224 protein-coding genes, 1 pseudogene and 2 riboswitches (1 of these 227 running past the window's edge) are annotated in these 209,849 nt (G+C 61.1%); of the genes and pseudogenes, 109 read left to right on the top strand and 116 right to left on the bottom strand.

Features of this window, described 5'->3' with window-relative positions:
* Window positions 1-584: GTP-binding protein (locus ACMA5I_RS02745; RefSeq protein WP_525884695.1), on the bottom strand; the 584-nt coding region annotated here is incomplete at its 3' end.
* 160 nt (window positions 585-744) lie between these two features.
* Between ACMA5I_RS02745 and metG the strand changes: the two genes are divergently transcribed.
* Genes metG through ACMA5I_RS02730 form a run of 3 tightly spaced genes read left to right on the top strand, consistent with a single transcriptional unit; the run spans window position 745 to window position 3,581 of the window.
* Window positions 745-2,460 (top strand): methionine--tRNA ligase, encoded by a 1,716-nt coding sequence (gene metG, locus ACMA5I_RS02740; RefSeq protein WP_525884694.1) that lies wholly within the window; start codon window positions 745-747, stop codon window positions 2,458-2,460.
* Window positions 2,461-2,515: 55 nt separating this feature from the next.
* On the top strand, window positions 2,516-2,881 hold the full coding sequence (locus tag ACMA5I_RS02735; RefSeq protein WP_525884693.1) for a CidA/LrgA family protein: 366 nt from the start codon (window positions 2,516-2,518) through the stop codon (window positions 2,879-2,881).
* Window positions 2,874-3,581: an LrgB family protein gene (locus ACMA5I_RS02730; protein WP_525884692.1), complete on the top strand. Its 708-nt coding sequence runs from the start codon at window positions 2,874-2,876 to the stop codon at window positions 3,579-3,581. The genes ACMA5I_RS02735 and ACMA5I_RS02730 overlap by 8 nt, the downstream gene beginning before the upstream one ends.
* Here ACMA5I_RS02730 and ACMA5I_RS02725 read toward each other — a convergent pair.
* Entirely contained in the window at window positions 3,578-4,348 is a 771-nt protein-coding gene (locus tag ACMA5I_RS02725; RefSeq protein WP_525884691.1) for a transglutaminase-like domain-containing protein, read from the bottom strand. The two genes, ACMA5I_RS02730 and ACMA5I_RS02725, sit on opposite strands and share 4 nt — an antisense overlap.
* A gap of 231 nt (window positions 4,349-4,579) precedes the next feature.
* Window positions 4,580-5,200 (bottom strand): 30S ribosomal protein S4, encoded by a 621-nt coding sequence (gene rpsD, locus ACMA5I_RS02720; protein ID WP_525884690.1) that lies wholly within the window; start codon window positions 5,198-5,200, stop codon window positions 4,580-4,582.
* Window positions 5,201-5,383: 183 nt separating this feature from the next.
* Here rpsD and rlmJ point away from each other — a divergent pair, with 183 nt between their 5' ends.
* Window positions 5,384-6,148 (top strand): 23S rRNA (adenine(2030)-N(6))-methyltransferase RlmJ, encoded by a 765-nt coding sequence (gene rlmJ, locus ACMA5I_RS02715; RefSeq protein ID WP_525884689.1) that lies wholly within the window; start codon window positions 5,384-5,386, stop codon window positions 6,146-6,148.
* A gap of 19 nt (window positions 6,149-6,167) precedes the next feature.
* Window positions 6,168-6,572: a DUF1489 family protein gene (locus tag ACMA5I_RS02710; RefSeq protein ID WP_525884688.1), complete on the top strand. Its 405-nt coding sequence runs from the start codon at window positions 6,168-6,170 to the stop codon at window positions 6,570-6,572.
* Here the strand turns inward: ACMA5I_RS02710 and hisG are convergent.
* From hisG to ACMA5I_RS02685, 5 genes are all read right to left on the bottom strand, one after another.
* Window positions 6,569-7,267, bottom strand: coding sequence for an ATP phosphoribosyltransferase (gene hisG / locus ACMA5I_RS02705; RefSeq protein WP_525884687.1), 699 nt, complete (start codon window positions 7,265-7,267; stop codon window positions 6,569-6,571). The two genes, ACMA5I_RS02710 and hisG, sit on opposite strands and share 4 nt — an antisense overlap.
* Window positions 7,264-8,349: an ATP phosphoribosyltransferase regulatory subunit gene (locus tag ACMA5I_RS02700; RefSeq protein WP_525884686.1), complete on the bottom strand. Its 1,086-nt coding sequence runs from the start codon at window positions 8,347-8,349 to the stop codon at window positions 7,264-7,266. The genes hisG and ACMA5I_RS02700 overlap by 4 nt, the downstream gene beginning before the upstream one ends.
* Window positions 8,346-9,839 carry a histidine--tRNA ligase gene (hisS, locus tag ACMA5I_RS02695; RefSeq protein ID WP_525884685.1) on the bottom strand — a complete coding sequence of 498 codons (1,494 nt, stop codon included), beginning with the start codon at window positions 9,837-9,839 and terminating at the stop codon, window positions 8,346-8,348. Before hisS ends, ACMA5I_RS02700 begins: the two co-directional genes overlap by 4 nt.
* A 33-nt stretch (window positions 9,840-9,872) precedes the next feature.
* Window positions 9,873-10,355 carry a flavin reductase family protein gene (locus tag ACMA5I_RS02690; RefSeq protein WP_525884684.1) on the bottom strand — a complete coding sequence of 161 codons (483 nt, stop codon included), beginning with the start codon at window positions 10,353-10,355 and terminating at the stop codon, window positions 9,873-9,875.
* 76 nt (window positions 10,356-10,431) lie between these two features.
* The gene (locus tag ACMA5I_RS02685; RefSeq protein ID WP_525884683.1) at window positions 10,432-10,890 is read right to left on the bottom strand and encodes a pyridoxamine 5'-phosphate oxidase family protein; all 459 of its coding nucleotides are present in this window, start codon (window positions 10,888-10,890) and stop codon (window positions 10,432-10,434) included.
* Window positions 10,891-11,102: 212 nt separating this feature from the next.
* Here ACMA5I_RS02685 and ACMA5I_RS02680 point away from each other — a divergent pair, with 212 nt between their 5' ends.
* Entirely contained in the window at window positions 11,103-11,294 is a 192-nt protein-coding gene (locus ACMA5I_RS02680; RefSeq protein ID WP_525884682.1) for a SlyX family protein, read from the top strand.
* Window positions 11,295-11,318: 24 nt separating this feature from the next.
* Here ACMA5I_RS02680 and dps read toward each other — a convergent pair whose 3' ends face one another.
* Together dps and dnaE are read right to left on the bottom strand one after the other, a co-directional pair.
* Window positions 11,319-11,786, bottom strand: coding sequence for a DNA starvation/stationary phase protection protein Dps (gene dps, locus ACMA5I_RS02675; RefSeq protein ID WP_525884681.1), 468 nt, complete (start codon window positions 11,784-11,786; stop codon window positions 11,319-11,321).
* 70 nt (window positions 11,787-11,856) lie between these two features.
* The gene (dnaE, locus tag ACMA5I_RS02670) at window positions 11,857-15,318 is read right to left on the bottom strand and encodes a DNA polymerase III subunit alpha (protein WP_525884680.1); all 3,462 of its coding nucleotides are present in this window, start codon (window positions 15,316-15,318) and stop codon (window positions 11,857-11,859) included.
* A gap of 117 nt (window positions 15,319-15,435) precedes the next feature.
* Here dnaE and ACMA5I_RS02665 point away from each other — a divergent pair, with 117 nt between their 5' ends.
* A complete protein-coding gene (locus ACMA5I_RS02665; protein ID WP_525884679.1) occupies window positions 15,436-15,804 on the top strand; it encodes a hypothetical protein in 369 nt (122 codons plus the stop codon).
* Here the strand turns inward: ACMA5I_RS02665 and ACMA5I_RS02660 are convergent.
* The 4 genes from ACMA5I_RS02660 to ACMA5I_RS02645 are packed head-to-tail and all read right to left on the bottom strand — an operon-like array spanning window position 15,801 to window position 18,855.
* A complete protein-coding gene (locus ACMA5I_RS02660) occupies window positions 15,801-16,274 on the bottom strand; it encodes a glycosyltransferase (protein ID WP_525884678.1) in 474 nt (157 codons plus the stop codon). The two genes, ACMA5I_RS02665 and ACMA5I_RS02660, sit on opposite strands and share 4 nt — an antisense overlap.
* Window positions 16,271-16,717, bottom strand: a complete 447-nt coding sequence (locus ACMA5I_RS02655) for a UDP-N-acetylglucosamine--LPS N-acetylglucosamine transferase (RefSeq protein ID WP_525884677.1) — start codon at window positions 16,715-16,717, stop codon at window positions 16,271-16,273. Before ACMA5I_RS02655 ends, ACMA5I_RS02660 begins: the two co-directional genes overlap by 4 nt.
* On the bottom strand, window positions 16,717-18,018 hold the full coding sequence (locus ACMA5I_RS02650; RefSeq protein ID WP_525884676.1) for a UDP-glucose dehydrogenase family protein: 1,302 nt from the start codon (window positions 18,016-18,018) through the stop codon (window positions 16,717-16,719). Before ACMA5I_RS02650 ends, ACMA5I_RS02655 begins: the two co-directional genes overlap by 1 nt.
* Window positions 18,019-18,045: 27 nt before the next feature.
* Entirely contained in the window at window positions 18,046-18,855 is an 810-nt protein-coding gene (locus ACMA5I_RS02645; protein ID WP_525884675.1) for a zinc-ribbon domain-containing protein, read from the bottom strand.
* 183 nt (window positions 18,856-19,038) lie between these two features.
* Here ACMA5I_RS02645 and ACMA5I_RS02640 point away from each other — a divergent pair, with 183 nt between their 5' ends.
* Genes ACMA5I_RS02640 through ACMA5I_RS02630 form a run of 3 tightly spaced genes read left to right on the top strand, consistent with a single transcriptional unit; the run spans window position 19,039 to window position 21,334 of the window.
* The gene (locus tag ACMA5I_RS02640; protein ID WP_525884674.1) at window positions 19,039-19,713 is read left to right on the top strand and encodes a cell division ATP-binding protein FtsE; all 675 of its coding nucleotides are present in this window, start codon (window positions 19,039-19,041) and stop codon (window positions 19,711-19,713) included.
* On the top strand, window positions 19,710-20,645 hold the full coding sequence (locus tag ACMA5I_RS02635) for a cell division protein FtsX (protein ID WP_525884673.1): 936 nt from the start codon (window positions 19,710-19,712) through the stop codon (window positions 20,643-20,645). Before ACMA5I_RS02640 ends, ACMA5I_RS02635 begins: the two co-directional genes overlap by 4 nt.
* Complete coding sequence (locus ACMA5I_RS02630; protein WP_525884672.1) at window positions 20,645-21,334, top strand: lysophospholipid acyltransferase family protein; 690 nt, start codon at window positions 20,645-20,647, stop codon at window positions 21,332-21,334. The genes ACMA5I_RS02635 and ACMA5I_RS02630 overlap by 1 nt, the downstream gene beginning before the upstream one ends.
* Here the strand turns inward: ACMA5I_RS02630 and ACMA5I_RS02625 are convergent.
* The 3 genes from ACMA5I_RS02625 to ACMA5I_RS02615 are packed head-to-tail and all read right to left on the bottom strand — an operon-like array spanning window position 21,317 to window position 23,504.
* A complete protein-coding gene (locus ACMA5I_RS02625; protein ID WP_525884671.1) occupies window positions 21,317-21,931 on the bottom strand; it encodes an FMN-binding negative transcriptional regulator in 615 nt (204 codons plus the stop codon). The genes ACMA5I_RS02630 and ACMA5I_RS02625 overlap by 18 nt on opposite strands.
* Window positions 21,932-22,888 (bottom strand): acetyl-CoA carboxylase carboxyltransferase subunit alpha, encoded by a 957-nt coding sequence (locus ACMA5I_RS02620; protein ID WP_525884670.1) that lies wholly within the window; start codon window positions 22,886-22,888, stop codon window positions 21,932-21,934. It lies immediately after the preceding gene.
* Window positions 22,889-22,913: 25 nt separating this feature from the next.
* A complete protein-coding gene (locus tag ACMA5I_RS02615) occupies window positions 22,914-23,504 on the bottom strand; it encodes a DNA-3-methyladenine glycosylase I (protein ID WP_525884669.1) in 591 nt (196 codons plus the stop codon).
* A gap of 85 nt (window positions 23,505-23,589) precedes the next feature.
* On the opposite strand from ACMA5I_RS02615, the gene ACMA5I_RS02610 reads away from it, so the two are divergent.
* A complete protein-coding gene (locus ACMA5I_RS02610; RefSeq protein ID WP_525884668.1) occupies window positions 23,590-24,387 on the top strand; it encodes an EAL domain-containing protein in 798 nt (265 codons plus the stop codon).
* Window positions 24,388-24,438: 51 nt separating this feature from the next.
* On the opposite strand, the gene phaR is transcribed toward ACMA5I_RS02610, so the two are convergent.
* Window positions 24,439-25,020: a polyhydroxyalkanoate synthesis repressor PhaR gene (phaR, locus tag ACMA5I_RS02605; protein ID WP_525884667.1), complete on the bottom strand. Its 582-nt coding sequence runs from the start codon at window positions 25,018-25,020 to the stop codon at window positions 24,439-24,441.
* 238 nt (window positions 25,021-25,258) lie between these two features.
* Here phaR and ACMA5I_RS02600 point away from each other — a divergent pair, with 238 nt between their 5' ends.
* Together ACMA5I_RS02600 and ACMA5I_RS02595 are read left to right on the top strand one after the other, a co-directional pair.
* The gene (locus tag ACMA5I_RS02600) at window positions 25,259-26,434 is read left to right on the top strand and encodes a thiolase family protein (RefSeq protein WP_525884666.1); all 1,176 of its coding nucleotides are present in this window, start codon (window positions 25,259-25,261) and stop codon (window positions 26,432-26,434) included.
* A 32-nt stretch (window positions 26,435-26,466) separates the two neighbouring features.
* The gene (locus ACMA5I_RS02595) at window positions 26,467-27,189 is read left to right on the top strand and encodes a beta-ketoacyl-ACP reductase (protein ID WP_525884665.1); all 723 of its coding nucleotides are present in this window, start codon (window positions 26,467-26,469) and stop codon (window positions 27,187-27,189) included.
* Between the two features lie 63 nt (window positions 27,190-27,252).
* Here the strand turns inward: ACMA5I_RS02595 and ACMA5I_RS02590 are convergent, their stop codons facing one another.
* From ACMA5I_RS02590 to ACMA5I_RS02580, 3 genes are all read right to left on the bottom strand, one after another.
* Window positions 27,253-27,423, bottom strand: coding sequence for a YdcH family protein (locus ACMA5I_RS02590; protein ID WP_525884664.1), 171 nt, complete (start codon window positions 27,421-27,423; stop codon window positions 27,253-27,255).
* Window positions 27,424-27,494: 71 nt separating this feature from the next.
* A complete protein-coding gene (locus ACMA5I_RS02585) occupies window positions 27,495-28,250 on the bottom strand; it encodes a tRNA1(Val) (adenine(37)-N6)-methyltransferase (RefSeq protein WP_525884663.1) in 756 nt (251 codons plus the stop codon).
* Window positions 28,247-28,459 carry a putative signal transducing protein gene (locus ACMA5I_RS02580; RefSeq protein WP_525884662.1) on the bottom strand — a complete coding sequence of 71 codons (213 nt, stop codon included), beginning with the start codon at window positions 28,457-28,459 and terminating at the stop codon, window positions 28,247-28,249. Before ACMA5I_RS02580 ends, ACMA5I_RS02585 begins: the two co-directional genes overlap by 4 nt.
* Window positions 28,460-28,511: 52 nt before the next feature.
* On the opposite strand from ACMA5I_RS02580, the gene ACMA5I_RS02575 reads away from it, so the two are divergent.
* Window positions 28,512-29,513 carry a polyprenyl synthetase family protein gene (locus ACMA5I_RS02575; protein WP_525884661.1) on the top strand — a complete coding sequence of 334 codons (1,002 nt, stop codon included), beginning with the start codon at window positions 28,512-28,514 and terminating at the stop codon, window positions 29,511-29,513.
* Here the strand turns inward: ACMA5I_RS02575 and ACMA5I_RS02570 are convergent.
* The 3 genes from ACMA5I_RS02570 to ACMA5I_RS02560 form a co-directional block, all read right to left on the bottom strand.
* Window positions 29,474-30,310 (bottom strand): 4-(cytidine 5'-diphospho)-2-C-methyl-D-erythritol kinase, encoded by an 837-nt coding sequence (locus ACMA5I_RS02570; RefSeq protein ID WP_525884660.1) that lies wholly within the window; start codon window positions 30,308-30,310, stop codon window positions 29,474-29,476. The genes ACMA5I_RS02575 and ACMA5I_RS02570 overlap by 40 nt on opposite strands.
* On the bottom strand, window positions 30,300-31,967 hold the full coding sequence (locus ACMA5I_RS02565; RefSeq protein ID WP_525884659.1) for a tetratricopeptide repeat protein: 1,668 nt from the start codon (window positions 31,965-31,967) through the stop codon (window positions 30,300-30,302). The genes ACMA5I_RS02570 and ACMA5I_RS02565 overlap by 11 nt, the downstream gene beginning before the upstream one ends.
* A gap of 71 nt (window positions 31,968-32,038) precedes the next feature.
* The gene (locus tag ACMA5I_RS02560) at window positions 32,039-33,685 is read right to left on the bottom strand and encodes an electron-transfer flavoprotein:ubiquinone oxidoreductase (RefSeq protein WP_525884658.1); all 1,647 of its coding nucleotides are present in this window, start codon (window positions 33,683-33,685) and stop codon (window positions 32,039-32,041) included.
* 168 nt (window positions 33,686-33,853) lie between these two features.
* Between ACMA5I_RS02560 and greA the strand changes: the two genes are divergently transcribed.
* From greA to ACMA5I_RS02540, 4 genes are all read left to right on the top strand, one after another.
* A complete protein-coding gene (greA, locus tag ACMA5I_RS02555; protein ID WP_525884657.1) occupies window positions 33,854-34,324 on the top strand; it encodes a transcription elongation factor GreA in 471 nt (156 codons plus the stop codon).
* Window positions 34,317-35,312: a hypothetical protein gene (locus ACMA5I_RS02550; protein WP_525884656.1), complete on the top strand. Its 996-nt coding sequence runs from the start codon at window positions 34,317-34,319 to the stop codon at window positions 35,310-35,312. Before greA ends, ACMA5I_RS02550 begins: the two co-directional genes overlap by 8 nt.
* Window positions 35,313-35,384: 72 nt before the next feature.
* Window positions 35,385-36,083, top strand: coding sequence for an AzlC family ABC transporter permease (locus ACMA5I_RS02545; RefSeq protein ID WP_525884655.1), 699 nt, complete (start codon window positions 35,385-35,387; stop codon window positions 36,081-36,083).
* Window positions 36,076-36,396 carry a branched-chain amino acid transport AzlD family protein gene (locus ACMA5I_RS02540; RefSeq protein ID WP_525884654.1) on the top strand — a complete coding sequence of 107 codons (321 nt, stop codon included), beginning with the start codon at window positions 36,076-36,078 and terminating at the stop codon, window positions 36,394-36,396. Before ACMA5I_RS02545 ends, ACMA5I_RS02540 begins: the two co-directional genes overlap by 8 nt.
* 51 nt (window positions 36,397-36,447) lie before the next feature.
* Here the strand turns inward: ACMA5I_RS02540 and mscL are convergent, their stop codons facing one another.
* The 13 genes from mscL to ACMA5I_RS02475 all read right to left on the bottom strand — a co-directional run bounded on the left by mscL (window position 36,448) and on the right by ACMA5I_RS02475 (window position 50,158).
* Window positions 36,448-36,846, bottom strand: coding sequence for a large-conductance mechanosensitive channel protein MscL (gene mscL, locus ACMA5I_RS02535; RefSeq protein WP_525884653.1), 399 nt, complete (start codon window positions 36,844-36,846; stop codon window positions 36,448-36,450).
* A gap of 129 nt (window positions 36,847-36,975) precedes the next feature.
* On the bottom strand, window positions 36,976-39,372 hold the full coding sequence (gene pheT / locus ACMA5I_RS02530) for a phenylalanine--tRNA ligase subunit beta (RefSeq protein ID WP_525884652.1): 2,397 nt from the start codon (window positions 39,370-39,372) through the stop codon (window positions 36,976-36,978).
* Window positions 39,372-39,947 carry a hypothetical protein gene (locus ACMA5I_RS02525; protein ID WP_525884651.1) on the bottom strand — a complete coding sequence of 192 codons (576 nt, stop codon included), beginning with the start codon at window positions 39,945-39,947 and terminating at the stop codon, window positions 39,372-39,374. The genes pheT and ACMA5I_RS02525 overlap by 1 nt, the downstream gene beginning before the upstream one ends.
* A gap of 43 nt (window positions 39,948-39,990) precedes the next feature.
* Window positions 39,991-41,067, bottom strand: a complete 1,077-nt coding sequence (gene pheS / locus ACMA5I_RS02520) for a phenylalanine--tRNA ligase subunit alpha (RefSeq protein ID WP_525884650.1) — start codon at window positions 41,065-41,067, stop codon at window positions 39,991-39,993.
* 69 nt (window positions 41,068-41,136) lie between these two features.
* The gene (locus ACMA5I_RS02515) at window positions 41,137-42,240 is read right to left on the bottom strand and encodes a calcium:cation antiporter (RefSeq protein WP_525884649.1); all 1,104 of its coding nucleotides are present in this window, start codon (window positions 42,238-42,240) and stop codon (window positions 41,137-41,139) included.
* A gap of 117 nt (window positions 42,241-42,357) precedes the next feature.
* Entirely contained in the window at window positions 42,358-42,714 is a 357-nt protein-coding gene (rplT, locus tag ACMA5I_RS02510) for a 50S ribosomal protein L20 (protein ID WP_525884648.1), read from the bottom strand.
* Window positions 42,715-42,726: 12 nt separating this feature from the next.
* Window positions 42,727-42,927, bottom strand: coding sequence for a 50S ribosomal protein L35 (rpmI, locus tag ACMA5I_RS02505; RefSeq protein ID WP_525884647.1), 201 nt, complete (start codon window positions 42,925-42,927; stop codon window positions 42,727-42,729).
* A 124-nt stretch (window positions 42,928-43,051) separates the two neighbouring features.
* On the bottom strand, window positions 43,052-44,494 hold the full coding sequence (gene pyk / locus ACMA5I_RS02500) for a pyruvate kinase (RefSeq protein ID WP_525884646.1): 1,443 nt from the start codon (window positions 44,492-44,494) through the stop codon (window positions 43,052-43,054).
* Window positions 44,495-44,635: 141 nt separating this feature from the next.
* Window positions 44,636-46,198 (bottom strand): GNAT family N-acetyltransferase, encoded by a 1,563-nt coding sequence (locus ACMA5I_RS02495; RefSeq protein ID WP_525884645.1) that lies wholly within the window; start codon window positions 46,196-46,198, stop codon window positions 44,636-44,638.
* A 69-nt stretch (window positions 46,199-46,267) separates the two neighbouring features.
* Window positions 46,268-47,119 carry a D-amino acid aminotransferase gene (locus tag ACMA5I_RS02490; protein ID WP_525884644.1) on the bottom strand — a complete coding sequence of 284 codons (852 nt, stop codon included), beginning with the start codon at window positions 47,117-47,119 and terminating at the stop codon, window positions 46,268-46,270.
* Between the two features lie 2 nt (window positions 47,120-47,121).
* Window positions 47,122-48,087, bottom strand: coding sequence for an N-acetyl-D-Glu racemase DgcA (gene dgcA / locus ACMA5I_RS02485; protein ID WP_525884643.1), 966 nt, complete (start codon window positions 48,085-48,087; stop codon window positions 47,122-47,124).
* A complete protein-coding gene (gene dgcN, locus ACMA5I_RS02480) occupies window positions 48,084-49,076 on the bottom strand; it encodes an N-acetyltransferase DgcN (protein ID WP_525884642.1) in 993 nt (330 codons plus the stop codon). Before dgcN ends, dgcA begins: the two co-directional genes overlap by 4 nt.
* Window positions 49,077-49,132: 56 nt before the next feature.
* A complete protein-coding gene (locus ACMA5I_RS02475; RefSeq protein WP_525884641.1) occupies window positions 49,133-50,158 on the bottom strand; it encodes a LacI family DNA-binding transcriptional regulator in 1,026 nt (341 codons plus the stop codon).
* A gap of 185 nt (window positions 50,159-50,343) precedes the next feature.
* Here ACMA5I_RS02475 and gap point away from each other — a divergent pair, with 185 nt between their 5' ends.
* Complete coding sequence (gap, locus tag ACMA5I_RS02470; protein WP_525884640.1) at window positions 50,344-51,342, top strand: type I glyceraldehyde-3-phosphate dehydrogenase; 999 nt, start codon at window positions 50,344-50,346, stop codon at window positions 51,340-51,342.
* Window positions 51,343-51,468: 126 nt separating this feature from the next.
* Complete coding sequence (locus tag ACMA5I_RS02465) at window positions 51,469-52,641, top strand: thiolase family protein (protein WP_525884639.1); 1,173 nt, start codon at window positions 51,469-51,471, stop codon at window positions 52,639-52,641.
* 48 nt (window positions 52,642-52,689) lie between these two features.
* On the opposite strand, the gene ACMA5I_RS02460 is transcribed toward ACMA5I_RS02465, so the two are convergent.
* Window positions 52,690-53,463 (bottom strand): alpha/beta fold hydrolase, encoded by a 774-nt coding sequence (locus ACMA5I_RS02460; protein WP_525884638.1) that lies wholly within the window; start codon window positions 53,461-53,463, stop codon window positions 52,690-52,692.
* Window positions 53,460-54,707: a threonine ammonia-lyase IlvA gene (gene ilvA, locus ACMA5I_RS02455; RefSeq protein ID WP_525884637.1), complete on the bottom strand. Its 1,248-nt coding sequence runs from the start codon at window positions 54,705-54,707 to the stop codon at window positions 53,460-53,462. The genes ACMA5I_RS02460 and ilvA overlap by 4 nt, the downstream gene beginning before the upstream one ends.
* Before the next feature lie 100 nt (window positions 54,708-54,807).
* On the opposite strand from ilvA, the gene ACMA5I_RS02450 reads away from it, so the two are divergent.
* Window positions 54,808-56,637 carry a 5'-nucleotidase C-terminal domain-containing protein gene (locus ACMA5I_RS02450; protein WP_525884636.1) on the top strand — a complete coding sequence of 610 codons (1,830 nt, stop codon included), beginning with the start codon at window positions 54,808-54,810 and terminating at the stop codon, window positions 56,635-56,637.
* Between the two features lie 59 nt (window positions 56,638-56,696).
* The gene (locus ACMA5I_RS02445) at window positions 56,697-57,923 is read left to right on the top strand and encodes an argininosuccinate synthase (protein ID WP_525884635.1); all 1,227 of its coding nucleotides are present in this window, start codon (window positions 56,697-56,699) and stop codon (window positions 57,921-57,923) included.
* A gap of 53 nt (window positions 57,924-57,976) precedes the next feature.
* On the opposite strand, the gene ACMA5I_RS02440 is transcribed toward ACMA5I_RS02445, so the two are convergent.
* A complete protein-coding gene (locus ACMA5I_RS02440; protein WP_525884634.1) occupies window positions 57,977-58,258 on the bottom strand; it encodes a hypothetical protein in 282 nt (93 codons plus the stop codon).
* A 394-nt stretch (window positions 58,259-58,652) separates the two neighbouring features.
* On the opposite strand from ACMA5I_RS02440, the gene msrA reads away from it, so the two are divergent.
* Window positions 58,653-59,276 (top strand): peptide-methionine (S)-S-oxide reductase MsrA, encoded by a 624-nt coding sequence (gene msrA / locus ACMA5I_RS02435; RefSeq protein WP_525884633.1) that lies wholly within the window; start codon window positions 58,653-58,655, stop codon window positions 59,274-59,276.
* Here the strand turns inward: msrA and ACMA5I_RS02430 are convergent.
* Together ACMA5I_RS02430 and ACMA5I_RS02425 are read right to left on the bottom strand one after the other, a co-directional pair.
* Complete coding sequence (locus tag ACMA5I_RS02430) at window positions 59,258-59,569, bottom strand: DUF167 domain-containing protein (protein WP_525884632.1); 312 nt, start codon at window positions 59,567-59,569, stop codon at window positions 59,258-59,260. The two genes, msrA and ACMA5I_RS02430, sit on opposite strands and share 19 nt — an antisense overlap.
* Window positions 59,569-59,850, bottom strand: a complete 282-nt coding sequence (locus tag ACMA5I_RS02425; RefSeq protein WP_525884631.1) for a YggT family protein — start codon at window positions 59,848-59,850, stop codon at window positions 59,569-59,571. The genes ACMA5I_RS02430 and ACMA5I_RS02425 overlap by 1 nt, the downstream gene beginning before the upstream one ends.
* 121 nt (window positions 59,851-59,971) lie before the next feature.
* Here ACMA5I_RS02425 and ACMA5I_RS02420 point away from each other — a divergent pair, with 121 nt between their 5' ends.
* Genes ACMA5I_RS02420 through ACMA5I_RS02405 form a run of 4 tightly spaced genes read left to right on the top strand, consistent with a single transcriptional unit; the run spans window position 59,972 to window position 63,634 of the window.
* Complete coding sequence (locus tag ACMA5I_RS02420) at window positions 59,972-60,502, top strand: acyl-CoA thioesterase (RefSeq protein ID WP_525884630.1); 531 nt, start codon at window positions 59,972-59,974, stop codon at window positions 60,500-60,502.
* Window positions 60,503-61,852 carry an MFS transporter gene (locus ACMA5I_RS02415; protein ID WP_525884629.1) on the top strand — a complete coding sequence of 450 codons (1,350 nt, stop codon included), beginning with the start codon at window positions 60,503-60,505 and terminating at the stop codon, window positions 61,850-61,852.
* 22 nt (window positions 61,853-61,874) lie between these two features.
* A complete protein-coding gene (gene mepA, locus ACMA5I_RS02410; RefSeq protein WP_525884628.1) occupies window positions 61,875-62,744 on the top strand; it encodes a penicillin-insensitive murein endopeptidase in 870 nt (289 codons plus the stop codon).
* A complete protein-coding gene (locus ACMA5I_RS02405) occupies window positions 62,741-63,634 on the top strand; it encodes an esterase-like activity of phytase family protein (protein ID WP_525884627.1) in 894 nt (297 codons plus the stop codon). The genes mepA and ACMA5I_RS02405 overlap by 4 nt, the downstream gene beginning before the upstream one ends.
* Here ACMA5I_RS02405 and ACMA5I_RS02400 read toward each other — a convergent pair.
* Entirely contained in the window at window positions 63,597-64,439 is an 843-nt protein-coding gene (locus ACMA5I_RS02400; protein ID WP_525884626.1) for an LOG family protein, read from the bottom strand. The genes ACMA5I_RS02405 and ACMA5I_RS02400 overlap by 38 nt on opposite strands.
* A gap of 100 nt (window positions 64,440-64,539) precedes the next feature.
* Here ACMA5I_RS02400 and dapD point away from each other — a divergent pair, with 100 nt between their 5' ends.
* From dapD to speB, 15 genes are all read left to right on the top strand, one after another.
* Window positions 64,540-65,382, top strand: a complete 843-nt coding sequence (gene dapD / locus ACMA5I_RS02395; RefSeq protein WP_525884625.1) for a 2,3,4,5-tetrahydropyridine-2,6-dicarboxylate N-succinyltransferase — start codon at window positions 64,540-64,542, stop codon at window positions 65,380-65,382.
* Between the two features lie 78 nt (window positions 65,383-65,460).
* On the top strand, window positions 65,461-65,700 hold the full coding sequence (locus ACMA5I_RS02390; protein WP_525884624.1) for a GlsB/YeaQ/YmgE family stress response membrane protein: 240 nt from the start codon (window positions 65,461-65,463) through the stop codon (window positions 65,698-65,700).
* A complete protein-coding gene (locus ACMA5I_RS02385; protein ID WP_525884623.1) occupies window positions 65,697-65,999 on the top strand; it encodes a DUF8846 family protein in 303 nt (100 codons plus the stop codon). Before ACMA5I_RS02390 ends, ACMA5I_RS02385 begins: the two co-directional genes overlap by 4 nt.
* Complete coding sequence (locus ACMA5I_RS02380; RefSeq protein ID WP_525884622.1) at window positions 65,992-66,651, top strand: HAD hydrolase-like protein; 660 nt, start codon at window positions 65,992-65,994, stop codon at window positions 66,649-66,651. Before ACMA5I_RS02385 ends, ACMA5I_RS02380 begins: the two co-directional genes overlap by 8 nt.
* The gene (gene dapE, locus ACMA5I_RS02375) at window positions 66,645-67,772 is read left to right on the top strand and encodes a succinyl-diaminopimelate desuccinylase (RefSeq protein ID WP_525884705.1); all 1,128 of its coding nucleotides are present in this window, start codon (window positions 66,645-66,647) and stop codon (window positions 67,770-67,772) included. The genes ACMA5I_RS02380 and dapE overlap by 7 nt, the downstream gene beginning before the upstream one ends.
* A gap of 59 nt (window positions 67,773-67,831) precedes the next feature.
* Window positions 67,832-68,476, top strand: coding sequence for a lytic transglycosylase domain-containing protein (locus ACMA5I_RS02370; protein ID WP_525884621.1), 645 nt, complete (start codon window positions 67,832-67,834; stop codon window positions 68,474-68,476).
* The gene (flhA, locus tag ACMA5I_RS02365) at window positions 68,476-70,548 is read left to right on the top strand and encodes a flagellar biosynthesis protein FlhA (protein ID WP_525884620.1); all 2,073 of its coding nucleotides are present in this window, start codon (window positions 68,476-68,478) and stop codon (window positions 70,546-70,548) included. Before ACMA5I_RS02370 ends, flhA begins: the two co-directional genes overlap by 1 nt.
* Complete coding sequence (locus tag ACMA5I_RS02360) at window positions 70,548-71,324, top strand: flagellar biosynthetic protein FliR (RefSeq protein ID WP_525884619.1); 777 nt, start codon at window positions 70,548-70,550, stop codon at window positions 71,322-71,324. The genes flhA and ACMA5I_RS02360 overlap by 1 nt, the downstream gene beginning before the upstream one ends.
* Window positions 71,321-72,415: an EscU/YscU/HrcU family type III secretion system export apparatus switch protein gene (locus ACMA5I_RS02355; protein ID WP_525884618.1), complete on the top strand. Its 1,095-nt coding sequence runs from the start codon at window positions 71,321-71,323 to the stop codon at window positions 72,413-72,415. The genes ACMA5I_RS02360 and ACMA5I_RS02355 overlap by 4 nt, the downstream gene beginning before the upstream one ends.
* A complete protein-coding gene (locus tag ACMA5I_RS02350) occupies window positions 72,415-72,795 on the top strand; it encodes a hypothetical protein (RefSeq protein WP_525884617.1) in 381 nt (126 codons plus the stop codon). The genes ACMA5I_RS02355 and ACMA5I_RS02350 overlap by 1 nt, the downstream gene beginning before the upstream one ends.
* A 70-nt stretch (window positions 72,796-72,865) precedes the next feature.
* Window positions 72,866-73,771, top strand: coding sequence for a lytic transglycosylase domain-containing protein (locus tag ACMA5I_RS02345; RefSeq protein ID WP_525884616.1), 906 nt, complete (start codon window positions 72,866-72,868; stop codon window positions 73,769-73,771).
* Window positions 73,772-73,837: 66 nt separating this feature from the next.
* Window positions 73,838-75,745: a biosynthetic arginine decarboxylase gene (gene speA, locus ACMA5I_RS02340; RefSeq protein ID WP_525884615.1), complete on the top strand. Its 1,908-nt coding sequence runs from the start codon at window positions 73,838-73,840 to the stop codon at window positions 75,743-75,745.
* Window positions 75,738-76,955, top strand: a complete 1,218-nt coding sequence (locus ACMA5I_RS02335) for a saccharopine dehydrogenase family protein (RefSeq protein ID WP_525884614.1) — start codon at window positions 75,738-75,740, stop codon at window positions 76,953-76,955. Before speA ends, ACMA5I_RS02335 begins: the two co-directional genes overlap by 8 nt.
* The gene (locus ACMA5I_RS02330) at window positions 76,955-78,118 is read left to right on the top strand and encodes a carboxynorspermidine decarboxylase (RefSeq protein WP_525884613.1); all 1,164 of its coding nucleotides are present in this window, start codon (window positions 76,955-76,957) and stop codon (window positions 78,116-78,118) included. The genes ACMA5I_RS02335 and ACMA5I_RS02330 overlap by 1 nt, the downstream gene beginning before the upstream one ends.
* Window positions 78,115-78,966, top strand: coding sequence for an agmatinase (gene speB, locus ACMA5I_RS02325; RefSeq protein WP_525884612.1), 852 nt, complete (start codon window positions 78,115-78,117; stop codon window positions 78,964-78,966). Before ACMA5I_RS02330 ends, speB begins: the two co-directional genes overlap by 4 nt.
* Here speB and ACMA5I_RS02320 read toward each other — a convergent pair.
* The gene (locus tag ACMA5I_RS02320; protein WP_525884611.1) at window positions 78,963-79,931 is read right to left on the bottom strand and encodes a hypothetical protein; all 969 of its coding nucleotides are present in this window, start codon (window positions 79,929-79,931) and stop codon (window positions 78,963-78,965) included. The two genes, speB and ACMA5I_RS02320, sit on opposite strands and share 4 nt — an antisense overlap.
* A 138-nt stretch (window positions 79,932-80,069) precedes the next feature.
* Here ACMA5I_RS02320 and ACMA5I_RS02315 point away from each other — a divergent pair, with 138 nt between their 5' ends.
* From ACMA5I_RS02315 to ACMA5I_RS02275, 9 genes are all read left to right on the top strand, one after another.
* A complete protein-coding gene (locus ACMA5I_RS02315) occupies window positions 80,070-80,894 on the top strand; it encodes an OmpA/MotB family protein (RefSeq protein ID WP_525884610.1) in 825 nt (274 codons plus the stop codon).
* A 97-nt stretch (window positions 80,895-80,991) separates the two neighbouring features.
* Entirely contained in the window at window positions 80,992-82,260 is a 1,269-nt protein-coding gene (locus ACMA5I_RS02310) for a flagellar hook protein FlgE (RefSeq protein ID WP_525884609.1), read from the top strand.
* Window positions 82,261-82,272: 12 nt separating this feature from the next.
* On the top strand, window positions 82,273-83,721 hold the full coding sequence (gene flgK, locus ACMA5I_RS02305) for a flagellar hook-associated protein FlgK (protein WP_525884608.1): 1,449 nt from the start codon (window positions 82,273-82,275) through the stop codon (window positions 83,719-83,721).
* A 9-nt stretch (window positions 83,722-83,730) separates the two neighbouring features.
* A complete protein-coding gene (locus tag ACMA5I_RS02300; RefSeq protein WP_525884607.1) occupies window positions 83,731-84,729 on the top strand; it encodes a flagellin in 999 nt (332 codons plus the stop codon).
* Window positions 84,730-84,738: 9 nt separating this feature from the next.
* Window positions 84,739-85,836, top strand: a complete 1,098-nt coding sequence (locus ACMA5I_RS02295) for a flagellar basal body P-ring protein FlgI (protein ID WP_525884704.1) — start codon at window positions 84,739-84,741, stop codon at window positions 85,834-85,836.
* A gap of 190 nt (window positions 85,837-86,026) precedes the next feature.
* Entirely contained in the window at window positions 86,027-86,938 is a 912-nt protein-coding gene (locus tag ACMA5I_RS02290; RefSeq protein ID WP_525884606.1) for a flagellin, read from the top strand.
* Window positions 86,939-87,003: 65 nt separating this feature from the next.
* On the top strand, window positions 87,004-87,378 hold the full coding sequence (flaF, locus tag ACMA5I_RS02285; RefSeq protein ID WP_525884703.1) for a flagellar biosynthesis regulator FlaF: 375 nt from the start codon (window positions 87,004-87,006) through the stop codon (window positions 87,376-87,378).
* Entirely contained in the window at window positions 87,375-87,782 is a 408-nt protein-coding gene (gene flbT, locus ACMA5I_RS02280) for a flagellar biosynthesis repressor FlbT (protein WP_525884605.1), read from the top strand. Before flaF ends, flbT begins: the two co-directional genes overlap by 4 nt.
* Window positions 87,779-88,603, top strand: a complete 825-nt coding sequence (locus ACMA5I_RS02275; RefSeq protein ID WP_525884604.1) for a DUF1217 domain-containing protein — start codon at window positions 87,779-87,781, stop codon at window positions 88,601-88,603. The genes flbT and ACMA5I_RS02275 overlap by 4 nt, the downstream gene beginning before the upstream one ends.
* Here ACMA5I_RS02275 and ACMA5I_RS02270 read toward each other — a convergent pair.
* Entirely contained in the window at window positions 88,600-89,916 is a 1,317-nt protein-coding gene (locus tag ACMA5I_RS02270; protein ID WP_525884603.1) for a FliI/YscN family ATPase, read from the bottom strand. The two genes, ACMA5I_RS02275 and ACMA5I_RS02270, sit on opposite strands and share 4 nt — an antisense overlap.
* Before the next feature lie 80 nt (window positions 89,917-89,996).
* Between ACMA5I_RS02270 and ACMA5I_RS02265 the strand changes: the two genes are divergently transcribed.
* The 9 genes from ACMA5I_RS02265 to ACMA5I_RS02225 are packed head-to-tail and all read left to right on the top strand — an operon-like array spanning window position 89,997 to window position 94,531.
* Window positions 89,997-90,371 (top strand): flagellar basal body rod protein FlgB, encoded by a 375-nt coding sequence (locus ACMA5I_RS02265; protein ID WP_525884602.1) that lies wholly within the window; start codon window positions 89,997-89,999, stop codon window positions 90,369-90,371.
* Window positions 90,372-90,380: 9 nt separating this feature from the next.
* Window positions 90,381-90,764: a flagellar basal body rod protein FlgC gene (gene flgC / locus ACMA5I_RS02260; RefSeq protein WP_525884601.1), complete on the top strand. Its 384-nt coding sequence runs from the start codon at window positions 90,381-90,383 to the stop codon at window positions 90,762-90,764.
* Between the two features lie 12 nt (window positions 90,765-90,776).
* Entirely contained in the window at window positions 90,777-91,064 is a 288-nt protein-coding gene (gene fliE, locus ACMA5I_RS02255; protein ID WP_525884600.1) for a flagellar hook-basal body complex protein FliE, read from the top strand.
* Window positions 91,061-91,327 carry a flagellar biosynthetic protein FliQ gene (locus tag ACMA5I_RS02250; protein WP_525884599.1) on the top strand — a complete coding sequence of 89 codons (267 nt, stop codon included), beginning with the start codon at window positions 91,061-91,063 and terminating at the stop codon, window positions 91,325-91,327. The genes fliE and ACMA5I_RS02250 overlap by 4 nt, the downstream gene beginning before the upstream one ends.
* A 12-nt stretch (window positions 91,328-91,339) precedes the next feature.
* Window positions 91,340-92,059, top strand: coding sequence for a flagellar hook-basal body complex protein (locus ACMA5I_RS02245; protein ID WP_525884598.1), 720 nt, complete (start codon window positions 91,340-91,342; stop codon window positions 92,057-92,059).
* A gap of 12 nt (window positions 92,060-92,071) precedes the next feature.
* On the top strand, window positions 92,072-92,857 hold the full coding sequence (gene flgG / locus ACMA5I_RS02240; protein WP_525884597.1) for a flagellar basal-body rod protein FlgG: 786 nt from the start codon (window positions 92,072-92,074) through the stop codon (window positions 92,855-92,857).
* A complete protein-coding gene (gene flgA, locus ACMA5I_RS02235) occupies window positions 92,857-93,270 on the top strand; it encodes a flagellar basal body P-ring formation chaperone FlgA (protein WP_525884596.1) in 414 nt (137 codons plus the stop codon). The genes flgG and flgA overlap by 1 nt, the downstream gene beginning before the upstream one ends.
* Window positions 93,267-94,034 carry a flagellar basal body L-ring protein FlgH gene (gene flgH, locus ACMA5I_RS02230; protein ID WP_525884595.1) on the top strand — a complete coding sequence of 256 codons (768 nt, stop codon included), beginning with the start codon at window positions 93,267-93,269 and terminating at the stop codon, window positions 94,032-94,034. The genes flgA and flgH overlap by 4 nt, the downstream gene beginning before the upstream one ends.
* Before the next feature lie 8 nt (window positions 94,035-94,042).
* Entirely contained in the window at window positions 94,043-94,531 is a 489-nt protein-coding gene (locus tag ACMA5I_RS02225) for a hypothetical protein (RefSeq protein ID WP_525884594.1), read from the top strand.
* A 39-nt stretch (window positions 94,532-94,570) separates the two neighbouring features.
* On the opposite strand, the gene ACMA5I_RS02220 is transcribed toward ACMA5I_RS02225, so the two are convergent.
* Window positions 94,571-95,047: an ArsR/SmtB family transcription factor gene (locus tag ACMA5I_RS02220; protein ID WP_525884593.1), complete on the bottom strand. Its 477-nt coding sequence runs from the start codon at window positions 95,045-95,047 to the stop codon at window positions 94,571-94,573.
* Window positions 95,048-95,172: 125 nt separating this feature from the next.
* Here ACMA5I_RS02220 and ACMA5I_RS02215 point away from each other — a divergent pair, with 125 nt between their 5' ends.
* Together ACMA5I_RS02215 and ACMA5I_RS02210 are read left to right on the top strand one after the other, a co-directional pair.
* Window positions 95,173-95,604, top strand: a complete 432-nt coding sequence (locus tag ACMA5I_RS02215; RefSeq protein WP_525884592.1) for a YeeE/YedE family protein — start codon at window positions 95,173-95,175, stop codon at window positions 95,602-95,604.
* Window positions 95,604-96,033: pseudogene (locus ACMA5I_RS02210) on the top strand (DUF6691 family protein). Before ACMA5I_RS02215 ends, ACMA5I_RS02210 begins: the two are co-directional and overlap by 1 nt.
* Here the strand turns inward: ACMA5I_RS02210 and ACMA5I_RS02205 are convergent.
* Genes ACMA5I_RS02205 through ACMA5I_RS02150 form a run of 12 tightly spaced genes read right to left on the bottom strand, consistent with a single transcriptional unit; the run spans window position 96,025 to window position 109,075 of the window.
* Window positions 96,025-96,984 (bottom strand): aldose epimerase family protein, encoded by a 960-nt coding sequence (locus ACMA5I_RS02205; RefSeq protein WP_525884591.1) that lies wholly within the window; start codon window positions 96,982-96,984, stop codon window positions 96,025-96,027. The pseudogene ACMA5I_RS02210 and the gene ACMA5I_RS02205 overlap by 9 nt on opposite strands.
* Entirely contained in the window at window positions 96,977-98,842 is a 1,866-nt protein-coding gene (locus ACMA5I_RS02200) for a beta-galactosidase (protein ID WP_525884590.1), read from the bottom strand. Before ACMA5I_RS02200 ends, ACMA5I_RS02205 begins: the two co-directional genes overlap by 8 nt.
* Window positions 98,839-99,675, bottom strand: coding sequence for an SMP-30/gluconolactonase/LRE family protein (locus tag ACMA5I_RS02195; protein WP_525884589.1), 837 nt, complete (start codon window positions 99,673-99,675; stop codon window positions 98,839-98,841). The genes ACMA5I_RS02200 and ACMA5I_RS02195 overlap by 4 nt, the downstream gene beginning before the upstream one ends.
* Window positions 99,672-100,277 (bottom strand): bifunctional 4-hydroxy-2-oxoglutarate aldolase/2-dehydro-3-deoxy-phosphogluconate aldolase, encoded by a 606-nt coding sequence (locus tag ACMA5I_RS02190; RefSeq protein WP_525884588.1) that lies wholly within the window; start codon window positions 100,275-100,277, stop codon window positions 99,672-99,674. Before ACMA5I_RS02190 ends, ACMA5I_RS02195 begins: the two co-directional genes overlap by 4 nt.
* Window positions 100,274-101,152: a 2-dehydro-3-deoxygalactonokinase gene (locus ACMA5I_RS02185; RefSeq protein WP_525884587.1), complete on the bottom strand. Its 879-nt coding sequence runs from the start codon at window positions 101,150-101,152 to the stop codon at window positions 100,274-100,276. The genes ACMA5I_RS02190 and ACMA5I_RS02185 overlap by 4 nt, the downstream gene beginning before the upstream one ends.
* Window positions 101,149-101,928 carry an SDR family NAD(P)-dependent oxidoreductase gene (locus ACMA5I_RS02180; RefSeq protein WP_525884586.1) on the bottom strand — a complete coding sequence of 260 codons (780 nt, stop codon included), beginning with the start codon at window positions 101,926-101,928 and terminating at the stop codon, window positions 101,149-101,151. The genes ACMA5I_RS02185 and ACMA5I_RS02180 overlap by 4 nt, the downstream gene beginning before the upstream one ends.
* Entirely contained in the window at window positions 101,910-103,616 is a 1,707-nt protein-coding gene (locus tag ACMA5I_RS02175) for a dihydroxy-acid dehydratase (RefSeq protein ID WP_525884585.1), read from the bottom strand. Before ACMA5I_RS02175 ends, ACMA5I_RS02180 begins: the two co-directional genes overlap by 19 nt.
* Window positions 103,613-105,670, bottom strand: a complete 2,058-nt coding sequence (locus tag ACMA5I_RS02170) for a glycoside hydrolase family 36 protein (protein ID WP_525884584.1) — start codon at window positions 105,668-105,670, stop codon at window positions 103,613-103,615. The genes ACMA5I_RS02175 and ACMA5I_RS02170 overlap by 4 nt, the downstream gene beginning before the upstream one ends.
* Window positions 105,667-106,515, bottom strand: coding sequence for a carbohydrate ABC transporter permease (locus tag ACMA5I_RS02165; RefSeq protein ID WP_525884583.1), 849 nt, complete (start codon window positions 106,513-106,515; stop codon window positions 105,667-105,669). The genes ACMA5I_RS02170 and ACMA5I_RS02165 overlap by 4 nt, the downstream gene beginning before the upstream one ends.
* Entirely contained in the window at window positions 106,515-106,862 is a 348-nt protein-coding gene (locus tag ACMA5I_RS02160; RefSeq protein WP_525884582.1) for an MmcQ/YjbR family DNA-binding protein, read from the bottom strand. The genes ACMA5I_RS02165 and ACMA5I_RS02160 overlap by 1 nt, the downstream gene beginning before the upstream one ends.
* A 2-nt stretch (window positions 106,863-106,864) precedes the next feature.
* Window positions 106,865-107,782 (bottom strand): carbohydrate ABC transporter permease, encoded by a 918-nt coding sequence (locus ACMA5I_RS02155; protein WP_525884581.1) that lies wholly within the window; start codon window positions 107,780-107,782, stop codon window positions 106,865-106,867.
* A 54-nt stretch (window positions 107,783-107,836) separates the two neighbouring features.
* On the bottom strand, window positions 107,837-109,075 hold the full coding sequence (locus ACMA5I_RS02150; RefSeq protein ID WP_525884580.1) for an ABC transporter substrate-binding protein: 1,239 nt from the start codon (window positions 109,073-109,075) through the stop codon (window positions 107,837-107,839).
* 102 nt (window positions 109,076-109,177) lie between these two features.
* On the opposite strand from ACMA5I_RS02150, the gene ACMA5I_RS02145 reads away from it, so the two are divergent.
* Window positions 109,178-109,972 carry an IclR family transcriptional regulator gene (locus ACMA5I_RS02145; RefSeq protein ID WP_525884579.1) on the top strand — a complete coding sequence of 265 codons (795 nt, stop codon included), beginning with the start codon at window positions 109,178-109,180 and terminating at the stop codon, window positions 109,970-109,972.
* Between the two features lie 21 nt (window positions 109,973-109,993).
* The gene (locus ACMA5I_RS02140) at window positions 109,994-111,049 is read left to right on the top strand and encodes an ABC transporter ATP-binding protein (protein ID WP_525884578.1); all 1,056 of its coding nucleotides are present in this window, start codon (window positions 109,994-109,996) and stop codon (window positions 111,047-111,049) included.
* 48 nt (window positions 111,050-111,097) lie between these two features.
* Here ACMA5I_RS02140 and ACMA5I_RS02135 read toward each other — a convergent pair whose 3' ends face one another.
* Complete coding sequence (locus ACMA5I_RS02135; RefSeq protein ID WP_525884577.1) at window positions 111,098-111,907, bottom strand: tellurite resistance TerB family protein; 810 nt, start codon at window positions 111,905-111,907, stop codon at window positions 111,098-111,100.
* A 107-nt stretch (window positions 111,908-112,014) separates the two neighbouring features.
* On the bottom strand, window positions 112,015-112,530 hold the full coding sequence (locus ACMA5I_RS02130) for an Lrp/AsnC family transcriptional regulator (protein WP_525884576.1): 516 nt from the start codon (window positions 112,528-112,530) through the stop codon (window positions 112,015-112,017).
* Between the two features lie 203 nt (window positions 112,531-112,733).
* On the opposite strand from ACMA5I_RS02130, the gene trxB reads away from it, so the two are divergent.
* A complete protein-coding gene (gene trxB / locus ACMA5I_RS02125) occupies window positions 112,734-113,678 on the top strand; it encodes a thioredoxin-disulfide reductase (RefSeq protein ID WP_525884575.1) in 945 nt (314 codons plus the stop codon).
* A 141-nt stretch (window positions 113,679-113,819) separates the two neighbouring features.
* Window positions 113,820-115,532, top strand: a complete 1,713-nt coding sequence (locus tag ACMA5I_RS02120) for a bifunctional sulfate adenylyltransferase/adenylylsulfate kinase (protein WP_525884574.1) — start codon at window positions 113,820-113,822, stop codon at window positions 115,530-115,532.
* A gap of 85 nt (window positions 115,533-115,617) precedes the next feature.
* Here ACMA5I_RS02120 and ACMA5I_RS02115 read toward each other — a convergent pair whose 3' ends face one another.
* Both ACMA5I_RS02115 and ACMA5I_RS02110 read right to left on the bottom strand, forming a co-directional pair.
* Window positions 115,618-115,836 (bottom strand): DUF1150 family protein, encoded by a 219-nt coding sequence (locus ACMA5I_RS02115; protein ID WP_525884573.1) that lies wholly within the window; start codon window positions 115,834-115,836, stop codon window positions 115,618-115,620.
* Window positions 115,836-116,255 carry an Hsp20 family protein gene (locus ACMA5I_RS02110; RefSeq protein ID WP_525884572.1) on the bottom strand — a complete coding sequence of 140 codons (420 nt, stop codon included), beginning with the start codon at window positions 116,253-116,255 and terminating at the stop codon, window positions 115,836-115,838. Before ACMA5I_RS02110 ends, ACMA5I_RS02115 begins: the two co-directional genes overlap by 1 nt.
* Window positions 116,256-116,442: 187 nt before the next feature.
* Between ACMA5I_RS02110 and ACMA5I_RS02105 the strand changes: the two genes are divergently transcribed.
* From ACMA5I_RS02105 to ACMA5I_RS02095, 3 genes are read left to right on the top strand one after another with little or no spacing between them, the layout of a single operon-like run.
* A complete protein-coding gene (locus ACMA5I_RS02105; protein ID WP_525884571.1) occupies window positions 116,443-116,658 on the top strand; it encodes a YdcH family protein in 216 nt (71 codons plus the stop codon).
* Window positions 116,659-116,665: 7 nt separating this feature from the next.
* A complete protein-coding gene (purE, locus tag ACMA5I_RS02100) occupies window positions 116,666-117,154 on the top strand; it encodes a 5-(carboxyamino)imidazole ribonucleotide mutase (protein WP_525884570.1) in 489 nt (162 codons plus the stop codon).
* Window positions 117,147-118,193 carry a 5-(carboxyamino)imidazole ribonucleotide synthase gene (locus tag ACMA5I_RS02095; protein ID WP_525884569.1) on the top strand — a complete coding sequence of 349 codons (1,047 nt, stop codon included), beginning with the start codon at window positions 117,147-117,149 and terminating at the stop codon, window positions 118,191-118,193. The genes purE and ACMA5I_RS02095 overlap by 8 nt, the downstream gene beginning before the upstream one ends.
* Window positions 118,194-118,244: 51 nt before the next feature.
* Here ACMA5I_RS02095 and ACMA5I_RS02090 read toward each other — a convergent pair whose 3' ends face one another.
* From ACMA5I_RS02090 to groES, 3 genes are all read right to left on the bottom strand, one after another.
* The gene (locus ACMA5I_RS02090; protein WP_525884568.1) at window positions 118,245-118,586 is read right to left on the bottom strand and encodes a DUF2853 family protein; all 342 of its coding nucleotides are present in this window, start codon (window positions 118,584-118,586) and stop codon (window positions 118,245-118,247) included.
* 190 nt (window positions 118,587-118,776) lie between these two features.
* Window positions 118,777-120,426 carry a chaperonin GroEL gene (gene groL / locus ACMA5I_RS02085; RefSeq protein WP_525884567.1) on the bottom strand — a complete coding sequence of 550 codons (1,650 nt, stop codon included), beginning with the start codon at window positions 120,424-120,426 and terminating at the stop codon, window positions 118,777-118,779.
* Between the two features lie 41 nt (window positions 120,427-120,467).
* Entirely contained in the window at window positions 120,468-120,755 is a 288-nt protein-coding gene (gene groES, locus ACMA5I_RS02080) for a co-chaperone GroES (protein WP_525884566.1), read from the bottom strand.
* A 188-nt stretch (window positions 120,756-120,943) separates the two neighbouring features.
* Between groES and ACMA5I_RS02075 the strand changes: the two genes are divergently transcribed.
* The 6 genes from ACMA5I_RS02075 (at window position 120,944) to ACMA5I_RS02050 (ending at window position 126,071) form a co-directional block, all read left to right on the top strand.
* Window positions 120,944-121,699: a MipA/OmpV family protein gene (locus tag ACMA5I_RS02075; protein ID WP_525884565.1), complete on the top strand. Its 756-nt coding sequence runs from the start codon at window positions 120,944-120,946 to the stop codon at window positions 121,697-121,699.
* Window positions 121,700-121,703: 4 nt separating this feature from the next.
* Window positions 121,704-122,546: a TIGR01459 family HAD-type hydrolase gene (locus ACMA5I_RS02070; protein ID WP_525884564.1), complete on the top strand. Its 843-nt coding sequence runs from the start codon at window positions 121,704-121,706 to the stop codon at window positions 122,544-122,546.
* Window positions 122,547-122,549: 3 nt separating this feature from the next.
* The gene (locus ACMA5I_RS02065) at window positions 122,550-123,491 is read left to right on the top strand and encodes a bifunctional riboflavin kinase/FAD synthetase (RefSeq protein ID WP_525884563.1); all 942 of its coding nucleotides are present in this window, start codon (window positions 122,550-122,552) and stop codon (window positions 123,489-123,491) included.
* Window positions 123,488-123,931, top strand: coding sequence for a YcgN family cysteine cluster protein (locus ACMA5I_RS02060; protein WP_525884562.1), 444 nt, complete (start codon window positions 123,488-123,490; stop codon window positions 123,929-123,931). Before ACMA5I_RS02065 ends, ACMA5I_RS02060 begins: the two co-directional genes overlap by 4 nt.
* A gap of 70 nt (window positions 123,932-124,001) precedes the next feature.
* Window positions 124,002-124,955 (top strand): Hint domain-containing protein, encoded by a 954-nt coding sequence (locus ACMA5I_RS02055; RefSeq protein WP_525884561.1) that lies wholly within the window; start codon window positions 124,002-124,004, stop codon window positions 124,953-124,955.
* A gap of 51 nt (window positions 124,956-125,006) precedes the next feature.
* Window positions 125,007-126,071 carry a threonine aldolase family protein gene (locus ACMA5I_RS02050; protein WP_525884560.1) on the top strand — a complete coding sequence of 355 codons (1,065 nt, stop codon included), beginning with the start codon at window positions 125,007-125,009 and terminating at the stop codon, window positions 126,069-126,071.
* Here ACMA5I_RS02050 and ACMA5I_RS02045 read toward each other — a convergent pair.
* Window positions 126,062-126,871 (bottom strand): alpha/beta fold hydrolase, encoded by an 810-nt coding sequence (locus ACMA5I_RS02045; RefSeq protein WP_525884559.1) that lies wholly within the window; start codon window positions 126,869-126,871, stop codon window positions 126,062-126,064. The two genes, ACMA5I_RS02050 and ACMA5I_RS02045, sit on opposite strands and share 10 nt — an antisense overlap.
* Before the next feature lie 96 nt (window positions 126,872-126,967).
* On the opposite strand from ACMA5I_RS02045, the gene ACMA5I_RS02040 reads away from it, so the two are divergent.
* Entirely contained in the window at window positions 126,968-127,984 is a 1,017-nt protein-coding gene (locus ACMA5I_RS02040) for a ribose-phosphate diphosphokinase (protein ID WP_525884558.1), read from the top strand.
* Window positions 127,985-128,075: 91 nt separating this feature from the next.
* On the opposite strand, the gene atpC is transcribed toward ACMA5I_RS02040, so the two are convergent.
* The 6 genes from atpC to ACMA5I_RS02010 form a co-directional block, all read right to left on the bottom strand.
* Window positions 128,076-128,474: an ATP synthase F1 subunit epsilon gene (gene atpC / locus ACMA5I_RS02035; RefSeq protein ID WP_525884557.1), complete on the bottom strand. Its 399-nt coding sequence runs from the start codon at window positions 128,472-128,474 to the stop codon at window positions 128,076-128,078.
* Between the two features lie 11 nt (window positions 128,475-128,485).
* Window positions 128,486-129,910 carry a F0F1 ATP synthase subunit beta gene (gene atpD, locus ACMA5I_RS02030; RefSeq protein WP_525884556.1) on the bottom strand — a complete coding sequence of 475 codons (1,425 nt, stop codon included), beginning with the start codon at window positions 129,908-129,910 and terminating at the stop codon, window positions 128,486-128,488.
* 24 nt (window positions 129,911-129,934) lie between these two features.
* Window positions 129,935-130,813, bottom strand: coding sequence for a F0F1 ATP synthase subunit gamma (locus ACMA5I_RS02025; protein ID WP_525884555.1), 879 nt, complete (start codon window positions 130,811-130,813; stop codon window positions 129,935-129,937).
* A 28-nt stretch (window positions 130,814-130,841) separates the two neighbouring features.
* Window positions 130,842-132,383 (bottom strand): F0F1 ATP synthase subunit alpha, encoded by a 1,542-nt coding sequence (gene atpA / locus ACMA5I_RS02020; protein WP_525884554.1) that lies wholly within the window; start codon window positions 132,381-132,383, stop codon window positions 130,842-130,844.
* Window positions 132,383-132,940 (bottom strand): F0F1 ATP synthase subunit delta, encoded by a 558-nt coding sequence (locus ACMA5I_RS02015; protein ID WP_525884553.1) that lies wholly within the window; start codon window positions 132,938-132,940, stop codon window positions 132,383-132,385. Before ACMA5I_RS02015 ends, atpA begins: the two co-directional genes overlap by 1 nt.
* Before the next feature lie 169 nt (window positions 132,941-133,109).
* The gene (locus ACMA5I_RS02010; protein ID WP_525884552.1) at window positions 133,110-133,895 is read right to left on the bottom strand and encodes a methyltransferase domain-containing protein; all 786 of its coding nucleotides are present in this window, start codon (window positions 133,893-133,895) and stop codon (window positions 133,110-133,112) included.
* Between the two features lie 73 nt (window positions 133,896-133,968).
* Between ACMA5I_RS02010 and gloB the strand changes: the two genes are divergently transcribed.
* The 10 genes from gloB (at window position 133,969) to ACMA5I_RS01960 (ending at window position 144,952) form a co-directional block, all read left to right on the top strand.
* Window positions 133,969-134,727: a hydroxyacylglutathione hydrolase gene (gene gloB / locus ACMA5I_RS02005; RefSeq protein WP_525884551.1), complete on the top strand. Its 759-nt coding sequence runs from the start codon at window positions 133,969-133,971 to the stop codon at window positions 134,725-134,727.
* A gap of 145 nt (window positions 134,728-134,872) precedes the next feature.
* On the top strand, window positions 134,873-137,194 hold the full coding sequence (clpA, locus tag ACMA5I_RS02000) for an ATP-dependent Clp protease ATP-binding subunit ClpA (RefSeq protein ID WP_525884550.1): 2,322 nt from the start codon (window positions 134,873-134,875) through the stop codon (window positions 137,192-137,194).
* Window positions 137,195-137,477: 283 nt separating this feature from the next.
* A complete protein-coding gene (fahA, locus tag ACMA5I_RS01995) occupies window positions 137,478-138,674 on the top strand; it encodes a fumarylacetoacetase (RefSeq protein WP_525884549.1) in 1,197 nt (398 codons plus the stop codon).
* Between the two features lie 3 nt (window positions 138,675-138,677).
* Complete coding sequence (locus tag ACMA5I_RS01990) at window positions 138,678-139,631, top strand: MBL fold metallo-hydrolase (protein ID WP_525884548.1); 954 nt, start codon at window positions 138,678-138,680, stop codon at window positions 139,629-139,631.
* 60 nt (window positions 139,632-139,691) lie between these two features.
* Complete coding sequence (locus ACMA5I_RS01985) at window positions 139,692-141,308, top strand: FAD-dependent oxidoreductase (RefSeq protein ID WP_525884547.1); 1,617 nt, start codon at window positions 139,692-139,694, stop codon at window positions 141,306-141,308.
* A complete protein-coding gene (locus ACMA5I_RS01980) occupies window positions 141,305-141,496 on the top strand; it encodes a DUF2783 domain-containing protein (protein ID WP_525884546.1) in 192 nt (63 codons plus the stop codon). The genes ACMA5I_RS01985 and ACMA5I_RS01980 overlap by 4 nt, the downstream gene beginning before the upstream one ends.
* On the top strand, window positions 141,493-142,128 hold the full coding sequence (gene maiA / locus ACMA5I_RS01975) for a maleylacetoacetate isomerase (RefSeq protein ID WP_525884545.1): 636 nt from the start codon (window positions 141,493-141,495) through the stop codon (window positions 142,126-142,128). The genes ACMA5I_RS01980 and maiA overlap by 4 nt, the downstream gene beginning before the upstream one ends.
* A gap of 21 nt (window positions 142,129-142,149) precedes the next feature.
* A complete protein-coding gene (locus tag ACMA5I_RS01970; protein ID WP_525884544.1) occupies window positions 142,150-143,160 on the top strand; it encodes a TRAP transporter substrate-binding protein in 1,011 nt (336 codons plus the stop codon).
* The gene (locus tag ACMA5I_RS01965) at window positions 143,157-143,645 is read left to right on the top strand and encodes a TRAP transporter small permease (RefSeq protein ID WP_525884543.1); all 489 of its coding nucleotides are present in this window, start codon (window positions 143,157-143,159) and stop codon (window positions 143,643-143,645) included. Before ACMA5I_RS01970 ends, ACMA5I_RS01965 begins: the two co-directional genes overlap by 4 nt.
* Window positions 143,642-144,952 carry a TRAP transporter large permease gene (locus ACMA5I_RS01960; RefSeq protein WP_525884542.1) on the top strand — a complete coding sequence of 437 codons (1,311 nt, stop codon included), beginning with the start codon at window positions 143,642-143,644 and terminating at the stop codon, window positions 144,950-144,952. The genes ACMA5I_RS01965 and ACMA5I_RS01960 overlap by 4 nt, the downstream gene beginning before the upstream one ends.
* Here the strand turns inward: ACMA5I_RS01960 and ACMA5I_RS01955 are convergent.
* Entirely contained in the window at window positions 144,929-145,390 is a 462-nt protein-coding gene (locus ACMA5I_RS01955; RefSeq protein ID WP_525884541.1) for a MarR family winged helix-turn-helix transcriptional regulator, read from the bottom strand. The genes ACMA5I_RS01960 and ACMA5I_RS01955 overlap by 24 nt on opposite strands.
* Before the next feature lie 143 nt (window positions 145,391-145,533).
* Here ACMA5I_RS01955 and hmgA point away from each other — a divergent pair, with 143 nt between their 5' ends.
* Entirely contained in the window at window positions 145,534-146,898 is a 1,365-nt protein-coding gene (gene hmgA, locus ACMA5I_RS01950; RefSeq protein ID WP_525884540.1) for a homogentisate 1,2-dioxygenase, read from the top strand.
* 52 nt (window positions 146,899-146,950) lie between these two features.
* Here the strand turns inward: hmgA and ACMA5I_RS01945 are convergent, their stop codons facing one another.
* The 4 genes from ACMA5I_RS01945 to ACMA5I_RS01930 all read right to left on the bottom strand — a co-directional run bounded on the left by ACMA5I_RS01945 (window position 146,951) and on the right by ACMA5I_RS01930 (window position 151,013).
* Complete coding sequence (locus ACMA5I_RS01945; RefSeq protein WP_525884539.1) at window positions 146,951-147,832, bottom strand: EamA family transporter; 882 nt, start codon at window positions 147,830-147,832, stop codon at window positions 146,951-146,953.
* A gap of 48 nt (window positions 147,833-147,880) precedes the next feature.
* Window positions 147,881-148,010, bottom strand: a riboswitch (FMN riboswitch).
* Between the two features lie 53 nt (window positions 148,011-148,063).
* Window positions 148,064-149,329: a peptidoglycan -binding protein gene (locus ACMA5I_RS01940; protein WP_525884538.1), complete on the bottom strand. Its 1,266-nt coding sequence runs from the start codon at window positions 149,327-149,329 to the stop codon at window positions 148,064-148,066.
* A 3-nt stretch (window positions 149,330-149,332) separates the two neighbouring features.
* Window positions 149,333-150,478: a biopolymer transporter ExbB gene (locus ACMA5I_RS01935; RefSeq protein ID WP_525884537.1), complete on the bottom strand. Its 1,146-nt coding sequence runs from the start codon at window positions 150,476-150,478 to the stop codon at window positions 149,333-149,335.
* 79 nt (window positions 150,479-150,557) lie between these two features.
* Complete coding sequence (locus ACMA5I_RS01930; RefSeq protein WP_525884536.1) at window positions 150,558-151,013, bottom strand: tRNA (cytidine(34)-2'-O)-methyltransferase; 456 nt, start codon at window positions 151,011-151,013, stop codon at window positions 150,558-150,560.
* 169 nt (window positions 151,014-151,182) lie between these two features.
* Between ACMA5I_RS01930 and petA the strand changes: the two genes are divergently transcribed.
* The 3 genes from petA to ACMA5I_RS01915 are packed head-to-tail and all read left to right on the top strand — an operon-like array spanning window position 151,183 to window position 154,011.
* Window positions 151,183-151,746 (top strand): ubiquinol-cytochrome c reductase iron-sulfur subunit, encoded by a 564-nt coding sequence (gene petA / locus ACMA5I_RS01925; protein ID WP_525884535.1) that lies wholly within the window; start codon window positions 151,183-151,185, stop codon window positions 151,744-151,746.
* Between the two features lie 3 nt (window positions 151,747-151,749).
* The gene (locus ACMA5I_RS01920) at window positions 151,750-153,192 is read left to right on the top strand and encodes a cytochrome b (protein ID WP_525884534.1); all 1,443 of its coding nucleotides are present in this window, start codon (window positions 151,750-151,752) and stop codon (window positions 153,190-153,192) included.
* 21 nt (window positions 153,193-153,213) lie between these two features.
* Window positions 153,214-154,011 carry a cytochrome c1 gene (locus tag ACMA5I_RS01915; protein WP_525884533.1) on the top strand — a complete coding sequence of 266 codons (798 nt, stop codon included), beginning with the start codon at window positions 153,214-153,216 and terminating at the stop codon, window positions 154,009-154,011.
* An 89-nt stretch (window positions 154,012-154,100) separates the two neighbouring features.
* On the opposite strand, the gene ACMA5I_RS01910 is transcribed toward ACMA5I_RS01915, so the two are convergent.
* Genes ACMA5I_RS01910 through thiB form a run of 3 tightly spaced genes read right to left on the bottom strand, consistent with a single transcriptional unit; the run spans window position 154,101 to window position 157,314 of the window.
* Entirely contained in the window at window positions 154,101-154,802 is a 702-nt protein-coding gene (locus tag ACMA5I_RS01910; RefSeq protein WP_525884532.1) for a thiamine ABC transporter ATP-binding protein, read from the bottom strand.
* Complete coding sequence (locus ACMA5I_RS01905; RefSeq protein ID WP_525884531.1) at window positions 154,799-156,346, bottom strand: thiamine/thiamine pyrophosphate ABC transporter permease ThiP; 1,548 nt, start codon at window positions 156,344-156,346, stop codon at window positions 154,799-154,801. Before ACMA5I_RS01905 ends, ACMA5I_RS01910 begins: the two co-directional genes overlap by 4 nt.
* Window positions 156,322-157,314, bottom strand: a complete 993-nt coding sequence (gene thiB, locus ACMA5I_RS01900; protein WP_525884530.1) for a thiamine ABC transporter substrate binding subunit — start codon at window positions 157,312-157,314, stop codon at window positions 156,322-156,324. The genes ACMA5I_RS01905 and thiB overlap by 25 nt, the downstream gene beginning before the upstream one ends.
* Before the next feature lie 34 nt (window positions 157,315-157,348).
* Window positions 157,349-157,448, bottom strand: a riboswitch (TPP riboswitch).
* Between the two features lie 98 nt (window positions 157,449-157,546).
* Here thiB and ACMA5I_RS01895 point away from each other — a divergent pair.
* Complete coding sequence (locus ACMA5I_RS01895; RefSeq protein ID WP_525884529.1) at window positions 157,547-158,599, top strand: aldo/keto reductase; 1,053 nt, start codon at window positions 157,547-157,549, stop codon at window positions 158,597-158,599.
* Window positions 158,599-159,699, top strand: a complete 1,101-nt coding sequence (gene aroC, locus ACMA5I_RS01890; RefSeq protein WP_525884528.1) for a chorismate synthase — start codon at window positions 158,599-158,601, stop codon at window positions 159,697-159,699. The genes ACMA5I_RS01895 and aroC overlap by 1 nt, the downstream gene beginning before the upstream one ends.
* Before the next feature lie 72 nt (window positions 159,700-159,771).
* On the opposite strand, the gene ACMA5I_RS01885 is transcribed toward aroC, so the two are convergent.
* The 3 genes from ACMA5I_RS01885 to ACMA5I_RS01875 form a co-directional block, all read right to left on the bottom strand.
* Complete coding sequence (locus ACMA5I_RS01885) at window positions 159,772-160,980, bottom strand: class I SAM-dependent RNA methyltransferase (protein WP_525884527.1); 1,209 nt, start codon at window positions 160,978-160,980, stop codon at window positions 159,772-159,774.
* Between the two features lie 122 nt (window positions 160,981-161,102).
* A complete protein-coding gene (locus ACMA5I_RS01880; protein ID WP_525884526.1) occupies window positions 161,103-161,822 on the bottom strand; it encodes a TlyA family RNA methyltransferase in 720 nt (239 codons plus the stop codon).
* Window positions 161,819-163,663 carry an ABC transporter ATP-binding protein gene (locus tag ACMA5I_RS01875; protein ID WP_525884525.1) on the bottom strand — a complete coding sequence of 615 codons (1,845 nt, stop codon included), beginning with the start codon at window positions 163,661-163,663 and terminating at the stop codon, window positions 161,819-161,821. Before ACMA5I_RS01875 ends, ACMA5I_RS01880 begins: the two co-directional genes overlap by 4 nt.
* Window positions 163,664-163,755: 92 nt before the next feature.
* On the opposite strand from ACMA5I_RS01875, the gene hemF reads away from it, so the two are divergent.
* Window positions 163,756-164,649 carry an oxygen-dependent coproporphyrinogen oxidase gene (hemF, locus tag ACMA5I_RS01870; RefSeq protein WP_525884524.1) on the top strand — a complete coding sequence of 298 codons (894 nt, stop codon included), beginning with the start codon at window positions 163,756-163,758 and terminating at the stop codon, window positions 164,647-164,649.
* A 9-nt stretch (window positions 164,650-164,658) separates the two neighbouring features.
* Window positions 164,659-165,216: a pyridoxamine 5'-phosphate oxidase family protein gene (locus tag ACMA5I_RS01865; protein WP_525884523.1), complete on the top strand. Its 558-nt coding sequence runs from the start codon at window positions 164,659-164,661 to the stop codon at window positions 165,214-165,216.
* Window positions 165,217-165,259: 43 nt separating this feature from the next.
* On the opposite strand, the gene ACMA5I_RS01860 is transcribed toward ACMA5I_RS01865, so the two are convergent.
* Complete coding sequence (locus tag ACMA5I_RS01860) at window positions 165,260-165,943, bottom strand: VPLPA-CTERM sorting domain-containing protein (protein ID WP_525884522.1); 684 nt, start codon at window positions 165,941-165,943, stop codon at window positions 165,260-165,262.
* 82 nt (window positions 165,944-166,025) lie between these two features.
* On the opposite strand from ACMA5I_RS01860, the gene ACMA5I_RS01855 reads away from it, so the two are divergent.
* Together ACMA5I_RS01855 and ACMA5I_RS01850 are read left to right on the top strand one after the other, a co-directional pair.
* Complete coding sequence (locus tag ACMA5I_RS01855; RefSeq protein ID WP_525884521.1) at window positions 166,026-166,949, top strand: SPFH domain-containing protein; 924 nt, start codon at window positions 166,026-166,028, stop codon at window positions 166,947-166,949.
* Window positions 166,946-167,365, top strand: a complete 420-nt coding sequence (locus ACMA5I_RS01850; protein ID WP_525884520.1) for an NfeD family protein — start codon at window positions 166,946-166,948, stop codon at window positions 167,363-167,365. Before ACMA5I_RS01855 ends, ACMA5I_RS01850 begins: the two co-directional genes overlap by 4 nt.
* A 6-nt stretch (window positions 167,366-167,371) precedes the next feature.
* Here the strand turns inward: ACMA5I_RS01850 and ACMA5I_RS01845 are convergent, their stop codons facing one another.
* The 4 genes from ACMA5I_RS01845 to hslO form a co-directional block, all read right to left on the bottom strand.
* Window positions 167,372-167,971, bottom strand: coding sequence for a LysE family translocator (locus tag ACMA5I_RS01845; RefSeq protein ID WP_525884519.1), 600 nt, complete (start codon window positions 167,969-167,971; stop codon window positions 167,372-167,374).
* 108 nt (window positions 167,972-168,079) lie between these two features.
* Window positions 168,080-169,225 carry a tRNA nucleotidyltransferase/poly(A) polymerase-related protein gene (locus ACMA5I_RS01840; RefSeq protein ID WP_525884518.1) on the bottom strand — a complete coding sequence of 382 codons (1,146 nt, stop codon included), beginning with the start codon at window positions 169,223-169,225 and terminating at the stop codon, window positions 168,080-168,082.
* The gene (locus tag ACMA5I_RS01835; RefSeq protein ID WP_525884517.1) at window positions 169,218-169,814 is read right to left on the bottom strand and encodes a CoA pyrophosphatase; all 597 of its coding nucleotides are present in this window, start codon (window positions 169,812-169,814) and stop codon (window positions 169,218-169,220) included. The genes ACMA5I_RS01840 and ACMA5I_RS01835 overlap by 8 nt, the downstream gene beginning before the upstream one ends.
* Before the next feature lie 78 nt (window positions 169,815-169,892).
* Complete coding sequence (gene hslO, locus ACMA5I_RS01830) at window positions 169,893-170,879, bottom strand: Hsp33 family molecular chaperone HslO (protein WP_525884516.1); 987 nt, start codon at window positions 170,877-170,879, stop codon at window positions 169,893-169,895.
* 70 nt (window positions 170,880-170,949) lie between these two features.
* On the opposite strand from hslO, the gene ACMA5I_RS01825 reads away from it, so the two are divergent.
* Window positions 170,950-171,384 carry an NUDIX domain-containing protein gene (locus tag ACMA5I_RS01825; protein ID WP_525884515.1) on the top strand — a complete coding sequence of 145 codons (435 nt, stop codon included), beginning with the start codon at window positions 170,950-170,952 and terminating at the stop codon, window positions 171,382-171,384.
* Window positions 171,381-171,893 carry a DUF2799 domain-containing protein gene (locus ACMA5I_RS01820; protein ID WP_525884514.1) on the top strand — a complete coding sequence of 171 codons (513 nt, stop codon included), beginning with the start codon at window positions 171,381-171,383 and terminating at the stop codon, window positions 171,891-171,893. The genes ACMA5I_RS01825 and ACMA5I_RS01820 overlap by 4 nt, the downstream gene beginning before the upstream one ends.
* A 7-nt stretch (window positions 171,894-171,900) precedes the next feature.
* Here the strand turns inward: ACMA5I_RS01820 and ACMA5I_RS01815 are convergent, their stop codons facing one another.
* The 11 genes from ACMA5I_RS01815 to ACMA5I_RS01765 form a co-directional block, all read right to left on the bottom strand.
* A complete protein-coding gene (locus tag ACMA5I_RS01815; protein WP_525884513.1) occupies window positions 171,901-172,539 on the bottom strand; it encodes a hypothetical protein in 639 nt (212 codons plus the stop codon).
* Window positions 172,540-172,600: 61 nt separating this feature from the next.
* Window positions 172,601-173,017, bottom strand: a complete 417-nt coding sequence (arfB, locus tag ACMA5I_RS01810; protein WP_525884512.1) for an alternative ribosome rescue aminoacyl-tRNA hydrolase ArfB — start codon at window positions 173,015-173,017, stop codon at window positions 172,601-172,603.
* 225 nt (window positions 173,018-173,242) lie between these two features.
* On the bottom strand, window positions 173,243-173,872 hold the full coding sequence (locus tag ACMA5I_RS01805; RefSeq protein ID WP_525884511.1) for a queuosine precursor transporter: 630 nt from the start codon (window positions 173,870-173,872) through the stop codon (window positions 173,243-173,245).
* 74 nt (window positions 173,873-173,946) lie between these two features.
* Window positions 173,947-174,546, bottom strand: a complete 600-nt coding sequence (locus ACMA5I_RS01800; RefSeq protein ID WP_525884510.1) for an HAD family hydrolase — start codon at window positions 174,544-174,546, stop codon at window positions 173,947-173,949.
* The gene (locus ACMA5I_RS01795; protein ID WP_525884509.1) at window positions 174,547-174,777 is read right to left on the bottom strand and encodes an I78 family peptidase inhibitor; all 231 of its coding nucleotides are present in this window, start codon (window positions 174,775-174,777) and stop codon (window positions 174,547-174,549) included. It lies immediately after the preceding gene.
* A 23-nt stretch (window positions 174,778-174,800) separates the two neighbouring features.
* Window positions 174,801-175,094: an I78 family peptidase inhibitor gene (locus ACMA5I_RS01790; RefSeq protein ID WP_525884508.1), complete on the bottom strand. Its 294-nt coding sequence runs from the start codon at window positions 175,092-175,094 to the stop codon at window positions 174,801-174,803.
* Window positions 175,091-176,263 (bottom strand): amino acid aminotransferase, encoded by a 1,173-nt coding sequence (locus ACMA5I_RS01785; protein WP_525884507.1) that lies wholly within the window; start codon window positions 176,261-176,263, stop codon window positions 175,091-175,093. The genes ACMA5I_RS01790 and ACMA5I_RS01785 overlap by 4 nt, the downstream gene beginning before the upstream one ends.
* Window positions 176,256-176,750 (bottom strand): GNAT family N-acetyltransferase, encoded by a 495-nt coding sequence (locus ACMA5I_RS01780; protein WP_525884506.1) that lies wholly within the window; start codon window positions 176,748-176,750, stop codon window positions 176,256-176,258. The genes ACMA5I_RS01785 and ACMA5I_RS01780 overlap by 8 nt, the downstream gene beginning before the upstream one ends.
* Window positions 176,747-177,598 (bottom strand): 3-mercaptopyruvate sulfurtransferase, encoded by an 852-nt coding sequence (gene sseA / locus ACMA5I_RS01775; RefSeq protein WP_525884505.1) that lies wholly within the window; start codon window positions 177,596-177,598, stop codon window positions 176,747-176,749. Before sseA ends, ACMA5I_RS01780 begins: the two co-directional genes overlap by 4 nt.
* Window positions 177,599-177,756: 158 nt before the next feature.
* Complete coding sequence (locus ACMA5I_RS01770; protein WP_525884504.1) at window positions 177,757-178,668, bottom strand: GT-B fold glycosyltransferase domain-containing protein; 912 nt, start codon at window positions 178,666-178,668, stop codon at window positions 177,757-177,759.
* 24 nt (window positions 178,669-178,692) lie between these two features.
* The gene (locus ACMA5I_RS01765) at window positions 178,693-179,547 is read right to left on the bottom strand and encodes a DUF1989 domain-containing protein (RefSeq protein WP_525884503.1); all 855 of its coding nucleotides are present in this window, start codon (window positions 179,545-179,547) and stop codon (window positions 178,693-178,695) included.
* Window positions 179,548-179,754: 207 nt separating this feature from the next.
* On the opposite strand from ACMA5I_RS01765, the gene ACMA5I_RS01760 reads away from it, so the two are divergent.
* The 9 genes from ACMA5I_RS01760 (at window position 179,755) to dctP (ending at window position 189,682) form a co-directional block, all read left to right on the top strand.
* The gene (locus ACMA5I_RS01760) at window positions 179,755-180,912 is read left to right on the top strand and encodes a Hint domain-containing protein (protein ID WP_525884502.1); all 1,158 of its coding nucleotides are present in this window, start codon (window positions 179,755-179,757) and stop codon (window positions 180,910-180,912) included.
* Window positions 180,913-181,094: 182 nt separating this feature from the next.
* Entirely contained in the window at window positions 181,095-182,201 is a 1,107-nt protein-coding gene (locus tag ACMA5I_RS01755) for an ABC transporter ATP-binding protein (RefSeq protein WP_525884501.1), read from the top strand.
* 104 nt (window positions 182,202-182,305) lie between these two features.
* Window positions 182,306-183,424 (top strand): extracellular solute-binding protein, encoded by a 1,119-nt coding sequence (locus ACMA5I_RS01750; RefSeq protein ID WP_525884500.1) that lies wholly within the window; start codon window positions 182,306-182,308, stop codon window positions 183,422-183,424.
* 50 nt (window positions 183,425-183,474) lie between these two features.
* On the top strand, window positions 183,475-183,765 hold the full coding sequence (locus ACMA5I_RS01745; RefSeq protein WP_525884499.1) for a DUF1330 domain-containing protein: 291 nt from the start codon (window positions 183,475-183,477) through the stop codon (window positions 183,763-183,765).
* Complete coding sequence (locus ACMA5I_RS01740; protein WP_525884498.1) at window positions 183,762-185,411, top strand: ABC transporter permease; 1,650 nt, start codon at window positions 183,762-183,764, stop codon at window positions 185,409-185,411. Before ACMA5I_RS01745 ends, ACMA5I_RS01740 begins: the two co-directional genes overlap by 4 nt.
* Window positions 185,412-185,415: 4 nt before the next feature.
* Window positions 185,416-186,588, top strand: coding sequence for an ABC transporter permease (locus ACMA5I_RS01735; protein ID WP_525884497.1), 1,173 nt, complete (start codon window positions 185,416-185,418; stop codon window positions 186,586-186,588).
* A 152-nt stretch (window positions 186,589-186,740) separates the two neighbouring features.
* Window positions 186,741-187,259 carry a TRAP transporter small permease subunit gene (locus ACMA5I_RS01730; RefSeq protein ID WP_525884496.1) on the top strand — a complete coding sequence of 173 codons (519 nt, stop codon included), beginning with the start codon at window positions 186,741-186,743 and terminating at the stop codon, window positions 187,257-187,259.
* Window positions 187,249-188,571 carry a TRAP transporter large permease gene (locus tag ACMA5I_RS01725; RefSeq protein ID WP_525884495.1) on the top strand — a complete coding sequence of 441 codons (1,323 nt, stop codon included), beginning with the start codon at window positions 187,249-187,251 and terminating at the stop codon, window positions 188,569-188,571. The genes ACMA5I_RS01730 and ACMA5I_RS01725 overlap by 11 nt, the downstream gene beginning before the upstream one ends.
* A gap of 13 nt (window positions 188,572-188,584) precedes the next feature.
* Window positions 188,585-189,682, top strand: coding sequence for a TRAP transporter substrate-binding protein DctP (gene dctP, locus ACMA5I_RS01720; RefSeq protein WP_525884494.1), 1,098 nt, complete (start codon window positions 188,585-188,587; stop codon window positions 189,680-189,682).
* A 70-nt stretch (window positions 189,683-189,752) separates the two neighbouring features.
* Here the strand turns inward: dctP and ACMA5I_RS01715 are convergent, their stop codons facing one another.
* The 14 genes from ACMA5I_RS01715 to ACMA5I_RS01650 all read right to left on the bottom strand — a co-directional run bounded on the left by ACMA5I_RS01715 (window position 189,753) and on the right by ACMA5I_RS01650 (window position 205,880).
* Window positions 189,753-190,964 (bottom strand): acyl-CoA dehydrogenase, encoded by a 1,212-nt coding sequence (locus ACMA5I_RS01715; protein ID WP_525884493.1) that lies wholly within the window; start codon window positions 190,962-190,964, stop codon window positions 189,753-189,755.
* 62 nt (window positions 190,965-191,026) lie between these two features.
* A complete protein-coding gene (locus tag ACMA5I_RS01710) occupies window positions 191,027-192,886 on the bottom strand; it encodes an FAD-dependent monooxygenase (RefSeq protein ID WP_525884492.1) in 1,860 nt (619 codons plus the stop codon).
* Window positions 192,887-192,916: 30 nt separating this feature from the next.
* Entirely contained in the window at window positions 192,917-194,470 is a 1,554-nt protein-coding gene (locus ACMA5I_RS01705; protein ID WP_525884491.1) for an acyl-CoA dehydrogenase family protein, read from the bottom strand.
* 7 nt (window positions 194,471-194,477) lie between these two features.
* A complete protein-coding gene (locus ACMA5I_RS01700) occupies window positions 194,478-196,121 on the bottom strand; it encodes a tannase/feruloyl esterase family alpha/beta hydrolase (protein WP_525884490.1) in 1,644 nt (547 codons plus the stop codon).
* Between the two features lie 4 nt (window positions 196,122-196,125).
* The gene (locus tag ACMA5I_RS01695; protein WP_525884489.1) at window positions 196,126-197,079 is read right to left on the bottom strand and encodes an MBL fold metallo-hydrolase; all 954 of its coding nucleotides are present in this window, start codon (window positions 197,077-197,079) and stop codon (window positions 196,126-196,128) included.
* Between the two features lie 11 nt (window positions 197,080-197,090).
* Window positions 197,091-198,059, bottom strand: a complete 969-nt coding sequence (locus ACMA5I_RS01690; RefSeq protein ID WP_525884488.1) for an MBL fold metallo-hydrolase — start codon at window positions 198,057-198,059, stop codon at window positions 197,091-197,093.
* A gap of 12 nt (window positions 198,060-198,071) precedes the next feature.
* On the bottom strand, window positions 198,072-198,947 hold the full coding sequence (locus tag ACMA5I_RS01685; protein WP_525884487.1) for an amidohydrolase family protein: 876 nt from the start codon (window positions 198,945-198,947) through the stop codon (window positions 198,072-198,074).
* An 11-nt stretch (window positions 198,948-198,958) separates the two neighbouring features.
* Window positions 198,959-200,797: an AMP-binding protein gene (locus tag ACMA5I_RS01680; RefSeq protein WP_525884486.1), complete on the bottom strand. Its 1,839-nt coding sequence runs from the start codon at window positions 200,795-200,797 to the stop codon at window positions 198,959-198,961.
* Between the two features lie 22 nt (window positions 200,798-200,819).
* A complete protein-coding gene (locus tag ACMA5I_RS01675) occupies window positions 200,820-201,584 on the bottom strand; it encodes an enoyl-CoA hydratase/isomerase family protein (RefSeq protein WP_525884485.1) in 765 nt (254 codons plus the stop codon).
* Between the two features lie 12 nt (window positions 201,585-201,596).
* A complete protein-coding gene (locus tag ACMA5I_RS01670) occupies window positions 201,597-202,364 on the bottom strand; it encodes an SDR family NAD(P)-dependent oxidoreductase (RefSeq protein WP_525884484.1) in 768 nt (255 codons plus the stop codon).
* Between the two features lie 14 nt (window positions 202,365-202,378).
* Window positions 202,379-203,659 (bottom strand): TRAP transporter large permease, encoded by a 1,281-nt coding sequence (locus tag ACMA5I_RS01665; protein WP_525884483.1) that lies wholly within the window; start codon window positions 203,657-203,659, stop codon window positions 202,379-202,381.
* A complete protein-coding gene (locus ACMA5I_RS01660) occupies window positions 203,659-204,195 on the bottom strand; it encodes a TRAP transporter small permease (RefSeq protein ID WP_525884482.1) in 537 nt (178 codons plus the stop codon). Before ACMA5I_RS01660 ends, ACMA5I_RS01665 begins: the two co-directional genes overlap by 1 nt.
* Before the next feature lie 59 nt (window positions 204,196-204,254).
* A complete protein-coding gene (locus ACMA5I_RS01655) occupies window positions 204,255-205,358 on the bottom strand; it encodes a C4-dicarboxylate TRAP transporter substrate-binding protein (protein ID WP_525884481.1) in 1,104 nt (367 codons plus the stop codon).
* 48 nt (window positions 205,359-205,406) lie between these two features.
* Window positions 205,407-205,880 (bottom strand): MarR family winged helix-turn-helix transcriptional regulator, encoded by a 474-nt coding sequence (locus ACMA5I_RS01650; protein WP_525884480.1) that lies wholly within the window; start codon window positions 205,878-205,880, stop codon window positions 205,407-205,409.
* A gap of 332 nt (window positions 205,881-206,212) precedes the next feature.
* Between ACMA5I_RS01650 and ACMA5I_RS01645 the strand changes: the two genes are divergently transcribed.
* Both ACMA5I_RS01645 and ACMA5I_RS01640 read left to right on the top strand, forming a co-directional pair.
* Complete coding sequence (locus ACMA5I_RS01645; RefSeq protein WP_525884479.1) at window positions 206,213-207,139, top strand: MBL fold metallo-hydrolase; 927 nt, start codon at window positions 206,213-206,215, stop codon at window positions 207,137-207,139.
* Between the two features lie 150 nt (window positions 207,140-207,289).
* Entirely contained in the window at window positions 207,290-207,682 is a 393-nt protein-coding gene (locus ACMA5I_RS01640; RefSeq protein ID WP_525884478.1) for a DoxX family protein, read from the top strand.
* A 75-nt stretch (window positions 207,683-207,757) separates the two neighbouring features.
* Here ACMA5I_RS01640 and ACMA5I_RS01635 read toward each other — a convergent pair whose 3' ends face one another.
* The 3 genes from ACMA5I_RS01635 to ACMA5I_RS01625 all read right to left on the bottom strand — a co-directional run.
* Window positions 207,758-208,813, bottom strand: coding sequence for a Gfo/Idh/MocA family protein (locus ACMA5I_RS01635; protein WP_525884477.1), 1,056 nt, complete (start codon window positions 208,811-208,813; stop codon window positions 207,758-207,760).
* On the bottom strand, window positions 208,813-209,598 hold the full coding sequence (locus ACMA5I_RS01630) for a ThuA domain-containing protein (protein WP_525884476.1): 786 nt from the start codon (window positions 209,596-209,598) through the stop codon (window positions 208,813-208,815). Before ACMA5I_RS01630 ends, ACMA5I_RS01635 begins: the two co-directional genes overlap by 1 nt.
* Window positions 209,599-209,663: 65 nt before the next feature.
* Window positions 209,664-209,849, bottom strand: partial view of an ABC transporter ATP-binding protein gene (locus tag ACMA5I_RS01625; protein ID WP_525884475.1) — the end only. The gene runs 822 nt beyond the window's last position; the window shows 186 of its 1,008 coding nt (coding positions 823-1,008); its start codon lies beyond the right edge, outside the window — the gene reads right to left on this strand; it ends in the stop codon at window positions 209,664-209,666.

The following is a 209,849-nucleotide window of genomic DNA, read 5'->3' as shown; positions in this document are numbered from 1 at the left end:
TCATCCACAGCCGCCATCAGTTCGCGGATCTTGTTCTCGCCGATCTCGGGGTCGCGGCCTTCCATAGCGGCCAGAGCCGAGCCTGCGATGATCGGAATATCGTCGCCCGGGAACTCATACTCGTTCAGAAGCTCGCGGACTTCCATTTCGACGAGCTCGAGAAGCTCTTCATCGTCCACCTGATCGACTTTGTTCAGGAACACGACGAGGCCGGGCACGCCGACCTGACGGGCCAGCAGGATGTGTTCGCGGGTCTGCGGCATCGGGCCGTCAGCCGCGTTCACAACCAGAATGCCGCCATCCATCTGGGCTGCACCGGTGATCATGTTCTTCACATAGTCAGCGTGGCCGGGGCAATCGACGTGTGCGTAGTGACGGTTCTCCGTCTCATACTCCACGTGGGCCGTCGAGATGGTGATCCCGCGGGCTTTCTCTTCCGGCGCGCCGTCGATCTGGTCATAGGCACGGAAGTCACCGAAATACTTCGTGATCGCCGCCGTCAGCGTCGTCTTCCCGTGGTCAACGTGACCAATCGTGCCGATGTTCACATGCGGCTTATTACGCTCAAACTTTTCCTTCGCCATTGCCAAATCCTCTTGGTCGTGGTTGGACCCGGTGGTCCTTGGGGTTACATCGGCGTTCACATAATGATCGCACGGCAAAAACGCAACATTAAATGTCCGGCGCGGCTTTCCAGCGCGGCGTCGATCGCCTAAAAGGCCCGAAAAGATGAATGGAGACCCCATGGCCCGCTATCTGGTGACCTCGGCCCTGCCCTATATCAACGGTGTGAAACATCTCGGCAATCTCGTCGGGAGCCAACTTCCCTCCGACGCCTATGCCCGCTATCTGCGCGGACGCGGCCATGAGGTGCTGTTTATCTGCGCGACCGATGAGCATGGCACGCCCGCCGAGCTTGGCGCGAAAAAAGCCGGGCTGCCGGTCGAGGAATTCTGCCGCCAGATGTGGGTGAAGCAGAAGGAGATCGCCGACGGGTTCCGCCTCTCCTTCGACCATTTCGGCCGCTCCTCCAGCCCGCAGAATCATCGCCTGACCCAGCATTTCGCTGGAAAGCTGGCCGAAAACGGCATGATCGAAGAGGTGATGGAGACGCAGATTTATTCGCCCGAGGATGGCCGCTTCCTGCCCGACCGCTATATCGAAGGCACCTGCCCCAATTGCGGTTACGACAAGGCGCGCGGCGATCAGTGCGAGAATTGCACCAAGCAGCTCGACCCGACCGATCTCATTGACCCGCGTTCGGCCATCTCCGGCGCAACGAACCTTGAGGAACGCCAGACCAAACACCTCTTCCTCACCCAGTCGAAAATGCGCCAACAGATCGCGGACTGGATCGAATCGAAAAAAGACTGGCCGATCCTGACCACCTCCATCGCCAAGAAATGGCTCAATGATGGCGACGGGCTTCAGGATCGCGGCATCACCCGCGATCTCGACTGGGGCATCCCGGTCAAGAAGGGCAGTGAGGATTGGCCGGGGCTGGAAGGCAAGGTGTTCTATGTCTGGTTCGACGCGCCGATCGAATATATCGCCGCGACCGCCGAATGGGCCGAGGCCAATGGCAAATCCGAAGACGAATGGATGAGCTGGTGGCGCACCGACAAAGGCGCCGAGGATATCCGTTACGTGCAGGTCATGGGCAAGGACAACGTCCCCTTCCACACGCTCACCTTCCCGGCGACCATCATGGGGTCCGGCGAGCCGTGGAAGCTGGTCGATTACATCAAGTCACTCAACTGGTTACTTTATGAAGGCGGGAAATTCTCCACCTCGCAGGGCCGCGGCGTCTTCATGGATCAGGCGCTCGACCTCTTCCCCGCCGATTACTGGCGCTGGTGGCTGCTCGCCAATGCGCCGGAAAGCGACGATGCAGATTTCACATGGGAAAGTTTCCAGCTTGGCATCAATCGCTCGCTCGCGGATGTGCTCGGCAATTTCGTCTCGCGCGTCACGAAATTCTGCCGCTCGAAATTCGGCGAAGAGGTGCCCGCAGGCGGCACTTACGGCGAACGCGAAGCCGCAGTGACGGCGGAAATCGAGAAACGTCTGCGCGCCTATGAAGGCCATATGGACGCGATCGAGTTCCGCAAGGCGGCGACCGAGTTGCGCGCCATCTGGGTCGCGGGCAACGAGTATCTGCAAGAGGCCGCCCCCTGGGCCGTGTTCAAGGAAGACCCGGAGCAGGCCGCCGCGCAGATCCGTTTCGCGCTCAACCTCATCCGCCTTTATGCCGAGATTTCCGCGCCCTTCATCCCCGATGCGTCGGAGGCTCTGCTGACGGCCCTCAACATCACCGCGCGCGACTGGCCCGGCGACGTGAAGGCCGCGCTGGAGCGTCTTGCCCCCAGCCACGCCTTCACCACCCCGGACAATCTTTTCGCCAAGATCGACGATGCGCGGCGTGAGGAACTTGAGGCGCAATTCGCCGGAACCGAATAAGGCGCTGGATCACGCGCGAGGCCCCCGCTAGGCTCACCCCGAACGCGGAGGCCTCATGATCCAAGCCCTTCTTATCATTCTGTTCCTGCAACTTCTGGGCGAGGTGCTGTCGCATCTTGCCCTCCCCTTCATCCCCGGCCCCGTGCTGGGGATGCTGCTGATGCTGGCCCTGGTCTTTGCCCGCCCTGCCATCGTCCCGACGGTCCTACCAACCGCGCGCGGCCTGCTCTCCGTTCTCTCGCTCCTCTTCGTGCCCGCAGGCGTCGGCGTCGTCACCTATCTGGGCACCATCGCGGCCAGCGGCGCAGGTATCGCCGCTGTGCTGATCGGCAGCACCGTGGTGTCCATCGCCCTCACCGCGCTCACCTATAAATGGGTCGCGAACCTCATGGGCGTCGCGCTGGAGGCCGAGGATGAGTGAATTCTGGACCGGCCTGCTCGCCTCGCCCCTCTTCTGGATCACCGCAACCCTCGCCACTTTCGCGCTCGGCGAATGGCTGCACCGCAAAGCGAAACACTCACCCCTCGTGAACCCTGTGCTGATCTCCATCGTCCTCATCGGCGTGATGCTCCCGCTCACCGGAACCGATTACGACACCTATTTCGACGGCGCGCAGTTCATTCACTTCCTGCTCGGCCCCGCCACCGTCGCCCTCGCCCTGCCGCTCTACCTGCACCGCGACCTCATCCGCCGCGCGCTCATTCCGATGGCCGTCGCACTCACGGTCGGCAGCACATTCAGCGCCGTGAGCGGCCTCTTGATCGCGAAATGGATGGGGGTGGACCTCGTCTCGACCCTCTCGCTCGTCCCGAAATCCGCCACGTCGCCCGTCGCGATGCCCGTCGCCGAAATCATCGGCGGCTCGGCGACGCTTACGGCGGTTTTCGTGATCCTCGTCGGCATCGTCGGCGCGATGCTCGGCCCGCCGCTCCTCTCCGCGCTCGGCATGACAGACCCACAAAGCCGCGGTTTCTCCCTCGGCACCATCGCCGGCGGGATCGGCACCGCCAAAGCCTTGCAGGAAAACGAAGCCGCCGGCGCCTTCGCCAGCATCGGCATGGGCCTCGGCGCGCTTCTGACCGCGCTGATCACGCCGGTCGTGGTGGCGCTGCTTCTCTAGCTGCGGCGCACACCCACACTCTGCTCCACCAACTCCGCCACGCCGAAACTCGTCATAAACGCAATATCCGCCGCGTCGCGACCGGTGGTCACGACGACCATTTCGTCGGGCGTCGCCATGCCGGTTGCGTCCACGAGATGCCAGCCGCCTTGCAGATACACCTCGGCGACGGCGTGGAAATCGGGCGGGTCCACATCGGGCCCGTAGACGCTGACCATGCGGGCCGGGATGTCGGCCGCGCGGGCCAGCGCGATCATCAGATGGGCGTAGTCGCGGCAGACCCCTTGGCGGGAAATATAGCTGTCGAGCGCCGTGGTTGTGCCAGTACTCGCGCCTGAAACATAAGCGATATTCGCGGCGATCCAGTCGCGGATGGCGAGGATTTTCTCACCCCCGTCAAACCCGCCGAATTTGTTCTGCGTCAGCGTGCCAAGCTGGTCGGACTGGCAGTAGCGCGACGGGAGCAGATAGGGCAGCACATCCTCCGGCAAATCCCGGATCGAGAGCGCGGCGAGTTGCGTCAGATCCGCCGTCGTCCGCGTCACCGCGACCTCCGCCCGGTAGCGCACATCGAGACGCGCGCCTCGCTCGACCAACTGCGCGAGACCCACGCCGCTCGCAGGGGCGCGCGGCTCCGCACCGTCCAAACCCTCGATGTCCGACGACACAACTTTCTGCCCGGCATAATCCGCCGCCTCGATCATCAGCAGGATCGTCGTCGGCTCCGGCAAGGTGTAATCGAGCTTGATATCGAGAGAAATTGTCATCGGACCTCCACCTCCCGGCGCGCGCGAAATCGCTTGAGCGACAGGGTGTTGCAGCTAGAAATTCACGAAAAAACGCCACGGCGCAGAAGAGAGCAGAGGCGGCGCGACTTGGGGAACCGTACCGCGCGTTAAACCAACGCAGCCACGCGCCGCGCGTTCCCCGAAGACGCGCTACCTAATAAGAAAGCCGCCCCCGAAGGCGCGGCTTTCGATCTGGTGGATCGGCGCAGATTAGTTCTGCGCGTAGAATTCGACCACGAGGTTCGGTTCCATCTGCACCGGATAGGGCACATCCGACAGACCCGGCGTCCGCACGAAAGTGGCGGTCAGCTTGTTGGTGTCCACGTCGATATATTCGGGAACGTCACGTTCGGCGAGCTGGATCGCTTCAAGAACGATCGCGAGCTGCTTGGAACGGTTACGAACTTCGATCACATCGCCTTCTTTCACCTGATAGGAGGGGATGTTCACTTTCTTGCCGTTCACGCGCACATGGCCGTGGTTCACGAACTGACGCGCTGCGAACACGGTCGGCACGAATTTCGCACGGTAGACAACAGCGTCCAGGCGACGCTCCAGCAGGCCGATCAGGTTTTCACCGGTGTCGCCCTTGCGGCGCTCGGCTTCGGCGTAGATGCGGCGGAACTGCTTCTCGGTCAGGTCACCATAGTAACCCTTCAGCTTCTGCTTTGCGCGCAGCTGAATACCGAAGTCGGAGAGTTTGCCCTTGCGGCGCTGACCATGCTGGCCCGGACCGTATTCGCGGCGGTTCACCGGCGATTTCGGGCGGCCCCAGATGTTTTCGCCCATGCGGCGGTCGATTTTATACTTGGCAGACGTGCGTTTGCTCACGGCTGACTCCTTTCACCAAATGAAAGGCACTTTCCTTTCCCAAATGCAGAATCGCATCGGGTGACAGGCATCCCCTCGCGAGGGCCACAAGCACCAAAGATGCGCGCGTATAGAATTGGTCGCTCGGGGAGTCAAGGCGTTTCGCACTCTTGCGCTTTGCCATGGGCCGGGTATGACAGCCGGATGCTGTCCTATCAACATGCTTATCACGCGGGCGGCCCGGCGGATCTTCACAAACATCTCGCGCTGGCCGAACTGTTGAGCCTGCTCACGCGCAAACCGCGCGGGATCAGTTATTTTGAGACCCATTCCGGGCGTGGGCTTTATGACCTGTCGGCAGATGAGACGGCGAAAACGGGTGAAGCGGCGGAAGGGATTCTGGCGCATTCCCCTAAAACAGGCGCGTTTGCCGATGCGCTGGCGCGCCTGCGGGCGGACAAGGGCGAAACCGCTTACTTCGGCTCCCCCCTCCTCGCCCAGCTTTTGCTCCGGGAGCAGGATGTTCTGCGGCTGATGGAACTCCACCCCGCCGAAATCAAAGCCCTTCGCCGAACTATCACGGGCGCAGAAATTCACCATCGCGACGGCTATGAAGGCGTCCTCGCGCTGTCCCCGCCGAAGCCACGCAAAGGCCTCGTCTTGGTCGATCCGTCCTATGAGGTGAAGAGCGAATATGCCGAAGCCGCGGACTTCACACGCAAACTCATCAAGAAATGGCCCGAAGCGGTTGTCTTGATCTGGTATCCCATCCTGCCCGCCGCCCGGCATCAGGACTTGCTGGACGGCTTGAAACCGCTTCGCCCGCATGTCGATGAAGTCGCGTTCGATCTCAAAGGCGGCGCGGGCATGACCGGCTCCGGCCTCGCTCTCGTCAATGCGCCTTATGGGGCCGATGACGCGCTCGCTGCCGCGTTCAAACAGGGTCAGCCGCTCTTGCGTCGCCCGTGAGCGCCGCTACATTTAACACATGATGAATATCGTCAAACTCTGCGTCGGTGCCGAGAGCATCGCGGATCTCGCCCGTTATCAATCGGGGCGCGGCGAGGTCAGTCACACCACCCGCATGTTCCCGAAAAGACGCGAAGAAGTGCTGAATGGCGGCTCGCTCTTCTGGGTCATCAAGGGCTCGATTCTCGCGCGTCAACAGATCATTGATCTCGTCGAAGTGGTCGGTACGGATGGAATCGCCCGTTGCAAAATGGTGCTGGACCCGGAGATCGTCCGCGTCGCGCCGACGCTGAAACGCCCGTTCCAAGGTTGGCGTTATCTCAAACCGGCGGATAGCCCGCCGGACCTCGGCGGCTACGATGAGAGTGAGGACGAATTGCCGCCGGAGCTGCAAAAGGGTCTGGCCGAGCTCGGGATTCTCTAAAGTTTCGCGTCAAACCCGCAGCGCGCGCCAAGCTCCGCCAGCGCCTTGCGCGCCGCATCACTCCACTCGGCGGTTTCGCTTAAAAACAGCGTCGCCTGAGAGCGCAAAATCGGCTCGCCAATCCCCTTGAGATGGTTCGCCCGCAGCGTCTCGCCCGAAGAGGTAATATCCGCAATTGCCTCGGCGGTGAGGTTCTTCACCGTCCCCTCGGTCGCGCCCTGACTGTCGACGATCTGATAGTCCGCAACCTCCGCCGCCGCGAGATGCGCGCGCACAAGGTTATGATATTTCGTCGCAATCCTGAGGCGCAGCCCATGCTCGGCGCGGAACCGAGCGGCCACGGCGTCGAAATCATCGAGCGTTTCGACATCCTCCCACAGCACCGGCACGGCGAGGATGAGATCGGCAAACCCAAACCCCATTTCCGCCAATTCCTGCGTGCCGATCCCGCCAAGTTTTTCGGCAACGAGATCCTGCCCCGTCACGCCTAGATGGATACGGCCCGCCGCCAGTTCGCGCGGAATTTCCCCCGCCGACAGCAGCACCAGTTCCACATCGTCCACCCCGGCAACGGCCCCGGCATATTCGCGGTCGGACCCGGTGCGCTCCAGCGTCACGCCGCGCGCCGCAAACCAGGCCATCGTGTCCGCCTGAAGTCGGCCCTTGCTCGGCACGCCCAGTTTCAACGCGCTCATGGTAACACCTCCGCAAGGGTTTCGGGGCGGATAATCGCGCCGAGCGCCGGGATCGGCGGATCCCCGAGAAAGCCAGTCAGGGCGTCGTAGCGCCCACCGCTTGCAATCGGGGCGAGGGCCGGGTCATCAGCAAGGAATCCAAAGACAAAGCCGTCATAATATTCCAGCGTCGTGCGGCCAAAGCTGAGTTCGAAGCGCAAACTCTGGGTCTCGACGCCCGCCGCCTCAAGCGCCGCATTGCGGTCTTCCGCGCGGTCCACCGCAGGCGCCAGCGCGTGCATTTCCTCAGCCAGTTCCCGCAGCCGCGCCATCACCTCCGACACGGGACCGGCCAGCGACAGAAGCTCGCCCAAAATGGCGACCTGCCGCGCCGGAAGACGCGGGCGCTCGGTTTCCTCCTTGAGCAACCGCACGCGCGCCGCAATGTCCTCCGCTGAGCGCAGACCAACGGCCCGGTGCCGCGACAGCGCGCCGTAGAGCGTCCCCGCCTCCAGCGCATCGAAGAGTGCTTGCCGGGTCTCTGAAATCTGCTCTGGCTTGGAAAACCGCTCCAGCAATCGGCGGAAGCGCGCGGGCCGCCACAAATGCCGCCGCAGCGCCGCTTTCAGCGCGTCGCCCGCGTCCAGCCCGTCAATCGCCGCGAGCAGGATCCCCATATCGCCGATGATAGGCGTGAGCGGCGCGCGCCCTAACACCTCGGACAGCAACGCGAAAAGGGCGGCATCGGCCGACGGGCTGTCCGCATCGCCCAGCATTTCGATCCCGACCTGAAGCGTCTCGCGAGGCCGCGTGCTGCGCAGATCCTGCCGCCGCCAAACCGGGCCGAGATAGCAATAGCGCCCCGCCTCCGCCCCATGCGCCATATGCGACTGGACGACCGGCACGGTGAAATCGGGCCGCAGCATCAACTCGCCATCAACCGGATCATGGGTGACGAAAGCGCGGGCGCGAATATCCTCGCCATAAAGATCGAGCAGCAAATCCGCCGGTTGCAGCGCCTCGGGCGCCACGCGCGCCGCGCCTGCCGCCTCGAATTGCGCCAAAATCTGACCGCCGAGTGCTTCCGCCCGCGTCTGGCTCATCGCGCCCGTGCCATCATTTTCTGCACTTCATCGACGAGATCGGCGCGATTCACCTCGATCTGCGCAGGCTGCGATTTCCATTCCTCATTGCTCTCGATCTCGGCGGCGAGCGCCTTGCCGAGCGCAAGATCCTTGAGTTGCACGATCCCCTGATCGAACTCGTCAGAGCCGCAAATCACCGCCACCGGCGCATTGCGCGCATCGGCATATTTGAGCTGCTTGCCGAAATTGCCGCCGCCCATGAAAAGCTCCGACCGGATGCCTGCGGCGCGGAGTTCCGCCACCATCGCCTGATAGTCGGCGATGCGGCCCTTATCCATAACCGTCACAACCACCGGCCCGTCGCTTGCGATCTTCGCTGCGCGGCGCGCCTCAAGCGCGGCCAGCAGGCGGTCCACACCGATGGACACGCCCGTCGCGGGCACTTTCTGACCCGTGAAGCGCATCACCAGATCGTCGTAACGCCCGCCACCGGCGACCGAGCCGAATTGCCGCTTCCGGCCTTTGTCATCGAGAATTTCAAAGGTCAGCTCGGCCTCGAACACCGGCCCGGTGTAATAGCCCAAGCCGCGCACAACCGAGGGGTCGATGACAATCTCGCCGGTCTCGCTGGCGCCAAAAATCTCCGCCATCTGGCGCAGTTCAGCCACGCCCTCTTGCCCCACCTCGCTCTCCGCAACCAGTTCCGCAAGCCGGTCGCAGGTCGCCGCATTGTTGCCGCGCCGCGCCGAGACAAAGCCCATGACCACATCTGCCTGTGCTTCGGTGAGACCCGCGCCCTTGGTGTAGTCGCCGCTGTCATCCTTACGGCCTTCGCCAAGAAGCGCCCGCACACCGGTTTCGCCCAACCGGTCCAGCTTGTCGACCGCGCGCAGCACGATCCCGCGCTCCGCCTCATGCGCATCCGGCGCGGCGGGATCGAGCAGGCCGACGACCTCCATCACTCCGTTGAGAACCTTGCGATTGTTGACCCGGACCACATAATCCCCCCGCGCAATACCGGCCGCTTCCAGCGCCGCACACAGCATCACGCAGCACTCCGCATCCGCCGCAATCGACGCCGCGCCGACCGTGTCCGCATCGCATTGATAAAACTGACGGAACCGCCCCGGCCCCGGCTTCTCATTGCGCCAGACCGGCCCCATGGCGTAGCGGCGATAGGGCGTCGGCAAATCGTTGCGATGTTCGGCATAAACGCGGGCGAGCGGCGCGGTCAGATCGTAGCGCAGCGCCATCCAGCTTTCGTCCTCGTCCTGCCAGGCAAACACACCCTCATTGGGCCGGTCCACATCGGGGAGAAACTTGCCAAGCGCCTCGACCGTCTCGACCGCCGGGCTTTCCAGCGGATCGAAACCGTAAAGCCGATACACCTCGGCAATCCGGTTCAGCATCTCCTGCCGGGCGATCAGCTCTGCGCCGAAATAGTCGCGAAATCCTTTCGCCGTCTCCGCCTTGGGGCGGCGCGGCTTCTTTTGCTTGTCCTTGGCCATGGCGTCCTCTTTTGGCGCCTTGCTAACGCAGCTTTAAGCGTCCGGCAATGCGCCAAATGCCCCGCGATGGAAGATCAGCGGCGGCGCGGTCCCGATTTCGAGCCTTTTGACCTCGCCCACCATGATCAGATGATCGCCGCCCTCATACTGCGCAGCGTGGACACATTCGAACCGCGCGCAGCACCCATCGAGGATCGGCACGTCGCCAAGGCCGGGGCGAGTCTCCAACGCGGCGAAAGGCTCATGCCCGGACTGCGCGAAACCAACGGCCAGATGCTCCTGATGACGCCCGAGAACATGGATCGCGAAATGGCTGGCCGCCTCGAAACTCTCGAAACGGTCGGACGCACGCGCAGGCGACCAAAGCACCAGCGGCGGCTCAAGCGAGACCGCCGCAAAGCTGTTGACCGTCATGCCAAGGGGGCCGTCCGGCGTCTGCGTCGTGACCACGGTCACGCCCGTCGCAAACTGGCCCAAAGCATCACGAAGATCGCGGGAGGAGAAGCCGTCCATCATGGGTTCATCTAGCGCGCCAAGGGTCGGCGCGGCAAGCAAATACCCTGAAAAACAGCGGCGTCTCCTCCCGGCAAAATCAGAAGGTCAGCGTGAAGTGATCACCCATATCGGGCTTGTCGCCAGTGACCTTGGATTTCGCGATCTCATAGAGGAACCCGAGATTGCCACCCGTCGCCCAGACCTCCGCCTCCGTCGGCGTGACCTCGATCAGGCGAATATCCGGATCGTTAATGTCGTCAAACCAGGACGAAGCGATGGCGTTCCACAGCTCTTCGAGCTTGGCGCGGTCTTGGCTAAGAGCCGCCTTGCCCTCAATCCGCGCATGCAGATCGCCCGAGCCAGTCACGATCAGCGACGCATCGCTCGCGCCGCTCTCGGTCGCCTGCACGAGGTCCGTGCCCTGCGCCGTGATGAACCAGATCTTGCCCGTTTCCTTGTCCGCATAAGGCGACATCGGCACATGGCGCGCGTCACCAATGCCCAGCATTGCGGCACGCACATCTTTGAGTTCGTTCCAGAATTTTTCTTCAGACATTTGGGGTCTCCCGTTGTCAAAATGTGCGGGAAACGACCACCACACCCATCATGCCGGGCCCACCACGTCCCGGCGGGTATCGCTCCCCGCCCCACACCAACGGACGACATGCCAATGCGTTCCTGAAAAATTTTAATTCCTTGATTCGACCGGATTGTTTCTGCCTCGCGACAGGCGTAAACTGGCTTTCACACCCGCAAAAGGCAGCAAAAATGAGCGATCTGACCGATCTCGAAACCCGCAATGCGCATCTGGAACGGCTCACCGAAGAGCTGTCCGCGCTCGTCTATGAGCAGGGTTTGCGGCTGGAAAAGCTGGAACGCCGGGTGCAGCTCTTGATGGAACATGCCGCCTCAAATGAAGCGAGCGGCGCATCGGATGATACGCCGCCCCCACATTATTGATCTCAGATCAGGCCGTTAATCGACTTACTTGATGTGGCTCTCAATGAACCACAGATCTTTGTCGAGCGTACGCGACACGCCGGTCAGCAGATCGGTCGTGCCTTCGTCACCGGCTTCCGAAACGCTGTCGATATCCTTGCGCACCGCTTCGCCAAGATCGGCATAGCGCTCGGACAGCGCCTTGGCGTGATCCTTCACGGATTTCAGATCGGTCGGATAGGTCTTCACAACGCTGGCATCCACCGCATCTTCGGCCCGGCCCTTGGCGACACCGCCGAGGATCTGCACACGTTCGGCGATCTCATCCGAATGGTCTTCCGCGCGGGTGTAAACCTCGTCGAGCAGTTCATGAAAGGCGATAAACCCTGCGCCCTCAACATTCCAGTGGGCTTGTTTAATAGCCAATTTCAGCGCCACCATATCGGCGAGACGCGAGTTCAGAGTGTCGATGCTGGTTTTCAGCGCGTTGTCAGAAAGTCCTTTAACAGGCATGGGAGCCTCCTTTCGTTTCGACTCCACCTAGGTAGCATTTTCCGCATGTTAAGGGGGTCCTGAAAAGTTTTTAGAATTCTTCTACTTTGGCGACCCCGGCAATATGCTTGATCGCGCCGCGAATTTCCGGCGTGACCGGATACTCCCCCGGCAGGCGAATTTCGACCGCGCCCGAGATCGGCGCATCCGGACAATCCACAATCAACTCCACCGGCCCGCGCGTCCGCGCGTCATGCGCCGAGAGCCGCGTCCGCAGGCTCGGCAGCGCGCCCGCATCCGACAGATGCACCCGCAGGCCCGTCATGGCGACCCCCGCGACGGCTTCTTCCACCGGTTGCACGGCGCGGAGCAGCATCTTGATCTGATCGCCCTCCTGCTCGACCTCAACGGTCAGCACCAGGTTGCGACCAGCCGTCAGCAGGTTCTGGAATTGCTCCAGCGGTTCCGAAAAAATCGTGACCTCATAAAGCCCCGTCGGATCCGAGAACTGCGCAAATGCAAATCGATTCCCTTTGGCCGATTTGCGGATCTGGATACCCGCCAGCGTCCCCGCAATCTGCACCGCGCTTTTGCCGCTGCGCGCCTGCGCCGAAAGCGACGCATATTCCTTGATCCCCTTGCGCTTGAGCGGCCCGGCATAGTCTTCCAGCGGATGCCCCGAGAGATAATAGCCAACCGCCTGCTGCTCCGCCGCCAAACGCTCCGTCGGCATCCAATCCTCCGGTTGCGGGAGGCGCGGTGGCGGGAGTTGCACCGATCCGCCGCCAAAGAGCGAGCTCTGCGCCGAAGATTGCTCCTCAATGACAGCCGCCGAATGGGCCACCAGCGCATCCACGCTCTCGACGACTTTCCGGCGGTTCGCATCCAGCTGATCGAACGCCCCGGCCCGCGCCAGCGTCTCCAGCGAGCGCTTCCCAATCCGTTTCAGATCCACACGTTCCGCAAATTCCGTGAGCGTCTGGAAGGGCTTGTCACCACGTGCCGCCACCAGTTGCCGCATCACCTCCAGCCCGACATTCTTAAGACCCGCCAGACCGTAAACGATCTTGCCGTCTTTCACCGAGAACATCGGCTCCGAGCGGTTCACACAAGGCGGCACCACCTCGATCCCGAGCCGGTCCACCTCCTGTTTGTAAATTTTCAGCTTATCCGTGAGATGAATATCGCAGTTCATCACCGAGGCCATGAAGGGCGCCGGATAATTCGCCTTGAGCCAGGCGGTCTGATAACTCACCACCGCATAGGCGGCGGCGTGGGACTTGTTGAAGCCGTAATTCGCGAATTTTTCCAACAGGTTCCAGACTTCGAGCGCCTTGTTCTTGTCGACCCCGTTCTTGGCCGACCCTTCAAGGAATTTTGGCCGCTCCGCGTCCATCGCCTCCTTGATCTTCTTGCCCATGGCCCGCCGCAAAAGATCCGCGCCGCCAAGCGTGTAGCCCGCCATCTCCTGCGCGATCTGCATCACCTGCTCTTGGTAAACGATGATGCCCTGCGTCTCTTCGAGAATATGGTCAATCGACGGATGCAGGGTCGCGCGCTTCTCCAAACCGTTCTTCACACGGCAATATGTCGGAATATTTTCCATCGGACCGGGGCGATACAGCGCCACAAGCGCAATAATATCCTCGATACAGGTCGGCTTCATCTGCCGGAGTGCGTCCTGCATCCCCGCCGATTCCACTTGAAACACCGCCACCGTCTTGGCCGAGGCGTAAAGCTCATAGGTCTTTTCATCGTCGAAGGGCAGCTTCTCGGCGATCACCCAATCATCTTCTTGGCGACCTTCATTAATGATCGCTTCCGCACCCTTAATAACCGTCAGCGTCTTGAGGCCCAGAAAGTCGAATTTCACCAGCCCGGCCTGCTCAACCCATTTCATGTTGAACTGCGTCGCGGGCATGTCGCCCTCTTCCGCACCGGCTTCACGGTAAAGCGGCACCAGCTCGTCCAGCGGCCGGTCCCCGATCACGACCCCCGCGGCGTGGGTCGACGCATTTCGAAACAGCCCCTCCACCTGCTGCGCATAGGTCAGCATCCGGTCGACACGCTCATCCGCCTTGGCCTCATCCCGCAGACGCGGCTCCTCCGCGAGCGCTTTTTCGAGACTCACCGGCTTCACCCCATCCATCGGGATCAGCTTCGACAGCCGGTCGCGCACGGGGAACGGCAACTCCATCACCCGGCCGATATCCTGCACAGCCATCTTCGACGCCATCGCGCCGAAGGTGATGATCTGCGCCACCTTCTCCGCGCCATATTTCTTCTGCACATATTCGATGACCCGCTCGCGATTGTCGCGGCAAAAATCGATGTCGAAATCCGGCATGGACACACGTTCGGGGTTGAGAAACCGCTCGAACAGCAGCGAAAACCGCAGCGGATCGAGGTCGGTAATCGTCAACGCATAAGCCACCAGCGAGCCTGCACCGGACCCCCGCCCCGGCCCGACCGGCACATCATTCGTCCGCGCCCATTTGATGAAGTCCGCAACGATCAGGAAGTAGCCGGGAAAGCCCATCTGTTCGATGATCCCAAGCTCAAATTCGAGCCGCTTTTCATATTCCTCAACTGGCACCGCGTGGGGTATCTCGGCCAGTCTCTCTTTCAGACCTTCGAAAGACTGCCGCCGCAATTCCTCCACCTCGTCATCGGCAAAGCGCGGCAGAATCGGGTCATGGGTGCGGACGCGGAAAGCGCAGCGCTTGGCGATTTCCACCGTGTTCTCAACCGCCTCCGGCAGATCGCTAAAGAGCGTGCACATCTCGGCTTGCGACTTGAAATAATGCTCCGGCGTGAGTTGGCGGCGCGGCGCGGCCTGATCGACATAGGCGCCATCAGAAATACAAATCAGCGCGTCATGGGCCTCGAACGCCTCCCGTTTCGGGAAATAGACCTCATTGGTCGCGACCAAGGGCAACTCATGCTCATAGGCGATGCGGATGAATTCCGGCTCGGTCGCGGCCTCGGCATCCGTGCGGACCGACTCGCCGCCATGGCGCTGCAATTCCATATAAAACCGCTGCGGGAAAATCCGCGCCAGATCGAGGAGGAGCCGCTCTGCCGCATCCCATTTGCCCGACTGCATCAGCAATCCGGCAGGCCCGAGCGCACCGCCCGAGAGGCAAATCACCCCCGCCGCATAGGTCTCCAAATCAGCCAAGGTCACATGCGCGAACTGGTGATCGCCGCGCAGATGCAGCTTCGAATTCAGCTTGAGAAGGCTCAGATAACCCTCCTGATTTTGCGCCAAAAGCACAACGGGCGCAGGCGGCGTCGGCTGCTCACCGGGCGCGGCCTCCAAATAACGCAGCGCGACCTGACAACCGATGATCGGCTGCACCCCGGCCTTTGCGGCCTTTTCCGAAAATTCCAGCCCAGCAAAGAGGTTGTTCGTATCCGTTAATGCCACAGCAGGCATCTCATCGCCCTGCGCAAGACTCAACAGATCGCCAATTTGCACCGCCCCTTCGAGCAGCGAATAGGCGGAATGGACGCGGAGATGGATGAATCGGGGATCGCTGGCACTGGTCATGGGCCGCAGATTACGCGGCGCAGCGCGCGGTGCCAAGAGAGGCGAAAAAGCTGCGGGACAGCGCGGCGCGCCAATGCTACGAAAGATGTGATACCGCCGCTTAACGGGAGATCCTTCATGATCCGTTATCTTTGTCTCGCCGCCGCCCTTCCGCTGTTCGCCTGCGGCCCGACGCCGGAAAAGATCGCCGCGATGCCCTTCCCGGAGGCGGAATATCAGCGCGTCGCAATTGACGGCGACCTGTTGCTCTTCCTCGAAGAAGGCAGCGATGTGGACGACCTCGCGCCGGTGATCGCCCGCTATCCAGAGGTCTCGATTGGCCGCACGCTGTCAGAAAATGGCTGGCCGATTGTCCTCGTCTACGTCCCTAAAGGACAGGAGAGCGCTTACGCGCGCGAGCTAATGAAAGAGGACATTGTCCTGCGCGCTGAACGCAATTGGGCCGGGCAGCGTGAACAGATGGAAGTCTCCGTCGGCGTGCTTTAACCCGCTGCGATAAACTCCCGGAGACGTGCGATTAATTGCTGGCGGGCCGGGCTCTCTTGCTCCCCCGCCGGGACAAGATCGCCGCGCAAGATCAGCGCCTCAAGAGCCGCCGCATCCTCCGCAATATAATATCCCGGTACGCCCTGCATCTGCGCTGCCGTCGCCCGCTGATGCTCGTTACGATGCTCGCCTTTCGCTGCGATGCGCGGCATGAGGATCGCCGGTTTCTGCGCCTTGCGCGCCGTCAGGATCGTACCCATCCCCGCATGACCGACGATGAGCCGCGCCGCCGCGACCTTCTCGCTGAACGTCGCCGGATCAAGGCTCGCGGCGGTCTCCATATGTTTGGCGACGTAGCCGCCGTACCCGGTCTGCGCAAAAATCTCGATGCCGTGGCGCGCGGCAATGGCGTCCAGCGCGTCCATCAGACGCGGGAAAGGAAGCTGCGTGCCGACCGTCGCGAAAATCACAGGATCGACCCCGCATAGTCCGCGCCCGATTGCTTCGCGACATCGGGCCACTGGCTCAGCCAAAGATCCGCGACCCGGCGCGCGAGTTTGCCAGACATGGAGAGCTCTTCGGCATTCGCGACACTGTCGACCCAGATGGTCCGCGCGCCAAAGAGTTTGCCGATCCCGAGCGCCATCACGCCGGGCAAAGCGCCGGTGGAAAGGATCACGTCGGGCTTCTCGCGCCGGATAATCCGCATGAGCCGCGCCGCCGTGCGGGCGACATTTACCGGCTCGTTGCGGTTGCAATCGCGAATGATGTCAAAGCGTTCAAGGCCCGCCTGCTGCGGCAACCCATCGAGCGTGGTGAGGTAAAGCACGTCGCAATCCTCGTAGGCGGGGCGCATTTCCAGCATCTGCTGCCAATGCCCGCCGCCCGACGCGATGGCGATCACCCGCGTCATTACCGGCCTACGCCGCTATAGGCGAAGCCCGCGCCTTCGGCCTGCGCGCGGCCATAGACATTGCGCAGATCGACCATCACGGGCGTGTTCATCGTCTCGGCCAGTCGCGGCAGATCGAGCGCGCGGAAAGCGTTCCACTCGGTCATGACGATCACCGCATCAGCGTCCTTCGCCGCGTCATAAGCGCTGTCCGACCATGTCACGCCCGGCAGCAGCGCCTCGCCTTCCTTTTTGCCCTCGGGATCGGTCACGCGCACCCTCGCCCCCGCCCCGACCAGCGCCGGCACGATGGTAAGCGCCGGGGCATCACGCATGTCGTCTGTGTCGGGCTTAAAAGTGACGCCGAGCACGGCGATGGTCTTGCCGGACATCTCGAAACCAAGCGCCTCGTCGATCTTTTCGATCATCGCGCGCTTACGTTCTTCATTGACCCGGATCACGGTTTCAACCAACTGGATCGGGCTGGAATGATCCTGACCAATCCGCGCCAAGGCTTTGGTATCTTTGGGGAAACAGGATCCGCCATAGCCGGGACCGGCGTGAAGAAATTTCGGCCCGATGCGGCCATCGAGACCCATCCCGCTCGCCACTTTCTGCACATCCGCGCCGACTTTTTCGCAGAGCGCGGCCATCTCGTTGATGAAGGTCACCTTCATCGCAAGGAAAGCGTTTGCGGCATATTTGATCACCTCGGCGCTTTCGAGATCGGCATAAACCACCGGCGCGTCGCGGAGCGAGAGCGGGCGATAAATTTCGGCCATCACGGCTTTGGCGCGGTCATTTTCGACGCCAACAACCACACGGTCGGGCCGCATGAAATCGTCAATCGCCGCGCCTTCGCGCAGGAATTCGGGGTTGGAGGCGACGTCGAAATCCGCGTCGGGCCGCGCCGCGCGGATCACGCGCTCAACCTCGCGATTGGTGCCAACCGGCACGGTCGATTTCGTCACAACCACCGTGTAACCATCGAGATAGCCTGCAATTTCCGCCGCCGCCGCATAGACGAAGGTGAGATCGGCGTGGCCATCGCCGCGGCGGGTCGGGGTGCCCACGGCGATGAAGACTGCGTCCGCCTCGGCCACGGCGGTTTTCATATCGGTCGTGAAAGAGAGCCGCCCCGCTTTCACATTCTTGTCCATCAGAACATCAAGGCCCGGCTCGTAAATCGGCACTTCGCCGCGATTGAGCGACTCGATCTTGCCCTCGTTTTTGTCAACGCAAACAACATCATGTCCGAAATCCGAGAAGCACACCCCGGAGACGAGCCCGACATAGCCCGTGCCAATCATCGTAATTTTCATCTTAAATTCCCACCATTTGAGGCGCGATCAACCCTGACCGCCGCCGAATAATTCTCCGAGCCGCTCCTGCACGAAGAGGCGGAGCGAGAGCACAACTTCATGCGTGCCTTCCGCGAAGCCGGCAAGGGCCGGGACGCTGCGCGCGATGGCCTCGTGATATTGTGAAATCAGCAGCGCCGCGACGACGATGGCCCCGACGAGCCGCATCCCGTCACCAAAAGCGCGGAAATTTGTGGCTTCCGAAGCGTCTGTTCGTTCTGCTTCAGGCGCGGGCGTCGGCTCGGGCGCTTCATCGGCCTTCACCGGCGTGGCGCGTCGGTGATCCGGCTGAATGGCGACGACCGGCGCGACGACGACATCTTCGTCGTCGGTCACATAATCCGCGACCGGTTCCTCTACCTCACCCGACGTCGGCGCAGCCGGATTGGCAAAGATCGGCGCGGTGTCCGGCACCTCATCCTTGGCGTCATCTTCCGAAACCTCGTCCGCATCTTCCGCGTCCAGAACCTCTGCGTCCTCTTCCTCATCATCGAGATCCCCCAGAAGCGCAGGATCAATGGAGTCCTCTTCCTCCGCCTCCTCTTCGGTGATCTCATCCGCGTCGATATGCCCCGAAAGTGCCGCGTCCTCGGGTGTCAGAACCACCGACTCTGCCTCCGCATCACTCAAATCCTCAAGCCGCGGCTCCTCCGGCTCGGACCGCCCGAGCACCGCCGCGCCAGGACGGAAAAACCAGATATCCTCGCAAGATGCGCATTGAACATTACGCCCCTCAGTCGGGATCAGATGGTTGGCCACCTCATAGCGCGCTTCGCAATTTGGGCAGGTGAGGATCATTCGGGCTCCATTCGCATGAACGCTTGCGTTTGCATCACTCCTTACCGCGCCGCCCGCAAGCTGCCAAGGGCGCAGCGGTAAACGAGCTGTTAACTGCTCGGTGAAGCTTTGCCATATCGGCGCACCGCCCCTTGTATGCGCGAGGCTTTTGGGGGAAAACGAGGCGCAAATCAGGGGGTCGATGTGATCACATTTCGCGGTGCAGGGTTCAGCTATGGCGGCGGAGAGATTTTCTCCGCCCTGTCGCTCGACATCACGCCGGGCGGTTTTTACTTCCTGACCGGCCCGTCCGGCGCGGGCAAAACGACCTTTCTGCGCCTGTGCTATCGGGCGCTGACCCCGACCAAAGGGACCGTATCTCTTTATGGTCAAAACGCCAGCGAGATGAGCCGCGATGACGTGGCGCATCTGCGCCGGAAGGTTGGCGTCGTCACGCAAGACACCGAATTTCTTGACCATCTGAGCATTGCCGAAAACATCGCCTTGCCGCTGACGGTCGCGGGCAAAGATCCGGCGGCGCATCTCAAGGATCTGACGGATCTCATCAATTGGGTCGGCCTCAAAGGCCGCGCCGACGCTCTCCCGCAGGAGCTGTCCGGCGGGGAACTCCAACGCGCGGCCCTCGCCCGCGCTGTGATCGCCGGGCCGGAGTTGATCCTTGCCGATGAGCCAACCGGCAATATCGACTGGGAAATGGGCATGAAAGTGCTGGGCCTGCTGATCGAGCTCAACCGCATGGGAAAAACCATCCTGATCGCCACCCATGATCTCAATCTGGTCCGCGCCGCGCAAAAGGCCGTAGACGTGCAGATTATGCGGCTCGATGGCGGCAATGTGAAGCTGGCGGGGTCCGTATGAGTGTGATCAAGCGCGAAATCAATGCCTTTCGCGGGCGCTCCTCCCGGCTCGCGGCGCTCTTTATCGGCGACCGAGCCGCAGACCGCGCCGTGCCGCCGACCGGCCACACCGCATGGACAACCCTGATTTCCGCCGCCGCGATGGCCTTCATTGCCGTCTTCGTTCTGGCGCTCTCGCTCGCGGCGGGACGGCTCGCCAGCACATGGTCCGACGAGTTGGCCCGCTCCGCGACGATCCGCATCAACGCGCCCGCCGAAACGATCGACGCGCAAACCGAAACCGTGCTGCGGCTCCTGAGCGAGACGCCCGGTATCGCGGATGCGCAGGTGATGGATGAAGCGCGCCAAAAAGACCTGCTCGCCCCGTGGTTTGGCGAGGATCTGCCGCTCGACGCCCTGCCGATCCCCCGCATGATCGAGATTGAGGAAGAACGCGTTGGCCCGGACGTCTCCGGGCTGAAACTGCGCCTTGAGGCCGAAGCCCCCGATGCCGTCTTTGACGATCACAGCCGCTGGCGCGCGCCTTTGGTGAGCGCTGCCAATGGGTTACGCCGCCTCGGCTGGCTCTCGCTACTTCTCATCTGGGGCACGGTCGGCGCGATCATTTCCCTCGCCGCGACTGCCTCTCTCGCCGCTAATGCGCAGGTGATCGACGTGTTGCGACTGATCGGCGCGACCGACGATTACATCGCAAAAGCCTTCATCCGCCGCTACACCATGCGCGCCCTCAGCGGCGCAGCGGTCGGCAGCCTCATCGCGGTTGTTCTCATCCTGCTGATCCCGTCGCCGGTCCCCGATGGCGGCGTCTTGACCGGGCTGGGCTTCCAGAGCTGGCACTGGCTCCTCGTGATCCTCGTCCCCATCCTCATCGCCGCCATCGCCTTCGCCGCCACCCGTTTCGCGGCCAAACGCAGCTTGCTTCGGAGACGTTAATGAACACCCTCCGCGGCCTGCTTTTCCAGATCATCATCTACGGCGCCATGCCGTTTTGGGGCCTCCTCGGGCTGCCCTTCCTCATCTGGTCGCGCGCGGCTACCTACCGCGTGATGAAAAGCTACTCCCATTGGGCGATGTGGATGGCGCGCGTCCTTTGCGGCATCCGCTACGAGATCCGGGGCGAGGTCCCGGATGGCGAGGTCATCATCGCCTCCAAACATCAGAGCTTCATGGATATTTTGCTCCTCATGATCGCTCTGCCCGCGCCGAAATATGTGATGAAAGACAGCATCAAATATCTGCCCGCGCTCGGCCAATATGCGATGCGGATCGGCTGCGCGCCGATTGTGCGCGGCAAGGATGGGACGAAAAAGATGATGGAAGGCGTCGCGCGCCACCGCCGTTTGCCCGGCCAGATCATCATCTATCCGCAAGGTACGCGCGTCCCGGTTGGCGAGGTGCGCCCCTACAAACGCGGCGTCAGCCACATGTATGAAGCGTTGCAACTGCCGCTGGTCCCCGTCGCGACCAATGCGGGCGTGATGTGGCCGAAAAGCGGCTTGGCAAAATATCCCGGTATGGCAGTAATTGAGTTTCTCGAACCGCTGCCTGCCGGCCTGCCCGCGAAAGAACTGATGGAGAAGCTCGAAACGCGGATCGAAACCGCGTCAGACGCTCTGCTTTAGCGCCTTCATCATCGCCGCCACAGCGCGCGGATCGAGACCCGGCGCGCCCTTTTCCATCTGATCCGCCGCCCGCAAACGTACCTCATCAGTCTTGTTTTGCGAGAGTTTGAACGTGCTGTCGATAGACTCAACCGTGAGCCGCACCGGCACGATCATCCGCATCATTTTTGCCAGCACTTCGGGCGTCATCTTCTCCGTTCGCCAGATCGGTTTCGGCGCAAGCTCCGCCTCGAAGCGTTCGGACAAACGGTCGAGATGTGCGCGCAAATCTTGCGGCTCGAGCGCACGCATCGGCCCGCGCAGATGCACCGCGACATAATTCCATGTCGGCACCTGATCCTCGACCTCGTACCAGTCCGGCGAGACATAGCTGTCCGGCCCACTGACAATCAACGTCACATCCGTCGGCAGCGCGCGCAGCAGCGGATTCGAGCGCAAGAGATGCGCTTCCAACTCCCCATCCACCGCGACAAACGGCGCCGCAGCAATCACCGGCGCGCCGTCGGTCACGCCGACAAACTGACCAAAGCCGCGCGCCACCGCAAAATCGAAAGCGGCCTGCTGGTCAGTCTTCCGAAAGATCGGATTCGGGTGCATTTAGAGCCCCTTGGACCCCACTTCGAGATATTTCTTCCGGCGCGATTTGATCAGCTCCTCGCCGCTTTTCTCCTCAAGCCGGTCGAGCGCCGCTTCAATCGCCGTGCCAACCGCCTTGATCGCCGCTTCCGGGTCGCGCTGCGCGCCGCCCACTGGTTCATCAACGATCTCGTCAGCCACGCCAAGCTTCTTGAGGTCCTGCGCGGTGAGCCTCAGCGCTTCCGCCGCTTCGCGCATCTTGTTGGAATCCTTCCACAAGATCGACGCGCAACCTTCGGGCGAGATCACCGAATAGATCGAATGCTCCAGCATGATCAGATGATCCGCGGTCGCGAAGGCCACCGCCCCGCCGGACCCGCCTTCACCGATAATCACCGACACAAACGGCACCCCGGCACGCAGACACATCTCCGTCGAGCGCGCAATGGCCTCCGACTGCCCGCGTTCCTCAGCCCCCTTGCCCGGATAGGCCCCCGCCGTATCCACAAGAGTCACCACCGGCAGACCAAACTTGTCCGCCATCTGCATCAGACGCACGGCTTTGCGGTAGCCCTCCGGCCGCGCCATGCCGAAATTATGCTTCAGCCGCGAATTGGTATCGCTGCCCTTCTCGTGGCCGATCACAATTACCGGCCGGTCGTTCAGACGCGCCAGCCCGCCCATGACCGCGTCGTCCTCACCAAATGCACGATCACCCGCCAGCGGTGTAAATTCCGTAAACAGCGTGTCGATATAATCCTTGCAATGCGGCCGCTGCGGGTGACGCGCAACTTGCGTTTTCTGCCACGCATCCAGCTTGCCATAGAGATCCTTGAGCAGCGCTGCGGCTTTCTTATCAAGGGCTTTCGCCTCGGAGCGCATATCCGCGCCGCCCTCTTTCGTGCCGGACGCGCGCAGCTCTTCCGCCTTGCCTTCGATGTCCGCGAGACCTTTTTCGAAATCCAGATAGCTATGCATCGTTGCCCTTTCTCAGTCGGCGGTTTTATGCCCGGTGACGCGGCGGAAGTCCAGCAACCGCCGCATGGCGGTGACAGCTTGTTAAATGATCATTCACCATCCCGACAGCTTCCATAAAGGCATAGATGATGGTCGGCCCGACAAATCGAAAGCCCTTGGCCTTCAAATCCTTCGAAATGGTTTCGGAAAGCGGCGTCGAGGTCGGCACGTCAGCGATGGTCGCGAAAGTATTCTGGATCGGCGCATCACCCACAAATCCCCAGAGATAATCGGCAAAACCTTCTTGCGCCTCAATCTCCTGCCATAGCTGCGCGCCGCGGATCGTCGCCTCGATTTTGCCGCGATGCCGGATGATCCCAGGATCACTCAGCAAGCTGTTTATCTTTTCTTCATTATAGTTACCGATAATGACCGGATCGAAGCCGTCAAAAGCGATGCGAAAATTGTCACGTTTTTTAAGAATGGTGATCCAGGACAGCCCCGCCTGAAAGCCATCGAGCACCATTTTTTCCCAGAGGGCGCGGCTGTTATATTCAGGAACGCCCCACTCCTGATCGTGATAGTCCACATAAATCGGGTCCGTACCGCACCACGGGCAGCGCGTAATATCGCTCATGACTTCCCTCAAAAAAACGTTGCGTCTTTACGCGTTCTTTACAGTTTTCACCACAGATTGATCCCATCGAAAAGGGAGCAAAAGCATGAGTGCATTTCAATCCGAAGTTATTCCGATCGAAGCAGGCACACTCGCTCATGCTGTGCGGCGCCGCGCTGCGGTGCAACTCGTCGAAGATGCGATCACCGAAAACCGTTTCGAGCTTGCCTTTCAGCCGGTCGTCAGCCGCGACATTCGCACGCCGGCTTTCTATGAGGGGCTTGTCCGTATTCGGGACCGTGCCGGGAGCCTCGTCCCGGCGGGCGAGTTTATCCCGTTTATCGAACATGCCGATGTGGGGCGGATTATTGACCGCACGGTTCTGGGGCAAGGCATCCGCACCTTGCGCGAGCATCCGCATATGCGTCTCTCGGTGAATATGTCGTCCCTTTCCATCGGCGATGCGGACTATACCGCGCTGCTGCACGACGCGCTCGATAATGATCCGGCCACCGCAGAGCGACTCATCATCGAGATCACCGAATCGGTCGCCATGTTCGAATCGCGGCGTGTGTCGGAATTTATGCACGACATCCATAATCTCGGCGTTAGTTTCGCGATGGACGATTTCGGTGCCGGCTACACCGCCTTCCGCCACTTCCGCGATTTCGCCTTCGATATGGTCAAGGTGGATGGGCAATTCACCCGCGAAGTGAACCGCTCGGAGGACAATCAAGTTCTGATCCGCGCCCTCGTCTCCATCGCCGAGCATTTCGGGATGTTCACCGTCGCCGAATTTGTGGAGACCGAAGAAGAAGCACGGACGCTGGAAAAACTCGGCGTTCAAGCGATGCAGGGCTTCCATTTCGGCCGTCCCGCGCCGCTTTCCGAACTGCCCAAATAAAAACGCGGAGCACCTGGCCCCGCGTTTTTTCTTATCCGTGGCTTGGCGGAGTTAGCTATCCGCCTTCTCACCGCTGAGACGCTCGATCTGTTTTTGCATCTCAGCCATCTGCGTTTTCAGCGCAGCAATTTCCGCTTTATCCGCGGTCATTTCTCCGCCTTTTTCGCCCTGCTGGAACGGGCTGAACATGCGCATGGCGTTCTGGTAAATTTCCATGTTCCGCTTCACCAGTTCTTCCATCCCGATCATCGCCGGATTGGAGCCAAGTGTGGCACGAAGTTGTTGGCGGAATTTATCCTGATTCTCCGCGAAACTCTGCATCGAGCTTTCGAGATAGCCCGGCACGAAGCCTTGCAGCGCATCACCGTAAAGCTGAATGAGCTGCCGCAAAAAATTCGTCGGGAGCATGGTTTGCCCCTTTGATTCTTCATCGAAAATGATCTGCGCCAGCACCGTCCGGGTAATATCTTCCCCGGATTTTGCGTCGCGCACCACAAATTCACGCCCTTCGCGCACCAGTTCACTGAGCGAGTCCAGCGTCACATAGCTAGACTTTTCAGTGTTATAGAGCCGCCGGTTGGCATATTTCTTAATGACGATGGGTTCGCCTTCGACCCGCTTACGTGCAGCCATTGCCACTCCCCCTGCAAAAATTGTGCATTTATTTCGAAACTACCATTTTTTTTGCATTGCACAAGCATTGCGAAAACGCGTGTCGCAACGAGACGGCGCGAAGTGACCTAAGGTAAAAAGCTCACGAATTAGCGGTTGCAATATCCGGCGTGCCCCACATAAGCTTCCCCAAACCGCCATTATTTGTAACAAAATTGCGTGGCGGTCGAAGAAAGTTAATCGCGTAAGGGAGACACGCATGACCAATGTCGTAATCGCATCCGCAGGACGCACCGCGGTGGGGAGTTTTATGGGCTCATTCGCCAAAACTCCGGCGCATGAGCTTGGCGCCGCCGTCATCAAGGGCGTTCTGGAGCGTGCGAAAGTCTCGCCGGATGAGGTGGACGAAACCATTCTGGGTCAGGTTTTGACCGCTGCTCAAGGCCAGAACCCGGCGCGTCAGGCGCATATTCTCGCGGGCCTTCCCGAAGAAGCGTCGGCTTGGGGTCTGAACCAGGTGTGCGGCTCGGGCCTTCGCGCCGTGATGCTGGGTGCGCAGCAAATCCAGACGGGTCAGGCGGATATTGTCGTCGCGGGCGGGCAGGAAAATATGTCCTTGTCCCCCCATGCCTCGACCATGCGCGCAGGCCAGAAAATGGGCGACGCAAAATTCACCGATACGATGGTGCATGACGGCCTCTGGGACGCGTTCAACAATTACCACATGGGCACAACCGCCGAGAATGTCGCCGAAAAATGGCAAATCTCGCGCGAGGAGCAGGACAAATTCGCGGTGACCTCCCAGAACCGCGCGGAAGCGGCGCAGAAGGACGGCAAGTTCAAGGATGAGATCATCCCGTTCACCGTGAAGGACCGCAAAGGCGACAAGGTCGTCGAGGATGATGAGTATATCCGCCACGGTGCGTCGCTGGAAAACATGGAAAAACTGCGTCCGGCGTTCTCGAAAGAGGGGTCCGTGACGGCAGGGAACGCCTCCGGCCTCAATGATGGCGCGGCCGCTGTCGTGTTGATGAGTGAAGAAAACGCCAAAGAGCGTGGCGTCAAACCGCTGGCCCGCATTGTGGCCTATGCGACCGCCGGTCTCGACCCGCGAATTATGGGCGCGGGCCCGATCTATGCCTCGCAAAAAGCGCTCAAGCGTGCTGGCTGGAAGGTCGAGGATCTCGATCTGATTGAAGCCAACGAGGCCTTCGCGGCGCAGGCATGTGCGGTGAACAAGGAGATGGGCTGGGATACCGAAAAGGTTAACGTGAATGGCGGCGCCATTGCGATTGGCCACCCGATCGGCGCGTCCGGTGCCCGCGTCCTCGTAACCTTGCTGCATGAGATGGAGAAGCGCGACGCGAAAAAAGGCCTCGCAACGCTCTGCATCGGCGGCGGCATGGGCGTGGCCCTCTGCGTTGAGCGCGACTGAAAACAAGATAAATAAACTTAGGGAGACTATTTATGGCACGTGTAGCACTTGTCACTGGCGGCTCGCGCGGGATCGGCGCAGCCATTTCCAAGGCATTGAAAGAAGCGGGATATACCGTCGCCGCGACCTATGGCGGCAATGACGAAGCCGCGTCGAAATTCACCGAAGAGACCGGCATCAAGACCTATAAATGGTCGGTCGCGGATTACGACGCCTGCGCCGACGGGATCGCGAAAATCGAGGATGAGCTCGGCCCGATCGACATTCTCATCAACAATGCCGGGATCACCCGCGACGCTCCGTTCCACAAAATGACGCCGGAGCAGTGGAACGAAGTGATTAACACCAACCTCACCGGCATCTTCAACATGACCCACCCGCTCTGGCCGAAAATGCGTGAGCGCGGCTTTGGCCGGATCGTCAATATTTCCTCGATCAATGGCCAGAAGGGCCAATTCGGTCAGGGCAACTACTCGGCGGCGAAGGCGGGAGATCTTGGCCTAACCAAGGCGCTGGCGCAGGAAGGTGCGGCAAAAGGCATCACCGTGAACGCGATCTGCCCCGGCTATATCGCGACCGAAATGGTCATGGCGGTGCCGGAGAAGGTGCGCGAATCCATCATCGGCCAGATCCCGGTTGGCCGTCTTGGTGAGCCGGAGGAGATCGCGCGCTGCGTGGTGTTCCTGGCGTCTGAAGAGGCGGGCTTCATCACCGGCTCGACCATCTCGGCAAATGGCGGTCAGTATCTCGTCTGATCGAGTCCCCAAAAAGAAAGGGCGGAGCCGCGGCTCCGCCCTTTTTTGTTCAGCTGGCTTCGCTTAGCCCGCGCCTTCCAATCGCGTGATCTCTTCCTTGATCTTGAGCTTTTGCTTTTTCAGCTCTGCAATTTCGGCGTCGCTGGATCCGGGGCTGCGCTGAATCGCCTCCACCCGGTCTGACAGTTCCGTATGCTTTTCGTGAAGCTTGCTGATATGGTTTTCAACACTCATCGGGGTGGCTCCTCCATACGTGTTCCCGTTCGAGTAGTGCAGCACAGAAAAACCGATCTGTCACCTACCTGTCACAAAAAACTGAATCTATTCCATATTTCTTCACCATCTCGCAGGATGGCGCGTGCGTCATTTGTAAATTCGTCGCCGTCCTGATGGGTGGTGCCCCGGTGAAGAACCAAGGGCGGGTAAAGGGTTAGCCCGCCTTTGCGCCCTTTGCGCGCGGTCACGATGACCCTCCCTGCGGCGCGCCCGTCTCGCGCCGTCAGCGGCAAAACGCGCAGATCCCCCGCCCGTCCGTGAAGCGCCGCAAGGATCGCATCGAGCCGCTCCGCCAAATGGATCAGCGTGACCTCGCCCTTTGGCTGCGTGCGGCGGAGCGCCGCGTCGATCCACGCCTCAACGCCTGCCTCCATGTGACGCGACTGCGCCCGCTGCGGATTTTCCGCTTTATGCCCGGCATGTTGCGCCCAAAAGGGGGGATTGAAGATCACGTGGTCAAACTGCCGCTCGCGCAGACCGGATGGCAGATTGAAGAGATCAGCCGTCACGATCTCCCCGGAAAATCCATTCTGCGCCAGATTGCGGCGCGCCCGTTCTGCCGCGTCCGCCTGTTTTTCCACACCCAAAAGTTTCACATCAGCGATTCGCGCAGCAAGGCAGGCAAGCGCCGCGCCCGACCCGCAGCCCAGTTCCAACACATTTTGCCCCGGCTTCGCAGGCACGGCCGCCGCCAAAAACACCGGATCCGTGCCCGCGCGATATCCCTCAACAGGCTGAAAAAGCTGGATCCGCCCGCCGAGAAAATCGTCGAGGCTCTCGCTCACGTCTCGATCAGCCCATTGTCGCGCAGTGCCGCGACCGCATCCTCGGCATCGCTGTCCGCCACCATGACGCGGCGCGGCAGAATTCCGATAGAGCCTTCTAAAACGCTCATATTTACGTCGAACAGGAATGGCTCTATACCCTCGGAACGAAGCACCGCTTGGGCGAACGCAAGGGTGGCTGGGTCGTTTGTGCGAAGCACTTCGCGCATGGCTCTCCTCCGGCAATCGCCCCCAATTGAGACTGCGCGAAGGGATCCGTCAATGACCGACCGCTCCGTTATCAGCCCCGTGATCGACCGTCTTCAGGTCGCGTTGTCCGACGATATGGACGCGGTGAACCGTGAAATTCGCATGCGGATGCAGTCGGAACACGCCCCCCGGATCCCGGAGGTCACCGCGCATCTCGTCGAGGCCGGCGGCAAGCGTCTGCGGCCCATGTTAACCTTGGCGAGCGCACGGATGTGCGGCTATGACGGGTCGCATCATATCAGCCTCGCGGCGACGGTGGAGTTCATCCACACGGCGACGCTGCTTCATGATGATGTGGTTGATGAAAGCCGCCAACGGCGCGGTCGTCCGTCCGCTAACCTGTTGTGGGACAACAAATCTTCGGTTCTCGTCGGCGATTATCTTTTCGCGCGGGCGTTCCAGATGATGGTCTCGCCCGGTTCGCTTGAGGTGCTGGAAATCCTTTCCAACGCCTCCGCCGTGATTGCCGAGGGCGAGGTGCTGCAACTCTCCGCCGCCGCGTCGCTCGCGACGACCGAGGACACCTATCTGCAAGTCATTCGCGGCAAAACCGCAGCGCTTTTCGCGGCGGCTTGCGAGGTTGGCGGCGTGATCGCGGAGCAGCCAGACGAGGTGAACGCGGCGCTTCACGCCTATGGCGACGCGCTCGGCATCGCTTTCCAGATGGTCGATGATGTGCTGGATTATGGCGGCGTTAGCCAGACGCTCGGCAAGAACACTGGCGATGATTTTCGTGAGCGAAAACTGACCCTTCCGGTTATTCGTGCAATTGCTGCGGGCGATGACACCGAGCGGGCTTTCTGGAAACGCACCATTGAGAAGGGCGACCAGCAGGACGCCGATCTCGACGAAGCGCAGCGCCTTCTCGCCAAACATGGCACGCTGGAATCGACGCGCCAAACCGCGCTCGACTACGCAGCCCGCGCGAAAGCCGCGCTTGATCCGCTGCCCGCATCAGAGATGCGCGATCTGCTTCAGGAATTGCCGGATTTCGTGGTCTCGCGCGTCGTCTGAGCCGCGCGCACCCACCATTCTGGATTAATATTTGAAATCTCGGCGGCGGCATTTTTCGCCGCGTCGGCGCTCTCAAAAAGACCAAAACACGTCGCGCCAGAGCCGGACATCCGGGCGAGCCATGCGCCGGAATCTTCTAGCACATTTAGCACCGTCGCAATTTCCGGCGCGGTTTGCTTTGCGGGCGCTTCCAAGTCATTCCGCTGCGCGCGGAGCCAATCCGCGAACGGGTCCGCAAGAGGCGTCATTTCTGGATTGTCTTTTGCTTCCAGCGCCTTGAACACCGCACTTGTTGAAACGGAGACGCCCGGATTGACCAGGACAAGTTGGAGCGCAGGCAGATCAACCGGATCAATCTCCTCCCCAATCCCGCGCATCATGCAGTTTTCGCCGCGCAAACACACCGGCACATCTGCGCCGAGCGCTAAGATTTCTTCCTCATGCGGAAGTGCAAACCCGGCCTCGGCGAGCAAGCGCAACGTCGCCGCCGCATCCGCCGACCCGCCGCCGATTCCCGACGCGACGGGCAGATTTTTTTCCAGCAAAAACGTGCCGCCCGCCCCGCACAAACGCGCCGCGCGAAGGATGAGATTGTCTGCCTCACCGTCCAGATCCGGCCCAAACGGCCCCTTGACCTCCAGCGTCAGCGTCCCGCCCGGGGCATAGCGTAACCGGTCGCCCACACCCGCGAACACCACCAACGAGTCGAGCAGGTGCAGCCCGTCAGGCCGCTGCCCCGTCACATGCAAAGCAAGGTTAATTTTCGCCGGCGCGAAGCCCGGATCCTTATTGGGCATCCTGCCGGTCCAGCGCCTCGATACCCTCGTCAAGTTTTTCGCGAATCCGCGTCGCCATCTCTTCATCCGGCTCCAGCGACAGCGCCCGCTGCCACTGCACCCGCGCCTCGCGCATCCGGCCGACGCGCGCGTAAATATCGCCGAGGTGATCGTTCAGCGTCACGTCCTCCGGCATCAGCGAAATCGCTTCCTCCATCGGCTCCACCGCAGCTTCATATTCCCCGAGGCGGTAGCGAACCCATGCCAAACTATCAATGATATAAGCGTTTTGCGGGTCTGCGGCGACGGCTTCCTCAATCATCTGCTGCGCTTCTTCGACCAGCCTACCCTGCTCCACAAGCGAGTAACCGAGATGGTTCAGCACGATCGGTTGACCCGGTTCCAGTTCCAGCGCCTGCCGCAAATCGGCCTCCGATCCCTCAAATTGCCGAAGCTGTTCTCGCACCGCGCCGCGCTGGTAAAACAGCACCCAATGGGCGTTGCGCGGCTCGCCATTGATGCGGGCAATCGCCTCGCCATAGGCTGCATTCGCCTCCTCGTAACGCTCCATACTATGGTAAAGATCGCCGAGTTTGCTGTGGACCAGAAGCTCGTCGCTGAACCGGTTTCGCAGATCAACCAGAAGCGCCAAAGCCTCCTCATCGCGCTCCCCCGCCGCGAGAATGTCGGCGCGAGCGAGGCCCACTTCCATCGCGCGCGGGCTGTCTTCCGGCATCTCGGCGAGCGCGGCGGAGGCGAGGTCATACTGCCCCAGACTGTCGAGCAAATCGGCGGTCAGCAGCGCATAATCGATCTTCTCAGCCGCCAGCGCCTGCGCGTAGCGCGCATAGACGAGGCTCAAACGCGACGCGCCGTCGCCATCGAGCGCCAGCGCGACATCGTAAAACGCCTCGGCCAGACCATCCTTGGCGGTGCGAATCTGGTTAAAGGGAATGGTTTCGCCTGCTTCAAGCCGCGCAAGCAGGGCCGAGACCTCCTCATCCTGCGCCCCATTGGCGAGCGCGTCTTGCAGCAGCGCAATCGCTTCATCCCCGCGATCAATCTGCGAGAGAACCGTCGCGCGGATGATGAGCCCGCCGCGGTGGATCGTGGAGGCATCGCCTTCGCCATTGGTAAAAGCCGCGTCGGCGCCCTCGTAATCGCCGACCATCGCGCGGATCAGGCCCTCATGGAAGCGCCCGTAAAAACGCATGATCGGGTTGGTGCTCATTTCATTAAACTGCGCCTGCGCCTCTTCGACGCCGCCATTCGCCGCCGTGATCCAGCCGGTCACGAGCGCGCGGACGAGCGCATTCAGCTCCAGCCGATTCTCCGCGAGAATCGTATTGGCGCGGCCAAAGTCATTGTCGCGCATCGCCATGGAGATGATGTGCAGGACCGCGAGCTCCTTCGGCCCCTCGCTCTCAAGGAGCCGTCGCGCATACTCGGTCGCCCCGTCGAGATCCCCCGCCGCGATGCGCGTGTAAAGCGCGTTCTGAATCAAAAAGAAATTTTCGGGATCCTGCGCCAGCGCTTCGGTGTAATACTCGCCCGCCACCGTGAAATCCGCCATCCGGTCGGCATGAGTCGCGGCGAGATAAGGGCCGGCCATGGTGTCTGCGGTCAGCGGGGAAGCCCCGATGGTCAGGGCGAAAGCTAGCGAAATTATCCGGCGCATAAGGATCCTGCTCAGTTTTGCAGGAACCCTATGCGCAGGGCGCGCCGAGATCAACGGCACGCCGCGCAAACTTACATATTCGGGTAGTTCGGTCCTTCGCCGCCCTGCGGGGTCGTCCAGACGATATTCTGGGACGGGTCCTTGATATCGCAGGTTTTACAGTGGACGCAGTTCTGGCTGTTGATGCGGAAAACCGGTTTGCCGTCATCCTCCAGAAATTCGTAAACGCCCGCCGGGCAATAGCGTTGCGACGGCCCGGCATAGACCGGAAGGTTCACATCGACCGGGATATTCGGGTCTTTGAGCTTCAGGTGGCTCGGCTGGCCTTCCGCATGGTTGGTCGCCGAGAAGCTGACATTGGTGAGGCGGTCAAAGCTGATCTTGCCATCGGGCTTGGGATAGGTGATCGGCGCGAAATCTTCCGCCTTTCCGGTGGCTTCCGCGTCGGTCTTGCCATGTTTCCACGTGCCGAACGGGTTCCAGCCGGTGACATTGGCCACCCACATATCGATCCCGCCGAGCATCAGGCTGCCGAGCATCCCAACCTTGGACCACATCGGTTTGACGTTGCGCACGCGCTTGAGATCCTTGCCGATCTCGCCGTTGCGCACCGCCGTCTCGTAAGCCTCCAGCTCGTCGCCTTCGCGGCCCGCCGCCAGCGCTTCGGCCGCCGCTTCCGCCGCCGCGATCCCCGAGAGCATCGCGTTATGATTGCCCTTGATGCGCGGCACATTGACCATCCCGGCGGAGCAGCCGAGCAGCACCGCGCCCGGCATGGTCAGCTTCGGCATGGACTGCCAGCCGCCTTCCGTGATCGCTCGCGCGCCGTAAGACACGCGCTTGCCACCTTCGAGCAGCTTGGCGATCTCCGGGTGATGCTTGAGCCGCTGGAATTCCATATACGGATACAGATGCGGATTCTGATAATTCAGATGCACCACGAAGCCGATGAAAAGCTGATTGTTTTCGGCGTGATAGATGAAGGAGCCGCCGCCCGCATTCTTCCCAAGCGGCCAGCCCATGGTGTGGACGACACGGCCTTCGGAATGGTTCTCCGGCTTGATCTCCCAGATTTCTTTCATGCCGATGCCGTATTTCTGCGGCTCTTTTCCGGAATCAAGCGCATATTTTTCAATGAGTTGCTTGGAGAGCGACCCGCGCACGCCTTCGGCAAACATCACATATTTGCCGTGAAGCTCCATGCCCGGCTCGTAATCCGGCCCTTCGGAGCCATCTTCCGCGCGGCCAAATTCACCGGCGACGACGCCCTTCACCCGGTCGCCTTCATACACCAGTTCCGAACACGCCATGCCGGGGAAAATCTCGACCTCCAGCGCCTCAGCCTGCTCCGCCAACCAGCGGCAGACATTGCCCATGGAGACGATGTAATTGCCGTGATTGCTCATCAGCGGCGGCATCGGGAAATTCGGGATGCCGATGGAGCCTTCCTCGCCCAGCATGAGGAACTTGTCCTCTTTCACCTCGACGGAGATGGGCGCGCCCTTCTCTTTCCAATCGGGGATGAGCGTGTTGATGCCGATCGGATCGAGGACCGCGCCGGAGAGAATATGCGCCCCGACTTCGGAGCCTTTCTCCAGAACCACCACGGAAATGTCTGGATTGACCTGCTTCAGGCGGATCGCCGCGGAGAGCCCCGATGGCCCTGCCCCCACGATCACAACATCATATTCCATCGACTCGCGCTGATGCTCGGACATCCAATTTCCTCCCGGCTAGGTCCTGGCTTTCTCATTGGCTAAGCAAAATTGACGTGCAGGTCAATTAAAACAGCACGTCTAACGGGAAAGCCTATGCTTCGCCTTGCACCTCCCTTGGTGACATCCTATCGTCAAAATTTGTGAAGCAGCAAAGATAACAGGGCCATCATGGAAAAAATTCCGATGACCGAGACTGGGTTCAACGACTTAAACCGTGAACTCAAGCAGTTAAAAAGTGAAGAACGCCCGGCGGTTATTTCGGCGATTGCCGAAGCGCGCGAGCATGGCGATCTGTCGGAGAACGCGGAATATCACGCCGCGCGCGAGAAACAGAGCTTTATCGAGGGCCGGATCAAGGAACTCGAAAGCGTCATCAGCCGCGCCGAGGTGATCCGGGTCGCAAATCTGTCGGGTCCGATCAAATTCGGCGCAACGGTGCGTCTCGTCGATGAGGACACCGAAGAAGAGAAGAGCTATCAGATTGTTGGCGAGCAGGAGGCCGATATCGAGCGCAACTTGCTCAACATCAAATCGCCGCTCGCACGGGCGCTGATTGGCAAGGAAGAGGGCGACTCCGTCGAGGTGAAAACCCCCGGCGGCGAGCGGTCTTACGAAATCCTAGAGATCAAATATGTCTGATGTGAAGAACCGGCTGAATGGCGGCGTCGCGCAGTTTCGCACCCTGCCCCTCTACTGGCGGATCGCCGGGATTGCCTCGGTCGTCTGGCTGGTTCTCGTCGCCATTTACGGCGCGGGCTTCTTCTTCGGCGGCGCCGCACCGCGGGCCGCCGTGTTCCTCGAAGTCATGATTTTCCTGCTGGCGGGTCTCCTGCCGGTGGTGTTCTTTCTCGTCGCGGGCAATCTGGCGCAAAGCGCGGCGCGGCTTGCGGCGCAGGTCGATCGTCTCGAAGGCCGGATGAGCGATGCGAGCCGTATTCGCCAAGCCGCGGTGGCCGGTGCCGATGGCAAAATCGACGTGGAGGCGCTGATCGCGGCCCTCCCGCAGCAGCACGACCCGAGCGAAAAGCTGGAGGCGATTGACGCCAAACTGCGCCGCCTGCTCGACCGCTCTGCCAATCCCGGTCGCGCGCAGCCCGCGCTCTCTGAGACCTCCGCTGCGCCGCGCGCGCCGCAATCCGCGCCCGCTCCCGCTGCGCCAACCGCGCCGCCTAGCGAGGATCTGACCGTCAATGACGTGATCGGCGCGCTGGACTTCCCGTTCAACACCGCCGAGGGCCGCGCGTTGGTCCGCAAGGTCCGCAGCCAGCCCGAAATGGCCGCGCTGATGCGCGCCGCCGAGGATCTGCTGAACGCACTCTCCGATGACAGCATTTTCGTCGATGATCTGCGTCAGGGCCGGGCCGATGCGGCGCTCTGGCGCGCCCATGCCGAAGGCGATGAGGGCGCCTCCGTCGCCCAGCATGAAGGCTCTGACATCGCCGAAACCGTTCGCGGCAAGATGACCGCCGACCCGATTTTCGCCGACGCCGCCGATGTCTTTGCCAAACGCTTCCGCGAAGTGCTGGCCGAGATCGCGACCGAAGGCAGCGACGACAATCTTGCCGCCCTCGCCGACAGCCGCACGGGCCGCGCCTACGCGCTTATTCTTTCGGCGAAAAAAGCCTGATCCCCCTCTGGAACTCTCCCGCCGCTTTGCCTAGCATCGCGGCGGACGGTTTGAGGTGAAAGGCGTCTTCCCATGACACGACATTGGCAACGGGGCCTGCGCGATGCGCTTCCGATGATGCTCGTCATCGCCCCTTTCGGCTTGCTCTACGGCGTCGTCGCGCAGGCGGCGGGCTTTACCATGACGCAGACCATGGCGATGACCATCATGGTGATCGCGGGCGCCTCGCAATTCACGGCGACGCAGCTTCTGACCGAGAACGCGCCCTTCCTCATCATCCTGCTGACCGGCCTCGCCATTAACCTGCGCATGGTGATGTATTCCGCCTCCATGACCACCCATGTCGGCTCCGCCCCGCTCGGGCAGCGCGCCGCCATGGCCTATATGATGGTCGACCAGACCTTCGCCATCGCCGAGCGGGAATATGTCGAGAACCCGGCCCTCTCGGTGGCGGACAAGATGGGCTATTATTTCGGCACCTGCATCCCGATCGTGCCTCTCTGGTATCTCTCCACTTGGGCCGGGGCCGCGTTCGGCACCACCTTCCCCGACGATATCGGCCTTGATTTCGCCGTCCCCATCACCTTCATCTCGCTCTTCGCCCCGGCCATGCGCCGCTTCCCGTCAGCGGGCGCAGCCGTCGCGGCCAGCCTCACCGCACTGCTACTCTACCGCATTGTGCCTTACCAGCTCTGGCTCATCATCGCTGGCGGCGTGGGCATGGTGACCGGCGCGCTTCTCGAAATCGCACAGGAGCGCCGCCATGGATGACGCAAAAATCTGGGCGGTGATCGTCTGCCTCGGGGTCGGAACCTTCCTGCTCCGCTTCTCCTTCCTCGGCCTTCTGGGCGACCGGAAAATGCCCCGCTGGGCGCTTCGCCTCTTGCGCTACGTGCCGGTCTCGGTCCTGCCCGCCCTCGTCGCCCCGGCCGTCATCTGGCCCGCGGCAACCGGCGGCGAAACCGAACCCGTGCGCCTTCTCGCCGCCATCGCCGCGCTCGTCGTCGGCGCGGCCACCCGTCAGGCGCTCGGCGCGATCTTCGCCGGGCTCGGCGTCCTGCTCATCGGCCTGCAAATCACATGAAAAAGCCCCCGGCGGCAACCGGGGGCTAAAATCTACATCTGAAAACGTGGCTTACGCCTGACGTGCCAGCAGATCGCGGATCTGAACGAGCAGCTCTTCCTGGGTCGGGCCAGCTTCTTCCTCAACCGCTTCCTCTTCCGGGCCGGTTGCCATGTCGCGGGCGCGGTTCACGGCTTTCACCAGCAGGAACACCACCCATGCGATGATCAGGAAGTTGATCAGGGCCATGATGAAGTTACCATAGGCAAAGGTCGCTGCGTTCTCGCCGTCGCCGAAGGTCCATGCGAGGCTGGAGAAGTCGATACCGCCGATGAAGAGGCCGATCAGCGGGTTGATGAGGTCGTCCACCAGCGAGGTGACGATAGCGGTGAAGGCTGCGCCGATGATGATACCGACCGCCATGTCCATTACATTGCCTTTTGCAATGAACTCTTTAAATTCGTTGATCATTGTTTACTCCTGAGGTTCACGCGGCGGTGATTAACAAAGCGTGACTATCAGTCAACATGAATGATTGGCGCAAATTACTAAGCGCCAATTCTGTAAAGGTTTCGTCGGGTTCACTTTATCGTGACGCCTTTAGCGACGTAATGTCGCACCCGTGGCTTTCTCCACCGCCGCGACGACTTTTTGCGACACGGCGTCGATATCCGCATCCTTCAGCGTCGTCTCACGCGGCTGAAGCCGGACGGAGAGCGCCACAGATTTGCGGTTCTCGCCAAGCTGCGCCGCCGCTTTCTCGCCAGTGAACACGTCGAACACATCGGCGCTCGCGATCAGCGCCTTGTCCGCGCCTTTCGCGGCTTTGATCATGCTCTCCACGGCGACATCGGCGTCCACGACAAAGGCGAAATCGCGCTCCACGGCCTGCAGATCCGGCGCGTCAAGTTTCGCCCGCGTGGCGGTCTGCGTTTTCGGGAAGGGGATATTCGATGGATAAAGCGTCACCGCCACCGCCGCACCCTTGATGCCGAATGCCTCCAGCACTTTGGGGTGCAACTCCCCAAAGGCCGCCAGCGGGTTCTTCGGGCCGAGCGACAGCACGCCCGAGCGGCCCGGATGGAACCAGTCCGGCGCATTGCGCATCACCATCAACCGGTCCACCGGCGCGCCGAGGGTTGTCAGGATCGCTTCGGCATCGGCTTTCGCGTCGAACAGATCCACCGCGCGGCGGGTGCCATGGGCATTGCGCGGCGCGGTCATGCCGACGCGGAGCGCGCCCGCATGCGTGCCCATATCCTCCGGCTCACCGCCCGCGAAAACCGGACCCAACTCGAAGAGCGCCACATCGGCAAAACCGCGCGCCTGATTGCGCGCTGCCGCGGCGAGAAGGCCCGGCAGAAGATCCGGGCGTATATGGCTCATTTCCGAGGAAATCGGGTTCGCCACACGGGTCGCATCCGTGCCGCCGCCGAACATCTCGGCAGCCTTCTGATCGATGAAACTATAGGTCACCGCCTCATTCAGACCCTGCGCCGCCAGCGCGCGGCGGGCCGAGGTCAGGCGGGTCTGCATCGGGGTCAGCAGCGGGCGCGCGACACCCGCCGGGCGCGGCAAGGGCTGGCCGACGAGTTTGGAGAGTGAGGCGACGCGGGCCACCTCCTCCACCAGATCCGCCTCGCCGCCCACATCGGGCCGCCAGCTTGGCACGGCGACCTCAAACGGTCCGTCGCCGGAGACCGTGAAGCCGAGCGCTTCCAGTATCCGCTTCTGCTCCTCCGGCGCAATCTCCATGCCAACAAGCGAGATCAGCCGCGCCGGGTCGAGCGTGTAGCTGCGCGCGGTGTCCGGGATCGCGCCCGCCACCACGACCTCGGACGGCTCGCCGCCGCAGAGGTCCAGCACAAGCTGCGTCGCCATTTCCATGCCCTCGGCGACAAATTCCGGGTCCACGCCGCGCTCGAACCGATAGCGGGCGTCGGAGTTGATTTTCAGCTTCCGGCCCGTCATCGCGGTGCGTTTCGGGTCAAACAGCGCGGCCTCGATGAACACGTCCACAGTGTTCTCATCGACGCCCGTATCCTCGCCGCCCATCACGCCGCCGAGGCCGACAACGCCGCTCTCGTCACACACGGCGGTCATCTCATCGTCGAGCGTGTAGGTCTTTTCGTCGAGCGCCAAAAACTTCGCGCCGCCCTGACCGAGTTTCACCGACAGATTGCCCTTAAGCTTCTTCGCATCAAACACATGCAGCGGGCGGTTGCGGTCGAAGGTCATGTAGTTGGTGATGTCCACCAGCGCGGAAATCGGGCGCAGACCGATGGCTTTCAGACGCTGTTGGAGCCAGTCGGGGCTGGGGCCGTTCTTCACGCCGCGCACGAGGCGACCGTAGAAGGCGGGGCAGGCATTGGTATCCTCAATCGAAATCTTGATCGGGGATTCAAATTTTCCACTGACCGTTTCAATTCCCGGCGTCTTGAGCGTGCCGAGCCCGCGCGCGGCGAGATCCCGCGCAACCCCGGCCACGCCAAGCGCGTCGGGACGGTTCGGCGTGATCGCGATGTCGATCACCGGATCATTCAGCCCCGCATAATCGACGAAAAGCTGACCCACCGGCGCGTCCTCCGGCAATTCGATAATCCCGTCATGCTCATCGGACAGCTCCAGCTCGCGCTCGGAGGCCATCATGCCCTGGCTCTCGATCCCGCGGATCTTGCCGACCTGAATCGTCGTGTCGATGCCGGGGACGTAATCGCCGGGCTGCGCGACCACCACATGAATGCCCGCCCGCGCATTGGGCGCGCCGCAAATGATCTGCTGCTCGCCCTTTTCGGTCAGCACGGTGCAGAGCTTGAGCTTGTCCGCATCGGGGTGCTTTTCGGCGGTCAGAACCTTGCCGATCTTGAACGGCAGACGGTCGGCGGGGTTCTCCACCCCTTCGACCTCAAGGCCAAGATCGGTCAGCGCCTCGGTGATCTCATCGAGAGAGGCGTCGGTGTCGAGATGCTCTTTGAGCCAGGAGAGGGTGAATTTCATTATCTTTCCCCTAAACGTATCAACGGGATCATGCGATCCTCGATAATAGATATCGCGTTGTCTATATGCGCTTTGAACTCGTCTGAATCTCCACCATCCTCGAAGATAGTATTTTCCAGAAGATCTAATTCATCCAACTGTCGTTCACTTGAAGGAGTTTGTCGTGCAATCTGGCGGACCCTCTTTATAAGTGAATTTAATAATCGACTTCGCCCGTCAAAAATTTGACTTATCGCGTTATCAACTTCTTCTGAGCCAAATAAATATTTTTGTCTCACTTGTAGCCGACGAAGCTTTAGATATTCCTCGTCTAAACCCATAAGTTCTTGAATGCGTCGTCTTAAATCATAGGTATCCTCGTTCTCGTCTCCATCTGGCGCTGGATGACCAAAAGGAGACCTGATAGCGCTAAGTTTAAAGGAAATGTCAGAAGCCAGAGCAATTAGCTCTTCGCCAAGATCGGCGCGTTTAACTGCAAGCTTCTCTCTTTTCCATGAATCTAGCCCCTTCCACGCGACAGCGACCCCCGTAACCAAAGCTCCCGCAGATATGAGTGAAGCGATGGCGGAAATCATGTTTGCAACGTCCGAGGCTGTAGGAATACAGCAGTCAGGCACATCACACCCGCCCCCGCAGCGTCGGCACTTGAAGTGCCCCGAACCCGTAATGCCGCAACCAACGCAAATCGCTGTCAAAGAAGGCCCGCAAATCCGGGATTCCGTATTTCAGCATGGCGATGCGGTCGATGCCCATGCCGAAGGCGAAGCCCTGATAGGTGTCCGGATCGATACCGCCCGCTTTCAGCACTTTGGGGTGCATCATGCCGGAGCCGAGGATTTCCATCCAGTCATCGCCCTGCCCGAGCTTGAGTTGCCCATCTTCCCATGAACAGCGGATATCGACCTCGGCGGAGGGTTCGGTGAAGGGGAAGTGGGAGGCGCGGAATTTCAGCTCCACATCGTCGATCTCGAAAAACGCGCGGCAGAACTCTTCCAGCACCCATTTGAGGTTGGCCATGGAGATGTCCTTGTCGATCGCCATGCCCTCGACCTGATGGAACATCGGGGTGTGGGTCTGGTCGTAATCGGCGCGGTAGACGCGGCCCGGCGCGATGACGCGGCAGGGCGCGCCATTGGCTTCCATATGGCGGATCTGCACCGGGCTGGTGTGGGTGCGCAGCACATGGGGCGGGCGGTCGTCGCCTTCCGCGCGGTGCATGTAAAACGTGTCCATCTCCTGCCGCGACGGGTGTTCGGGCACGATGTTGAGCGAGTCGAAATTATACCAGTCCGTCTCGATCTGCGGGCCTTCGGCGACCGCGAAGCCCATATCGGCGAAAATGGCGGTGACTTCCTCGGTCACCTGCGAAATCGGATGGATGGAGCCTAGCTGTTGAGGCCGCGGGCTGAGGGAGACGTCGAGCCATTCGGCCTTGAGGCGTTCGGCCAGCGCCGCATCGCCAAGGGCGGCTTTCTTGGCGACCAGCGCGGAATTGATCTCGTCTTTCAACGCGTTAAGCGCCGGACCCGCCGTCTGGCGCTCCTCCGGGGTCATTTTCCCCAGCTCGCGCATTTTCAGCGAGACCTCGCCTTTTTTGCCCACGGTGGAGACCCGCAGCGCCTCCAGCGCGGCCTCGTCCCCTGCCCCGTCGATCTCGCCGAGGATGCGTGATTTCAATGCGCCCAGATCGTCCATAAATGCCTCATTTGCCGCCCGCTCACGGGGTTAGCGCGGGCGGGCGGGACTTGCAAGCATGTCCCCGCTTTACGGCGAGAAGATGAGGGCAAGATAGGCGAAGAAGAGGACGAGATGGACCGCGCCTTGCAGGACATTGGTGCGGGCGGAGCCGAAGGTCCATGTGGTGCAGAGCAGGGTCAGCGCCAGCAGGATCTGGTTCACCGGGCCGAGGCCGAGGACGATGTCCTTGTTGAGGATCAGGCCGATGGCGAGGACGGCGGGGACCGTCATGCCGATGGTCGAAAGCGCCGCGCCGAGGCAGAGATTGACGGCGCGTTGCAGAAGGTTCGCGCGGGCGGCCTTGACGGCGGACATGCCTTCGGGCGCGAGGACAATCGCCGCGATCAGCACACCGCCCAAGGCGACCGGCAGGCCGAAGCCGGAGATGCCGTAATCGACATATTTGGCGAGCCCCTTGGAGAGCAGGATGATCGGCAGGAGCGTCGCGAGGAGCAGGATCGCATGGGTCAGCGCGCTGTAGCGGGCGTGATGCGGGCCTTGCGGCGCGGGCTCGTCCGGCTCCACGAAATAGGAGCGGTGGCGGGTCGTCTGGATCACGAGGAAGATGACATAAAGGACCAGCGTGACCGCCGAGAAGAACACCGCCTGAAAGGTGGAGAAGGTCGGCGCGTCGGTCGAGACCGTGTGGGCGGGCAGGATCAGCGCGAAGACGGCGAGCGGGAGGATGACCGAGAGGAAGGCCCGCGCGCCCTGGAAGTTGTATTGCTGTTCGACATGGCGGGCCGCGCCGAGCAGGAGCGAGAGGCCCACGAGGCCGTTGAGGACGATCATCAGCACGGCAAACATGGTGTCGCGGGCGAGGGTTGGGTTGCTTTCGCCCGACAGCATGACCGAGGAAATGAGGCCAACCTCGATGCCGACGACGGAGAGGGTGAGGACGAGTGTGCCGAGCGGCTCGCCGATGAGTTCGGCCACCCCGTCCGCGTGTTTCTGGACCCCGGATGCGCCCCAGATCATGACGATCAGCAGCGCCGCGAACATCGGCAGGGCGAGCGCGCCGCCCGACGGGTTGATGGCGGGATCACTCGCGAGGCCGGTATAGAGAGCCAGCATCGCGAGGACGGCGAGCAGGGCCTTTTCGGCGCGGATGAATCGGAGGATGCGGCGCATGGACGGTCTCAGTTTGGGGTCTCTTTCTAGAGTAAGCATCCGCCCGCCAAACCACCAGAGCGCAAAGAAAAAACCCCGCCGAATGGGCGGGGTTTTGTGCATTTTGTCGCGGAGGGCTTAGAGCGCCGCTTTCGCCTGATCGACGATCGCACCGAACGCATCGGGTTCGTGAATGGCGAGATCGGCGAGGACTTTGCGGTCCACCTCGATGCCCGCTTTGGTCAGGCCGTTGATGAATTTGCTGTAGCTCAGCGCCTCATCATGAGCGCGAACCGCCGCGTTGATCCGCTGGATCCACAGCGCGCGGAAATTGCGCTTGCGGTTCTTGCGGTCGCGGGTTGCATATTGCTGTGCCTTGTCAACCGCTTGGGTCGCTGTGCGGAAGTTACGGCTGCGAGCGCCGTAATAGCCTTTTGCGGCCTTTACAACCTTCCGGTGACGGGCATGGGTGACGGTACCACCTTTTACGCGCATGTCTCTGTCTCCTTAACGGTTATACGGCATGTATTTCTTGACGATCTTGGCATCGGCTTCGGAAAGAAGCGTGGTGCCGCGCGCGTCGCGAATGAATTTGTTGGTGCGCTTGATCATGCCGTGGCGTTTGCCAGCCTGACCCGCTTTGACCTTCCCGGAGGCGGTCATCTTGAAGCGCTTTTTCGCGCCCGACTTCGTCTTCATCTTGGGCATTTCGGTCTCCTGATCTGGAGTGGTCATTTGCCAGACATGGCAGCCCATTTCGGCCAGCCTGACGGTTGAAGCGCGGCTTATACCGCCGCGCCTGTGGATTCGCAAGAGGAGATGTTTGGGCGCGTTAGCTGTCGCCTTCATAGACCTTGCGCTCATCGACGGGCGCGACACGCAGAATGTTGGTCGAGCCCGGCGTTCCGAAGGGCACCCCCGCAACGACGACAATCATGTCGTCGGGACCGGCGAAATTATACTCCTTCGCCGCCCGCACCGCGCCGATCACCGCTTCCTTAAAGCGGGTCGCCTCGACTTTCGGGACGGCATGGACGCCCCAGTAAAGGCTGAGACGGCGGGCCGTCTGCTCATTCGGCGTGAGGCCAATGATCGGGATCAGCGGCCGTTCGCGCGAGGCGCGGGTCGCCGTGGTCCCGCTTTCGGTGAAGCAGACGATGGCCTTGATGTCGATGGTCTCGGCAATCTCGCGGGCCGCCGTGGTGATCGCGTCGGAGACAGTGTCACGGGCCGGGGTGCGCGAATTGGTGATGACCTGGGCATAGGTCTCGTCCTTCTCGACCTCGATGGCGACGTTGTTCATCGTCTGCACAGCCTCGATCGGATAGGCGCCCGCCGCGGATTCCGCTGAAAGCATCACCGCATCGGCGCCCTCATAGATCGCGGTCGCCACATCGGACACCTCGGCGCGGGTCGGCACCGGGCTTTCGATCATGCTTTCCATCATCTGGGTCGCGACGATCACCGGCTTGCCCGCCGCGCGGCAACGGCGCACGAGGCGTTTCTGGATCGGCGGCACATCCTGCACCGGCAATTCCACCCCGAGATCGCCGCGCGCGACCATCACGCCATCGGTGGCGGCAATAATCGCGTCGATATTCTTCACCGCCGCGGGTTTTTCGATCTTGGAAATGATCGTTGCGCGGCCCTTGGCGAGCTTGCGCGCCTCCTCCACATCGCTCGCCCGCTGCACGAAGGAGAGCGCCAGCCAGTCCACCCCGAGATCGCAGACGAATTCGAGATCCTTGCGGTCCTTCTCCGACAGCGCGGCGAGCGGAAGCTCCACATCGGGCACATTCACGCCTTTGCGGTTGGAAATATCGCCGCCCACAACCACCTCGCAATCGGCGTAATCCGGGCCACATTCCAGCACCTTGAGGCGCAGTTTGCCGTCATTGACGAGCAGGGTCGAGCCGACCTCCAGCGCCTGAAAGATCTCTTTATGGGGAAGCTGCACGCGGCTCTTGTCGCCCGGCGTGTCGTCCAGATCGAAACGGAATTTCTGCCCCTCGGTGATCTCCACCGGACCATCCGCAAACACGCCGCAGCGCAGTTTCGGCCCCTGCAAATCGGCGAGAATGCAAATCGGGCGCTGCAATTCGGCCTCAATTTCGCGGATCAGCTTGTGGCGTCCGGCGACCTCGTCATGGGTGCCGTGGCTCATATTCAGGCGGAAGACATCTGCCCCGGCCAGAAACAGCTTACGGATCATTTCCTTGCTATCTGAAGCCGGGCCAAGCGTGGCAACGATTTTGACATTCCGATCACGACGCATGGGCTCTCCTTCGGGGGCTACTGGATTCTGTCATGCGCTAACATAATCAGACGCACATAGAAAGCGTAACAAGCGTCAAATCCCGAATTTCTGGGCCGGGCGCGCGTTTATGGAAACGGCGCGCCCGCTGGGGTGCGCGCTTTAGCCGCCATCCTTCCACGCGACTTTGTAGAGATCGAAGCGGCGGTCGCGCAGGTTGCGCACGGAGCCTTCGCGGCGGGCCCAGTCGAGCTTGCCGAGGTCGAGATCCGCAATCACCGCCATCTCGACATTCTCGGACGCCTCCGCCGCGATGCCGTTCCACGCAAAGGGAAAATCGCAGGGGGTGTAGATGCCGCACTGGCTGTATTGCATGTCGAGGTTTTCGACATCGTCCAGCAGGCCGATCCCGCCGGAGGTGACGATATAGCACTGATTCTCCACCGCGCGGGCCTGACAGCAATATTTCACGCGCAGATAGCCGTGGCGTGTGTCCGTGCAGAAGGGCGTGAACACGATGCGCGCGCCTTGATCCACCAGACGGCGGTGAATCTCGGGGAATTCGCTGTCATAGCAGATCGCGACGCCAATCGGGCCGCAATCGGTGTCGATCACGTTGATCTCGTCGCCGCCCTTGATGTTCCAGACGCTGCGCTCATCGGGCGTCGGGTGCAGCTTTTCCTGTGCGTGGACGGTGCCGTCGCGCAGGAAGACGAAGCTGACATTCTGGATATCGCCGTCATCGGTCTCGGTCGGGTGCGAGCCGCCGATGATGTTGATGTTCCGCGAGACCGCGATGCCGCGCAGGCGGTCCGTGAAGGTCGGCGTGTGTTCGGTCAGGCGGCGGATCGCCTCAACCGGGCCGAGCGGTTCGTCGAGGGTCAGGAGCGAGAGGGTGAAGAACTCCGGGAAGACCACGAAATCGCTGCCATAATCAGCGGCCATGCGGGCGAAATAATCCACCCGGTCGTAAAACTGCTCTTCGCTGTCGAACTCGCGCGCTTCGAACTGGATCGAGGCGACGCGCACCACATCCACATCGCCGCGCGTCAGCGGTTGCGACCCGCGATCTTCGGAGAAATAGGGGTTTTCCCATTTCATCAGCACCGCGTGGCCGCCCGAGGGTTTGTCATGCGGGTTATAGTTATGCAGCACGCGCTCCGGCTCGAATCCGGCTTTCATCTGGAAATTCAGCGTGGAGTCGCGGATTTCCTGCTCGCGCACGGCGTCGAGATAGGCATCGGGATTGGCAAATTGTTTCTTGCGCCGCAGATAGCCCGGCATCCGCCCGCCAAAGACGATACCCTTCAGCTCCAGATCGGAGCAAAGACGGCGGCGCGCGGCGTAGAGACGCTGGCCGATGCGCAAGCGGCGGCGGTCGGGATCGACGCAGACTTCCATGCCGTAAAGCCACTCGCCCTTGCCATCGTGACGCGAGCCATAGCCGCCACCCGTGACCTCTTCCCAGCTATGATCGGCGAGCGCGACCCGCTCCTTTATGCGGAAGGTCGCGGCGAAGCCCACCACCTCGCCCTCGTAAAGCGCGACGAACTGGCCCTCCGGGAAGGCCGCGATCTGACCGCGAAGCTGACCGGCGGTATACGCGTCCTCGCCTGGATAGACCTTGCGGCAGAGCGCAATGATCTCGGGAATATCACTGACTTTAGAATTGCGAATTTCGAGCAAAGACGTGCTGCGCGCCTTGCGACGTTCCGACTCGGCCATGGTCATCCTCTCTTCTTGGTTGAGCGGAGAGGTGGCGATTCAAAGCGCTAAAGTCAAACCGAAACCCGGCTAGCGGGCGCGTTTCATGGCCTCTTCGAGATAGAGATCGCCAACACGCCGCGCGACCGGACCGGGCTGACCGCCGCCGACCCGCTGCCCGTCAATCTCCGTGACCGGCCAGCAAATCGCGCTTGCCGAGGTGATGAAGGCTTCATCCGCCTCCAGCGCCTCCTCGACGGTGAAGGCGCGCTCTTCGAGTTCAATCCCGGCCTCTGCGGCATAACGCAGCACCGCCGCGCGGGTGATGCCATGCAGAATATCGGTGGAGAGAGGCCGCGTGATCAGCTTGCCATCCTTGACGATAAAGGCGTTATTGGACGTGCCTTCGGTGACATAGCCATCCTCGACCATCCACGCATCATCCGCACCGCGTTTTTTCGCCTCCATCTTGGCGAGGCTCGGGGCGAGAAGCTGGGTCGTCTTGATGTCCCGCCGCTTCCAGCGAATGTCATCGAGGGTCGCGACCTTGATGCCCTTATGGCGCTGCGGCGCGTTGATGCAGGGCGCTTCCTGGCTGAACAGCACGACGCTCGGCTTCATCTCCGGGTCATAGGAGAAATCCCGATCTGCGATGCCGCGCGTCACCTGTAGGTAAATCCGGCCATTGTTAAGGTTATTGAGGCCGAGGATTTCTCGGTGCAGCGTAATCAGCTCATCCATTTCATCCGGCTCGCGCATCCCCAACTCGCCGAGCGAGCGGCGCAGGCGCTCCATATGGCCATCGAAATCAATCAGCTTGCCGTCGATCACCGTGGTCACTTCATACACCGCATCGGCCATGAGGAACCCGCGATCAAAAACCGAGATCGTCGCCTCGCTCTCGGGCAGGAAATGACCGTTGACGTAAACTGTGCGCTCCATGGCTACCCCCAAAGCTGTCTTGCGGGCGGGTGGATCCCCTGCCCGTCGATTTTCAACGCGTTGTCGCGGTCGCGCTTCATCCAGAGCGGGCCGTCGAGATCGACGATCTCAGCCCCTTGCGCGACGATGAGGCCGGGCGCCATGCCGAGCGAGGTGCCCATCATGCAGCCGACCATGATCTTGAACCCCTCGGCCCGCGCGGCGTCGCGCAGCGCCAGCGCTTCGGTCAGCCCGCCGGTCTTTTCCATCTTGATGTTAATGAAGTCATATTTGCCCTTGAGGTTTGGCAGATCGGCGCGGGTATGGCACGCCTCGTCCGCGCAGACCGGGACGGGGCGCGGCAATTCCAGCAGCACATCGTCCTCATCGGGTTTGAAGGGCTGCTCGACCATGGCGATGCCGAGCCGCTCAAACACCGGCATGAGTTCGAGATATTGATCGACGCTCCAGCCCTCATTCGCGTCCACGATGATCCGCGCATTCGGCACACCGCGGCGAACCCCTTCGATCCGGGCCACATCGCCGTCGCCGCCAAGCTTGACCTTGAGCAGCGGCATGGACGCGGCTTCGCGCGCCTTCTCCTCCATCCCCTCGGGGCTGGCGAGCGAGAGGGTAAAGGCCGTCTCCACGGGCTTCGGCGCGGGCAGGTTCATCAACTCCCACACCCGTTTGCCCGATTGCTTGGCCTCCAGATCCCAGAGCGCATTGTCGATGGCTGCGCGGGCCGCGCCGGGTGGCAGGGCGTCCTGCAATTCGGCGCGGGAGATTTCGGGCGCGATGCTCTCGATCTGCGCCGTCACGCTGTCGAGCGTTTCGCCATTATGGCCGTAAGGCGTGCATTCCGCCCAGGCCCGCGAGGCGCCATCCGCAAGACGGAGGGTCAGCACATCCTGATGGGTGCGCGCCCCGCGAGAAATCGCAAAGGTGCCCTTGAGGGGGAAACTTTCGCGGCTGATCTCGCGCTTCACGAAAGCGCCTCCGCCAGCCGCTCCGCGCCTTGCCGGAACGGGTCCACCGTCGGCAGACCCATCCGCTTTTCGGTCTCTTCGAGGTAGCGCAGCGCTTCGTCCTCGCCGAGCGCCGCCGTGTTGATCGAGACCCCGGTGATCTCCACCGCCGGGTTGACGATCTGCGCAATCGGCAGGACGAGATCGCGCAAGGCTTCGAGCGTCGGAAGCTGGTAGCCCGGCAGGCCGCGCATATGGGTGCGGGTCGGCTCATGGCAGAGGATCAGCGCATCGGGCTGGCCGCCATGGATCAGCGCCATCGTCACGCCGGAGAAACTGGGATGGAAGAGACTGCCCTGCCCCTCGATGAGATCCCAATGGTCGGCGTCGTTGTTGGGCGAAAGCCATTCCACCGCCCCGGCCATGAAATCCGCGACCACCGCGTCGAGCGGGACGCCCTCGCCGGTGATGAGAATGCCGGTCTGGCCCGTCGCGCGGAAGCTCGCCTTGCGGCCCGCCGCGACCATCGCTTTTTCGAGGGCGAGCGCCGTATACATCTTACCGACCGAACAGTCGGTTCCGACCGCGAGGCAGCGCTTGCCCGTCCGTTTCTCCCCATTTGCAATGGGATAAGAACGGTTCGGCAGGCGCACATCGAAGAGGTTCGTGCCATGCCCACTGGCGGCGACCAGTTCCGGCTCGTCGCGCAGAAGGTTATGCAGACCCGAAGCGATATCCATGCCCGCGCCAAGCGCTTCGGTCAGCACGGAGAGCCAGTCTTTCGAGATGACGCCGCCGCGATTGGCCACGCCGACAACAAGCGTTTGCGCCCCGGCCTCCACGGCCTCGGCGACGGTCATATCGGGCAGACCCAGATCGGCCTTGCAGCCGTCCATGCGGAACTGTCCGATAGCGTTTTCGGGGCGCCAGTCGCGCACACCTTGCGCAACTTTGGCAGCCAGCGGATCGGCAGCGTCGCCGAGAAAGAGAAGGTATGGCGTCTTAAGCATGGAAGCGAGGTTGCCACGCGCTCCGCGCCCGCGCAATCTCTAGATCACGCGGCGGCTCAGATTGTTTCGCCCGGCGTAATCTCCACGGGGAACACCATTTTCCGCTCTTCCTGCGGCAGATCGCCCTCCATGGCGCGCAGCAGAAGCTGCGCCGCCTGCACCCCGATATCGAAGCGCGGCGAGCGGGTGGTCGCGAGCGCACGCGGGAAGCCTTCGAGAATGTCGAGACCGTTGAACCCCGCCAGCGCCACATCGCTCGGCACTTTGAGACCGCGCGCCTCCGCCTCGATCACCGCACCGGCGGCGAGCAAGTCCGAGCCGAAATAGACCGCATCGAGCGGGCCTTTGTCCAAGAGATCGCCCAGCAGGATCCGGCCCATGGCGAGCGAGGACCGGCCCGCATAGGTCGCCAGACGCGGCGGCGCGAGCCCGGCCTCTTCCACAGCCGCGCAAAAGCCCTCGTAACGCTGGCGTCCGCGCTGATCCCGCTCCAGCGGACCGCCGCCGAAACCCATGGTTTTATAGCCCTTTTCGACCATCGCCTGCCCCATGGCCCGGCCCGCGTCGATATGGGAAATGCCGACATTGATGTCGATCGGCGTGCCATCCACATCCATGACCTCGGCCACGGGGATATTGGCCGCGCGCAGCATCGCCCGCGTCGCCCCGGTGTGGTCGAGACCCGCGACGACAATGCCCGAGGGCCGCCAACTCAGCATGTCGCGGATCACTTGTTCTTCGGTATCCAAATCGTAATCGGTGACGCCGATTACCGGCTGGAAGCCGCCCGCACGCAGGGTTTTCGAAAGGCCCGACAACACTTCAGGGAACACCACATTGCGCATGGACGGGATCACGAGACCGACCAGATTGACCCGCCCCATGGCCAGCGCGCCCGCAAGCTGATTGGGCACATAGCCAAGCGCCGCCGCCGCCGCGAGCACCTTTTTGCGCGTGGAATCGGCGACATAACCGACATCGCGAATGACCCGGCTGGCGGTCATTTCCGACACTCCCGCGCGCTTGGCGATATCCCGCAGGGTCGGCACCGACCCGCCGGTTTTCTGGGGACGTTTAGGCATCTGCTCCCTTTCAGACTTTTCCCCTCTTAGGCCCTTCGGTGTGGTGAAGCAATATCACACCGGCGACACCCCTGTCCGGGATGGGTCAAATGCCATCTGCAAAAGACTTGTGGTCGCGCCTTCAAGGGCATTAAGAAGAGGCGGACCCGCAGAATCCAGCGGGCTGATGAAAATGGAGGGATATCATGGCGGTGAAAGTCGCAATCAACGGTTTCGGGCGTATCGGGCGGAACGTCCTGCGCGCAATCATGGAGCAGGGCCGCGATGATATTCAGGTCATCGCGATCAACGACCTCGCCCCCGTGGAGACCAATGCGCATCTGTTCAAATATGACAGCGTCCATGGCAAGTATAAGGGCGACGTGAAGGTCGAGGGCGACACGTTCGATGTGGGCCAGGGCCCGATCCGCGTGACCGCCGAGCGTGACCCGAAGGCGCTGCCTTGGAGCGATGTGGATATCGCGCTGGAATGCACCGGCCTTTTCACCGACCGCGAGAAAGCGGCGCAGCATCTTGAGAACGGCTCCAAGCGCGTGCTGATCTCGGCGCCGGGCAAAGGCGCGGACAAGACCATCGTTTATGGTGTGAACCATGAGGAGCTGACCGACGACGATGTGGTCGTCTCGAATGCCTCCTGCACCACCAACTGCCTCGCGCCGCTCGCCTCGGCGATCCATGACGCGATTGGCATCGAAAACGGGTTCATGACCACGATCCACGCCTATACCGGGGATCAGCCGACCCTCGACACCGCGCATAAGGATCTTTACCGCGCCCGCGCGGCGGCGCTCTCGATGATCCCGACCAGCACCGGTGCGGCGAAGGCCGTGGGTCTCGTGCTGCCGGATCTGAACGGCAAGCTTGACGGTGTGGCCGTGCGCGTGCCGACGCCGAATGTCTCGATGGTCGATCTGAAGTTCCTCGCCAAGCGCGACACCTCGGTCGAAGAGATCAACAACGCCATCAAAGAGGCCGCGAATGGCCGTCTCAAAGGCGTTCTGGGCTATACCGAAGAGCCGAATGTGTCGATCGATTTCAACCACGATCCGCACAGCTCGACCGTGCATATCGACCAGACCAAACAGGTCGGCAACCTCTTCCGCGTGATGAGCTGGTATGACAACGAATGGGGCTTCTCCAACCGCATGGCCGACACCGCTGTCGCCATGGGCAAGCTGATCTGAAGCCGCAGACATGCGTGACGTTGGGGCCCTTCGGGGCCCCTTTTTCTATGGCGCTTGACGCGCTCTTTCGGGGCGCTCATGCTGCCTTGCGAAACCTATAGGGAAACCGAAAGGGAGGACCCTTCCATGTCAGACGCAATCGTTATTCTTGGCGGCGCACGCACCGCTATCGGCACCTTTGGCGGCAGCCTTGCGGGCACCCCGCCCATCGACCTCGCCGCCCATGTCAACCGCGCCGCCATGGAGCGCGCGGGCGTCAGCCCCGATGAGATCGGTCAGGTCGTTTACGGCCATGTCATCAACACCGAACCGCGCGACATGTATCTCTCCCGCGTCGGCGCACTCGACGCCGGCATCCCCGAAACCACGCCTGCGATGAACGTGAACCGGCTCTGCGGCTCCGGCGCGCAAGCGATTGTGTCCGCCGTCCAGGCGCTGATGCTCGGCGATTGCGACATTGCGATTGGCGGCGGCGCGGAAAGCATGTCACGCAGTCCTTATGTCCTTCCGAACGCCCGCTGGGGTCAGAAAATGGGGCCGATGGCGACCGTCGACATGATGCTCGGCGCCCTCACCTGCCCCATGGGCACCGGCCATATGGGCGTGACCGCCGAGAATGTCGCCACCGAAATGGGCTTCACGCGCGAGCAGCAGGATGAATTCGCGGTCGAAAGCCAGAAACGCGCCGCCAAGGCCATTGAGGCGGGCTATTTCGACGAGCAGATCGCGCCTTTCGATGTTCAGGTGAAGCGCGACACTGTGGCGTTCGCCAAGGACGAGCATGTGAAGGGCAACACGACGCTGGAGACCCTCGCGGGTCTGCGCCCGGCCTTCCAGAAGGACGGCACAGTGACGGCGGGCAACGCGTCGGGCCTCAATGACGGCGCGGCGGCGGTGGTTCTGGCCCGCGAAAGCGCCGCCAAGGGCCGCGATGTGCTGGCGCGGGTCGCGGGCTATGCGGTGGCCGGTGTCGCGCCGCGCGTGATGGGCTACGGCCCGGTTCCGGCGACGAAAAAGCTGCTGGAGAAAACCGGCTGGAGCGTCGAGGATTTCGACGTGATCGAGTCCAATGAGGCCTTCGCGGCGCAAGCCATGGCGGTCACGAAAGAACTCGGCCTCGACCCGGCGAAAGTGAACCCCAATGGCGGCGCGATTGCGCTCGGCCACCCGGTCGGCGCGACCGGCGCGATTCTCACGGTCAAGGCGCTTTATGAGCTGGAGCGGACCGGCGGCAAACGCGCCCTCGTGACCATGTGCATCGGCGGCGGTCAGGGCATTGCCATCGCTCTGGAGCGCTGAGGCCAAATCCAAAATAGACTTAAAAACGGCCCGCTTCGGGCCGTTTCTTCATGTGGGTTCGCCCGCGAAAAACAGCTCCGCCGCCTGCATGAATTCATAAGGCTTGTCCGCGTGAAGCCAGTGCCCCGCCCCTTTGAGCGACACGATCCGGCTGTTCGGGAACAGCCGCTCAATCTCCTCGCGGCCCGCGTCGTCCACATAGTCGGACTCCGCGCCGCGCAGAAACAGCGTGCGGCCTTCGAATTGCCCGTCCATTTTCGGAAAGCCCACCACGGTCGCCATATCCTTGCGCAGCACGTCGAGATTGAGCGCCCATGAGACCTTTCCATCCTCGATATTCAGCGATTGCAGGAAAAACGCGCGCAGCCCTTTTTCATGCACCACCTCTGCCAGTTGCGCATCCGCGTCCGAACGGGTTTTGACCTTCGAGAGATCAATCGACTCCATCGCGTCGATGTAATGTTCCTGCGTATGCGTATAGGCGACCGGCGCAATATCGGCGACCAGCAGTTTGCGGATCAACTCGGGCCGCGTGAGCGCCAGCACCATCGACGTTTTCCCGCCCATGGAATGGCCGATGAGATCCGCCGGCTGATCGAAGCTTTCCAAGACTTTGGCGAGATCGCCCGCCATATCCGCATAGGTCTGGCTGTCCGCGTGAAAACTGTCGCCATGGTTGCGCAGATCGACGGTCACGACCCGCCGCTCCCGCGCCAGTTTCTTCGCAATCGCCCGCCAGTTCCGGCCCGACCCGAAAAGGCCATGCACGATCACCAGCGGCACGCCGCCTTCACCAAATTCCTGCCGCGCCAGTTCGCTCATACGATCAGCCCCGTAATGGTGTCATTGTCGGTAATGTCGATATAGGAGAAGCCCGCCGCCTCCATCCGCGCCTCAAGGCCGGGGAAGTTCGAGGCGTCATCGGTCTCGACGCCGAGCAGGACGGAGCCGAAATTGCGCGCCGATTTCTTGAGATATTCGAACCGCGCCACGTCGTCATTCGGCCCCAGCAAATGCAGGAAGTCGCGCAGCGCGCCGGGACGTTGCGGGAAGCGGATGATGAAATATTTCTTGGTCCCCGAGTACCGCATCGCGCGCTCCTTGACCTCAGGCAGGCGCTCAAAGTCGAAATTCCCGCCGGAGACCACGCAGATGACCGTTTTGCCGCGGATCTCGTCGCGCAGGTCCTGAAGCACATCGACCGTGAGCGCCCCCGCGGGCTCCAGCACGATGCCTTCATGGTTGAGCATCGTCAGCATGGTCTGGCAAATCCGGTTCTCCGGCACATCAAGGCAATGCTCCGCGCTAAAGCGTTTCAGCACCTCGAAATTTGCGTTGCCGATCCGGGCGACCGACGCGCCATCCACGAAATTATCAACCGCGTTGAGTGTGACCAGCTCGCCCTGTTTCAGCGCGGTTTGCAGGCTCGGCGCGCCGGTCGGCTCGACAAAACGCAGCTCCGTCTCGGGCGCTTCATCGGCGAGATATTTGGCGATCCCAGCGGAAACGCCGCCCCCGCCCACGGGCACGACAACGAGATCCGGGGCGCGGCCAAGCTGCTCCAGCGCCTCAACCGCGACGCTGGCCTGCCCCTCGATGATATCGTCGGAATCGTAGGGCGGCAGAAAACTCGCGCCCTCTTTCTCGCAGAAAAGCTTCGCCGTGGTCAGCGTCTGGTCGAAATAATCGCCGGTCAGCTCGATGCTGATATTCTCGCCGCCGAAGACTCGTGTTTTCTCGATTTTCTGCTGGGGCGTCGTCACCGGCATGAACACCGTGCCGTCCACGCCGAAATGCTGACAGGCGAAGGCGAAGCCCTGCGCATGGTTGCCCGCCGAGGCGCAGACGAACCGCTTCGCCTCCGGGTTCTGCGCCAAATGCTTGCGCATCGCATTGAACGCACCGCGAATTTTATAGGACCGCACCGGGGAAAGATCCTCCCGTTTCAGCCAGATATCCGCGTCGTAAAGCCCGGACAGCATCTCATTGCGTTGCAGAGGCGTGGCCGGGAACAGATCGCGCAGCGCCGCTTCCGCCTGACGCGCGCCTGTCGTAAATGCGCTCATAACAGTCTCCTTCAGCGCCTTTTCACCACGATCCGCCTGAAACAGCAATGTGCGCTTGCACGAAAGATTGATCGGTGCGACGACGGCTGTTACATCGGATATGAACAATTTTACGGACTGGACCAACGTGACCCAACACCAGTTTCGCCTGATCGCAACGAGTGATCTGCACGCGAACTTGTTCCCGTTCGATTATTATCGGGACGAGCCGAGCGACAAAATCGGTTTGATCCGCACCGCGACGCTGATCCGGCAGGCGCAAGCCGAGGTGGAGTCGACGCTTTTCGTTGATAATGGCGATCTCATTCAGGGCGGCCCTTTGGGCGAGATTGTGCAGGATGAGGCGCTGAACCCGATGGTGGCCGCGCTGAGTGCGCTTGGCTGCGCGGCGATCAACCTCGGTAACCATGATCTTGATTTTGGCCTCGACACGACCGAGCGGATGAAGCGCAACGACGGCCCGGCCATTCTCTGCGCCAATATTACGCAGCTTCGCGAGGATGGCAGCACGGGCGCGACTCTGGGGCGGAGCCGGATCATTTTCAACGTGGACATCGCGCCGGATCTCGCGCCTCTGCGGGTCGGGCTGGTCGGCGTGATGCCGCCGCGTGTGATGTCCTGGGCGGCCAAGCAACTCGACGGGAAATATCGCGCTCTGCCGATGATCGCGACGGTCGCCCGCGAGTCGGCGGCGCTGCGCGATGAGGGCGCGGATCTGGTGATCGCTATGGCCCATAGCGGCTTGGAATTGCTGCCCGGCACCGCGCCGGACGACAATATGGCCGCTGAGATCGCCGCCCTGCCCGGCATTGATGGCGTCGTCGCGGGCCACACCCATATGACCTTCCCCATGCCCGGCAATTACGGCCATGAAGTCGATTACAAGGGTGGTAAGGTTTACGGCACGCCGCTGGTGCAGCCCGGCGTTTGGGGGAGCCATATCGGGCTGATTGACTTCACGCTGGAGCATGGGCCGAATGGTTGGGAGAAAACCCACAGCCACGCGCATTTGCGGGGCATTACCGACCATCGCGGCCAGTCCGTTGCGCCCGAGGATGAAGAACTCGCGACCCGTTTTGCCCCCTACCACACTCGCTCACGCGGTGTGATGGCAAAACCGCTCGGCGAGACGCAGATCGCGCTTTACTCTTATCTCACCATGCTCGGCGTGGACCCGTCGCTGCGCCTGATCAGCGAAGCGCATAAACATGCGGTGCGCCCGCTTTTGCCCGACGCGATGGCAGAGCGCCCGCTGCTCGCGGCGGTCGCGCCCTTCCGCGGCGGCGAACCGGGGGCGGAGGAGTTGTTTGTAGACGTTCCCGCCGGGCCGCTACGCGTGCGGCATGTGTTCGACCTTTATATTTACCCCAACACATTGATGGCACTGGATGTAACCGGTGCGGATATCGCCGAATGGCTGGAGCGCTCTAGCAGCGTGTTCACCACGATTCTGCCCGGCGAGCGCGACCGCTTCGCGCTGCGGATCGACAAACCGATCTATAATTTCGACGTGATCCCCGATCTCGATTACGACATTGATCTGGCGGCCACGCCCGGACGCGGCGGCGAGATCCGGCGGGTTCAGAATATCCGCCATCAGGGCCGCCCGCTGTCCCCCGAAGATCGTTTCGTGTTGATTACCAACAACTTCCGCCAAGGCGGCGGGGGCGATTTCGCGCCTGCGCAGCGCACGCCGGTCATACTGGAGACGCGCCTGTCGGGGCGCGATGCGATTGCAAATTACATCTCCGGCCACAGCCCGATCCACGTCTCCAACGCGCCGCTTTTCGGGTTCACACCGATTCAGGACGCGAGCCTGCTCTTCCCTTGCAGCTCCGAACGGGTCGGCAAATTGGCGACATCGATCCTGCCTTCCTGCGAAATCGTTAACCACAGCGAAGGCTGGATTGGCGTCAGAATGCGCCTCTGAACCCTTGCAGCGATGCGTCCAAGGCCCTAGAGAGCAGAAAACCAGCCAAGGGGATTGATATGAGCAATAAACCTAAAAAAGTGGTTCTCGCCTATTCCGGGGGGCTCGACACCTCCATCATCCTGAAATGGCTGCAAACGGAATATGGGTGCGAAGTCGTGACCTTCACCGCCGATCTCGGTCAGGGCGAAGAGTTGGAGCCGGCGCGTAAGAAGGCCGAACTCCTTGGGATCAAACCGGAAAACATCTTTATCGAAGATGTGCGCGAAGAGTTTGTCCGCGATTTTGTATTCCCGATGTTCCGCGCGAATGCGGTTTACGAGGGGCTTTACCTGCTCGGCACGTCGATTGCGCGCCCGCTGATTTCCAAACGTCTTGTTGAAATCGCTGGGGAAACCGGTGCGGACGCGGTGGCGCATGGGGCCACTGGCAAGGGCAATGATCAGGTGCGGTTTGAGCTTTCGGCCTATGCGCTGAACCCGGAGATCAAAGTGATCGCGCCGTGGCGGGAGTGGGACCTGACGAGCCGCACCAAACTTCTGCAATTTGCCGAGGAAAATCAGATCCCTATCGCGAAGGACAAGCGCGGCGAAGCGCCGTTCTCCGTCGATGCGAATCTGCTGCACACGTCGTCCGAGGGCAAGGTTCTGGAAGATCCGGCGGAGGAAGCGCCCGATTACGTTTACCAGCGCACCACCGACCCGGAGAAAGCGCCGGATACGCCCGAATATATTGAAATCACGTTCGAAAAAGGTGATGCGGTCGCGATTAATGGTGAGGCAATGAGCCCGGCGACGCTGCTGACCAAGCTGAACGAGATTGGCGGCAAACATGGTGTGGGCCGTCTCGATCTCGTTGAAGGACGTTTCGTTGGCATGAAATCGCGCGGGATCTATGAGACCCCCGGCGGCACGGTGCTGCTCGAAGCGCATCGGGGGATTGAGCAAATCACCCTCGACCGCGGCGCGGCGCATCTCAAAGACGAGTTGATGCCCCGCTATGCCGAGTTGATTTATAACGGTTTTTGGTTCAGCCCGGAGCGCGAAATGCTTCAGGCGGCGATCGACAAGAGTCAGGAGCATGTGTCCGGCACGGTGCGCCTTAAACTTTACAAAGGCTCGGTTCATACGGTGGGCCGCTGGTCCGATGAGAGCCTCTATTCGGAAGCCCACGTCACCTTCGAGGATGACGCTGGCGCTTATGATCAGAAGGATGCGGCGGGCTTTATTAAGATTAACGCGCTGCGGCTCAAACTGCTCGCGGCACGGGATCGCCGGAATAAATAATCAAAAAAGAGGGGCTTCGGCCCCTCTTTCTCGTTGCGATCTAAAGCTTTGACTTAACCTTTGCGGTAATGCGCGACATTGCGCGCCACGGTCCGCTGGATCGGAATGAGCGCCGCCACGGCGATTTGCGCGGGCGCTTCGCCGGTGAACATCGCGAATTGCGCATCGCCCAGAGCCTCCGCAAAAGCGAAGGGCTTTTCCATCATCATTTCGGTCATTTCGGCCAGTCCCATCTGGCCAAGCGCCATGCGCCCGATGCGGCAAGACATCACATCGCCCGCCTGCAACGCCATCTGCGTTCCCGTCGCCGCGACATCCATCCAACCACAAAACATAACGCCTCCATAAGGTTATGTAGCATCATTATTTCTTCTTTCAGACCACAGAAGAAATTTATGTTCAAGCACTTAATGGCCTGACCCTAGGTAAGTTCAATCACAAAACCGCGCTTTTGACCAGCGTCCGCAGGCTCTCCTCAATTTTAACCATTATTCGAAATATTTCCGGCGCGCCGCGCGAGCGAACCGGATCCGACCAGTCCGCGCCTGCTTACTTCACCAATCTTACCGTTCGCTTAACGCCCTGCACGACAGGATGTGATCGCAACTTTCATCGCTTTTTCACCGTAGATGTGACAGAAGGCCCGTGTATGACGCGCATCGAAGGGGTCGGACGCGGAGTGTTGACGCCGACCCTCGGGCCGCATGATTAAACAAGTTGGAGTGTTCCATGATGAAAACGAAACTCGCCGCAGCCGCGCTCTTTGCCCTGACGCCGACCGTGGTTCCCGCCGCAGATATCGTGGTCGCGGGAGGCTGTTTCTGGTGCGTTGAGGCCGATTTCGACAAGCTGAACGGCGTGAGCGACACCGTGTCCGGCTATACCGGCGGCACCACCCCGAACCCAACCTATGATCAGGTGACGGGCGGGAACACAGGCCACTATGAAGCAGTAAAGATCAGCTATGATCCGGCGGTTCTGCCGACCGAAGACCTGCTGACCTATTTCCTGCGCACTGTGGACGTGACCGATGATGGGGGGCAGTTCTGCGACCGTGGGTCAAGCTACCGGACGGCGATTTTTGTGGCCACCCCGGAGGAACGCGCGGTTGCCGAGAAGGTGAAAGCCGAGGCCGAAGCGGCGCTTGACCAGACCGTGGTGACGCCGATCCTCGATGCCGCGACCTTCACGGTCGCCGAAGATTATCACCAGAATTACTACCAATCCGACGCGCGGGCGTTGACCCGTTTCGGTGTGATCACACGCGCTGATGCCTATGAGCGTTACCGTCAGGCGTGCGGGCGCGATCAGCGGGTGCGGCAGGTCTGGGGCGATCAGGCCTTTACCAAATAAGGCGACAAACGCGCCATGATCTCCTCGGGCGCGCCACTGAGACGGACGGTTTTCAGCCGTCCGGTTGCGCCCTTGTCGATCTCGACGGCCGATTTCGGGAGGGCGAGCGTCTTGGCGAGATAATCAATGATCGAACGATTGGCGGCCCCGTCCACTGGAGGAGCCGCCACTTTTATTTTCAACGCTTTACGCCCGTCCGGCGCGGTCACGACATCCCCAAAGGCGGTGCGGCTGGCGCGCGGACTGGCCAGAAGCCGAAGCCGGACGCCATCCGTCCCCGCCTCGGCGGGCATCAGTATACCAGATTATTGATGATGATGGTTTGCAGCGCGAAAATGCCGAGCAACACCACGAGCGGTGCGAAATCGAGACCACCCATCTGCGGCAACATCCGCCGCACCGGATCATAAAGCGGCGCCAGCAGCCCTTCGAGACCGTTCCAGATCGACCGCACAATCGGCTGGTGCAGGTTCAGAATGTTGAAACTGATCAGCCAGCTCATGATGACATGGGCGATGACGATGAACTGGGCCACATTGAGGACCATCAGCAGAATTTGCGCAAGTGAAGTCACGATATTGCTCCGTTTCTCGGTTCAACTCTAGGTAAGGCAGGGTTTTACGCGCCGCAAGGTTTGACAAGCCGCGCGCCCCCGTGCATCGCTTTGCGCGCACGTCCCTTTTCAGGAGAACCCGATGTATCCCGCACTCAGATTCGGCTGGCATTACTGGCGCGCCAAGGACATGAGCAAGCTTGAGTTGGAAGATGTCCACGAATTTGAAATGCGGTGCCATCCGGGCGATATCGACTTCTGGATGGAGATGAATAATGGCCGCGTGCTGACGCTCTACGATATTGGGCGACTGAGCTGGATGCGCCGGGTCGGCGCGATCGACACGTTCAAGGACAAGGGTTGGGGCATCACCGTTGCCGGCTCCACGCCGCGCTATCGCCGCCGGGTGCGGCTTTTCAACAAATTCCGCCTGCGGACCGGCGTCATCGGGCGCGATGAACGGTTTATTTACATGATGCAGAGTATGTGGCTGGGCGAAACCTGCTGCAATTCCGCGCTGTTGCGGCTCGCGGCGACGGATGAGAGCGGCATCGTCGCAACGGACAGGATTGCCGACGCCTTTGGCCGTCCTGACTGGCGGCCGGAACTGCCCAGATGGGTGCAGGGCTGGATTGACAACGAGGTCCACCGGACCTGGCCGCCGGAGGTCTGAATGGAAACGACACGGGGAATGGAGAAGCGCGCGATCTGGGGCTGGATGCTCTTCGACTGGGCCAGCCAGCCCTTCTACACGCTCATCCTGACCTTCGTGTTCGCGCCTTATATCGCGACCGCGATCAACGGCGGCGGCGCAGCCGGGCAAGCCGCATGGGCCGATATTAACCTTGTCGCGGCCCTCTCCGTCGCCCTCGCCGCCCCGATCCTCGGCGCGCTGACGGACGCGCTCGGACGGCGCAAAATGTGGTTTGCGGGGCTGGCCGTGATCTACGTTCTGGGTGTGCTCGGCCTCTGGAACGCCGCGTCGGACAGCCCGATTCTGCCCATGGCGCTCGCCTATTGCGCCGCCTTTATCGCCGCGGAGCTGATGATTGTCGTGACCAACGCGATGCTCCCCGATCTCGGCGACGACAAACAAATGGGCCGCATCTCCGGTTTCGGCTGGGCGCTCGGCTATGTTGGCGGGATTGTGTCGCTGTTTATCATGCTGGCGTTTTTTATGCCCGCCGATGGCAAGGAGACCACGCTGATCGGCCTTAGCCCTGTCTTCGGCCTCGGCGAGATCGAAGGCGGCGCGGCCCGCGCCTCCGGACCCTTCGCCGCGCTCTGGTTTCTGATCTTCATTATCCCGTTTTTCCTCTGGACCCGCGACGTCGCACCGGTGCGCGGAACCATAGCCAGTGGGCTTTCCGATTTGGCACGCTCCATCCGCAGCTTGCCGAAAAAACCGAACCTTTTGAACTACCTGCTCGCTTCCATGTTCTACCGCGACGCGCTGGCGGGCATCTACACTTTCGGCGCGATCTATGCGGCGGGCGTACTTGGCTGGACCAGCTTCGATCTTGGCATTTTCGGGATCATCTCGGCGCTGATCGGCGCGATTGGTGGCGTTCTGGGCGGTCTCGCCGATGAACGTTTCGGCCCGCGCCCGGTGATCCGCGTCGCCATCCTGCTCCTGATCCTCACCTCGATCACCGTGATCACCACGCGTCCCGATCAAGTGCTGTTCATGAGCGTCGCCGACGGCTCGAACCTTCCGAACCTCGTCTTTTACGGCTGTGGCGGGATGATTGGCGCGGCCGGCGCGGCCCTGAGCGCCGCCTCGCGGACCATGCTCGTCCATCAGGCCAAGGACGAAATCCCGATCACCGAAGCCTTCGGCCTCTACGCCATGACCGGCAAAGCGACCGCATTTCTCGCACCGCTCCTCATCGGTTTCGCGACCCGCGTGACCGACAGCCAACCCCTCGGTGTCGCACCTGTGATTTTGCTTTTCCTGCTCGGATATGGTCTTCTGATGCGTGTCGGACCCGCGAAAATCACGCAAAACGCGGCACGTCGATAATCGACCAACAAGGCATGAGCAGATGAAAAAAAACGCCCTGATCGCCGCCCTTCTCGCGGGACTTGCCAGCATTCCCACCAGCGCCGCCGCGCAAGCCGCCAAGCAGCTTTTCGGTGCCGAGCAAACCGCCGCGAGCAGCCTCACAGCGCAGGCCATTGGCGAGTACGCGCGTGGCTGTGCGGCCGGGAATATGCAGCTCGCCGAGACCGGCCCGACATGGCAGGCCATGCGCCTTTCGCGCAACCGCAATTGGGCGCAGCCAACCACGGTGTCTTTCGTGCAGGATTTGAGTCGTTATGCCGCGCAGGTGGGGTGGCGCGGGCTCTATATTGGCGACATGTCGCAGCCCAAGGGCGGGCCGATGCTCACGGGGCATTCCAGCCATCAGGTCGGGCTTGATGCGGATATCTGGTTGAAGCCCGCGCTGAATCTCGCTCTCAGCCGTGCGGATCGCGAGCGCATTTCGTCGGACACGATGGTGGCTGGTGACAAGGTTAATGTGAACAGCGCCTGGACGCAGGCGCATCACCTGATCATTCGCCGCGCCGCCGAAGATCCGCGCGTCGCCCGGATTTTCGTGAACCCCGCGATCAAGAACCGCATGTGCGCCGAAGCGCCCGCGAATGATCGCGCCTTTCTCAATAAAATCCGCCCATGGTGGGGGCATGATTACCATTTCCACGTCCGGCTGAGCTGCCCTGCGGGCAACACCTCTTGCGTTAATCAGGCGCCGCCGCCGCCGGGGGATGGCTGCGCGGATGCGGCGCAGTGGTTGCGCGATATCGTGAACCCGCCGGCGCCCGACCCGAACGCGCCGAAGCCGCAGCCCAAGCCGGAATTGCGGCTGGCAGACCTTCCGGCAGGCTGCGCGCAGGTTCTGAACAGCCGATGATCCGCATTATCGACCTGATCACCGCCGCGATCCTCCCGATCTCGGCGGGCTCTCCGGCGTTGGAACTCGACGGGCGCGCGGTCCTGCGCAGCGATACGGAGTCCTTCGGCGGGCTGTCGGCCATCGAGATCACCGAAGATGGGGACCGCTTCGTGGCCGTCTCGGATCGCGGGCAATGGTGGATGGGGGAGATTACCCGCGAAAATGGTCGGATCACCGCCGCACGCCCGACCGAACGCACCGCCATCCGCACCTCACGCAATATGCCGGTCCCGCCGGTCCATAGCGACGCGGAAGGCATGGCGCGGCTACCATCCGGCGAATTTTTCCTGAGTTTTGAGGGCAATCACCGGATCTCGTCCTTTGCCGCGCCGGGCGATCGAGCGACCCTCATTCCGCGCGACGACCCAATCCGCCGTCTTCAGCAAAACAGCGGGTTCGAGGCGCTTTTCAACGATGCCGACGGCGTGGTTTACGCGATCCCGGAGCGCTCCGGGCAACTGGACCGCCCATTCCCGATCCATCGCTGGAAGGACGGAGCCTGGAGCCGCCCCTATTCGGTCCCGCGCGAGGGCGAATTTCTTGTGACCGGCGCGGATCTTGGGCCGGACAACAAGCTTTTCGTTCTGGAACGCGATGTGGGTCTGTTGGGCTTTCGTAGCCGCATCCGCATGTTCGACTTCGACCCGGAGACCGGGCCGACCAACGCCGTCACGCTGATCGAGACCACCATGGGCCAGCTCGACAATATGGAAGGGATTTCGGCCTGGGCGGATGAGGACGGCAACACCCGTCTCACTCTGATCTCAGACGACAATTTTTTCCCGCTGCAACGCACGGAAATCGTGGAGTTTATTCTCCGTGATCCGCCTCCCAGCGATCCAGAATAGCTAGCGCTTCTTCCGCGCTCTCCGCATATTCGAAAAGATCGAGATCGCCCGGTGAGATCGTCCCGGCATCGGCGAGCGCTTCCCAGTCGATAATCTTTTCCCAGAACTCGCGGCCAAACAGGATCACGGGCAGTTTGTCCATCCGCTTTGTCTGGATGAGCGTGAGCGACTCAAACAGCTCGTCCAGCGTCCCGAAACCACCGGGGAACACGGTGATTGCCTTGGCCCGCATCAGGAAATGCATCTTGCGGATCGCGAAATAGTGGAAGTTGAAGGCAAGTTCGGGGGTGCAGTAGGGGTTCGGTTCCTGCTCGAACTCCAGCACGATATTGAGCGAGACCGAGCGCCCGCCCGCATCATGCGCGCCGCGGTTGCCCGCCTCCATCACGCCCGGCCCGCCGCCGGTGACGATCACGCCCTCGCGCCCACCGGAGTCCTTCATGCTTTTCTCGGTGCAGAGCCGCGCAAAGGTCCGCGCCTCATCGTAAAACCGCGACAGATCGGCTAAAGTCTGCGTCCGCGCGCGCTCTTTATGCGCGGGATCCGGGATCCGCGCCCCGCCGAACATCACGATGGTGCTGTCCACTTCCTCTTCGCTCAGGATCATCTCCGCCTTGAGCAGCTCAAGTTGGAACCGCACCGGGCGCAATTCCTGACGCAGCATGAAATCCTGATCGTCAAAGGCCAGCCGATACGTGTGCGAGCGCGTTTGCGGCGTGTCCGAGAAGGTCTCCGCCTGCGCAACATCCTCCCGCGCATGGGGGAAACGTTTATTCGCATCGTTCGCATCTTTGCGCCGCGCCATCGGGACCTCGCTCTCACTCTCTCTGCACATTGCGTCATGCCCGCCCGCACTTTATAGGCGGTAGGGAACAGAAATTGAGCGATAGCAACGGAGAGCGCCCATGTCCAACGCGCAATTGGAAACCGCCATTGAAACCGCGTGGGAGGGCCGCGACGCCATCACGCCCGAGACCAAGGGCGAGGCCCGCGAGGCGGTAGAAGCCACGCTTGATGCGCTGGAAGCCGGCACGCTGCGGGTTGCGGAAAAGCAGGGCGACGACTGGCAGGTGAATCAGTGGGCGAAGAAAGCCGTGCTTTTGTCCTTCCGTCTCAATGACATGGCGCCGATCTCGGGTGGCCCCGGCGGCTCGACATGGTGGGACAAGGTGCCGAGCAAATTCGACGGCTGGGGCGAGAGCGAGTGGAAACAGGCCGGTTTCCGCGCCGTGCCGAACTGCGTCGTCCGCCGATCCGCGCATATCGGCAAGGGCGTCGTGCTGATGCCGTCCTTCGTTAACCTTGGCGCTTATGTCGATGAAGGCACGATGGTGGACACATGGGTCACCGTCGGCTCCTGCGCGCAAATCGGCAAAAACGTTCACCTTTCCGGCGGCGTCGGCATTGGCGGCGTGCTGGAGCCGATGCAAGCGGGCCCGACCATCATCGAGGACAACTGCTTCATCGGCGCGCGCTCCGAAGTCGTCGAAGGCTGTATCGTGCGCGAGGGCTCCGTCCTCGGTATGGGCGTTTTCATCGGTCAGTCTACCAAGATCGTGGACCGCAACACTGGTGAAGTCTTCATGGGCGAAGTGCCGCCCTACTCCGTCGTCGTCGCGGGCACCCTGCCGGGCAAACCGCTCCCGAATGGCGAGCCGGGACCGAATCTTTACTGCGCTGTCATCGTCAAGCGCGTCGACGAGCGCACCCGTTCGAAAACCTCGATCAACGATCTGCTGCGCGGCTAAGCCGCAGGGAACCAATGCTTGCAACCGATTGTTAGTTCAGTCCAACTGACAACGCAGCAGTCAAAGAGAGGACAGAACATGGGATTCATTCTCACCATCATCATCGGCGGTCTCGCCGGCTGGATCGCCAGCAACATCATGGACAGCCCGAACGGCATCCTCGTCAACATCGTGCTCGGGATCCTAGGCGCGACGGTCGGCGGCTGGCTCCTGTCGCTCGGCGGTCTCGACACCAGCGGCGGGCTGATCGTGCGCCTGCTTGTGGCGGTCTTCGGCGCGGCGGTGCTGATCTGGATCGCGCGCCTGATCCGAAAATGAGCAAGCAGCGGCTCTACCGTCTGATTGTGTCGCTCGGCCGCAAGCCGGGCGACGGTCTGCCGGAGAACGCCACCGGCGGCGCCCTGCTCTGCTACGCTTCCGGCGTGGATGACGCAGAAGCCGTGCGCGAGACGGTGGCGCTTCTCAAACAGGCGGATATGTCGGTTCTGGAAGTGGAAGCCGATGATTTGCCTGACGATTTACCGCCCGAGGAACGCGAGCTCGCCGACCGGGCGCTGGCCGAAAACGCTGTGATCGTGGCGCAGCAAACCGCATTTTACGAGGGCGAAAATGATTAAAGGCATCTATCTCGACCTCGACGGCACGCTGGTCGACAGCCGCGAGAGCATCATCACCTCCATCCAGTACACGATGAAGGAAATCGGCGCGGAACATGTGGATGAAGAGACGATCCGCTGGGTCGTCGGCCCGCCTTTAGAGGTGATTTTTCAAGAACTTCTCGGCCTGCACGCAGATCTTGAAGAGGCGATGGAAATCTACCGCGCGCATTACACGGGCGGGAATATGTATGAGGCCGATGTCTTCGACGGCATTGGCGAAATGCTGATGGATCTGCGCGAAACCGAGGCAGGGCTCTGGATCGCGACCTCGAAACCCGCCAGTTATGCCAATAAAATCATTGAACATTTTGGGATCGATGCGCATGTCGACGGACTCTTCGGCTCCGAGGAAAGCGGCCACAATGCCGACAAGACGGATCTTATCGCCCACGCCCTCAACGAAACCGAGGTCGAGGCGCATGAGGCGATCATGATTGGCGACCGCAAATACGACATTATCGGCGCGAAAAACAACGGCGTCCCCAGCATCGGCGCGCTTTGGGGATTTGGCGAAGAGGGCGAATTGCATATGGCCGAGGCCGACGCGTTGGCCGGTCATCCCGACGATGTGCTGGAGCTGGTTCTGGAGATCGCCGGGGTCGAATTGTGACCGATCCGGTTGCACTGACGCAGGACCTCATCCGCTGCGCGTCGGTCACGCCCGAAGAGGGCGGCGCGTTGATTTTATTGGAAGAAAAGCTTACCGCCGCCGGGTTTGTCTGCAGCCGCGTGGACCGTGGCGGGGTTGCAAACCTATTCGCCCGATGGGGCGAGTCCGGCCCCGTCTTCGGCTTCAACGGCCACACCGACGTGGTTCCCGCCGGCGATGAAGCCGCTTGGACGCATCCGCCCTTTAGCGGCGACATTGAAAACGGCGTCCTCTGGGGCCGCGGCGCAACGGATATGAAATCCGGCGTGGCCGCCTTCGTCGCCGCTGCGATTGATTTCGTTGAGAAAACACCGCCCAGTGGGTCCATCAGCCTCGCGATCACCGGCGATGAAGAGGGCCAGGCGCAGGATGGCACCCGCGCCCTTCTCGACTGGATGGCGACGCAGGGCGAGCGCATGGATGTATGTCTCGTCGGCGAGCCGACCTGCCCCGAAACTCTCGGCGAGATGATGAAAATCGGCCGGCGCGGCTCCATCACCTGCGAGATCATCGCCCGCGGACAGCAGGGCCATGTCGCCTACCCGCACCGCGCGCTGAACCCGCTCCCGGCTTTGGTCGCCTATCTCGATCGGCTCGCCAACCACACGCTCGACGAAGGCACCGCGCATTTCGACCCGTCGACCCTTGCGATAACCACGATTGACGTGGGCAACCCCGCCAGCAATGTGATCCCCGCCGAAGCCTTCGCGCGGATGAATATCCGCTTCAACGACCTGCATTCCGAAACCAGTCTAACCGATTGGTTTTACGAGATGATTCCGAATAGTGACGTCGCTTTCGACCTGAAAATTTCCTGCTCTGGCGAGGCCTTCATCACGCCGCCCGGCACGCTTTCCGATCTCATCGCAAACGCCGTAAAAGCGGAGACAGGCATTTACCCTATTCTGTCCACCTCCGGCGGCACCTCCGACGCGCGGTTCATGCGCAAACATTGTCCGGTTGTCGAATTCGGTCTCGTCGGCAAAACCATGCATCAGGTCGATGAGCGGATCGAGATCAGCCAGATCGAGACGCTGAAGGCGATTTATACCCGCATTTTGAGCGATTATTTCGCCTCGTAAGTTACAGTTTCTAAACGTCCTCGCCGTAGCGTGACCCCGTTAACCAACGGGAGAACCCGATGCGGCGTCTGCTGATTCTTGTCTTTTGCCTTTTCGGCGCGGATCAGGCCGCCGGAAGTCCAAATATTTGCTACGATGCGGCGCGCGCGGCTTCGGGTCACGTGCCCGCTGAAGTTTTGGCCGCTATCACCATCACGGAAACCGGGCGCAACGGACAACCCTGGCCGTGGACGGTTAATCTCGAAGGGAAAGGGCACTGGTTCGACACACGCGACGCGGCGCTTGCCTTTGCCCGCAAGGCCCGCGCCGCCGGACGCACCTCCTTCGATGTCGGCTGTTTTCAAGTAAATTATCGCTGGCATGGCGAGTATTTTGCCTCCCTCGAAGACATGTTCGAGCCGCGCGTGAACGCCGCCTACGCGTCGAAATTCCTCGGGGATCTTTTTAACGAAACCGGAAGCTGGTCAGCAGCCGCCGGCGCTTATCATTCGCGCACACCGAAATATGCCAATATCTACCGCGCGCGCTTCGACCGGATCATCGCGCAACTGGATTTACCCGCGCAATCCTATCAACCCGCCGCCGCACCTAGCGGGTTGTTAACCACAGCGCCGCGCCGAGATCGTATCCCGCAAGCGTCACAAGGCTTGCTCGGCCTCGCCCGCGGTCCCCTCATTCAAGCAGCAGGCCAGAGCCTTTTCTGATGGAAAAAGCACGCCACCTTTTCCAACCCACAATCCTGATGGCGCTCGCGCTAATGGCTGTGATCACAATGATGATCCTCCCAATGCCCGCCTTCATTCTCGACATGGGCTTGGCCACCAGCTTCGCCCTCGCGATCCTGATTTTTACCATCACCCTCTTCATCGAGCGCCCGCTGGATTTCTCATCCTTTCCAATGATTTTGCTCAGCTCGCTGATGCTACGTCTAGCGCTCAACGTCTCCTCGACAAAACTCATCATCGGCGAAGGCCACAAAGGAACCCGCGCCGCTGGCGAGGTGATCAACGGCTTCGCAGACTTCATCATGGGTGGAAGTCTATTCCTCGGCCTCGTCGTTTTCGGCGTCTTGATGATCGTCAATTTCATTGTGATCACAAAAGGTGCAGGTCGGATGGCGGAGGTCGGAGCCCGCTTCGCTCTCGACGGGATGCCCGGCAAACAGCTCGCTATCGACAGCGATATGGCGGCTGGCGCAATTAACCACGACGAAGCGCGGGAACGCCGCCGGATCGAGCAGGAAGAAACCACCTTCTTCGGCTCCCTCGACGGCGTGTCAAAATTCGTCAAAGGCGACGCGGTGGCAGGCCTACTCATCACCCTGCTGAACTTCGTCATGGGGCTCTCGATGGGTCTCTTCGTTCATGGTATGCCCGTCGGCCAAGCTTTTGAAACCTATACGATCCTGACCGTCGGCGATGGTCTCGTGACGCAAATTCCGGCGGTGATCATCTCTATTGCCTCGGCGATTCTCCTTTCTAAGGGCGGCGCAGTCGGCTCTGCCGACCAAGCGCTCATCCAGCAAATTGGCCGTTATCCGACGGCGCTCGCCACAGTGGCGGCGCTGCTCGCCTTGTTCGGCCTTATGCCCGGCCTCCCCTTCATCCCATTCATATTTGGTGCCGGGGTCTTGGGCGCGTCCGCTTGGCTCGCACGAAAAAAGCAACTTGAAGCGGCGAAGCGCGCAGCGTTGCCCCAAAAGACGGAGGCCGCGCCCCAGAAGGAAACACTGGGCGATATTCTGGATCTCGACGAAATTCACATCGAATTTGCGCCCGATCTTGTGCCGGTTGTCATGGACGAAGCGACCGGCCTGAACAGTCGCATTTCCACCATGCGCAACCATATCGCCGCTCATTTTGGCTTGGTGATCCCGGAAATTCGGATCACGGACAATCCAAGCCTGCCCGACAAAAGCTACAGCATTAAAATTCAAAGCGTTGAAGCCGCGCGCGGCGCGCTGGAGCCGGATCAAATCCTTGTATTGTTGCAAGATGAACGGCCAGCACCCGATGGGGTGAGCGTTGCAGAGCCGGTTTATGGCGCGCCCGCGCGATGGATTGCGCCGCAACAACAAGAGGATGCGGCTTTGGCTGGGCTTGCCACAATCACGCCGACGGAGGTGGTTGCCACGCACCTTCTTGAAACGCTCAAACAAAATTTTGGCCGTTTGTTCAATCGCCGCGCGCTGCGCCGTCTGCTCGATCAGTTCGTAACGCTGTCCGATGGGGCTCGGGCTGACGCAAACAAACGTATTATCGACGAGTTCGTGCCGGATCGCGTCCCTATTGACCAACTTCAGGCCGTGATGCGCCTCTTGCTGGAGGAGCGCATTTCAATTCGGAACATCCCGCTCATTCTGGAAGCAATTTCTGAGATAAATGCCGCAGTGAAGGCTCCCGCGGCGCTCTGCGAGCATGTTCGCCAACGCATGGCATTCCAGATCACGGCAGAATTAACCGATAAGGACGGGCAGTTGCCGCTTATTCAACTGGCGCCGGAATGGGAGGATCTCTTTCAGGCGCATCAGATCGATGGCGAAGCGGGCGCGGTCGATGTCGCCCTTCCGCCTGATGAATTTAACCGTCTCGCAACATCGATTGGTGAGAAAATTCAAAGCGCTGCGGCGGCGGGTCGCTATCCGGCGATCGTCAGCTCAACGCGAAGACGTCGCTTTCTTCACACGGTTCTGGTCGCCAAAGGGATACGAAACCCCGTTCTTTCCTACGAAGAAATTGGCCCCGACACGCGGCCCAGTTTGGTCGGCGTTGCCTGATGGGCGGCCTTATCGTGCTCTCACAATACATGCCCGAGTGGGTCGCTTTAGCAGCCCTCGTTTTTGCGCGGGTCGGTGCCGTGATCTCGGTCGCACCAGCATTCGGGACGCCAATCCTCCCACGCCGGGTTCGCCTCGGTGCCGCGATCGCTTTTACCATAATTGTGCTTCCTGCCGTCGCTAACACCATCACCGTTCCTGAAACGACCAACACTCTGGCAGCCGCACTTATGGTCGAGTCGGTCATCGGCCTCGCCATGGGTCTTTCGCTCCGTATGATCCTGATGGCGCTGCAAATTGCGGGAAACATCGCGGCGCAGAGCGCGTCTCTCGCACAAGTTCTTGGCCCCTCTGCCCTCCCCGACCCGATGCCCGCCATCGGCACCATTTTGGTCATGGGCGCATTCGCCTTAGCCTTCGCCGCGGGGCTCCATGTGAAGCTCGCCGTAGGGTTAATTCGAAGCTATGATTTGGTGTCCTTCAACACGCTGCCAGAAAGTGGAGAACTCGCCGAATGGGCCCGCCACGCTTCGACGGAAAGCATCCGGATCGGTTTCGCCCTGTCATCGCCCTTTTTGCTTGCAGCCCTCGCCTACAACCTTGCCCTCGGCGCGATTAACAAAGCGATGCCACAGCTCATGGTCGTCTTTATCGGCGCGCCCGCCATCACCGCAGCCGGCCTCATCCTGATGCTGCTTGCCGCACCGTTAATACTCACGCTATGGGTGGGTCATCTTGATCGCGCAATCCTCGCGCCCTTCGCGGTGCGGCCATGAGCGAGGGACAAAGCGATAGTGGCGAAAAGGTCTTTGACCCGACGCCGCAACGTCTGGACCGCGCGCGTCGGGAAGGCGATATCCCGCAGTCGAAAGACCTGAACGCCGCCGCTGTTTACCTTGCTATTTTCATCGCCTCGATCGGGTTTGGCGGCTATGTGATGCGCGAAGCCGCCGGCCCGATGCAGTTCGCGCTCGGCAATGCCGACTATTTCGCCCCGCAGTTTCTCGGCAGCGGCGGTCCTGCGATGGCCGGAGAATGGTTTCTGGCGATGCTGACACCGCTTCTACTCATCCTGCTTTTGCCCGCCGGTTTCGGCCTGATATCGCTCATTGCGCAGCGCGCGATTGTGTTTGCGCCCTCAAAACTCAAACCCAAACTCTCCCGCATCTCTCTGATCTCAAATGCAAAAAACAAGTTTGGTACGGCTGGTCTCGTCGAATTTGCCAAAAGTGCGCTCAAGATGGGGCTAATTGGCCTCGGCCTAGCGATTTACCTTAAACGCAATCAGGACATGATCATCGGAGCCGCCCGCGCAGAGTCGCCGCAAGTCGTCGCGATGATGGCGCAGATCATTACCTCCATGCTGACAATCACGCTGCTCATCGCCATTTTCATCGGAGGAATCGATTATTTCTGGCAGCAATATCACCATCGGCAAAAGCTTCGTATGTCGCTTCAGGAGATGAAGGACGAGATGAAGAACGTTGAGGGCGACCCGCATATGAAGGCGCAGCGCCGAAAGCGGGGCGAAGAACTTGCGATGAACCAGATGCTTGCAGACGTTCCGAAGGCGGATGTGATTTTGGTCAACCCGACCCATTACGCCGTCGCGTTAACTTGGACCCGCCTGCCCGGCTCAGCACCCAAATTGATTGCGAAAGGCGTGGATGACGTCGCCGCACGCATCCGCGATATTGCGCGTGAAGCGAATATTCCAATCCATTCTGATCCGCCGACCGCACGCGCGCTTAATGCCTCAACGGAGATCGGCGACGAGATCCATCCGGATCACTATCGCCCCGTCGCCGCCGCTATTCGCTTCGCGGACACGATGCGTAAGAAAATGCGGGAACGTGGTTACTCATGATGACCCGCTATGAAACGCTCTCACAGATTGCGAAGCTCGCCGCGGATCGCGATATCGCGAAATTGGCGGCGTTGAGCGCGGAAAAATCACGTTTGGAAACGAAGTTGACAGAGATTGCGAAGCAGCGTCGCGACCTCCGCGCGTTGCCACCTTCTCAGCAGTCTGAGGCGCTTAAATGGACGGTCTGGTTGGAGCAGACAGAAAAGCGCGTCCGTACACAAATCTTCGAAGCGGCGAAGAAAATCGAGCACGCAAAACAACTTGCAGCGCGCAGCTACGGTAAATTTCGGGCAACGGAAATCCTCTCAGAGAAAGCAGCGAAACAAGCGCGGCTGGAGCGCAACCGAAAGGCCGAACGCGAGGGTCAGCCGCCGGAATGATTGCGCGACAAAAAAGCCGCTTGGGTTGGGCGGGCGGATACCGTAAATCTGCGATGACGTTGAATTCGGTATGAGCATGATGTTATCTCGCCTCGCCTCGATCCTCCTGTTAACGCTGTTCTTCGCTCACCCCTTGCGCGCGGAGACGGCGCCGCAGATCTACTGCGCGACGCCGAAGGGGGAGAACAGCCCGACCTGTATCAGCCGGGACGCCTTTGCCGACGATCTGTGCGTCGCGCTCGAGCGTTCCGCCGAACGCTACGCTCTGGATCCGCATTTTTTCACACGTCTCATATGGCGCGAGAGCCGTTTCAACCCGTCGGCAATTAGCCCGGTCGGTGCGGAAGGCATTGCGCAATTCATGCCGGGAACCGCCAAAATTCGCGGACTGACCAACAGCTTCAACCCTGCGCTGGCGCTGGACGCATCGGCAAGTTATCTATCTGAACTCAAAGCCGAATTCGGCAATGTTGGATTGGCCGCTGCAGCATATAACGCAGGCGAAGAGCGCGTTCGTGGGTTCATGACGAAAGAGCGTGGGCTGCCAACGGAAACCATTAATTACGTCTTGGCCATCACCGACGTGCCCGCGGAGAGATGGCGCGACGAGCCGCCAGAAGCGCTGGACCTGCGCCTGTCCAAGACAGAGCCGTTTTTACCAACATGTGTGCAGCAAGCCGAGAGCCGCAGCGTTCCAGAATTTCGCGTTGCGGCACCGGCGGCCAAGCCTTGGGGCGTCCAGCTCGGGTGGCACCCAACGCGTTCCGGTGCCTCGCAAATTTTCCGACGTGTTCGTGCACAGCACGCAAATGTTTTGGGGCGTGAGAGCCCGATCTATATCCGGTCCAAAATGCCGGGGTTTGGCAATCGCGCGCGGTATTCGGTTCGGGTCGGGCGTAACACAAAGACTGAAGCGATGGCACTTTGCAACCAGATCCGCTCGGTCGGCGGTGTCTGCACGGTGGCCCGAAATTAACCCACAGACCATTTGTTTCGCTTGGATTTTTGTCCTATAGCGAGACCGACTGGCGTGGAGGCTGACATGACCGATCTTTCGCAGATTTACGGGCTAAATCGCTGGGGCGCGGGCATGTTCGCGGCATGCGACAATGGCGATTTGGGGCTCATAAATCCCGCCAATCTCGAAGCATCGCCGCAAAGTCTTCCAGAAATGGTTAAAAACCTCGATGCTCGCGGAATCCAAACACCGGTGATCCTTCGTGTCGGCGCGTTTCTTCGCCGTCAGGTGGAGGCGATCAACGAATCTTTCGCGCGCGCGATTGCGCAATCCGGCTATCGAAACATCTATCGCGGTGTGTTTCCTATCAAGGTTAACCAGCAGGCAGAAGTCGTTGATCGGATTGTGGATTATGGTCGCAAGTGGTCGGTTGGTTTGGAGGCGGGAAGCAAGCCCGAATTGATCGTGGCACTTTCCCGTGGCCTGCCACCGGGTGCCCTTCTCATCTGCAACGGGATAAAGGATGCCGAGTTTATTCGGCTTGCGATTCTTGCGCGCAAGGCAGGCATTAATTGCGTTGTAGTGATTGAAAGTCCCGAAGAGGTAGAGACGATCATCGCCGAGAGCCGCCGCCTAGGCGAAAAGCCTATGCTTGGCGTGCGGATCAAATTAACCAGACGCATCACCGGCAATTGGGCGGAAAGTTCGGGAGACCGCTCGACCTTTGGGCTAACCGCGAAAGAAGTCGTTGATCTCGTGGATCGCCTTGACGAGGCTGACCTTCTCGATTGTCTCAAGCTGCAACACTCCCATCTCGGCAGCCAGATTCCGAAAGTGATCGACGCGCGCCAAGCGGTTGATGAAGCGAGCCGGTTCTTTATCGAGTTATCGAGACTCGGAGCGCCTCTCGAGTATCTCGATCTCGGTGGTGGGCTCGGGATAGACTATACGGGTGAGGCCCGTGCCACCGAAAACTCCATTAACTATACGCTCGACGAGTATTGCCTAAATGTTGTCGAAGCCGTGCGCTATGCGATGGACGCCGCCGACCTTCCCCATCCAGTTTTGGTGACCGAAAGCGGCCGCGCCACGGTCGCCTATTCGTCAATGTTGCTTTTCGATATCTTGGGCGCGAGTTATTTTGACCGAACCGAAGAGGTCGCGCCGGAACCGGATGATCATCATATGCTGTCGGATATGGCAGCGATTCCGGGCTATTTGAACGCGCGGCGTGTGCAGGAATGTCTGAACGACGCCGATTATTATCGCGAGGAATTGCGGGCCCTCTTCCGCCGCGGCGTCATTGATTTGCGGCAAATTGCACGCGCAGAGCAGATCTATCTATATGTGATCGGGCGCATCAAAGATCTGGTTAATCAGACGGAGAACGTGCCACTCGAGGTGGTCGAGGAACTCTCCGCGCATCGCGACATCTACCATGCAAATTTCTCTGTTTTTCAGAGCCTTCCTGATATGTGGGCGATCAATCAGGTGCTTCCAATCGCGCCTCTGCAACGGTTGAATGAGAAGCCTAATCGACGCGCCGTGCTGTCCGATATCACCTGTGACTCTGATGGGAAAATCGATCAGTTTGTTCTGGAAGATGGGATCGCCAACGCCTTGCCGATCCACGAACTACGTGACGGCGAAAGCTACTATGTCGGCGTTTTTCTTGTGGGCGCTTATCAGGAAACGCTCGGCGATCTGCACAATCTTTTCGGCGATACCAATGTTGTGACGGTCGATTTTAACGACGATGGGGCGTTGGAACTATTGCATGAGGTCGAGGGCGACACGGTGGCGGAGGTCATCGCCTATGTTGAATACGAGCCGAAACAGTGCCTTGATGCGTTCAAGACCATCGTAGAGAGTGCTGTAAAGGCAGGGAAAATCGACGCGCGCGAGCGTAAGATCATGATCGACACCTATCGCGTCGCGATTGGCGGCTACACTTATTACGAACATTTCCGGGAGGAAGATAACCATGTCTAAAGATGTTCTGGTCATCGGCGCGGGCGGCGTCGCTTCGGTTACTTTGCACAAGATGGCGATGAACCGTGATCTCTTTCCGGGCACCATTTCTGTCGCCAGCCGCACGCTGTCGAAATGTGAGGCTATCGCTGAATCTGTTAAGAAACGGACGGGCGAGCAGATTTCCTGCTATCAGCTTGACGCGGATAACGTAGACGAGACGGTTGCGTTGATCGAAAAGATCAAACCCACCCTCCTCGTCAACCTTGCGCTTCCTTATCAAGACCTTGCCTTGATGGATGCGTGTCTGAAGACCGGCGTTCACTATCTCGACACAGCCAACTACGAGCCTCCCGAAGAAGCGAAATTTGAGTATTCGCATCAGTGGAAACTGCACGACCGCTTTAAGGAAGCGGGCCTTATGGCGGTTCTTGGCTCCGGGTTTGATCCGGGCGTGACAAGCGTGTTCGCGACTTGGCTACGCAAACACAAGCTCGACGGGATCCGCCAGATCGACATTCTCGATTGCAATGGCGGTGATCATGGCCACCCGTTTGCCACGAATTTTAACCCAGAAATCAATATCCGCGAGGTCACCGCACCGGCGCGGCATTGGGAGGATGGGCAATGGGTGGAAACGCCCGCCATGTCAACCAAAGTCGCGTTTGACTTTGATCAGGTTGGCGAAAAGAACATGTATCTCATGTATCACGAGGAGCTTGAGAGCCTCGCGAAACACTTCCCGGAGATCGAGCGCGCGCGTTTCTGGATGACCTTCGGTGATGCTTACATTAACCACGTGACGGTGCTCCAGAATGTTGGCATGACGTCGATTGAGCCCGTCATGCACGAGGGTTACGAGATCATCCCGCTTCAATTTCTGAAATCCGTGTTGCCCAATCCGGGCGATCTTGGTGAACGGACCAAGGGGAAGACCAATATTGGCGATATTGCGACCGGTCCGGCGAAGGATGGCGACGGCGAAAAGACCTTCTACATCTACAACATTTGCGATCACGAGGAGTGCTATCGTGAGGTCGGCAGCCAGGCGGTGAGCTACACAACCGGTGTTCCTGCAATGATCGGCGCGGCGCTGATTTTGAACGGGACGTGGTCCGGCGCAGGCGTGTTCAATATGGAGGAGCTCGACCCCGATCCATTCATGGATTTGCTCAATGAACATGGGTTGCCGTGGCAAGTCGTTGAACTTGATGGGCCGGTGACGTTCTGATGATGGAGACGAAGGCGGGCGATGCAGGTGCGTTCGCCCATTTCGATTTGGACCGTGTACCGACGCCCTGTTTCGTTGTCGACAAGGCAAAGGTTGAGGACAATCTCAAGATTCTCAGCGAGATTGCGGATCAGTCTGGTGCAACGATCCTCGGCGCGTTGAAAGCCTTCTCTATGTGGTCGCTAGCGCCTCTGGTTTCGCGTTATCTTCCAGGCACTTGCGCGAGTGGTTTATGGGAAGCGCGGCTTGGGCGCGAAGAATATGGCGGCATCGTCGAGACCTTTGCGGCGGGCTACAAGGAGGATGAAATCGACGAGATCATCGCGCTTTCCGACGTCATGGTCTTCAACTCTCCAGCGCAACATCGCCGTTTTCGCAAGAATATCGATGCAAGCAGCAAAGACATCTCGGTCGGCCTGCGCATAAATCCGGGTCTCGCGCTCGGTGAAGTTGCAAAATACGATCCTGCCGCACCCGGCTCACGTCTCGGAACGCCGCTGGACCAGATCACCGAGGATGATCTTCAGGAAGTCGACGGGCTTCATTTTCACGTGCTTTGCGAGCAGGATTTCGCGCCGCTCGCCGCGATTTGGGCGCATATCTCGCCCACTATTGAGCGCCTAGCGCCGCATCTGAAGTGGATCAATATGGGTGGCGGTCATCATATCACCCGCGCCGATTATGATCGCGCCGCGCTCGTCCGGTTTTTAATCAACGTTCAGCAAAAAACGGGGCTCAAGGTTTACCTTGAGCCCGGCGAGGCTATCGCCCTTGATGCAGGTATCCTTGTTGGAGAGGTACTTGATATCATTGAAAATGATGGACCGAACGCGATCCTCGACATTTCTGCCACCTGCCATATGCCAGATGTGCTTGAAGCGCCCTATCGGCCTGCATTGATGGGCGAAAACGGCAATGTGGAGGTGTGCCTTGGAGGGCCATCTTGCCTAGCCGGCGATGTGATCGGAAGCTACCAGTTTCCGGCAACCCCGCAACATGGCGACCGAGTCGCGTTTCTCGACCAAGCGCATTATTCGATGGTGAAAACGACGACCTTTAACGGTGTGCGCTTACCGTCAATTGCGATCTGGAACAGCGAAACCGACGCTTTGCGCATCGTGCGCAGCTTTACATATGAAGATTTTAAGGAGCGGCTTTCATGATCTTTCTCGATAGCGAATTAACCGAGAAAGAGCGGAGCGAGGAGGCGCTTTTTCATATCGTTCCGATGCCGCTTGAAAAAACGGTTTCCTATGGCTCCGGAACCGCATCGGGGCCGACAGCGCTTGTCGCCGCTTCAAATGAGTTAGAGCGCCTTTGGCGGGGGATCGAGCCCTGTGATCGGGGTATTTTCACGCATCCGACCATCAACTGTGATGGACCGATTGCAGAGTCGCTAGAGACCTTGAGCGCTAAGACGGAAGCCTTAGTAAAAAAGGGGAAAATACCCGTGACGCTTGGCGGCGAGCACAGCCTTAGTTGGGGGGCTGTTCTTGGTGTAAAGCGCGCGCTTGGCGAAGTTGGTATCGTTCAAATTGACGCGCATGCTGACCTGCGGCGCGCCTATCAGGGCGAACGCCATTCTCATGCGTCGGTGATGCAACTTCTCGCCGAGGAGGAGCAAATCCCGCTCGCGCAATACGGGATACGGGCGCTCTCGCAGGAGGAGGCGGATCTGCGCGACCAGCTGAACGTAATCCATATCGACGCGGAAGCGCTTGTCACCGGGAACGTTACCGAAATCTCGCTTCCCGCTGATTTTCCAGAAAATGTCTATATTAGCTTCGACGTCGACGGTTTGGATGCGGCCATCATGCCCGCGACCGGCACACCGGCGCCCGGCGGTCTCGGCTACTATCAGTCCCTGTCCATCGTGCGCTCCGCACTGAAAGGGCGAAAATGCGTCGGGATTGATGTCGTCGAGTTGGCCCCGATCGACGGCGCAGAGGTGTGGGACTTCACTGCAGCACAGTTAACGTACGCCTTAATGGGCATAGCGATCGGCGGTTAATCCGCCGTTTCCGCGCGAATGATCTGTGCAAGATGGTGAATGATGTCTTCATCAGGCGCGTTGACAAGCTTCGCGCCTTTCCCTTTCTCGCCGCGACCGAGCCTCCCGACGGCCAGTTCACTTTCATAGATGGTCCCACAGCCGACACGCAGCGACAGATTATCCGTCGCGGCACCCGACATTTCAAAAATCTCACCTGGCTCAAGATCGCTAAGGTCAGCGAGTGAAATTTTTCCGCGAAAGATCTGTGCATCAATGACCAGCGGCGCCATCGTGATCGCGCGGGTCATGTGCTCCGACCAGAAGTCCGGCATGTCTTGACCGTCTCCGCCTTCTAGAGGCGCATCGATTGTGCGGAAAAGATCGAGCATGGAGAGCGGAAGAACACATTGAAACGGAACGCGAAACTTCGTGTCGGCGACAGCGATTTCCATATTCATGGTCATCATGTCCGCATGGTCCGGCGCGATGTGATCGAGATGCGATGGATCGCCCGTGAGATCTGAAAGCACAGGTACGGCACCCGCCCGCGCGCCGAGAACCGTCCGCGTTGCAAGGATAAACGCTTGTAAGAAAAGCTCGGAAAATTCCTTGCAGAGCGCCATATCTATCGCGGTCGCACGGCGCTCAACCACCTCATCAAGCTGTGTCGGATCGCCGCCGAGGCGCAATTCCACCACGCGCGACACCGTTTCATAGGGCAGAACCAGATAGCCAGAATCGCGCGCGCCATCAACGCTGACCTTCGCCAAAAGCGCCGCGGGCGGGACGCTTTCACGCATTTTTCGAAAATTCCGAATGGGCGCTTCGTTGACTTGTGCCAGAATCGGTTGCCCAAAACAGGCCCGCAAAAAACTGTCGAGATTGCGCGAGAGTGTGTCGCTGAACTGATCCATCTGCGTGATCGGCAGCTTGGTTGCGCGGGAGATCGTCAGCTTTTTCTCAAGAATCTGTTCGGCGGCCATATCCAGTATCTCCGTTCTCGGAGGCAACATGTCTCGCCTTTCTTTCATAGGTGTTAACCAGCGCAGAAAATTTTCTTGCAGATTCATCACCTGTTATGGCGCGAAAGCTAAGGTCGCCGTGGTGGGTGAGAGGTGAACATGAAAAATGCCAGCGAACGGCCGATTATTCGGCGCAAGAAAGTGATTAAGGCGGAAGGTCATCACGGCGGCGCGTGGAAGATTGCCTACGCCGATTTTGTAACCGCGATGATGGCGTTTTTCTTGCTGATGTGGCTTTTGAATGCGACGTCCGACGAAGTGCGCACGGGTCTTGCAGACTACTTTAACCCCAGAATTACTCTGAAGAATGAGTCGGCTGGTGGGGAGGGAAATTTCCAAGGCGACTCATTGTTGGACGAGGAAGTTCAGCCGCATAGCCGCGAGGGCACGCCAGCCGACGTCAATGCAGAGCAAAACGATCCCGAGCGCGGTCCGGGAAGCGGCGATACCACTGAAATCAATGATCTTGCCGAAAGTGTTGAAGCAGGCTTTGCCGAAGGCGATCTCACGAATGATCTCACGCAGCATCTTGCTGTCCGCGTCAGCGACGAGGGCGTTGTGATCTCGCTGTTTGATACGGAGGAGGAGTCGCTTTTCGGCAATGGATCATCGCAAGCCAGTGAAAAGATGCTCGCGCTTTTGAGCGTGGTTGCGAAGGTTTTGGGCAAGATCGAAAACCCGATTTCGATCACGGGCCACACATCTGCTGTTCCTTTCTCGACGCCAAACTACAGCAATTGGGACCTGTCCATTGATCGCGCGCAGTCGATCCGGCAGATCCTCGCCTCCCAGAAATTTGACACGGCGCGGCTTGAGCGAGTCACAGGCAAATCGGATCGCGAGCCTGCCACGGACGACCCGATTGCCGCCGAAAATCGCCGCATCGACATCACGTTGCTCGTCGAGAGCGAAAAAGCGCCCTGATGTTAGGCAGATATTAAGGCCGCTGGCGCACAACCAAGATCAACAACCGAGTAAATTGCGAGGCATTATGACAATCTCTTCCTCCCTTTCGTCGTCCATGAACGCAAGCGTTGCGGGACTGAATGTCAACGCCTCAAAGCTCGCGACGATTTCCGACAATATCGCGAACAGTTCTACCTATGGTTACAAACGTGTCGGGACGGAGTTTTCGTCACTCGTCGTGGCGGAGAACCCCGGAACATTTACGGCGGGCGGTGTTCGAGTCCAGAGCTACCGCAATGTCGACGCTCACGGCGCTGTGCTCTCCACGAATAACTCCATGGATATTGCTCTTGGTGGCAACGGCTTCCTGCCGGTAACGCAATATTCGGCACTCGGAGCGAATGGTGACGCAACGAAGGTAGAATATGTGACCACTGGCTCGTTCAAGCGCGATCCTGAGGGATATTTGAAAACGCTCGACGGTCTTGTTCTCATGGGCTGGAGTGCTGAGCCAGATGGGACCTTTACCCCGAAATCGCGCGACACCACACGGGATCTGGAGCCGCTGCGTGTGCAATATGATCATCTTAGCGCGACGCGAACAAGCGCGTTCAACATGGCAATGAACCTGCCGGCAGCGTCTACGATGCCGACTGGAACGGGGGATCCGTATGAAGTCCGCCTCGACTATTACGGAAATCTCGGAACGGAATATTCGATGACCGCGACGTTCACGCCGATGGTGGGTGCAACCGGTCACAGCAACGAATGGACACTTCAGATCACGGACAGTGCACAGGCAGATGCGGTCGTCGGCAAGTTCAACATCGTCTTTAGCGATGATGTAGACACTGCCGGTCATATCGAGACAATCACATCAACTGGTCCAGGCGGCTATGATACCGCGACAGGCGCACTCACACTAGACGTCGCGGACGGTCCGATGGAGATCAGCGTTCTGGACAGTCTGACACAATATGAAGGTAACTTTCAGCCCATCGGCATCACCAAGAACGGTGTGCCGCCGTCGAAGTTGGTCGATCTTCAAATCGATGAAAACGGCTATGTGATAGCCAATTATGATGTTGGCGCGAGCAAAGTTATTTTCCAGGTGCCTGTCGCCAATGTTGCTTCGCCGAATGGCATGCACGCGCTCCGCAACCAAACCTTTGAGCCCACCCTTGCAAGCGGTGACGTTTATCTCTGGGATGCGGGCGACGGCCCCGTCGGCAAAACGATCGGTTTTGCGCGTGAGCAATCGACCTCGGATATCGGAACCGAGTTGACGGAATTGATCCAGACTCAGCGCGCCTATTCGTCGAACGCGAAGGTCGTCCAGACTGTCGACGAAATGTTGCAAGAAACAACAAATATCAAGCGATAAGGGCCGCATAGAATGACCATCGGTTCGGCAATCAATAATGCTCTGAGCGGCCTCAACGCTTACTCGCGCTCCGCGTCTGTCATCGCGAGCAACACCGCAAATGCGATGACAGAAGGCTATACCAAAAGGCGTGTCGAGCTCACGCCGACGCAACTCGGCAATCACGGGGCTGGCGTTCAAGTTGTCGATACAACGCGTCAAACGAACCTGCAGGCGACCACGCTTCGGCGCGCCAGCGGCGGCGAAAACGAAGCCTCGCAGTATGAAGCCGACAAGTTGGCAACATTGGCAGATATTTTCGGTGACCCTGGAACGAGCGATGGAATCGTCGGTGCGCTGACCACCTTCGGCTTGGCAATCGCCTCCGCCGAGGCGGACCCTTCATCCACTGTGCGACTAAAGCAGCTTCAAACCGCGTCACAAGATGTTGTGGATCAAATCCAATCTGCCGCGAGAACGATACAAGATCTACGTACGAGCGCCGATCATGATATTGGGAAGGCCGTCTCAACCTCAAATACCTTGATTGAGCGCATCGAAAAGCTGAACGGCGATATCACCAGCGCGCATCAACGCGGTCTGGATGCACTCTCGCTGGAAGACGAGCGGCAAGGCCATCTCGATGAGCTCGGTAAACTCATGGAGATCAACGTCGTTCGCAGGGACCAGGACAGCGTTGCAATTTTCACGCCTGGAGGCGCAATGCTTCTAGACGGTAAAGCGCGAAAACTGAACTTCACGCCGACCGCAGTTGTGACGCAGGAGAAGACGATCTCGGGAGGGCAACTCTCCGATGTCTCCGTAGATGGACAGCCCACCGCGCTCTCTTCGGCTGAACTGTTCACCGGCGGTAAAATCGAAGCCATGCTGAAGATCCGCGACATGCGTGCTGTCTCGGTGGCAAATAATCTTGACGATCTAGCGGCGGATCTCGCAACACGTTTTCAAGCCGACGTGGCAGACCCCACTCTAGGTGCCGCCGATCCTGCGCTCTTCACTGACAACGGTCTAAAGTTTGACTCCGCTCATCAGCCTGGCATTGCCGCACGTCTAACCTTGAACGCCAATGTCGCACCGGCCAGCGGTGATATCTACAAACTCCGCGACGGTCTCGGCGCGACCGCCTATGGACCCGCCGCCGACGCAACGCTTTTGGGCGCGATGTCCTCAGCCTTCAGCGCAGTCAAAGTGCACGCGGGTGCAACGGGACAGGCGCTGAGCGCAGTTGGCTTCGGCGAGTTTCTGGCCGCAGCGGCGAAACAAGATCAGCATATATCCGAAAGCAACGCCGCTTTTTCGAGCGTGAAATTTGATCGCCTTCGCGAGGAAGAATTAGGTCTGACTGCCGTCAACACTGACGAGGAAACGCAGAAGATCCTCGAAATCGAGAATGCTTATCTCGCGAATACGAAGGTCTTTTCGATTGCTGATGAGATGCTGAAAAACCTGCTCCAGATTTAAGAGGTCAACGTGTTTTCTGTTTCCAACTTGTCGCAATCTCTCTCGTTGAAAGCCAACATGCGCTTCACAAATCAAGAAATGAAGAAGGCAGGCTATGAAATTACAACCGGGCTGGCCGAGAACAAACTTGCGCATTTAAAGGGCGATGTGAGCCATCTCTATGCGGTTGAGCGAAATCTGCGTGCTTGGGAGGTTCAGGAAAAAAATCTTCAGCTTTCGGTTGGGCGCGGAAATGCAACTGTGAGCGCGCTTGAAGCCATAAACGGCCTGGTAGGAGATTTTCCCGCCGAAATCACTGACGCTGCTGGGAAAAACTTTCACGAGTTGAAATTAAAGCTTGTGACAGCTGAAGGGCGCTTTGAAGATGCGGTTCGGCATTTAAACAGTTCTTACGCAGGTCAATCCCTGTTCTCGGGTGCAGCAACCGACCGTCCAGCTATCGCGGACCACGAGAACATCATGACGGATCTTTCTGTGGCAGTCGCTGCGGCGACAACAGCCGCAGACGTAGAAAATGCTGTTGAATCCTACTTCGCACCCGGCGGTGCGTTTGAAACGTCGCGATATCTCGGTTCGGAAATTTCCGCACCAGACGCGCGCGTTTCAGATCAGACAGAGGTAGAGGTTTCTACGAGAGCCATCGATCCCGCTATTGTTGGTGTATTGAAAAACTTTGCGAAGCTTAATCTTGTGTCTCAAGGAGCCACGTCTCTGTCCCAAGATGAGCAGAAAAAGCTCGCTGCAAACGCATCCATGGATCTTCTGGAGAGCGGCTCAAAGCTTACGGAAAGAACCGCCGCGATAGGCTATAATCTTGCGCGCGTCGAAGAGAGATCGATTGCCCTAGCATCTCAACGAACTGTGCTTCAAATGGAAAAAAATAACCTAATCGGCGTCGATCAATATGAGGCGGCGTCGCGATATGAACATCTTCAGACGCAGCTGCAAGCCACATATCAGATCACCACCAGGCTCTCACGTCTCAATCTTTTCAGCCACCTGAGTTAACTTGTGCGCATCCTCACTCTACTCCTAGTTCTGCCGCTTTTCTTTTCGACCGCTTTCGCCGGCCAAGCGCGCTTGAAGGATCTTGTTGAAGTCGAAGGCGTGAGAGGCAACGATCTCGTTGGCTATGGTCTCGTGGTCGGCCTCCCAGGAACGGGTGATGGTCTTCGTAATAGCCCCTTCACAGAAGACGCCATGGCCAATCTTCTCGAAAGGCTAGGCGTTAACGTTACCGACGAACAGTTCCGCGCAAAAAACGTTGCCGCGGTGCTTGTGACTGGCGCATTGCCGCCGTTTGCCCGCAGGGGATCTCGGATCGACGTTTCCGTAGCCGCAATCGGCGATGCAAAAAGTCTTCGCGGCGGAACTCTTATCATGACGCCACTGAACGCAGCAGACGGACAGATTTACGCCGTTGGCCAAGGAACCGTTATCGCTGGAGGCGTGAGTGTGGAGGGAGACGCAGCCTCCGAGACTCAAGGCGTCCCGACGTCAGGGATCATCCCTTCGGGAGCACGGGTGGAGCGGGAAGTTGCCTTCGATTTTTCCACTCTAACCGATCTCACGCTTGCTTTGCGAAGCCCCGACTTCACCACCGCCTCGCGCATCGAAAATAGCATTAACGCTTACTTCAAAAGACCAATTGCGCTCATGCGGGACGCGGGAACCGTCACCTTGGACCTTTCGAAAGCGCCGACGCGCTCGCCGGCACATGTCCTTTCCTTGATGGAAAACCTTGAGATCCAAGCATCTCAACCTGCTCGTGTCGTCATTGACGAGCGCTCCGGCACCATCGTTCTCGGATCTGACGTGAGGATCTCTCGCGTCGCGATCAGCCAGGGCGGTCTGACGTTGAAGGTCCGTGAGACACCCGCGGTTTCTCAACCGAATCCGTTCTCTCAAAACGGCGAGACCGTTGTTGTTCCCCGCACGGATGTGGCCATCGAGGAGGAGCCCGGCACGCAACTCGCTATGATAGATGACAGTGTGTCGCTTCCATCCGTGATCGAAGGGCTGAACGCGTTAGGCGTCACACCCCGCGATATGATTGAAATTCTCAAAACAATTAAGGCGGCAGGCGCTCTACATGCCGACCTTATTGTCCAATAATTTTCATAAATACTTCGAGATAAAAGAGAGCGTAAACCTTATATTTTATAGGTTGATTAGTGAATTTCTGAAAATCTTCACACAGACAGCACGTCAGGCGGTCAGCGCCGCCCCCGTCAGAAAGACGCTCAAAGCCGCAAGGCAAACTCAAAAGATGCATTAAATTTCGCATCATTGAAAGGAATACAAAATGTCGTCCATTCTGACCAACAACGGTGCAATGGTTGCTCTTCAGACGCTGCGTGCAACGAACAACAATATGACTGAAGTGCAAAATCAAATCGCGACCGGTAAACGCGTGTCGACTGCAAAAGACGACGCCGCAAACTGGGCCATTGCAACGACCATGAGCTCCGACATCTCGTCGCTCACGCGTCTGTCGAAATCCCTGGACTCGTCCGAACAGATGCTGGCTGTCGCAAGCAACGCGTCGGAACAGATCGTTGAGCAAATCAAAGGTGCGCAGGAGCTGGTGGTTCAGCGGCAAAACGTCGCGACGGGCACGCAGGAATACACGGATATCAATGCGAAGCTCACCAAAATTGGTGAGACCATCGGATCGATCGCGACTTCGGCGCAGTATAATGGAACGAACCTGATCCACGGCGCAGACACGTCGAAGGCAGCGACCAACCAGAACATCACGGTTTCGATCAAACGTGCCACCGATGGCACTGTCTCGAGCGAAGCGATGACTGTGACCGGTGAAAACGTTCTGGCAGAGATGTTCAACATTCTGCAAAACCGGACTGCTGGCGAGGCTGACTACACGGATGTTGCGACCTTCGCCGCAGCAATCGTGCAAGGGACTGGCGGCGACGGCGACAATAAAGCTCAGCTCGACAACCTTGATCGCGCGCTTGACTATATGAAGAGCGTTGCAACATCGTTCGGCTCGGCGCGTGCACGTATTGAAAGCCAGAATGAATTCCTGAAAGGTCAAGCAGATGCTCTGAAGATGGGTGTTGGCGCTCTTGTCGATGCCGATATGGAAGAAGCATCGGCTCGCCTTCAGGCACTTCAGGTGCAGCAGCAGCTTGGCACGCAGGCTCTGTCGATTGCCAACCAGGCGCCGCAGAATCTTCTGTCGCTCTTCCGTTAAGAAGACAGGCTGGGGCGTCCGCGCCCCAGCCACACTATTTCAAGTTAGGAGTTTAGGCCGTGCAGATGATGTCGCAAGATCCCGTCCTTGGTTACCAAGCAATCAAGACCACGCTTCCAGATCCACGCGACACCGAATATCGCGCCTTTGCAAAATGCACGGCTGATCTGAGCGCCTGCCTCGACGCGAGTGCAACATTCAGCCAGATCGCGACCGCAATTGGCAAAAATCGCGATTTGTGGCGTCTGCTCGCCGCCGACGTTCTTCATGAGAAAAACAAGCTCCCTGCCGACTTGCGGGCCCGCCTTATTTATCTTCAAGAATTCACGCAGCATCACAGCAGTAAGGTCCTCAAAGGCGAGGCTGATTTGACCGCTCTCGTCGAGATCAATACGGCCGTGATGCGCGGGCTCCGCGCCAATTTGGAAACAGCGGTATGAGCGGCCTCGTTTTGAAATTGAAGCCCGGCGAGCGCGTGATGATTAACGGCGCTGTTTTGGTGAATGGCGATCGGCGCACCTCTCTCTCCGTGGCATCGCCGGATGTAAATGTCCTGCGGCTCAAAGATGCAATCCACCCGAAAGACGTCGATACGCCCGTTAAACGGGCCATCTACAAGGCGCAATTGGTGCTCGCATCCGAGGCGAATGGGACCGAGACGAAGTCCGATCTTATCGTTGCCTTGGAAGAACTCAGTCAAGTTTTTCGGGACTCAGATAGCCGACGAACTCTTGATGAAGCGACAACGGCGGTGCTGAGCGGCAACTTCTATCTCACGATGAAGTCCCTCAAGAAGCTTCTGCCGCGCGAGCAGCGAATCTTATCGTTCGGAGGCATCGCATGAGCTTTGTTCCCGCCATTCCGGTCTCCGGACTCGCAGGTTTTAAGGTCCTCGAACGCAATTACGACCAGCAATATACGGTTTTCTCCAAAGACCCGACACTTCAGCGCGAGATCGCATACTTCAAAGACAACATTTCGAATGTCAAAAACGCCGCAGATCTGGTTTCTGACTATCGGCTCATGAAGGTGACTCTAGGCGCATTTGGCCTCTCGCATGACATTAACAGCAAATATTTCATCGAGAAGGTTTTGCGCGAGGGCACAACAGATGAAAATGCCTTCGCAAACAAGCTGACAGATCGTCGATACCGGCGACTGGCGGAGGCGTTTGGATTTGACAAGCCAAACGCGTCGCAACCGCTCAACAACACGACGATTAACTCAATCGTTCAGAACTATCAGACGCGCTCGTTTGAAGCTGCGGTTGGCCAAACACAGCCGGCGATGGAGACGGCTCTCGCTTTTAAACGTGAAATCGGCGCTCTCGTTGATGGCTCTACGAATGAAGCCGCACGCTGGTTCAACATCATGGGACAAACGCAACTTCGCAAAGTCATTGAGTCCGCTTTGGGCCTCCCGAGTGATGTTGGAAAACTCGATATCGATCAGCAACATGGTATTTTCGCTGATCGCTTCGAGCGACGGTATCAAGCGAAGGTCGGCGATCTGTCGGATCCGAAGCTCGCGGACAAAGTCGTGCGCGACTATCTTTTGAAAGATCAAATCGCAAATGGGATTGCGGATTATTCACCCGCAAGTACGGCTCTCACGATTTTGCAAAATGGATTCGGCTCGGGCTCACTTCTCAGCTCCCGCTACTAACTCGCTGCTAGAATGCGTCGAAGTGCGTGAAAGCTGCTTTGGATCGGCTCATCCGTCGCTTGGCCCAAAAAGCTGTCGAGGTTTTCAAAGATTTTGATCGCGCGGTCTGTTTCCTTATCGGCACCCGAAGAATAGAGCCCCGTCTGAAGCATCGGTTCTGCCTGCTCATATTTTGAAAGCATCCGACGCGCGTCCGCGATGAGTTTGTTCTCACCTTCAGTGGCGGCTTCCGGTAGCGAACGCGAAACGCTTTTCAAAAGATCAATTGCCGGGAAGCGTCCGCGCTCCGCAATAGTGCGATCCATGACGATATGTCCGTCGAGGCAACCGCGCGTCATGTCTGCGACCGGCTCCTCCATATCGGAGCCCGCCACGAGAACGGAGAAAACTGCGGAAATCATGCCCGCACCCTCTGGACCAGGACCAGCGCGCTCTATTAGCGATGAGATCAGATGCGCCGTTGAGGGCGGGTAGGCGCGGAGCGAAGGCGGCTCGCCAGCCATGAGCGCAATCTCGCGATGTGCCTCGGCGAAGCGCGTGACTGAATCCATGAGGAGCAGACTGTGCATGCCTTGGGCGCAGAAATATTCCGCGACGGCCATCGCGGTATAAGCGGCGCGGCGTTTGATCAGCGGCGACTGATCCGAGGTCGCGGTGACGACAATCGCCCGCTCCAGCCCTTCCGGACCGAGCGCGTCTTCGACGAAGGCGCGCAGTTCACGACCACGCTCGCCGATCAGCGCGCAAACGATAACGTCGGCTGGGACTTTTTTGGCCATGGTTGCCAGAAGTGTCGTCTTGCCAACGCCCGATCCTGCGAAAAGACCAATGCGCTGACCTTCGACAATCGGCAAAAGCGTATCGAGACAGCGCATGCCTGTTTGAAGCCGAACGCCCAGGCGCCGCCGGGTCGCGGCGGGCGGCGGTTTTCGATGGAGCGGCGTCTCGTTTGGGCCGTTCGCAAGCGGGCGTCCGTCGAGCGGGGCGCCAAATGCGTCGATGATCCGCCCGCGCCAGGACAGATGCGGGCAGAGCGGCTGCGGCGCGCGGATTTCGACGAGATCGCCAAGCGCAACGCCTCGGCACGGCGCATAGGTCATGGCAACGGCGTGATCGCCCGTGAGGCTAACAATCTCACCGCCAAGGATATCGCCGTTGGAAAGGCTCAGAAGAATCGCATCGCCAAGCTGCGTTTCAGGCGTCACCCCTTTCAGATGCAACTCCGATTCGTTGACCTTCACGACTTTCCCAAAGCGCGAAAACGGCGAAATACGTTGTATTTTACGGGTTAAAGACGCGAAATCGGTCTCCATCGAAGCCTCCTCAGGATCGCTGCTTACCCTTTCTCAACGAAGACTGGTTAAGCCTTGCTTGAAAGCGAGAGGAGAACCCTGTGGATCTGTTCAAATATTCAGTCACACAAAACGCGAATGGCTTGGCGCGCCATGCCGAATCGCGGCTTTCTCTCATCAGCCGGAACATCGCCAATGCGGATACACCGGGCTTCAAAGGCGCGGATCTCGAAGATTTCGGAACGTCTTTTGACGGCATTGCGATGAAAGCGACACGCGCCGGGCATCTGCTCTCGCCGAAAGGCCAAGCGCAGGCGTCGCGGACGAAGCTTGGCACGCTCGCCTCCCCGAATGGCAATGACATCTCGCTGGAGGATCAGATGCAGCGGATGAGCGATGTGCGGATGGAGCATGAGCTGGCCAATGGCGTCTACAAATCGGCCATGCGCGTTCTGCGCGGCAGTATCGGGAAATAAGGAGACGTTATGGGAGATTTGCTTGGTTCGATTTCGGCGGCCGCCAGCGGCATGAATGCGCAGGCGCAGCGGCTTAAGGTGACGTCCGAAAATATCGCCAATGCGGACACGCCGGGCTATCGGCGCAAGACATTGCCCTTTCATACGTCGCTGTCGGAAGACGTGGCCGTGAAAGCCGGGCGGGTGCGGCTCGATCAGGCGGAGCTTCCCGATGTGTATGACCCTGCGCATCCGCTCGCAGGCGAAGATGGGTATTACAAGGGATCGTCGGTCGATCTCATGTTGGAAATCGCGGACGCGCGCGAGGCGCAGCGGAGTTACGAAGCCAATCTGAAAGTCTTTGATCAGGCCCGAAATATGGCGTCGCAAACATTGTCTCTTTTGAACAAGTAACAGGAGTTCCCCATGCTGCAATCCGTTGCCGCAAGCCAGATTTATAACGGCGCACGCCCTGCCATTCAGCCTGATGCGGCCCAGCCCGCCGGCCGAGGTGCCATCGCGCAAAAGGCTGAGGATTTCGTCAGCATTTTGCATGAGGGCGAAACGACCGCGCAGGCCGCGCTCACCGGCGAGGGTGATGCGCGCTCGGTCGTGGAAGCCTTGACGCGGAGTGAGCTTGCGGTGGAAGCCGCTGTCGCCATTCGCGACAAAGTCGTTGAAGCCTATCAGGAAATCCTGCGGATGCCGGTGTGACCGAGGAGACGGTTCTCGACATGCTGCGGCTGGCGCTCGGCGTCGGATTTCGCATTTCCGTGCCAATTTTGGGCGTCTCACTGGTTGTTGGGCTGATCATCGGTCTCTTTCAGGCGCTCACATCGGTTCAGGAAATGACGCTGACCTTCGTCCCGAAACTCGGCGCGATCATCATCACTTTTTGGCTCGCCATGGGCTTCATGGGTGAAATGCTCGTGAACTTTTTTCAGCGAGACATTATCGGCTACATCGCCGGACATTAAGGAGAAAACCGCATGGATATTGGCGGCTATATCGCGCTGTCACGGCAATCGGGTTTGCTGCGCGAGATGGATATTGTTGCGAACAATATCGCGAATATTTCGACGGGCGGCTTTCGCAAAAAGGGCATGGTGTTCTCCGAAATGCTCGCCCGAACCGGTTTTGGAACCGAAGGCGTCGCCATGGCAGGTGCGCGCACGCATTATACCGCCGAGGTCAGCGGCGGCCTGAAACAGACAAGCAATCCGCTTGATATGGCGATCGAAGGCGATGGTTACTTCCAGATCGAGACGCTGGAGGGGCCGCGCCTCACCCGCGCAGGTGCCTTTCTGACGAACCCCGAAGGCGATCTGGTCACAGCCGATGGCGCGCGCGTGCTTGATGCGGGCGGCGCGCCCATTTTCATCCCGCCCGACGCCACCAATCTGGTCGTCGGCGCGGACGGCACGATTTCCGCGAACGGTCAGCCGGTGGGTCAGGTCGGCGTTTTTGCCGCGCCAGATCCCACGAAACTGGTGCGCGAAGATGGCGTGCGCTTTCGCTACGAATCCGAGATCGAGCCCACTGAGACTTCCGCCATTCGTCAAGGTTTTCTTGAGACTTCGAATGTAGACCCGATCAGCGAGATCGCACGCATGATCGAAATTCAGCGCAATTACGAGCTGGGTCAAAAATTTCTGGATCGCGAGGATGAGCGGATCCGCTCGGTCACCCGCACGCTTGGACAACTCTGAAGGAGTCTCGGAATGAAAGCTTTGATGATCGCCGCCACCGGGATGCACGCGCAGCAAACGCGGGTGGAAGTCACCTCCAACAACCTCGCGAATATGAACACGACGGCTTACAACTCGCGGCGTGCCGAATTCGCGGATCTGACCTATGAGCAGGTGCAGCGTCCCGGCGCGATCAGCGCGTCGGACGGGACAGTTTTGCCGACCGGCATCCAGCTTGGCCGGGGTGTCCGCCCTGTCGCGGTAACCATGAATGTCGGCCAAGGCGCGGTGAAGCAAACGGGCGGCGAGCTCGATGTCGCAATTGAGGGCAACGGCTATCTGGAGGTGACGCTGCCGACGGGCGAGCAGGCATTCACCCGCGACGGCGCGATGAAAGTCATCAGCGAGGGGCAGCTTGTCACGACTGCGGGTTATCCGCTGGTACCGGATATCACGATCCCGGAGGACACGCGCGCGGTCACGATCAACGCCAATGGTGAGGTCTATGCGCGTTTCGTGGATCAAGCGCAGGAGCAGCTTTTGGGGCAGCTCACGCTCACAACCTTTGTCAACGAAAAGGGCCTCGAAGCGCGCGGCGGCAATATTTATCTGCAAACAGAAGCGTCGGGCGATCCGCAAACGGGTGAGCCGGGTATCGATGGTCGCGGGACGATGCTGCAGGGTTATCTTGAAGGTTCAACCGTCGACGCCGTGCGCGAAATCACCGATCTGATCGAGGCGCAGCGCGGGTATGAGTTGAACGCGAAGGTGATCACCGCAGCGGACCAAATGCTCGCCGCAACGACCCAAATCCGCTGATGTGCTGGCTGATTCCCCTCCTCTTTCTGGCCGCCCCGCTTTGCGCCGAGACGCTGACCGTGTCGCGCGTAATCCGGCCGCAAGAGGTATTGAGCGCCGCGGATATTCTCATTGCGGAAACCCCCATCGCAGGCGCAATGACCGACCCGGCGCGCGCCATCGGGATGGAAGTCAAACAAGCCGTCTACCCCGGTCGCCCGCTCTATGAAGGCAACCTAACCCCGCCCGCCGTGATTGGCCGCAACGATCTTTGCACGCTGGTGTATCGCAGCGACGGCCTGGAAATCCGCAGCGAAGGCCGCGCTCTCGACCGCGCTGCCGAAGGAGACATCATCCGCGTCATGAATCTTGAGTCCAAAATGATCGTCAGCGGAGTCGCGACAGGTATCGGCATCGTCGAGGTGAAGCCATGAAGATTTTTATTTCCCTTCTGGGTCTGCTCATGCTCACCGCCTGCGGAGCGGCGCGAGACATCGGGCGCGAGCCGGAACTGAGCCCGGTCCCCCTGCCCCCGATGATTTCTCCGGTTCAGCAGCCGGTGCAAGCGGCCGCCTATAACGGTGCTGCCCAAGACACGACATATGGCGGCCCCATGATTGAATCGCAGATGCCTCCCAGCGGCCCGTCACTTTGGCAGGCCGGACCGAACTCGCTCTTGGGTGACAGGCGCGCCAACGCGCTCGGCGATATTCTGACGGTCGTCATCGATATTGAGGATGAGGCCCGGATCCAGAACAGCTCGGAGTTCAGCCGCTCGGGCAACGAGCAGATGACGGTTGGTGCGCTGCTTGGATTGGATCAAAAAGTCGGGGAGCTGATCGGCGGTGAGAACCCACTCTCGCCCGGGGTTTCTTTTGACTCGCGTTCTGCAGCGCAAGGCGACGGGTCGGTGCAGCGCGGTGAAGAAATCACGCTTCGCGTCGCAGCCACGGTGACGCAAGTGCTGACCAATGGGCATTTCTACATCACCGGCTCGCAGCAGGTCCGCGTCAATTTCGAGATGCGCGACTTGCAAATCGCCGGGATTGTCCGCCCCGAAGATATCTCGCGTCGCAACGAGATCACTTATGACAAAATTGCAGGCGCTCGTATTTCCTATGGCGGACGCGGGCGCATCTCGAACGCGCAGCAACCACGCTACGGCCAGCAAATCGTCGATAGCGTACTCCCGTTCTAAGGTCTCATATGTTGAAAAAACTTCTTCCGGTTGTCGCACTTTTGCTCGGTTTGGGCGCAGGGATCGCTGGCGCTTCGTTCACCAAAAGCGCGCCGCCTGAGGCTTGTGTCGAGGAAGAGGAAAGTTGCGAAGTCTCGACAGAGCCTCAGAAAGATTCCGAACCCGACGCGGACGCGCTCAGCTATCTGCCAATGGAAGAGCCCTTTATCCTGCCTGACCTCAAGGATGGCCGTGTCAGTTCTATGATCACGATCGCCATAACTCTGGAGATCGAGGAAGAAGAGAAAGAGACAATCGAGAAGCTGATGCCGAAACTCCGCGACCATCTCTTGAAGGATATGATGGATCATGCGGCGTCGGGCGGGTTTCGCGATAGCTTCGGCACCGGTGCGGCCATGGCTGATCTGCGCGCCAAGCTTCTCGCCTCGGCCAAGGACGTCAGTCACAATGAGATTAAAGGGATCCTCATCACGGACGCCATCCGGCAAGATAACTAGAATGCTCTGCTCATCATGAGAGTCTAACCAAACAATCCATCAGAGCGCGTCTCGATTCGCTATCATCGTCGGCTTGCAATAGAGTTCGTAGAGCACATCCATAATTTGCGTCACGGCGTCACCCTTTAGACGATTATAAACCATCTGACCCTGGCGACGGCTCTCGATGAGGCCCGCTTCACGCAGTTGCCGCAAATGCTGCGAGACAGTTGGCTGCGGCATGGCGGTCGCCTCGACGATGCTTCCCACACTCGTCTCCCCCTCACTGAGCACACAAAGAAGTTTTAAGCGCGCAGGATTGGACATCATGTGCAAAGTCCGGGCCGCTTGGGTCAGGTGAGGTTCTATTTCATCAAAATCAAACATTAGACAAACTGCATATTTAACAAAGACTTCTAAATTTTTAGCCTTTTCAATATTCAGGCGCAACACGAAGCCGAATTTATGGCTAAGATCAGCGGAAGACCGGTTTCGATTAAGCATTTTTCGAACTTGGAAAATCGATATTTCCGCCATCCCTCACGGCGTTGCGTCGTTCTTGCTGAAAGAGGCTTGCTATCGTAGATATCGCGGTCACGGCGATCCGGATTTCCGGTTTCAATTGAACATCGCCAGATCATAAACATGCGAGTCTGAATTTTATGATGACAGAATTTACACCGCTTCTTTCTCTGGCTGGCGGCGCATTGATCGGCCTCTCCGCAGCGCTGTTTATGGCACTTTTTGGACGCATTGCCGGGATGACCGGATTAATTGGCGCGCTGTTGCCGCCCTACAGAGCCGGCGTCGACGTCACATTCGCATTTCTCATCGGCGCGGTTCTGACACCCTTTCTTTGGATCAGCTTAGGCGGCACCCCGATCTCTTTTGAGGTTCCGATCGCCACGCCCATGATGCTCATCGGCGGGTTTCTGGTCGGCATCGGCACTTCTTTTGGCGCAGGCTGCACGTCGGGCCATGGGGTGTGCGGGATCGCGCGCGGCGCGCGGCGGTCCCTGGTCGTGACGGCTATTTTTCTGACCAGTGCAATCGTCACGCTTTTCGTCGTCCGCCATGTGTTTGGAGGGGTCTGATGCGACTGATTGCGGCGCTACTTATCGGCATGATCTTTGGTGCAGGTATCGCGCTCTCCGGGATGATCGATCCGGCGAAGGTGCTCAACTTCTTCGATATTTTGGGACAGTGGGACCCGAGCCTGATCTTTGTGATGGGCGGCGCGCTTGCGGTGACCGTCTTTGGCTATCGTGTGATTTTTTGCGCGGCGCGATGCGCCTTTCATCACAGAACGTTTTGATCTTCCGACCAAAACCGCTATCGACGCCCGGCTCATCATCGGCGCGATGATTTTCGGGATCGGTTGGGGGATCAGCGGATTTTGCCCCGGCGGCGTTGTCCCTGCGCTCGGACTCATGCGGATCGAACCGGTGCTTTTCGTCGCGGCGCTTCTCGCGGGACGTTGGACGGCGCGGCGGATCGACGCCCGGTTTTTCGCGTCACGCTGACTCGGTGAATCGGAATCGCGTCTCCTGCCGGTAGCGCCCGCCGGGTTTCAGCAGCGTGTTTGGGAAGGCCTCGAAACGGTCCGCGCTTGGCCAATTTTGGGCCTCGAGCGCGATGCCCGCTTCCGGGCCGTAGGGGTCGCCATCCAGACCCGGCGCGTCGCTTTCGGTCGTGTCGCCGAGGAAGAGTTGCAGACCCGGCTCCGTTGTCGAGAGCTCCATGGTCAGCCCGCCATCCGGGGCGGTGAGCCATGCGACGAGGCGCAGGTCGCGCTGGTTATGCGAGAGGCAAAAGCAGCTGTCATAGGGCTGGCTGATTGCGCGGGTGTCGCGGAAATCGAAGGCCGTGCCCTCCACCGCCGCAATCTCTCCGGTCGGCAGGAGGTCGGAGTCGGTGGGCAGGTAGTGATCTGCGAGAATGCGGAGATGATGATCGCGCGAGGCGCCGCCGAAGTTGAAATAGGGGTGGAAAGCGGGGGCGCAGAGGGTTGGCGCGTCGGTCGTCATGTCAAGGGTGAGGTGGAGCGCGTCGGCGGTGAGATCGTAGCGCGCGCTCACATGGTTTGGTCCGGGAAAGGGGCCATTTAGCGTGACCGAAAGGGTGACGCTGGTCGCGTCTTGCGCGGTGATCTCCCACACTTGCATGTGCGCGCCCTCGGGGCCGCTATGCAGCAGATGGCCGCGCCAGTTGGGTTCGGTTTTCCAAGGGGTTCCACCGATCATCGCCGCCGCATCTTTCACACGATTGACGACCGGCGCGAGGATCGCGCCCATGACATGCGGCACGCCGAGATAGTCCGCCGGGTTGGCGAGGCCGAGCATCAAGTGGCGCCCGCCGAGGCGCAGTTCCTGCACTGTCGCGCCGAGCGTCAGGATGCGGGCGCTCATCGGGCCGCTTTCGAGACGGATGGTCTGGCCGCGCCGTCCGTCCGGCAGATCGAAGGGCTCAGTCATGCGGGATGATCTCCACACTGGCGGCTTCATAGTCGAAGAGGAAGCGATGCGTCGCGGTGTCCCGGCGGCGTTTGGCATCGCCGAGATCGGTCACCGCCAGCCCCGCTTTTTGCGCCAGATCGCCAAAGATGCGATGCGCGGCTGCGCCGTCGAGCCAGCCCGCGAGGTAGAAACGCTTGTCGCTCCCCATCAGGACGGGCCAGCCATCGTCGCCGGTTTCGATGGCCGTGTCCGTGTCCACCTCCTCGCGCCAGCGGATGATTTTGCCGCCGTTCGGGAGCGGCACACGGAGGTTTGGGCGGAGACTGGCAACACGTGAGACGGTTGCGGCGACGCCGGGCATTTGCGGCGGGAGGGGAACGGGCGTGTGGAAATCCTCGGTTTTTGCGCCGGTGCGCGGGCCAGCGACAACGAGACCATCGAAGCTCTCGACCGCGCGGCGAAGTGCGGCGGTCCATGCGAAAAGGCCCGGAATGACCACCATTTTACGCGCGCCGAAATCGGCAGTGTCCGGCGGCAGGATGTCGACCGTGAGACCGAGGCGGCGGAGCGCGCGGTAAGTCTCGAACACCAGTTGGAAATAATCATAGTCGCGGCCCTGCGGCTGCACCTCGCTCGACCATGCCGAGGCGTAGTCGAAGACCAAACCGACGGGCGCAATTTGCTGCGCAACATTTCCGAGACCCGCGATCTCTTTCGCGACCTCTTCCGCTTCGATCAACCCGCGCGACGGCGCGGAGTCCGGACGCAGAAGGCCAGCATGCATTTGCTCCTGCGCAAAGGGCACCTGACGCCAGCGGAAATAGACCACGGCCTCCGCGCCATGGGCGATGGCCTCCCACGACCAAAGGCGGACCATGCCGTCCGCGGGTGTCGGGTTGTAGGGTGCCCAATTCACGGGACCGGGTTGCTGCTCCATCACCCACCAGCGCCCGCGCCCGACCGCGCGGTAAAGATCGTGGTGAAAGGCCTGAAAATCCGGATCACCATGGCGGGCAAACCGCGCTTTCCACTCCTCGCCATCCCATGAGCGATCCTCCAGAAAGCCGAGCGGATAGCTGTCCCATGACGCGAAATCGAGATCCGCGCCGACGGCGAAATGGTCGAAATCCGTGATGCGGCCCATATAGTTATGGGTCAGCGGCGCCTCGGTGTAACGGCGCAAAATCTCGGCTTGGCTGCGGTTGAACGCGGCCACCTGATCGGAGGAAAAGCGGCGAAAATCCATGACATGCGCCGGGTTCGGCTCGGTCACGGTGAGGTTCGGCAGGTCGATCTCGTCGAAACTGTCATACTGCATCGACCAGAACACATTGCCCCAAGCCCGGTTGAGCGCGTCCGGCGACTGGTATTTTTGACCCAGCCAGTCGCGGAAGGCGCGGCGCGCGGCGTCCGAATAGGAAAGCGTCGTGTCGTGGCAGCCATATTCATTGTCGGTCTGCCACGCCGCGACATGCGGGTTCGGGCCGTAGCGCTTGGCCATGGCCTCGGTGATGCGGGCGGCCTCGGCGCGGTAACCCTCGTGGGAGAAACAATAATGTCGGCGCGAGCCAAAACCGCGCGTGCGGCCATCCGCATCCACCGCAAGCATATCGGGATGTTTCGTGACCACCCAGCGGGGCGGCGTCGCGGTCGGCGTGCCCATCACCACCTTGAGGCCCGCCGCGCCGAGGATGTCGACCGCGCGGTCGAGCCACGCCCAATCAAATTGCCCCTCTTTCGGCTCGATCCGGCTCCACGCGAACTCGCCGATGCGTACCCAAGTGAGCCCCGCCGCCTTCATCCGGGCGGCATCTTCGGCCCAGATCGCTTCCGGCCAATGTTCGGGATAATAGCAGCAACCAAGCGTCGGGATCATAGGATAACCTTACGTTCTTCCTGACCTTTCACGCCGATCTCGACGGCGAAGGTCTTGCCCTCCATCTCCGGCGCGGGATCGAGATCCTCGACCGCAGAGGTCGCGAAAAGCGTGGTGAGATCCGCGCCGCCAAAGGCCGGGCAGGAGATTTGCTTGGCGGGGAGGTCCACCGCATCCATGAATTTACCATCCGCATCATAGCGCGCGACACGGCCCGCGCCCCATTGCGCCGACCAGAGACAGCCTTCCGCGTCGATCACCGCGCCATCGGGGTTCAGTCCCTCTTCGACCAAATCGATATGCGGTTGCGGCTCGCCCTGCGGCCACCCGTGATCGTCGAGCCAGACCTTCTGGATCACGCCAATATCGGTGTCCGTGAAGCACGCATAGCCCGCATCGGGGTCAAAACAGATCGCGTTCGTGATGGTTATCCCGCCGAACAGCTTGCGCAATTCGCCGCGATAATAACGGTAAATGCTGCCTGCGCCCTTGGTCTTGTCGATCGCCATGGTGCCGATCCAGAACCCGCCCATCGGGTCGGCGCGGCCATCATTGGAGCGGTTGCCGGGCAGATCCGCCTCCAGTGGCGTGACCAGATCGAGCCCGCCGCTTTCCGGGTCGAACAGGCTCAGCGCGTTTTGCGAGGCGATGAGCAGCTTGCCGCTCTCGACACGCCCGGCGGCGGAGACGTAGTCGTCAAACTGCCATGTTTTGCGGCTTTCTCCCTTTCTGTGCAGGGACTTGCTGAGGATATCGAACCAGTAGAGCGCTTGCGCGTCAGGCGACCAGAGTGGGCCTTCGCCAAGCAGGCATTGGGTGTCGTCGAAAATCATGCCATCGCCTCGTCGCAAGCGGCCACCAGCGCGGCGGCCTTTTTCGCCACCGTTTCCGCGCTGTCGCCGGGTTTGTAAATCGCGCTGCCGATGCCGAAGCCTGCCGCGCCCGCGGCGGCCCATTCGGCCATGTTTTCCGCACTCACGCCGCCAACGCCGTAAAGCGGGGTTCCCGCTGGCAGGATCGCTTTCATCGCCTTGAGCCCCGCCGCGCCGATGATCTCGCCGGGGAAGAGTTTCAGCCCGTCCGCGCCCGCGCTGAGCGCGGTGAAGGCTTCGGTCGGGGTCATCACGCCCGGAAAGGATTGCATCCCCTTTTCCTTGGTATGGCCAATGACCGCCGCGTCGCAATTGGGCGAGACGATGAGCTTTGCGCCGGTCGCCGCCACCTCATCGACCTGCACGGGCGTCAGCACCGTACCCGCGCCGATCTGCGCCTGATCGCCGAACGCATCGACAATGGCAGCGATGCTTTTGAGCGGCTCAGGCGAGTTCAGCGGCACTTCGATCATGGTCACGCCAGCCTTAACCAGCGCGGTTGCGACCGGCACGGCTTCGGGCGGGGTGATGCCGCGCAAAATGGCGATCAGAGGGCGGGTCATAGGGTCTCCTTGAGGGTGGTCCATGCGGCGGTGAGGCCCGCGAGGGTCACGCTTTCCGTCTCATAGCGTTCGATCATCGCCCCCATTGGGGCGAGTGCGGCTTCATATCCGGCGGAGAGCGCGTCATTGCCGATCATCGCGATCCGCTGGCCGAGCCAATAGGGTTTGGCGCTGGCGAGTTCGAGCCCGACGAGCAGCCCAGAGAGGCGCGCCGCAGCCGTATCCGGCGCAAGATCGCCGAGCAGCGCGCCGGAGCGCAGTTGGAAGAGCTTGCCGTAGGCGATCTGCGGGCGGTCCATCGCCTCCTGGGCGGCTTCGCTGAAAGCGGGATCGGCGATGTCGGGCGTGCCGACCGTGTGGCGCAGCACCGATTGTTTAGCGAGCAGGCTGAACAGCTCACCGGTCATAAAGCTTTGAAAAAAGCAGATTTCGCCCGCAGAAATCCGCACCCATTTGGTGTGGGTGCCGGGCAGGCACACCACCCCGTCGAACTCGGGATCACGCGCGAGCAGCCCGGCGATCTGCGTCTCCTCGCCGCGCATCACATCAGGCGGGTCGTCCTGTTTCACCCCGCCCGCGATCCAGACCGGGCGGTCTCCCGGCGCGCGGACGAGATGCGGCGCGGCGGAGGTCGGCACGGCGCGGTAAGGCGCCTCAATCCAGCCCTGACGGCTCCCGACCATACCGCAAGCCACCACGGGCAGCGGTCCCCAATCGGCGGTGATCTCGCTCAGATGCGGCGCGAATTCGTCCGGCAAGAGCGCGCCCATCCCCTTCTCCGACGCGCGGTGATCGACCGGCTTTGCCCCCGCCATCGCCCAGACGCGCAGGTTGCTCGTGCCCCAATCGGCGGCGATCCAGTCGGCCCCGCTCATCCCGTCACCACGACGCCGCCATCGACGGCCATGACCTGCCCGGTCATCATGCGGCTGGCGGTGGAGGCGAGAAAGAGGGTCGGCCCGCACATATCCTCTGGCTTCAAATGTTCCTTAAGGCATTGCTTTTTCAGATGCTCTTTCAAATCCTCGGGGCTCGCCCAGATCTCCAACTGCTTTTCGGTCAGCACCCAGCCGGGGACGAGCGCATTGACGCGGATCTTGTCTGGTCCCAGTTCCCGCGCCAGCGCCCGCGTCAGCCCGGTGATCGCCGCATTGGCCGCGACATAGGCGGGGTAGCCGTCATTGCCCATCAGGTAACTGGCGGAAGACACGTTGATAATCGCCCCGCCCCCGGCAACGCGCATCCCTCCCGCCACCGCCTGCGCGGTAAAGAAATGCGGGCGCAGATTGATGGCGTGGTTCTGGTCCCACTCCTCGACGCTGAGAGAGAGATCATGCCGCACATCATTGCCCGCATTGTTCACCAAAACGGTGACCGGCCCATGCTGGTTCGCCGCCTCACCGATGGCGTTTTTCAGCGCGGGAATGTCGGTGATGTCGCATGGCAGGAACAGCGGGCGGATGCCGTGTTTCGCCTCCATCTCTTCGCAAAAGGCGTTCGCATCGCGGCGCTGGACGAACGCCACCTTCGCGCCTTGCTCCAGAAACGCGTCCGTCAGCACCGCGCCGATGCCCGAGCCGCCGCCGGTGATGAAGACGGATTGGTCTTTGAGATCAGGGAATTGCGTTGTCATCAATGGCTCTCCCTCCATGGAATACGGGTGTCTTTGCCGACCAGGAAGTCAAGATCCGCGCCCTGCTCCGCGCCCAAAACATGGTCGATATAAAGCTTCGACCAGCCGCGCTCATATTGCGAAGGCGGCGCTTCCCACGCGGCGCGCCGCGCGTCGAGTTCGGCCTGATCGACCAGCAGTTCGAGCACGCCCGCGTTGGCATCAAGTCGGATCCAGTCGCCGGTTTTCACCAAAGCCAGCGGCCCGCCCGCCTGCGTTTCGGGGGAGACATGCAGAACCACCGTTCCGAAGGCCGTCCCGCTCATCCGCGCGTCCGACACGCGGACCATATCGCGCACGCCCTGCTCCACGAGCACGCGCGGGATCGGCATGTTGCCGACCTCGGGCATCCCCGGATAGCCCTTCGGACCGCAGCCTTTCAGCACCAAAATCGTGTCCGCCGTGACGGGCAGATCAGGGCGGTCGATATTCTCTTTCAGATCCTCAATGCTCTCGAACACATAGGCCGGGCCTTCATGCTGTAAGAGGTGATCGGAGGCGGCAGAGGGCTTGATGATCGCCCCGTTCGGCGCGAGATTGCCTTTAAGAACGCGCAGCCCGGCGGCGGGCTTCAGCGGCGTGTCAAAGGGACGGATCACGTCGGTGTTGAAGTTCTCCGCGCCGTCGGAATAGGCGGAAATCGGGCGGTTCATCACGGTGTTAGCGGGCCGCAGCCGCGCGCCAAGTTCCTTCAAAATCACTGGCATCCCGCCCGCGTAGCAGAAATCTTCCATGAGATATTTGCCGGATGGCATACAGTTGACGAGCAGCGGAATCTCCGCGCCGATCTCGAAATCCTCAAGGCTGAGATCGACGCCAACCCGCCCCGCAATCGCGAGCAAATGCACCACCGCGTTGGTGGACCCACCGACAGCGGCATTGGCAAGAATGGCGTTTTCAAAACTCTCGCGGTTCAGGATTTTGGAGAGGTTCAACTCCTCCTCGACCATCTCGACCGCGCGCCGCCCGGTGAGATGCGCGAGCATCATCCGCCGCGCATCGACCGCCGGAAGCGCCGCATTGGTCGGCAGCGACAGACCCATGGCCTCCACGAGGCTCGCCATAGTCGAGGCGGTGCCCATCGTCATGCACACCCCGGCGGAACGCGACATGCCGGACTCCGCGGCCATGAAATCCTCAAGGCTCATCTCGCCCGCCCGCACGGCTTCGGAGAATTTCCACACATCGGTGCCGGAGCCGATATCCTGCCCGTTCCATTTACCATTCAGCATCGGCCCGGAGGACACCACGATCGTCGGCAGGTCCACGGAGGCCGCGCCCATGAGTTGCCCCGGCGTGGTCTTGTCGCAGCCACCCAAAAGCACAACGCCGTCAATGCCATAGGCGCGGATCGACTCTTCCACATCCATCGCCAGAAGGTTGCGGAAAAGCATGGCGGTCGGCTTCATCTGCGTCTCGCCCAGGGACATGACGGGGAATTCCACCGGAAAGCCGCCCGCCTCCCAAACGCCGCGTTTCACCCCTTCGGCGAGGGTCCGCAGATGCGCGTTACAGGGGGTCAGCTCGGACCATGTGTTGCAGATCCCGATGATCGGGCGGCCGTCAAAGGCGCTGTCCGGGAAGCCCTGATTTTTCATCCACGAGCGATGAATGAACCCGTCCTTGTCGCGCTTGCCATACCAGTGGGATGAGCGGCGTTTGGTCATAAACGGGTTCCTTCGATGATGGATATGGTCTCCGGGAAACGCGCCGGAAGGGTGATACCCGCCGTCATGAGCGCTTGGCCGGTCGGAGTTAACGAGCCGTCCGTGAGGGCGAGTTTGCCGCGCGACAGCGGGTTGGTTTCGGGCAAGAGTGTGATCTCGTAACGCGCGTCCGGGTCAAGGCCCGCGAGGCGTAGCGGGCGCGGCAGGATTTGCGTGGAGGTTGCGGCTTGGCCCGCGAAGACGACGAAACGCTGGCCGTTTTCGGCGAGTTGAAGCTCAGCGATGACGGATGGGTCATCCGCGTCAAGCCGCAGAATATCGGCCTCGGCCATCCAGTCGCGGTTGGCCTTCCACCATGCGGTGACCTCTTTCAGCGTCGCCGCCTCATCCTCGGTGAGTTCGCGCGGGTCCATCTCGAACCCCATATGGCGCTGCGCGGCGACCCAGGCGCGGAGCCGCATCGGGAGGGTCCGTCCGGATGTATGGCAAACGCGCGGGCCGACATGAGAGCCGGTCGCGACGCCAGGAAGGAAAAGCGCAGCGTCATGCTGGATGCGCAGCCGCTCCAGCGCGTCGTTGCTGTCGGAGAGCCAGACGCGGTTGCAGCGAGTCAGGATGCCCGCGTCGATACGCCCGCCGCCCGAGGCGCAACTTTCGATTTCCACCTCCGGGAAAGCCGCGCGCAGGTCATCCAAAAGCGCATAGATCCCGCGGGTTTGCGCGGCGTCCGGATGCGGCAGGAGGCGGTTGTGGTCCCATTTGATATAGTCGATGTCGTGAGCGCTCAACACGGCGCTGATCTTGTCGAAAAGATAGCGGCGCACCTCTGGCTTCGACATGTCGAGGCAAAGCTGTTGGCGGCCGGTGATCTGATCCCCCGGCCCGAGAACCCAATCGGGATGCGCGCGGTAGAGGTCGCTGCTTTCGTTGATCATCTCCGGCTCGAACCAGAGGCCGAAACCCATGCCGAGGCTTTGGACATGGTCGATCAGCGGGCTCAGACCGTCCGGCCATTTGCGGTGGTCGATGTCCCAATCCCCGAGGCTGGAGGTGTCGTCGTCGCGTTTGCCGAACCAGCCATCGTCGAGGACGAACCGTTCGGCCCCGAGGTCGGCGGCGCGGTTCGCGATCTCCTTGAGGCTCGCGAGATCGTGGTCGAAATAAATCGCCTCCCAGCAATTGTAGTGGACCGGGCGCGGCTTGCGGAACGGCGGCAGCGCGGCGCGGATCTGGCGCTGAAAGGCGATGCCCGCGCCGTTGAGACCGCTCTGGCTCACCGCAATCGACAGCTTTTCCGTGGTGAATTCGGTGCCGACCGGCTCGCTGCCCGTCGTGTGACCGAACTGGATCTGCCGCCGCCCGTCGGGCAGCTCCTCCAGCACCATGCGGTGCCCGCCGGACCAGTCGTAATGGAGGCCAAGCACCTGACCGGAATTGTTGTTCGCGCCGTGACCGGCGAGGAAGGCGAGCGGCGGATGTTCATGGCCGGAGCGCCCATTTCGCGCTTCCCGCTGGATAATGCCGGGGGTGATCGGTTTGCGATTCAGTTGAAATTCGCCAATCCAGCGGCCGTTGGTGTCTATGAGATCATCGTAAACACCGGAGACCGGCAAGACGGGCGCGGCGAGCCAGTGGAGACGGATCGGCGCGTCGCTGGTCAGGGCGGTTTCGGCTGTCAGGACGCCCGCATATGTCACCGCGAAATGGAAGGAGAGGCGCAGACGCTCCGCGCGGTAGTGCAGCGCGAGACGGTCCTCCTCATATTCCTCCGAACGCTCGAACGCCCAAACCGGCGCGAGCAACGCCCCATCCGCGCCATAGGCGACCATCCCCGGCTGGCCGGGAAAGCTGCGGCGGGCTTCGGGGCAGAGCGAGAGCGGCGGGTTTTCGTCCAGCATTCCGCCGGTCACATCGCGGCGCGAGAGCGCGTCGAGCGCGGCCAAATCCTCGCCATCCGGCAGGCGCGGGCCCAGATAGAGCGCCTCGGCCAGCCCCTCCCCACCTGCGAGAACCAGCGTCCACCCCGCATCATCGAGCCGCCAATATTGCCTCATTTCACCGCCCCGAGGGTGAGGCCAGCGATGAAATGGCGCTGCATCAGGAAGAACATCAGCACCGGCGGCAGCGCGGCGATGATCGCGCCCGCCGAGACGAGGTGCCACTGGGCGACCCATTGGCCGTTGAGCGAGTAGAGACCGGCGGTCACGGGCTGCGTTTCCGCGCCTTGGGTGAGGACGGTCGCCCAGAAATAATCGTTCCAGATGAAGGTGAAGATCAGCACCGACAGCGCCGCAATCGCGGGCTTCATCAAGGGCAGCACGATGAACCAGAAGATGCGCCACTCAGCGACGCCTTCGACCCGCGCGGCCTCAATCAGCTCCTTCGGTAAGGCGCGAATGAAATTGCGCATGAAGAGCGTGCAAAAGCCGGTCTGGAAGGCGATATGGAAGAGCGCGAGGCCCGTCACGGTATTGTAAAGCCCCATATTCACGGTGAAATCGCGCACCGGGACCATCAGGATTTGGAAGGGCACGAAGTTGCCCGCAACGAACATGAAGAAGATCAGCAGGTTGCCGGGAAAGCGGTAAACGCCGAGGGCAAAACCGGTCATGCATGAGAGCGCGACCGCGCCGATCACGGTCGGGATCGTCACCTTGAAACTGTTGAGGATATAGGCGCCGATGGGGGAGTTATCGAAGACCGCGCGGTAGTTTTCCAAGAAATTGAAACTCGACGGCATCCCCCAGTAATTGCCCGCCGTAATATCGGCAGCGGGCCGGATCGAAGTCAGCGCAACGGCGATCAGCGGCAGGAGCCAGATGACCAGCGAGATCGGCAGCGCGACCTTGTAGATCCATTGATTGGCGGTGCTGGTGCGTTCAATCGGTGTCGGGAACATCAGATTTCCTCCCTCTGCGGCCATTGGCTTTGCGTCTTTTTCGGCAAAGCGGACCGGATCACATCATAGGATACGAGGACGCGGTGGCGCAGTTCCTCGTCTTCTGTTTCGGGCGGCAACTGCACCCAGCTTTGGTGAAAATACGGGGCCTTGCGGGCGACACCGGCGTCGATCAGCATCTGCGCCGTCTCGACATCGCTGCATTTGACGGAGACGCCCTGCAGCTTGGCCCCGATCACGGCGAACATCTTGTCGCCGATCTTCCAGGCGTCGTGCTGGTCGTCCCATGGATGATCGAGGACCGCGCCGGGCAGCGTCTCGCAGATGGTTTGCAGGCGGGCTTTCATGCTCACCCCCGCTCGTCGCGATACATCTTCCACAGCACGTAGGAGATGTAGACCATCATGATGAGGAACAGCACCACGGCAATCGCCGCGCCGTAACCCATGCGGAAGCCATATTCGGAGAAAGCCTGCTCATACATGTAGAAGGCCAGCACGCGGGACGAGCCGTAAGGGCCGCCATCGGTCATGATCGAGATGAGATCGAAGGAGCGCAGCGCGCCGATGATCGTCACCACAAAGGCGATGAAGGTGGCGGGTTTGAGCTGCGGCAGGATCACATACCACAGCATTTTCCAGCCCTTGGCATTGTCGAGCCGCGCGGCTTCGATCTGCTCGGGGTCCACGGCGTTGAGGCCGGTGAGGTAGAGGATCATGCAGTAAGCGGTTTGCGGCCAGAGGCCCGCCGCGATGATGCCATAGGTCACGAAACGCTCGTCGGCGAGCACCGCAATCGGCTCGAACCCGAAGAGCCCGATGAATTCGTTAAAGAGCCCGTAGGACGGATCGTAGAACCACGCGAAGACGAGGCCGACCACGACCTGCGAGATCACGAAGGGGAAGAAGAAGAGCGATTTATAGATGCGGATGCCGCGCACGGTCTGGTTGAGGAACAGCGCGACAAAGAGACCGCCGGGAATCGCCAGCAGATAGAGGACCAGCCAGATGACGTTGTTTTTCAGCGAGGTGTAAAACGCATCGTCATCCATCAGCTCGGTATAGTTGCCCATGCCGACCCATGTTTTGTCCCCGAGACCGTCCCAAGCGTAGAAGGAGACGGCGAAGGACTGGAAGACCGGCCAGATGACATAGAGGACGAACATCAAAATGCCCGGCGCGAGGAAAAGCCACGGCGTCAGGGTCTGCTGATTGCGCTTCCAGAAGCTGCGTTTGACTTCGGTCGTGGGCAAGGCTGGCTGGGTCATGATGGTCCCTCCCTCAAGGAAAGGCGGGGCAGCCGGGCCGCCCCGCGGATCACTTTATTCGCCGTAGACGCGCTGGCGGGTCTTTTCGAGCCGCTCAAGGATCGCGTCGAGACGGTCGGGCTTGACCATGAATTCCTGGAACCCCTCCATCCCGGCCTTGGCCATCTGCGCATCGGCGTCGCGGTCAAAGAACTGCGCGATCCCCGCCGTGGTGCCGGACAGCATCTCGAAACCGGCTTGCAGATAGGGATCGTCGCCCACTTCGCTCTGCGTGTTGATCGGCAACTGGCCGAGTGTCTGGTTCATCTGCGTCTGCACATCGGCGCGGGCGAGATAGGCGAGGAAGGTCTTGGCGTCTTCCTTGTTCTTGGCATTGGCCGGGATATGGATCGTGTCCATCGGCGCTTCTTCGGCGAGGTCCACATCCGGGTTGATCGCCGGGAACTGCATGAAGCCGAGCGTGTCCGGGGTCAGCCCCGCATCGAGCATCGGCGCGACCGCGAAATTGCCCATCACATACATCGCCGCCTCGCCATTCACGAGCTGCGGGAGCGCGTCCTGCCAGTCGATCGCGGCGTGGTTTTCATAGATATATTCGTTGTCGATGAGCTCCTGCCAATGGGCGAAGGTCTGCTTCACGCGGTCATCCGTCCACGGGATTTCGCCGCCGGTCAGCTGCATGTGGAACTCATAGCCATTGGTGCGCAGGTTGAGATAATCGAAGATCCCCGCAATCGGCCAGAGCGCCTTGGAGCCGGTCGTGATCGGCGTGATCCCCGCCTCTTTCAGCGTGGCACAAGCCGCCAAAAACTCCTCCCAATTGGTCGGCGCGGCGATGCCGTTCTCCTCAAAGATGTCTTTGCGGTAGTAAATGCCCCACTGATAATAGGTATAGGGCACGCCCCATTTCTGGCCGTCGAGGGTCATCGCCTGCTCGGCGGGCGCGAGGGTTTCGCTGAGATTGTTCTCCTCCCACACATCATCGACCGGCTCGAACAGCCCCGCATCCACGTAAGGCTTCATCCGGTTGCCCGCATACCAGTTGGCCAGATCCGGCGCGTCGGCGGTGAGAAAGTTGCGGATTGAGGTCTTATAGCCCTCATGATCGAAGGTGTTGACGGTCACGGTGATATCCGGGTGCTCCGCCTCGAAGGCCGCGATCAACTCGTCAAAGGCCTGTTTGGGCGCCGGATCGGACGCGTCCGTGTTGATGACCAGCTCGCCCGCGGTCAGCGGCGAGGCCATGAGCGCAGCAAAAAGCCCCGCTTTCAATGTGTTGGTAAGCATATGCATCTCCCTGTTGCATCATCTCTCGTTAGTTTCATTATTTGAAACTTTGTTCTATATATTGAAATCATGCCGAAGACGTGGCAGGCTGTCAACAGATTCGGAAGGATGAGCATGGGTATTCAGAAACAAAATTACGGGGATGGGACGGTCGGAAAGGCCCTGTCGGTGCTCGACATGGTCGCCGCTCATGACGCGCCGCCGCGTTTCTCCGAATTGCTGGCCCAAAGCGATTTGCCCAAAGCGACGCTTTATCGCCTCCTCCAGACGCTCACGAGTCAGCAGATGCTCGTTTATGATGAAGAGCGCGGAACGTATGGGCTTGGAGTCCGGCTCATGCGGCTGGCGCATAAATGCTGGGCGCAGAATTCGCTTGCGCCGATTGCGCGGCCCCATATCGACGCGCTCTCGCAGAAGATCGGCGAGACCGTACATCTGGCGCAGCTCGATCACGGGCAGGTGCTTTATATCGACAAGCGGAATGCGCGCATCCCGGTGCCGATGATGAGTCAGGCGGGCAAGATCGGCCCCGCCTATTGCACGGGGGTCGGCAAGGCGATGCTGGCGCATTTGCCCGAAAACCAGATGGAGCGGGTGATCGCGGAGCAGAGCTTTCACCCCTACACCCCGCAGACCCTCTCCGGCCCGGACGCGCTCCGCGCAGAATGTGCCGAGATCCGGGCGGCGGGCATTGCCTTTGACCGGGAGGAGCATGAGGACGGCATCATCTGCATTGCCGCGCCGATCCTGTCAGCGGCGGGTCACGCGGTTGGCGGGCTCTCGATCACGAAAGCGGGGCGACATGATGCGCTCGGCCCGCTGCTCACCTTTGAAAACGACTTGAAACACACCGCCGAAGCCATTGCGCGGGAAGCGGAAGCCTGGAGTTTTCCGGGACAATAAAAACCAATAGGGAGAATGCGGATGTCAGGGGTCAAACTCAAATCTGCGGTGAAAAAATATGGGACGGTCGAGGTGATCCACGGGGTCAGCCTCGATGTGGAGCCGGGCGAGTTCTGCGTGTTCGTCGGCCCCTCGGGCTGCGGCAAGTCCACGCTGCTGCGGATGATCGCGGGGCTGGAGGAAACCTCGGGCGGCGAGATCCATATCGGCGGGCGCGATGTGACCAAGCTGGACCCGGCCGAGCGCGGCGTCGCCATGGTGTTTCAGACTTACGCGCTCTATCCGCATATGACCGTGCGCGAGAATATGGGCTTCGGCCTCAAGATGAACGGCGTGCCGAAAGACACCATCACCTCCAAGGTCGATCAGGCCGCGCGGATTTTGAAGCTTGAGGATTATCTTGACCGCAAGCCAAAAGCGCTTTCGGGCGGGCAGCGCCAGCGTGTTGCCATTGGCCGCGCGATTGTGCGCGGGCCGGAGGTGTTTCTTTTCGACGAGCCGCTCTCGAACCTCGATGCGGAACTCCGGGTCGATATGCGGGTGGAGATCGCGCGTCTTCATAAGGAGCTTGGCGCGACGATGATCTATGTGACGCACGATCAGGTCGAAGCGATGACGCTGGCGGACAAGATTGTGGTGCTGCGCAGCGGCCATATCGAACAGGTCGGCGCGCCGATGGAGCTTTATGAGGACCCCGACAACCGCTTCGTCGCTGGTTTCATCGGCTCTCCGGCGATGAACTTCCTTGAGGGTGTGGTGAAAGACGGTGCGGTCGAGATCCCGGCCATGGGGCAGTCGCTGAATTATGCGATGAATCTGCCGTCGGACGGCACGCAAGTCTCCGTCGGTATCCGCCCCGAATGGCTGACGATAGAAGACGGCGGCGCGCTGACGGTGGAACTGGTCGAGTCCCTCGGCGGCGTCTCCTATGCCTATCTGCGGACCCCGAATGGCGAGCGGATCATCGCGGAGGCGCGTGGGAAGATCACGCTCGATGAGGGCAGTCAGGTCGGCGTCGGCTTCGATCCGTCGCAAACCTTCCTCTTCGATGCGCAATCGGGGATGCGCCTGCGTTAACGAAAAAAGCCCGCCGGAATGGCGGGCTTTTCCATTGAGGGGCGACGCTTATTTGTAAAGCGACGGCACGCCCAGCTTCTCGTGGATGGTGTTCACATCATCCTTCCCGAGATTCATCGCAGACGCGAGCTTGTGCAGATATTCCGCTTCGGCGCGGCTATCGAGGTCAATCGCCATGACGGACATGGTGTAAACCTGCGCTTCAAGACCGTTCGGCACCTGACGCGCGAGACCGTCCACATCGACCGGCGCTTGCACTTCTTGGTTGATGAAGTCGCGCTCTTCCGGCCCGATATCGTCGAGATTGCCGAGGATGCGCTGCTTTTCCGCATCGTCGATCTTCCCGTCTGCCTTCGCCGCCTGGATCATCGCGCGGAGCATGAGGCCCGCTGCGGCTTCCTGATCGGCGGTCGGCTGGACCGAGGGCTCGCCATCATTGCGGAACGCGTCGTTCAGAAGCTCGCCGAAGCTCTCTTCCTGCTGGCGGTTCTGCGCCTGTGCCTGACCGCCCGACATGCCGCCGAGGATCCCACCCAGACCGCCTGCGGCTGCGCCGCCGCCAGCAAGACCTTTGATGAGATCGGAAATGCCGCCGCCGGATGCGGAGGTGGAGGACCGCCCGGCGCCGCCAAGCTGCTCCAGAAGCCCGCCAAGACCGCCGCCCGAGGACGCGCTGCCACGGCTGCCGCCAAAGCTGTCACGGCTGCGCTTGTAGTTATCGCTGCCGCCTGCGCCGCCGCTCAGGATGTCGCCAAGCAAGCCGCCATTCTGGCCCTTACCGCTTTTCGCAAGGCCGCTAATGCCCTTCGCGACGGCCACGCCGACAGCCGCTTTGGCAAGTGTTTTCATCAGACTCATGGGGTTCCTCCACTGTTGATAGCCCAATCGTTACCACAGCCTATGTAAGACCCGGCAACGGAATTTTGAGGGTTATCACGCGATTGCGAGGTGAAGGCGGGCGCGGTTTAGCGCGAAATATCCTCTTCGCGGTCCTTTGCGCGCTCCTCCACTATAGAGAAGGGAACGCCTGGCACGTCCTTCGCGCCGCGGATCACAAGCGAGGTTTTCACCGAGGACACATTCGGCGCGGCGGTGAGGTCATGGGTCAGAAAATGCTGGAAACTTGTCAGGTCCGGCGCGACGCATTTGAGGATGAAATCAATCTCGCCATTGAGCATGTGGCACTCACGCACCAGCGGCCAATCCTGCACACGCTTCTCAAAATCCACGAGATCCGCCTCCGACTGGCTGGAGAGCCGGATCATGGCAAAGACTTGCACTTCGAAACCAAGTTCGCGTGCGTTCACATCCGCGTGATAGCCGGTGATATAGCCCTCTTCTTCAAGGGCACGCACCCGGCGCAGACACGGCGGCGCGGAGATCCCCACACGGCGCGACAACTCCACATTGGTCATCCGCCCATCATCCTGCAATTCTGCAAGGATCTTGCGGTCAATCGGGTCGAGACGGGGTCCGGTCATCTGCACTCACATATTCATCGAATTCCGGCCATGATTATCGAAGCGGCGCAATCTCCGCAAGAATGTTTCGCATAATACGCTGCGGCGCAGCGGCTATCCCACGGGGCCGCGCGCGAGGCGAAGTGCGTCCCTGTCTCAGAAATGGGGCTTTTCGGCTCTTTTGATGCCCACTATATACGGCCCCGTTACAAAGGAGCATTGTCATGTCCGAGACTCGCCACACCCGCCTGCTGATCATCGGCTCCGGCCCCGCTGGCTATACCGCTGGCGTGTACGGATCGCGCGCGATGCTGGAGCCGATTCTGCTGCAAGGCAATGAGCCGGGCGGCCAGCTCATGATCACCACTGAGGTGGAGAACTGGCCCGGCATTATTGACACGCAAGGCCCTGAACTCATGCAGCATCTCGAAGCCCATGCTCGCAAGGCCGGGACCGAGATCATCGGCGATCATGTGGACAGTCTGGATCTGTCGAAACGTCCCTTCACCGCCAAGACCCAAAGCGGCGCAACCTATACGGCGGATGCGGTTGTGCTGGCGACCGGCGCGCAAGCGCGGTGGCTGGGGCTCGAGTCGGAAGAGAAATTCAAAGGCTTCGGCGTCTCGGCCTGTGCGACCTGCGACGGCTTCTTCTATCGCGGCAAAGAGGTGATTGTGGTCGGCGGCGGCAATACGGCCGTTGAGGAAGCGCTGTTCCTCACCAATTTCGCGAGCAAGGTCACGCTGGTCCACCGCCGCGATGAGTTGCGCTCCGAAAAGATCCTCGAAAACCGTCTGCTGAAAAACGAGAAGATCGAGACGATGTGGTTCCACGAGGTCGAGGAAATTCTCGGCACGGAGAACCCCAAAGGCGTGACCGGCGTGCGCCTGCGCAACAACCAGACCGGCGAGACCTTTGAGAAAGCCGTGGACGGTGTGTTCATCGCCATCGGTCACAGCCCCTCTTCGGAACTGGTGATCGACCAGCTTGAAACCCATATGGGCGGCTATGTCGTCACCGAGCCGGACAGCACCCGCACCTCGATTCCCGGCGTCTTTGCCGCGGGCGATCTGACGGACCATCAATATCGTCAGGCGGTCACCTCGTCCGGCGCGGGCTGTATGGCAGCGCTGGAAGCGGAGCGGTTTCTAGCCGCGCAAGAGGATTAAAGTCCACGCGCAAACGTGAAGGCGGAACAGCCGTCTTTTGCTGCACCGCAACATTCAAAAGACTTGAAATAGCCGCGCGGTCATTGCATACGCGCGGCAGTATATGTGTAGAACCGACACCTCCCCCGAGTGAGTAGCAGAATGACCCTAGAGAATACGAAGCCGATTCCGGAACTTTACGTCTCCGCAGACAGCGCCGAGAAGCTGAAGAAAGAGGCAGCCGAGCTGCCGTCCTGGGACCTGACCGCCCGTCAGGTCTGTGACCTTGAACTGCTGATGAATGGCGGCTTCGCCCCGCTGACCGGCTTTCTGGGTGAGGATGATTATAACAGCGTCGTCGACACGATGCGCCTCAAGGATGGCTCGCTCTGGCCGATGCCGATCACTCTCGATGTGAGCGAGAAATTCGCCGACACCGTGCAGCCGGGTCAGGACATTGCCCTTCGCGACGAAGAGGGCGTGATTCTCGCAATCCTCTCGATCAGCGACAAATGGGTGCCGAACAAGTCCAAAGAAGCCGAGAAAGTCTTCGGCGCGGACGATCTGGCGCATCCGGCGGTGAACTATCTGCACAACACTGCAGGCAACGTCTATCTCGGCGGCCCGATCACCGGGATCCAGCAGCCGATCCATTATGATTTCCGTGGCCGTCGCAACACGCCGAACGAGCTGCGCGCCTTCTTCCGCAAAATGGGCTGGCGCCGCGTGGTGGCCTTCCAGACCCGCAACCCGCTGCACCGCGCGCATCAGGAACTGACCTTCCGCGCCGCCAAGGAAGCGCAAGCCAACCTGCTCATCCAGCCGGTTGTCGGCATGACCAAGCCGGGCGATATCGACCACTTCACCCGCGTGCGCTGCTATGAGGCGGTTCTCGACAAATACCCGCAGTCCACGACCTCGCTTTCGCTTCTGAACCTCGCCATGCGTATGGCCGGGCCGCGCGAAGCCGTCTGGCACGGGCTGATCCGCAAGAACCACGGCTGCACCCATTTCATCGTGGGCCGCGACCATGCGGGCCCCGGCAAGAACAGCCAAGGCGAGGACTTCTACGGCCCCTATGATGCACAGGATCTCTTCCGCGAGTTCGAGGACGAGATGGGCATCGAAATGGTCGACTTCAAAATGATGGTCTATGTGCAGGACCGCGCCCAGTATGAGCCGCAGGACGAAGTGGAAGAGGGCGCGACCGTTCTCTCCATCTCCGGCACCGAGCTGCGCCGCCGTCTGGCCGAAGGTCTCGACATTCCGGAATGGTTCTCCTTCCCCGAAGTGGTGAACGAGCTGCGCAAGACCCGCCCGCCGCGGGATGAGCAGGGCTTCACCGTGTTCTTCACCGGCCTGTCGGGCTCGGGCAAATCCACCGTCGCCAACGCGCTGCGCGTGAAGCTGATGGAAATGGGCGGCCGCCCGGTCACGCTGCTCGACGGCGATGTGGTTCGTAAAAACCTCTCCTCGGAGCTCGGCTTCTCGAAAGAGCACCGCGACCTCAACATCCGCCGCATCGGCTATGTCGCGAGCGAGATCACCAAGAATGGCGGCATCGCCATCTGCGCACCGATCGCGCCCTACACCGCGACCCGCCGCGCCGTGCGTGAAGAGATCGAGCAATATGGGGCCTTCGTGGAAGTCCATGTCGCCACCTCGCTCGAAGAGTGTGAGCGCCGCGACCGCAAGGGCCTCTACAAGCTGGCCCGCGAAGGCAAGATCAAGGAATTCACCGGCATTTCGGACCCTTACGAAGAGCCGACCAATGCCGAACTGGTCCTCGACACCGAAGCCGTTGAGGTCGATCACTGCGCGCACCAGGTGCTGCTGAAGCTCGAAAGCCTCGGTCTGATCGGCACCAGCGACTAACGCGCCCTGCCCCGTCAGGGGCACCTGCAAAAACGACAAAGCCCGCCAATTTGGCGGGCTTTTCTTTTGAATTCTGTCGCTGCGGTTAATGCACACTCACCGGCGCAAATTCGTGCTGGCGCGCGACGGTGAAGGCCAGCTTGCGGTCGGCCACGAGGGCGAGCTGCGTGCCCTCCTCGTCGTGGATCGCATAAAGCTCGCTCAGATCGCCCGCCTGCTCGCGCACCTCGTCGGGGAGGTCCGCAACATCGACGGCGCGCACATAGACGGTGGCCCCGCCACCCATGATTTCCTGCTCTTCCATCATTTGCCTCCTTTGCCAATCTCGATCCGGCGCGTCACCGTGTCCGGACGCTGGCGTTCGAGATCAATATGCAGCAGCCCGTTTTCCATGTCCGCACCCGTCACCTCGACACCTTCAGCCAGCACAAAACTGCGTTGGAAAGCGCGGGCGGCGATGCCGCGGTGCAGATAGACGCGGCTTTCGTCCTCTGCCGGTTTACGTCCGCTTATAAAGAGTTGGTTATCTTCGACGGTAATCTCAAGGTCATCTTCGGTAAAACCCGCCACCGCGAGGCTGATCCGATACCCATCCTGAGCCGTTTGTTCAATATTATAAGGCGGATAGCTGTCCTGCCCCGCCTTGCTCGTCCGCTCTACGAGGCGATCAAGCTGCTCGAACCCAAGCAAATAGGGATGCGAGCCGAAATTATGTTTTGTCATCTTGCAAAGCCCTCATTGGCGCCTTTTCCCTGACGTCCCATTCTGGCAACGTCTCTTGGCATTAATATGGGGTTAGGACGCCTGTATCACAAGGGTAGGATAAGCGCGGTCTGCGGCGTTTGTGGGGGTTTCCCTCCCCGCATGGCCGGGCTAGATTGCGAAGGAACACGAGGCGGTCTGGATCGGCATGACGACCCATGAGATGAATGAGCAAGAGGTGCTGAAGGCGGAGCTGGACGTTCTGCGGGTGCGGCATCGTCGGCTTGATGAGAAAATTCACGCTTTGGTCGAGGACGGGGCCGGAACGGCCTTTGAAGTGCGGCGGCTGAAAAAACAGAAGCTGGTGCTCAAGGACCAGATCGCCCAGATCGAAGACCGTTTGTTCCCTGATATTATTGCATGAGGCCGTTATGAGCACTCCCAAAGTCGGCATTGTCATGGGCAGCCAGTCGGACTGGCCGACGATGAAAGCCGCCGCCGAGATTCTCGATGCGCTTGGCGTGGCTTATGAGGCGAAAATCGTGAGCGCGCACCGCACGCCGGATCGGATGTTCGCCTATGCCGAAGCCGCCGCCGGGCGCGGTTTGGCCGCGATCATCGCGGGCGCGGGCGGCGCGGCGCATCTGCCGGGGATGATCGCGGCGAAAACGCGGGTGCCGGTGCTTGGGGTGCCGGTGCAATCGAAGGCGCTGTCGGGTCTCGATTCCCTCTATTCCATCGTGCAAATGCCAAAAGGCGTGCCGGTTGGGACTTTCGCGATTGGCGTTGCCGGCGCGGCAAATGCGGCGCTCTTCGCGGCGGCGCAACTGGCGGTGAATGATCCCGCGCTGGCCGAACGTCTCGACGCCTGGCGCGCGGCGCAGAGTGAAGCCGTGGCGGAGGAACCGAAAGATGAGTGACATCAAGACCATCGGGATTTTGGGCGGCGGTCAGCTTGGCCGGATGCTCGCGGTCGCGGCGGCGCGGCTTGGCAAGCATGTTGTGATCTTCGCGCCGGAGGACCACCCGCCCGCAGCAGAGGTGGCGGCAGAGCATATTCAGGCGGCGTTCGAAGATGCGGACGCCCTGGCCCGGTTTGCCGAGCGATGCGATGTGATCACGCTGGAGTGGGAGAATATCCCGCTGGAGGTTTACGATCATCTCGGCGACACGCCATGTTTCCCGGACGCCAAAGCGCTGGAGATCACGCAGGACCGGATGTTGGAGAAGAACTTCCTCACCCGCCTCGCCCTGCCCGTCGCACCGTTTTACGGGGTGAATGACGAGGATGATCTGCTGACGGGCCTCGCGAACACGCGCACGCCCGCGATCCTCAAAACCCGCCGTTTCGGCTATGATGGCAAGGGGCAAGTGCGGGTCAATGCGGGCGCGGAAGCGGCTGAGGCTGTCGCGGCGATTGAGGGCGCACCGGCGATCCTTGAGGGGTTCGTCAACTTCTCCGCTGAGATTTCGGTGATTGCCGCGCGGAGCCGCTCAGGCGAGATCGCCTGTTTCGATCCGGGCCAGAACGATCATGAGGACGGCATTCTGCGCGTCACCAATGTGCCCGCGACACAACCGGCCGGAACGCTTCAAGATGCGGTGCTGATGGCAGGAAAGATCCTGAACGCGCTCGATTATGTCGGCGTGATGGGGGTGGAGCTCTTCGTCACGGAGCACGGGCTCGTGGTCAATGAGATGGCCCCGCGGGTGCATAATTCGGGCCACTGGACGCAGAATGGCTGCGAGATCGACCAGTTCGAGCAGCATATCCGGGCCATTTGCGACCTGCCGCTCGGCTCCGGGCAGCGGCATAGCGATGTGAAGATGGTGAACCTCATCGGCGAGGGCGGCATTCCCGAACAGCCGGAAGGGGCGCTGCATCTCTACGGCAAGGCGGAGGCGCGGCCGGGCCGAAAGATGGGGCATATCAACTACGCCCGCCCGAAGGCGCAGTAACAAAAAGAGCCGCAAGTTGCGGCTCTTTCTCATGCTAAGGCACTGAAAACGTTACGCGTAAACGCCTTCTTTGCCGAAATGCTTGGTGAGCAGGTAGTAAATGACCGCGCGGTGTTTGTTGCGGTTGGAGCGACCATATTGGTCAATCACCGCGTTGATCGCATCCATCAATTCCGGCCCATCGGAAAGACCCAGCTTCTTGACGAGGAAATTGTTTTTCACCGTCTCCAGTTCCGCCTTGTCAGACCCGGCAACGGTGCTGGCATCCTCGTTATAGATCGACGGACCGCAGCCAATCGTCACGTTGGTGAGCAGGTCCATATCCGGCTGAACCCCGCATTTTTCCTTCAGATCCGCCGCATAAGCCGCAATCAGGTCATCTCTTTTGCTCATCTGAGCCTCCCTCTTAAAAGACGCGCTGAGGCTACGTGATCACAAGCTCTCAATCAATATATTGTTGCGAATTTCGTATTTCGTCTGGAAAACCCACAGAATTCAGTGTGACGCTTCGATGACTTTCCCATGACAAGACAAAAAAAGGGGACCCGAAGGCCCCCTTTATCCGTCTGGCTGACAGGTCGGCTTACATCATGCCGCCCATGCCACCCATTCCGCCCATGCCGCCCATGTCAGCGCCGCCGCCCTGGCCTTTCGGCTCAGGCTTGTCGGCCACCATGGCTTCGGTGGTGATGAGCAGGCCAGCGATCGACGCCGCGTCTTCAAGCGCGGTGCGGGTCACTTTGGCCGGGTCGATGACGCCGAATTTGAACATGTCGCCATATTCTTCGGTCTGTGCGTTGAAGCCGAAGGCCGCATCGTCGCTCTCGCGGATTTTGCCCGCAACGACCGCACCGTCAACACCGGAGTTCTCGGCGATCTGGCGCAGCGGTGCTTCGAGCGCTTTGCGCACGATGGCAATGCCTGCATCCTGATCGGAGTTGTCGCCGGACACGCCTTCGAGGGATTTCGCGGCCTGAACCAGAGCGACACCGCCACCCACGACAACACCTTCCTGCACAGCAGCACGGGTTGCATTCAGCGCGTCGTCCACGCGGTCCTTGCGCTCTTTCACTTCGATCTCGGTCGCACCGCCGACGCGGATCACAGCCACACCGCCAGCGAGTTTCGCCAGACGCTCTTGCAGCTTCTCACGGTCGTAATCGGAGGAGGTCTCTTCGATCTGCTGACGGATCTGCGAGACGCGCGCTTCGATTTCCGGCTTATCGCCAGCGCCATCAACGATGGTGGTGTCGTCCTTGGTGATGCGGACGCGCTTCGCGGTGCCGAGCATGTCGAGGCCGACATTTTCCAGCTTCATGCCGAGATCTTCGGACACAACCTGACCGCCGGTCAGGATCGCGATGTCCTGCAGCATGGCTTTGCGGCGATCGCCGAAGCCCGGAGCCTTGACAGCCGCCACTTTCAGGCCGCCGCGCAGACGGTTCACAACGAGGGTCGCGAGCGCTTCACCGTCAACATCTTCAGCGATGATGAGAAGCGGCTTGCCCGACTGGATGATCTGCTCAAGCAGCGGCACCAGCGGCTGGAGCGAGGAGAGCTTCTTCTCGTGGAGAAGGATGTACGCATCTTCCAGTTCGGCCAGCATCTTGTCGCTGTTGGTCACGAAGTAAGGCGAGAGATAGCCGCGGTCGAACTGCATCCCTTCAACCACTTCGGTCTCGGTCTGAAGGCCTTTGTTCTCCTCAACGGTGATCACGCCCTCATTGCCGACTTTCTGCATCGCATCGGCGATCTGACGGCCGATTTCTGCTTCGCCATTGGCCGAGATGGTGCCGACCTGTGCGACTTCATCCGAATTCTCAACCTTGCGGGCGAGCGATTTGATGTGATCGACAGCTTTGGCGACCGCAAGGTCGATGCCGCGCTTCACATCCATCGGGTTCATGCCAGCCGCGACCGACTTCATGCCTTCGCGTGCGAACGCCTGGGCCAGAACGGTTGCGGTGGTGGTGCCGTCGCCGGCTTCGTCATTGGTGCGGCTGGCGACTTCTTTCACCATCTGCGCGCCCATGTTCTCGAACTTGTCCTCAAGCTCGATTTCCTTGGCCACGGTCACACCGTCTTTGGTGATGCGCGGTGCGCCGAAGGATTTGTCGATGACCACGTTGCGGCCTTTCGGGCCAAGGGTCACTTTTACGGAATCCGCGAGGATATCCACACCGCGAAGCATACGGTCGCGCGCGGATACGCCGAATTTAACGTCTTTTGCCATTTGAAAACTCCTTACTGTTCTGGAAACGGATCAAGGCTGGATCAGCCGATCACGCCCAGAATGTCGCTTTCTTTCATGATGAGCAGGTCTTCGCCGTCGAGTTTGACCTCGGTGCCCGACCATTTGCCGAAGAGAACGCGGTCGCCCGCTTTCACTTCCATTTCAACGCGATCGCCGTTTTCTTTGATCGCGCCCTTGCCGACTGCGACAATTTCGCCCTCGGAGGGTTTTTCTTTTGCGTTATCCGGGATAATGAGGCCGCCTGCGGTTTTCTCGTCGCTTTCGATGCGACGAACCAGCACGCGGTCATGCAGCGGTGTAAAAGCCATGAAAGTCTCCCTTTCACACGGTTTTTGTCTGTCTCGGGCGGCCATTCAGAATTTAGCACTCGCCGCCCTTGAGTGCTAACAACGTCGATTTAGGAGAGGATCACGCGGCTGTCAACTGACTCGATCAGCCTTTTCACGGCCCGCGGAATCGTTATATTCGTCAGCATCAACCGAAGGATGCACAACCCATGAAATATGCTTTGCTTTTTGCCCTCGCCGCCAGCCCGCTCGCGGCGCAGGACCTCCAGCCCACGGATGGCTTTGGCCGTTTGTCGGCGGATCTCGGCTTTGGTGCAAGCTACGCGCCGAGCTATGAAGGGTCGGATGAAAATGAGCTGGCCCCCTGGTTCATCGCCCGCAATGCAACCTTCCGTCTGCGCGCGTTCGGTGACGGCGGGGAAGGCAGCAAAAGCAACTTCCTGATCGTGCCGTCCTTCAACTATATCGGCGAGCGCGACGAGGATGACGACAGCGATCTCGAAGGCCTAGAGAGCATCGACGCGGCTTACGAAGTCGGTGGCCGCGTGGTTTACGACTATGGCAATTTCCGCACCTATGCGGTCGCGCGTCGCGGTTTCGGTGGCCATGAGGGCATCGTCGGCGAAGTCGGGTTCGACTATTATTATCAGGCAACCGACCGCCTGCTGATCAGCTTCGGCCCGAATGTGACCATGGCCGATGATGAGTATATGGAAACCTATTTCGGCGTCTCGGACGGCGATGCGGCGACCAGCGGCTATTCCGCTTACGAGCCGTCGGGCGGGTTCAAATCCGCAGGGTTCGAGACTCAGGCGCGCTACGCCATCGGCGAGAAAACCGCGATTGTGGGTGAGTTCGAATATAACCGTCTGCTCGAAGACGCGGCGGACAGCCCGATCGTTCAGGACGAGGATCAGTACAGCGTGCGCCTCGGCGTGACCCGCCGCTTCTCGCTCGGCTTCTGATCTGATGATCATCGAGAAACTGGCCGATATCGGGACCAATTATGACGGCGTGCTCTGCGATTTGTGGGGCTGCCTTCATAACGGTGTCGAGGCGCATCCGGCGGCCGTCGCGGCGTTGCAGGATTTCCGGACGAATGGCGGCAAGGTGCTGCTGCTGACCAACTCCCCGCGTCTCTCGCCCGCCGTGGCCGAGCAGATCGCGCGGCTTGGGGCGCCGGAAAACTGCTATGACGAGATCGCCACCTCCGGCGATGCGACCCGCGCCGCCATCGAGGCGACGATGACAGGCAAGAAGTTCTGCCTCATCGCGCCTGAGGGTGAGCGTCAGGGCGGGTTTCTCGAAGGTCTCGACATTGAGATCACCCCCATCGAGCAGGCCGAGGCGATCCTCGTTCTCGGCCCGCGTGACGACCGGACGGAAACGCCGGAAAACTACCGTCTCGAAATCGCTTATGGCGTGAACGAGGGCCTGCCGCTCTACTGCGCCAACCCCGATATTGTCGTCGATCACGGCGACACGCGCATCTATTGCGCGGGCGCGATTGCGCAGGCTTACGAAGAAGCTGGCGGCACCGCGCATTATTTCGGCAAGCCGCATCCGCCCGTCTATGACATCGCCCGCGAGCGACTTGCGATCCACGACAACAGCCGCCTTCTGGCGATTGGCGACGGCATCCACACCGATATTCAGGGCGCCGTTGGCGAAGGCATCGACGCGCTCTTCATCACCGGCGGTCTCGCGGCGGCGGAAACCGGCACCGAGGACCAGCCGGACCCGGACAAGCTGGAACGCTTTCTTTCTCAGGCGGGCATGACACCGCGCTATTCCATGGGGGCGCTGCGCTAGGCAATGCGGCTGCACACGACCTTCCCGGTTCCCGCGCGGGCACGCGGCGCGTCGGCCGCCATGGGCAATTTCGACGGTGTGCATCTCGGCCATCAATGGGTGATTGATCAGGCGCGCAACGACGCACCGCTCGGCATCGTGACCTTTGAGCCGCATCCGCGCGAGCTGTTCCAGCCGGACGCCCCACCCTTCCGCCTGATGAACCGCGAAGCGAGGCGGCACCGGCTCGACAAGATCGGCGTCGCGCATCTCTTCGAAATTCCTTTCAACGAAAAGCTTGCCAGTCTCTCCGCCGCCGATTTCGCGGCGCATATTCTGGCGCGTGATCTCGGCCTCTCCCATGTCGCCGTCGGCGCAGATTTTCGCTTCGGCAAGGGGCGCGAGGGCGATGCGCCGATGCTCAAAACCCTCGGCGCGATTTACGGTTTCGACGTAACCATCGCCCCGCTCAAAGAGCTGGGGGACATGACGATTTCCTCCACCGCCATCCGCGAAGCTCTGAGCGACGGCAAGCCAGACCTCGCCGCGCGGATGCTGGGCCATTGGCACCGGATCGACGGCGTGGTCGAGCATGGTCATAAGCGCGGGCGCGAGCTTGGCTACCCGACCGCGAACCTCTCGCTTGATGGTCTGCATCTGCCGAAATTCGGCGTTTATGCCGTCGCGGTCGATGTGCTGACCGGCCCGCACAAGGGCAGCTATCACGGCGCGGCTTCCCTCGGCTCCCGCCCGACCTTCGGCGATTTCGTCCCGATCCTGGAGCCCTATCTCTTTGATTTCGAGGGCGATCTTTACGGCGAGGATCTGTCTGTCGCCCTCGTCGCCTTCCTGCGGCCCGAAGAGAAATTCGACGGGCTCCAGCCGCTGATCGACCAGATGAACGCCGATTGCGCGCAGGCCAAGGAGATCCTGACCGAAAAAATCCCACTGCCGAGCGCATCATGAGAGCGCGTTTCTGGGAAAACGTCCCGCTGAGCGAGATGACCGCCGAAGAGTGGGAAGCGCTCTGCGATGGTTGCGGGAAGTGCTGCCTGATCAAACTCGAAGAGGAAGACACCGGCGACGTTTACTATACCTCCGTCGCCTGCCGCCTCCTAGACGACTCGACCTGTCGCTGCGGCAATTACGCCATTCGCAAACAACTGGTGCCGGACTGTATTGTTCTCTCCCTGAAAACCCTCCCGGACATCGCCTATTGGCTCCCGCCAACCTGCGCCTATAAGCGGCTTTACGACGGCGAAACCTTGCCCGAGTGGCATCCGCTCGTCACGGGCGATCCGAACAGCACGCATGATGCTGGAATATCAGTGAAAAACCGGACGACGCCCGAATATGAGGTCGCCGAAGAGGACCTGGAGGACTATCTGCTGCGGCAAGATAGATAAATATTTAGATAAAATCATAGCCACCCCGCTTAAACTTTGTTAAAGAAAGGTTAATTGGGGGTGGGACGATATGCCGCAACTTTTTACTGTTTTTATCACCGAGGTCGATGCGGATGGCGAAGTCACGCGCAGCGAAGAAGGTGTGATTGCGCTTTACGATGAAGGCGAGACTATTGATCCGAATGATGGCGCCGATCTGCGCGTCGTCGATGCGGATGGCGACGGCAAGGTCAGCCGAACCGAATTCCGCGACTCGACCGGGGGCGGCGGTCTTGGCCTGAATGGCGGTGCGGAAAGCGCGATTTATGACGGCGCACCCAACGGGCCCGGCACACTCTATTCGCAGGAATCCTATGCGGTCGGGGACAATATCGCCGACTACATCAAGAGCCTGCCATCCAATTATCCGCCTGTGGAGCTTGAGAATCTCGCCGTCTGTTTCACCCTTGGCACGCTGATGTCCACGCCGGAGGGGCCGCGCGCGATTGAGACACTCACACCCGGCGATCTTGTGATCACAAGCGATCACGGCCCCCAGCCCTTGCGCTGGATCGGGCGGAAAACGCTGATCACCACGGAAAAAAGCCGGGCCGTGCGGATCGCCGCGGGCGCGCTTGGCGATGGCCTGCCGACGGCGGATCTCGTGGTCTCGCCGCAGCACCGCATCCTCGTGACTTCCCGCGCCGCGAAACGCCTCTTTGGTGATGCCGAAGCGTTGGTGACGGCACGCAAACTCCTCCCGCTAGACGGTGTGAGCGAGGAGCCGCTGCATCAGGTCACGACCTATCTGCACCTCGTTTTCGATGCGCATGAGGTGGTTTACGCCAATGGTGCGCCGGCTGAGAGCCTCTATCTTGGCGAGACGGCTTTCGAGATGCTGGATGACGACGCGATTGACGAGTTGATCGAGATTTTCGGTGAAGATCTCCCCGGCACGCATCTACCCATTTTGAACGGCAAAGACCAGAAACGCCTCGTCGCTGCTCATGAGCGCAATGGCCGGAGCGTGATCGAAACCGTTTAGGGCTGCTTGCCTGACCCATCTGGCTGGGCTACTGCGTTAGGGAACCGCCTGATGCAAGGAGTTCCCGCCATGTATTTCTCGTCCGACAATGCCAGCCCCGTGCCGCCGCAAATTCTCGACGCGCTTGCTGCAGCGAATGAAGGCTATGCGCCGCCCTATGGCGCGGATAACCTGACCGAAAACGTCCGTGCCCGCATCCGCGAGGTTTTCGAGGCGCCCGATGCGGCGGTCGAACTAGTCCCTACTGGCACGGCGGCGAATTGTCTCGCGCTGGCCCTGCTCTGCCCGCCAACCGCCGCCGTATTCTGCGCGACCGAAGCCCATATCGCCGTGGATGAGAACACGGGCGTCGGCTTTTACACGGGCGGCGCGGTGATGAAGGAACTGACCTCCAATCGCGGAAAAATCGACCCGGACGCATTCGACCGCGCGCTGCGTCGCACCGGTTCCGGCGGGGTGCATAACATCCAGAAAGGCGCGCTGACGCTCACCAATGTCACCGAATCCGGTGCGTGCTACAGCCTCGACGAGATCCGCACGCTCACCGATATGGCGAAGGCGCATCATCTCCCGGTGCATATGGATGGCGCGCGGTTTGCGAATGCGCTCCAACATCTCGGCTGCACGCCTGCGGAGATGACGTGGAAGGCGGGCGTCGATGCAGTGAGCTTCGGCGGGACCAAGAACGGGCTGATGGGGGTCGAAACGATTGTGCTCTTCGATCCCGAAAAGCACTGGGAGCTGGAGCTGCGGCGGAAACGGGCTGGGCATCTTTTCTCCAAACATCGCTATCTCGCGGCGCAGATGGATGGCTATCTCGCCGATGATCTGTGGTTGAAGAACGCGGCTCACGCGAATGATATGGCACTGAAATTACAGGAGGCGCTCGAAGGGGTCGGCGCTGTGATCACAAATCCCGCGGAGGGCAATATGCTCTTCGCGTCTCTGCCCCGCAAACTCCACCGCCAGGCGCTGGAGGGCGGCGCGTCCTATTATCTCTGGCCCTTCGCGCAGAGCCTGATGGGGCCGGATGACGAGCCGCTGACCGCCCGCTATGTCGCGAGTTGGAACACGTCGGATCAGATGATCGCGGATCTGATCGCGCTTTACGCCTGATCGAGCAGCGCTTTAAGCGGCGCGGCGACCTCTTTGGGATGGGTGATCGGCAGCATATGCCCCGCCCCCGCAACCCGCACCCGTCGCGCCTGCGGGCGGCGCTCAGCGATCACATCGAGGATCTGATGGATCGCGGGCGGGCTGGTTTCGCCGTCGATCAGCAGCAGCTTCTCCGGCAGCGGGCCGAGCGTGTCGAGGGTCAGGCGCGGACCTGCCAGCATCCCGACCTCAGCCGCGCTCTCGGCGATGAGATAAATCCGCTCTGAAATATAGTGTTGCATTTGCGCGGGCATGGCGCTGAACGGCACCGGCCCGCCCCAACGGTTCATGAAGGCGCGCACCGCCGCGTCCCAATCCTGCGCCAGCGAGGCGTCCATAAACGCCCTGTTCGCCGCCCGCTCGATATCCCCGCCGGGGTGGCCCGCATCGTCGAGAAAGCCGAACCAGACCGGCTCGATCAGGGTCAGCGAGGACACGCGCTCCGGCTCTTCATGCGCAAGCCGCGTCGCGACTGTGCCGCCGAAGGAATGGCCGACGATATGCACCGGGCCGCCGATCTCATCCATGATCGCGGACACCATCTCCGCCGCCTGCGCCTGAATTTCGCCGCGCGCCTGATCATAGCCCGTATGTCCGTGCCCCGGCAGGTCCGGCATGGTGAGCCGATAGCCCGGCAGATGCGCCGCCATGGGCAGGAAGGAGCCGCCATGACCCAGCATCGGATGGAGCAGGATCACCGCCGGGCCCTCGCCGGTTTCGCGCCAATGCACCTGCTGGCCATTCACCTCGATTTCCGGCATCGCGACGCTCCTTTGTGACAGGACCGTAACAGCCCTTAACTTAACCCGGCTATGGTGGTAAGAGCGCGGCAAGAATTTGGCAAGCGAGGGCGCGAGATGAAAACCAGCAGCGAACCGAAACTCATCGGTGGCAATTCCAACGAGCCCTTGGCCAAAGAGATCGCGCGGCGGATGTCGATCCATCGCGGCGCGCCGGTGGAGCTGGTGAAAGCCCGTGTCGAGCGCTTTAACGATCAGGAAATCTTTGTAGAGGTTTACGAAAATGTCCGCGGTGAGGACATGTTCATCATCCAGTCGACCTCCAATCCGGCGAATGACAACCTGATGGAACTGCTGATCATGACCGACGCGCTGCGCCGCTCCTCGGCCCGCCGGATCACCGCCGTGATTCCCTATTTCGGCTATGCCCGTCAGGACCGCCGCGCCAAGGCCCGCACGCCGATCTCTGCCAAGCTGGTCGCGAACCTGCTCACCGAAGCGGGGGTTGAGCGGGTGCTGACCATGGATCTGCACGCGGCGCAGATTCAGGGCTTCTTTGACATTCCGGTGGACAACCTTTACGCCGCCCCCCTCTTTGCCCTCGATGTGAAACACCATTTCCCGAACCGCGATGAGGTGATGGTCGTCTCGCCCGATGTAGGCGGCGTGGCGCGTGCGCGGGATCTCGCGGAGCGCGTCGGCGTGGATCTGGCGATTGTGGACAAGCGCCGTTCCGCACCCGGTGAGGTCGCCTCCATGACCGTGATCGGCGATGTGACGGATAAGATCTGCATCATCGTGGACGATATTGTGGACACCGCCGGCACGCTGTGCAAAGCGGCGGATCTGTTGAAAGAAAAGGGCGCGAAAGAGGTGCACGCCTATATCACCCACGGCGTGATGAGCGGCCCGGCGGTGGATCGCGTCTCCAATTCCGCGCTGAAATCGCTGGTGCTGACCGACACGATCGCGCCGACCGAGCCGGTCGCGGGCTGCAAAAATATCCGCATCGTGCCGACCGCGCCGATCTTCGGCCAAGCCATCCTGAACATCGCCAATGGCGCGTCGGTCTCGTCGCTTTTTGAGGATGAAAGCCTCGCGCCGATTTATGAGGCGCGGTATCCGCAAAACTGAGATCCGCGCCCGACCGGCGCAATCAGACACCAGCCTGCAGACAACAAAAAACCCCGCCGAAGCGGGGTTTTTTTGATCCGTCGCGTTGGCCTTAGAGGCCCATGTCGATGATGAGCGAGCGGAAGTCGTGCATGCGCTGACCGAGGGCGATGTGTTCATCGGCTTCGGCATTGGCCATTTCTTCTTCCGTGCGGCGCATCAGCTCTTCGAGCATGTCGCGCGACATATCTTCTTTTTTGCGGGCTTCCTCGGCGAGGATCGAGGTGCCGGTCTGGGTGACTTCCGCGAAGCCCCCCGTCACGACGAATTCCTCGGTCCCGGTCGGCTTGATGACCCGAACCACACCGGGGCGCAGCGTCGTCAGAAACGGCGCATGGCCGGGCATGGCGGTCAGTTCACCTTCCGTGCCGGGGATCTGGACCGCCTGCACCTCTTCCGAGATGAGCTTGCGCTCAGGCGAGACCAGATCGAATTGCATAAGATCAGCCATTCAGCTTCTCCTTAGGCCGCGTCTGCGGCCATTTTTTCGGCCTTGGCGATCACATCGTCGATGCCGCCAACCATGTAGAACGCGCTCTCCGGCAGGTGGTCGAACTCACCGTCCACAACGCGCTTGAACGACTGGATCGTGTCTTCGAGCGGCACCTGAACACCAGGGCTACCGGTGAAGACTTCGGCCACGTCGAAGGGCTGCGACAGGAAGCGCTGGATCTTCCGCGCGCGGTTCACCGTCAGCTTGTCCTCTTCCGAAAGCTCGTCCATGCCGAGAATCGCGATGATGTCCTGGAGCGACTTGTACCGCTGGAGAACCCCCTGAACCTGACGGGCAACGTCGTAATGCTCCTGACCGACAACCTGCGGATCGAGAATACGCGAGTTGGAGTCGAGCGGGTCCACCGCCGGGTAGATGCCGAGCTCGGAGATCGCACGGCTCAGAACCGTGGTCGCATCGAGGTGGGCGAAGGACGTGGCCGGCGCAGGGTCGGTCATGTCATCCGCAGGAACGTAAATCGCCTGAACCGAGGTGATCGAGCCGTTCTTCGTGGAGGTAATCCGCTCCTGAAGCGCGCCCATGTCGGTGGCCAGCGTCGGCTGGTAGCCCACAGCGGAGGGGATACGGCCGAGAAGCGCGGACAGCTCGGAGCCAGCCTGCGTGAAGCGGAAGATGTTGTCGACGAAGAACAGAACGTCTGCGCCGGACTGGTCGCGGAACTGCTCGGCCATGGTCAGGCCTGACAACGCCACACGCGCACGCGCACCCGGCGGCTCGTTCATCTGACCGTAAACCAGCGCCACTTTGGACTTGGTCAGGTCTTCTTCGTTGATCACGCCGGATTCGATGAATTCGTAGTAAAGGTCGTTCCCTTCACGGGTCCGCTCACCCACACCTGCGAACACCGAGTAGCCCGAGTGCACTTTCGCGATGTTGTTGATGAGTTCCTGAATAAGAACGGTTTTACCAACGCCAGCACCGCCGAAGAGGCCAATCTTACCGCCCTTTGCATAAGGCGCGAGCAGGTCGATCACCTTAATGCCGGTGACGAGGATTTCCGAACCCGTGGACTGGGCCGAGAATTCCGGCGCTTCCGCGTGGATCGGACGGGTTTCCGTTGCTTCAACGGGGCCCTTCTCGTCCACCGGCTCGCCGATGACGTTCATGATGCGGCCAAGCGTCGCGTCGCCCACCGGAACCGCGATCGGCTTGCCGGTATCGGTGACGGACTGACCGCGCACGAGGCCCTCGGTGCTGTCCATCGCGATGGTGCGGACCGTGTTCTCGCCGAGGTGCTGGGCAACCTCGAGGATCAGGCGGTTGCCATTGTTGTCGGTTTCCAGCGCGTTCAGAATCGCCGGAAGGTGACCGTCAAATTGCACGTCGACGACAGCGCCGATGACCTGCGTAATTTTCCCTTGTTTTTCAGCCATGCTGTTTCTCTCCTTTGGCGCGTCTTACAGCGCTTCCGCGCCGGAAATGATCTCAATAAGCTCTTTGGTGATCGCAGCCTGACGCGAGCGGTTATACTCGATGGTCAGATCGTCGATCATGTCGCCTGCGTTGCGGGTCGCGTTGTCCATCGCGGTCATCCGGGCACCCTGCTCAGACGCAGCGTTTTCCAGAAGCGCCGCGAAGATCTGCGTCGCAACCGAACGGGGCAGAAGATCACGCAGGATCTCTTCCTCGCCAGGCTCATATTCATAGTCGGGCAGCGCCCCGGCATCTTCCGCGGGTGCCTCGAAGGTCGCCGGGATGATCTGCTCGGCTTGCGGTTTTTGCGACATCACGTTCTCGAACTCGGCATAGAAGAGCCAAGCCACGTCGAACTCACCCGCATCAAAACGCGACAGCACGTCACGGGCAATGCCCTGCGCATCGGCATAACCGACGTTTTTCACATCGCTCATATCGACATGCTCGATGAGCTTGTCGCCCATGTAGCGCTTGATTTGCTCGCGGCCTTTTTTGCCGACGGTGATGATTTTCACCTCTTTGCCGTCGCCCAGAAGCTCGCGCGCCTTGCTCATCGCCTTCCGGGCAATGGAGCTGTTGAAGCCGCCCGCGAGACCGCGCTCGGCGGTGCAGACGATCAGAAGATGCACATCATCCTTGCCGGTGCCGGCAAGCAGTTTCGGTGCGGTCGGGCTGCCCTGCACAGAGGCAGCGAGATTCGAGAGCACCGCGTTCATACGTTCCGCGAAGGGCCGCGCGTTTTGCGCAGCCTCCTCGGCCCGGCGCAATTTCGCCGCGGCGACCATCTGCATCGCCTTGGTGATCTTGCGCGTCGATTTAACGCTCTCGATCCTGTTTTTCAGATCCTTGAGGCTCGGCATGGGCCTTGTCCCCTTTCGTCAGGCAGGATTACGAGAAGGTCTTTGCAAACCCGTCGATGGCGTCCTTGATCCGCTCTTCGAGATCACCGGCAACTTTCTGGTCGTTGTCGCGAATGAAATCGAGAAGATCCTTATGCTGGCCGCGCAGGTGATCGAGAAGACCCTGCTCGAAGCGGGTCACATCGGCCACCTTGATCTCGTCCACATAGCCATGGGTGCCTGCGTAGATCACGCACACCTGCTCGGCATTGGTGAGCGGCGAGTATTGCGGCTGCTTCAGCAGCTCGGTCAGACGGGCACCACGGTTCAGCAGCTTCTGGGTCGAGGCATCGAGGTCGGACCCGAACTGGGCAAAGGCCGCCATCTCGCGATACTGCGCCAGCTCCAGCTTGATCGACCCGGCAACGGATTTCATCGCTTTGGTCTGCGCGGCGGAGCCCACACGGGACACCGACAGACCGGTGTTCACGGCCGGGCGGATACCCTGATAGAACAGGTCCGTTTCGAGGAAGATCTGACCGTCGGTGATCGAGATCACGTTGGTCGGGATATAGGCCGACACGTCGCCCGCTTGCGTTTCAATGATCGGCAGAGCGGTGAGCGAGCCTGCGCCGTGGTCCTCGTTCAGCTTCGCCGAACGCTCCAGCAGGCGGGAGTGAAGATAGAAAACGTCACCCGGATACGCTTCGCGGCCCGGCGGACGGCGCAGAAGCAGCGACATCTGACGGTAGGACACAGCCTGTTTCGACAGATCATCATAAACGATCAGCGCGTGCATGCCGTTGTCGCGGAAATATTCGGCCATCGAAGTTGCCGAATAGGGCGCGAGATACTGCATCGGCGCCGGCTCGGAAGCGGTCGCGGCGATGACGATGGAGTATTCCATCGCGCCGGTTTCTTCGAGCTTCTTGACGAGCTGTGCCACGGTCGAGCGCTTCTGGCCGACAGCGACATAGACGCAGTAGAGCTTTTTGCTCTCATCGCCTTCGGCATCGTCATTATAGGTTTTCTGGTTGAGCATGGTGTCAAGCGCGACAGCGGTTTTCCCGGTCTGACGGTCACCAATGATCAGCTCACGCTGGCCGCGGCCAACGGGGATCAGCGCGTCAATAGCCTTGAGGCCCGACATCATCGGCTCGTGGACCGATTTCCGCGGGATGATGCCCGGTGCTTTCACGTCGGCCACGCGGCGTTCAGCGACGTTTTCGATCTCGCCCTTGCCGTCGATGGGGTTGCCGAGCGCGTCCACGACGCGGCCCAGAAGACCCTTGCCGACCGGCACGTCCACGATGGACTTGGTGCGCTTGACGGTGTCGCCTTCTTTAATGTCGCGGTCGGACCCGAAGATCACGGCACCCACATTGTCTTCCTCGAGGTTGAGGGCCATGCCCATCACACCACCGGGGAATTCGACCATTTCACCAGCCTGAACATTGTCGAGGCCGTGAATGCGGGCAATACCGTCACCAACCGACAGCACCTGACCTACTTCTGCGACTTCGGCCTCTTGGCCAAAATTCTTGATCTGCTCCTTGAGGATGGCAGAGATCTCGGATGCTTCGATCGCCATTATCGGGCCTCTTTCATGACATTCTTAAGACTTGCGAGTTTCGAGCGCAGGGATGTGTCGATCATTTTCGACCCCATCTGCACAATCATACCGCCGAGAAGAGTCTCATCGACGGAGGTTTCGATACGGACATCCTTGCCCGCAGCTTTCTTGAGTTCGGATTCGAGCGCAGAACGCTGCTCGTCCGACAGGGGCTTGGCCGTGGTCACGCTTGCGGTAGTCTCGCCGCGCTCATCGGCAATCATGCCTTCGATGGCCGCAACGAGGCGCGGCAGCACGAAGAGACGGCGTTTCTGCGCCATCAGTCCGAGCGTTTTCTTTGTGAGACCGGACAGGTTCAGCTTCCCGGCAATCGCGTCGATGGCTTTGCCCTGTTCTTCGCGGGTGTAGATCGGCGAAGAGATCATCTTGCGAAGATCTGCCGATTCCAGTGCCGCGCCGAGGGCGCCCATGTCTTTTTCGAGATCTGCGAGCTTGCCGTTGTCCTTAACGAGGTCGAACAACGCTGTCGCATAGCGTCCCGCGATTCCGGAAGAGAAGGTTGATGTTGCGGACACAGCCACCCTTTCCATTATGGGGCGCAACGGGTCTGCGCCTTACAAAAAAGCGGGCGGGCAAATGTGCTCGTCCGCCGAATTCAGCGCGGTCTTAGCAAAGGCGCGTCGGCGGTGCAACATAAACAGGCGCGGCAAACTGTGGATAAGTTGAGATTTTGCTAACGCAAGGTTAGCGGGGGCGTGTCCGGCTCCGCGCGACGTCCTTCCCCTCGTAGCGTGTAGGTGCCGGAACGGGCAGCCCGACCTTGTTGTCTCCGGGCAGATACCGGTGTTCCGCGACAGGCGTTCCGCGCGGGCGCAGGATATGTTTCGACGCTTCTATCAGCAGCGCGCCGCCGACGCTGCGCGGCCCGAAGGCCCGTCCGCTTTTCTCAATGAGCGGCGCAGCCTTTTGCCAGAAGCGCCCATGGGAGGGCGGGAAGAAGAGCGCGCTTTTCTCGCTCTCGCGGGCGAATCCCGCATCGGCCATCAGCTTTTCAATCTGCGCGACTGAGAAGGGACGCCCATGCCCGAAGGGCGTGCGATCCGTCCGCGCCCAGACCCCGGCCCTGTTTGGAATAATCACGAGAAGCCGCCCCTCCGGCGCCAGCACCCGCCACGCCTCGCCAAGCAGCGCTTCGGTCCGGTTGGAGCTTTCCATCGCGTGCATGAAGATGAGCCGATCCACCGATTGCGCCTCGACCGGCCATTGTGTCTCAGAACAAAGAACCGCCCGGTTTGGCTCGCCCGTCGGCCAGTGGAACCCGCCTTGCGGGCCGGGCATCAGCGCGGTTACCGCGCTCGTCGGATCGAAGAAGGGCCGCAGCACCGGATTCGCAAAACCGAATCCCAGCACCACCTGCCCGCTGCGCTTCGCCCACATCTCTCCGATGGCCGATTGCAAATGGCTTTGCACCGCGCGCCCGAGACGGGTCCGATAATAAAATTCACGCAGCTTTAATGCGTCCAAATACATTGCAACCTCCGGCCAGCCCCGACAGTATGGTAGATGAGATATAAGGAAAAAAGCGCCAAAAAGGAGCCGCACCTTGACCGAAATCGTCACCATCCCTTGTCTGAGCGATAACTATGCCTATCTGGTGATCGACGAGCTTTCCACGACATTGATTGACGCGCCCGAAGCGGCGCCCATTCTCAAGCAACTGGAGGCGCGCGATCTGCGGCTGGATCAGATTCTGCTCACGCATCATCACCCGGATCATATTGATGGGGTTGCGGCGATTCTGGAGGAACATCCGGCGCGGGTCATCGGCAATGAAGACGACGCGGACCGCCTGCCTGATCTCGATCGCGGCGTTCTTCCGGGAGACCGGCTGACGCTTGGATCGGAAACCGTGGAGGTGATGGACGCACCGGGCCACACTATCGGCCATGTCGCTTTCTACTTTCCCGATGCCGCCGCGCTGTTTTCTGCGGACAGTCTGATGGTTATGGGATGCGGGCGGCTTTTTGAAGGCACGGCGGAGCAAATGCTCGGCACGCTCAATGCTTTTGCCGCCCTGCCCGGCCGCACCGCGGTTTATTCGGGTCACGAATATACGGCGACGAATTGCGAATTCGCGCAGTCCATCGAGCCCGACAATGCCGCCCTGACGGCGCGCGCTGCTCATGTCGCGAGCCTGCGGGAGAAAAATGAGCCGACGATTCCGTCGACTATTGACGAGGAGAAGACCACCAATCCGTTCATGCGCAGCAATGATCCGGACCTGAAAGCCGCACTTGGCATGGAAAATGCCGATGATTTGGCTGTTTTCACGGAATTGCGCTCACGCAGGGACAAGTGGTGATGTTAAATTATAGCTACGGGCTTGCATCTGTGAGGTGCGACACCGAAATTTAAGGGAAAGCCTGTCACAATAGATGACATGGCCCGGCCCCGAGGCAGGAGAGCAGCCGCCAGACCACATCGAGGCCCAACAAGAGGAGGCAACCATGCCGACATTTACGACAACACTTGAACGGGCCATCCACCAATCGCTGGAGCTCGCCAATGAGCGTCACCACGAACTCGCGACGCTGGAGCATCTGCTTCTGGCGCTGACCGAAGAGAGTGACGCGGTCAAGGTGATGCGGGCCTGCAATGTGGATATTGGCCACCTCCGCCAGACCCTGTCGGAGTATATCGACAACGAACTTGATTCTCTTGTGTCCGATCTTGAGGGCTCGGAAGCCGCGCCGACGACCGCCTTTCAGCGGGTGATCCAGCGTGCGGCGATCCATGTGCAAAGCTCGGGCCGTCAGGAAGTCACCGGCGCGAATGTGCTGGTCGCGATCTTTGCGGAGCGCGAGAGCCACGCGGCCTATTTCCTGCAAGAGCACAATATGACCCGCTATGACGCGGTGAATTTCATCTCGCATGGTGTGGCGACGAATCCGGCCTTTTCGGAATCGCGTCAGGTGCGCGGCTCGGAAGAGGCGCAGCAAGGCCCGCAGCCCGGCCCGGAAACCGAAGAGGGCGAGTCGGAGAATCCGCTGTCGAAATTCTGCGTGAATCTCAACGAAAAGGCGCGCGCCGGGAAGATCGACACACTGATCGGCCGCCACAACGAGATTGAGCGCTGCGTGCAGATCCTGTGCCGCCGCCGCAAAAACAACCCGCTTCTGGTGGGCGATCCTGGCGTGGGCAAAACCGCCATCGCCGAGGGTCTCGCCGCGCGGATCGTCGCGCATGAGGTGCCGAGCCTTCTGGAAGAGACGGTGATCTATTCGCTCGACATGGGCTCGCTGCTCGCCGGCACCCGCTATCGCGGTGACTTCGAGGAGCGTCTGAAAGCGGTGATGAAAGCGCTTGAGGAAAAGGACAAAGCCGTTCTTTTCATTGACGAGATCCACACCGTGATCGGGGCTGGTGCGACCTCCGGCGGCGCAATGGATGCGTCGAATCTCCTGAAGCCCGCGCTTCAGGGCGGCCAACTGCGCTGCATGGGCTCCACCACCTATAAGGAGTTCCGCCAGCATTTCGAGAAGGACCGCGCCCTGTCCCGCCGGTTCCAGAAAATCGACGTGGCCGAGCCGACCATCACCGAAGCCATTGATATCGTGAAAGGTCTCAAGCCCTATTTCGAGAAGCATCATGAGGTGAAATACACCGAAGATGCGGTGAAAGAGGCTGTGGAGCTGTCGGCGCGCTATATCCATGACCGCAAATTGCCGGACAAGGCCATCGACGTGATCGACGAGGCCGGGGCCGCGATGCGGATCAAGGGCGCGGAGAAGGATGCCGAGATTGATGCGGAGGCCATTGAGGCCGTCGTTGCGAAAATCGCGCGCATCCCGCCGAAAAATGTCAGCCGCGACGATGCGGAACTGATGCGTGATCTCGAATCGAGCCTCAAGCGCGTCGTTTTTGGTCAGGACTATGCGATATCGCAGCTCTCCTCCGCCATCAAACTGGCGCGGGCCGGTCTGCGCGAGCCAGAGAAGCCGATTGGTTGCTATCTCTTTGCCGGGCCCACGGGCGTCGGGAAAACCGAGGTGGCCAAGCAGCTTGCCGACACGCTTGGGATCGAGATGCTCCGCTTCGACATGTCGGAATATATGGAGAAACACGCGGTCAGCCGTCTGATCGGTGCACCTCCGGGCTATGTCGGCTTCGATCAGGGCGGCTTGCTCACGGATCAGGTTGATCAGCACCCGCATTGTGTGCTGCTGCTCGACGAGATCGAGAAAGCACACCCTGATGTCTACAACATCCTGTTGCAGGTGATGGATAACGGCAAGCTGACCGACCATAACGGCCGGACCGTGGATTTCCGCAATGTGATCCTCATCATGACCTCCAATGCGGGGGCCGCCGAACAGGCGAAAACCGCGATTGGCTTCGGGCGTGAGACCCGCGAGGGCGAGGATACGGCGGCGATCGAGCGGACCTTCAGCCCCGAATTCCGCAACCGTCTCGATGCGGTGGTCAGCTTCAGCGCCCTGCCGAAGGAGATCATCCTGCAAGTGGTCGAGAAATTCGTCACGCAGCTCGAGGCCCAGTTGATGGACCGCAATGTGGCGATTGAACTGACGCGTCCGGCAGCGGAATGGCTAGCCAATAAGGGCTATGATCCGAAAATGGGCGCGCGCCCGCTTGGCCGCGTTATTCAGGAGCATATCAAGCGCCCGCTTGCGGAGGAGTTGCTGTTTGGCAAGCTCACCGATGGCGGTTTGGTGAAGGTCTCGGTCAAGGACAGCAAGCTCGACCTCAAGGTCGAGCCACATAAGCCGCAAATCGAAGGCGGGAAACCCAACCTTCTGACGGCCGACTAAACGCTGTCAAAGACAATTCTGAAAAGCGCCCTCCGGGGCGCTTTTTGCGTTTTAGCGGCGCCGGTCACCTCAAGAGAATCATAAGCAGACTTCCTACTGCGCACGCCCCCGGCTGAGGGCCGAAAGAAAAATTAACTGCGCTGTACGCACATATTTCTTTAATTTTCAAAATAAAATCAAAAGGAAACAACACGGTAGGAATTCCTTCATCCTCACGAAAATAGAGTCTTGAGCGGATGCGCCTGGCCTGATAGTTTTGTTTGCAACTAATTTGGAGGATCGGATGAAGAGCTGGATTGAGAGCGCCAATGCGGCGGAGAGCAATTTTCCGATTGAGAACCTGCCTTATGGTGTGTTTTCGGTCGGGGACGCGCCGCGCTGCGGGGTCGCCATCGGGGACCGGATCGTGGACCTCGCCGCCTGCGAAGCACAGAGCCTGATCGACGCGGATGGCACCTTTTCTCAACCGGCGCTGAATGGGTTCATGGCGCTTGGTCCAAAAAAATGGGCGGAGACCCGCGCCGCGCTTCAGGATCTGCTGAAAGAGGGCGGCAACGAAGAGACGCCGACCGTCGCCATGGCGGATGCCACGCTGCATTTGCCGATCCACGTCACCGAATACACCGATTTTTATGCCTCGAAGAATCATGCCTTCAATGTCGGCGTGCTTTTCCGCGGCCCCGAAAACGCCCTGCCCGCACAGTGGACGCATATGCCGATTGGTTATAATGGCCGCGCCTCCTCCGTGGTGGTCTCAGGCACCGATGTGATCCGCCCGATGGGGCAGCTCAAGGGCGAAGACGGGCCGAGATGGGCCGCTTGCGAACGCCTTGATCTGGAACTCGAAATGGGCGCGATTGTCGGCCAGCCGTCGACCATGGGCGAGCGTCTCAGTGTCGAGGACGCCGAAAACATGATCTTCGGCTATGTGCTGCTCAACGACTGGTCGGCGCGGGACATTCAGGCGTGGGAATATCAGCCGCTCGGCCCTTTCCAGTCGAAAGCGACGGCGACTACGATCTCGCCATGGATCGTCACGACGGCGGCGCTGGAGCCTTTCCGCAGCGAGGGCGCGGAGCGTGTGAACGACCTGCTGCCCTATCTGCATGAGCAGAAACCGGGGCTTTACGACATCACGCTCGGCTGGTCGCTCAATGGCGAAATGCTCAGCAAAACCAATTACAACGTGATGTATTACTCCTCGGCGCAGCAACTCGCGCATCACAGCTCGTCAGGCTGTCCGATGCGGGTGGGTGATCTTCTGGGAACCGGCACGATCTCCGGCCCGAGCAAAGATCAGACCGGCGCGCTCTTGGAAATGACGGAAGCCGGGAAGAAACCAGCGACGCTGAAAAACGGCGACACACGCATCTTTATCGAAGATGGCGACGAAGTGGCTCTGCACGGCTATGCTCAGGGCGATGGCTACCGCATCGGTTTCGGCCCCTGTGTCGGCACTGTCCTGCCCGCGAAGGAGTAACTCATGAGCAAGCAATTCGCCTCCGCCGGTGATATGGCGGAAAAGCAGGTGTCCTTTACCGAAATCGGCCGCGATCTCTGGGCCTTCACTGCCGAGGGCGATCCGAATACAGGCGTGATCATCGGCGATGACAGCGTGATGATCGTCGAGGCGCAGGCCACGCCGCGCCTTGCCCGCAAGGTGATCGAGAAGGTTCGCGAAGTGACGGACAAGCCGATCAGCCATCTGGTCATGACGCATTATCACGCCGTGCGGGTGCTTGGGGCGTCGGCTTACGGCGCGCCGACGGTAATTATGGGCGAGAAGGCCCGCTCGATGGTCGTCGAGCGTGGGCAAGAAGATTGGGACAGCGAATTTGGCCGCTTTCCCCGCCTCTTTCAGGGGCATGAAGAAATTCCGGGCCTGACCTGGCCGACCGAGACGTTCAGCGACCGCATGACCGTTTACCTTGGCAGCCGCCGCGTCGATCTGATGCATCTGGGCCGGGCGCATACGGCGGGCGACATCGTGATTCATGTGCCCGATGAGAACGTTATGTTTACCGGTGATATCGTCGAATATCACAGCGCATGTTATTGTGGTGACGGGCATTTCCGGGATTGGCCACAGACGATTGAGGCCATCCGCGCCTTTGATCTCGATGCAATTGCACCGGGCCGCGGCGATGCGCTGGTCGGCCAAGAGATGGTCAACAAGGCGCTGGACAATACGGCGGATTTCATCCGCTCGACCTTTGATCCGGCGCGGCGGGTCGCACAACGCGGCGGCTCGCTCAAGGATGCCTGGGACGCGGTGCGGGCTGCCTGCGATCCGAAATTTGGCGATTACGCGATTTACGAGCACTGCCTGCCCTTCAACGTCGCCCGCGCCTATGACGAGGCGCAAGGGATCGATACGCCCCGCATCTGGACCGCCGAGCGCGACCGCGAGATGTGGGACCAGCTTCAGGGCAGCTAAAACATGGCCCGCGCGGCGAGGAGGTCGCGCGGGTCCCCGGTAATCGGTTTGGGAGGACCGATGGGCAAGATTTTTGAAACGCCGCTCTATCCCTACGCGCGAGTCGCGGAGCAGGATGGCCATGCGCAGCGCCACAGCGTTGCCATCATCGGCGCGGGTCCCGTGGGGCTTGCGGCGGCGATTGATCTTGCGCAGCACGGCGTCGAGACTGTGGTGTTCGACGACAACGACAAGGTGAGTTCGGGCAGCCGCGCCATCTGTTTCGCCAAGCGTCCGCTGGAAATTCTCGACCGTCTAGGCTGCGGTGAGCCGATGGTAGAAAAGGGCGTGCGCTGGAATGTCGGGCGCGTGTTTTTCAAGGATGATGAGGTTTACGACTTCAATCTCCTGCCCGAAGAGGGCCATCTGCGCCCCGCCTTCGTTAACCTTCAGCAATATTATCTGGAGCAACATCTCGTCGCGCGGCTCCACGCGTTGCAGGCCGAGGGCGCACCGGTGAGTTTACGCGGGATGAGCCGGGTCACGGATCTGGAGCAGCGGGACGGCCATGTGCTCCTCAAGATCGAAACGCCCGAGGGCGGCTATGAGACCGAAGCCGATTGGGTCGTCGCCTGTGACGGGGCCGGCTCACCGACGCGCAAGCTGATGGGGCTCGATTTCGTCGGGCGTGTGTTCGAGGACAATTTCCTGATCGCCGATGTCACGATGGACGCGGATTTCCCGACGGAGCGCTGGTTCTGGTTTGACCCGCCCTTCAATCCCGGCCAGTCCGCGCTGCTCCACAAACAGCCCGACGGCGTCTGGCGGATCGATCTGCAACTCGGCTGGGACATCGACAAAGCGGCGGAAAAGAAACCGGAAAATGTCACCCGGCGGATCAAGGAGATGCTGGGGGAGAAGGTTGCGTTTACCCTCGAATGGGTCTCAATCTACACCTTCCAATGCCGCCGGATGGAGAAATTCCGCCATGATCGCGTGATTTTCGCGGGCGATGCGGCCCATCAGGTCAGCCCGTTCGGCGCGCGCGGTGCGAATTCGGGGCTTCAGGACAGCGACAATCTTGCGTGGAAACTGGCACTGGTGGTCAAGGGGCACGCGCCGGAAGCCCTGCTCGACAGTTATGAGGCGGAACGCGTGCAGGGCGCGGATGAAAATATTCTCAACTCGACCCGCGCGACCGATTTCATCACGCCCAGAAGCGATATGAGCCGGATTCTCCGCGATGCGGTATTGAGCCTGTCAAAAACCCACGCCTTTGCGCGCCCGCTGGTGAATTCCGGGCGGCTCTCGGTGCCGTGCATCCATGACGGCTCGCCGCTGAACAGCGATGATGCGCTCGCCGAGGGTCCGGCGACCTCGCGTCCCGGTGCGCCCTGCCCCGATGCGCCGCTCGATGAGGGTTTTTTGCTGAATCACATGAACACCGGCGATTTCACGCTGCTGGCGATCAACACGGACGTGCCGACGGATCTGACGGACGACGACATCGCACTGCGACCCTTTGTGATCACAAGCGATCAGGACCCGAGCGGCGCCTTGGCCGCACGTTTTCTCGGCGATGCGCCGCAGGCCGTCTATCTGCTCCGTCCCGACCAGCACATCGCCGCGCGTTGGCCAGAGTTCGAAGAGACCGCTATGCGCAGCGCGCTCCGCCGCGCCACCGGGAGGGTGTCATGAGCTTGAAAACCGATCCCAAACTCACCCGGCCTGATGATTTTTACGAAGCGCTATTGAGCGCCCATGAGGGTCTCAGCAAAGAAGAGAGTGATGCGTTCAACGCGCGGCTGATCCTTGTTCTTGCCAATCATATCGGCAAGTTCGAGACGCTTCTTGAAGCGCTTGAGGCGGCGAAGGAGAGCAAATGATGAGCGTGATCCTTTACGATTACTGGCGCAGTTCGGCGAGCTATCGGGTGCGGATCGGCCTCGCGCTCAAAGGGATAGCTTACAAACGGGTGTCGGTGGACCTGCTTGCGGGCGCACAGCGCGGTGACGCGCATCTTGCGCGCAACCCGCAAGGGCTTGTTCCGGCGCTGGAAATTGACGGGCTAACGCTCACTCAATCGCTGGCGATTCTCGAATATCTCGACGAGACCCGCCGCGCCGCGCCGCTTTTGCCGTCGTCGTCCTCGGGTCGGGCCGTGGTCCGCGCGATTGCCCATGCAATTGCGATGGAGATCCACCCGCTCAACAATCTCGCCGTCCTGAAAAAGATCAAAGCCATCGGCGGCGAGGACGTCAAAAACCATTGGAATACCGAGAATATTGAGCGCGGCCTCGCAGCTGTTGAGGCGCTTCTCAATCACCCCAGAGCCGGGCAGTTTTGCTATGAGGACACGCCCGGACTCGCGGAATGCTGCCTGATACCGCAGCTTTATAACGCGCATCGCTGGGGGGTGGAGGTTGAAAAATTTCCACGCATCCGCGCCATCGAAGCAGCTTGTTCACAAAATGCCGCTATTGCGAGTGCGCATCCTGACGATTTCAAACCGGCATAGTGCCACTATTGGGAGGACTACATGAAACATCTTAACTTGCCGCTGATCGGCCTTCTTGCGACCACCGCGCTGCCGGCCTTCTCGGCCGAGCTTGTGCTGTCGAGCTGGCTGCCGCCGCGCCATCCAATCGTGGTGAACGCCATTGAGCCCTGGGCCGATCAGGTGGAGGAAGTGACCGAAGGCCGCGTGACCGTGCGCGTGCTGAAAAAGCCGCTTGGCTCGCCGCCCGCGCATTTCGACATGGCGAAAGACGGCGTTGCGGACATCACGTACGGCCTGCACAGCTTCACCGAGGATGACCGTTTCGCCAATGCGCGGCTCGGCCAGTTCAGCTTCCTTGGCGACGACGCGGTGGCCAATTCGCAAGCCTATTGGGACATTTACACCAACCAGCTTGGCGCTGCGGAAGAGCATGAGGGCACCAAACTGCTCGGCCTCTTCATGCACGGGCCGGGCCTTTTCCACAACAACCAGCGCAAGATCGAAAGCGTCGATGATTTCTCGGGCCTGAAAATCCGTGTGCCGGGCGGCTATGTGGCTGATTTGTTTACCGGGCTTGGTATGGACCCGCTCTTCATGTCCTCCCCGGAAGTCTATGAAAAACTGTCGCGCGGCGTGATCGACGGGGTGGCCTTCACCTATGAGGCGCTGACCGCGTTCAACCTGACCGAGGACATCAAATATTCGATGACCGTGCCGGGCGGGATCTACAACACCACATGGTTCCTCGTCGCCAATGAGGACAAGTGGAACGAGATTTCGGCGGAAGATCAAGCGGCGATTGAGGGCATTTCCGGTGCGGCCTTTGCGGAACTCGTCGGCGGCGCGTGGAATGACGCCGATGATGCCGCCAAGGAAGAGATCAATGCGGCGGGCATCGAGCTGTATCCGGCGCCCGAAGAGGTTGAGGTTCGCATTCGCGAGCTGGCGACCGAGCAGGAAGCCGCGTGGGCCGAGAGCTTGGGTGAAGAGTTCGACGGCACCGCCGCACTCGAAGCCTTCCGCGCGGCGACGGGCGTGGGCAGCGAATGACCGCTGCCAAGCACATTTTGGGCGGCCTCTGCATCCTTTTGATGCTGGGGCTGACCCTTGTGACCTGCATCGACGTGGTGGGGCGCTATGTGCTCAACGCGCCGCTGACCGGGGCCTATGAGTTGACGCAAGTGCTTCTCGGCGCTCTGGTTTTCGCGGCGCTGCCCCTCACCACGGCGGCGGGCAGTCATGTGGAGGTCGATCTTGCGCTCCATCTGCTGCCCGAGTGGGTGCAACGCCTGCTGGGACGGCTCGCCGGGATCGGTGCGGCCTGTGTGCTGGCCTATTTCGGCTACCGTCTGGTGCTTCAGGGCAACACGCTCGGCCATGACGGCGCGCGCACCAGCGCCTTGTCGCTTCCGCTTGCGCCGCTCGCTTACGGCGCCGCGCTCAGTTGCTTTGTCTCCGCCCTTATCATGCTGCTGCGCCGCCCGACGACGCAGGCCCCTGCCCTCGTGCAGGACGCTCAAGAGGACACCCCGTGACCATCTCCCTTATCGCTTTTGCGATCCTTCTTATCATGGTGTTCGCCCGCGTGCCGATCGCCTTCGCCATGGCCGCGGTTGGCGGCGTCGGCTTCGCCATCATGCGCGACTTTTCCGCCGCGGGCGCGATGGTCGGCAATGCGGTCTATGAGACCGGGCTGAACTATTCACTGTCTGTCGTCCCGCTCTTTATTTTGATGGGCAATATCCTCGCCGTCTCCGGCATCGCCCACGGGCTTTTCGTCGGCGCGGACCGCATTTTCGGGCGGATGCGCGGCGGCCTCGCCATGGCCAGCGTTCTCTCCTGCGGCGGCTTTTCGGCGGTCTGCGGCTCGTCCCTCGCGACAGCCGCGACCATGTCGAAAGTGGCGATGCCCTCCATGCGCCGTTTCGGCTATCACGACAGTCTCGCGACCGGCTCTATCGCGGCGGGCGGGACGCTCGGGATCCTCATTCCGCCCTCAGTGGTCATGATCATCTTTGGCCTGCTGACCGAAAGCGATATTGGCAAACTCTTCCTTGCAGGCATCATTCCGGGCCTGCTCGGCGTGGTTCTTTACTTGCTCGCGGTGATGGTCGCCGTCCGCCTGAACCCGGACCTCGCCCCGCCCGTGACCGAATCCGAGCCCATGTCCCGCCGCGATTTTTTCGGCGTGATCGCAACGCTCGGCCTCTTCGCCTTCATCATGATCGGTATCTATGGCGGGTTCTTCACGCCTATCGAAGCCGCCGGGATGGGCGCGGCTGCGGCCCTTTTCATCGCAGCCATCATGGGCGGGCTGACCCGCCAAAACATCTGGAGCGCGTTTTTCGACAGCGCCACCGCCTCGGCCATGATCTTCGCGATCATCATCGGCGCGGAGATTTTCGGCAATTTCATCACCTATGCGGGCCTGCCCGACGCGCTTGCCGATCTGGTTTTTGACCGCGAGATCAGCGCCTGGTGGGTGCTCGCCGTGATCGTGGTGATCTACCTGATCCTCGGCTGCGTTCTCGAAAGCCTGTCGATGATCCTGCTGACGGTGCCGGTCTTCTACCCACTGATCTATCAGCTCGATTTCGGCCTCGACATCCTGTCGAACCCCGATACCGCGCTGATCTGGTTCGCCGTGATTGTGGTGGTCGTCACCGAGGTCTCACTGATCACGCCGCCCGTGGGCATGAATGTGTTCGTCATGCGCTCCGTGCTGCCGGATGTCTCGCTCGGAACGATCTTTCGGGGGATTCTGTTCTTCTGGCTCGCCGATATTCTGCGCCTCGCGCTGATTATCGGGGTGCCGTGGTTATCGCTCGCGCTCATTACCTGAGGGCGGGCGCATCTCCCCCAAAGCGCGCAGCAGACGTTGCAACTCGCTGCTGTCGCGCACCCCCATCACCGCGCGGAGTTCATCATCGAATCGCACCGCCTCGCGGCTGAGATCCGCAAAGACCTCGCGCCCCGCATCGGTCAGCATCAACGTCTCGGCGCGGCGATCCGCGATGGATTTTTCGCGGCGCAGATGCGCCTTATCTTCCAGCGCCTTCACCGCCCGCGAGACCTTGGTTTTTTCCACCAGCGCCCGCGCGCAAATCTCGCTCGCGCGCTGCGGGCCGAACTGCCCCAGATGCGCCATGACGCGCCATTGCGTCCGCGTCATCCCATAGCGCGATTTGTAAATCGCCTCGAACCCACGGCTGGCGCGCTCGGCCGCCCGGTTCAGCAAATACGGAAGAAATTCATCAAGATCGAAGCCCGGTCCAGTCATTTTCTATCCCGCCTTTTGAAGTTGTTAAGGGCGATACCCCATTGTTGTGGATGCGACAAGTTTCGCTTGACTTAGTTGCATTTGCAACTGATTATTGTGGGCAAGAGTTGACCATTGCCGCGCGGCAGAATCAGGAGGATGACATGACCAGCCAAGAGCTTCCGAAGGGCATGATCCGGGCGACGGATACCACCGGCACCCATGAGGGCTATATGCCTGGATTCGGGAATGATTTTGAAACTGAAGCCCTGCCGGGCGCGCTGCCGCAGGGTCAGAACAGCCCGCAAAAGGTCGAGTATGGTCTCTATGCGGAGCAGCTTTCCGGCACCGCTTTCACCGCGCCGCGTGGCCAGAACGAGAGGACTTGGTGCTACCGGATCCGCCCGTCGGTGAAGCATGTCGGCCGTTTTGAGAAAATCGACCTGCCCTATTGGAAATCCGCCCCAAATGTGGACCCTGATGTCATCAGCCTCGGCCAATATCGCTGGGATCCGCTGCCGCACAGTGAGCAAGATCTGACTTGGATCACGGGGATGCGCACCGTCACCACGGCGGGCGATGTGAACACGCAGGTTGGGATGGCGACGCATCTCTATCTGGTCACCAAGTCCATGGAAGATGAGTATTTTTATTCCGCCGACAGTGAGCTTCTGGTCGTTCCGCAGGAGGGCAAACTGCGGTTCTGCACCGAGCTTGGCATCATTGATCTGGAGCCGAAGGAAATTGCCATCCTGCCGCGCGGCCTCGTTTACCGTGTTGAGGTGATCGAAGGCCCGGCGCGTGGCTTTGTCTGCGAGAATTACGGCCAGAAATTCGATCTTCCGGGGCGCGGGCCGATCGGCGCCAACTGTCTCGCCAATCCGCGCGATTTCAAATGCCCCGTGGCGGCTTTTGAGAATCGCGAAGCGAAATCACGTGTGGTCATCAAATGGTGCGGCCAGTTCCACGAGAGCTATATCGATCATTCGCCGCTCGATATCGTCGCGTGGCACGGCAATTATTGTGCCTATAAATACGATCTGCGGACCTATTCGCCCGTCGGTGCGATCCTGTTCGACCATCCCGATCCGTCGATTTTCACCGTTCTGACCGCACCGTCGGGTCAGGAAGGGACGGCGAATATTGACTTTGTCCTTTTCCGCGAACGTTGGATGGTGGCTGAGCACAGCTTCCGCCCGCCCTGGTATCACAAGAACATCATGTCCGAATTGATGGGCAATATTTACGGCATTTACGACGCCAAGCCCGAGGGGTTCGTCCCCGGCGGGATGAGCCTGCACAACATGATGCTGCCGCATGGCCCGGATCGCGACGCGTTCGAGCATGGCTCCAACGAGCCGATGAAGCCGGTCAAGCAGGACAACACCATGCAGTTCATGTTCGAGACACGTTTCCCGCAGCATCTCACGGCCTTCGCCGCCAATGAGATGCCGCTGCAGGACAATTACGTCGACTGCTGGGACAGTCTTGAGAAGAAATTCGACGGCGCGCCTGGTCTGAAAGACTAGCGCCGTCACCTTCCTTTCCTGTTGACTTCGGGGGCCACGCGCCCCCGTTTTTTTATGCGCGCGCTTTCACTTGCAGCGTTTCGATCTGGTAGAGCGCGAAGGACGCGCCGACGATCAGAAGCGCCCCGAGCCAGAGTGTGCCGGGCGGGATGAAGCCGAAAGCCAGCACGCCGAGGGCGACATTCAGCGGCAGTTTGAGGTGATCGAAGGGCTGGAGATAGCTCGCATCGGCGATCTGGTAAGCACGAGCCAGCATGAATTGCGCCAGCGCGGTGGCGAGCCCGGCGCCGAGGACCGTCGCGCCGGTGAGCCCGAGCGGGAGCGCAAAGCCGCTTGGCAGGGCGACGATGGCGTTAAAGGGCGTGAGCAGGAGCAGCAGGTAGAGTGTGAGGGTTTGCGCGGAATCGCGCGCGCCGAGTTTCTTGGTGAGCAGCGACACGCCCGCCCAGAACACCGCCGCGCCGACCGGGTAGAGCGCATGGAGATCGAAGCTTTCGGACCATGGCGCGAGGATGACCATCCCGCCGACAAAGCCTGTGATCACAGCCACGATCCGCGGCAGGGTCAGCGCCTCGCCGAGCCAGACGGACGCGCCGATGGTCACGAAAAACGGCGACAGCATAACCAGCGCGATGGCCTGCCAGATCGGCACATAGGCCAGGCCCATCACCCAAAGCTGGATGCCCGCCGCACTGAGGGCGACGCGCAGGATATGGCTGAGAGGATGCTGCGTTTTCAAAGCCGAGAAGCCGCGAAGAGTGGGCAGCATGGCCAGAAGGGCGATGCCATATTGCCAGAAAGCGACGCTTGGCGCGCTGACGGATTGGCTCATGACAGCGTATTGCACGGCGGTGTTGGCGAGCGCGAAGAGCGCGCCGGCGCCGATCATCAGGGCCGCGCCGCGGCGCGGGCGGTGGAGATGGGTGAGAGTCATGCGGGTTCCTTCCTTGCGCATAACTCAAGGCTGCAAGGGCCGCGGGCGGCCCCTTCTCTTTCATCCGGACTGTCACCGTCGGCCCCGGAATTTCACCGGATCTGCTGACCTCGGCTGTGCCGAGCGCTCGCGGGCTGTCACCGCCGGTGGGGAATTTCGCCCCGCCCCGAGAAGTTTCATTGTGCGGCGAGAGATGGCACGAGCGGGCGGGCCAATCAAGGGCTGCGCGCGTTAACGTTCAGTGAATTTCAGCTCGATCCGGCGGTTGGCGGCGAGCGCTTCGGGGCTGCGTCCGGAGGCGAGCGGCTGGAATTCGCCAAAGCCGGTGGCCGCGAGGCGGCTGGCGGGAATCCCTTCCTCGTCAACCAGATAGCGCACGACGGAGAGCGCTCGCGCGTTGCTGAGGTCCCAATTGTCCTCGAAGCGGCTGTTGCTGCCTACCGGGGTCACATCGGTGTGGCCATCGACGCGGAGGACCCAGTTCACCTCCTCGGGGATGTCGGCGGAAATCTCGCGGATCGCCTCGGCGACGCTGGAGATTTGCGCGCGGCCTTCGGGGCCGAGTTGGGCGGAGCCGGGGTCGAACAGCACTTCGGAGGAGAAGACGAAGCGGTCGCCGACCATGCGAACCCCCTCGCGGCCCTCCATTACGTCGCGGACGCGGCCGAGGAAGTCGGATTGGGCGCGGCGGAGTTGCTCGGCCTCTTCGGCGAGCCGCGCGCGCTCGGCGGCTTCCTGTTCGGCAATGGTGGCGAGGGCGGAATTGAGCCGCCCGCCGAGGCTATCGATTTCCTCCTGACGGTCCGCGCTTTCGGAGCGGACATTGGCCAGAAGCGTGTTCATCCGCTCGATTTGCTGAGCAAGGGTTTGCGTGCGTTCGGACAGCGCCGCCGCTTCCGCCTCCGCCGTTTCACTCTTGGCGCGTTCGGCTTCAAGCAGCGCGGCGAGGTCGGTCATGTCGGTTTCCGCCGTCGCGTAGCGCTCACGCAAGGCCTCTAGCGCGGCGGCATTGGCGAGACGGGCCGTTTCGGCGTCGTCCAATTCGGTTTGTGCCGCGTCCAATCCCGTCTGCGCCTCTTCCAATTCGGTTTGCGCTGTCTGCAACTCGCTCTCACGCTCGGCCAGAAGCGCCTCGACGGCTTCGCGCTGCGCGGCGGCGAGGCGCGCGGCCTCGGTTTCGGCGTCGATTTCCTCACGGGCCGCCGCGAGGGCGAGTTGCAAGCGTTCCTCTTCGTCCATTTGCGCCGCCGCCTGCCGCTCCAATTCGGAGATCTGGTCGCTGGACAGCGCCAGTTCCGCGTTGAGACCAGCAACCGCGGCGTTGAGGCGCGAGAGTTCGTTTTCCTGCGCACCGATCTGATCCCTGAGCACGAATTGCGCAACCATGAAGATCGACAGGACGAACATCATGACGAGCAACAGCGCGGTGATGGCGTCCACGAAACCGGGCCAGATCGCTGCCGTGAACCGTTGCCGTTTTGCCCGCGCGAGTGCCATGGGTCAGGCCTCGGTCGCGCGTTCGATGGCGGTGATGAGGCGCTGCAGATCGCCGCGCAGGGCGGTGATGCTGTCCTGCCGCCCGGCGTCGATTTCCTCAATGAGTTGATTGAGTTGCGTCTCGATGCGGTGGAAGGCGACCTTGTCCGAGCCGGTGCCGGATTGCTCCTGCGCCGCCGCGATCCGCTCCAGAAGCGGGATGGCGGGGTCGATCACCGGCTCCGCAGGCGTTTCGGGTTTCGCGGGCTCCTCTTTCTCCGCCTGCAATTTCAACAGGCCGAGCAAATCCTCGGTCGCCGCCGCGCCGCGCGCGCTTTGCATGACGAGATCATCGACCGCAGCGCCGAGGTCATCGACCCGGTCGCCAAGCTGTTCGAGCGCCGCCGCAAACCCTTCTTTCATCCCGCCGCCTTCTTCCTCGCCGCCTGCGAAGGAAATGCGGGTGATGGAGGAGAGCCATTCTTCAAGCTCCATATAGAAGCGGTTCTGCCCATGTCCGGCGAAGAGGTCGAGCAGGCCGACGACGAGCGAGCCGGTGAGGCCGAGGAGCGACGAGGCGAAAGCGGTGCCCATGCCGCCGAGTTGATCCTCAAGTCCGCCGATCAGTTGGCCGAAAATATCGCCGCCCTCGCCCTGTTCGCCGAGCGAGCGGATCGTGTCCACAATGGCGGGGATGGAGGTGGCGAGGCCGTAGAATGTCCCCAGCAGGCCGAGGAAAATCAACAGGTTGATAATGTAGCGGGTGATGTCGCGCGCCTCGTCGAGACGGGTGCCGACCGAGTCGAGGATCGAGCGGGCAGAGCTGGAGCCAATGGCGCGGCGGTTCTTGCGTTCCTTTAATAGCGTCGCGAGCGGCGCGAGCAGACGCGGCGGGTCCGTCACGTCGAAACCGGGGCGGTCGAGCGCGAAGCCCTCGATCCAAGAGACCGCGCGCACAAGGGTCAGCGCCTGCCAGAAACAGGACAGCACGCCGATGAGGAACACCGCGAGGATGATCCCGTTCAGGAGCGGCGAGGACATGATGATCGCCCGCAAGGTTCCGCTTCCGGCCACACAGGCGGCGGCGAAGACGATGAGCGCCAGCAACATGAAGAGAATCTGCCGAACAGGCTGAGAAAAGCGCGGCTCATTGCGAGGCAGACGGGTCATGCAAGGCTCCGTTTCGGATCAGATGGCGGCAGGTTACGCGGGATTTTCGCGCCTGCCAACCGGGGCTGACAAAGATCCGTTAATCGGGCGCGGGCTCCTGCTCGCGGGTCTGGCGGACTGCCTCGCCAAGCGCCATTCCGGCGGCCACGGCGACATTGAGCGAGCGGCCCTGCACCATCGGGATCACCACGCGCGCCTCGCAAGCCTGCGCCACCGCATCCGGCACGCCCGCCGATTCCCGGCCCATGAGTAGTACATCGTCGGGCTGGAAGGCAAAATCCCAGATCGTTTGCTCGCCTTTTGTGGTCAGAAGGACACGCCGCCCGGGCACACCCCTCTGAAACGCCGCCCAATCGTCATGGCGCGTGATCTCGGCCAGATGCGCGTAATCCATCGCGGCCCGCCTTAGCGCCTTGACCGAAAAGGGAAAGCCGCAGGGCTCAATCACCTCGATGGGCAAATCGAGACAGGCGCAGAGGCGGATCATTGTCCCGAGATTCGGCGCAATATCCGGCTGATAGACCGCTAAACGCATGGTTTCCTTCCACTTGCGCTAAAATCACGTCTGGACCCGCGCGGTTTTACAGAATATCACAAAGCCGGAACTGCACCTTGAAAACTTGAGGCGCGGACCTAGCCGATTTTTCACCGCGGGATGGGGATGATCTCAAACATCGCGGGGAGACATGCAAGGGGAGACGACATTGTCCCAGGATGAACAACACGGAACCCGCCGTGATTTTCTCTATATAACCACGGGCGCCGCTGGTGCCGTTGCCGCTGGTGCGGCGGTCTGGCCGCTGGTCAATCAGATGAATCCGTCCGCGGATGTGCAGGCGCAGGCTCAGCGCGAGGTCGATATCTCGACGCTTGAGCCGGGCACCCAGCTCACCGTGATGTTCCAGGGCAAGCCGGTCTTCATCCGCCGCCGCTCGGAAAGCGAGATCAACGCCGCGCGCGAGCTAGAAGATGTCTCCGGCCTGATCGACCCCACGGCGGAAAACCCGAATATCGCAGGCGATGCACCGGCGATCGACACGAACCGCACCCTTGATGAAGCGGGCGAATGGCTGGTGATGATCGGCGTTTGCACCCATCTTGGCTGTATCCCGCTCGGCGATGGTGCTGGCGATTTCGGCGGCTGGTTCTGCCCGTGCCACGGCTCGCATTACGACACCGCTGGCCGTATCCGTAAAGGCCCGGCACCGGAGAATCTCCATATCCCGGTCGCTTCCTTCGTCAACGAAACAACGCTGCTTCTGGGGTAAGACATGGCCGGAATTCCACACGACCACTACGAACCGAAGACCAAGGCGGAAAGCTGGCTGCACAAGCGCCTGCCGATCGTTGGCCTCGTCTATGACACGCTGATGATCCCGACCCCCAAGAACCTCAACTGGATGTGGATCTGGGGCATCGTGCTGACCTTCTGTCTGGCGCTTCAGATCATCACCGGCATCGTTCTGGTGATGCACTACACGCCGCATGTCGATCAGGCCTTTGATTCCGTTGAGCATATCATGCGCAACGTCAATGGCGGCTACATGCTGCGCTATCTGCATATGAACGGCGCGTCGCTGTTCTTCATCGCCGTTTACGCGCATATCTTCCGGGGTCTTTTCTACGGCTCCTATAAAGCACCGCGCGAGATCACATGGATCATCGGCATCCTGATCTACCTTCTGATGATGGGCACCGCCTTCATGGGCTACGTTCTGCCCTGGGGTCAGATGTCCTTCTGGGGCGCCACCGTGATCACCGGCCTCTTCGGTGCCATTCCGGGCATTGGCGAGCCGATCCAGACCTGGCTGCTCGGCGGTCCGAACGTCTCGAACGCGACGCTCAACCGCTTCTTCTCGCTGCATTATCTGCTGCCCTTCGTGATCGCGGCCCTCGTCGCCGTCCACATCTGGGCCTTCCATTCGACCGGCAACAACAACCCGACCGGGGTTGAGGTCCGCCGCGCCTCGAAGGAAGAAGCCGCGAAAGACACCGTACCGTTCTGGCCCTATTACGTGATCAAGGACCTGTTCGCGCTCGTCCTGATCCTCGTGATTTTCTTCGCGATTGTCGGCTTCATGCCGAACTATCTGGGCCACCCGGACAACTATATCGAAGCCGATCCGCTGGTGACGCCCGCGCATATTGTTCCAGAATGGTACTTCCTGCCCTTCTACGCGATCCTGCGGGCAATCACCTTCAACATCGGGCCGCTCGATGCGAAATTCCTCGGCGTGGTCGCCATGTTCGGCGCGATTGTCGTGATGGCGCTGACGCCGTGGCTCGACACCTCGTCGGTCCGCTCGGGTCGCTACCGCCCGATGTTCAAGATCGCGTTCTGGCTTCTTTGCGTCGCCTTCCTCGTCCTGATGTGGTGCGGCGCGCAGCTGACGGACTTCATTCTGCTGTCCCGCTGGGGCGTCGAGAATGCGGCGGGCGAGACCATCCGCTCCGGCTGGGCGTCCCTGACCGAAGTCGAAACCCTGCGCGAGTCGCTGGAGCTGGCTGAGGGCGAGACCCTCTCCGCCTTCGGGCTCAACACCTGGCTGCTGTCGATCATCTTCACGGCCTATTGGTTCGCCTATTTCCTCGTCATCCTGCCGGTTCTCGGTCTGGTCGAGAAAGCGGAGCCGCGTCCGGAAACGATCGAGGCTGATTTCGACGCGCATTACCCGCCGAAATCGACCGAAGCCGGCGTGACCCCCGCAGAATAAGCGCGAAAGGAAAGAGACAAGATGTTCAAGAAAACACTCCTCGCCGCGCTTGCGACCCTCGGCCTTGCGACTGGCGCACAGGCTGCGGGCGGCGGCGGTCACGTTACTGATTACGACTTCTCCTTTGAGGGTCCGTTCGGCACATTCGACACGCACCAACTTCAGCGCGGCCTTCAGGTTTACACCGAAGTCTGCTCGGCCTGCCACGGCCTGCGTCAGGTGCCGATCCGCACCCTCGGCGATGCCGGCGGTCCGCATATGGCGGAAGAGCAGGTGAAAGCCTACGCCTCGCAGATCTATGTGACCGACCCGAATGGGGATGAGCGTCCGGCCGAGCCGAATGATCATTTCCCGGCGGTGACGGCCGCGGATGCCCCGGACCTCTCGCTGATGGCCAAAGGCCGCGCGGGCTTCCACGGGCCTTATGGCACCGGCATAGCGCAGCTCGTCAAAGGCATGGGCGGCCCGGAATATATCGCTTCGCTCCTGACTGGCTATACCGGCGAAGAGCTGGAGCAAGCCGGCACGCTGCTCTATGAAAACGAGGTCTTTGAAGGCGGCTATATTTCGATGGCCCCGCCTCTCTCGGACGGTCTCGTCGAGTATCAGGACGGCACCGAAGCGACCGTGGAGCAAATGGCCCTCGACGTCTCCGCTTTCCTGATGTGGACCGCAGAGCCGAAGCTTCAGCACCGCAAATCGGCGGGCGTGACGGCGGTGATCTTCCTCGGCATCCTCGCCGTGCTGCTCTACTTCACCAACAAGAAGCTGTGGGCGCCGATCAAGCGCAAAACCTTCGGCGGCAAAGATACCAACTAAAAAAGGGCCCTCCGGGGCCCTTTTTCACGCGCCCTTTGCAGCGCACGCCAGAAAGACACACAAAGCCCCCGAGACGGGGGCTTTTCCGTTTAAAAAGCCTCCCCGAGATAATCGGCAAGCGCGGGCGGCGGGTTGTCGAGCAAGGGCTCCGTGGGTTCCGGGGCATGGGCCGTCCCGCCCGCGACGAGGATGATCTTGTCACTCAGCGCCCGCGCATCCGCCGGGCTATGGGTCACCATGAGCAGCGTCTTGCCACGCGCGACCAGAAGTTCGCCCACCAGGTCCAGCATCTCGCGCCGCAGGGCCGGGCCGAGCGCGGCAAAAGGCTCATCCATGGCGAGGATCGGCTTGTCCCGCAAAAGCGCCCGCGCGAGCGCCACGCGGCTCCGCTGCCCGCCCGAAAGCTGCGCCGGTTTCCGCTCCATCATCCGCGAGAGGCCAACCGCATCCAGCGCCTCGGCCACCGCCTCCTGCTCCGCATTTGTGAGCTTCAGCGAGGGCCGCAGCCCCAGCCCGACATTCTGCATCGCCGTGAGATCGGCAAACAAATTGCCCTCCTGAAAGAGCATATGCACCGGATAGTCCGCCGGCGCGCGGCCCCGCATATCCTGACCATCCAGCAACACACGCCCGCGCTCGGGCGCGAGAAACCCGGCGATCCCGCCAAGCAGGGTGGATTTGCCGCCGCCAGAGGGTCCGATCACCGCGGCCTTTTCACCCGCCGCCAGCGTCCAATCGGCGCTCAGGGTGAACTGACCTTGGCGAAACACGCAATTGTCCAGCGAAATCATATCCGTCCTAACCGTTCGAAAAGCAGGAAAAGTCCCAGTGAGCTGCTGAGCAGAATCAGCGCCACGCCCGCCGCATCATCGCCGCGATAGCTGCCCATGAGGTCATACATCAGAAGCGGCAGCGTCCCGGTATTGGGGTCAGCGAAAAGTGTGATCACACCGAGATCGCCCATGGCCAGCGCCGCCGCGAGGCCGAGCCCGAAGCCAAGCGGCGTTCGGAGCGAGGGCCAGAGCGCGGCGCGGAAATAGGTCAGCCCGCCAAGCCCAAGCTGCGCCGCGAGCGCGCCATGCCGCGCTTCGGCTTGGCGCAGCGCGGGCAGGACGGCCCGGAGCAGGAAGGGCAGGCTCATCGCGGCATTGACCAGCGCGGTGACCGGCAGGCCGAGCGTCAGTGGGTTGGCGAAGGGCCGGATCATCAGAAAAAGCCCCGTGCCCATGACGAAAGGCGAGGCGGCGAGGGTCAGCACCCCCAACGTTTCGACCAGCCGCCCGAAGCGCGAGCGCAGGATCAGCAGCGCCAGCGAAAGGCCGAGCAGGCCGCAAAGCGCCGTCGAGCCGAGGGCAACCCAGACGCTCCGCCAAAGCGCGCTCCAGACGCGGTCCGGCAAGCCGTTCAGGATCGCGGGCAGCCCTTCCGCCACCACCGCGCCGAGCGGGAGCAGCAGGAAGAGGCCGCCGAGCAGGATCACCAACGGGTCGATCCGCGAGGGACGATCCCAACGGCGGCGCGGGCCGCCGATGCTGTCGCTGACATCCTCGGTGCCGCTAATCGCCACCGACAGGCCAGCCGCGACGAGGCAGATCGCGAGCTGCACCAGCGCCAGCAGTGCCGCTTTGCCAAGGTCGAATTCCAGCCGCACCGCCTGATAGATCGCGAGTTCAATGGTCGAGCTTTTCGGCCCGCCGCCAAGGGTCAGGATGATGGCGAAACTGGTCACGCAGAGCAGGAACACGACCAGAAACGCCCCCGGCACCACCGCGCGAAGCATGGGCCATTCGATCCGTTTGAGCATGTCCCACGGGGTGAAGCCAAGCTGCGCAGCGAGGCGAAAGCGCTCGCCCGGGATGCTCGCCCAACCTTGCAGCAGAAGCCGCGTCACCAGCGGGATATTGAAGAAAATATGGGCCAGAAGGATGCCCGGCAATCCGTAAATATGGATCGGCCCCAGCCCGAGCGGCGCGAGCAGGTCGGAGAAGAGCCCAGACCGGCCCCAGATCGCGAGCAGCCCGTAAACGGCGACGATCACCGGCAGGATGAAGGGCGCGCCCATCAGGCCGATGAGCAGCCCCCGCCCCGAAAAGTCGCGCCGTGCCAGCGCGCGGGCGAGCGGGATGGCGCAGAGGACCGAGAGGCTTGCCGAGAGCAGCGCCTGAAAGAGTGTGAAGCGGAGGGCCACCCAATCGGCGCGGACAAAACCGCCCGTGCCGCCGGCGCGCAGGATCAGTGCCAGCGCCGCGCCGAAGGTCAGCGCGAGGACGACCGCCCCCGCGAGCCCTCCAGCAAAGGCCACGCAGCCGCTTAACGGGCGAGAATATCGCGCCATTCGGCAATCGCCTCCTCGCGCAGCGCATCGGCCTCTTCGGGCGGAAGCAGGAAGGCTTTCTCCGGCTCAATCAGCGTCTCAAACGCCTCCGGCAAGCCGTCCTCCGGCATCACGACCGGATAGGACCAGTTGCCCGTCGGCAGGATCGCCTGCACCTCAGGCCCCTGAATAAATGCGAGAAAATCCTCGGCCAGGTCCGGCGCATCCGCCGCTGCCGTTTTCGCGGCCACCTCGATATTGAGGTAATGCCCCTCCTCAAATTCCGCCGCCTTCTTGGTGTCATCCTCATCGGCGATGATGTGATAGGCGGGCGAGGTCGAGTAGCTCAGCACCATATCCGCCTCGCCATCGGTGAACATACCATATGCTTCCGTCCACCCTTTCGTGACGGTGAGGATATGCGGGGCCAGCCCCTCCCAGATCCGCGCGGAGTCGTCGCCATAAGCGGCCTTCACCCACATCATCGCGCCGAGGCCCGTGACCGAGGAGCGCGGGTCCTGCATCACGAATTTGATGTCCTCATCCATCGCGATCATCTCTTCGAAACTCTTCGGCGGCGCGGCAATTTTCGTGCTGTCATAGATGAAGGCGAGATAGGACCAGTCGAAGGGGATGAACATCTCATCGGTCCACTCGACTGGCAAGAGTTCCGGCGTCGCCTCCGTCTCCGGCGCGGCAAAGAGCCCCGTCTTGCGGGCCTGCTCCAACTGGTTGATATCAAGGCCCATCACCACATCGGCCGCCGCCTGATCGCCCTCAAGCTGGAGCCGGGAGAGCATCGCCGCGCCGTCCCCCGAGGGGTGGAATTGCAGATCGCAGCCGCACTCCGCCTCAAACGCCTCCTCGATCAGCGGCCCCGGCCCCCAATCGGCGGTAAACCCATCATAAACATACACATCCAGCCGCTCTTCCTGCGCAAAGGCAGGCACGGCAAGGGCACTCATCAACAGCATCATCCGGGTGGTCATGTCTCACTCCATCTGGGGCGAGAGGAAAAGGCGCTTTCACGCGATATGCCTTCCCTCCGCCGGTATAATCCGGTTCAGGTTCAACGGGTTCGCGATACGCATCTCAGCCCAGACGGGCACCCCGAGGTTCACCCAACATGCCGCGCCGCGCCCCCGGTTGCAAGCGCCCTATTTCCCTTGACCCTGCGCCATGGGGCTTTAACTCTGTCGCTCAAGCAAAGGAGCCATCCCTATGAAGATGAACACACTTGGCCGCACCGATATCGACGTGAGCGCCATTTGCCTCGGCACCATGACCTGGGGCGTGAATTCGCAGAATGACGAGGCCGAAGCGCATCGCCAGCTCTCCCGCGCCGTCGAGGCGGGCGTGAATTTCATCGACACGGCGGAGATGTATCCCACCACCCCGCACAGCAAAGAGGGGCAAGGCTCGACCGAGAAATTTATTGGCACCTGGCTGAAAGATCAGAAACGCGAAGATCTGGTGGTCGCGACGAAAATCGCCGGCGAGGGCTCACGCTATATCCGCGACGGTGCGCCGATCAGCCCCGAAGCGATCGACGATGCGCTGCACACTTCGCTGAAAAGCCTGCAAACGGACTATGTCGATCTTTATCAGCTTCACTGGCCGAACCGCGGGTCCTACTGTTTCCGCCAGAACTGGGACTACACGCCCTCCAACCAGCCGCCAACCGCGCAGGTTGAGGACGAGATGCGCGCCATTCTCGAGTCGCTCAAGGGCTATGTGAAAGAGGGCAAGATCCGGCATATCGGCCTCTCGAACGAAACCGCTTGGGGGACGATGCGCTGGCTGCAACTGGCCAAGGAGCTGGACGCGCCGCGCATGGAGTCCATTCAAAACGAATATTCCCTGCTCGCAAGGCTTTACGACACCGATCTGGCCGAAATGACCGCGCATGAAGATGTCGGCCTTCTCGCCTATTCCCCGCTCGCGGCGGGCTTGCTCACGGGCAAATATGCCGGCGGCGCGATCCCCAAAGGCGCGCGGGCGGATGTCGGGAGCAAGACCCTTGGCGGACGCATGACCGACCGCGTCCACGACGCCGTTGCCGCCTATCAGGCCATCGCCGACAAACATGGGCTGGACCTGGTGCAGATGTCCCTCGCCTTCTGCATGCAGCGGCCCTTCGTGACCTCCACGATCATCGGCGCGACCTCGGGCGAGCAGCTTGAGACTTGCCTTGGCGCGGCGGATGTGACCCTCTCGGAGGAGGTTCTCGACGAGATCAACACGACCCATAAACAACATCCGATGCCCTACTGATGAACACATTTGGCCATATTTTCCGCGTCACCACCTGGGGCGAAAGCCACGGTCCCGCCCTTGGCTGCACCATCGACGGCTGTCCGCCGGGGGTGGATCTGAGCGAGGCGGACCTGCAAGGCTTCCTCGACAAACGCCGCCCCGGCACCTCGCGCCACACGACGCAGCGCAAGGAGGCCGATCAGGTCGAAATCCTGTCGGGTGTGTTTGAGGGCAAGACCACCGGCACACCGATCCAGCTCATGATCCGCAACACCGATCAGCGCTCGAAGGATTACGGCGATATTGCGGAGAAATTTCGTCCCGGCCATGCGGACATCACCTATCATCTGAAATACGGGCTACGCGATTATCGCGGCGGCGGTCGCTCCTCGGCGCGCGAAACCGCCGCGCGGGTGGCAGCGGGCGGCGTGGCGCGCAAGGTTCTGGCGCATCTCGTGCCGGGTTTGCAGGTGCGCGGCGCGATGGTGCAGATGGGCGATCTCAACGTGAACCGCGACAAATGGGACTGGGCGGCGCTCGATCTCGAAGACAACCATTTTTTCCTCCCCGATGGCAGCGCGCTCGACGAATGGGCCAGCTATCTCGACGGCATCCGCAAGGATCAGGACTCCGTCGGCGCGGTCTGCGAGATCGTTTGCTCGGGTGCCCCTGCGGGCCTCGGCGCCCCGGTCTACGCCAAGATCGACACGGATCTGGCCGCCGCGATGATGTCGATCAACGCGGTGAAAGGCGTTGAAATCGGAGAAGGTTTCGAGGCGGCGCGTCTGCGCGGCTCCGAGAACGCCGACGAGATTTTCTGGAAGGACGGCGCACCGCATTTCTCCTCCAACCATGCGGGCGGGATTTTGGGCGGCATCTCGACGGGGCAGGATCTCGTTGTCCGCTTCGCTGTCAAGCCGACCTCCTCGATCACCACGCCGCGCAAGACGATCAACATTCGCGGCGAGGAGAGCGAGATCATCACCAAGGGCCGCCACGACCCCTGCGTCGGCATCCGTGCCGTGCCGGTTGGCGAAGCGATGATGGCCTGCGTGGTGCTGGATCACCTGCTGCTCGACCGCGCGCAAACGGGCGGCAAACGCGGCTCCATCGGCTAAAGCGCCGGACCAGCGGCACCCATAGGCGCGCCGGACCACCTCCGGCGCGTTTTGACGTTTTCGCACAGACGCTTAGCGCGAAAACTTCGCGGCGAGCTCGACATGGGGCGTCCAGCGAAACTGGTCGATCACCGTCACCGGCCCCATGGTAAACCCGGCCTCGGTCAGCACCTTTGCGTCGCGCGCAAAACTGACCGGGCTACAGGAGATATAGGCGACCGTGCGCAGCCCGCTGGCCGCGATCTCGGCGATCTGCGCCGCCGCACCGGCACGCGGCGGATCGAGCAGGGCCGCGTCGTAAGGCTTGAGCTCCGAAGCAAAAAGCGGGTCTTTGAAGAGGTCGCGGGTTTCGGTTTTCAGCAGCGCCAAACCGCCCTTCTGCCGCCAACCTTGTTCCATCGCCTCCAGCATCGCCGCCTCACCTTCGAGCGCGAAGACTTCGGCCTGCTCCAGAAGCGGAAGCGTGAACGTCCCGCAACCTGCGAAAAATTCAACGATTTTCTTGGACCCGGCAAGGGCTGTGCGGGCGAAAGCTGTCAGCGCCGCCTGCCCCTCCATGGTCGCCTGCAAAAACGCGCCCGGCGGCGGGACCACGGCGCTTTGCCCAAACATCTGCACCGGCGGCGCGGCCTGCGCGATCAACTCATCGCCCCACACCAGCCGTGCGATCCCATGCCGCCCGGCGATCTCCGTCAGCGCAATGCGGACGTCGTCAGCCGGGTGCCCGCCGGTGGCAAGAATATCCAGCCCCTCGACGCTCTCGGTCACCGTAAAGCGCATCTCCGCTTTCCGGCTCGCGCCCGCGCGGGTCAACTCAGCCAGCGCGGCGCGGCTCTCAAACACCGCCGGACGCAGCACGGCGCATTCCGCCAAATCCACAATGTCGCCCGACCCGCCCGCGTGAAAGCCCACAATCGCGCCCGATTTCGTCCGCCGCGCCGAAAACACCGCCCGGCGGCGGCTCTGCGGCGGCGAGGTCAGCACCTGCGCGATCTCGCCCGTGAGTCCCTGCCCGGTCAGCGCCTCGCGGACGATCCCGGCCTTCCAATGTTCCAGAAACCCGTCCCCCGCGTGCTGCGTCGCACAGCCGCCGCAGCGTTTGAAATGGCGGCAAGCGGGTTTGATCCGCTCGGCCACCGGCGTCACGATTTTCGGCTGCGGGATCCGGCCCGCGACCACCTCGCCGTCGATCTCTTCACCGGGCAAGGTAAAGGGCGCGAAGAGGCCGTCGCGGGTCACGCCGTCGCCGAGATGGCCCAGTTTGTCCACATGGTAACTCATGCCCCCTCATGCGCAGTTTTGCGGGTTTGCACAAGGCACGACGCGCGCGGCGGGCAAGGTTGGCCCCGACAACCCGGCTTCGGCAGGACGGCCCCTTGGGGCCTCCGCCGGAGCCGCACCCCTCACCCTTTGCGAGCCGCGATCAGGTATTCGATATTACCATCCGACCCGGTGATCGGGCTCTCCGCCTCGCCCAAAATCTCCCAGCCAAGCTTGCGCAGCCAGTCCGCGATCCGCAGCCGCGCCGCTTCGCGTGCGGCATCATCCTTCACGATCCCGCCCTTGCCAACATGCTCCGGCCCGACCTCGAATTGCGGCTTGATGAGCGCCACGAGATGCGCGCCGGGTTTGGCAAGCGCCAGCGTCGGCGGCAGGGCTTTTTCCAGCGAAATGAAACTGACATCGCTTACAATCCAGTCGAGCGGCGGCAACAGCCCCTCCGGCATATGGCGTGCATTGACGCCCTCATGGAGATGGACACGCGGATCGGCGGCCAGCGCCTGGACCATCTGGCCATGGCCGACCTCCACCGCATGGACCGCCGCCGCGCCGCGTTCCAGCAACACTTCGGTAAACCCGCCGGTGCTCGCGCCAATATCGGCGGCGATGCCCGATGGCGTGAGCGCAAAGAGGTCCAGCGCATGAGCCAGCTTCAGCGCGGCGCGGGAGACGTAGGGGTTCGCGCCCTCGGCAATTGTGATCACATCGCTCTCAGCCACCTTGGTCGACGCTTTGCCGGGCGCGCCGTTGACGGCCACAAGCCCATCCGCAATCAGCGCCTGCGCCCGCGAGCGCGTTGGCGCCAGCCCGCGCGTCACCAGCGCCTTGTCGAGCCGGCTCACTCCGCTGCCTCCTCCGCGCCGATAAAGCCGCCCGATTGGCGCGACCAGAGGCGCGCATAAAGGCCATCCGCCGCCAGAAGCTCCTGATGGGTGCCGTTTTCGACCACATGGCCCGCATCCAACACGACGATCTTGTCCATCGCCGCGATGGTGGAGAGGCGGTGCGCGATGGCGATCACGGTCTTGCCCTCCATCAGCCCGTAAAGCGTCTCCTGAATGGCGGCCTCAACCTCGCTGTCGAGGGCGGAGGTCGCCTCATCCAGCACCAAAATCGGCGCGTCTTTCAGGATTACCCGCGCCAGCGCGATCCGCTGCCGCTGCCCGCCCGAAAGCTTCACACCACGCTCGCCAACATGGGCGTCATAGCCCTTGCGGCCCTTGGCATCCTCCAGATCGAGAATGAAATCATGGGCTTCGGCCTTTTTCGCCGCGGCGATGATGTCGTCCTCACTCGCCTCCGGCATCCCGTAGCGAATATTGTCGCGCACCGAACGGTGCAGCAACGAGGCATCCTGAGTGACCATACCGATTCTGCTTCGCAGACTCTCCTGGCTCACGCCGCGCACATCCTGCCCGTCAATCTCGACCGTGCCTTTTTCGGGATCGAAAAAGCGCAAGACGAGATTGACCAACGTCGATTTGCCCGCACCGGAGCGGCCCACGAGGCCCACTTTCTGCCCTGCCGGAATGTCGAGCGAGACATTGACGAGCCCGCCCTTCCCGGTCCCATAAGAATGACTGACGCCGTTCAGCGCGACCTCGCCGCCCTTCACACCAAGGGTCGGCGCGTCATCCGCGTCGCGCATGGTGATCGGCTGGGCGATGGTTTCCATGCCCTCCTGCACCACGCCAAGCGCTTGGAACAGCGCGGTTAAAGCCCACATGATCCAACCGGACATGGAGTTGAGCTGCAGGCACAGCGCCGTGGTCGCGGCCACCGTGCCAAGCCCCGTCTCGCCGATGGACCAGAGCCACACCGCCAGCCCGACCGCACCGACCACCAGCGCGCCGCCCAGAACGGTTAGCCATATATTCAGGAGGCTGATCAGCCGCATCTCGACCTGAAAGGTCTCGCGGGCGCGCTCGATCGCTTCCTTGGCATAGCCGACCTCATGGGCGGTATGGGCGAAGAGTTTCACGGTCTGGATGTTGGAATAGCTGTCCACGATCCGGCCCGAGACCTCGCTCCGCGCATCGGACGCATCTTTCGACGCCGCGCCGACCCGCGGGATCGCCCACCACATCAGCCCAGCATAGCCCGCAAACCACAGTAGGATCGGGACCATCAACCACGGGTCGATCCCGCCGAGCATGACCAGCGCGCCCGTGAAATACACGCCGACAAAGGCCAGCGCGTCGAGCATGTGGAACACCGCCTCGCCCGCATTCGGCCCGGTCATCAGGATACGGTTGGCGATCCGCCCCGCAAAATCATCCTGAAACCAGCCGACGGACTGGCGCAGCACCCGCCGATGCGAGCGCCAGCGCACCAGCGTCGCCACATTCGGCATCAGCGACTGGTGGATGAGAAAGGTGCTGATCCCGTGGCCAATGGGCCGGAGGAGAAGGATAAACGCCGCCATCCCGGCAAGCAGCCAGCCATGTTCGCGGAAAATCTGCTCCGGCGCGCTCCGCTCCAACACATCCACCACCGTGCCCGTGAAAGAAATCAGGATCAGCTCCGTCACCGCCGCAATCACCGCGAAGGTAAAAGCCCAGATCAGGATCGGGCGCAGCGGTTCGAGATATTGCCACAAGAACGGGAACAGCTTCCGGGGCGGGCTGTCCGGTTCCTCATAGGGCCGATAGGGATCGACGAGATTCTCGAAATAGCGAAACATGGGAGGCAATGTGACCCTCACACCGGGAAAAGCAACCCCGTGCATTGCACCCCCTCCCGCAAAGCGCCATAACGCGGCCAAAAGGAGACTCCATGACGCCCGAGATGCAGGACGAAAAAGCCCGCGCCAGCGCCTGGTTCGCGTCTTTGCGCGACCAGATTTGCGCCGCGTTTGAGGGTCTGGAGGACGCGCAGGATTTTGGTCCACATGCGGGCAAGCCCGCCGGCCGGTTCACGCGCAAGGAAACCTTCCGCAAATCCGAGGATGGCAGCGATGCGGGCGGCGGCGTCATGTCCGTCATGCGCGAGGGCCGCGTGTTCGAGAAGGTCGGCGTCAATATCTCCACCGTTTACGGCACGCTCGGCGCAGCGGCGCAAAGCAGTATGATGGCGCGCAAGGATCTGCCGGGGCTGGCCGACGATCCCCGGTTCTGGGCCGCCGGGATCTCCCTCGTCGCCCATATGCAAAGCCCCAAAACCCCCGCCGTTCATATGAACACTCGCATGTTCTGGACCCCCAAAGGCTGGTGGTTCGGCGGCGGCGCGGATCTCAACCCGATGATCGAGGACGCTGCCGACACCGCCAGTTTCCACGCCGCGCTGGAAGCCGCCTGCGACAGACACGATCCGGCCTATTACCCCCGCTTCAAAGCTTGGGCAGACGAGTATTTCATGATCCGCCATTGGGGCGAGCCGCGCGGTGTCGGTGGGATTTTCTACGACGATCTGTGCACCGGCGATTGGGAGGCCGATTTCGCCTTCACCCAGGATGTTGGCCGCGCGTTCCTCGACGCCTTCCTGCCCGTCACCGAGCGGCACCTGAAAGAACCGTGGACAGATGCCGACCGCGAAATCCAGCTTGTCAAACGCGGGCGCTACGCCGAATTTAACCTTGTCTACGACCGCGGCACGCAATTCGGCCTGCAAACCGGCCACAACCCGGAGGCGGTGCTGATGAGCCTGCCCCCGGTCGCGAAATGGCCCTAGGAGACGCGCATGGCGACCCAATATGACAGTCTGAACGAGACCTATATCAACTGGATCGCCAAACAGCATATTTTTTTCACCGCCACGGCCACCGCGGACAGCCGCGTCAATATGTCGCCGCGCGAGGCCAGCGCCTTTCGCGTGATCGGCCCGAACCGCGTCCTCTATCTCGACTATACCGGCAGCGGCAGCGAAACGGCGGCGCATCTCAAGGTGGATGGCCGCATGACCATCATGTTCTGCGCCTTCGACACCCCACCCCTGATCCTGCGCCTCTACGGCACCGCGCGCTCGCTCAACTGGGACGACCCGGCTTTTGAGACCGCCTTCGCCGAACATTTCCCAAACGCACAACGGATCGGCACCCGCCAGATCGTGACGCTCGACATTGATCTGGTGCAAAAATCCTGCGGCTACGGCGTCCCCTTCTTCGACTTCGCTGGCGAGCGCGACTTGCTGCGCACCCATATGGCCGGCAAAGGCGAGGACGGCGTCCGCAAATATTGGCGCGAAAAGAATGCGTTGAGTATCGACGGGCTACCGACGGGGATTGTCGAGCCGGAATGAAGGCGGCCGTGCAAAAAAGCCCGACCGCTTTTAAAGTTAAAGATCAGCGGCGCTTTCTGGCTGTGAACCCAAGACCCGCCACGCCCGCAATCAGCAAAAATGCACTTGCTGGAAGTGGCGTCGCAAAAGGCGGGTTGTAGAGAATGCGGCGATCATCCATCTCGATGGCCCAATAGTCATAAGCGACGTCAACAATTCTCAGGATCTCGCCACCACCCAAAGTGCGATTGGGACTTCCAACGCCATCGAAACACAAACCGGGACTTCCCGCGAAACCTCGCTCAGGCGTAAGGCTTATTCCGGTCCCAGTAAGACAACTTCTCTCAAAGTTACTCACATCAAGATGAGTTAGGACGCCCGCCGAAGTCGTCTCGGCGATCGCGCACTCATAAAAGACGCACCGCTCCTGCTCGAAACGATAAGATGTGCCATAGCGTCGCTGAACTTGCCCTTCCACATAGGCGCTCAACACAAAATCTTGCTGCCATGTTGGTGCATTTCGATCCATATCTTCCGCCAAAAGCGGAAGCCGCTTGCCGAAATCGCTTTCATCTATTGCAAACCGATAGTTGATGGCGCAACGTCCCGATTTTCCGAGATCAATCCAATCGTCCACCTCAAGACGATAACCACATTCGCCTTCACCCGTGACAGAATAATACTGCGTCGCCGCCTGCACGGTAACCGCGCTGACAACTAATGCTACCAAAGTCAGAATAAGCCGCATATGTTCCCTCCAAATCACCTCGCTCAATGTTAACATTATTTAGCGAAAAGTAAGTGATAGATTTGATTTCACGGAGTGTCCCATGCCCATCGACCCGATTTTCCTGCCGATAGCCCTCGCCCTTTTGGTGATCCTGACCATTTCGCGGGGTGTCCGCTCGGTGCCGCAGACCGAGGAATGGACCATCGAACGCTTTGGCAAATATCGCAAGACGCTGGAGCCGGGCCTGCATCTCATTGTGCCTTATATCGACAAGATCGGCGCGAAGATTAACATGCAGGAAAGCGTGCTGGACGTCGCTTCGCAGGATGTGATCACACGCGACAACGCTATGGTCGTCGTCGATGCGGTGCTGTTTTATCAGGTCGTTGACGCGGTGAAGGCGGCTTACGAGGTGCGCGGGTTGGAGCGGGGTCTTATTAATCTTGCGCAGACAAATATCCGTTCGGTGATCGGCTCGATGGATCTCGATGAGAGCCTCTCGAACCGTGATATAATCAACAACAAATTGCTTTCGGTGATCGACGATGCGGCGACGCCTTGGGGCGTGAAGGTGACGCGGATCGAGATCAAGGATCTCTCGCCGCCCGAAGATATTAACGATGCCATGACCCGCCAGATGAAGGCGGAGCGGGAGAAGCGCGCGGAGATTTTGCAGGCAGAAGGCGCCAAGCAAGCCGCTATTCTGCGGGCCGAGGGGATGCGCGAAAGCCAGATCCGCGAGGCCGAAGGGCGCCGCGAGGCCGCCTTCCTCGACGCCGAAGCGCGGGAGCGACAGGCCAAGGCCGAGGCGCAGGCGACCGAGGATGTGAGCCGCGCCATCGCCGCCGGGGACATCAACGCCATTAACTACTTCATCGCGCAGAAATACACCGAAGCGCTCAAGGATGTGGCCGCCAGTCCGAACGCGAAAACCGTGATGATCCCGCTTGAAGCGGCGTCGCTGATCGGCTCGCTGACCGGCATCGCGGATGTGACCAAGGCGATCAAGGAGCAGAACACATGAGCCCCGTGATCTGGGCCTTGATCGGCCTCGCGCTCCTCGGTGTCGAGATTTTCCTGCTCGGAAGCTTCTGGCTGATCGGTATGGGGATCGCGGCGCTTGGCGTGGCGATGCTCGGCGCGGTGCTGCCCCTCGGCCTCGGCGCGCAACTGGTGATTTTCGCAATCTTGGCAGTCATCGCGCAATTCGCAGTGAAGAAATGGCAGCGTGATCAGGGCGGGCCAGACGCGCCGAAAATCAACGACCGCGCCCGCGGGATGATCGGCCAGACGGGCACTGTGATCACAAATGATAAAATCGCCACCGAGGCGGGCCACTGGTCGGCCAAACGCAAGGACGGGCTGACCCTTCAGGCGGGCGCAAAGATGAAAATCGTCGGCGCGGAAAACGGGGTGCTGCTCGTCGAGCCGCTCCCCTGACGGCGGTTAATGATCGGTGACCATCCAGTAGACACCGACCAAGATCAAAGCCGCCATCGTTAGGTTAAACAGCCGCAAATGCAGCGGATTTTTCAGGATCCGCTGTAACCCCGCCCCAAAAATCGCCCATGTATGCGCAGAGCCGAGGCCGACAAGCACCGCGATCACCGACATGATCAGGGCACTCTGGATCGGGTCTTCGCGGGAGGCAAAAGTGCCGGTCAGGCCGACCGCCATGGCCCAGGCTTTCGGATTGATCCATTGAAAGCCCGCCGCTTGGAGAAAGGTGAAGGGCTTGCGGTCCACCTCGACATCGCCGCCGCGGCCGGAACTGCCGATTTTCCACGCGACCCAGATCAGCAGCGCCGCGCCAACCCAGCGCAGCACCTCGTAGAAGATCGGCGAGCGGTCGATTACCCCGCCAAGCCCGAGGGACACCACCAGCAGCATCGCCGCAAAGCCAAAGCCGACACCAATCGCATGGGGCTCCGTCCGGCGCAGGCCAAAGGTCGCGCCCGAGGAGGCCAGCATGGCGTTGTTCGGTCCCGGCGTCCACGCCCCCGCCGCATTGGCAAGCGCAAAGGCGATGATCTCTTCGCGTGTCATGGTGATATCCGTAAAAGTTGCGTTTGCAACAGTGGCATGGTTTCAACGCGGCCACAAGCGCTTGGTCGCGGCCCTGTCACAGGTCGTAGACCTGCGCCGCCAAGGGGGTCAATCCCCCGCAGGCGGCGCACGCCGGAGGCTTCGCAAAAGCGCGTCTTTTTGCGCAGTCATGCCACTCTCCAGCCACGCGGCTTCCAGCATCTTGAGCGCATCCCCGAGCGACTTGCCCTGATAGTCCGGCATCAGATCCGCCGCTTTCACCGGAAATTCCGCCGCCGCGCCGCGCGCAATTTCGCGATCCGTGTCGGGGTTGAGCGGCTCCATCAGGCAGGCCGCGCGGACAAGCGCGCCGTCCTTCGCGATCTCCGGGCCGTAGCGCCACGCGGCCTCCGCCGCGCCCATGCCCGCCGCGTCGATGATCTGCGTGATCTGTTTTTCCTCAGCATTTGAAAGCTTTAGCCGTGAACGATCCCCGCCTAACACCGCGAGACGGCGCGGCCATGCGGGTGGCAGATCCTCAATATGGACAAGAGGGGCCAGCGCCTGCGTTTGCGCCCCAAGCAGCAGATGCGCCAGCACGCCTGACGCCTCCATGCTCGCGACAATCGGCGCAGGGTCGGGCGCATCCAGCAGCTTGCGCATCTCCGCGCCGATCCGCTCCGCCGAGAGTTGGCCGAGCCCGTCCGCGAGCGCGGCGGACGCGGCCAGACCCTCAGGATCAATCGCCTCGCCATACCAAGCAGTGAAGCGGAAAAACCGCAGGATTCGCAGGTAATCCTCACGAATCCGCTCTTCCGCTGCGCCAATAAACCGCACCCGGCGGGCGGCGAGATCGTCGCGCCCCTGCCCCGTTGGATCATGCACCGCGCCGGTGCGGTCCATATAAAGCGCGTTCATGGTGAAATCGCGCCGCGCGGCGTCCTCCGCGATGCTGTCCGAAAACGCCACCACGGCGCGGCGGCCATCGGTCTCCACATCCCGGCGGAAGGTCGTGATTTCATAGGGCGTTTTGTCGATGAGCAGCGTCACCGTGCCATGGTCGATCCCGGTCGGCAGGGCGCGGATTCCGGCGGTCTCAGCGAGATCCATCACCGTTTCGGGGCGCGCATCGGTGGTGATGTCGAGATCGCTGCGCGGCGCACCAAGCAGCAGGTTCCGCACCGCGCCGCCGACGAGAAAGGCCTGATAACCCGCCTCTTCGAGCAGCGTCATCACCCGCGCCGCGCCGGTATCTCCCAAAAGCGGCTCAGACATGGGCGAGCCTTTGGGCGAGATTGTGCAGCATCCGCGCCGTCGCGCCCCAGATGTAATAGGGCCCGTAAGGCACCGTATAATAATAGCGCCGCCGCCCCTGCCAGCGCCGCCCTTCGATGTGGTAATTGTCGAGATTCATCAGGAAGCTGAACGGGACCGTGAACACCTCCTCCACCTCGCCCGGCTCCGGCACGGGCGTAAAGGGCGCGGTGATCCGGGCAAGCACCGGCGTGACCGCGAAGGCCGTGACCGTTTCATGCGGATCGAGATGGCAGATCACCTCCGCCGCGCCCTCGGGCAAGCCGATCTCCTCACGCGCTTCGCGCAGGGCCGTGGCGCTCAGGTCCGCATCACCGGGGTCTTGCTTGCCACCCGGAAACGCGATTTGCCCCGCATGTTGCTTGAGATGCGCCGAGCGGCGGGTCAGCAGCACCTCCGGCCCGTTCCGCCCGTCCTGTATCGCGACCAGCACCCCCGCCGGGCGCAAATCCCGCGCCGGGAACGCCATATTGTTGAGATCGCCATCGCTGGAGGGCAGCGGCGCATCGCGCAAGGCGCGAACCAACGGATCGAAATCGGGCAAACTCATGGCGCTATCCTTCGCCGCCCCGCCCCGATTTGCAAGGCGCAGATGCGAAAACGCCCCGGCAAAACCGGGGCGCTTGGCTTAGCTTTCCGCCTCGAACCCCACCGTTTTGGGGTCCAGCACGTAATGCGCACCGCAGAACTGGCAATCTGCCGTCACGTCACCTTCATCGGTGGTCATGTGGGCAATGTCCTTGGCCGAGTAGATCGACAGGGAATTGCGCACACGCTCCTCCGAACAGGTGCAGCCGAAATTCACCGGCTGGCGGTCATAGATGCGCGGCTGCTCCTCGTGGAAAAGACGCAGCAGCAGCTCCTCGGTCGGCACATGCGGGCCGATCAGCTCGGTCAACTCCACCGTTTCCATCAGCATGGTCGCGCGGTTCCAGTTCTCCGAATCCTGCCCTTGCAGCAGATCTTCGGGCTTCGGCATCCCGCTTTCATCCGCATCGCCCTGCGCGTGCAGCCCCGCTTTTGGCAGATGCTGAAGCATGATGCCGCCCGCGCGCCAGCCGGGCGCCTGCCCCTGCATATGGTTCTCGCCATAGCCGATGGCGAAGCGGCTCGGAAGCTGCTCGGACTGCGCGAAATAGGTCTCGGCACAATCGGCAAGCGAGGTGCCCACCAGCGGCGTAATCCCCTGATAAGGCTGCATATCCTCACCCTGATGGATCACGATGGCAAACATGCCCTTGCCCAGCATCTGGAACGGCTCGCGGTCGTCCAGCGCCTCTTCGTCGAAGCTCGCATAGGCCCGGATCGTCGCCGGCTCGCCCTCGGCGGCAGGCGCATAATAGTCGGTCGCGATCAGCCGGATCGGCCCGTCGCCCCGCACCTGCAGCGACAGCCGCCAGCGCAGTTTCACCGTCTGCCCGATCAGCGCGGTCAGCACCGCGGCTTCGGCCACCAGCGCCTGCACCGGCAGCGGATAGTTGTGCTGGTCGAGGATCGTCTGCAACGCCTCGTCGAGCCGCACCACCCGGCCCCGAATATCGGCACGGTCAAGCTGGAACGGCAGGATCATGTCATCCTGGCGCAGCGTTTTGGTCTCGGTCGAAGCGTCCATCATCTCACTGTCCTTTGTCTGGCAAGGGCGAGAGATAGGCGTTACGCTCGGCCCATTCAAGCGTGAGGACCCGATGCGCAGATTTGGCCGCCCCCGAAAGCCCGAGATCAGCTATGCCGAGCGGCCGGGGGTTTACGGGATCATCGCCTCGGGGGAGATGCTGCTGCTGACCCAGACCGACACGCTGCAATTGCCGGGCGGCGGGATCGATCCGGGCGAAAGCCCGCTCCGCGCGCTGCATCGGGAATGCTATGAGGAAACCGGCTGGAAGATCGCGCCGGTCCGGCGGCTCGGGGCCTATCAGCGTTATGCGTGGCTGCCCGAATACGGGTTCTACGCGCGCAAGATTTGCCAGATCTATATCTGCCGCCCGGTGCGCCGCCTCGGCCCAGCGACAGAGCCGGATCACATGCCGCTCTGGATGAGCGCCGCCAATGCGGTGGCCCATATCGACGTGAGCGGCGACGCGGTCTTTGTCGCCCGCGCCATCAGGGAGGGATGGATATGAAGAGACTGTTTACCGCCGCGCTGCTGCTGTCGGGCCTCGCGCTCGCCGGCTGCGCGAGCCTGAGCGAAGAGCAATGCGCCGCTGGCAATTGGGAAGAAATCGGCCGCCGCGACGGCGCGAATGGCCGGACAGCCAGCTATCTTGCGAACCACAGCAAAGCCTGCGCCGATCTCGGCATCCAGCCCGACGCCGCGCTATGGGAAGCGGGCCGCCAGCAAGGGCTGCAATATTACTGCACCCCCGAAAACGCCTATCGCGAAGCCCGTAACTTCTACCGCTCCGTCGCTGCCGTCTGTCCCGCCAGCCCAGCTTTGGAACGCGCCTATCGAGACGGCCTCGAATGGCGCCGCCTCGAGGATCGGATCGACGATGAAAAAGACGACATTCGAGACGCCTATCGCCACGCCCGCCGCGACGGCCGCGGCTTCCCCCAAGCCGCCGCAGCCCTCGCGCGGATGGATATTCAGCAGTATCGGATGCGGCAACGGATGATTGACGCGCGGTATTGAGGACGCGTTAGCGAAAGGGTGGCACGTCGCCGTAGAGCGCTTCGTCAAGATCGTCGAGCGCGTCTATGTCGCGGCCATAACCAAGCTTCAGCAAGGTTTCGGCTTCCGAATGGCGGGGATGGACGGCCTTCGAAAAAGGATCGGGCATATTCAGCGGCTGCGCGTATCCAAAGCCGTAGTCAATCGACGCCACCCCGCCGACATCCAAGGGGATGTCATGCCCGATATAGGTCCAGACATGGGCATCGCCGATAACAATAGTCGCCGAGTCCTCGCGGGCAGCGAAAAAGAGTTCGCGAACCGTCAGATCGCCGCCCACGATGATGAGACTGCCCCATTCCGTCACAAGGCGGTCGCAGGACAAATTCCCCGTGACGATGAGGATCATATTCCCATCGCCATGCTCCCAATTCAGATGAGACAGGCTGATCGGACCTTTGGTCTCAAGATCGCCCTCAATCAGATAACACCCGTAACCCTCGGGCAGCGGGTCTGCCGGATCATGATCTGCCGAGCGCAGCAAACAAGGCATATCCGAACTCGTCTCCCATGGCCGAAGATCAAACCGCGCGATGTGCCGCCCCAACTCGCCACCGAGCCCAACCGCACGTGTTTTGAATTCGCTGAAAGTTATGTTGGTTTGCATGGGCCAGTCCTTGTGATGTGTGAGGGGATAAGACGCCGCAAAGTATATCGGAGTGCCGCGCCTAAAGATCCACCTTCCCGCGCAGCTTCTTCACCTCGGCCCGCTGCGCTTTCGCCTCCATCCGCTTGCGCTTCTGGTTCTGGCTCACCCGCGTCTTGATCCGTTTCTTCGGCCTTTCCAGCGCCTTGCGGATCAGCGCGGCGAGTTTTTCGCGGGCGGCTTCGCGGTTCATGCCTTGGGTGCGATGCTCCTGCGCCGTGATGAGCAGCGCGCCGTCCTGCGTCCAGCGGCGGCCAGCGAGGCGTTTGAGGCGGGATTTCACATGCTGCGGCAGGTTCGGCGAGCGCGCGGCTTCGAACCGCAGCTCGACCGCCGTGTTCACCTTGTTCACATTCTGCCCGCCGGGACCGGAGGAGCGCACGAATTGCTCGGTCAACTCCCAGTCCTCTATGGCAATGTCGTCATTGATGCGCAGCATAGTCCTACCCTATCAAACTCAATGAAAAAAGGCACCGGATCGCCGATGCCTTTTCCGCAGAAGCCTGCGTTATCGCTGCCCGTCGGGCCTCATCATCGGGGGTTGCCCCTTAGATGGATCCCTTCGGGAGTTGACCGATATGCAAGCTGTTTCCACTAGACATCGGATCACCTCCTTTCGTTTCTTGCCCCTATATCTGGTAGCCTGACATAGTTTTGCAACAAGTCAAACAAATTTTACGGATCCGCGAAATTTATCGACAAGGAGGCGGAACGGCACGAGGGCCAGAAGGGCGAGGGTCATCTTCAGGAGCCAGTCTGCGGTGGCAAGCGACACCCAGAGCGGGGCAACCGGGCCGAAGCCGAGCAGCGGGATCTGTTCATTGGCCCAGGAGACATCGTTGCTCGGGTCGATGAAGGACAGCTGCGCCGAGAAGGCGACCGAGAAGAAGAGAAACGTGTCGAGGCAGGAGCCGACGAAGGAGGACGCCAGCGGCGCGCGCCACCATTGCCCTTCGCGCAGGCGGTCAAAGACAAGGATATCAGCCGTTTGCGCCAGCAAAAACGCCGTGCCCGAGGCGATGGCGATGCGCAGCGTGACGAGCGGGCCGAACTCGCCTTGAATTTGCGTGCCGATCAGCGAGCAGGCGATGCCGATGACAAAGCCCGCAAACACAACGCGGCGCGCCTGATCCGGCCCGTAAAGGCGGTTCATCAGGTCGGTGACGAGGAAGGCGAGCGGGTAGGTGAAGGCGCCCCAGGTCAGCCAGTCGCCAACGAGGAATTGCACACCGATATTGGCAGCGACAACGATGGCCGCCATGGCGAGGACGCCGTAAAGAGTTCCGGTTTTCATGATCACTCCGTATTTTTAAGGAAGGTCGCGGATAACTTCCAATGGGCGGCTGATAGGGCTTTGCGCCCGGCCCGTCAAGCGGTGAGAAGCGGGGATAATGCGGCGCGCAAGCCGTCGGGCTCGGTGAAAAGATGCGTTTGCCAACCGCGCGCTTTCGCGGCGGCGATGTTCTTTTCGCTGTCATCAGTGAAGAAAAGCTGTGAGCCTTTGAGACCAAGCGCGTCCTCAACATAGGCGAAAATCGCGGGGTCCGGTTTGATCATGCCGAGACTGCCCGAGATGAATTTCAAGTCGAAATGCTGGAGCGCGCCAAACCGCTTTTGCGCCGCGGCGAAGGTGTCCTTGCCGAAATTCGAGAGCGCATGGACGGGCACGCCCTTGGCTTTCAAATCATGCAGAATGGCTACGCTGCCTTCGATTTCCGGGCCCACCATCTCGTCCCAACGATCGCCCCACAGCATGATTTCGGCGGCATCGTCAGGGTGGTCCGCCGCCAGATCATGCAGAACCTCGCCCATATCCGCGCCCGCATCGACGCGCTCATTGGCGGCAAAAATCCCGGTACGGGCGTAAAACTCATGGCGATCCTCGCCCATGAGCGGCGCATAGACTCGGTCTGGCTGCCAGTCGATCAGCACGCGGCCAATGTCGAAAATGACCGCCTCAGGCGCCACTTAGTAGCACTCGACCGCTTGCACCGTGCCGTCCGCGCCGATCTCGAAATTGACGCGGGTGCCGTCGAAATCCTTGGCCACCTGATCGCCGGGATGGATCACGCGGTGCTGCAAATCCGCCGGGAGCGTGGTGTCCTCAATTGCAGATTCCGGCTGACCAATCAGCTCCACATAGGCCGAGGCCGTGCAGTGATCGGGCGCCGCATCCGGGCTGGCCACAGCGCTCAGCATCAGCCCGGAGAAAAGGGTCGCGCTTAGTAACACTTCACCTCCGTAATGGTGCCAGCCTCATTGACGAGGAAATTCACGCGGTTGACACGGTAATCCATCGTCACCGCGTCACCCGGGCGGATCACCCGGTAGCGCAGCGAGGACGGCAAATTTGTGATCACAGACTGATCCTGCCCCACCCAGCTTTGATAATTCGGCGCGAGGCAGGTCAGGCTGTCGCTCGGCGCATTGGGTGTCGCGGGCGATGTCGGGGCGGTCGGCACGGGCTGACAGGCGATCAGCGCGAGCGGAACGAGAAGAAGGGCAAAACGGGTCACAGGCCAGCCTCCAGAATGGCGTCGGCAAATTGGTCCGCCTTGTCGAGCGGCATGCCGGCGATGTTGATCCGGCTGTCGCCGGTCATGTAAATACCGTTGTTTTCGCACATGGTTTTCACCTGCGCCTCGGTCGCGCCGAGGCGGGAGAACATGCCATTTTGCGATTTGAGGAAGGCGAAACGGTCGGTTTTGGCCTTCTTCGCCAGCGCATCCGCAAGGGCGTCACGCTTGCCCTGCATCTCGATGCGCACGGCCTCAAGCTCATCCGCCCACTCTTTCGTCATGGCCTCATCGCCAAGAATGGTGCCGACGATCCGCGCACCATGATCGGGCGGGAAGCTGTAGGTCACGCGGTTGAGCGAATTCAGCGTCGCCTGCACATTCGGCACGGCATCCGCCTCGCTCGGGATCACGAAAAGCGCGCCCACACGTTCGCGGTAGAGGCCGAAATTCTTCGAGCAGCTTGCCGCGACCATCAGTTCCGGCAGCTCTTCGGCCAGCATCCGGGTCGCCCAAGCGTCGGCCTCAAGCCCCTCGCCAAAGCCGAGATACGCGAGATCGACCAGCACGGTCGCGCCCTTCTCTTTCATCAACGCAGCGATCTCTTTCCAGAGCGCCTTGTCCGGGTCGATGCCGGACGGGTTGTGACAGCAGCCATGGAGCAGGACGAGATCACCCTCCTGAACCCCTTGAAGATCCTCCAGCATCCCTTCGAAATTCGCCACCGCGCCATCGGCGTAGCGATAGGATTTGCGGGCCATCCCGAGGTGATCGAGGATCGCCGGGTGGTTCGGCCAGCCCGGCTCGGAAATCCAGACGGTGCCTTCGGGCCGCACCTTGCGGTAAAGCAGAAACGCCTGATGCAGCGCGCCCGTCCCGCCGACGCCCTGCACCGCCGCCATCCGGCGATCGGTCGCGCCAAAGACCAGCTTTTTCATGCCTTCGAGAAACTCGGCCACACCGGCAAGCGCGCCATATTTCTTGGTCGTCTCGATCTCATGGATCCGCGCTTCGGCGGCGCTCACAGCTTTCATGATCGGCGTGACGCCCTCAGCATTGCGATAGACGCCGACGCCGAGGTCAATCTTCTCGTCACGCGGATCATTCGCAAAGTCCTGCATGAGCTGGAGAATCTTGTCCGCCTTGGGCTCGGGCAATCCGTTAAACATTTCGCATTCTCTCCTTGGTCCGAATGGGCTGGAATCCAACGCTCTGATAGAGCGGCAAAGCACGGGGATGGTCAAGTGTGCAGGTGTTCACAGTAAGCTTTTTCGCCCCATTTTTATAGGCTGTCGCGACAGCGTGACGCAGAAATGTGCGCCCGATTTTGAGGCCGACCGCTTCGGGCACGAGGCCGAAATAAGCGAGATCGACCGTCTCCCCGCCCTCCAGCATGAAGAACCCATGCGGCCAGCCCTGTTTTTCAAGGGTAAAAAGCCTCACATCGTGGCGCGCGATCCAGGCCGCGGTGCCGTCCCGGTCGTCATGGCGGTCGGTCCACTGATAGGCCGCGCCAACCGCGTCATAGAGGCTGAAAAAATACCAGAGCGGGAAGTTCACCGCCTCTGTGATCACAAAACCGTCTGGCAAGGGCGGCGGCGCGTCGGGCGGCGCGGCCATCTCCAGATAGGTGATGGTGACGGCGGCCTCGGTCATCCCTTTTCGACAGGCAGGTCCTCAAAGGCACCCCACTCCGCCCAGGAGCCGTCGTAAAGCGACCAGTTCTTATGGCCGATTTCCTCCAGCGCGAGGCCGAGGATCGCCGCCGAAATGCCCGAGCCACAGCTTGTGACCACCGGCTTGCTCAGATCGACGCCGCCCGCCTCGAAGGCAGATTTCAGCGCCACGTCGTCTTTCATCGTGCCGTCTTCGGCGAGAAGCTGGCCAAACGGCACATTCTTCGCGCCGGGAATATGGCCCGCCCGCAGGCCCGGACGCGGCTCTTCCAACTCGCCCCGGAAGCGCTCGCCCGAGCGGGCATCGACGATTTGCGCATCCCCCAGCTTGGCGTGGGCCGAGACTTGCGTGACATCGCGCACCAGCCGCGCATCGCGGCGGGCAGTGAAATGGCGGTCGCGCAGGGCAGGCAGATCGTCGGTCAGCGGCCGGCCCTCGGCCTTCCATTTCGGCAAACCGCCATCCAGAACCGCCACATCGGTCTTGCCCATCAGCTTGAACAGCCACCAGACACGCGGCGCGGAGAAAATCCCCGTGCTGTCATAGATGATCACGCGATGCCCGTCGCCGATCCCCATGGCGCGCATCCGGGAGACAAATTTCTCCACCGGCGGGGCCATATGCGGCAGATGGGACTGCGCATCTGCGATTTCCTCGATGTCAAAGAACCGCGCTCCGGGGATATGCTCCGCCTCATATTCGGCGCGCGCATCGCGGCCCGCATCGGGCATATGCCAGCTTGCGTCGAAAATGCGGAGGTCCGGCGCGGACAAATGCGCCTCCAGCCAGTCCGTGGAAACCAGATTTTGCCGTGCCTCGCCGCTCATAGCTCTCTCCTTCGCTCGCCATAGCCCTAGTGAGCGCGGGATGAAATGGCAAGCAAGGACCGCCCGGAATGGGGTCTGAACCCGCGATTTTCGCGCGAATTCCGGGTCAGCTACGGATTCTTGTATGCGCGTTCAAGTTTTGACACGCGCATACAATATCAACCAGTCTGCTTGTCCTTGCGAAAGTCGTTGTCGGGATATTTCTCCACGAAATACATGCACATGCTCATGATATCGGGGAAATCCGAGTGCTTCGCGATCAGCGCCGAGCAGAAATCGAGCATGTTGAAGCGCCGCAGCGTGTAGGGCCGCCGTCCGCCGTGATAGTGGATCAGCCGCGCGTCGCTCAGGTCCGTGTGTTTATGGATCGTTTTCGGGATCGAGCGGTTCCAGTTGTCATCGAGGATCGTGTAGGGCAGATCCATCCGCGCCACGGCGGCCGCCAGCGCGATCTGGTCAAGCCATGGACGTTTGCGCTGCACCTGCATCCGGTGGTCGATCTCCAGCGCCGTGTCGAGCCATGTCTCGCCAAAACGCTGGCCCGTGGCGCTGACCTCCGGAAAGGTCACGACGCCCGCATTGAAATAGAAGCACTGCCCATTCCGCGCGTGGCGGGCGTGATGACCCGGCGCGATGCCAAAGTGATCACAAACCGGCCCCCATTGGCGCGGGTTGTTCGCCCAGACCGAAGCGAGCGCGTAGCGAGCCGAGAAATGGCCGGGGGTGACGAGCTCCGAGATGTGGAAGGGGCGCGGCGCGAGAATATCCGTGTCGAGGAACACGCCCATCTCGCCGTCCCGCTTGGCAGCGGCGGCGAGCATCTTGTTGCCCTGAAGATAAACGCCGTCGAAAATGTCATTCTCCGGCAGCGGGCGGATCTCGACGCCAGCCCGCTCATGCGCGGCAATCACCCGCGCGTCGATCTGCGGCAGGCGGTGGCCGGGCGCATAGGCGACGATCTCGACCCCCTCCGGGTCCATGAACTCCTTGAGCGAGGCGAGCAGCAGCACGGACTGCCACTCGATCTTGCCGAGGTCGATCATGTAAAACAGCGTTGTTTTCGCGGTCATATCAGCCTGTCTGGACGCTTCGGATCACGGCCATTCATAGCCGGAGCGTGGCGGCGTGTGCCAGTCCTTCAGCGCATCCGCCTCGGGCGCAGTCACTGTGATCTCCAGCGGATAACAAGCCGCGCTGTCGCTCGAATGCTCCGCCCCGCAATCGCCGCCGGGACAGGCGGAAAGGCCGATAAGCAGATCCATTTCCGCGAAAAACTCCAGATAATCGCCGGGCCGAACCGGGCTTGCCTTCATGAAATATTGCCCCGTGTCGCGGGTGAACCCGGTACACATGAAGACATTCAGCACATCATGGACATGCGGCTCCGCCTCGGCGGGCGAGACGCCGAGATGACCCGCGAGCGCGTTGGTCAGGTTGGAATGGCAACAATGGTGGTAAGGCTGGCCGGAGAGCAGATGGCCGGTATAGGGGTCGCAGCGGGTGCCGATCACGTCATGGACCGAGCCGCCATCCGCGTCGATCCCATACCAGCCGAGCGTGTCCTCAATGATCGTCGCGAGCGGGCGCAGCGACGGAAAGGACGACCAGAGCCGGTCGCCGGTGGAGAGATGCGTGCCATGGAGCGCGCGGGTTTTGCCCGAATAGAAACGTTCCTGAAGGTCCGTCACGTTCCAGACATTGAGATCGCCCACCTGCGGCCCCTCGACCGACGTGATGCGGAAAATATGGCCTGCGGGAACGGCAACGCAACGCGCCTCACGGGGTGGCACCGTGACTCGTGCGGTCTCCCGCCCGCTATCGCGCGCGTCGCGATAGAGCGCGAGGTTGGGCACGGGCAGATCGGCGGGGTCGTAGCAGATCACCGGCTTTGCCGCGCGGCGCGTTTCCGCATCCGGCGGCGCGGGATGATCTGGCGTCGCGACTGTCACAATAAGGCCCCCTAATAGATCGGAATCGTTAACGGATTATGCGCGAAGTCATCACGCCCCGGCAATCCAACTCTTTGCCAAATATAAAAAACACTAAGTTGTGAAGCTCCAGAATGTTACAATTTTATTGAATAAATTAACATTTCATTTACCAATTCAGCCGGGCTTTGCGCCCATCGACGAATCTGCCGCGTCTGGGGTGAGAAAATGGCTGCTGGTACAACTTTTTCTGTTATCTATCTTGGTAAACTCGATCCGATTGACCCGACCGAGGGTGAGCAATTGGAGAACAGATATCGCGCGGATGTCGACGCGGAGAATGCGGACGAGCTTGTCGGTATGGTTTTTGACGAACTGAGATCCGCAAGCACTCAGACATTCAGCGCTGGCGAATACGACAGTCGGGACACCAGTGGTTTCACGATCACCTATAACCAAGACAATACCTATCGGGGTGACGACACCTTTAATATCACGGATTCTCAAGGCAATACGACGGAGCATGTCTTTGACGCGACGGCCTATTATCGCGCCCAGATCACATATGGCGATGACACCACCGATAATGTGCAACTCGTGATTTTTCAGGACACGGAAGGCAATACTTGGATTGCTCCCCCAAACTCTCAATATTCACCAAATGCCGCCAAACTTGGCGCCGATCCTATCCAGCGCATTGAAATCACAGGCCTGATCAACAACCGATATCCCGGGCTGGCCGCGACACGAGAGCAAGTTGAGATCGTGACCGTGCCGTGCTTCACAGTGGGCACGATGATTGAAACGGATCGCGGCGCGGTGGCGGTCGAGCAGCTACGGGTGGGCGATCTGGTCCGCACCGCTGATCACGGGATGCAGCCTTTGCGGTGGATTGGGCAACGCAAGCTGACCGCGACGGAATTGGCAGCGGCACCCAAATTGCGACCTATCCGGATCGGCGCGGGTGCGCTTGGCGGTGGCCGGCCGGAGCGCGATCTTGTCGTCTCGCCGCAGCACCGCGTGCTGGTCCGCTCCAAGATCGCGCAACGCCTGTTTGACGCGAATGAGGTTTTGGTGGCCGCCAAGCAGCTTCTACCAAATGACGGGATCGATGTGGTCGAGGACGAGGCGGGCGTCACCTATGTGCATGTCATGTTCGACCAGCATGAGGTGATTTTCGCCAATGGCGCAGCAACGGAGTCGCTTTATGCAGGACCCGAAGCGCTGCGCGCGATTGATGCGGCGGGCGTGGACGAATTGCAGACGCTTTTCCCGGAACTGCGTTCTGGCGCGCGCCCTGCCCCGGCTCGGCATCTCGCTTCGGGCCGCAAGGCGCGCAAGCTGGCGATGCGGCATGCGCAGAACAACAAGCCGCTTTTGATGTAAGCGGCGCGGGCGGCCAAATTCACGCTTTCAAACTGCATAAAAACCGCGCAACCGCGCGCGAATTTTCCGCAGATCGCCGCGCGTGACGTAGCGGCATGCGACAAAGCGACGTGATCCCCTGCAAACGGCTTGACCGGCAAACAATCGCCGATAAGCTGAATTTGAGCTAAATTGGGGGTGTCTTGAAACCGCATGTAAATCCGGACGAACGGCATTTCGTCGAATTCGAGCATGTCCAGAAAAGCTATGATGGCGAAACTCTGGTCGTGAAAGATCTCAATCTCGACATCGCAAAGGGCGAGTTTCTGACCATGCTGGGGCCGTCGGGGTCCGGCAAAACCACCTGCCTGATGATGCTCGCGGGCTTCGAGACCGCCACCAATGGCGATATTCGTCTCGATGGGCAGAAGATCAACAACATCCCGCCGCACAAGCGCGGCATCGGCATGGTGTTTCAGAACTATGCGCTTTTCCCGCATATGTCGGTCGCCGAGAACCTGTCCTTCCCGCTGGAGCTGCGTAAGATCAGCAAGGCGGATCGTGAAGAGAAGGTGAAGGCGGCGCTCGACATGGTGCAGATGGGTGCCTTTGGCGGGCGGCGTCCGGCGCAGCTTTCGGGCGGGCAGCAGCAGCGGATCGCGCTGGCGCGGGCGCTGGTGTTCGAGCCGGAGCTGGTGCTGATGGACGAGCCGCTCGGCGCGCTCGACAAGCAGCTTCGCGAGCATATGCAGTTCGAGATCAAGCATATCGCGGATAATCTCGGCATTACGGTGGTCTACGTCACCCATGACCAGACCGAGGCGTTGACCATGTCGGACCGGGTCGCCGTGTTCGACGATGGCCGCATCCAGCAACTCGCCCCGCCGGACGAGCTATACGAGGCCCCGAAAAACAGCTTCGTGGCGCAGTTTATCGGGGAGAACAACACGCTGGAAGGCAAGGTCGAGACCATCGACGGCAATCGCTGCACGGTGCGGCTCGACAGTGGCGATCTCATCGACGCGGTGCCGATCAATGTGGATCAGGCGGGGCAGCGCACGCGGGTGTCGATCCGGCCCGAGCGGGTCGAGTTCAAGAAGGACCGGCTGCATCCCGATGCGCATCTCATCAAGGCCGAGGTGTTGGAGTTCATCTATATGGGCGATGTGTTCCGCACCCGCGTCCGCGTCGCCGGGAATGACGATTTCATCATCAAATGCCGGAACGCCCCGGATCAGCAGCGTCTTCAACCCGGCGAAGTGATCGAGATCGGCTGGCTGCCGGAGGATTGCCGGGCGCTGGACGCCTAAAGACATACGCGGCGGGCGACTGCCGCGCACGAGAAAGGGGACCGACCCATGCCCGGTGGACGGCCCCTCATCATCAAAATCGGGCGAACGACATGGAGAGTTGAATGAAACGCATGACAGTACTGGCCGCAAGCACCGCGCTGACCGCTTTGGGCGGTTTCGCGATTGCGCAGGAAATGGCCACCGACCTGACCTTTGTGTCCTGGGGCGGGGCCTACCAGAACAGCCAGCAAAAAGCCTATGTGGAGCCTTATATCGAGGCGAATCCGGACGTGTCCGTGACATGGGATGAAAGCTCGAACGAGGCCGTGGCGATGCTGCGCGCGCAGGACGAGGCCGGAAATATCACCTGGGATCTCGTCGATGTGGAAGGCCCGGACAGCCAGCGCCTCTGCGATGAGGGCCTCGCGATGGAGGTCGATTTCGAGGAAATGCTGGCCGAGGGCGATGATGGATCGTCGGTAGAGGATGATTTCGCCGATAGCGGCGCGCTCATCAATGACTGCTTCATCCCGCAGATCGTGTTCTCGACCACCTTTGGCTATCGCTCGGATGTGGCCGAATGGGAAGGCCGCGAGCCGGAGAGCCTGTGCGATATTTTCGATCTCGAAAACTTCCCCGGCAAGCGGGCGCTGGAGCAGCGGCCGAAGAAAAACCTCGAATGGGCGCTGCTCTGCGATGGCGTTGAGAAGGACGATCTTTACGACGTTCTCTCCACCGATGAGGGCGTCGAGCAGGCGCTGGCCAAGCTCGACACCATTAAGGATGAGGTGATCTGGTGGTCTGCGGGCGCGGAAACGCCGCAGCTTCTCGCCGATGGCGAAGTGGTGTTTGGCTCGACCTATAATGGCCGCCTTTTCTCGGTCATTGAGGAGCAGGACCAGCCGGTGAAAATGCTCTGGGACTGGCAGGTCTTTGACTATGACGGCTGGATCATCCCCGAGGGTCTGCCGGAGGATCGTCTGAACCGCGTGCTCGACTTCATTCGCTTTGCGACGGATACGCAACGTCTCGCGGATCAGGCGAAATATATCTCCTACGGCCCGGCGCGCGCGTCCTCGCAGCCGCTCGTCTCGACCCATGCGGATCTCGGCATCGAGATGGCTCCGCATATGCCGACCAACCCGGAGAACCAGAAGAACTACCTGGTCAACAATATCGAGTGGTGGGCGGACAATCAGGACGACGTGGAAACGCGTTTCCAGAACTGGCTCGCACAGTAACCTGAAACGGGGCCGGTCCGTCCGGCCCCTTTTTCGCAAGGACCATCGACATGCCCAAAGGCTACTGGATCGCCCATATCACCGTCACGGACCCGGATCTTTATCCCGAGTATATCAAGCTCGATAATCCGGTTATCGCCGAATATGGCGGCGTGTTTCTGGTGCGCGGCGGCCAATGCGAGGCCCCGGAAAGCCCGCAGCGCGACCGGCATGTCGTCATTGAATTCAAAGATTACGAGACCGCCCGCGCCTGTTATTATTCGGCAGGCTATCAAGAGGCGGCAAAGATCCGGCAACGGGCGGCGGAGAGCGATGTCATCATCGTCGAGGGGCACGCATGAGCGCGAGTGATCCGCTTCTCACCGTCGATGGCCGCCCGCTCAAGCAGAGCCTGAACCGCGCTTTGCGCCAGCAGAAGCTGCGAGCGCTGATGCTGGTCGCGCCGCTGCTGATTTTCATCATGCTGACCTTTGTGCTGCCGATTGCGGATATGCTGTTCCGTTCGGTCCAGAACCAGATCGTCAGCAACACCCTGCCTGAGGCGACGCGCAGTCTCGACGATTGGGATGCCACGAGCGGCGAAGCCCCGCCCGAGGCCGTCTATCGCGACCTCTATTTCGATCTTTTTCTGGCGTCGGAGGCCAAACAGCACACGCGGCTTGGCTCGCGGTTGAATTATGAAGAGTCGGGCATGTCCTCGCTCTTCCGCGGCTCCGGGCGCGGGCTCGATGATGTGGCCGAGCCCGCCGAGGAGATGCTGGTCGCGCAGAGTGAGGCATGGGAGGACGCGGCCTTCTGGTATGCGCTCATGACCGGCGAGCCCGAGGGCGACCGCGCCAGCGATGTGCTGAGCGAGGCGCGGGCGCGCTATGCGAATATGACCGGCGAAGGCGCGGGCGGTGATCTGGGCTTCGAGCCCGGCGCGGAGATTTCGGCGCTTCTGCCGCGCACCGCCAAGACCTATGCGGACTTCGCCGTCCTCACCGTCAAGGATGACGAGGATGTGGTGGCCGAGGAAGAGCCGTGGGAGTCGGTTTACGCGGCCCTCGCGCTCGATCTCCAGCTCAACGATGTGTCGCGCTATGACGGCCCCGGTGCGGCGGAGCTTCAGGCCGCGCAAGCGGCGGGTCTGCCGGTGGCGGATTTCAAGGCGGCCTTTCTCGAGATGGATGATGAATGGGGCGATCCGGACATCTGGGCGCTGATCCAGACCTATAGCCCCGCCTATACGCCCGGCTATTTCCTCAACGCGGTGGACCTGCAACTCACCCCCGACGGGATCGAACGCCGCCCGGACAATGAACGCATCTATCTTAAACTGTTCCTGCGCACGCTGGTCATGTCGCTGACGATCACCGCCTGCTGCATCCTGCTGGGCTATCCGGTGGCGTGGCTGCTCGCCAACCTGCCCGCGCGCAAGGCGAACCTGCTGATGATCCTCGTGCTTCTGCCCTTCTGGACCTCGCTTCTGGTCCGCACCTCCGCGTGGAAGGTGATGCTCCAGCAACAGGGTGTGATCAACGATGTGCTGGTCTGGCTCGGGATCGTCACCGAGGGCGGACGGCTCGTGATGATCAACAACCAACTCGGCACGATCATCGCGATGACACATATTCTGCTGCCCTTCATGATCCTGCCGCTCTACTCGGTCATGTCCACCATCCCGCCGACCTATCTCAGGGCCGCCAAATCCCTTGGCGCGACGAACTGGATCGCCTTCTGGCGCGTCTATTTCCCGCAAAGCGTGCCGGGGATCGGCGCGGGCTCGATCCTCGTGTTCATCCTCGCGATTGGCTATTACATCACGCCGGAGATCGTGGGCGGCACGTCGGGCGTGTTCATTTCCAACCGGATCGCTTTCCACATCTCCTCCTCGCTCAACTGGGGGCTGGCGGCGGCGCTCGGCTCGATCCTCTTGGTGGCGGTGTTGATCCTCTACTGGGCTTACGACCGGATCGTGGGCATCGACAATGTGAAGCTGGGGTGAGGTCATGATCCAACGCGCAATCACACAGCCCGTCAGCTTCGTCGCCCCCGTGGTCGCCGCCTTCGGCGCGCTGGCCGGGCTGTTCGTCGGCACGGCGCAAGGCTCCGGCCTCACGGGCGCGATCATCGGCGCACTCGTCTCCGCCGGGATGACGCTGTTTTTCATGAAGGTGTTTCCGCAAAAGCGCTCCGCCTTCTGGGGCACGGTGGCGGTCTTCACCCTGCTCGGCTTTCTCGGCGCGCAGCTCTCGGGGGCCATCGTTGGGGCGCTGTTCGGCGCGTTCTTCGCCTGGATCATCTTCTGGCTCGCCACCGGCACCTATCGCGACGCGCTCCCGCCCTATGCAACGGCGGGGCAGGTCCTCTGGCATTACACCTTCCTCGTGATCTGCGGGGCGATCTTCATCTCCCTGATCACGCCGATCCTTGTGGTGATGCCGCTCAGTTTCAACGCGCAGAACTTCTTTACCTTCACGCCGGAAATGCTGGCGCTGGACCCGGACGGCTATTCGCTCCGCCATTACCGCGACTTCTTTAACACCGCCGACTGGCAGAGCGCCCTGCGCAATTCGCTGACCATCGCGCCGGTGGCAACGCTGCTCGCCGTCGTGTTCGGCACCCTCGCCGCCATTGGCCTCAGCCAGCCGCATGTGCCGTTTCGCCGCGCGATCATGGCGATCCTGATCTCCCCGATGATCGTGCCGCTGATTATCTCGGCGGCCGGCATGTATTTCTTCTATTCGCGGATCGGGCTGCAGGGCACCTATCTCGGTGTTGTCCTCGCCCATGCGGCGCTCGGGATTCCCTTCGTGATCATCACCGTCACGGCCACCCTCGTCGGCTTCGACCGCTCGCTGACCCGCGCCGCCGCCAATATGGGCGCGGGCCCGGTCACGACCTTCTTCAAAGTGCAGATGCCGCTCATCATGCCGGGCGTGATCTCGGGGGCGCTCTTCGCCTTCATCACCAGCTTCGACGAGGTGGTGATCGTCCTCTTCGTCGGCTCGGCCCAGCAAAAGACACTGCCATGGCAAATGTTTATCGGCCTGCGCGAGCAGATCAGCCCGACCATCCTCGCCGTCGCCACACTCCTTGTTGCCATCTCCATCGCACTGCTGGCCACGCTGGAATTGCTGCGCCGCCGTTCCGAGCGCCTGCGCGGGCTTTCGCCAAGTTAACGTAACGTCAATAAAAGAAGGCCGTTGTGGCCGCTCGCAACTGCGAAAAAAGTGCGCAAGAAAGTTGCGTATCCATTTGACCTAGCGTCGCATCCTTGGCAACGTTGCGAAGACTTTGGCGGCGCGCCGCCATTTTGGGAGGAACGCAATTTATGATTATCCGCGCCATTGATGCGCTCAACGAGATCGTTGGCCGTATCATTTGCGTCGCCGCACTGATCTTTGCGGCGATCATCGTTTACGACGTCATCATGCGATACGTGCTCAACGAGCCGACTCGCTGGGCCTTTGACGTCAGCAAGCAGCTTTATGGCTTCTACTTCATCCTGCTCGGCGGCTATGCCCTCAAGCATCAGGCGCATGTGCGCGTCGATCTTCTGGTCGAGAAAATGAAGCCGGGCCTGCGCCGCATCGTCGATATTCTCGGCTATGTCATCTTTTTCCTGCCCTTCGCCTATGTGTTCACGCAGCGGACATGGGAATTCGCCATGACAAGCTGGGGCCAGAAAGAGACGACCTATGGCGCGATTGCCATGCCGGTCTATCCGCTCAAGATGGCGCTCTTCGTTGCGGCGGTTCTGCTGGCGCTTCAGGGGCTTGCCGAGGTGCTGAAGCTGATCTTCACCCCGGCTGACGAGCTTTACGATCCGGAGGTGCCCCATGGGACCTGAACTGGTCGCACTCTGCATGTTCGGCCTGCTTTTGCTGGGCCTCTTCATGGGTCACCCGCTGGCCTTCGTTCTCGGCGGCACTGCCATTTTGGGCGCCGTGATCGCGGGCAAGACCGCCGTTCTCGGCATCGTGGTCAACCGCATCTTCGGCGAGGTGCTGGACAATTACATCCTCATCGCCATCCCGCTCTTCGTGTTGATGGCGCAATTCCTGTCCAACTCAGGGGTGACGGATAAGATGTTCGAAAGCCTACGGCTTTTGATGTCGAACGTTCGTGGCGGCCTTGCGCTGGCGGTGGTGTTCATCTCCGTCCTACTCGCGGCAACAACCGGCATCATCGGCGCCTCCATCACCGTAATGGGTCTGATGGCCCTCCGCCCGATGCTGCAATATGGCTATGCGCCCTCGCTGACGACTGGTGTGATCGCGGCGTCGGGGTGCCTCGGCATCCTGATCCCGCCCTCGATCATGCTGATCCTGATGGCCAGCTATTCGCCGCTGTCGGTGGGTGAGCTCTTCGCGGGGTCCATGATCCCCGGCGTGATGCTCGGCTTCCTTTACGCGCTTTATGTCTGGATCATCTCGATGATCCGCCCGGACCTCGCGCCCGCGGTGGAGCCGGACGAAAAACTGCCCACGGGCCAGCTTCTGCGGATGCTCGCGATTGAAGCGGTGCCGCCGCTGGTGCTGATTCTCGGCATCCTCGGCACCCTACTCGCAGGGGTCGCAACCGCGACCGAAGCCAGTGCCATCGGCGCGTTCCTTGCTCTGTTGATCGTGATCTTCCGGGGCAAGTTCACATGGGAAAGCTTCTATGGCGCATTGACGGAGACCGCGAAAACCAGCGCGATGATCCTCTTCATCGTCGTTGGCGCAACGGCCTTTACCGGGGTGTTCAACATCACCGGCGGCCTGCGCGCGACGCAGGAGCTGATCCGCGCGCTCGACATGCAGCCCTGGATGCTGATTGCGGTGATGCTGTTCATCGTCTTCATCCTCGGCGCGTTCCTCGACTGGACCGGCATCGTGCTGCTCTCCTTCCCGATCTTCCTGCCGATCGTGCAGGAAATGGAGGGGATCAGCCTGCTCTGGTTCGTCGTGCTGATGGCGGTGGTGCTGCAAACCAGCTTCCTGACACCCCCATTCGGCTACGCCCTCTTCTATCTGAGGGCCATCGCGCCCCGAGAGGTGCGCACCGGACAAATCATTATGGGCGTGCTGCCATTCATCGCGCTCATTCTGCTGATGTGCTTCCTGGTCGCGGCATTCCCCGGCCTTGTCACATGGCTTCCAGAAACGCTCTACAACTAAGGGAGGAAGAGCAATGCTGAAGAAAACCACAATGATCGCGGGCCTGTCGGGCCTCGCCCTCAGCGCAACCACCGCGCTGGCGCAGGAACAGTGGACGATGACCACCACATGGTCGAGTGCGCTGGAGTTGATCGAAACCGACAAGCATTTCGTCGATCTGGCGAACAAGCTTGTGGGCGACGAAGTCACCATCGAGTTCTATGAGGGCGGCGCGCTCGTCCCGCCGGGCGAAGTGTTCGGCGCCGTGGAATCGAACACCGTACAGGCCGGCGCGGACTGGCCCGGCTACTGGGCGGGCCGTGACCCGGCGTTCTCCGCGCTGGCGACCACACCGTCGCTCTTCAACGCCGTCGATTACGTCAACTGGATCCAGCAATGGGGCGGTAAAGAGATCTATGAAGATATCTACGGCCAGTTCGGCATGGTCTATCTACCCTATGGCGTGACCAACAACGAATCCGGCTTCCACACCGCCGAGCCGATCCGCTCGCTCGAAGACCTTGCGGGCAAGCGTCTGCGGGTGTCGGGTCTGGAGCAGGGCCGCCTTCTCGAAAAACTCGGTGGCAGTCAGGTCTCCATGGCTGGCGGCGAAGTGTATCAGGCGCTTGAGCGCGGCGTGATCGACGGCGGCGAGTTCTCGACCCCCAATGTGGACTGGTCCGCAGGCTTCCAGCAGGTCTCCGATTACTGGGCGACCCCCGGCTGGCACCAGTCGGCGTCCGTCTTCGGCGTGATGATCAACCAGTCGGCTTGGGATGCGATCTCGCCGGAAGCGCAGGAAAAACTGCGGATTGCGGCGGATGCGACCATGCTCTGGTCCCTCGCCTTCACCGAGAAGCGCGCCACCGAAGCCTATGCGCAGTGGGACGAAGCGGTCGAAATCAACCGTTACGACGACGCGATGCTCGAGCAGGTGCAGCAGATGGCCAACGAGACCATCGTCGAAGTCTCCTGTGAGAACCCGTCCTCGGCCCGCGTCTATCTCTCCATGATGGAATATCTCAACGACTATTCCTCCTGGCGTGACGCCTCGGCCCCGTTCAACCTCGGCCGCACGCCGAACGGCCCGGATGTCGCAGCCATCCGCGAATGTGCGCCCGACGCTGAATAAGCCGCGACAGCCCGAAAAACGAAAAGACCGGCCTCGCGCCGGTCTTTTTTATTGCGGGATGCGAGGCGCTTTAGAAAAACGCCTGCAACCCCGTCTGCGCGCGCCCGAGGATCAGGGCGTGGACGTCATGGGTGCCTTCATAGGTGTTCACCGTTTCCAGATTCACCATGTGGCGGATCACCTTGAACTCTTCGGAGATGCCGTTGCCGCCATGCATGTCGCGGGCGAGACGGGCGATGTCGAGCGCCTTGCCGCAGTTGTTCCGCTTCATGAGCGAGACCAGCTCCGGCGCTGCTTGCCCTTCGTCCATCAAGCGGCCAAGGCGGAGCGAGCCTTGCAGGCCGAGGGTGATCTCCGTTTGCATATCGGCCAGTTTTTTCTGGAAAAGCTGCGTCTGCGCGAGCGGTTTGTTGAACTGTTTGCGGTCCAGCCCATATTGCCGCGCCGCGTGCCAGCAGGCTTCCGCCGCGCCCATGGCACCCCAACTGATGCCGTAGCGGGCGCGGTTGAGACAGCCGAACGGACCCTTGAGACCCTGCACGTTCGGCAAAAGCGCATCCTCGCCGACCTCGACATTGTTCATGACGATCTCGCCGGTGGTGGAAGCGCGGAGCGAGAGTTTGCCGCCGATTTTCGGAGCGGAGAGACCCTCCATCCCCTTCTCAAGCACGAAACCGCGAATCTTGCCGTCATGGGCTTCGGATTTCGCCCAGACGACGAAGACATCCGCGAAGGGCGAGTTGGAGATCCACATTTTCGAGCCGTTGAGGACATAACCACCCTCGGTCTTTTTCGCCGTGGTTTTCATGCCCGCGGGGTCGGACCCGGCGTCGGGCTCGGTCAGGCCGAAACAGCCGATGAACTCCCCCGAGGCGAGTTTCGGCAGATATTTCTGGCGCTGCTCCTCGGAGCCGTAAGCGTCAATCGGATACATTACCAAAGAGGATTGCACCGACATCATGGAGCGATAGCCACTGTCCACCCGCTCCACTTCCCGCGCAATCAGACCGTAAGTGACATAGTTGGAGCCAAGCCCGCCGAGATCTTCAGAGACGGTCACGCCGAGCAGCCCGGCCTCGCCCATCATCGGGAAGAGATCGGGATCGTCCTTTTCCTCGCGATAGGCATCGGTCACACGCGGCGCAAGCACGTCATTTGCGAAGGCACGGGCCGCATCGCGGAGCATCCGCTCATCTTCCGTGAGCTGCTGCTCCAGCAGCATCGGATCGCTCCATTCGAAACTTCCAAGCTCCGGCCCATGGCCGAGGGTATCCTTAGGCATCACTGTCTCCTTCTCCCAGTTGGCGGGAGGATAGCAGAGGAAAACCCCGAGGGCGACTGTTCCTAGCGGTCCGACAGCGCAATCATGAAGCGGGCGAAGAAGGCCTCCAGCGCATCCGTGTCCTCAAGGGGCAAAACCGCGGCGATATAGTGGTCGGGCCGGACCACGATGAGCGCGCCGGTTTCCCGGTCGATTCCCCGCAGATCGAAGATATCGGGGCCGTGTTTGAGGTCAGGGCAGAAGATTTTCTCGTAATCGGTGAGGCCCAACGCGCCCTTGGTGGGTTTCAGGAGCTGCGGCATCTGGTCGAGCGCCAGCGCGCGGTGGCTTTTCTGGAAGACCGCGCGGGTGTCGACCACCGCGTCCCGGTCCGCATCATTCGGCGTATAGCGGGGGAGCAGCCCCGTTTCCAGCGCCGAGCAAAGCTGCGCGACCGCACCGCCCGTTTGCCCGTCATCGCCCTTCGGCGCAAAGGCGACGAGCCGCCAGCGACCGTCCGCATTGAAGGCGTGACCAAGCTCCTGCCGCTTCGCATCCGCCAGCCGGATCACCGGCGCGGAGTGAAACCGCATCCCGACCTTGAGACCCTTGGCACGGTCCTGATGCGTGTCCTCGGCGACGATCAGGCCCGGATCATATTTCGCCTCAACCCCCGCCGTGTAGCGGCCATGTTTCTGGAAATATTGCTGGAATTTCTCGTTCGAGCCTTCCCCGGTGGCGCTGAACAGCTTCGCCATGTCACGGTCGAAATCAATCAGTTCCTGCGCCTTGGCGCGGCGCTCTTCGGAATAAGTGTCGAGCAGTTTCGGGTCCGCCTGCCCGCGCAGCACGGCGGCGAGCTTCCAGCCCAGATTGAACGTATCGGCCATGGAGACATTCATGCCCTGCCCCGCCTTCGGGCTATGGGTGTGACACGCGTCGCCGGCGATGAAAATACGCGGCTGGCGATCACGCGGGCCGTCGCCGAGATCATCGAAACTGTCGCAGACCCGCTGGCCGATCTCATAAGCCGAACACCACGCGACCTCTTTCACCTCGAAACTGTAAGGCGCGAGGACCTTTTGCACCCGCTCGGTCAGGGTCTCGGCAGTGACATTGCGGTCCGCCGCGCGCTCGTCGCCTTTTAGCTCATCCAGTTCCACATAGAGCCGCACCAGCGCCCCGCCTTCACGCGGGATGATCAGCACGCTGCCATGCTCGCCCGACTGGATCGCCGCTTTCAGGCGAATATCGGGAAAATTCGTGACGGGCAGCACATCCATCACGCCCCAAAGCTGGCGCGCCGCCTCGCCCTTGAGGCTATAGCCGAGCGATTTGCGCACAGCGCTCCGCGCGCCATCGCAGCCGACGACATATTTCGCATGGACGGTCTCGGTCTTTCCATCCTTGCCCTCCAGCGTCGCCGTCACCGGATAATCGCCCTCGCCGCGCGTCAATTCGGTGAGATCGAGATCATAATCCGGCATCAGGCGACGCGGCGATTTCGCCATGTAATCAAGGTAAAAATCATGCACCCGCGCTTGGCTGAGGATGATATGCGGCATCTCCGAGAGATCATCCTCGACATCCTGAATCCGGTCCGACCGGGTGATGCGGCCATCGCCCGACGGCTTCCAAAACGTCGTTTCATTGACCCAATAGCCCTCCTTCTTGACCAGATGCGCGAAGTCGAAGGCCTCGAACATCTCCATCGAACGGCAGGCGATCCCGTCCGCCTGCCCCATCTCCAGCGGGCCGGATTTTCGCTCGACAATGCGGGTGGTGATCTCGGGGAAACTCGCAAGCTGCGCCGCAAGGGTGAGCCCCGCCGGGCCGCAGCCAACGATCAGCACATCGACTTTATCGGTCGTTTTCCCCGCGTCCGGAGCGGGGGGTTTGAGATGCGGGTCGCCCGCGTGAAAGCCATCATAATGATATTGCATAGTATCCTCCCTGCCGCGCGATGCGGCGTCTTAATCTTTGAGCAGACGGGCCAGAAGCCGGTCGCAATCCTCGGCGCGCTCGGTGCCCTTGGCGGCCTCCGCCATGCGCAGCCAAATAGCGGCGAGAAAGAGCCGCGCAGAAGCTTCCGCGAAGCTATGGGCCAGTTCGGCGGGGCGCTCATGCGCTTCCACCTCGGCCCGCAAGCCGCGCCATGTGTCGAGTTTGGTTGCAATTTCAGGGGTCTCCCCGCCCAGATCCGCCACGAGCGCCGCGAAATCATCCGCGCCTTTGCCGCCGTCCAGCTTCAATCCACGGGTCGCGAGGGTCAGCGCATGGATGCCGTTCGCACCCTCATAGATCGACGTGATCCGCGCATCGCGCCAGACTTGGGACAGCCCATATTCTTCGAGATAACCATAGCCGCCAAGGACTTGCATCCCGAGATCCGCCGCCTTGATCCCTGCATCCGAGCCGAAATATTTGCAAAGCGACGTCAGGAATTCGACCAGCGCGGGCTGTTCGCCCCGCTCCAACGCCACCAGCGCGATATGGCACATGGCCCGCGCGCCTTGCGCGAGGATCTGCTGCTCATCGAGCATCCGCTGCACGTCGGGATGATCGGCAAGGACCGCCGGGCTGCCATCCGCCTTGCGCCCCTGTTTGCGCTCGGCCGCATAGGTTTTCGCAATATCATGGGCGCGTGCAGCATGCGCAACGCCCTGAAGCGCCACGTCGAGCCGGGCGTGGTTCATCATGGTAAACATCGCGGCGAGCCCGCCGCCTTCCTCGCCCATCAACTCCGCGGTCGCGCCTTCAAAAGCAAGCTGGCAGGTTGGCGAGGCGTGGAGCCCCATTTTCTCCTCGATCCGGGTCACGGAGACGCCGTTGCGCACGCCGTCGACCTCCGAAGGACAGACAAACAGCGACAGGCCCTTCACCCCATCTGCCTTGTCGCCGGTGCGGGCGAGGACGAGATGCAGGATCCCGTCCGACATGTCCTGATCGCCGCCGGAGATGAAAATCTTCTCCCCCGTCAGCGCCCAGCCATCGTCGGTTTGCTCGGCCTTGGTGCGGATGGTGCTGAGATCGGAGCCCGCTTGCGGCTCGGTCAGGCACATGGTCGAGAGCCATTCGCCGGAGGCGAGCTTCGGGATATAGGCCGCCTGCTGATCCTCGCTGCCGTAGTTGAGCAGGGTCGAGACCGCACCCGGCACAAGGCCTGTCACCATTTGCAACGCATGGTTCGCGCCGGAGAAAATTTCCGAAATGGCGGCGGCGGTGAGGTGGTCCATATCCTGCCCGCCAAAACGCTCCGGCGCGGTGAGACCTTGCCAGCCGCTTTCCGCAAGCTCTTGATAAGCTGTGCCAAACCCGTCCGGCATCCGCACCCGGCCATTCTCCAGACGGCAGCCCTCGCGGTCGCCCACCTCATTCAAGGGGGCCAGCGCCCCTTCGGCGAAACTGGCGAAATGCGACGTGATTTCCTGCGAGAGATCCGCGTCCCAATCGGGCAGATCCCCGGCCCCCGCAATCTCGCGGAGGCTGAAGAAAATATCGTCAACGGGGGCTTTGAACGGCGTCATATCGTCCTCACTCGCATTGGAAACTGTCGGCGGAGAGCGGATCGCCCGCCTGATACTTCGCGACTTGCGGCGACGAGCAGAGCGGGCGTTCGGCGCCCACGAGATCCGCCGGAAGCTCGTCATTGTCCGCCCGCGCCGTCGCGGTCGCGACCTCCGCCGGGGTGCCGTCCTCGACCCAAGCGACCAGCGGGGTCAGCAAGTCGAAGAGGTCAAGCGCCGGTCCACCATCGCAATGGTTCATCCCCGGCACCGGGAAAAACCGCGCGAAATTCGCCGCTTGCCCCTCATTGTTGAGGTTGAGCGCCTCATACCAGTCGGCGGTGTCGTTGACCGAGAACACGCCGTCCGACACGCCATGATAGACGATCATCTTGCCGCCCGCGTCGCGGAACTCCGCCAGCACCGGATTGTCCGACCCCGGCGGCGTCATCACCTCCATCGCGGACTCGGGGAATGCTTCGCTTGTGGCGGTGATCTGCTCTGCTTCGGCCTCAATGTCGAAGTTCAGCAGGAAGTCGAGCATCGCCTCGGGGGTGCCCTCCACCTCGGTCGGCGGGACGGTGAAGACCTGCGCCAGCGAAGACGCGCCTTGCGTTGCGATGATCGGCAGATTGTCCCAAGGGGCGACCGGGCTTTCGATCTTCCAGCTCCGCCAATCGCTGCCCTCGATGCCCGGATCCCAAGCCCAATCATTGTAAATCTCGCTGCCGCTCGCGTCTTTCGGGCCTTCGTGAAGAGCCTGAAGCGCCGCGATTTTCTCCTCGGGCAGACACATATTACTCTCGCTCTCACCGCAGGTCAGCGCGGTGATGTCGAACTGCATCTGGCAGCCTTGCCAGTCCGACACGAGGCCATCATCGAGACCGTCGAGCGCGTCACAGCGGCCCCGGATCGCGTCCGCAACGAGGCTCAATTCCTCCTGCGTAAACGCTGTGCGCAGATCGCCGGTCAGCGGCGCAAGGGTCTGCACATCATGGGCGTGCTGGACGGCGGCGCGCGGCAGGTTGAAGCCGGGCGCGCCGATCAGAAGGCCGTCAAACGCGTCCGGCAGGCGCGCGGCGGCGACCATCCCGTGCCGCCCGCCATTCGAGCAGCCGATGCCGTAAGTATAAGAAATCGGCTTCTCATAATAAGCCTCGACCATCTGGACCGCGACTGGCTGAAGCACCTCAACGGCCTTGTAACCATACATCTGCCGCGCCTCGAAATCGAACCCGAACGCCGCGCCACTGGCGAGCCCGCGATCCTCAAAATTCGCGCTATCGTGGCCCGCATCGCTGGAAATCACCGCAAATCCGCGCTCCAAGGCCGAGGTTTCGCCCGTCCCGGCCGCACGGCCGCCGGTGGCCGGAACCACGCGGCCATCATTGCCGCCGTTGAATTGATGCGCGAAATTGCCGTTCCACTCCTCGGGCAACGCCAGCTCAAACGAGAGCGCATAATCGCGGCCATCCGTCCCGGTCCGCTCGGCCATACGCCCGCGGATCTGGCATTGCGGGACGGGGCTTTCTTCGCCTGCGGGAACGGCGGTCACTTCCGTGAAGGTCACACCCTCAAGCCCTATGGCTTCGGGGGTGAGCCCGTCGCAGTCGAGGGCGAAAACGGGCGTGGCGACGGCCAGAACGGCGGTGCTGTAAAGAATGGCTTTCATGATCTTACTCTCCTGCTTTGCGCATGGATGTGCCACTGTCTGACAGCACAAATTGCATGAGGTCCTCGCCCACCACGAGCGGGCCGTCATAGGTTTCGCGTGTGCGGCGGACCAATTCCTCAACCGGCGGGTTGCCCATCATCACCATGTGAGAGTAAACCGCGAAATCCGGGTCTGCCTCGGTGAAAACACGCCCTACATCCTCAGGGCTGGTGTGATGGGCAAGGACGGGCGCAGTCGAAGGATGCTCCATCTGCTTTTCCGTCGCCATGCCGACCTCATGGATCACCAGATCTGTGTCGCGACCAAATTCGATGATGTTCGGCTCAAAGGTGGTATCGCCGCTGAACAGAACCGATTTGTCTTTATAATCGACGCGGTAGCCCACCGAATGCGTGATATTGTCGCCGTGATGGACCGGGAACACCGTCACCTTCACGCCGTTCTGGTCGAAAACCACGCCTTCCTCGGCTTCATGCGCCTCGATCTGGGTCGCCGCTTCCGGCACGTTCGAGTCAAGAATGCGAGTTTCGATATCCCATTGATGTGTCATCAGAAGACCATCCGCGATCTGCTGCGTACCAATCGGACCGTATAGCTGGAACGGCTCGGTCCGTCCGCCGATATAGGGCACTGTGATATAGCCCGTCATGAACACATCGGCGAGGCCGCTCACATGGTCCGAATGGAAATGCGTGAGGAAGGTCGCGTCGATCTGTCCAACCGTCAGCCCTGCCTCGCGAATGCGTAGAGTTGCACCACGTCCGGCGTCGATCAGCAGGTTCAGCCCGCCCGCCTGCACCAGATTGGCGGCGCTGTAGCGGTTCGAATTCAGAGCTGGTGTACCTGTCCCAAGCAACGTGACGACCATGTCGTCCGGGCCGGGTTCGTTCTGTGCGAGTGCCGGTGTCGCCAGCGCCGCAACGGCAAACCCAATGAGCAAAGTGGTATTTTTCATGTCATCCTCCCTCACTGACCGGCCGAAAGCATCGATAGACCGCCATCGGAGATCACGAATTGCATCATGTCCTCACCAATCACGAGCGGGCCGTCATAGGTTTCACGGGTTTTGGTGATCACCTCGGAGATCGGCGCGCCGCCAAGCAGCACCATGTGATTGTAGACGGCCATCTGCGGCGCAGCCGCTGCAAAGATCCGGCCCACATCAACTGGGTCCGTATGATGCGCCATGATCTTCTGGATCGCCTCGCGCTCCATCAGTTCCGCTGTTGCCATGCCGTTTTCATGAACCAGGAGATCTACGCCCTCGCTGGCGGTGACGATGTTCTCGTCATAGGTGGTGTCGCCGCTGAAGACGACCGAATGACCATTGTAATCCACGCGGTAGCCTACAGAGCTGGTGATGTTCTCGCCGTGATTGACCGGGAACATCGTGACCTGCACGCCGTTCTCATCGAAGATCACGCCCTCTTCGGCCTCATGGACATTCGCTTCGGGCGCGGCTTCAGGAACACCTTCATCAATGATCCGGGTCTCGGCGTCCCAGCGATGCGCGGATTTGATCCCGTCCATCAGCTCCTGCGTGCCAGTCGGGCCGTAAAGCTCGAAGGGCTCGGTGCGGCCCTTGAGCGTCGCGCCGACGATATAGCCGGTGGTGTAGATATCGGCGAGGCCGTTGACGTGGTCCGAATGGAGATGCGTCAGGAACACCGCATCCATCGTGCCGGGCGTCTCGCCAAGCTGTTGCAGACGGATGCTCGCGCCGCGCCCGGCGTCAAAGAGCAGGTTCAGCCCGCCCGCCTGCACCAGATTGGCCGCGCCGAACCGCATGAGGTTCAGCGTCGGCGTTCCGGTGCCCAGCAGGGTGACGCGCATGTCTTCGGAGACCTCAGCAGGTGGCGCGGCCTCCTCTTGCGCGGCGAGCGGCGTGGCGGCGAGAGCCATGGCAAGGGCGGTGAGAGTGTGTTTGATGGTCATGTCACGTCTCCCTCATTTTCTCACGCCCAAAAGGCGCATGGCGTTTTCCTTCAAAATCAGCGGGCGCACCTCGTCGCGGAATTCGGCCTTGTCGAAGGCGTCGAGCCATTTTTCCGGCGCGATCATCGGCCAGTCGGAGCCGAAGAGCATTTTCTTCTTCAGCATCGTGTTGGCGTATTGGACGAGAATTTTCGGGAAATATTTCGGCGACCAGCCGGAGAGGTCTATATAGACATTCGGCTTGTGCTGCGCGACAGCGAGCGCCTCTTCCTGCCACGGAAAGGACGGATGCGCCGCGATGATGTTCATGTCGGGGAAATCCACCGCCACATCGTCGAGATACATCGGATTGGAGAATTTCAGCCGCATCCCGTTGCCCGAGCGCATCCCCGAGCCGACGCCGGTTTGGCCGGTGTGAAAGAGCGCCACGCAGCCATGTTCGGCCAGCACCTCGTAGAACGGATACGCCATGCGGTCATTCGGGTAAAAGCCCTGCATGGTCGGGTGGAATTTGAACCCTTTCACCCCATGCTCCTCGATGAGCCGCCGCGCTTCGCGGACCGCCATTTTGCCCTTCCATGGGTCGATCGAGGCGAAAGGAATGAGCACGTCGTCATTCTCCTTCACCAGCTCCAACACCTCGTCGTTGGAGTAGCGTCGGTAGCCGGTCTCGCGCTCCGCATCGACCGGAAAGATCACGGCGGCGATGTTCATCTCGCGGTAATGGGCGGCGGTTTGCGGGATCGTCGGCGGATGCTGCCACGGCGCGCCGAAATAGCTCGCCATGGTGCTCTGCAGATCGTCATAGCCATCATCGGCATGACAGCCGCAGGGCTCCTCCGCATGGGTATGGATATCAATCGCGCGAACTTTGGAAAAATCAACCATATCAGCCTCCTTCAGACGCGGATCAGCGCCGGGTCTTCGTTGTCATAGAGCCGCTCCAGCAGGTCAGCCCGGCGGTTCAGGATCTTGTTGATGTTGAGCGAGCCCTTGTCGGTGATCTCCTGCCCTTCGACCGAGGGCGGCTCGGCAAGGATCAGCGCACGGGTGATGCGTTTGGCCGAACCGGTGACGCCCGCGTTCATCTCGCGTAGCTCGGCCTCGACCTTGGCCATCAGATGACCATCCGTGACCGCGCCCTCTGTGGTGTCGGTCTCGTCGTAGCTGCCGGGGATGGGGAAGACGAAGAGCCCCACCTCGCCCCGGTCATGGCCGCAGATCACGACGTCCTGTGCGAGGCCCTTGAGTTCTTTCAGCGCGCTCATCCGCAGATTGCCCGCCTGCACCCACGTGCCTGTGTTCAATTTGAAATCTTCCGAGACACGGCCATCGAAGACCAGCCCCTTCGACGGGTCCGCCTCATCGACAAAACGCACGGCGTCGCCGGTGATGAAATAGCCCTCCTCGTCAAAGGCGGCGGCGGTTTTGGTGTCGTCCTCGAAATAGCCGGGTGTGACATTCGGCCCCTTCACCCGGATCTCGCAGCGCATGTCCTCATCGGGGATCAGCTTCAGCTCGATCCCCGGCAACGGCACGCCGATCACGCCGGAGCGGCCAATCGGCTCATGCACCATCACCACGGCGGGCGCGGTTTCTGTGAGGCCCCAGCTTGAGGCCATCATCGGCAGTCCGCCGCCTTCCTCCATGCAGAACTGTTCCAGCTTGTCCCACACATCCTGCGGGAGCGAGGCGCCCGCGTAGAAAATCAGGTCGATCTCGCTGAAAAACGCCTTGCGCGCTTCGGGGTCTTTCTCCGCCGCATCGACCAGCATGGCAAAGCCAACCGGCACGTTGAAGGCGAGGCTGGAGGGCCGCATCAGGCGATTTTCGAGCGTGCGCGCGAAGCCCTTCCCGGTCGGTTTGCCGCCATCGACATTAAGCTGCCCGCCGCTGGAGAGCATCATGTTCACGTTGTGACTGCCGCCGAACACGTGGTTCCAGGGCAGCCAGTCGGTGATTTGCTGGCGTCGGGTGGAGAGGTAGGGCATCACGGCGGCCATCTGCGCCTGGTTGACGCACATCATCCGCTGGGTGGTCAGCACGCCTTTGGGTTCACTCGACGAGCCGGAGGTGAAGAGGATTTTGGCGAGCGTGTCCGGGCCGACCTCGGCATGGGCCTGATCGACGGCGTCATCCGGGGTCGCGTCGAGCAAGTCCGCAAAGTGGATCACATTCCGCGGCGCGCCCTCGGTGGCTGAGGCGATCACTTCGATGCCGTTCATCTCATCGAGCGCAATCGCTTTGCCGTAACGGGCCGCGTCATCGACGAAAGCGAGTTTCGGCTTCAGCTTGCCCAGCACATAGATCAGCCGGGGATGCGCCTCTTCGATCAGCGAATATTGCTCGGCGAGCGAGGACACCGGCATCCCGACATATTGCGCAGCGAGCGAGAGGATCAGGTGATCGACCCCATTGGCCGACAGGATCGCGATCCGGTCACCGGGCGCATAGCCGCGCTCTAAGAGACCCGCCGCAACGGCGCGGACCTTGGCGAGCAAATCAGCATAGGTAATGTCCCGCCACCCGTCGCCGTCCCGCTCCGCCAGCGCCACATTATCCGGCGTTTTCTCCGCCCAGTCATGCAGCCAAACGCCGGTGTTTTTGACATGCGGCTCCATTTCATAAGCGGAGCGCAGCAGGATGGTGCCGTCGTCCCGATCCTCGCGGATAACCTTATGCGGCACATATTCCGTCTTGGTGTTCTCACGGGCCCATGTGGTGTGATCTTGGCTCATCGCTTTCCTCCCAAAGCTGATGTCAGCGGAACACCGGCATGCGTTTTTCGAGGAAAGCGTTCAGTCCCTCCTCCGCATCCGGTGTGGTTTGCACGAGCGCGGCGGCGAGGCTCTCGGTGAAGAGGCCATCGGCGCGCGACATGTCATTGATGCGGGTCAGCGCCTGCACCATGAAATAGTTGGACATGGGGGCGTTTTCGGCGATTTTCTCGGCCAGCTCGCGAGCCTTGCCGAGCGCTTCACCTTCCCCAACGACGTAATGGGCGAGGCCGAGGGTCAGCCCCTCCTCCGCGCCATATTTGCGGCCCGTCAGCATCATCTCGACCATCCGGTCCGGCCCAAGGATGCGGCCCACGCGGACCGTCGCGCCGCCGCCGACAAAGATGCCGCGCCGTCCTTCGGGAAGCTGGAACATGACCGAAGGCTCGGCGATACGCACATGGGTGGCGGTCGCGAGTTCCAACCCGCCGCCGATCACCGCGCCGGTCATGGCGCTCACCGTGACTTTGCCGCCAAACTGGATCATGTCCATGACCCGATGCCAGTTGCGGGAGTGATGCACCCCTTCTTCGGCGGAGCGGTGGACATGCTCAGAGAGATCAAGCCCCGAGCAATAATGCCCGCCGCGCCCATGCAGGATCACGACGCGAACCTCAGCGGGAAGCCCGGCATAAAACGCTTCGATCTCCGCCATCAGCCCGTCGGACATGGCGTTGCGCTTGTCCTCCCGGATCAGCTCCAGCTCGGCGATGCGGCCCTCGATCTTGCCTTCGGTATAGGTGCCCATGTCTTGTTCTCCTTATTTCGGGGCCAGCCGTACGGCGCTGTCGATACGGATGACTTCGCCGTTCAGGATGGGGTTTTCGACGATCTGCTGGACGAGCATGGCGAACTCTTCGGGCTTGCCCATGCGGGACGGGAAGGGAAGCCCCGCCTCCAGCGATTGTTTGACATCTGCGGGCAAGCCGCTGCTCATCGCGGTCTCGAAAAGACCGGGCGCGATGGTCAAGACGCGGATGCCGAAACGTGCCAACTCGCGCGCGGCCGGCAGGGTCAGCGAGACGATGCCGCCTTTCGAGGCCGCATAGGCCGCCTGCCCGATCTGCCCGTCCTGATAGGCGACGGAGGCGGTGTTGATGATGACACCGCGCGCGCCGTCTTCATCGAGCGGGTCCAGCTTGGCGATCTCGCGCGCCGCGACGCTCAGGACGGTGAAACTGCCGAGCAGATTGACCTGAAGGGTCTTCGCAAAGGCGTCGATGGTCAGGCTTCCGTCGCGCGGCAGGATGCGCGCCGCCGTACCGATCCCGGCGCAGTTTACGATGATCCGGGGGGCGCTGCCGAGCACGTCCGCAACTTTCGCGAACGCCGCCTCAACCGCGCCTTGATCCGACACATCCGCCGCCACGGCGATCCCGCCAATCTCATCGGCGACGGCGCGCGCGGCCTCTTCGCTGCGATCCAGCACGGCGACCTTGGCCCCTTGCGCGGCGAGCGTGCGGGCCGTTGCGGCCCCAAGGCCGCTCCCGCCGCCGGTCACCAATGCGATTTGATCCGCAATTTTCATGGCAATCTCCTTGTTCAAAACAGCCCGAGAATCACGAGCATCAGCGCGACCAGCGCGAAATCGGCGATGAGGAAGGGGATGATCCCCGCGAAAATCTGCTCCAGCCGGACATAGTCCCGCGCGACCGAGTGGATGACGAAGACATTGAGCCCGACGGGCGGCGTGATCATCCCGATCTCCAGCAGCTTGGCGACGAGGACCCCGAACCAGACCATGTCGATCCCCTGCACGCCAACGAGCGGCAGAAAGAGCGGCAACGTCAGCAGGAGCGCGCCAATCGGTTCCAGAAACATGCCAAGGACGATGTAGATCAGCGCGATCACGAGCAGCAGGGCGAAGGCCCCGAGGCCGAGCGTGTCCACAAAGCCGCCGATCTGCATCGAGAGGCCCGACATGGCGACAAGGCGCGTGAAAAGGTTCGCTCCGATGGCGATGATGAAGAGCGAGCCGGAAGCCAGCAGCGTGTCCACAAGGCTTTCGCGGAAACCGTCCCAGCCGAGCGAGCGGCGAACGATGCCGATCACGAGAGCGACGAAGGCCCCGAAAGCGCCCGCTTCGGTGGCGGTGAAAAAGCCGGTGAAGAGGCCGCCGAACACCGCGACGATGAGGATCAGGACGGGCCAGATCTCCAGCGTCTTTTTCCAGCGGTCACCCATGGAGTGCGTCTCGGCGCGCGGGAGGCGCTCTGGGTTACGCCACCAGACGAAGAGGACGGCGAGGACGTAGAAGAGCAGCGAGGCGAGCCCGACGACGAGACCGCCGAGGAACAGCGCGTTGATCGAGGTTTCCGCCTGAATGCCGAAGAGAATGAGGATGATGGAGGGCGGGATGAGCGCGCCGATGGTGCCGCCCGCAGCAACGGAGCCGGTGGCGATGCGCAAGTCATAACCCGCGCGGTCCATCTCCGGCACGGCGATCCGGCCGATGGCGGCAGAGCAGGCGACCGAGGAGCCGGAGACCGCCGCGAAGCCGCTGGCCCCAGCCAGTGAGGCGATGGCGAGCCCGCCCGGCATCCAGCCCCACCAGACCCGCGCCGCCTCAAACAACCCGCGCGTCAGGCCGGAATGGTAGGCGATATAGCCCATGAGCAGAAACATTGGGATCGAGCTGAGCGTCCAACTCGCCGAGGTGGTGTAGGGGATGTTGGAGATCATGCTCATCGCCGGGCGGATGCCCGCGACCGCCCAGATGCCGACGAAAGAGACGGCGATCAGGCTGAAGGCAATCGGCACACGCAGGGCGATGAGGAACAGAAGCGCGGCGAGGGAGAGAAGGCCAATCGTGAGCGGATCCATTAGGCGGCCCCCTCATGGCTTTCGACCTGCTCCAGCGGGTCGTGGTCGGTGTCGGTAAAGGTGCCGGTGACGACTTCGATCAGCCGGATCACGATGACGACCAGCCCGAGCGCGAAGGAAAACGGCAGGATCCAGAAGCTCGGCCAAGTCGGGAAACGCACGGTGCCCGCTTCGATATAAGCGCCGGTCGCGGTCTTGCGCAGGGCTTCCTGGAACGAGCCATAGAGCATCAGCGAAAGGACCGCCGCGGCGATGGCAAAGCCGAGGAAGAACAGCACCATCTTGGCGCGCTCCGGCAGGGCGTCGGTGAAGATGGTGGCCTCGATATGGCGGCGCTCCAGCTCCGTCACCGCGAGCGGCAGGAAGCTGACCGCGACCATGTAATATTTACCGACGAGATCCGCCGTGGCCGGGAAACCTGCGCCCAGAAAGCTGCGCATGAACACATCGACGACGACCTGAAGCATCATCAACATCAGTACCAGGCCGCCAAGGGCCAGACTGAGCCGGGCAATAAGGGACTTGAGCTGCGCCATGGCAACCTCACTTTGGTTTGGGCTGGGAAGCGCCCTGCGCGCGGCAGGGCGCGGGCAGCTTACATGCCGTAGCTGTTGAAATCGATCTCGGACCAGATCTCTTCCTCGCGGATGCGGGCGACCTCTTCATAGGGCGTCTCGGCGTTGACCAGACCCTCCCATTTCTCGATCAGGGCCGCGTAACGGTCGATCTTGGTCTGCGCATCGGTCACGCCGCGTTCCTCAAGGATTGCCGCCGCACCGGCTAGGCGCTCTTCGTTGAAGGTTTCGATGGCGGAAGTGAGGTCTTCGGCGGGGGTGATGAAATTCATCCCCTCCATCGCCCGCGCTTCCTCGACCTGCTCATTGAAGCCGACAAGCCCCTTGGCCACACCATATTGCGCGGCGACGACCAGCGCCTTGCGCTCCTCGGCGCTCATCCGGTCCCAGAGCATCTTGCCTGCCGCGACGGTCGCGCCGGTAAAGTTGCCCTCGTCGATCTCGGTGACATTGCCGACCACATCGCCGAGACGGTTGGCGATGATCTCATGGGCGCTGCTGACCGTGCCGTCGATGACGCCCTGGCTTAGTCCCTCGAAAAGCTCGCTGGAGGACATCTGCACCGGTTCACCGCCGAGCGATTCAACAAGCGACGCATAGAAGGGCGATCCGGTCCGCAGTTTCATGCCCTGCATATCGGAGAGGCTCTCCACCGGCTCGGTCGACAGGATCTGGTAAAGCGGGGTCGCATCAGACGCGAGATAGACCTGACCGTTCTTGCTGAACTCGGCAAGGCACGGCTCGCAGGTCGCGATATATTCGGTCACGGCGGATGAAATGACGTTGTTGTTCGAGCCGAGCATGGACAGCTCCGCCACCAGCCCCGCCTCGGGATATTCGGCGACGAAATAGGGCATCAGCAAGGTGCCCATTTCCGTCACACCATCGCGGAGCGCGTTCGACATTTCATTCGGCGCAACGAGACCCGAGGGCGTGTCCTGCCCGTCCCAATTGCCATCCGTCAGCTCGCCCAGCTTTTCGAAGGTGACAGGAAACACTTCGGTCGCCAGCACATGGGCCGGGCCGAAACCGCTGGTGGCGCGGATCGTGTCGGCCTGCGCGGTGAGCGCGGTGGTGGTCAGCAATGCGGTGAGGGCCAGCGCCCCGTTCAGTTTGGTTGTCATTCTTTTCCTCCCAGAAAATGCCGCCTTTTCGCGGTCGTTCGTTGAAATCTATTTCGCCCCGGTCTGGAGCTTGTCGAGCAAGGCGATAAGTTGTGCCTGCTCGTCCACGGTCAGCCCGCCCGCAACCGCCTCTTCGGCGGCGCGCACATCCTTGGCCGCCTTGTCGCGCAGCCGCCGCCCCTTGAGCGTGGCCTTCAGCGCATAACGGCGACGATCCCGCTGCACCTTGGTGCGGGTGATGAGTTCCAGCGTTTCCAGATGGTCAATGATGACCACGAGGTTGGGCCGCTCCATCTGCAAGAGATCGGCAAGCTGCGACTGCACGATGCCGGGATTGTCCACGATGATCGACAGGCAGGAAAAGGACACGACCCGCAGGTTATAGGCGGCCAGCACCTGATGCGCGGCCGACTGAACCGGCAGATAGGCGCGGCGCAGACGGTAGCCGATCAACTCGCCCAGCACGTTCTCGCGGAATGGCGGTGCGTCGGTATCGATGGCTTCAGGCTTCTGCTCTGTCATCACGAATCTCCCTAACTTTGATCAAGCGTGTCAGCGGATTTGGATTCGGTCAATAATAATTATGATTCATATCTATTTTAGGAATGGAGCGATTGCTGTTGAAAATTCTGACGCTAGGTCAAAAATCTCGCAATCATTTGTTTACATGGTTTTTCTTGGACTTATATGCCGACGATGCACTCCGGCGAAAATCCGCCTCACGTAATAATATTTCTCGAAAATCGAGTGATTTTTGCCGCGTAGTGGCGCGCGTTAAAGCACCGAGCATCGCATGAATATATGTCTTTTAAGATATTTTGCGAAACGATTTGGGCGATGCGCATCTGTCGGATATGCTGACCCTTCATATTCGGGAGGACATCATGAATACGCTCACCACCCTCACCGTCAGCGCCCTGCTCATGGCGAGCGCCGCGCAGGCGGATACCCGCGTCATCATGCTCGGCACCGGCACACCTGTGCCGAATGCAGAGCGCGCGGGCGCAGGTCTCGCAGTCATCTATAATGGCGAGGCGTATCTGTTCGACGCGGGCCACGGCATGGTTCAGCGCGCGATCGAGGCCTATCAGACCATGGATGCGCCGGAACTCTATCCGCCCGCGATCAAGAATATCTTCATCACCCATCTGCATAGCGATCACACGATGGATTACTCCGAACTCGCGGCGACCTATTGGTGGCGGCGCGAGGAGGGGTTGAACGCTTACGGCCCGGCAGGTCTGCAAGCGATGACCGATGGCTATTACGCCATGCAGGATGTCGATATCTCGCTGCGCACCGGGGGCAATCAACCCGTGCGCGACCCGGAGATGTATAAGGTGAATGTCACCGAGATCGACGGCGAGGGCGTGGTTTTCGAGGATAACGACGTGACCGTGGAGGCGTTTGACGTGCCCCATGGCGATATTGACCCGGCATATGGCTACAAGATCACCACGCCTGACAAGACCATCGTGGTCTCCGGCGACACCGCCTTTAGCGAGAACCTGATCGAAAAGGCGCAAGGGGTCGATGTGCTGGTCCATGAGGTGATCAGCGAGGAAGGGTGGAGCGCGCTCGATGAGGGCTGGCAGGAATATCACCACACCTCGCACACGCTGACGAGCGAGGTCGCCGAGATTGCCAACCAGACACAGCCGGGCCTATTGGTGCTGAGCCATGTGCTGCATTACGGCGCGCCCATCGAGACGGCGTTGAGCGAGGTGCAGGCTGCCTATGACGGTGAGGTTGTGCTGGCCGAGGATCTTGACGAATTCTGATCGCCACTGCATCAGAAGTTACATCTGCAACCAATTGTCTCTGATCTGGAAACACAGTAGACACCGAATGTTAAGAGATTCCGTGTTTCGTCATCTGAAACAGGCCCTACACTCGCCGCTTCAATGAGTTCCCTTTTGAAAGGACTACGGATGACGTTTCTGGAACCTTACACGCCGCAGCTCCGTTCTGTGCTGCGGATCATGTCGGGCCTGCTGATCCTTCAGTATGGCACGACGAAAGTTCTCAATTTCCCGGTGAGCGGCATGAGCGAAGTGCCTCTGACCGCCCTGCCCGGCATTGCGGGGATTTTCGAGCTGGTCTGCGGCGCGCTGCTGGTGATCGGCCTTTTCTCCCGCGTCGCGGCGTTTCTGCTCAGCGGCCTGATGGCGGTGGCCTATTTCTACGCCCATGCGGGCCAGGGCTTCTTCCCGGTGCTGAATGGCGGCACGCTGGCGGCAACTTTCTGCTTCGTGTTCCTCTACCTCTCCGCCGCAGGCCCCGGCCCGTGGTCGGTGGATGCCAAGCGCAGCACCGCAGAGTAATTGGCGTTCAGATGCGCCTGTCCCGCGCATCTTTGTAACGAGTAGAAAAATGGCGCCCCGAGAGGCGCCATTTTTTTAAACGGTGAGGCTGAGGCCCTGCTGCGCGGCCGATTCTTCGGCCTTGTCGAGCAGGCGCTGCAAGGATGCGCCGCGGGCGAAATCGGGATCCGCCTCGCCCTCACCGCGGATCGCCGCGATAAAGCGATCATAGATGAGCGGCACCGGCGGGCAGTCGATCTCCTGCCATTTGGCGGTTTGCAGATCCGGCTCAAGACAGGCGCGCAGACGGCTCACCTGGTTCTCAAAGCTGACCTCAAGGCCGCCCTTTTCGCCATAAAGACGCAAGCGCAGATCGTTGAGGTGACCCGAGGCGAAGCGCGTCGCGCCGACCGTGCCGAGCCCGCCGCCTTCCAGCACCACCTGCATGGTCGCGGAATCGTTGGCGTCGAGCGTGTAATCGTCGATCTTCCCGCCCGGCGCTTTATCGAAGGTGGTCAGACGACAGGAAACCTCCCGCGCATCTTCCCCCGCGATGAAGGTCGCAAAGTCGAGAATGTGAATGCCGACATCGCCCAAAACGCCCTTGGACCCGTGCTGGGTGGAGAGCCGCCAGAGCCATTGGCTCTCGGTTTTCCAGTCGCCCCAAGCCGGCTGGGTGAGCCAGCTTTGCAGATAGGACGCCTCGAAATGCCGGACCGCGCCGATCTTGCCCGCCCGCACCATTTTCGCCGCTTCCTGAAGCGCCGCGACATTGCGATAGGACAGGTTGACCATATTGACCACACCGGCTTCCGACGCCGCCCGCGCCATCTCCTCGGCGTGATCGGCATTGGTCGCCAGCGGCTTTTCGCACAGGATATGCTTGCCCGCCTTCAGGATCGGCATGGTCGTCGGGTAATGCGCCGCGTCAGGCGTCACATTTGTCACCGCATCGAAGTCGCCCCATTCCAGCGCTTCATCAAGCGAGGTGAAGCGGTTCTCGATGTGATGCGCGTCGCAAAAGGCGGCAAGCTGCGGCGCGCGCGTATCGACGCCCGCCACCAGCTCGACGCCGGGGATCGCGGCAAAGCCTTTGGCATGGGTCTGCGCCATGCCGCCGGTGCCGAGGATGAGGATGCGAACCGGCTTCATTACCGATAACCCTCTTCGCCGTCCTGATGAAGACGCGGGCCGCGCTCTTCGATCTTTTCCGGCGCTTCATTCACCGGGACATTCGGCGCGTCGGTGGAATCCAGCAGACGCGCCGCCGGATTATACGCCCATTTCGCCGCGTTCAGCAGAACCCGCTGGACGTTTTCGTCATGATAGGTCGGGTAGGTCTCATGGCCGGGGCGGAAATAGAACACATTGCCCGCACCGCGCTTATAGGTCAGACCCGAGCGGAACACTTCGCCGCCCTGGAACCAGCTCACAAAGACGGTTTCCAGCGGCTCAGGCACACCGAAGGGCTCGCCATACATTTCCTCATATTCCAGCTCGAAACTGTCGCCGAGACCGGCGGCAATCGGGTGGTTGCGCGAGGTCAGCCAGAGACGTTCCCGCTCGCCCGCCTCACGCCAGGTGAGGTTGCAGGGGGTGCCCATCAGGCGTTTGAACGGTTTGGAGAAGTGGGCGGAGTGCAAAAACACCATCCCCATGCCGCTCCACACGGCTTCGCACACGCGCTCGCACACCTCGTCGGACACATCGCCATGCGCCTTGTGACCCCACCAGAAGAGGACATCGGTTTCGGCCAGTCGCTCGGCGGTCAGGCCATGCTCGGGCTCTTGCAGGGTCGCGGTGGTGGCCTCGATGCCGTCATCGGCATTCAGCGCGTCGGCGATGATCCCATGAATCCCATTGGGATAATTGTCGGCAACGATCTTGTTTTCCTGCTCGTGGACATTCTCGTTCCACACAGTGACACGAATAGTCATAGCGTTCTCTCAATATGAACCCGCAGGACAGAGCCTGCGGGCATTTTCAGGGGTTTCGTAGTGGGTTAACGGATCGGCTTTTCGTCCGCATCGAACCGATGCAGCTGCCCCTCGACCGGGCGCAGCGACACCTTGCTGCCGTATTCAATGGCCAGCTTTCCGGGCTGACGCACCACGACAGGCTCCTCTGCGCCGATCTCGACGAAAAGGAAATTGTCGGAGCCGAGGTCTTCCGCATGGACGACCTCACC

The sequence above is a fragment of the Jujubicoccus corallicola genome, assembly GCF_047345645.1.
Lineage (GTDB): Bacteria > Pseudomonadota > Alphaproteobacteria > Rhodobacterales > Rhodobacteraceae > JBLEFH01.
This window is presented reverse-complemented; position numbering and strand designations above follow the sequence as displayed.

Coding starts and splice junctions, on each gene's coding strand:
- ACMA5I_RS01715 (WP_525884493.1), bottom strand. CDS start 190,964: ATGCCTAAGGATACCCTCGGCCATGGGCCGGAGCTTGGAAGTTTCGAA.
- ACMA5I_RS02590 (WP_525884664.1), bottom strand. CDS start 27,423: ATGAGTGTTGAAAACCATATCAGCAAGCTTCACGAAAAGCATACGGAA.
- ACMA5I_RS02615 (WP_525884669.1), bottom strand. CDS start 23,504: ATGAGCGATATTACGCGCTGCCCGTGGTGCGGTACGGACCCGATTTAT.
- ACMA5I_RS01805 (WP_525884511.1), bottom strand. CDS start 173,872: ATGAAAACCGGAACTCTTTACGGCGTCCTCGCCATGGCGGCCATCGTT.
- ACMA5I_RS02345 (WP_525884616.1), top strand. CDS start 72,866: ATGAGCATGATGTTATCTCGCCTCGCCTCGATCCTCCTGTTAACGCTG.
- ACMA5I_RS02625 (WP_525884671.1), bottom strand. CDS start 21,931: ATGCACCCGAATCCGATCTTTCGGAAGACTGACCAGCAGGCCGCTTTC.
- ACMA5I_RS01915 (WP_525884533.1), top strand. CDS start 153,214: ATGTTCAAGAAAACACTCCTCGCCGCGCTTGCGACCCTCGGCCTTGCG.
- ACMA5I_RS02545 (WP_525884655.1), top strand. CDS start 35,385: ATGACACGACATTGGCAACGGGGCCTGCGCGATGCGCTTCCGATGATG.
- ACMA5I_RS01940 (WP_525884538.1), bottom strand. CDS start 149,329: ATGGCACTCGCGCGGGCAAAACGGCAACGGTTCACGGCAGCGATCTGG.
- ACMA5I_RS02275 (WP_525884604.1), top strand. CDS start 87,779: ATGAGCTTTGTTCCCGCCATTCCGGTCTCCGGACTCGCAGGTTTTAAG.
- hmgA (WP_525884540.1), top strand. CDS start 145,534: ATGACCAGCCAAGAGCTTCCGAAGGGCATGATCCGGGCGACGGATACC.
- ACMA5I_RS02185 (WP_525884587.1), bottom strand. CDS start 101,152: ATGAGCGGGGCCGACTGGATCGCCGCCGATTGGGGCACGAGCAACCTG.
- ACMA5I_RS02735 (WP_525884693.1), top strand. CDS start 2,516: ATGATCCAAGCCCTTCTTATCATTCTGTTCCTGCAACTTCTGGGCGAG.
- ACMA5I_RS01700 (WP_525884490.1), bottom strand. CDS start 196,121: ATGAAAGCCATTCTTTACAGCACCGCCGTTCTGGCCGTCGCCACGCCC.
- ACMA5I_RS01865 (WP_525884523.1), top strand. CDS start 164,659: ATGGCGACCCAATATGACAGTCTGAACGAGACCTATATCAACTGGATC.
- ACMA5I_RS02390 (WP_525884624.1), top strand. CDS start 65,461: ATGGGATTCATTCTCACCATCATCATCGGCGGTCTCGCCGGCTGGATC.
- ACMA5I_RS02155 (WP_525884581.1), bottom strand. CDS start 107,782: ATGACCCAGCCAGCCTTGCCCACGACCGAAGTCAAACGCAGCTTCTGG.
- hemF (WP_525884524.1), top strand. CDS start 163,756: ATGACGCCCGAGATGCAGGACGAAAAAGCCCGCGCCAGCGCCTGGTTC.
- ACMA5I_RS02475 (WP_525884641.1), bottom strand. CDS start 50,158: ATGCCTAAACGTCCCCAGAAAACCGGCGGGTCGGTGCCGACCCTGCGG.
- ACMA5I_RS02075 (WP_525884565.1), top strand. CDS start 120,944: ATGAAATATGCTTTGCTTTTTGCCCTCGCCGCCAGCCCGCTCGCGGCG.
- ACMA5I_RS02575 (WP_525884661.1), top strand. CDS start 28,512: ATGACCGACCGCTCCGTTATCAGCCCCGTGATCGACCGTCTTCAGGTC.
- ACMA5I_RS01835 (WP_525884517.1), bottom strand. CDS start 169,814: ATGAGTTTGCCCGATTTCGATCCGTTGGTTCGCGCCTTGCGCGATGCG.
- ACMA5I_RS02115 (WP_525884573.1), bottom strand. CDS start 115,836: ATGGAAGAGCAGGAAATCATGGGTGGCGGGGCCACCGTCTATGTGCGC.
- ACMA5I_RS02215 (WP_525884592.1), top strand. CDS start 95,173: ATGATGACAGAATTTACACCGCTTCTTTCTCTGGCTGGCGGCGCATTG.
- ACMA5I_RS02515 (WP_525884649.1), bottom strand. CDS start 42,240: ATGCGCCGCATCCTCCGATTCATCCGCGCCGAAAAGGCCCTGCTCGCC.
- hisS (WP_525884685.1), bottom strand. CDS start 9,839: ATGGCCAAGGACAAGCAAAAGAAGCCGCGCCGCCCCAAGGCGGAGACG.
- ACMA5I_RS02665 (WP_525884679.1), top strand. CDS start 15,436: ATGATCCGTTATCTTTGTCTCGCCGCCGCCCTTCCGCTGTTCGCCTGC.
- ACMA5I_RS02335 (WP_525884614.1), top strand. CDS start 75,738: ATGTCTAAAGATGTTCTGGTCATCGGCGCGGGCGGCGTCGCTTCGGTT.
- ACMA5I_RS02120 (WP_525884574.1), top strand. CDS start 113,820: ATGACCCTAGAGAATACGAAGCCGATTCCGGAACTTTACGTCTCCGCA.
- dps (WP_525884681.1), bottom strand. CDS start 11,786: ATGCCTGTTAAAGGACTTTCTGACAACGCGCTGAAAACCAGCATCGAC.
- ACMA5I_RS02310 (WP_525884609.1), top strand. CDS start 80,992: ATGAACGCAAGCGTTGCGGGACTGAATGTCAACGCCTCAAAGCTCGCG.
- ACMA5I_RS01920 (WP_525884534.1), top strand. CDS start 151,750: ATGGCCGGAATTCCACACGACCACTACGAACCGAAGACCAAGGCGGAA.
- rplT (WP_525884648.1), bottom strand. CDS start 42,714: ATGCGCGTAAAAGGTGGTACCGTCACCCATGCCCGTCACCGGAAGGTT.
- dgcN (WP_525884642.1), bottom strand. CDS start 49,076: ATGCTTAAGACGCCATACCTTCTCTTTCTCGGCGACGCTGCCGATCCG.
- ACMA5I_RS02460 (WP_525884638.1), bottom strand. CDS start 53,463: ATGAGCGAACTGGCGCGGCAGGAATTTGGTGAAGGCGGCGTGCCGCTG.
- ACMA5I_RS01685 (WP_525884487.1), bottom strand. CDS start 198,947: ATGGTTGATTTTTCCAAAGTTCGCGCGATTGATATCCATACCCATGCG.
- pheT (WP_525884652.1), bottom strand. CDS start 39,372: ATGAAATTCACCCTCTCCTGGCTCAAAGAGCATCTCGACACCGACGCC.
- ACMA5I_RS01725 (WP_525884495.1), top strand. CDS start 187,249: ATGGGACCTGAACTGGTCGCACTCTGCATGTTCGGCCTGCTTTTGCTG.
- ACMA5I_RS02580 (WP_525884662.1), bottom strand. CDS start 28,459: ATGCGCGAAGTGCTTCGCACAAACGACCCAGCCACCCTTGCGTTCGCC.
- ACMA5I_RS02315 (WP_525884610.1), top strand. CDS start 80,070: ATGAAAAATGCCAGCGAACGGCCGATTATTCGGCGCAAGAAAGTGATT.
- ACMA5I_RS02055 (WP_525884561.1), top strand. CDS start 124,002: ATGCCGCAACTTTTTACTGTTTTTATCACCGAGGTCGATGCGGATGGC.
- ACMA5I_RS01740 (WP_525884498.1), top strand. CDS start 183,762: ATGAGCGCGAGTGATCCGCTTCTCACCGTCGATGGCCGCCCGCTCAAG.
- fliE (WP_525884600.1), top strand. CDS start 90,777: ATGCTGCAATCCGTTGCCGCAAGCCAGATTTATAACGGCGCACGCCCT.
- purE (WP_525884570.1), top strand. CDS start 116,666: ATGAGCACTCCCAAAGTCGGCATTGTCATGGGCAGCCAGTCGGACTGG.
- phaR (WP_525884667.1), bottom strand. CDS start 25,020: ATGGCTGCACGTAAGCGGGTCGAAGGCGAACCCATCGTCATTAAGAAA.
- arfB (WP_525884512.1), bottom strand. CDS start 173,017: ATGCTGCGCATCAATGACGACATTGCCATAGAGGACTGGGAGTTGACC.
- ACMA5I_RS01955 (WP_525884541.1), bottom strand. CDS start 145,390: ATGACTGGACCGGGCTTCGATCTTGATGAATTTCTTCCGTATTTGCTG.
- ACMA5I_RS02680 (WP_525884682.1), top strand. CDS start 11,103: ATGAGCGATCTGACCGATCTCGAAACCCGCAATGCGCATCTGGAACGG.
- ACMA5I_RS02050 (WP_525884560.1), top strand. CDS start 125,007: ATGCAAGGAGTTCCCGCCATGTATTTCTCGTCCGACAATGCCAGCCCC.
- ACMA5I_RS02370 (WP_525884621.1), top strand. CDS start 67,832: ATGCGGCGTCTGCTGATTCTTGTCTTTTGCCTTTTCGGCGCGGATCAG.
- ACMA5I_RS02245 (WP_525884598.1), top strand. CDS start 91,340: ATGGATATTGGCGGCTATATCGCGCTGTCACGGCAATCGGGTTTGCTG.
- ACMA5I_RS01985 (WP_525884547.1), top strand. CDS start 139,692: ATGGGCAAGATTTTTGAAACGCCGCTCTATCCCTACGCGCGAGTCGCG.
- fahA (WP_525884549.1), top strand. CDS start 137,478: ATGAAGAGCTGGATTGAGAGCGCCAATGCGGCGGAGAGCAATTTTCCG.
- ACMA5I_RS02010 (WP_525884552.1), bottom strand. CDS start 133,895: ATGTATTTGGACGCATTAAAGCTGCGTGAATTTTATTATCGGACCCGT.
- ACMA5I_RS01935 (WP_525884537.1), bottom strand. CDS start 150,478: ATGACCCGTCTGCCTCGCAATGAGCCGCGCTTTTCTCAGCCTGTTCGG.
- ACMA5I_RS02570 (WP_525884660.1), bottom strand. CDS start 30,310: ATGCCCAATAAGGATCCGGGCTTCGCGCCGGCGAAAATTAACCTTGCT.
- ACMA5I_RS01780 (WP_525884506.1), bottom strand. CDS start 176,750: ATGACCGAGGCCGCCGTCACCATCACCTATCTGGAGATGGCCGCGCCG.
- ACMA5I_RS01735 (WP_525884497.1), top strand. CDS start 185,416: ATGATCCAACGCGCAATCACACAGCCCGTCAGCTTCGTCGCCCCCGTG.
- rpmI (WP_525884647.1), bottom strand. CDS start 42,927: ATGCCCAAGATGAAGACGAAGTCGGGCGCGAAAAAGCGCTTCAAGATG.
- groES (WP_525884566.1), bottom strand. CDS start 120,755: ATGGCTTTTACACCGCTGCATGACCGCGTGCTGGTTCGTCGCATCGAA.
- ACMA5I_RS02330 (WP_525884613.1), top strand. CDS start 76,955: ATGATGGAGACGAAGGCGGGCGATGCAGGTGCGTTCGCCCATTTCGAT.
- ACMA5I_RS01645 (WP_525884479.1), top strand. CDS start 206,213: ATGCTGACCCTTCATATTCGGGAGGACATCATGAATACGCTCACCACC.
- ACMA5I_RS01705 (WP_525884491.1), bottom strand. CDS start 194,470: ATGACGCCGTTCAAAGCCCCCGTTGACGATATTTTCTTCAGCCTCCGC.
- flgH (WP_525884595.1), top strand. CDS start 93,267: ATGAAGATTTTTATTTCCCTTCTGGGTCTGCTCATGCTCACCGCCTGC.
- ACMA5I_RS02270 (WP_525884603.1), bottom strand. CDS start 89,916: ATGGAGACCGATTTCGCGTCTTTAACCCGTAAAATACAACGTATTTCG.
- mscL (WP_525884653.1), bottom strand. CDS start 36,846: ATGATCAACGAATTTAAAGAGTTCATTGCAAAAGGCAATGTAATGGAC.
- ACMA5I_RS01885 (WP_525884527.1), bottom strand. CDS start 160,980: ATGAGTTACCATGTGGACAAACTGGGCCATCTCGGCGACGGCGTGACC.
- ACMA5I_RS02150 (WP_525884580.1), bottom strand. CDS start 109,075: ATGCATATGCTTACCAACACATTGAAAGCGGGGCTTTTTGCTGCGCTC.
- ACMA5I_RS01660 (WP_525884482.1), bottom strand. CDS start 204,195: ATGGCGCAGCTCAAGTCCCTTATTGCCCGGCTCAGTCTGGCCCTTGGC.
- ACMA5I_RS02620 (WP_525884670.1), bottom strand. CDS start 22,888: ATGCATAGCTATCTGGATTTCGAAAAAGGTCTCGCGGACATCGAAGGC.
- ACMA5I_RS02400 (WP_525884626.1), bottom strand. CDS start 64,439: ATGGCGCGGCGCAAAGATGCGAACGATGCGAATAAACGTTTCCCCCAT.
- ACMA5I_RS02610 (WP_525884668.1), top strand. CDS start 23,590: ATGAGTGCATTTCAATCCGAAGTTATTCCGATCGAAGCAGGCACACTC.
- ACMA5I_RS01630 (WP_525884476.1), bottom strand. CDS start 209,598: ATGACTATTCGTGTCACTGTGTGGAACGAGAATGTCCACGAGCAGGAA.
- ACMA5I_RS02635 (WP_525884673.1), top strand. CDS start 19,710: ATGAGTGTGATCAAGCGCGAAATCAATGCCTTTCGCGGGCGCTCCTCC.
- ACMA5I_RS02430 (WP_525884632.1), bottom strand. CDS start 59,569: ATGCCCGCCGAGGCGGGGACGGATGGCGTCCGGCTTCGGCTTCTGGCC.
- ACMA5I_RS02105 (WP_525884571.1), top strand. CDS start 116,443: ATGACGACCCATGAGATGAATGAGCAAGAGGTGCTGAAGGCGGAGCTG.
- groL (WP_525884567.1), bottom strand. CDS start 120,426: ATGGCAAAAGACGTTAAATTCGGCGTATCCGCGCGCGACCGTATGCTT.
- ACMA5I_RS02650 (WP_525884676.1), bottom strand. CDS start 18,018: ATGAAAATTACGATGATTGGCACGGGCTATGTCGGGCTCGTCTCCGGG.
- hslO (WP_525884516.1), bottom strand. CDS start 170,879: ATGATGGACGCTTCGACCGAGACCAAAACGCTGCGCCAGGATGACATG.
- ACMA5I_RS01855 (WP_525884521.1), top strand. CDS start 166,026: ATGCCCATCGACCCGATTTTCCTGCCGATAGCCCTCGCCCTTTTGGTG.
- ACMA5I_RS02135 (WP_525884577.1), bottom strand. CDS start 111,907: ATGAGTCTGATGAAAACACTTGCCAAAGCGGCTGTCGGCGTGGCCGTC.
- ACMA5I_RS02160 (WP_525884582.1), bottom strand. CDS start 106,862: ATGAAAGCCCGCCTGCAAACCATCTGCGAGACGCTGCCCGGCGCGGTC.
- ACMA5I_RS01770 (WP_525884504.1), bottom strand. CDS start 178,668: ATGACCGCGAAAACAACGCTGTTTTACATGATCGACCTCGGCAAGATC.
- ACMA5I_RS01825 (WP_525884515.1), top strand. CDS start 170,950: ATGCGCAGATTTGGCCGCCCCCGAAAGCCCGAGATCAGCTATGCCGAG.
- rlmJ (WP_525884689.1), top strand. CDS start 5,384: ATGCTGTCCTATCAACATGCTTATCACGCGGGCGGCCCGGCGGATCTT.
- flhA (WP_525884620.1), top strand. CDS start 68,476: ATGGAAAAAGCACGCCACCTTTTCCAACCCACAATCCTGATGGCGCTC.
- ACMA5I_RS02700 (WP_525884686.1), bottom strand. CDS start 8,349: ATGAGCCAGACGCGGGCGGAAGCACTCGGCGGTCAGATTTTGGCGCAA.
- ACMA5I_RS02495 (WP_525884645.1), bottom strand. CDS start 46,198: ATGGCCGAGTCGGAACGTCGCAAGGCGCGCAGCACGTCTTTGCTCGAA.
- ACMA5I_RS02710 (WP_525884688.1), top strand. CDS start 6,168: ATGATGAATATCGTCAAACTCTGCGTCGGTGCCGAGAGCATCGCGGAT.
- ACMA5I_RS02290 (WP_525884606.1), top strand. CDS start 86,027: ATGTCGTCCATTCTGACCAACAACGGTGCAATGGTTGCTCTTCAGACG.
- aroC (WP_525884528.1), top strand. CDS start 158,599: ATGAACACATTTGGCCATATTTTCCGCGTCACCACCTGGGGCGAAAGC.
- ACMA5I_RS02385 (WP_525884623.1), top strand. CDS start 65,697: ATGAGCAAGCAGCGGCTCTACCGTCTGATTGTGTCGCTCGGCCGCAAG.
- flgC (WP_525884601.1), top strand. CDS start 90,381: ATGGGAGATTTGCTTGGTTCGATTTCGGCGGCCGCCAGCGGCATGAAT.
- ACMA5I_RS02045 (WP_525884559.1), bottom strand. CDS start 126,871: ATGCCGGAAATCGAGGTGAATGGCCAGCAGGTGCATTGGCGCGAAACC.
- ACMA5I_RS01945 (WP_525884539.1), bottom strand. CDS start 147,832: ATGACTCTCACCCATCTCCACCGCCCGCGCCGCGGCGCGGCCCTGATG.
- ACMA5I_RS02145 (WP_525884579.1), top strand. CDS start 109,178: ATGAGCATGGGTATTCAGAAACAAAATTACGGGGATGGGACGGTCGGA.
- ACMA5I_RS01745 (WP_525884499.1), top strand. CDS start 183,475: ATGCCCAAAGGCTACTGGATCGCCCATATCACCGTCACGGACCCGGAT.
- ACMA5I_RS02440 (WP_525884634.1), bottom strand. CDS start 58,258: ATGTTTTGTGGTTGGATGGATGTCGCGGCGACGGGAACGCAGATGGCG.
- ACMA5I_RS01905 (WP_525884531.1), bottom strand. CDS start 156,346: ATGGCGCGATATTCTCGCCCGTTAAGCGGCTGCGTGGCCTTTGCTGGA.
- hisG (WP_525884687.1), bottom strand. CDS start 7,267: ATGAGCGCGTTGAAACTGGGCGTGCCGAGCAAGGGCCGACTTCAGGCG.
- ACMA5I_RS02130 (WP_525884576.1), bottom strand. CDS start 112,530: ATGACCGGACCCCGTCTCGACCCGATTGACCGCAAGATCCTTGCAGAA.
- ACMA5I_RS02465 (WP_525884639.1), top strand. CDS start 51,469: ATGTCAGACGCAATCGTTATTCTTGGCGGCGCACGCACCGCTATCGGC.
- ACMA5I_RS02170 (WP_525884584.1), bottom strand. CDS start 105,670: ATGAGGCAATATTGGCGGCTCGATGATGCGGGGTGGACGCTGGTTCTC.
- ACMA5I_RS02205 (WP_525884591.1), bottom strand. CDS start 96,984: ATGACTGAGCCCTTCGATCTGCCGGACGGACGGCGCGGCCAGACCATC.
- ACMA5I_RS01980 (WP_525884546.1), top strand. CDS start 141,305: ATGAGCTTGAAAACCGATCCCAAACTCACCCGGCCTGATGATTTTTAC.
- ACMA5I_RS01670 (WP_525884484.1), bottom strand. CDS start 202,364: ATGAAAATTGCGGATCAAATCGCATTGGTGACCGGCGGCGGGAGCGGC.
- ACMA5I_RS02645 (WP_525884675.1), bottom strand. CDS start 18,855: ATGATCCTCACCTGCCCAAATTGCGAAGCGCGCTATGAGGTGGCCAAC.
- flgA (WP_525884596.1), top strand. CDS start 92,857: ATGTGCTGGCTGATTCCCCTCCTCTTTCTGGCCGCCCCGCTTTGCGCC.
- ACMA5I_RS02070 (WP_525884564.1), top strand. CDS start 121,704: ATGATCATCGAGAAACTGGCCGATATCGGGACCAATTATGACGGCGTG.
- ACMA5I_RS02450 (WP_525884636.1), top strand. CDS start 54,808: ATGAACAATTTTACGGACTGGACCAACGTGACCCAACACCAGTTTCGC.
- speA (WP_525884615.1), top strand. CDS start 73,838: ATGACCGATCTTTCGCAGATTTACGGGCTAAATCGCTGGGGCGCGGGC.
- ACMA5I_RS01850 (WP_525884520.1), top strand. CDS start 166,946: ATGAGCCCCGTGATCTGGGCCTTGATCGGCCTCGCGCTCCTCGGTGTC.
- ACMA5I_RS02415 (WP_525884629.1), top strand. CDS start 60,503: ATGGAAACGACACGGGGAATGGAGAAGCGCGCGATCTGGGGCTGGATG.
- dnaE (WP_525884680.1), bottom strand. CDS start 15,318: ATGACCAGTGCCAGCGATCCCCGATTCATCCATCTCCGCGTCCATTCC.
- ilvA (WP_525884637.1), bottom strand. CDS start 54,707: ATGAGCGCATTTACGACAGGCGCGCGTCAGGCGGAAGCGGCGCTGCGC.
- ACMA5I_RS01635 (WP_525884477.1), bottom strand. CDS start 208,813: ATGAAGCCGGTTCGCATCCTCATCCTCGGCACCGGCGGCATGGCGCAG.
- ACMA5I_RS02600 (WP_525884666.1), top strand. CDS start 25,259: ATGACCAATGTCGTAATCGCATCCGCAGGACGCACCGCGGTGGGGAGT.
- ACMA5I_RS02550 (WP_525884656.1), top strand. CDS start 34,317: ATGTCTGATGTGAAGAACCGGCTGAATGGCGGCGTCGCGCAGTTTCGC.
- ACMA5I_RS02095 (WP_525884569.1), top strand. CDS start 117,147: ATGAGTGACATCAAGACCATCGGGATTTTGGGCGGCGGTCAGCTTGGC.
- ACMA5I_RS02405 (WP_525884627.1), top strand. CDS start 62,741: ATGATCCGCATTATCGACCTGATCACCGCCGCGATCCTCCCGATCTCG.
- ACMA5I_RS01695 (WP_525884489.1), bottom strand. CDS start 197,079: ATGAAAAATACCACTTTGCTCATTGGGTTTGCCGTTGCGGCGCTGGCG.
- mepA (WP_525884628.1), top strand. CDS start 61,875: ATGAAAAAAAACGCCCTGATCGCCGCCCTTCTCGCGGGACTTGCCAGC.
- pheS (WP_525884650.1), bottom strand. CDS start 41,067: ATGGACGATCTGGGCGCATTGAAATCACGCATCCTCGGCGAGATCGAC.
- ACMA5I_RS02060 (WP_525884562.1), top strand. CDS start 123,488: ATGAGAGCGCGTTTCTGGGAAAACGTCCCGCTGAGCGAGATGACCGCC.
- speB (WP_525884612.1), top strand. CDS start 78,115: ATGATCTTTCTCGATAGCGAATTAACCGAGAAAGAGCGGAGCGAGGAG.
- ACMA5I_RS02655 (WP_525884677.1), bottom strand. CDS start 16,717: ATGACGCGGGTGATCGCCATCGCGTCGGGCGGCGGGCATTGGCAGCAG.
- metG (WP_525884694.1), top strand. CDS start 745: ATGGCCCGCTATCTGGTGACCTCGGCCCTGCCCTATATCAACGGTGTG.
- ACMA5I_RS02630 (WP_525884672.1), top strand. CDS start 20,645: ATGAACACCCTCCGCGGCCTGCTTTTCCAGATCATCATCTACGGCGCC.
- ACMA5I_RS02165 (WP_525884583.1), bottom strand. CDS start 106,515: ATGTTCCCGACACCGATTGAACGCACCAGCACCGCCAATCAATGGATC.
- ACMA5I_RS01785 (WP_525884507.1), bottom strand. CDS start 176,263: ATGTTTAACGGATTGCCCGAGCCCAAGGCGGACAAGATTCTCCAGCTC.
- sseA (WP_525884505.1), bottom strand. CDS start 177,598: ATGAGCGGCGAGGCACGGCAAAATCTGGTTTCCACGGACTGGCTGGAG.
- ACMA5I_RS02220 (WP_525884593.1), bottom strand. CDS start 95,047: ATGGCGGAAATATCGATTTTCCAAGTTCGAAAAATGCTTAATCGAAAC.
- ACMA5I_RS02380 (WP_525884622.1), top strand. CDS start 65,992: ATGATTAAAGGCATCTATCTCGACCTCGACGGCACGCTGGTCGACAGC.
- ACMA5I_RS02490 (WP_525884644.1), bottom strand. CDS start 47,119: ATGGAGCGCACAGTTTACGTCAACGGTCATTTCCTGCCCGAGAGCGAG.
- ACMA5I_RS02420 (WP_525884630.1), top strand. CDS start 59,972: ATGTATCCCGCACTCAGATTCGGCTGGCATTACTGGCGCGCCAAGGAC.
- ACMA5I_RS01760 (WP_525884502.1), top strand. CDS start 179,755: ATGGCTGCTGGTACAACTTTTTCTGTTATCTATCTTGGTAAACTCGAT.
- ACMA5I_RS02065 (WP_525884563.1), top strand. CDS start 122,550: ATGCGGCTGCACACGACCTTCCCGGTTCCCGCGCGGGCACGCGGCGCG.
- trxB (WP_525884575.1), top strand. CDS start 112,734: ATGTCCGAGACTCGCCACACCCGCCTGCTGATCATCGGCTCCGGCCCC.
- atpA (WP_525884554.1), bottom strand. CDS start 132,383: ATGGCGATCGAAGCATCCGAGATCTCTGCCATCCTCAAGGAGCAGATC.
- ACMA5I_RS02725 (WP_525884691.1), bottom strand. CDS start 4,348: ATGACAATTTCTCTCGATATCAAGCTCGATTACACCTTGCCGGAGCCG.
- ACMA5I_RS02595 (WP_525884665.1), top strand. CDS start 26,467: ATGGCACGTGTAGCACTTGTCACTGGCGGCTCGCGCGGGATCGGCGCA.
- ACMA5I_RS01650 (WP_525884480.1), bottom strand. CDS start 205,880: ATGACAGAGCAGAAGCCTGAAGCCATCGATACCGACGCACCGCCATTC.
- ACMA5I_RS02320 (WP_525884611.1), bottom strand. CDS start 79,931: ATGGCCGCCGAACAGATTCTTGAGAAAAAGCTGACGATCTCCCGCGCA.
- msrA (WP_525884633.1), top strand. CDS start 58,653: ATGATGAAAACGAAACTCGCCGCAGCCGCGCTCTTTGCCCTGACGCCG.
- ACMA5I_RS01965 (WP_525884543.1), top strand. CDS start 143,157: ATGACCGCTGCCAAGCACATTTTGGGCGGCCTCTGCATCCTTTTGATG.
- flaF (WP_525884703.1), top strand. CDS start 87,004: ATGATGTCGCAAGATCCCGTCCTTGGTTACCAAGCAATCAAGACCACG.
- flbT (WP_525884605.1), top strand. CDS start 87,375: ATGAGCGGCCTCGTTTTGAAATTGAAGCCCGGCGAGCGCGTGATGATT.
- ACMA5I_RS02140 (WP_525884578.1), top strand. CDS start 109,994: ATGTCAGGGGTCAAACTCAAATCTGCGGTGAAAAAATATGGGACGGTC.
- ACMA5I_RS02360 (WP_525884619.1), top strand. CDS start 70,548: ATGGGCGGCCTTATCGTGCTCTCACAATACATGCCCGAGTGGGTCGCT.
- thiB (WP_525884530.1), bottom strand. CDS start 157,314: ATGACCACCCGGATGATGCTGTTGATGAGTGCCCTTGCCGTGCCTGCC.
- maiA (WP_525884545.1), top strand. CDS start 141,493: ATGATGAGCGTGATCCTTTACGATTACTGGCGCAGTTCGGCGAGCTAT.
- ACMA5I_RS02355 (WP_525884618.1), top strand. CDS start 71,321: ATGAGCGAGGGACAAAGCGATAGTGGCGAAAAGGTCTTTGACCCGACG.
- ACMA5I_RS02195 (WP_525884589.1), bottom strand. CDS start 99,675: ATGATTTTCGACGACACCCAATGCCTGCTTGGCGAAGGCCCACTCTGG.
- ACMA5I_RS02110 (WP_525884572.1), bottom strand. CDS start 116,255: ATGACAAAACATAATTTCGGCTCGCATCCCTATTTGCTTGGGTTCGAG.
- ACMA5I_RS02180 (WP_525884586.1), bottom strand. CDS start 101,928: ATGGAGGGAGAGCCATTGATGACAACGCAATTCCCTGATCTCAAAGAC.
- atpC (WP_525884557.1), bottom strand. CDS start 128,474: ATGGCTGATCTTATGCAATTCGATCTGGTCTCGCCTGAGCGCAAGCTC.
- ACMA5I_RS01930 (WP_525884536.1), bottom strand. CDS start 151,013: ATGCGTTTAGCGGTCTATCAGCCGGATATTGCGCCGAATCTCGGGACA.
- ACMA5I_RS02225 (WP_525884594.1), top strand. CDS start 94,043: ATGTTGAAAAAACTTCTTCCGGTTGTCGCACTTTTGCTCGGTTTGGGC.
- ACMA5I_RS01640 (WP_525884478.1), top strand. CDS start 207,290: ATGACGTTTCTGGAACCTTACACGCCGCAGCTCCGTTCTGTGCTGCGG.
- ACMA5I_RS02690 (WP_525884684.1), bottom strand. CDS start 10,355: ATGATGGACGGCTTCTCCTCCCGCGATCTTCGTGATGCTTTGGGCCAG.
- atpD (WP_525884556.1), bottom strand. CDS start 129,910: ATGGCTGAAAAACAAGGGAAAATTACGCAGGTCATCGGCGCTGTCGTC.
- dapD (WP_525884625.1), top strand. CDS start 64,540: ATGTCCAACGCGCAATTGGAAACCGCCATTGAAACCGCGTGGGAGGGC.
- gap (WP_525884640.1), top strand. CDS start 50,344: ATGGCGGTGAAAGTCGCAATCAACGGTTTCGGGCGTATCGGGCGGAAC.
- ACMA5I_RS02730 (WP_525884692.1), top strand. CDS start 2,874: ATGAGTGAATTCTGGACCGGCCTGCTCGCCTCGCCCCTCTTCTGGATC.
- ACMA5I_RS02350 (WP_525884617.1), top strand. CDS start 72,415: ATGACCCGCTATGAAACGCTCTCACAGATTGCGAAGCTCGCCGCGGAT.
- ACMA5I_RS02540 (WP_525884654.1), top strand. CDS start 36,076: ATGGATGACGCAAAAATCTGGGCGGTGATCGTCTGCCTCGGGGTCGGA.
- ACMA5I_RS02175 (WP_525884585.1), bottom strand. CDS start 103,616: ATGACCAAACGCCGCTCATCCCACTGGTATGGCAAGCGCGACAAGGAC.
- ACMA5I_RS01655 (WP_525884481.1), bottom strand. CDS start 205,358: ATGACAACCAAACTGAACGGGGCGCTGGCCCTCACCGCATTGCTGACC.
- ACMA5I_RS02525 (WP_525884651.1), bottom strand. CDS start 39,947: ATGATTTCCGCCATCGCTTCACTCATATCTGCGGGAGCTTTGGTTACG.
- ACMA5I_RS01750 (WP_525884500.1), top strand. CDS start 182,306: ATGAAACGCATGACAGTACTGGCCGCAAGCACCGCGCTGACCGCTTTG.
- ACMA5I_RS01990 (WP_525884548.1), top strand. CDS start 138,678: ATGAGCAAGCAATTCGCCTCCGCCGGTGATATGGCGGAAAAGCAGGTG.
- ACMA5I_RS01675 (WP_525884485.1), bottom strand. CDS start 201,584: ATGGGCACCTATACCGAAGGCAAGATCGAGGGCCGCATCGCCGAGCTG.
- ACMA5I_RS02200 (WP_525884590.1), bottom strand. CDS start 98,842: ATGATCCCGACGCTTGGTTGCTGCTATTATCCCGAACATTGGCCGGAA.
- ACMA5I_RS02040 (WP_525884558.1), top strand. CDS start 126,968: ATGAAAACCAGCAGCGAACCGAAACTCATCGGTGGCAATTCCAACGAG.
- ACMA5I_RS01730 (WP_525884496.1), top strand. CDS start 186,741: ATGATTATCCGCGCCATTGATGCGCTCAACGAGATCGTTGGCCGTATC.
- ACMA5I_RS01665 (WP_525884483.1), bottom strand. CDS start 203,659: ATGGATCCGCTCACGATTGGCCTTCTCTCCCTCGCCGCGCTTCTGTTC.
- dctP (WP_525884494.1), top strand. CDS start 188,585: ATGCTGAAGAAAACCACAATGATCGCGGGCCTGTCGGGCCTCGCCCTC.
- ACMA5I_RS02565 (WP_525884659.1), bottom strand. CDS start 31,967: ATGCGCCGGATAATTTCGCTAGCTTTCGCCCTGACCATCGGGGCTTCC.
- ACMA5I_RS02685 (WP_525884683.1), bottom strand. CDS start 10,890: ATGTCTGAAGAAAAATTCTGGAACGAACTCAAAGATGTGCGTGCCGCA.
- ACMA5I_RS01690 (WP_525884488.1), bottom strand. CDS start 198,059: ATGACCATCAAACACACTCTCACCGCCCTTGCCATGGCTCTCGCCGCC.
- ACMA5I_RS01795 (WP_525884509.1), bottom strand. CDS start 174,777: ATGCTGAGCGCTGTGGCCAGCCCGGATGCGGCGCCCGATCACTGCACG.
- ACMA5I_RS01895 (WP_525884529.1), top strand. CDS start 157,547: ATGAAGATGAACACACTTGGCCGCACCGATATCGACGTGAGCGCCATT.
- flgK (WP_525884608.1), top strand. CDS start 82,273: ATGACCATCGGTTCGGCAATCAATAATGCTCTGAGCGGCCTCAACGCT.
- ACMA5I_RS01970 (WP_525884544.1), top strand. CDS start 142,150: ATGAAACATCTTAACTTGCCGCTGATCGGCCTTCTTGCGACCACCGCG.
- ACMA5I_RS02190 (WP_525884588.1), bottom strand. CDS start 100,277: ATGACCCGCCCTCTGATCGCCATTTTGCGCGGCATCACCCCGCCCGAA.
- ACMA5I_RS01845 (WP_525884519.1), bottom strand. CDS start 167,971: ATGACACGCGAAGAGATCATCGCCTTTGCGCTTGCCAATGCGGCGGGG.
- ACMA5I_RS01710 (WP_525884492.1), bottom strand. CDS start 192,886: ATGCAATATCATTATGATGGCTTTCACGCGGGCGACCCGCATCTCAAA.
- ACMA5I_RS02445 (WP_525884635.1), top strand. CDS start 56,697: ATGAGCAATAAACCTAAAAAAGTGGTTCTCGCCTATTCCGGGGGGCTC.
- ACMA5I_RS01840 (WP_525884518.1), bottom strand. CDS start 169,225: ATGTCTGAGCCGCTTTTGGGAGATACCGGCGCGGCGCGGGTGATGACG.
- ACMA5I_RS01910 (WP_525884532.1), bottom strand. CDS start 154,802: ATGATTTCGCTGGACAATTGCGTGTTTCGCCAAGGTCAGTTCACCCTG.
- ACMA5I_RS01815 (WP_525884513.1), bottom strand. CDS start 172,539: ATGCAAACCAACATAACTTTCAGCGAATTCAAAACACGTGCGGTTGGG.
- greA (WP_525884657.1), top strand. CDS start 33,854: ATGGAAAAAATTCCGATGACCGAGACTGGGTTCAACGACTTAAACCGT.
- ACMA5I_RS01860 (WP_525884522.1), bottom strand. CDS start 165,943: ATGCGGCTTATTCTGACTTTGGTAGCATTAGTTGTCAGCGCGGTTACC.
- ACMA5I_RS02025 (WP_525884555.1), bottom strand. CDS start 130,813: ATGCCGAGCCTCAAGGATCTGAAAAACAGGATCGAGAGCGTTAAATCG.
- ACMA5I_RS02090 (WP_525884568.1), bottom strand. CDS start 118,586: ATGAGCAAAAGAGATGACCTGATTGCGGCTTATGCGGCGGATCTGAAG.
- ACMA5I_RS01820 (WP_525884514.1), top strand. CDS start 171,381: ATGAAGAGACTGTTTACCGCCGCGCTGCTGCTGTCGGGCCTCGCGCTC.
- pyk (WP_525884646.1), bottom strand. CDS start 44,494: ATGCGTCGTGATCGGAATGTCAAAATCGTTGCCACGCTTGGCCCGGCT.
- clpA (WP_525884550.1), top strand. CDS start 134,873: ATGCCGACATTTACGACAACACTTGAACGGGCCATCCACCAATCGCTG.
- ACMA5I_RS01680 (WP_525884486.1), bottom strand. CDS start 200,797: ATGAGCCAAGATCACACCACATGGGCCCGTGAGAACACCAAGACGGAA.
- flgG (WP_525884597.1), top strand. CDS start 92,072: ATGAAAGCTTTGATGATCGCCGCCACCGGGATGCACGCGCAGCAAACG.
- ACMA5I_RS01875 (WP_525884525.1), bottom strand. CDS start 163,663: ATGTTTCGCTATTTCGAGAATCTCGTCGATCCCTATCGGCCCTATGAG.
- ACMA5I_RS02560 (WP_525884658.1), bottom strand. CDS start 33,685: ATGTCCGAGCATCAGCGCGAGTCGATGGAATATGATGTTGTGATCGTG.